Source organism: Dechloromonas sp. HYN0024 (assembly GCF_003441615.1).
GTDB lineage: Bacteria > Pseudomonadota > Gammaproteobacteria > Burkholderiales > Rhodocyclaceae > Azonexus.
This window is the reverse complement of the sequence record NZ_CP031842.1, coordinates 2,411,899-2,639,465: the sequence shown is the minus strand read 5'-3', so window position 1 is coordinate 2,639,465 and position 227,567 is coordinate 2,411,899. Positions and strand designations below refer to the sequence as shown.

Sequence of the window (227,567 nt, the reverse complement as noted above, 5' to 3'; positions counted from 1 at the left end):
ACGGCGATGGTCATGATGGTGACGATGCCGACACCGCCGACCAGCAGCGAAATTCCCCCCAGCGCGCCGACCGCCATGGTCAGTACGTTGAGAATATTGGACAGCGTTTTCAGCATGTCTTCCTGCGTCACGATGGTGAAGTCCTCGCGGCCATGACGCTCGATCAGTTGGGCCTTGACGCGGCTGGCGACGATGGCGGACGAGACGCCTTCTTCTGCGGCGATATTGATTTCATCAACGCCCTCGCGGTTGAACAGCTCCTGGGCGCGGGCGGTGGGAATGAAGGCGGTGTCGTCGAGGTCGATGCCGAGGAACTGTCCTTTGGGGGCGAGCACACCGATGATCCGGAAATGCAGGCCGCCAATGCGCAGGCGCTGGCCGAGCGGGTTGTCGCTGCCGAACAGCTCGGTTTTGAGCTTTGCGCCGAGCACCACAAAGGCGCGGGCACTGCCTTCGTCATCAGCCGGGAGGAACTGGCCGCTTTGTACCGACGACTTGAAAATCTGCGGCAATCTGAAATTGACCCCATAGACCAGCGTGCGACGGGTTCGCCCATTCCCCCCGACTTCGGCATTGCCGCGGGCATTGGGAGTGACGGCCACGACATGAGGGAGGCGTTCGAGGGATTTGGCATCGTCGAGCGACAGCGGGCGGGCGCTCGATGGCAAACCGGAGGGTGCGCCACCGGTTTTGGTTTTGCCGGGGGCGACGGTGATCACATTTGTGCCAAACTGGGTGAATTCGCCCAGCACGAAGCGGTGGATGCCTTCGCCGATGGAGGTGAGGAGGATCACCGCCGCGATGCCGACGGCGATACCGAGCAGGGTCAGGAAGCTGCGCAGGCGCTGCGCGGTAATGGCGCGTACGGCGAGCTGGAGGGCGTCGGTAGCGAGCATCTCAGTTGGTCATCAGTGCTTCATCAAGGCTTGCACCGGATCAAGCTGGGCGGCACGCCGCGCCGGCATGACGCCGAAGAGCAGGCCAGTGGCAAGCGCCGTGCTCAGCCCGGCAATCACCGCCCAGTCCGGTGGATAGGCCGGAAACACCGGGAAAAACTGGCGCAGCGCAAAGGCGCCCAACTGACCGAGCAGATAGCCGACCAGGGCGCCGACGGCGGAGAGCATCGAGGCTTCGGCCAGAAAGGCCAGGCGTATGGTTTTGGCGCTGGCGCCAAGCGCCTTGAGCAGGCCGATTTCACCGGTACGCTGGGTGACGGCGACGAGCATGACGTTCATGACCAGAATGCCGGCAACGGCCAGACTGATCGCGGCAATGCCGGCGACGCCAAGGGTCAGCGCGCCGAGCAGCTTGTCGAAGGTGGCGAGTACGGCATCCTGGGTGATCACCGTGACATCCTCCTCGCCGCGATGGCGCTGCTTGAACAAGTCCATCGCCTGCGCCTTGACGCCGGGGATGGCATCGCGGCTGTTGGCTTCAATCATGATGCGGAACAGGGTGTTCGAATTGAACATGGCCTGGGCCAGTGAGACGGGGATGATGACCAGTTCGTCGGTGTTCATGCCCAGCCCCTGGCCGGTCGATTTGAGGACGCCGATCACACGCAGGCGACGGTCGCCCACCCGGACCAGTTGGCCGACGGCCGGATTGATGCCGAATAGCTCGTCGCGAATCTTGGCGCCAATCACGGCGACTGAGGTGCCCCGGCTCCAGTCCTCCTCCGGCAGGCCCTGACCCTGGGCGATCTCGAAGTTGCGGATGGGAATGAATTCGGCGGTGGTGCCGGCCACCATGACTTCACGTAGCTTGCCACCGAAGCTGATTTCCGAGGTGCCGACGGCGAGCGGGGCGACGCGGCGGGCCCCGGGCAGGCGGCGCAGGCTGCCCGCATCGTCGACCGTCAGGTCGCGTGGTGTGCTGGTGATGGCGTTGGCCGGGTTGAAGCCGCCAGTCCCCGAGCGGCCGGGAAGGACGATGACGAGGTTGGTGCCGAGCGAGGAAAACTGGCCGACGACGTAGCGCCGCGCTCCGTCCCCAAGTGCCGTGAGGATGACGACGGCGGCGACGCCAATCGACATGGCGAGCACCGACAGCGTCGTCCGCATCGGGTAGCCGGTCGCCGCATCGCGGGCGAAGCGCAGGGTGTCAGCCAGGCGCATGGGCGCTTTGCCTGCTGTCGTGCTGCAGCCGCCCGTCTTCCATGACCAGCTGGCGACCGGCACGGGCACCCATGCTCTGGTCGTGGGTGACGACAATCAGGGTGACACCCTTGGCGTTAAGGGCTTCAAGCAGGTTGACGACTTCTTCGCCGGTATGACGGTCAAGGTTGCCGGTCGGTTCGTCAGCCAGAATCAGGGCCGGCTGCATGATGGTGGCGCGGGCGATGGCGACACGCTGGCGCTGACCGCCGGAAAGCTGGTCTGGCTTATGGTCGGCCCGGTTCTCCAGGCCGAAATCCTTGAGTGCCTGGGTGACCCGCGTCTTGCGCTCGCTGGCGGCAATGCCGGCCAGCATCATGGGCAGGGCGATGTTCTCGGCGGCCGACAGACGGGGCACCAGGTGAAAGCTCTGGAAAACAAAGCCGATCCGCGTGCTGCGCACGGTGGCCTGTTCGTCCGGTGAGAGGGTGGTGACGTCGCGCCCTTCAAGTTTGTAGCTGCCTTCATTGGGGCGGTCGAGCAGGCCGAGGAGGTTGAGCAAAGTTGATTTGCCGGAGCCGGATGGTCCCATGATGGCGACGTATTCACCGGCTTCGATCTGCAGATTCAACCCGGCCAGGGCATTGACCGTGGTGTCGCCGAGCAGGAAGCGGCGTTCAATGCCGGAGAGTTCGATCAGCGGCATGCGCTTATTGGGCCTTGGCTGGGGACTGCGTCTTTTCGTCGGGCGTTACCTTGGCCCCGGCCTTGACGCCATCCTTGTCGAGCGAGGTGACGAAGCGTTCCCCGGCGCTCAGGCCGGCCACAACTTCGGTGTACTCCCAGTTGCTCAGGCCGGTCTTGATCGGGCGCTCCTCGAGCTTGCCGCTGTCGGCGTTGAAGACCAGCACCTTGCCACCTTCCTGAATGGCTGCGGTGGGAATGCGCAGAACATTGTCCCGGCCGTTGAGGATGATCTCGACATCGGCGCTGTAGCCGACGAGCAACTTCCCAGCAGCTGCGGGCTGATCGAAGTCGACCTCGATGTCGACGGTGCGGGCCTGTTTTTCGACGGCCGAGACATAGGGGGCCACGCGCCGCACCTTGCCGGGCAGGACCTTGCCCGGCAGTGCATCGAGCGTGATGCGGACGGACTGGCCGACCTGGACTTTCGGCGCATCGACTTCGTCCATCGGTGCCTTGACATACAGACAGGTGTCGTCGATCAGGTCGATGGCCGGCGGTGTCGGTACGCCGGGTGGTGACGGAGTAGAGTATTCGCCGAGTTCGCCGACGATCTTGGCGACAGTGCCGGCGAAGGGGGCGTAGAGGGCGATGCGGCCTTGTTCAACGCGGGTGGCTTTGAGCTTGGCTTCGGCCTGGGCAATGTCGGCTTTGGCCGTGTTGCAACTGGCGCGCCGGACTTCGGCATCGGTGCGGGCGGCTTCTTCCTTGCTGGTCGACACAAAGCCCTTCTGGCGCAGTTCGGATTGGCGTGTTGCTTCCTTCTCGGCGTTGCTGGCGGCAATGCAGGCTTCCTCGCTGCGTTTGGCGCTGAGTGTGATCTGCGTCTGGGCCAGCGCGGCGTTGGCCTGCTGGTCATCATTCCACAGCTTGAGCAGGAGCTGCCCCTTCTTGACCTTGTCGCCTTCCTTGACGCCGAGGTATTCGATACGGCCGCCGATGATGGTCGACAACTTGGTGCGCAGGCAGGCCTCGACGGTGCCGGCCCGGGTGTTGGCCAGGGTTGCCTCGACCTTGCCGGTAGCGGCTTCCTTGAGGACCACGGGGACCGGTTTGGGGCGGGTAAAGAAGAACAGGCCAAGGCCGATTAGGGCGATGACGGCAGCGATGACAGCAATGCGACGCATGGTGTTTCCTATCTGAAACCGGGCAACCAGCCGGATTGTTCATGCCCCCAGACTGGTTCGAGAGCCCCTTGGTAGAGTGCTTCGATGACTGGAGGTTCCTGCCATGGCTCATTCATGAAGGTCAGGCCGATTTCCTCGACGGTGCGGCCCGACCAGTAATGCTCGGCGACTTCGTCGAGGGCGCCGAGCGACAGGCTGTGTGGCAGGCGCAGGTAGTCGAGCCAGCTGGCATCGTGGAAGGAGCAGATGTAGGCGCCCTTGGTCCGCGAGCAGGTCAGGTTCTTGCCGAAAATGCGCTGCGGATGCTTGAGGCGAAAGGTCGTGGCGTCGGTGCGCGTGGCGAATTGCAGCAGGGCGTGCAGGCGGCTGGGAAAATGGTTGTAGCGACGTTGCCGGAAATATTCCAGATGGTATTCAGCAAAATAGTTCTGCACGGACAGCAACTGGTCGCCGGGTGTCGGGGCTCCCCCTTCCGGCGACGCCAGCGTGCCGCCAAAGGGACTGCCCTTGAGAATGTCCCAGCCAGGTAGCTCGGCCCCCGGCTCAAGCCAGCAGAACAGCTCCAGCGTTGCGGTGTCCTTGATCAGATTGTCCATGGACTTAGTGGCCTGCCCCAAAGATAACGAAACATGAAAACTTGTCTTTGCGCCGCTGGCGTTGCTGCTCATCCTCGCGATAGCTTCGGTTCGCGCCTGACCGGCAACGCAAATCCTTCATTTTCATTTTGATCCGCAATGGTAGGACAGGCTACTGGGGTTGGAAGCGCATATCACCATTCTGAACGATCACCGGGCTTTATCCAATCAGTGTGTACAAATAGACAAACCGAAGCGCCCAAAACTATGCCATTTGGCATATGATTCGCATCGGCGCGAATGGATTGTGACATGGGCGTTTCAGGCTTGTGGACGGTTTCTTCGCTTGGGAATTTGGTCGGGGTGTCGCTATGCCTTGTGGTGTTTGCTTTAAATGAATCTGCGCAAAGCTTTTTTCAGCGTTTTGCTCGCCCTGGCTGGCGTGCTTCTCCTGATCGCCGGGGCGACCTTGGGGGCGCTGTCAGCGTATAACGACGGTCAGGCCGCAGCCAGGCATCGCCAGGACTCGATGGCGCTGATGAGTTCAGTGCACCATGAAGTCGACCTCCTCGGTCGCCTGGTCAGTTCCTACGTCAGCACGGCCAACCCGAGCTATCTCATTTATTACTACGACATCCTGGCCATCCGCGAAGGGAGCAAGCGGGCCCCGGAGGCGATGCCCGAAACCTTCTGGGATCAGGTCATTGGTGGCACCATGCCGTACGTCTCGCCGCTGCCCGGGCCAGGACTGGCGCTGGCCGAACGCATCAAGCTGCTCGGCTTCGATCCGGGCGAGGTGGCGGTGCTGAGTCGGGTATTCCAGATTACCGACCAGATGAAGCAGGTCGAACAGATTGCCTTTGCGGCCACTCAGGGTTTGTATGATCCTCTGCGCCACGAATTTGTTTCCGAGGCCGAGCCCCAGCACGCTTTTGCCAGTGATCTGCTGCACCAGGCCCCCTACCTCAAGCTGCGCGCCGAACTGGCGGTAGCCGTCGATGAGCTCACCCGTCAGGTCGATCAGCGGACGACCAAGGATCTGGCACAGGCCGGTGAGCTTCTGCTGCGCTGGATTCTCGCCGCGCTGGTTTTGCTGCTCGCGGCCGGCGGTGCGCTGGTCATCAGCTACAACTATCTGAAAAGGCATCTGCTGGCCCCCCTCACTGCCTTGCACCAGACGGCGACGGCGCTGGCCGAAAAATCATTCAGCGAGCGCGTCGGGGACCTTCAGGGGGTCGAGGAGGTACAGTCGCTGGCGGCGACCATCGACAGTATGGCGGCAGCCATCGAGGCCGATATCGACCAGCGCGAACTGGTCCAACGCTCCTTGCGTCAGGCGCGGGCGCGAGCCGAAGTGGCGGCGGAGGCAAAGTCCATTTTCCTGGCCAACATGAGCCACGAAATCCGCACGCCGATGAATGCCATTCTGGGCATGGCCTATCTGGCCCTCCAGTCCGGCCTGCCGCCCAGGCAGCATGATTACGTGGCCAAGATTCATACCGCAGCCCATTCCCTGCTCGGCATCCTTAACGATGTCCTCGATTTCTCGAAGATCGAGGCCGGCAAGGTGGCCCTGGAAGCCCTGCCCTTCGATCTCGAACCGGTCATTCAGAACGCCCTGTTCATTGTCCAGCAGCGGGCCGAAGGGAAACATATCGAACTGATCCTCGATTTTCTGCCGACACGCAACATGCAGCACTTGATTGGTGACCCTTTGCGCCTCGGTCAGGTTTTGATCAACCTGCTGTCGAATGCCGTCAAATTCACCGATGCCGGTCACGTCCGTCTGGTCGTCAGCGAACGGTCAAGCGACGATCTGACGTCGACCCTTGCCTTCCGCGTCGAAGATACCGGTATCGGCATGACGTCAGAACAAATCGGCCGGCTGTTTCGGGAGTTCTCGCAGGCTGACGGTTCGACGACCCGGCGCTATGGCGGCTCAGGCCTCGGGCTGGCCATCTCGAAGCGACTGCTGGCAGCGATGGGCAGCGAAATCAGGGTGGAAAGCCAGGTGGGAGGCGGCAGCGTTTTTTCCTTTGCCATGCAGTTGCCGCACGAGGCTCTGGGTGCCGGGGCGGATGGTGGCGTGCGGCCGATCATGTGCCAGCGGGCGCTGGTTGCCGACGACTACCCGGCCGCCCGGGAAAGCATGGCCGCCATGCTTCTCGCCATGGGCTGCATGTCGGTCGAGCAGGCGTCCGGTGGGCTCGATACCCTGGCGCGGATGACCAGAGCCTCGGCCGAGGGGAGGCCGTATGATTTGCTTTTGCTCGACTGGTTGATGCCTGACCTGCCCGGCAGCGAACTGGTCGCCGCGCTCGGCTCGCGGGGCATTGCCCTGCCAGCGCGGACGGTGGTGGTCTCGGTGGCGGATGCTTCCCTGTTGCGGCACGAGGTTGACCAGGCCGGGGTCGAGGTGATCCAGAAGCCACTCATGCCCAATGTCGTACGCCGGATTTTCGGCATGGATGTGGACCTCGCGCCAGCACTCTGGCCGGAGCATCTGGTTCCCCGTCCGGGGTGCCTGCAGGGCATGTCGATACTGCTGGTCGAAGACAATGAGCTTAACCAGCAGGTGGCCGGAGAGATTCTCCGGGGCTGGGGGGCCACCGTGGATATCGCCGCTGACGGACAGATCGCACTGGATATGCTCTCTGCGGCAGGGGCGGGACACTATGCGGCAGTGTTGATGGACTTCGAGATGCCGGTCATGGACGGGCGCGAGGCGACGAGCCGTTTGCGCGAAGATGAGCGTTTCCGGGAACTGCCGATTATCGCCATGACGGCTCATGTAGCCGGGCAGGGCATGCGAGACGGCATGTCGACCGGGGTCAATGCCTATCTGGCCAAGCCTTTTGAACCGGAGGGGCTGCTGGCCATGCTGCAACCTTACTGGTCAGGCGCGACCGCGGTGGCGCTGCCGGCCGACGACGGGGCTGCGCTCAGTGATGATGATCGTGCCTTCATAGCCAGCCTGGCGGCCATGCCGCAGATCGATTCGGCCATTTTGTCGCGCCGCTTTGCCGGACGTTTGCCCTTTCTCGCCCAGGCTTTGGGCCGTTTTTCTGAAGACGGCCGGAACTGGATCAGCCGCCTCGATGCGCTGCTGGTCGACGGTGATCTGGCGGTGGCACAACGCCAGATACATACCCTGGCCGGACTGGCCGGGACCTTCGCCATGAGCCGCTTGCAGGGGGCGCTGCATGACCTGGAGCAGGCCATGCAGCGAGGCGTTGTCGAGCCAGTTCGGGAAAAGGTTGAAGTCGATCTTCAGTTGCGGGCTTTGGTGGATGGCATCGGCCGTCTGCCGGCGAGCTATCCGGGGTTGATGCTGGCGACCGATCGACGCCCGCTGGACGTGGTTTTGTCTCAGTTGCGGACTCAGTTGGCAGAAGGGGATGGCGAGGCCGAGGAGGTTTGGCGCCTGAACAAGGGGCGTCTGGTCGGCTTGTATTCGCCGCGCCAGGTCGCGGCTATCGACCACGCAATCGGACAATGGGATTTCGATGAGGCATTGCACATCTTGGACAACACCAATCAGAGCGGGGGCGGGCAGTGATCGCAAATAACGCATGCGTACTGGTAATTGACGATACTCCGGCCAACCTCAGTCTGCTCAACCAGTTATTGCGCACGCACTACCGGGTCAAGTTGGCGAACGGCGGGGCCCGGGGTCTGGAACTGGCGGTCAGTGCCCGGCCGGACCTGATCCTGCTCGATGTCATGATGCCGGACATGGATGGCTACGAAGTATGCCGACGCCTCAAGGCTGATCCGGTGACGGCCGGCATTCCGGTGATTTTCCTGACGGCCAAGGCGGGGGCAGACGACGAGGAGTTCGGACTGGAGGTCGGTGCAGTCGACTTCATCCGCAAGCCGATTGCCCCTTCGGTAGTGCTGGCACGAGTGCGCAATCATCTGCAAATTCGGACCTGGCAGACTTTTCTCGAGGACAAGAGCGCCTGGCTGGAAAGAGAAGTGGAGCGCCGGGTCAACGAAGTCCTGCGTCTGCAGGAGGCATCGATTCGGGTCATGGTGTCACTGGCCGAATTCCGCGATGAATGCACCGGCAATCATATTCGCCGCACCCAGGATTACGTCCGCCTGCTGGCCGATTATCTGAGCCGCGAAGAGCGTGACCGCGAGTTCCTGTCGCCAGAGCATATCGACCAGATCGCCAAGGCCGCGCCCCTGCACGATATCGGCAAGATTGCCATTCCTGACTACATCCTGCTCAAGCAGGGCCGGCATACGCCGGAAGAGTTCGCAATCATGAAGACCCATTCGGTCAAGGGTGAAAGCATGTTGCTGCGCTCGCAGCACGAACTCGGTGAGGAAAATCTGATGCTTCTTTATGCGGCGCAGATTGCCCGCAGTCATCATGAGCGCTGGGACGGAACCGGCTATCCGGATGGTCTGGCTGGTGAGGAAATCCCCTTGCCGGCAAGGCTGATGGCGGTGGCTGATGTCTACGATGCGCTGCGCTCCCGTCGCCCTTACAAGCGGGCCTTCGATCACGCCGAGGCGGTAGAGGTTCTGCGCGCCGGGCGGGCCTCGCATTTCGACCCGCTGCTGATTGATGCGTTTTTCGCGCTGGAGTCGGATTTCGCCGACATTGCCATTAAACTGGCCGACGAGTAAATCCGCCATGTCCCAGAAGAACGCCGCTGATATGCCCATCAAAATCCCGAATATCGGCTTGCTGGCCGTCCTTGCTGCACTGGCCTTGCCGGCGCAGGCGGTAGACCTGACCTGGTCCGGTTTTGCCACGGCCGGCCTGGCTTTTTCCGACAAGCCCTACACCTATCAACGCTTTATCGATGAGCGTGGCACCTTCAAGCGGGACAGTATTTTCGGCGCCCAGCTCGACGCCCGTCTATCGCAGCAATGGAGCGCCACCGTGCAGGCCAAGGTGGCCCCCTCGGATCATTCCGACAGCGACTGGCAGGCCTCGCTGGCCTGGGCCTTCGTGTCGTGGCGGCCGAGCGATGACTGGCTGTTCCGGGCGGGCAAGATACGCCTGCCGATGATGCTCAACACGGAAAATCACGACGTCGGCTCAACCTTCGATTTCGCCCGCCTGCCGCAGGAGGTGTACTCGATGTCGCCCCTGACCGACATAGTCGGGCTGGGGGTCAGCAAGACCTGGTTTGGCGAGAGCATGGACTGGATTGCCGAAGCCTATGCCGGCAAGGTGAAGACCTACTGGCGCTATTACGGGCGGGAAATGACGCCGGACCAGCACAGCGCCGGCAGCTGGTTCCTGTCGTATGACTTCAAGAGCAGCGGCCTCGTTTTAACGGCGCGCAGCCTCGACAACACCTTTCGCCTTGGCGCCCATCGCGTCGAAATAACGCGGGAGGGGGGGAAGATCGGGCGCCCGATCGTTAACCTCGGTGGCGTTTATCAGTTTGGCGACGGCGGCGACGAAAAGGTTATCGTGCCCCTGATCACGGCCGGGGCCAGTGTGATGTTGCCAGCCAATGTCAGGTTGATGGGCGAATATGCCTGGCTCAAGGTGGATAGTTCCAGTGAGGGACTGAATCGCTGGGGTGCCTATCTTTCCCTGTCCAAGCGAATCGGCGTGTGGACCCCTTATGTCTATTATGCGACCGCAAAATCCCGTGATTCGGCCCTCCAGAAATATCAGCGCATCAACAGCAATGTCGTTCCGGCCCCTTACGCCGCGTCGCAGAAATTCATGGCCGATATCATCTCGCCGTACGATCAATCGACGGCTGCGCTCGGCACCAGTTATCGCCTGACATCGAGCAGCCTGATCAAGACTGAATGGTCACAAGTCAATACCGGTGTTGCCTCCAGTCTGGTCGATGCCCCGTCCGGGGGTGACAGCGCAAACAAGCGGATCAATGTGTTTTCGATGTCGTATAACGTGACCTTCTGAGCGCCATGTTGAAGCGCGTTCTCCTCTTCCTGCTGGTCGCCTCCCTGCCCATTGCCGGGCTGGCTGAGGAGGCGATCGTCTTCATCGGGAATGGTGGGCTGCCCAGAACCGATCAGTCGTCGCTGCAGCGGCTGTATACCGGGCGGGTTGTTTCGCTCGGCGAGCAGCAGGCGATTCCGGTCAATTTCCCGGCCGGACATCCCTTGCGCGAACGTTTTCTGGCCACCGTGATGGGGCAGAATGAAGAGCAGTACACCGGCTATTGGCTAGTCCGTCGCTATGTCGGCAAAGGTGCGCCGCCCAAGGAGTTGGCGGATGTCGACGCGGTAGTCGCCTATGTCCAGGCGACGCCCGGTGCCGTCGGCTATGTCCCCTTGTCGAAAGTGCCGGCCGGCGGCAATGTGATCTTCCGGCGTTAACGGCTAGCTTTTTTCTGCCGGAGTGATAAGCTGAATTCGTGTCGTGGTTTGCAGCAAGCCCGGCATGTCATGGGTGTCCCCGCTGCGCTGCTGGAGATTCTATGGCAGGTTTCAATAGAAGTTTTCTTGAGATGACCGTGTAGTACTCCGTAACGGCGAATAGCCGAAATGCCCCAGCCGACAGAGCCGGGGCTGCAGTAACCGAAGCCCGTGCCTGAAACGCATGGGCTTCACGCTTTCAGGGATTGAGAATGTCCATTCAACGTCACGGTACGACCCGCCGCTATTCCGATAGTGTTGTTCATGCCGGTACGGTTTATCTGGTCGAGGTTCCAGCCAATCTCGATAGCGATGTGGCCGCCCAAACCGACAATGTTCTCACCAGCGTGGACCGTCTTTTAGCGCAGGCGGGGAGTGACCGTAGCCGTTTGTTGATGGTGACAATCTATCTCGCCGACATGGCCGATTACGAGGCCATGAACGTCGTCTGGGATGCCTGGGTGCCGGCAGGCCATGCACCCACCCGCGCCTGCGTGCAGGCCCGGCTGTCACATGAAAAATACCGGGTTGAAGTGGTGCTGACGGCCGCTGTCACTCAGGCCTGAACTTCGGCATCGCAGTCGCAACCTTGACCGGCGGCAATCCACCTGGCAAGCAGCCTTTTGGCAGCCGAGGTGGCGAGACCGGGCAGCCAGGGCAGATATTTTTTCGGATCGACAAGCAGGCCGCAGTGATAGCGCCGGTCATCGGTTGACCAGTGCAGGGCCGGACAGAGGCCTTGCCCCTGCCGGAAGCGCAGACGGGCCGCCGGGCAGGTTTCCAGTGCGCAGCAAACACCGCAGCCATTGCAGGGCTGGCCTTCGGCTGGCTTGGCCGGGGCCTCGCGGTGAAGGTGGATGATCTGCTCGTGCATGTTCAGTGCCGGCCGGCGCTTAGCGTCGGCTCAGGAAAAGTTCGGGATCAACCGGCGTGTTGTTGAGGATCACCGCCCAGTGCAGGTGCGGGCCGGTGACCCGTCCGGTGGCTCCGACCGCGCCGATGGGCTCCCCCTTTTTGACGGCTTGCCCGGCGCGAACGTCGGTGCGGGAGAGGTGCATGTAGGCGGTAATCAGTCCCTGACCGTGATCGATGAAAACGGTGTTGCCGTTGAAGAAATAATCGCCGACGTTGGCGACGACGCCATCGGCTGGTGCGGAGACGGGGGCGCCGGTGCCGACGGCGACATCGAGGCCGGCGTGCGGGTTGCGTGGCAGGCCGTTGAATATGCGGCGCAGGCCGAAGCGTGACGAGAGAGGGCCCTTGGCGGGTAGCGCGAAGTCGGTGGCCGGTGCCGGGTCGGAAAAGCGGCGCTTGATCGCTTCGGTGATTTTCTGCTCGCGTTCGATACGGACCAGATCGTCCGGATTGGGTTCGACCTTGCGCTTGTCCTTGATGGTCAGGCGTTGTTCCGGATAACTTTTGACCTGGATGGCGACTGTCCGTGGGGTGGTGGTGGCTCCGGCAGAAATACGGATTTCCAGCTCGCCGGGCAGCGTGTCGAGTGGAATGCCGAACAGCGCAAACCAGCGTCCTTTGTCGCCCACCACGGCGATCGGCTGTTCGCCCCAGCGGGCCGTCGGGGCGGCACTTCCGGCGGGGCCCAGATCGATGACGGCGACGCCGCCCGGTACCGGTGAATGCTGCGGCAGGGCTGCCGCGCCCAGGCTGCCGGTGAGCAGCAGAGCGCTGGCCAGAAGGTGGATCCGTTTCAGAGTTGGGCCGCCTTGAAGGTATTGCACTGGTTCATGTCGCCGCTTTCAAAGCCGACCTTGAACCAACGGACCCGCTGCGCCGATGTGCCATGGGTAAAGCTTTCCGGCACGATGCGCCCCTGCGCCTGTTGCTGGAGTTTATCGTCACCGATGGCCGAGGCGGCGGTCAGCGCGGCTTCCAGGTCGCCCGGTTCGAGCACGCCCTTCATGGTGTCGGTGCGCTTGCCCCAGACGCCGGCCAGACAGTCGGCCTGCAGTTCCATACGGACGGAAAGGGCATTGGCCTCGACCTTGCCGGCGCGTTGCCGGGCCTGGTGCACCTTGTCGGCGATGCCGAGCAGATTTTGCACATGGTGGCCGACTTCGTGCGCAATCACATAGGCCTGGGCGAATTCGCCGGGCGCGTGGAAGCGGCTTTTCAGCTCCTGATAGAAGGCGAGGTCGATATACACCTTGTGGTCACCCGGGCAGTAGAAGGGGCCCATCGCCGTCTGGCCAGTCCCACAGGCGGTCGGCGTCGCGCCGGTGAACAGGACAAGCTTGGGTTTTTCGTACTGGCGACCATTGGCGCGGAAAACCTCGGTCCAGGTGTCTTCGGTCGAGGCCAGAACCCTGGATACAAAGTGGGCCATCTGGTCGTTGGCCGGTGCCGGATGCGGGCGCGGCGCACTTTGTTCAATGGCCGGCATGCCGCCGCCGCTGAGCATGTTGAGCACGGTCATCGGATTGATGCCGAGGAAATAGCTGGCAACCAGCGCAATGACGATGGTTCCAAGGCCCATGCGGCCGCCACCAAAGCTCAGGCCACCGCCGCCGCCATCGCCCCGGCGATCTTCGAGGTTGTCGCTTTCGCGTTGGTCATCCATGCGCATGCTGTTGTTCCTTAGCGGTATTGGTTGATGGCGTCACGGGTTTCCAGCGCGACACGGCGGGCCGCAGCGGCATAATCGGCATCCTTGCCGGCATAGAGAATGGCACGTGACGAGTTGATCATCAGGCCAGTGGCATTTTTTGTCTGGCCGGCCCTGACGGTGGCTTCGATGTCGCCGCCCTGGGCGCCGATACCCGGCACCAGCAATGGCACGTCGCCAACGATGGCGCGGACGCGGGCGATCTCAGCCGGGAAGGTGGCGCCGACGACGAGGCTGATCTGGCCGGAGGTGTTCCACTCGCCAGCAGCGAGACGGGCGACCCGCTCGTAGAGCTTTTCGCCACCGACATCGAGGAACTGCAGGTCGGAGCCGCCGGGGTTGGAGGTGCGGCAGAGCAGGATGACACCCTTGTCCGGGTAGGCCAGGTAGGGATCGACCGAGTCGCGGCCCATGTAGGGGTTTACCGTGACGGCATCGGCCTGGTAGCGCTCGAAGGCCTCGACGGCGTATTGCTCGGCGGTCGAGCCAATGTCGCCGCGTTTTGAATCGAGAATGACCGGAATGCCGGGATGCTTGGTGTGGATATGGGCGATCAGGGCTTCCAGCTGGTCTTCAGCGCGGCGGGCAGCGAAGTAGGCGATCTGTGGCTTGAACGAACAGACGAGATCGGCCGTGGCATCAACGATGGCGGCGCAGAATTCGAAAATCGCGTCGTCACGGCCCTTGAGATGGGCGGGAAACTTGGCCGGATCGGGGTCGAGGCCGACGCAGAGCAGTGAGTTGTTTTTTTGCCAGGCGGCAGTCAGTTGTTCGATAAAGGTCATGCGACGTCCTTGTGCTTTTCAGACGGTAAATAACGGGAAAATTTTTCTGGCAGCAGGCAATTTTGCAGGCTGCGCTGGGTGAACAGGAAGCGGCCGTCGCAGACGAAACCGAGTTGCTGCCAGTCGACTTCCTTGTTCAGCATCATCGTGCACTCGATCAGATCGCGGCGGGCAATCCGCGTATTCTTCGGGAACAGGGCGAGGATGGCACCATCGAAGCTGTGGCAGTCGTGCAGGAAGAACGGTTCCGGCTTGCGCGTCCGGCCATTGACGTAGATGCGCGGCAGTTCGCTGACTGGAAAAGCGCGGCCCCACTGCCACCAGTTGCGTTCATCAAATTTGCGGACGCGACGGGCGAGCAGTTCGTCCTTGTGCTTGTCGAGATGCGGATGTTTGATGCCGTACAGCATGCGGCGTGTTTCGCCGGTTTCCACTGTCTTCGAATAGACGAACTCCATGTTGCCCTTGGGGTGGGCGTAGAGGTGGTCGGCCCCGGAGACGGCCCCGACCTTGACGGCAAAGACGTCGGCAAAGCGTACGGCATGATCGTCGCGCAGGAACATCAATTGCCCATCGGCTTCGACAAAGCGACGGCCGTCGGCCATGCGGCGATCGGTGCGGCCTTTTTCAAAACGGAAAATGGCGCAGTTCGGGGTATGGCTACCGAAGACCCGGACGTCCCCGGTTTCGTAAAAGTGCGTGATGCTGCCCTGCGCGTAAAGCCAGGCATTGAGCTTCTTGGCGGCGGTTAGCTTGATGAACTCGCGGGGTACGATGAAAACCAGTTCGCCGCCCGGCTTGAGGTGGCGGATACACTTTTCGATGAAGAACAGGAACAGGTTGCTGCGCGCATCGAAGAGCTCGGACTTCAGCCGTTTTTTGGTATTGGCCGAGACATCCTGGAAGCGCACGTAAGGCGGATTGCCGATGATGGTGTCGAACTGCTCGCTGAGCGGGTAGGCAAAGAAGTCGCGAACCTGTGCGCCGGCGGGGGCGACCCGTGGGTCGACCTCGATGCCGACGCAATCGGCCTGCCTTGTCGTCAGTTGGTTAAAGAATGCGCCGTCGCCGGCTGATGGCTCAAGGGTTCGCCCCTTGTTCGCACACAGGTCGAGCATGAAATTCACCACGTTGGGCGGGGTGAAGACCTGGCCGAGTTGTTCGACGTCACGAGACATGGTTCAGTCCGTCTGGCGATCTTCGGTGCTGGGGGCCGGTTGGGCGGCGGGGCGAGGCGCTTCCGCCCGTTCCTTTTTTTCCCAGTAACGGGTGTTCTTGCTCTCATCGGCAAAGCGGTAGCGCCCGTAAAGCTCGCAGCCCTTCATGCCAGGATTGCACGGCAAGTTATTGATTTTGAGGCAACGATCATTGACCTCGTGCGGGCAACCCCATCCACCCCCCATCGCGCTAGCTCGACTTGCCCCAGGAGTCCTTCAGGGTGACCGCCCGGTTGAAGACGGGGGCGCCCGCCTTGGAGTCCACCCGGTCGGCGACGAAGTAACCGTGGCGTTCGAACTGGAAGCGTTCTTCCGGCCTGGCGTCCTTCAGGCAGGCTTCGAGCTGGGCGGTGATGGTCTGGCAGGAATCCACGTTCATGTCGTCAAGGAAATCACGCTCTACATCCGGCGCGTCACCGTCGCGCCGGGCACCGGGGGCGGGCACCTTGAACAGGCGTTCGTAGAGGCGGATTTCAGCCTGGTAGGCGTGGGCTGCCGAGACCCAGTGCAGGTTGCCCTTGACCTTGACGCTGTCGGCGCCGGGCGTGCCGGACTTGGTGTCGGGCAGGTAATTGCAATGGACGGCGATGACCTTGCCGTGTTCATCCTTGTCGCAGCCCGTGCATTCGACCACATAGCCGTAACGCAGACGGGCCATGTTGCCGGGGAAGAGGCGACGGAAGCCCTTGCTCGGGACTTCCATGAAATCCTCGCCTTCAATCCACAACTCGCGGCTGAACGGTATGCTGCGCTGGCCGAGTTCCGGATGCAGCGGATGGTTTGGCGCGAAGCATTCTTCGACCACGTCTTGCGGATAGTTGTCGATGATCAGTTTGACCGGGTCGAGCACGGCGATACGGCGCTGGTCAGACTCGTTCATGACTTCGCGCATGGCGTCTTCAAACAGCACGTAGTCGATCAGGGAATCGTTCTTCGATACGCCGATACGGTCCGCGAAGAGGCGGAACCCCTCGGCCGAATAGCCACGTCGGCGGGCACCGACGAGGGTCGGCATGCGCGGGTCGTCCCAGCCGCTGACGTGCTTTTCATCGACCAGCTGGATCAGCTTGCGCTTGGAGAGCACGACGTAAGTCAGGTTGAGGCGCGAGAACTCGATCTGCTGCGGCAGGGGGCGCTGCAACAGGCCCGCCTCGGCGAGACGTTCGAGCAGCCAGTCGTAGAATGGCCGCTGGTCCTCGAATTCGAGCGTGCAGATCGAGTGGGTGATGTTTTCCAGCGCATCCTCGATCGGGTGGGCGAAGGTGTACATCGGGTACACGCAGTACTTGTCGCCGGTGTTGTGGTGCGTGGCATGGCGGATGCGGTAGATGGCCGGATCGCGCAGGTTGATGTTGGGTGCCGCCATGTCGATCTTGGCGCGCAGGATGTGCATGCCATCGGCGAATTCGCCTGCCTGCATGCGCTTGAACAAATCCATGTTATCGGCGACCGAGCGCTCGCGGAAGGGCGAGTTCTTGCCCGGCTGGGTCAGTGTGCCCCGGTTGGCGCGCATGTCCTCGGCGCTCTGGCTGTCGACATAGGCGTGACCAGCGGCGATCAGTGCCTCGGCGCATTGCAGCATCCAGTCAAAATAGTTGGAGGCGTAGTAAAGATTGGTTTCGCCATCTTTCTCCCACGAGCAACCGAGCCATTTGACGGCATCGATGATCGAGTCGACGTATTCCTGATCTTCCTTCTCGGGATTGGTGTCATCGAAACGCAGGTGGCAGCGGCCGCCGTATTGCTGGGCGAGGCCGAAATTGAGGAGGATGGACTTGGCGTGGCCGAAGTGCAGGTAGCCGTTCGGCTCGGGTGGGAAACGGGTGCGCAGCTTGGCGGCGTCGAGCGGTGCGGCTGCATGATCGGCGGCCGTTCCTGGGTGGCCGGCCCAGTGGCGCTGGGCGTGCTTGCCGGTAGCGAGGTCGGCTTCGACGATGTTCCTGATGAAATTGGCGGCGGGGGCTGGCGTATTGGCGGGCGGGTTGGGTCTGCTCACGGTAAAACCTCTGATTTCAATCACGCCATTTTAACGGTTGGTGCCTTGAAACCGCTAAAATTCGACTCATGTTTGTATTGCATAATCTCTCTGCGCTCAATTTTCTGGCCGTCGGCTTTGGTGCCGCGCTTGGCGCATGGGCGCGCTGGTTTCTCGGGCTGGCCCTCAATCCACTGTTCCTGGCCTTGCCGCTCGGCACGCTGGCAGCCAATGTGATCGGGGGTTATCTGGTCGGTGTGGCGGTCGGTTTGTTTCATCTCAATACCCATTTTCCGCTGGCCTGGAAGCTGTTTGCCATTACCGGCTTTCTCGGCGGTCTGACGACTTTTTCGACCTTCTCGGCCGAAGTCGTCGAGCGCCTGCTGGCCGGTCAGCCAGCCTGGGCCATCGGCCTGGCTTCGGTCCATCTGGCGGGTTCCCTGGCGGCGACCTATCTGGGTCTGCTGACCGTTGGCGCGACGCGTATCTGGGCCTGAGTTCTGGCGGATTTTCCAGGTTGAATCAAACCACGTAAAACAGAATGGCGATGAAGTGCATCAGGCTGCCGGCGATGACGAACAGGTGCCAGATGCCATGCCAGTGGCGGAAGCGTTCATCGAAGGCAAAGAAAATGATGCCGACGGTGTAGAACACGCCCCCCGCCGCCAGCCAGATAAATCCGGCCAGGCCGAGGCTGGCCAGCAGCGGTTTGATGGCGACCAGCACGATCCAGCCCATCACCGCGTAAATGACCAGCGACAGGATGCGAGCTTCGGAACGCGGTTTGATTTCCTGCAGCATGCCGATGACCGCCAGTGTCCACACCACACCAAACAGCGACCAACCCCAGGGGCCGTGCAGGCTGATCAGGCAGAACGGCGTGTAGCTGCCGGCGATCAGCAGATAGATTGACAGATGGTCAAGCTTGCGCAGGACGCGCTTGAGTGGGCCGCGCACGCTGTGATAAATGGTCGAGATGCTATAGAGCGTGACCAGTGTTACGCCATAGATGGCCATGCTGGCTGTCTTCAGTGGGTCTCCGCTGAACGTCGCCACAACGACCAGCCAGATGGCCCCGGTCAGGGCCAGCAGGGCACCGAACAGGTGGGTCCAGGCATTGAAGCGTTCACCGTGATACATCGGATTCTTTGCGCTCTGCTAGGCGTACGGCGGCAGGGCTGGTTCCGTCAGGTAAGCCTCCAGCGGCTGGTCATACTCCTTGAAGTGGGCAAGCAATGCTTGGTGGATTTGCTCGATGCCTTCAATGGCCAGTACGCAGTTTCTATCTTCCGAGAATACAACCCGGACGCTCTTCAGTTGGCGCGCAATGGCCGTGTGTGCCTGATTGTGTGCGCTACGGTGGGCGGCTGGCACCCGCTCATCCATCAGCATGGATTCGATGAGGATATGTTTCAGGGTGCTTTCAACGAAGGAACGGGTCAGTTGTTCGATGTTGCCATGGCAGACGCCTTGCCGGGTGGTGTCACAGGTGGCGCAACTGGCCGTTGGACCCGGATAGGTACATGCGGCCCGGATGCGCTCGATGAGGGCGAGCATGCGCTCATGGTCACGGCCCATCCTTTCGATTGCATCTTCTCCAATCGTTGCCATCAATACATCCCTTCCGAGAATGCTTTGCGCTACAGAAATGTGACGAGACTGAAAGGATCATCATGCCGGATTTATCCAGCCATGTCCGGAAATTTCACACAAGGTGCTGCGTTTAGGCTGCGTCTTTGCTAAACAGTTCCGGGCAAAGTGTCTGGCGTTGTGTGGGGGAGGGTTGAACGTGGTGGCGACCGTGAAACGAAATTGAAACATCGGCGTAAGAGAATGGCCGAGCCGACTTTTACCTTTTGGAGATTGCCATGCGTTCCCTGATCATTGCCGCCGCCCTTGCCCTCACCCTGGCTGCCTGTGCCACCCAGACCACCCCGCCCGCCGCCGCCCCGGTTCCTGCTGCCGTGCCGGTCGCTGCCGCCCCGGCCCCCGCGCCGAAGGCGCCGGAATGCTATAACGGGGATGCTGGCAAGTTTGAAGCCGTTGGCACCGTCTCGTCGATTTCCGGCGTCAAGGTCGTCTGCGAAAAGACCAGCGATGGCAAAAATGCGCAGTGGATGGGTGTCAAGAAGTAAGCAGCTGTTTGGCTGAGAAAAGCGCCGTCCCGTGGGGCGGCGTTTTGCATGGTGGGGACCTAGCGCGCACGGAATATAATTCGGCCCCATGGCTCAACACCCAGCAAACAACACCCGGTCGCGGCGTACCGACCTTCCTCCTGATGTTCTGACTGCCGATGCCCGGCGATTGAGTACGCTGGCTCGCGATCTGCGGCAGTCGGCAGACCACAAAAAAGAGAAGGTTCAGGCCGATCTGGCCGCCTTGCTCGCCCGCTCCCAGGCTGCCGTAGCGGAGCGCCGCGCCCGCCTGCCGAAGCCCGAATTCCAGAGCGATCTGCCGGTCAATGAGCGGCGCGGCGATATTGCTGAATTGATCACGAAACATCAGGTGGTGATCGTCTGCGGTGAAACCGGCTCGGGCAAGACCACCCAGTTACCGAAGATTTGTCTTGATCTCGGTCTTGGCGCACGCGGTCTGATCGGTCACACGCAGCCGCGTCGGCTTGCCGCCCGTTCGGTGGCAACACGGCTGGCGCAGGAGTTGAAGACCCAGGTTGGGGCAGGGGTTGGCGTCAAGATCCGTTTCCAGGATCGCTCCAGCCCGGAGAGCTGGGTCAAGCTGATGACCGACGGCATCCTGCTTGCCGAGTCGCAGTCTGATCCCTATTTGAACGCCTACGAGGCGATCATCATCGACGAGGCGCACGAGCGCAGCCTGAACATTGACTTCCTGCTCGGCTATTTGAAGCAGTTGCTGGCCAAACGTCCCGACCTCAAGGTCATCATTACCTCGGCGACCATCGATGCCGAGCGTTTTTCGCAGCATTTCGCCCAGCACGGCAAGCCGGCGCCGGTGATCGAAGTGTCCGGCCGGCTCTACCCGGTCGAGGTGCGTTACCGGCCGGTCGAGGACCTCGAGAAGAAGGATGACGAGCGTGATCTCTACGACGCGATTGTCGATGCGGCTGATGAGGTGGCCCGGCTGGGCAGTGGCGACATTCTTGTTTTTCTGCCCGGCGAGCGGGAAATCCGCGAGGCAGCGGAGGCTTTGCGCAAGCATGCGCTGGCTCGGCCGGGATTGTCGTCGGCGCATGCGCCGGAAATCCTGCCGCTGTTTTCGCGCCTGTCGGCTGGTGATCAGGACCGTATTTTCAAGCCCTCGGGCGGCCAGCGGCGCATTGTGCTGGCGACCAACGTGGCGGAAACCTCGCTCACCGTACCGGGAATCCGCTATGTGATCGACACCGGGCTGGCCCGCGTCAAGCGTTACTCCTACCGCAACAAGGTTGAGCAGTTGCAGATCGAGAAAGTCTCGCAGGCTGCAGCCCGCCAGCGGGCCGGGCGTTGCGGCCGGGTCGCGGCGGGTGTCTGTATTCGTCTCTACGACGAACTTGATTTCAACGCCCGGCCACCTTTCACCGATCCGGAAATCCTGCGTTCCAGCCTGGCCGGTGTCATCCTGCGCATGAAGTCGCTGCGCCTGACCGATGTCGAGAGCTTTCCCTTCATCGAGCCGCCGCCGGCCAAGGCGATTGCCGACGGCTATGCGCTCCTGCAGGAGCTTGGCGCGCTCAACGACGACAATGTGTTGACGCCAATTGGCGCGTCGCTGGCCAAATTACCGCTCGATCCGCGCATTGGCCGCATGCTGGTTGCGGCGCGTGATCTCGGTTGCCTGAAGGAAGTGATGGTCATCGCCGCCGGCCTCTCGGCGCAGGACCCGCGTGAACGTCCGCAGGAGCGTCAGCAGGCGGCTGACGAAAAACATAAGTTGTTTGGCGACGAGAAGTCGGAATTCCTCGGCTGGTGGAAGCTCTGGAACTGGTTCCAGAATGCCGTCGAGCACAAGAAGTCGAACAAGCAGCTGATCGATTCCTGCCACGCGCATTTCCTGTCCTACCTCCGTCTGCGCGAGTGGCGCGAGGTGCATGGACAGTTGCATGCGATGGTGACCGAACTTGGCTGGAAGGAAAGCGACCTGCCCGGTACCTACGACGCCATCCATCAGGCCCTGCTTGCCGGCTTGCTCGGCAATCTTGGTTGCAAGGCCGACGAGTCGGGTTTCTATCTTGGCGCGCGGGGTATCCGTTACCTGATCCACCCCTCGTCGCCGCTGCAAAAGAAGGCTGGCAAGTGGATCATGGCGGCCGAGATCACCGAGACGACGCGCCTCTTCGGCCGCTGCGTCGCCCGCATTGAACCGGACTGGCTGGAGAAAGTGGGTGCTCACCTTATAAAGCGCAGCTACTTCGATGCGCACTGGGAAAAGAAGTCCATGCAGGTCTCGGGTTGGGAGCGCACGACGCTTTACGGTGTCGTCATCAACCCCAAGCGACGTATTCATTACGGCCCGCTGGCACCGACCGAAGCGCGGGAAATTTTCATTCGTCAGGGCCTGGTCGGTGAGGAAATTGATGAGGCGTTCGCCAAACGCTGGCCCTTCTTCCAGCACAACCAGAAACTGATTCGCGAGATCGAACATCTCGAACACAAGCAGCGGCGGCAGGATGTACTGGTTGATGACGAACTGATCTTTGCCTTCTACGACTCGCTGATTCCCGAGGGCATCCACAACGGCGCGACCTTCGATCACTGGCGCAAGGAAGCCGAACGCGAGAACGCCAAGCTGCTCTTCCTGTCAAAGGACGACCTGATGCGCCATTCGGCGGCAGGTGTGACGACGGAAGCTTTCCCGCATCACCTCAAGGTCGGCGGCGTCGATTACGCCCTGAGTTACCACTTCGAGCCCGGTTCGCCGCGCGATGGCGTGACCCTGACTCTGCCGCTGGCGCAGTTGAACCAGATTCCGGTCCTGCGCATGGAGTGGCTGGTGCCCGGCCTGCTCAAGGAAAAGCTGGTGCAGTTGATCAAGACACTGCCGCAGAAAATCCGGGCGAAAGTCGTGCCGGTGCCCGAGTTCGTCGAGGAGTTCATCGCGGCAGTGGCCGGCAACGACAAGAAGATGAATCAGGGCCTGATCGGGCCGCTGATCGAACACATCCTCGAAGCGCGTGGGCTGAATGCGCGCGGCTGGGCCGTTACGCCAGATTCCTTCCGGCCCGATGCGCTGCCTCTGCATTTCTCGATGAACTACAAGTTGATCGACGAGCATGGGCGGCAACTCGACATGAACCGCAGTCTGGTCGCCTTACGCGCCGAGTGGGGGCGGGAGGCCAAGCAGGAGTTCGCCGAGTTGCATGAAACGCCGTCCGAATTCACCAATCTGACGGACTGGACTTTTGGCGAGTTGCCGGAATTGATGGAAGTGCCGCTGGCCGGGCAGACGGTGATCGGCTATCCGGCCCTGACCGACGAGGGCGAGAGCGTCAGCCTCAAGGTTTTCGACTCGGCCGAGGAGGCAGCGGCCGAACATCGGGCTGGCCTGCTGCGCCTGTTCATGTTGCAGTTCCGCGACCAGGTGAAGTATTTCGACAAGAACATCCCCGGCTTGAGCCAGATGGCCATGCAGTACATGGCACTGGGTAGCGCCGATGATCTCAAGGCGCAGATCGTCGCCCTGACTTTCGAACGGGCCTGCCTGACCGAGCCACTGCCGACTACGCCGAATGCCTTCAAGAGCCGGTGTGGCGACAGCAAGGCACGGCTTGGGCTGATCATGCAGGAGGTCTGCCGCATGGTCGGGACCGTGCTGACGGAATGGCAGGCGGTGGTCAAGAAGCTTCCGGCCTTCAAGGCGCATGGTCCGGCAGTCAGCGATATCGAGGCGCAAATGAAGCGTCTGATGAGCAAAGACTTCCTGATCGACACCCCGTTCGACCGGCTACAGCAGTACCCGCGCTACTTCAAGGGGATCGGTGTTCGCCTCGACAAGCTCAAGGCCAACCCGGCGCGCGATGCCCAGTTGTTGGCCGAATATCTGCCGCTGTGGACCAACTATGAGCGCCGGGCCATCCAGTTGGCCAAACTCGGGGCGCTTGATCCGCAGGTCGAGCAGTTCCGCTGGTTGCTCGAAGAGTTGCGTGTCGGGTTGTTCGCTCAGGAACTGAGGACGCCGGTGCCGGTGTCGACCAAGCGTCTGCAGAAACAATGGGAAGGGATCAAGAATGGCTGAAGTCATGCTGGCGCTGGCGAGAACCTTCGCCAACCTGAGAAGCGGCCGGGTCTGGTTGTATGTCCTGACCCCGGCGCTGTTTTCCCTGTTGCTCACCATCGGTCTGGCGATCTGGGCGCTCGGTGCCATTGTCCAGCAGATGCTGGACTACCCGCCGATGACCCTGTTGGTCGGCTGGGGACTGGTCTGGCTGGCCCATATCCTTGCCTACCTGGGCGGCTGGATGGCGATTTTCGCCGTCGCTTACCTGGGGGCCTCGCTGTTCGCGGCCATTGTCATCATGCCGCTGATGCTCAAGCATCTGTCGGAAACTGAGTATCGAGACGTTGCCGCCATGGGCCGGGACAGTTTTGTCGCGGCGGCCGGTAATAGTGTCTGGGCGACGCTGTTGTTCATTGCCGGCTGGTTGCTGACCATTCCCTTGTGGCTGATCCCCGGCTTTTCGCTGATCTTGCCGTTGGTCCTGATGGGCTGGCTGAACCGCCGGACTTTCGCCTACGATGCGCTGTCCATGCATGCCACCGCAGGTGAGTGGCAGGAAGTTCGCACCCGTCAGAAAACGCCGCTATTCATGCTTGGCCTGACCATGGCACTGCTTGCCCACATTCCGTTGCTTGGTCTGCTGGTGCCGGCGCTGGCTGCGTTATCCTTCGTTCACTATGGGCTGGAGGCGCTGCGGCAGGCGCGCGGCGGGGCCGTTGTTACCATTGAGGGGGAACGCATATGAGCCGTACCTTTGGCGCTGTCATCATCGGCGACGAGATTCTGTCGGGCAAGCGGCAGGACAAACATTTCGCCAAAATCGCCGAACTGCTCGGGGCGCGCGGTCTGCGCCTGAGTTGGGTGGAGTATCTCGGCGACGACCGCGAACGCTTGGCCGCCACCTTCCGGCGGACAATGGCGGCAGGCGACGTGGTGTTCTCCTGCGGCGGTATCGGCAATACGCCGGACGACCATACCCGGCAGGCCGTAGCGGCGACGCTGGGGGTCGATCTGGCGCTGCATCCGGAAGGCTTCGAGGAATTGAAGGTCCGGTTTGCCGGCGAGGAAATCACCGACAAGCGCAAGTTGCTGGTGACTTTCCCGGCCGGGGTGCAGATCATTCCCAATCCCTTCAACCGCATTCCAGGCTTCATGGCCAACGATCACTATTTTGTGCCGGGCTTTCCGCAAATGGCGCATCCGATGATCGAGTGGGCGCTTGATACGTTTTATCGGGATCAGTTCAAGGCGGTCGGTGGCATGGTCGAGAAGGCTTTTCTGTTGACTGGCCCGACGGCTTACGAAAGTGCCCTGCTCGACCTCATGGAACGCATCGTGGCCGATTACCCGACGCTGCGCCTGTTCTCGCTGCCCTCGCTGGTCGGCAAGGAGCGCAAGCATCTGGAGCTGGGCGTCGAAGGGGCGCCGGAACTGGTTGATCTGGCGATGGAAGAAATCCGTGTCGAGGTTGAGAGGCGCGGCATCCACTGGGTCTGGCGGCCCTGATCCTGGCGAATTGATGGACGTAAAATCTATGGTCAGCCCGATTTTTGCAAGGCAGATTTTGTTTTAAACTAAAGTTGGCTTGCGCAAATCTATCCGGCATCAAATTGGGGAAGTAATTCCCCGTGCCACGATGAGAGCCGCGCCTGGCAATCCTCAATAAACCCTCAGCGTGTGATCGCTGTTTTTATTGTCAGGTTCTTTGCCAGGCCGTTGTGCCGTTTAGTTCATCACGTGATCTACCGTCGCAAAACCAGGTGGGTTACAAAAGGGTGAAGCGTTCCGTCAGATGGTGGCAGCCAGCGAACGGGGTTGATAGTGTGTTCCTTTGGCGAGGATGGCCCAGGCGATCCTCGCCATTTTGTTGGCCAGCGCCTAGGCCACGACATTCGAGTGCCGTCGGCACAGCATGTCCCGTACCCATTCACCGAGCCCATCGCTTCTTGTCTGAATACGTTGCATGATGGTGCGCGCCCCCTGGACGAGCAATCGTCGCAAATTCTTGTCGCCCCGTTTGCTAATGCCGAGCAAGGTCGGTTTGCCCCCAGTGCTGTACTGACGGGGCACCAGACCGATGGAGGCAGCGAACTGGCGAGCATTGGCAAATTGATGGGCATCGCCCAATTCGACCGCCAGAACACTCGCGGTGATCGGCCCAATACCAGGAATCTCCAATAAGCGTTGGCTGCGCTCGTCTTCGGCCAGTTGTTGAGACAATTCGCTCTCGACCGCTTTGATCTGTTCATCCAGATATTTGAAATGCGCACGCAGACGCTCGATGACAGCAATCAGGCGAGGTGGCAGTGCCACTTCATGCTCGGCCAGCACGGCTGGCAAGCGTTTGATGATGGCCGGCCCTTTGGGTAGGCTGATCCCGAATTCCAGCAAGAAGGCGTGGATCTGGTTAGTCGTGGACGTCCGGTCACGCACCAGCGCCTCACGTACGCGATGCGTGGCTGAGATGGTCTGCTGGCTTTCATTGCGCGGACTCACAAAGCGCATGTTCGGTCGGCTCGCCGCTTCGCAGATGGCCTGCGCATCGGCAAAGTCATTCTTGTTGCCTTGGACGAATGGCTTTACAAACTGCGGCGAAATCAATTTCGCCTCGTGGCCCATCGCCGATAAGCGCCGAGCAATCCAGTGCGCTCCAGCACACGCTTCCATCACAACGCGACAAACCGGAAAATTGGACGGCTGCGTCAACATCTGGCTACGCGAGAGTTTCTTACGAAATACCATGCGACCTTGCGCATCTTGCCCATGCAAATGAAAGCAATGCTTACCAAGATCAATGCCAATGATGGTAACCGTGTTCATGATGATGGCCTCCAAAAGGAAAAATCCCCACTCAGCTTACCGCTGGTGGGGATCGGGCTGACCATCTCATTACAACCCGCGATATTCGCGGGTTTTTTGTCAATACCGGGCTGGGATTACTTGGCAGCCTTCTTGGCAGCAGCAGCCGTGGCGCTCTTGGCCGGGGCGGCAACCTTGCCGGCGGCAGCCATGTTGGCTTCAGCGATGTCGGACAGTTGCTTGGCCATGCCGGTCATGTTGTCGAAAGCCTTGGTCGAGGCGTTCAGCATGGACTGCATGGTGGCGGCGAAGACGTCACCACCGACCGGTGCGGAGGACTTGGCCTTGTCGACGGCGCTGGTGGCGTTCTTGGTGAAGGTGCTGTACTGGGCTTCCATGACCGAAGTGACTTCCTTCTGCATTTCGGAAACCAGTTCGTAGACGCTACGCGAGTAGTCCATCCACTTGGCGGCGTTCGGCTGGGCCAGTTCGGTGTTCAGCTTGGCAACAGCATTGGCATCCTTGGCGCTCAGCAGTTGCTGGGTGCCGGCCATGGTGTTGTTGAAGAATTCGCGGGAAGCGGCCATGTTCAGGGCGGTCAGGCGCTCGACGCCGTTGAAGGCGGTGCGCAGCAGGGTCGTCATGACTTCGGCGTTGGCTTTTTGGGCGGCGGTCAGTTGTTCAAAATTCGGGTTGCTCATTGTCATCTCCTTGGTTTTAGTGGTGCGGACAAGCAAAAACCCCCGCCGAGGCGGGGGTTACAGGCAAATTACTTCTTCTTGGAAGCGGCGGCGGTGGCGCCGACAGCCTTGACCGTGGCGTTGGTCGCGGCAGCGACGTTGGCTTCGGTGATTTCAGCAACCTGCTTGGCAGCCTTGTTCATGTTGTCGAAAGCCGAGGTGGCGGCAGCAATGGCCGACTTGACGGCAGCAACGGCAACATCAGAACCAGCCGGAGCAGACTTGGCAGCCTTGTCGAGCAGGCCGGCAACAGTCTTCTGGAAGTCGCCGAACTGGCCTTCGACCATCTTCGACAGTTCTTCCTGGGTCTGGGCCGAGATTTCATACACGGAACGCGAGTAGGCAACGGCCTTTTCGACATTCGGCTGGGCCAGCGAAGCCTGGATGGACAGGGCTTCCTGAACGTCCTTGGCACCCATCAGGGCCTTGGCGCCGGAGACAGAGTCTTCAACCAGCGAACGGGCGGTGTTGAGGTTCAGGGCGGCGATGCGCTCGGCCGAAGCCAGGGCGGTGTTGGCCAGCGACAGCAGGGAATCAACGGTAGCCTTGTTGGCGGAGGCGAATTGCTCGGGGGTGGTGAAGTTGAAAGTCATGGGTTATCTCCAGAATTAAAAGGTTATGCAGAACAGTCTTGAACCGTAGCAGCGCTATCCCATGAGGCGATGTTGCACTGCACCATGGCCTTAATTATAGGGGACATTGTTGTATTGTCAACATTATTTTTGTGCGGTGCACAATAATAAATAAGCCCATGAAAATCATGGGCTTGAGGTGCCTTGGCCGGCCCTGTAAAGGCGCGGGTTTACAGGCTGCGCGAGTCGCGATGCACTGCTATTGTGCGTTTGGCGATCCGAGGTTGGCGGTACCTTTGAGTTCAAGGGCGCCGCCACGGGGAGCAGGCTTCGGTTCACTGTCCTTGTTTTTGGGCTGAATGACGGCGCGGACACGGGCCGGGGGGGCCTTCGGGTCGCGGCTGTCGCCGGCGGTGACGAGATATTTTTCGCTGATCGCGTCGTACCAGATGTAATCGCCCCGGACCAGGTCTTCGCCGTTCTTGACCCAGGCGCGATGGAACAGTTCGAGGATTTCACTGTTGGTGTTGTACTCGATGCGTTCGCCTTCGCCCTCGATGTATTCCTCCTTGCCTTCGCGTTTCTGGCGGAAGTGGGCGAGCCCGTTCTTGCCGCCGAAGGCGGTGCCTTTCTGGAAGCCGTACTGGTCTTCGGTGATGACGACGCGGTCGGCCTTGAGGCTCATCGTGCCTTTGGTGATCAGGACGTCGCCTTCGAGAATCTGGATTTTCTTGGCGTCGTCAATCGAGGCGCGATTCGCCTCAAGCAGCATTGGCTTGTCGCGGTCGGCCCGCTCGGCGTGCGCGGTCAGGCTGATCAGGAGGAAGAGGGTGAGCGTGGCAATTGTGATTTTCATGGCGCGGCCCTGGGTCGAATGTATACCCCGCGCGCCTGCGCATGCAGGACGAGGGTGGAGGTGTTGTTGTCAAGATCCATGCCGATGCCCTTGATCCAGGATTGTCCCTGGTTGATTTCAACCGGGCTGCCGGTAAAGGCGAGGCCGGCTTCGGGTTGGGCGGTCAGGTCAGGCATGCGGGCGACCATTGCCTGGCGGTCGGCGGTGGCTGGCCGGGTAATCACTACATTGTCCCAGAGAAAGACCGTTTCGCCCTTGGCAGTCACCCTGGCATGCTCACCGGTAACGTTGATCTGTGAGCCATCGGTGCGGTAGCTGGTGAGGATGGGCGTTTTGAGTTCGGAGGTATCGTCGTCCGGATAGTGCACGAGGTAGGGGCCGGTCAGCCGATACCTGATGTGACCCTGTTCGTCGAAACGGCGTACTTCGAAATTCTCGGCAATGGCATCCGGGTCGTGACGGAACTTGCCATCGTTCCTCGTTTCGCCACGGTCAACGGTACTTTGCAGCCAGAAGCTGAGCCCGGCCAGGATGGCCAGGACGATGACCGGAAAGACGTGGCTGGGCCAGTGCTTCATGATGCGCCGAGGTAGGGGGCGAAAGCCGCATCGAGCTTGCCCTGGGCGGTCAGGATGAATTCGATGGCTTCACGCACGGCACCCTTGCCGCCGCCCGCCTCGGTAACCATGTGAGCATGTTGCTTGACGATGGGGCGGGCATTGGCGGGGGCGATGGCGAAACCACAGCGGGTCATGGCCGGCAGGTCGATCAGGTCATCGCCCATGAAAGCCAGTTCATCCCACTGCAGGCCGAGTTTTTCGAGCAGGCCGGCGGAGACCGACCCCTTGTCGCCGACGCCGTGGAACACATGCTCGACGCCGAGGTCGCGGGCGCGGCAGGAGACGACATGGGAGGTGCGGCCGGTGATGATGGCGACGTCGATGCCGGCGCGCCGGAGCAGGACGACGCCGAGGCCGTCCTGGACGTTGAAGGTTTTCAGTTCGTGTCCGTCGTCGGTGTAATGCAGGCCGCCATCGGTCATCACGCCGTCGATGTCGAAGGCGACGAGCTTGATGCGGGCAGCGCGGGTTTGGTTGTCCATCAGATGACCTTGGCGGTGAAGAGGTCGTGCATGTTGAGGGCACCGATCAGGTGATTGTCGGCATCGACGACGAGCAGGGCGTTGATGCGCAAGCGTTCCATCATTTCGACAGCTTCGACGGCGAGGCGCTCGGGGCCGATGGTGCGCGGCGCGGCATGCATGACCGAGGCGATGTCCCCCGACTGCAGATCGATACGCTTTTCGAAGGCGCGGCGCAGGTCACCATCGGTGAAGATGCCGAGGACGACATTGGCCGGGTCGGTGATGGCGACCAGGCCGAGGCCGCCGCGCGACATGGCGATGATCGCATCGGTGATCGGGGTGGTCGGGGCGACTGCCGGCACCCGGTCGTCGGCGCGCATGACGTCGCGGACGTGGGTGAGCAGGCGGCGACCGAGCGAGCCACCGGGGTGGGAGCGGGCGAAATCCTCAGGGCCAAAGCCGCGCGCGTCGAGCAGGGCGACAGCGAGCGCATCGCCAAGGGCCAGCGCCGCTGTCGTACTGGCGGTCGGTGCCAGGTTGTGCGGACAGGCTTCCTGGCTGACGCCGGCATCGAGGTGCACGTCTGCTTCGCGGGCCAGGGTCGAGGTCGGGGCGCCAGTCATCGAAATGATCTTGGCACCCTGACGCTTGAGGGCAGGCAGGATGCTCAGCAACTCGCCGGATTCGCCGGAGTTGGAAAGGGCGAGCAGGACGTCGTCGCGGGTGATCATGCCGAGATCGCCATGACTGGCTTCGGCAGGATGGACAAAATAAGCCGGGGTGCCGGTGCTGGCCATGGTGGCGGCGATCTTGCGGGCAATGTGGCCGGATTTTCCCATGCCGCTGACGATTAGGCGGCCATGGCAGTTGAGGATCAGCTCGACGGCGCGCGAAAAATCTTCGTTAATCCGGTCTTTTAGCGCGAGGACCGCAGCCGCTTCAATGCTCAGGGTCTGACGGCCCAGTTCCAGAGCGCGTTCCGGCGAGAAGCGGGCGGTAGATTGGCTTGGGTTCATGGGCTGGCTAAGGTTATGATGCCCGAAGTATACCTGACTTCAGACACGGCCTTGAGCGCACTCTCCCTCGTCCTCCTTTTGCTTGGCGCTTCGGTGATGGCCGTGGTGGTCTTTCGGCGTTTCAATCTGCCGCCCGTGCTGGCCTATCTGTTCGTCGGCAGCGTGATCGGGCCGCATGCGCTCAATCTCATGAACGACGTGCATCGGGCCGAATATCTGGCCGAATTCGGGGTTGTCTTCCTGATGTTCTCGATTGGCCTCGAGTTCTCGCTGCCCAAGCTGTACGCCATGAAGCGCATCGTTTTCGGTCTCGGTATGTTGCAGGTGGTGCTGAGCATGACGCTGATCGCCGGGCTGATCATGCTCTTTGGTATCAGCTGGCAATTCGGTATCGCGCTGGGCGGTGTTTTCGCCATGTCGTCAACGGCGGTGCTGACCAAGTTGCTGGTCGAGCGGCAGCAACTCGATTCGCCTCACGGGCGAGAAATCATGGGTGTGCTGCTCTTCCAGGATCTGGCCGTGGTGCCGCTGCTGGTGATCATTCCCTCGCTGACCCAGCCGCCGGAAAAGCTGGCGATGCTGCTCGGCGTCGCCCTATTGAAGGCGGTGATCGTGCTGGCGGTGATTCTCGTTTTTGGCCAGCGGCTGATGCGCAAGTGGTTCCACTTCGTGGCCCGCGCCAAATCGTCCGAAGTGTTCGTCCTCAACGTGCTGCTGATTACGCTCGGGCTGGCCACCATCACCGAACTGGCCGGCCTGTCGCTGGCCCTCGGGGCCTTCGTGGCCGGCATGCTGATTTCGGAAACCGAATACAAGCTGCAGGTGGAAGAGGACATCAAGTCCTTCCGCGATGTGCTGATGGGGCTCTTCTTCGTGACCATCGGGGTCAAGCTCGATGTGCACCTGCTGGTCGGTCTGTGGTGGCAGATCCTGCTGGCGCTGGTCGCCTTGCTGCTGATCAAGGCCTTGATTGTCGGTCTCCTTTCGTGGCGTCTCGGCTCCAGTCCCGGCAATGCCATCCGCGCCGGACTCTGGTTGTGCGCCGGCGGCGAATTCGGCTTCGTGCTGCTCGGCGAAATCATTCATCTGCCTCGGGAAATTCAGCAGGTCGCCCTGACCGTACTGGTCCTGTCGATGCTCATTGCACCATTCATTGTTCAATATAGCGAACGCATCGTCGTCCGTTTCGTCGCCAGCGAATGGATGATGCGCTCGATGCAACTGACGCGGATCGCCGCCCAGTCGATGGGCTCTGAGAAGCACGCCATCCTTTGTGGTTTTGGCCGAAACGGACAATATCTCGCCCGGTTTCTGGCCCAGGAAGACATCAATTACGTGGCGCTTGATATTGACCCGGATCGCGTCCGTGAAGCGGCGGCGGGTGGCGAAAACGTCGTCTATGGCGATGTCGGCAGAAAGGAAACGCTGATTGCGGCCGGGCTGATGCGGGCCAGCGTCGTTATCGTCACGGTCAGCGACACGCTATTGGCCGAAAAAGTCCTCCATCACGTTCAGGAATTGCGCCCGGATCTACCGGTCGTCGTTCGTACGGTCGACGAGCGCGACATGGAGCGTCTGTCCCGCGCCGGTGCTGCCGAGGTTGTTCCCGAGGCGCTGGAGGCCGCCCTGATGCTCGCCTCGCATGCGCTGGTCCTGGTCGGCGTGCCGATCAACCGCGTCCTCAAGCGCATCCGCCAGACGCGCTCCCAGCGCTACAGTCTGCTGCGCGGTTTCTATCGGGGCATGACCGACCGCGACCACGATGAAGAGGACGAGCACCAGCCGCGCCTTCACTCCGTTCTTCTCGCCTCTGGTGCGGCGGCCATCGGACGGACGCTGGATGATCTCAATCTCGATGAACTGGGCTGCGAGGTCAGCGCGGTTCGCCGTCGTGGCATCCGGGCCATGGAGCCGGCCCCGGAGACGCGCCTGGAAGAGGGCGACGTCGTGGTTGTCCTTGGCTTGCCGGAGGCGGTCACTGCCGCCGAGGATCGCCTGCTCCAGAAATGAAAAAGCCCGCCGAAGCGGGCTTTGAGAGGGGGCAGCTTTGACTTACAAACCCATGCACACGATGTAGCTGGTCGCATCATCCACATTGGCTCGCGCCAGCGCGACATTACCCCGCGTGTGATTAAGTGCAACGACCCGCATCGAACCGGAGTCGGTATTGCCATCATCCATGGTGGTGTCGAGTTGCTTGGCGAATTTGCCGAGGATGCCTTGCGAGCAAACGACATAGGAGCCTTGAAGGAAGGTCGCGTTATCGGTGTTCTTGATGAAATGAGCACTGCCGCTTTCGATGCCGATACGGCCACCGTCGGCATTGGTTGGCCAGTAAGTGTTGTTGTTCGCGACAACGGTGCCGCCGCTGGCCAAGCCGGCCAGACGGGCATGCTGCCAGAACAGCATGGATTCGTCGGTTACCAGCGCCGTATCCCAGTTGCCATCAATGACACCATTGCCTTGAGAGGCGGCGGGTGTCGTGGCTAGCGTTGCGCCAGTGACGTTGGTGGCAACATTCAGGTCATCACCGGGCAGGGCCTTGAACTTGTCCTGGTAGCCGTAGATGAACAGCGGAATATTTCTGAAATCGTTGGCGAAGTTCTTGACCTTCGCGCTATTGATCAACTCCTGTCCCTTCAGAACACCACCGAGCAACAGCCCGATAATGACCAGGACGATGGCGATTTCGACAAGGGTGAAGCCCTTTTGGCGGGAATTCATGGCATGCTCCGTTTGATATTTTGCTTAACCATACGCAAATTTTGTGCCTATGCGTTTGGGCGTAGATCTGACAATTTTCTGACAAGAACTGGCTGTGGGGTGTCGAAATATGGACAGGGTGTCTGATATATGAACATTGGAATCGTCAGTTTGACGGCACGCCGCCTGGCCGTGTGGCCGCATTTTCTCCTGGCTGCGCATTTGTTCATGTTGCACACCCTGGCTTTTGGCGGCTGGCAAATTCCGGCTGTTCGCCTGCTGTGGGTGGTGGCGCTCGGCCTTTTCCTGATCTGGCAACCCTTTGTGATCGGCGAGCAGCGCATCGAATTCCGTCAGGGCGGGGTCTTGTTCGCACTGGTATTGACGTCGACCCTGCTGCTTGGGCCGTGGTTGCTGCTGGTCTGGTGTGGCGCTCTGGCGGCCGCGATTGGCGGTCGGGTGCTGGGGACCGAGCGGCGTCGGGAGCGCTTGGGCTACCTTCTGGCCTTCGGTTATCTGATCTGTGTCATCGTTCTTGGGGCGGTCCCGGAGATTTCTCCGGTGGTGGCACTTGATCCCCTACTGCGCAGCGTTTTCGCCCGCTTCATGCCTCTGGTGCTGCCGTTTCTCCTGCTATTTCCGGCCGAGGCACGGCAGCGAAAGGCCGCCCAGGCCTTTGACCTGTTCTATGGCGTGATGGTTTTTCTGATCCTTGCTGTCTTTATCCTGGGCGCCCTAGCCTACATGCTGTTGGCTGGCGCTGGTTATGTCGAGGCGCTGTTCAAAACCTCACTCGCTGTTGCGGGGGCCTTGCTGGTCGTTGCCTGGGCATGGAATCCACATAGTGGATTTGCCGGTATCGGCGCGGCGATTTCGCGTTACATGATGTCCGCCGGGATGCCGCTTGAGGAGTGGCTGGCCAGACTGGCCGAGGAGAGCGAGCGGCACGCCGATCCGGTGCTGTTTCTCGATGCGATTATCGGGCGCCTGCAGGAAATTCCCTGGGTCGTCGGAGTCTCGTGGACGGCCGGGCCGCGTCTGGGCTTGTCTGGTACCCAGACAGGGTACGGGCATACGTGTCAGGCCAACGAGATTTCGCTGTCGGTCCACTTTCGCCAGGCGCCGTCACCGGCCATGGACTGGCATGTCGAGTGGCTGCTGCGCCTGGCAGTCGAGTTTTATCTGGTCAAGGCGCATACCCATCGGTTGCAGCGCATGGGCTATGTCCAGGCCATTTACGAAACCGGGGCGCGGGTGACCCACGATGTGAAGAATCTCCTGCAGTCCTTGCAGGTACTGTGCTATGCCGCCAACCAGCCGGGCGATCCGGCCGAGGTGGCGGCCTTGCTTGGCCGTCAGTTGCCGCAGATTACCGATCGCCTGAAGGCGACGCTGGATAAATTGCAGTCCCCCGACACGGAGCGCCTTCAGTTAGGGGCGGCTGCCGTATGGTGGCGTGCCTTCAAGGAGCGCTACGAACATTTGCCGGTGGTCTGGCTGGGCGAACCCACAGCGGGCGAGACCTTGCCTGGAGCCTTGTTCGACAGCGTTGCCGAGAACCTCTTGCAGAATGCACTGGCCAAGCGTCAGCGCCAGCCGGGGCTGACCATCAGTGTGCGCTTTGCCGATGGATGCCTGATCGTGTCGGACGACGGCTCTGCCGTGGCCCCTTCGTTGTCCTGTGCCTTGTTCCGTGAGCCGGTGGCGTCGGAGGATGGCCTGGGCATCGGTCTGTATCACGCTGCCCAGCAGGCTGAAGGGGCGGGCTATCTGCTGGCGCTGTCCGACAATCGGCCGGGCTGCGTCGCCTTTTCCTTGTCGCCTCGACGTTAGGGGTTGGCTTCCCGCAAGCGGTCCAGTCGATAGACCACGGTATCGCCCTTGCCCTTGAGGTGCAAAACCTTGGGCTGGTCGAAGCAAAAGTGCTCGGCTAGTCGCTGATAGGTGGTTTCGTCGACGTGGATCATGCCCGGCGTTCCTTCGCTGGTGATCCGGCTGGCCAGATTGACGGTGTCGCCCCACAGATCGTAGATGAATTTCTTTTTGCCGACGACGCCTGCTACCACCGGTCCGGTACCGATCCCGATGCGGACATCGAGATGCATGTCGTTTACCGTGAAGTCGCGATGCAACAAGTCGCGCATGGCGACGGCCAGTTCGGCGATCGACTGGGTGTAGTTGCTTTGCTCGTTGTTGAGGCCGCCCGCCACCATGTAGGCATCACCGATGGTCTTGATCTTCTCGGTGGCGTGGTGTTCGGCCAGTTCATCGAAGGATGAAAAGATCCGGTTGAGCATGGCAAAAACCTGCTGCGGCGTCATTTTTTCGGCGATCCGGGTGAAATTGACGATGTCGACAAACATCACCGTGACGTCGGCAAAGCCGTCAGCGATGGTCTGGCTGTCATGCTTCAGGCGTTCGGCAATGGGGCCGGGCAGGATGTTGAGCAGGAGGCGTTCGGAGCGTTCCTGTTCATCTTGCAGCAAGCGGTGGGTGGCCTCCAGGCTGGCCTGGGCCTTGGCTTTTTCCTGCACCGCGTAGCGCAGAAGCAGGTAAACGATGCTGGAAATCGCGGCAAAGTTGAGGGCAAAGAAGAATACGCTGGTCCGGGTCGATACCTTGGGCGCATTGCTGGCCAGGGTGTCGGCCAGGAAGTAATCAAAAAATCCGGAAAGCGCAGTGAGGAAAATGTAGGCGATGAACCAGGCCAGCGATTCACGCACGCCGAAGAACAGGACTGCACCGATCGGCGCGAGCAAACCCCAGAGGCTGGTGCCGCTTGCCGTGATGAAATTGCCGATGCTCCACTGGACGGCAAACGGGGCAAACAGAAAGAGCGCCAGCTGCGAATAACGGAAGCGGTCGAAATTGCCGCTGCGCAGGTAATACAGCAGGTTGCCGACAACGGCCAATTGGAAAATCAGCGGGGCCGTCGCCGAAAACTGCGGCCCCATCTGCCCGTACAGGAACAGCCACAGCATCGATCCGGCGCTGACGAGGCCGGTGGCGAAAACCAGCAATGTCTTTTTCAGGCGTGTTTCGGCATCATCTTCGGGACGGACGCCACCGGTACGTAGGGCAACAAGAAAGGGAGGGCGGTTCACGAATTGTGTCTTGGCTACGACAAAGTTATTCGGAACTCAGTGTGGCAGTCGACGTCTCCCCGGTCAATATGCCGAAAGGCAGGGCGTTGGTTCGCTGGAGCTCGCCGTAGGTCAGGGCGTAGGCAAGCAATGCCTCCTTGGCCAGCAGTAGCGACTGCTCGGTCTTTTGCTCCCGTGCCAGATGAATCCGTTGGTTGTTCCAGGTTGTCAGGAACAGGGTGCTGGCAAAGCCGAGGGTGAGAAAAAGCAGGAGCAGTGCATGCCCTTGCTGCGCCTGGTGCGGGTCAGAAATTCCGAACCGGGTATGGCTTCCCTGGCGGCATTTGCGTTCGGAAATAGCTGGAAAACGTGTGACCGACATCGGTTGGCTCCAGTAATTTGGACGCCACCCGATTCTAATTAAGTTTTCAATTCGAGGTGAATAAAATTGACAATGGCATAATCAGGTCGGTGCGGATGGGGAGGGGAGGTGGTACGGCTACGGTATTGGTTGTGCCCTTCCCTTGGCAAGAAAGACTATGCCTACGCAATCATTGGCTCGGCTAACGCCGGCATCGCCAGTTACGGCCGTCGCTCACCCGGCTTGATGCGGATGCTGCCGCCCCGCAGCAGACTCTCCTGCTCGCCGGTGGCCGGATTGAATGTGTCGCCAACCGGGGTGCGGGCCGGCGTGGTGCTATCCCAGTTGGCTTCCCCATTGATCCAGCGCATGCGACGCCCGTTGCTGCTGCGGACTTCACCATTGATGGTCTGGCTGGCTTCCGCTTCGCCGCTTCCGGGCTGGAAGCGGGGGTTGTGCTGGCGCTGCAGATCAAGCCTGGCCCGTTGTTGCGGGTCGAGGAAGAGACGGCCGAGGGTGGAGGTGTCGGCGATGCTCGGCGAATTGGCGAGGGCCAGCAGGAGAAGGGCGAGTGATCGGCTGAGCATCATTTCCTGTCGCTCATGCGGCGGGCCGTCAGCCACTGCATTTCGCACTCGGCAGAAAGCTGGGCCGGCGTTTGCCGGGCATCGGTCTGGACTGGCAAGGGTAAAAGCTTGCAGTTACGTACGATAACCAGGGCCGCGGCATCTTTTTCGAGGCGGGCGAGGAAGTTGAGCAGATCCTCTTCGTGCAGCAGGCGGAGCTGAATGCGCAGCGGACTGGCGTACCACGCGTAGGTGGCATCATCCGTCTTGTCCAGGCTGGCTTGGGCCCCGAACTCGTAACTCATGCCGGGAATGCGCAGGTCGCGCTGGATGTCGCGCAGCGTTTCTATCCAGTCGAGCCGCTTTTCATCACCGGTGATGCCGGCGTTCTGCAGTCGCTGGAGGAGTTGGGTTCGTTCCTTGATGTCCTGTTCTTCGGTACGTACCTGACGCAGGCGTTGCTCGATCTGGTTTTTCGCTGCTGTTGCAGCCTTGCGCTCCTGTTCGGCCTTGCCGGCCTGGACCTGGCTTGCCCAGGCGAGCAGGCCGGCGACCACGAACATGAGCAGGGCGGCAAGCAGAGGACCGAGCAGTTTGGGAAAATCGCGGCTGGTCAGCTTCATGGCGCGCTGCTCCTGACGATTTCAACGGCAAACTGTCGGGGTTGGGCGCTTTCATCCTGCCCGTCGCTGCTGCGCAGGGTATGCCCTGATTCAATGTCAAAGGGGCGTTGCAGGATATTGATGGTGTTGGCCGGATCAGCGCGCAGGGCTTCGACAAACTGGTCAAAGACCGCGAGTATTTGCCGGGTGGTCGCCCGCTCAAGGCGAATCGAGCCACGCACGGTGGTGACCTCCGGCCCGCCTCGGCGGGCCACGACGGCGACGGGTGCGGTGGCCGCACCCCGGTTGGGGCCGGCATCCTGGCCATTCTTCCAGTCGATGCCCTCAAGCACGATTGCCGGCATACGATCGAGAACATGGCTGACCATGGCGAAGCTCGAGGCCGGCTGGCGTTTCTGGCGGAGAAGTTCGCTGTAGCGGTTGGTCATTCGCCGCAGCGTATCGTTGTCCACATCGAGTTGCGGGAAGGTGGCCGAGATTTCCTGATAGCGCCGGGTCAGATCGGCCTGGCTGGCCTGCAAGGCGTTTGTTTCGGTGCGCAGGCTCTCGGCGTCGTAGGTTTCCTTGGCGGCGAACAGGACGCCGCCGAGCAGGGCGATCAGGCCGGTGGCGATCAGGCTGCGACGAATTTGCGACAGGTGGAAGTGGTGGCGATGGGCTTCGCTGGCAAATTGCTGCTCTGGCGGTGCGGTGGCCAGCAGATGAAGAAAGAGCAGGTCACTGCGATTGTCGTCAGGCAGCGTTTGCAATTTGAGCTTGGCGGCGGCGACGTGGCTGTCGATCAGGGTGAATTTGAGCGGGCCGTTGTCGGTGCTGACTCTATCGATGGCCGGGATGGTCTGGGGGTGGCCGACGATAAAGGTTGGCAGGCTTTCGCTGCGGCCGATCAGGCGTTGGCCGATCAGGTATTGGTGCAGTTTGCCGGATTCGGCAACCAAGGCACTGGCAATCCCGGCAATGCTGCTGTCGGTGAGCGGTGCCATCCGCGAGAAATGGGGATGGCCGTTGACCAGATAGGTTTCGCGGATCGAATGATCCTGAACTGTCAGCAGCAGGCAGCGATGACAGTTCTGTCCCAGCTTCCTGAGCAACTGGCCACCCAGCTGGGCAATGGTGTAAATACCGGCCAGGGAGACTTCGGCTTCGTCGATACGATGCAGCCACGGCTCGAAATGGGCCGGGTTGGTCAGGGCCGAAAGGAGGAGCTGTTCATTTTTGCGCTGGGTCTTCTCGTAGCCCAGCGAGGTCGCCGTGGTTAACGATGTGCTGAAAAAATGCTGGCCGATCTTGCGCGAAATCAGTGCCTGCCGGTCGCTGCCCCTGACGAAAGGGATGGTTTCGAGGGCATGACCTTCTTCGGCGACATTGGCGATCAGGGAGAACTGGCTGCCGTGATGCAGCCCCAGGTAGTCGGCAAACTGGCGATGACCATCGTCGTTGTTGTCGAACACGCCCTCGGCCCGCAGGCTGCCCTGCTGCCAGCCGTAGGCCGACAGGCGATGGGTGTTGAGATAGAGAAGGCGGCTGGTCACGTTTTTATCTTGCTGATGACGTCGTAAATGGGACCGATGACCGACAGCATAATCCAGCCAAGCAGGGCGCCCATGAAAAGAGTCAGCATCGGCTCGATCAGTGTCTGGGCCTTGCCGACGGCTTCCTTGACGTCACGGTTGTAAAAATAGCTGACGTTGAGCAGTGCCTTGTCCAGGCCACCGGTACTTTCGCCAATGCGCAGCATGCGGACGACGAGGGGTGGAAAGAGCCCGGCATCGTGAAAGGCGCCGGCCACATTCTGTCCTTCGCGGATCGACTGCTCGACCCGCTCCAGCGCCTTGCGCATGACCAGGTTGCCGACAATGGCCTGGGTCGTGCGGATCGACTCGAGGACCGGGATGCCGGACGCGTAAAGCATGGCAAAAGTGTTGGCAAAGCGGGCCAGAATGATCTTTTGCAGGATGCTGCCAACGACCGGCAGGTGCAGCTTGATTTCATCCATGCGAAAGCGCACCAGCGGATTGCTGCGCAGCGCCGCCTGCACGACCACAACGGCCAGTACCGGGAGGGCGAGGAAGACATACCAGTAAGCAACCAGCAGGTCGGAGATGAAAAACAGCAGCTTGGTATGGGGCGGCAGCACCTGCCCCATGTTCTTCACGAACATCTTGAGCTGCGGCACCATGTAGATCATCAGGAAGAAGGTGGCAGAGAGCACGATAGTCGCGACAAAGGCCGGGTACATCAGCAGCTTCTTCGTGTGCGAGGCCAGTTCGTCCTCCCATTTCAGCGACTCGGTCAGGCTGTCCAGTACCTCGGGCAACTGGCCGCTGGTCTCGCCGGCCCGGATGAGGTTGACGAAGACCTGACTGAAAATTTCGGGATGGGTATCCATCGCATGCGACAGGGTCTGGCCGCCTTCGATGCTTTCGATCATGCCGGCCATGACTTCGCGGAAGCGGGGGTGCTCAACCGAATCGCGCAGGTCGGTCAGCCCTTCGAGGATGGGGACGCCGGCCCGGGTCAGATGTTCGAGGTGAAAGCAGAAATTGATCAGTTCAAGGCGCGGTACGCGCTGCGCCCCAAACAGGCTGCGATGGGTGATCGGCGTACCGTTGATAAGGTCGAGATTCATCCGCCGCAGGCGCATCTCAAGATCGGTCAGATTGATCGCATCGATCCGGCCGTAAGTCATCCGCCCTTCTGCGCTGACCGCCTTGTAATCGAAAAGCATGCCGCTTACATCCGGTCGGTCAGGTCGACGACGCGGGCCAGTTCTTCAAGCGACGTCGTACCGTTGAGGACGCGCTCCATGCCGTCGTCGGCCAGTGTCGTAAAGCCCTGGAACAGGGCGCGCGTGCGGATTTCGTGCGTGGTCGCGCGGCGGGCGATCAACTCGTCGATCCCGGCGTCGATGCGGAGAAGTTCCATGATGGCGACGCGGCCACGATAGCCCTGGAAATCGCAGCGTTCACAGCCGGTCGGCCGGAACAGGACCGGGTGCGGACCTTCGCTCAGCGGGCCAAGCAACCTGATTTCATGGGGTTCGGCGTGGTAGGGCGTCTTGCAGTGGTCACACAGGCGGCGGATCAGGCGCTGGGCGATGATGCCAATAATATTGCCGGCCATCACGTCGGGCAGGACGCCGATGTCGAGCAGGCGGGGGACGGCGCCGATCGCTGAATTGGTGTGCAGGGTGGTGTACACCTGATGGCCGGTCATCGCGGCGCGGAAGGCCATTTCGGCCGTTTCAGCATCGCGCACTTCGCCGACCAGGATGACGTCCGGATCCTGGCGCATCATCGAGCGGATGCCGTTGGCGAAGTCGAGTTTGGCAGTTTCCGAGACCGAGGTCTGGCGGACCATGGCCATCGGGTATTCGACCGGGTCCTCGAGGGTCATGATGTGGATACCCTCGGCGTTGATATGGTTGAGTACCGAGTAGAGCGTGGTTGTCTTGCCGCTGCCGGTCGGGCCGGTGACGAGAATGATGCCCTCGGGCCGGGCAATCATCAGTTTGAGCTGGTGCAGGTGTTCTTCGGCGAGGCCGAGGCTTTCCAGCGGGACGATGCCTTTTTGCCGGTCGAGAATGCGCAGGACGATGTTTTCGCCATGGATGGTCGGCTGACTGGCTACCCGGAAGTCGATGGGGCGGCCGGAGACCGTCAGGCTGATGCGGCCATCCTGCGGGGCACGCATTTCGGCGATATTCATCCCGGACAGCACCTTGATGCGCACCGTCATGGCCGGCCAGTAGGACTTATGCAGGGCGCGAATCTGGCGCAGCATGCCGTCGATGCGATAGCGGATGCGCAGGAAGTTGGCTTCCGGCTCGAAGTGGATGTCCGAGGCCTCGCGCTTGACGGCATCGGTAAGAATCGAGTCGATCAGGCGGACAACCGGCTGGCTGTATTCGTCGTCGGTGGCGGAGAGACTCTGCCAGTCGATTTCGCCGGTTTCGATTTCGTGCAGGATGCCATCGATCGACAACTCATGGCCGTAATACTGGTCGATGGCATGGTCGATCTCGGACTCGCCGGCGAGCAGCGTCTCGATTTCCGTGCCCTCTTCGAGCTGGCTGCGCACGCGGTCGAGGCCGACGATGTCGTTGATGTCGGAGATGGCCAGCGTCAGGCGCCGGTTCTGATAGTCGTAATCGAGCGGCAACAGGTGGTGGCGCTTGGCCAGTTCGTGCGGAACGAGCCTCAGGGCTTGCGGGTCGGCAACGGCGTGCGACAGGTCGATGCTCTGCTTGCCGAGGTTTTCGGAGAGCGCCTGGCGTAGCGTGGCTTCGGTGACGAAGCCCAGGGAAACCAGCAGTTTGCCGATCGGCTGGTTCTGCTTCATCTGCTCGAGCAGCGCGATGCGCAGCTGATCTTCCGACAGGATGCCTTCGGAGATGAGGATCTGGCCGAGTGGTCGGCGCTGGAGTGTCGAGGTGCTCATCGGCTAGGGCTGGCGCTCGCCTTGCAGTTCGCCCAGGCGCTTGTTCACACTGTCGCGGTCGAAACCAGCCGGGCGCTTGGTGGCAGCCTCTAGCGCAAGCCGGTAATGCTGAGCGGCGAGGCGAGCTTGTCGCAGATGGTCGAGGCTGACGGCGAGGTTGAACAGGTAGTCCGGATTGTCCCCATCACCGGCTACGGCGTTGAAATAGACCTGTTGCGCTTCGGCCCAGCGGCTCTGGCGGGAATACAGATTGCCGAGGGCGAAGTTGAGTGAGGCAGACTCTGGCTGGCTGGAAAGCAGTGACTTCAGGCGGCTTTCTGTCGTCAGCGGGTCGGCGTTCGCCGACGGGCTGTTGAGAACGGCGGCCTGGGTTGCCGGGTCACTCGGATTGGCGACCATTGCCCTCTGGCGCCAGCCTTCCGCCTCGGCCAGACGGCCCTGACGCTGGGCGATGGCGGCCAGGGCGAGCAGGGCATCGGTATTGTTCGGGTCGCGCCGCAGCGACTGCTCGAACTCATGGCGGGCGAGTTCGGTGTCGCCTTGTTGCAGGCTGGTGTAGCCCTGTGCCAGGTTGCGGTCAGCCTCGGGGCGGGTGCGCGTCAGACGAATCGGGAGATTTTCCGGCGCGTCGGCCGCCGCTTGTGGCGGACTCACCCGACGGCTCTCCGGACGGGGAAACAGGGGGGCGGTGCTGGCAATGCTGGCACTCGCCCGTTCGGGCGGCGGCAAAACGGCCGGCGGCTGGGCCGGGACGATTGCCGGTGCGACAGGCTGGGCGACGGGTGGGCGTACATTGGCCGACAACGAGCCCTGACCGATATTATTCATTTGATACCAGACATACGCCCCGATGCTGAGGCCGGCCAGGCCCAGTGTGCCCAAGGCTATCCAGAGCGGGCGTCGTGACGGTTCGGGGCTGGGCTGTTTTGCTGCAAAGGCGCTGCGCACGGTTTCCTGCGCCTCGGTCGGCCGGGCTTGCGGCGGGGCCGGCCGGGGTGGTGCTGCGGCGGGTCGTGATTCAGGGACGGTTGCCGATTGCGCCAGATCGGCGTCAACGGCGGCCAGATGCAGTGCCAGGTCGGGGAGTGGGTTGGCGGACCCTTTAGCCGGGTCGCTGGTAATCGGCTCGAGAATAAGATCGGCCGTCGTTGGCAACAGTCCCCCCTGGGCGTTGCGGGCTGACTCCTGCTTGGCGCTTTCCGCCCGTTTCAGGGCATCCATCAACAGGCTCATGGGCTGCCCTCAGCGGCTCGGAACGATGTTGAAAGGCTGCGCTTCATTCGGCTGGGCAAAAAATTTCTGGCCGGGCAGGTGGTCGCGCAAGGGCGCGAAGTCGCCGTCCAGGCTGGCATCCTTGATGACGACGGGGCGCAGGAAGATGACCAGTTCGGTCTTTTTGGCAATGTTGTTCCGGTTGTTGACCAGTTCTCCCGCCAGCGGAATTTGTCCGAGCAGCGGCACGCGCTGATTCTGATAGTCAATCTGGTCTTCCATCAGCCCGCCAAGAATGGCGATATTGCCACTGGCAACACGCATCACCGATTCGATCTCGCGAGTTCGGATGACCGGTACGAGATTGCTGATGTCATTCTTTTTGAGTTCGGGGTTGGGGTCGAGGACTTCGCGGGCAACCGAGGTTATCGTCGGGCGCACGTTGAGTGTCACCGCATCGCCATCACTGATTTGCGGTGTCACGCTGACCACGAGGCCGACCGAAACGGATTGCGGGGTCGTCGTGTAGGTCGTTGTCGTGCCCACGTTGGCGGTTGTCGTGGTGTCGGCTTTGACGCTGAAATAAACGTAGTTCTCAACGACCTTCAGTAGCGCCGTCTGATTGTTCATGACCGATACGCGCGGGCTGGAAAGAACCTTGGTGGTGCCAAAGGTGTCGAGCATGGTGATCAGTGAGTTTGGATTGCCACCTTTGGTGTAAGTCAGGTTGGCGGTGTTTTTGGTCAGTCCGTTACCGATAAAACTGAGGGTTCCGCCGCCGGCCAGTTGTGTCCAGTTGATACCTTGCTGATAGCCATTATTCAAGGTGACTTCGACAATGGTGGCTTCGATCAGTACCTGTTTGCCTGCCGAGTGGGTAACCCGGTCGACAAACTCCTGGATGCGATCATGCTGGCGTTGGGTGGCGCGCACGGTAATGACGCCACTTTCCGCATTCATGATGACCGATGCGGCTTCCCGAAACGTGTTGCGACGGACGACAGAGGTCCCTGTGGCCTGGCTGGTTGAACTTGGCGTGGGATTGGCTTGCAGGACATTGGCCACGGCCTGGGCGGCACGCCGGCCTGTGGCTTGCGGCAGGGCGCCGGTGCCTGTGGCGCTCTCGGCGCTGCTTTGTTCGACCAGGGGTTCACTCGATCCTTCAGGCAAAAGCTTGTCGGTTTCCCGCAGGATGTCCTTGATGTTCCGTTCCAGCGATTCCCAGAACTGATTGCGCGAGCTGTTTTCGATCCGGGTGTTGGAAATATTGCCGGCACCGCCGGCTGACGGATTTGCCCCACCGGCGCTTCCTGGTGTTCCGGTGGCGATCTGGGTGTTGGTCGACACGGTGCCAGTGACGTTGCGCGCCATGTTCACGTAATCGACCTTGTAATGCTTGAGAAACGGCGAGTCGGGCATGACCGCCAGGTTCGGGCCGTCGAGTTCGAAGCGCATGTCGACCTGCTTCGAAATGCGGGTCAGCAGCTGTGGCAGGGTCTGGTCAATGGCGTTGAGGGTGACCACGCCGGTAATGCCGGGGTGGATGTCGACATTGACCTTGGCGTCACGGGCCAGGGCGAAAAGCAGGTCGCGGACCGGGACGTTGTTGACTACGACGCTATAGGTTTCTGCCTTGCGGGCTGGGCTGGGCTGGGGCAGGGCAAGCGTTTGCTGAACCGGGGCCGGAATGTTCGCCGCCGGAGCTGGCGCCGAGCTTTCGGAGTTCAAATGCCCTTTGAGGGGTTCACGCGGGGCGGGCGCCGTGCAGGCGGCGAGCAGGACGGACACGAGGGTTGCGCTGATGAAACCGATGTTCATCGGGTTTGGCCTTGTCTGTGCAGAGTGGTGACGGATTGCATTGTAGCGTGGTGATGCTAGCACGTAATGCGTTTGGCAATGCTCATGGGGTGTTTCGGGCAGTTTAGCGGAGTTTGCTGACCTGTCTGGGGAATGGCTGTACGGCCTTGATCGATTCGGGCAGGCCGCGCATGGCCTCAACGGCTTCTTCCCGGCTGGCGAAGTCACCATAGATGACACCGACCCGGTCGCGCCCTGACAGGCTGGAGCGATAGACGCGAATTTGTGCCGGCTCGAGGGCGTTGGTTATGCGGGACAGGAAGCCTTCGATCTCGCCGGTCTGGGAGGCATCGGTGGCCAGTAGCTGAATGAAGTAGTGGCTGTTCGGGGCGTCGCCAATCCACTGGTCGTATTGGGCAAAGTGCTGGCGGGTCAGGGGGGCGAAGCGGATTTTGTCGGCCGGGGTTGCCGCTTCCGGCCGCAATGGTGCGGTTGACGGGCGGGGAGCAGGTTGGGCGGCTTGTGTATGCAGGCTTGGTGGCGGCACATTGCCAAGGGCTACTTCGAGCAGGGTGCGCGGCAGGGTTCCCAGCGTCATGGCGACGAGCAGGGCGGTAATGGCGGCACCGCTGGCCCCCCAAAGCAGTGGTGTGAAATTGCTGGCCGGTTTTGGATTGAGCGCGGAAAACCGGGCATCCTGCGCGGCGATCCTGATCTCGGTAACGCCCACTTGATGACGGCCGGTGGAATAGGCAGCCAGCAGGGCCTTGTCGGCGAGGATGTTGATGCGGCGTGACAGGCCTTCGGAGGCTTTGGCAATCATCGCCACCGCGTCGGCGGCGAATGGATTGGGGCCACGATAGCCGGCGGCGCGCAGGCGGAACTCGATGTAGGCACCAATATCGTCCTGTTTGAGCGGGGCCAGATTGAAATGCTGGGTAATGCGCTCGCGCAACTGGCGCATGTCGGTAGCGGCAAGGCGCTGGTCGAGTTCGGGCTGGGCAAAGAGGGCGATTTGCAGGAGTTTGGTCGCTTTCGATTCGAGATTCGAGAGCAGGCGGATTTCCTCAAGCGACTCTGCCGGCATGGCATGCGCCTCGTCGATCAGGAGGACGACGCGTTTGCCCTTGGCGTAACGTTCGATCAGTGCGTCCTGCAGGGCGCGGGTCAGCGAGTGGGTGGCCTTGCCATCGGTCGGGATACCCAGCTCATCAGCGATGGCGCCGAGAATTTCCTGGCGGGAGAGCGACGGATTGGCCAGGTAGAGGGTTTCGACGTGCTCGGGGAGACGCTCGAGCAACATTCGGCAGAGCATGGTCTTGCCACTGCCGACCTCGCCGGTGACCTTGACGATACCTTCGTCCTGGGTGATGGCGTAGATCAGGGCGTCGAGGGTGGGGCCACGGTTGGCACCGGTAAAGAAGAAGTCGGTGTGCGGCGTGATGCGAAACGGAGGCTCGCGCAGGCCGAAGTGTTCGAGATAAAGGCTCATCGGCGGGTCCAGATTTCCATGCGGTTGTAGAGTGTCGTGCGGTTGATGCCGAGGCGGCGGGCAGCTTCGCTCATGTTGCCGGCGCTCAGTTCGATGGCGGCTTCAATATAGCCGCGCTGCCAGAGTTCGAGCGTGGCGTCGAGATTGATTGGTGACGATCGCTCGAGATGCTGGCGGGCGGCCCGCTTGACCACATCGAGATCGTCGGCGATCAGACCGGCTGTACTGGTCGCCGGTTCGATGGTGTCGGGCTGGTCGAGCTCGTCGCGCAACTGGCTGGCGCTGACGGTTTGTCCCGGGTAGCGGGCGCTGAGACGGATGACGATATTGCGCAACTCGCGCACATTGCCCGGAAAGGCGTAGTCGAGCCACAGGGATTGGGCCGGCGCGGCGAGCTCGAAAGGTTCGGCCCGAACGCTGGCGGCATAGCCTTTGCGAAAGTGTTCGAGGAGCAGCAGGCGGTCAAGTCCGGTGTCGCGGAGCGGCGGCACGGCGACCGTAAAGACGGAAAGGCGATGAAACAGGTCGGCCCGGAAACGGCCAGCCTTGATTTCCTGGCGCAGGTCGCGATTGGTGGCCGCCACGATACGCGCCGTGGACACCCGGGTCTGCGTTTCGCCGACCCGCTGGTATTCACCGTTTTCGAGGACACGCAGCAGTTTGGGCTGCAAGTCGAGGGGAAGTTCACCGATTTCGTCGAGAAACAGGGTGCCGTGGTCGGCATCTTCGAAGTAACCGGATTTGGCGCTGGTGGCGCCGGTAAATGCCCCCTTGGCATAGCCGAACAGCGTCGGCTCAAGGAGGGTCGGCGAAATGGCCGCACAATTGAGGGCGAGGTAAGGCTGGTCGCGGCGCTCAGTCTGGCGATGCAGGTAGTGGCTGGCGACGATATCCTTGCCACTGCCTGATTCGCCCTCGATCAATACCGGATAGGGCAAATTGGCATACTGGCCCAGTTGCAGGCGCAGGCGTTGCATCGACAGGCTCTCGCCGATCAGGCCGCCGGCCCGGGTGTCTGGTGTCTCCTTGCCAAAGCGCTGGGCCTGGCCGAGGAGTTTGCTGAGGTGACTCGGGTCACAAGGCTTGGCGACAAAATCGATGGCCCCCAGGGTGCGGGCATGGCGGGCGTTGCTCTCGTCGCTCTGGCCTGAAAGGACAATGATCTTCATGTCCGGCGAGAGGGTCAGCAAGTCGGAAATCAGGGCAAAGCCCTCATCCGGCCGATGTGGGAGCGGCGGCAGGCCGAGGTCAACCAGCGCCAGCTGCGGTGCCTGTCTGAGCTGACGCAAGAGCGTCAGGGCATGGGCTCTAGCGTGGCTGGTGATGACGTCATACTCCTGCGCGAAGGCGAAACTGAGCGATTCGCTGACCAGCGAGTCGTCATCGACGATGAGCAGGAGAGGCCTGTTTGGTGGCAAGGGCGCAACTTCCAATATGAAATTTGTTTGATTATAGCCTCGTCGTTTCCCGGCGACGGTGGGGCTTTCTGCTAAAATCGACCGACTTTTTTCGAAGGAATACGCTTTGTCCGAAGACATCCTGGTTGATATCGAGGATCTTCAGTTTGCCTACGATGGCCAGCCGGTGCTGCAGGGAATCAATATGAAGATTCCGCGCGGCAAGGTGGTGGCGATCATGGGCGGTTCCGGTTGTGGCAAAACGACGCTGCTGCGCTGTATTGGCGGCCAGTTGCGGCCGACCGGCGGGCGCGTTCGTCTGGAAAAACATCAGGTCTGCGAAATGTCGGAGGCCGAGCTGTACGGTCTGCGTCGCCGGATGGGCATGCTGTTCCAGTTCGGTGCCCTGTTTACCGACATGAGTGTCTTCGAGAACGTGGCTTTTCCGATGCGCGAACATACCGACATGTCGGATGAAATGATTCGCGACCTGGTGCTCATGAAGCTTGAGGCAGTTGGTTTGCGCGGGGCGCACAAATTGATGCCGGGCGAGTTGTCGGGCGGCATGGCGCGGCGAGTTGCCCTGGCCCGGGCGCTGGCGCTCGACCCCATGCTGGTGATGTACGACGAGCCGTTTACCGGGCTCGACCCGATTGCACTCGGTGTCATCGGCCAGTTGATTCGCAAGTTGAATGATGCGCTGGGCGCAACATCGATCATGGTCACCCACGATATTCAGGAATCCCTGCTCATCGTCGACTACATCTATTTCATGAACGGCGGGCGGGTCGTGGCCGAGGGGACGCCGGACGAGATTCGGGCGTCGTCGGATCCTTTCGTCCACCAGTTCGTTCACGCCGCTCCAGATGGTCCGGTTCATTTCGATTACCCGGCACCGACGGTGCGGGAAACCTTCCTGGGCGGGGGGGCGCATGCCTGATCCGTTGGCTATCATTCGTCAACTCGGCCATTCGACGGTCGACCGCATCTGGCGGCTGGGTTTTGCGGCCCGTTTCTTCTGGGCTGTTCTGCTCCATTCGGGTTCGTCGTTTCGCCGTTTGCCGCTGACCTTGCGCGAAATCTACTTCAGCGGCGTGCTGTCGCTGCTCATTATCATGGTGTCCGGTCTCTTCGTCGGGTTGGTCCTCGGTCTGCAGGGCTATGAAATCCTGCAGCGTTTTGGCTCGACCGAGGCGCTGGGGTCGCTCGTTGCCCTGTCATTGACCCGTGAATTGGGGCCGGTGCTGGCCGCCATTTTCTTTGCCTCACGCGCCGGTTCGTCGGTGACGGCCGAGATTGGCCTGATGAAGGCGACCGAGCAACTGAAGGCGATGGATATGATGGCGATCAACCCGATTGCCCGGGTTGTTGCGCCGCGTTTCTGGGGCGGGGTGATCTCGATGCCCTTGCTGGCTGCCATATTTTCCGCCATGGGCGTCATCGGCGGCTGGTTGATCGGCGTTGTCGTCATCGGTGTCGATGACGGCTCCTATTGGTCGCAGATGCAGTCCAGCGTCGATTTCCGGTACGACATATGGAATGGCGTGGTCAAGAGTTTCGTCTTCGGGATTGCCGTTTCCCTGATTGCCGTTTTTGAAGGTTATGACTCGGTGCCTACTGCCGAGGGTGTGTCGCGCGCCATTACGCGAACCGTGGTGACTTCAGTGCTGACGGTGCTCGCGCTGGATTTCGTTTTAACCTCGTTCATGTTCCGGGGAGCCTGATGAATCGTACTGTTCTCGACCTGTGGGTCGGTTTTTTCGTGGCAATCGGCCTGGCTGCCTTGCTTTTTCTTTCGCTCAAAGTGGGGAATCTTTCCACCTCACATTTGTCAGAATCATACGTTTTGAAGGCTAAATTTGATAATATCGGAGGCCTTAAGGTGCGTGGTCCGGTCAAAAGTGCCGGGGTGGTGGTTGGGCGAATCGTCGATATCCAGTTCGATGCGGCAGCCTACGAGGCGGTGGTCAGCATGACCATTGACGGGCGTTACCATTTTCCCAAGGACACCTTTGCCTCGATCAATACGGCAGGCCTTCTCGGTGAGCAGTACATCGGTTTCGAAGCCGGTGGCGATGAAAAGATGTTGGCGGCCGGTGATACGATTGCCAAGACGCAATCGGCAATCGTTCTCGAAAAATTGATCAGCCAGTTTCTATTTAGCAAGGCAGCAGACGGACAGGACAAGAAATGACCGACAATCTTTGTGCATCCGGCGGGCGTTGGGCGCGCCACGTGGTCCTGGGCGGGCTTCTCGCCGCGTTCACCTGCGGCGGTGCGCTGGCCGACCAGAATCCCCGGGATCCTTACGAAGGCTTCAATCGCGCCATGTTTGCGACCAACGAGGTCATCGACAAATTTGCCGCCAAGCCGGTCGCCCAGGTCTACGACAATGCGATTCCCCTGCCGGTCAAGGCCAGTGTCGGCAATTTCTTTGGTAATGCCGGTGATCTCTGGGTTGGCGTCAATAGTGCGCTGCAGGGCAAGTTTGCTGATGCCGGCATTGATCTGGGGCGCCTCGTGGTTAATTCGACGATAGGTATTTTCGGTCTTTTCGATGTCGCCAGCGAACTTGGGCTGGAGCGTCATGATGAAGATTTTGGCCAGACCCTGGCGGTCTGGGGCGTTGATGGCGGTGCATATCTGTACTGGCCGTTGCTTGGCGCGCGCAATGTGCGCGATACGGTAGGTTTTGCGGTCGGCGCCTACATCGATCCGGTCAGCTATGTGCGTCCGGTGTCGGTCCGCAACAGCATGGCTGCATTACGTTTTGTCGATATCCGCGCCAGTTTGCTGCCGTCTGACAAGGTGGTCGAGGAAGCAGCCCTGGATAAATATGCGTATATTCGTGATGCATATCTGCAGCGCCGCCGCAACCAGGTGTTTGATGGCCGCCCGCCGCGGCTTGATGATTGATTACTTGCTAGAGAGATGATGAAAAAGCTATTCGCCTTGTTGTTTGCCAGCTTTGTGGTCAGCGCCGCCGTTGCCCAGGAGGCCCCGGATGCATTGGTTCAGCGCGTTACCGACGATGTGCTGGAGATTATTCGCAAGGACAAAGATATTCAGAATGGTGATACCCACAAGGTTATTGAACTGGTCGACAAGAAAGTACTACCCAATTTCAATTTCACGCATATGACGGCGCTGGCCCTGGGCAAGGAGTGGCGCAAGGCCACCCCGCAGCAGCAGCAGCAAGTGACGGCAGAGTTCAAGACCTTGCTGGTCCGCACCTACGCCAATGCACTGACCGGGTACAAGAACCAGAAGGTTGTGTACAAGCCTTTCAAGATGGCCCCGACCGACACCGATGTGCTGGTCAGGACCGAGGTTCAGCAACCGGGCAACAAGCCGGTTCAGCTTGATTACAGCCTGGAAAAACTCGACTCGGGCTGGAAGGTCTATGACGTGGTGGTGGCCGGTATCAGCCTGGTCAGCAACTACCGCGACCAGTTTGGTCAGGAAGTCCGTAATGGTGGCATCGATGGCCTAGTCGCCTCGATTGCAGCCAAGAACAAGTCTCTGGAAACCGGCCAGAAGAAATGATTGAACTTCAAACCGGGCACCTTGTTGTCAAGGTGCCGATGGTCATCGCTAATGCGCGCGGCCTGCTTGAAGCAGGCCGTTCTGCTTTGCAGGCTGGGGAGCAGATCTTTGATTTTTCCCAGGTCAGTGAAGCCGACTCTTCGGCCCTTGCCGTCATGCTCGGCTGGCTGCGCGCCGCTGGTCTTGCCCGGTCAACCGTGAGGTTTGCCCATACACCGGCCGGCGTGCTTGCCCTGGCCGAGCTGTATGGCATTACCGACCTGCTGCCGCTCGTCTGAGCGGGCTTCAATGATTCCGGCTGTTTCCATCGTTGACGTCGTCAAGCATTTCGGTTCGGTGCAAGCGCTGGCGGGTGTGTCACTGGATATTCAGTCCGGTGAGTTTTTCGGTCTGCTTGGCCCCAACGGTGCCGGAAAAACGACACTGATTTCCTCGCTGGCCGGCTTGGTCCGGCCGGATTCCGGAACCATCAAGGTGATGGGCAATGACGTCATCAGCGACTTTCGCGAGGCGCGTCGTCGACTTGGCGTTGTTCCCCAGGAACTGGTTTTCGACCCGTTTTTCAATGTCCGTGAAACCCTGCGCATCCAGTCGGGCTATTTCGGCATTCGCAAGAATGATGACTGGATCGACGAAATCCTCGAAAACCTCGATCTGACCAGCAAGGCCAACGTCAATATGCGTCGTCTTTCGGGGGGCATGAAGCGGCGGGTGCTGGTCGCTCAGGCGCTGGTGCACAGGCCGCCGGTGATCGTCCTTGACGAGCCGACGGCCGGGGTGGACGTTGAACTGCGGCAGGGTCTGTGGCAGTTCATCCGTCGTCTGAATGGCGAAGGCCATACGATCATTCTGACCACCCATTACCTTGAAGAGGCCGAGGCCCTGTGTAATCGTATTGCGCTCATGAAACAGGGGCGGGTGATTGCGCTCGACACCACGGCCAATCTTATGGCGGCGCATCCGGGCGATTCGCTGGAGCAGGTTTTCGTGCGGACCATGCAGCAATGATCGGCTTTCTCACCCTTTTTGAAAAAGAGTTCCTGCGTTTCTGGAAAGTCAGCTTTCAGACAGTCGCCGCGCCGGTTCTGACGGCGCTGCTCTACCTGCTCATTTTCGGCCATGTCCTCGACGAACACGTGCAGGTTCACGGCGTACGCTACATCAGTTTCCTGGTCCCGGGGCTGGTCATGATGCAGGTGCTGCAGAACGCATTCGCCAACTCATCGTCGAGCCTGATCCAGGCCAAGATCACCGGCTCCATCGTCTTTGTGTTGCTGCCGCCGATTCCCTACAGCGTATTTTTTGCCGCTTATGTCCTGGCTGCCGTCGTGCGCGGATTGCTGGTTGGCGTCGGGGTGCTTCTCGCGACCCTCTGGTTTGCTGAGCTCAAGGTCGTTGCGCCGTGGTGGATACTCGCTTTTACCATGTTTGGTGGTGGGCTCTTCGCGGCGCTCGGTATCGTCGCCGGCATATGGTCCGAAAAGTTTGACCAGCTGGCCGCTTTCCAGAATTTTCTGATCATGCCGCTGACCATGTTGTCCGGTGTTTTCTATTCGATTTACTCACTTCCTGCGTTCTGGCAGGGGCTGTCGCATTACAATCCCGTCTTTTACATGATCGATGGCTTCCGTTATGGCTTTTTTGGTGTCTCCGATGTGGCGCCCGAAATCAGCCTGGCGATCGTCGTTGCCTGCTTCGCTGCCGTGTCCCTGTTGACCCTGCACCTCCTGAAGCGGGGCTGGAAGCTGAGAGGCTGAACCCGATGCACCCCGAACAAATCAAGCAACTGATCCTCGCCGGTATGGCCTGCGAATACCTCGAACTGGATGGCGACGGCCAGCATTTTCAGGCGACCGTGGTGAGCAATGAGTTCGCTGGCAAGAACCGCGTGCAGCGTCAGCAGCGCGTCTATCAAACCCTGAAGGAAAAGCTGGCAACCGGGGAGTTGCATGCCCTTTCCTTCAAAACATTGACCCCGGAAGAATGGAGTACGCAGCGTGGATAAGTTATTGATTGAAGGGGGGCGAACCCTTTCTGGCGAAGTCGCCATGTCGGGTGCCAAGAACGCTGCGCTACCGATTCTCTGCGCTTCGCTGCTGACCGCTGATCCGTTGCATCTGACCAATGTGCCGCACCTCAACGACATCTCGACGATGCTCCGTTTGCTCGGCGACATGGGCGTCGGCGTGACGATGGATGGCATTGACGGCATGGTGCTTGACGGTGGTGGTCTGAACAACGCCGTGGCCTCGTACGAAATGGTCAAGACCATGCGTGCCTCGATTCTCGTGCTTGGCCCGCTGGTTGCGCGCTGCGGTGAGGCGCGTGTCTCGCTGCCCGGCGGCTGTGCCATTGGGGCGCGCCCGGTCGATCAACACATCAAGGGCCTGCAGGCGATGGGGGCAGAGGTCACCGTTGAGCAGGGCTATGTCCATGCCAAGGCGAGCCGACTGAAGGGCGCCCGCATCTGTACCGACATGGTCACCGTGACCGGCACCGAAAACCTCATGATGGCCGCCTGTCTGGCCGACGGCGAAACAATTATCGAAAACGCGGCGCGCGAGCCGGAAGTGGTTGATCTGGCCAATTGCCTGATCAGCATGGGGGCGCGAATTTCCGGTGCAGGCACTGACATCATCCGTATCCAGGGTGTGGACAAGCTGCACGGTGCAACGCATGCCATCATGCCGGACCGTATTGAAACCGGGACTTACCTGTGCGCCGCCGCGGCGACGGGTGGCGATATCCGTTTGCTCAAGACCTCCGCCGCCTATCTCGATAGCGTGGTCGACAAGTTGATGGATGCCGGTTGCGACATTACCGTCGAGCGCGATGCCATTCGTCTCGTCGCACCCAAGCGCCTCAAGGCAGTGAGCCTCCGTACCGCACCTTACCCCGCCTTTCCGACCGATATGCAGGCGCAGTTCATGGCCATCAACTGCATTGCTGATGGAGTGGCGACGATCCGCGAAACCATTTTCGAAAACCGGTTCATGCATGTGAACGAGTTGATGCGCCTCGGGGCCAATATCCAGATCGAAGGCAACAACGCCATCGTTCGTGGCGTCGACAAACTCGAGGGCGCCACCGTCATGGCCACCGACCTGCGCGCCTCGGCTTCGTTGGTTATCGCCGGCCTCGTCGCGCAGGGAGAAACGTTGATCGACCGCATCTACCATCTGGATCGTGGCTACGAACGCATTGAGGAAAAGCTCGCCAAGCTCGGCGCTTCGGTCCGCCGGGTGCGCTAAGGCCGGGCCGGGGGCGGGCGTTGCGGCGCCCGTTCTTGCATTTTTCTGCGCCCGGTAGAAGAAAATTGTAAAAAATGCTTGGCGTATTCACATTGGTGGCCCATACTCCGAGCCTCGGGATTTCCAGGCAGTGTTTTGTTCCTGCGCCGTACCACGGTTTGTCAGCTCTCCTCGGTCTTGGTTCTCGTGTTTTTGTGGCGCAAGCCCGTATATTTATTTTAGGAAGCTATCAAATGGCAAACGGTACCGTTAAGTGGTTCAACGACTCCAAGGGTTTTGGTTTCATCTCCCCGTCCGAAGGTGGTGAAGACCTCTTCGCTCACTTCTCCGCAATTCAAGGCAATGGTTTCAAGACCCTGGCCGAAAACCAGAAGGTGACCTTCGACGTCGTGAACGGCCCGAAGGGTAAGCAGGCTGCAAACATCCGCCCGGCTGAATAAGCTCGCGGAGTCGCCTGACTCAAAGAAAGCCCGGCTTGCCGGGCTTTTTGCTTTTGTGGCTGGCCATTTGGCGTCGGCCATTTGTCGGCTTTGCGTTAAAATCATTCTTTTGCCACGAGAAAAACCGTGACCGGCATCACCATCGCACTCTCCAAGGGCCGCATTTTCGATGAAACCCTGCCCCTGCTTGCCGCAGCTGGCATTGTCCCGACCGAAAATCCCGAAACCTCCCGCAAGCTGATCATCGAGACGAACAAGCCGGACGTACGTGTCGTCATCGTTCGCGCCACCGATGTGCCGACCTACGTCCAGTACGGGGCTGCCGATCTCGGCGTGGCCGGCAAGGACGTACTCATGGAGCACGGCGGCGAGGGGCTTTATTCGCCGCTCGACCTCAAGATCGCCAAATGCCGGATGATGGTTGCCGTGCCGGAAGGCTTCGACTATGCCCACGCTGTGCGTCAGGGCAATCGTTTGAAGGTCGCTTCCAAATACACCAAGACGGCACGCGAACATTTCGCCAGCAAGGGCGTTCATATCGACCTCATCAAGCTCTACGGCTCGATGGAGTTGGCGCCGCTGGCGGGCCTGGCCGATGCCATCGTCGATCTGGTGTCCACCGGCGGCACGCTGAAAGCCAACAAACTGGTGGCGGTCGAACACGTGGTGGATATTTCGAGTCGGCTGGTGGTCAACCAGGCCTCGCTCAAGGTCAAGCGCGAAACCCTGCAACCGATCATCGACGCCTTTGCCCGGGCGGTGGAGAAATGAGTCTTATGGTCGCGATCAAACGTCTGTCCACGGCTGATGCCGATTTCAAGGCCAGCATGGATGCACTGCTGGCTTTCGAGGCGGCGCAGGATGAGGGTATCGAACGCACCGTTATCGGCATCCTGGCCGACGTGAAGGTGCGCGGTGATGTGGCGGTCGTCGAGTACAGCAACCGGTTCGACCGGCTGACCGCTAACTGCATGGCCGATCTCGAACTCTCCAAAGCCGAGATGCAGAAGGCGCTCGATAGTCTGCCGAGTGAGCAGCGTCAGGCGCTTGAAGCAGCAGCCCAGCGCGTGCGCATTTACCATGAGAAGCAGTGTCTGGAAGGCTGGTCGTATACCGAGGCGGATGGTACCCTGCTCGGCCAGATGATCACCCCGCTCGACCGCGTTGGCCTTTATGTGCCGGGCGGCAAGGCAGCCTATCCATCGTCGGTGCTGATGAACGCCATTCCGGCCAAGGTGGCGGGCGTCAAGGAGCTGATCATGGTCGTTCCGACGCCGGGCGGCGAGCACAACCAGCTGGTTCTGGCGGCCGCCTGTCTGGCCGGTGTCGATCGCGTATTCACCATCGGCGGAGCGCAGGCGGTGGCGGCGCTGGCCTATGGTACGGCGACCGTGCCGCAGGTGGACAAGATTGTCGGCCCCGGTAACGCCTACGTTGCCTGCGCCAAGCGCCGGGTGTTCGGTATTGTCGGTATCGACATGATCGCCGGGCCCTCGGAAATTCTCGTCGTCTCGGACGGCTCCGGCAATCCCGACTGGGTGGCGATGGACCTTTTCTCGCAGGCCGAGCACGACGAACTGGCACAGTCGATCCTGATCTGCACTGATGCCGGTTTCATTGAGCGGGTTCAGGCCAGCATTGAAAAGCTGCTGCCGACCATGCCGCGCCGCGTCGTCATCGAAACCTCGCTGACCAATCGCGGTGCTTTCATTCTGGTTCGTGATCTTGAAGAGGCGGTCGTTATCGCCAATCGCGTCGCGCCGGAACACCTCGAACTTTCCCTGGCTGATCCTGATCCGTGGGTCAGCAAGATTCACCATGCCGGGGCCATCTTCATCGGGCATTACACCTCCGAGGCCCTCGGTGATTACTGTGCTGGCCCCAACCACGTGTTGCCGACCTCGGGCAGCGCCCGTTTCTCGTCGCCGCTGGGCGTCTATGACTTCCAGAAGCGGACCAGTCTGATCAAGGTATCGAAGGCCGGGGCGCAGACGCTGGGTCGGATTGCTTCGACCCTGGCGCATGGCGAGGGACTGCCGGCGCATGCCAAGTCTGCCGAGTTCCGGCTCGATTCGTAATCGGGATTTGCACTTGATGCCGAATACCGAGGAATCACCAAGCCGCCCGGACCTCCGGGCGCTTTTTTTGGGTTTTTCATCGGTTGGCCTGTCCGGATTTGGTGGCGTTTTGCCCTTCGCCCGGCGCATGCTGGTCGACGAGCGTCAATGGATGACGGCCGAGCAATTCAATGCCCAGCTTGGCCTTTGCCAGTTTCTGCCGGGGCCGAATGTGATCAATCTGGCCGTTGTTGTCGGCAAGCGCTACTGCGGCCTGCCGGGGGCCATCGTCGCGCCGGTTGGTCTGCTCGCCGGGCCGTTCATCATCGTTCTGCTCCTCGCCTTGCTGTATGACCATTTCGGCAGCCTGGTCGCCGTCCAGTCGATGTTGCGCGGCATTGCTGCCGTTGGCTGCGGCCTGCTCTTCGGCATGGCCTGGCGCATGGGGGCAGCGATCAAGGACAAGCCCTATTTTCTTCCCTTTACGGTGCTGACGGTGGCTGCCATTGCCGGCCTGCGCTGGCCGATGCCGTCCGTCATGGTCGCCGGCTTGATGCTTTCCGGCGGCGTTGCCTACTGGCGGCTCGGGCGCAGATGATGGTCGTCGATCTCTTTCTTGAGTTTGCGCTGCTTTCCTTCATCGCCTTTGGCGGGGCCACGGCGCTGTTGCCGGAAATGCACCGCGTCGTTGTTGAAAACCATCACTGGCTCAACGACACCACCTTCACCCATCTCTATGCCATCGCCCAGGCCGCGCCGGGGCCGAACGTGCTGGTCGTGACATTGATCGGCTGGGAGGTTGGCGGCTTGCCCGGGGCCTTCGCAGCGACGCTGGCCATGTGCCTTCCGATGAGCATCCTGATTTACTTGCTGATTGACCGCTGGGAGGGCTTTGCCGGCAAACGCTGGCAAAAGGCGATCAGTCTTGGCGTCGCGCCGCTGGCGGTGGGCCTGATTTTCTCCGGGGCCACGTTGATTGCCCGGGCAGCCGATTTTGGCTGGGCGCCCTGGCTGCTCGTGGCAGCCACCCTCGTCGCCAACCTGCGGAGCAAGCTGCATCCGCTGTGGTTCATCGGAATTGGTGCAGCCCTGGGTTTCCTCGGCTGGGTTTGATCGGGCGCGGCGGTCAGTCTGCCCCTGACGGCTAACCCCTGGCGGTTCGCTGCAGGGTGCGCAGATCGTCAAACAGGTTGGCCAAGCGGTGCGAGACGTCGGATAACTCGGGGAGCATGAGGTCGGCATCGTCGGCCATGCCATTACGACTCAGTTCCTGGATTTCGCTGGCCAGGGAGTGAAAGCGGGTGTGGGCCTTGATCAGCGCCTGGAACTGCGGCAGCGCCCGCGAGGTATCGTCGGCGGCGGCGATGGCATAGCCGAACATGCAGCCCTGATGATCGGACAGCGGCATGTCGGCATAGCTGCCGCGGGCGAAGGCGTTCATGAACTGCCGGCGCCAGGTGTTGTGCAGGCGGATGGCTTCGTCGAAATCGATACCTTGCATCGTGGGTCCCTTTCCTTAAGCGAGTATGCCAGCCAGGGCCTGCGTCAAAGCCTGGCATTCGGCGTCGGTGCCCACGGTAATGCGCAGGAACTGGTCGATGCGCGGCAACTTGAAATGGCGAACGATGATGCTCCGCTCGCGCAAGGCTTTGGCCAGTTCGGCAGCGTCGCGCTGCGGATGGCAGGCGAAGATGAAATTGGCAGCCGAGGGCAGGACGTCAAAACCGAGGCCTTGCAGTTCGCTGGTCAGCGTGTCGCGGGTGGCGATGACGGCGCGGCAGCACTGCTCAAAATAGCCCTCGTCCTCCATCGCGGCGACAGCGCCGACAATGGCCAGGCGATCCAGCGGGTAGGAATTGAAACTGTTCTTGACCCGCTCCAGGGCTTCGATGAGGGCCGGGTGGCCGATCGCAAAGCCGACGCGCAGGCCGGCCAGTGAGCGCGACTTGGAGAGGGTATGGACGACCAGCAGATTGTCGTAGCGATTGACCAGTCCGATGGCCGTTTCCCCGCCAAAGTCGACGTAGGCTTCATCGACGACGACGACCGAATCGGGATTCGCCTGGAGAATTTTCTCGATGGCGGCTAACCCGAGCAGTCGGCCAGTCGGTGCATTGGGGTTGGGGAAGATGATGCCGCCATTCGCCGGCCCGCAGTAATCGGCCGGATTGATCGAAAAATCCTCGGAGAGCGGCGCGGTACGGTATTCCACTCCATAAAGACCGCAGTAGACCGGGTAGAAGCTGTAGGTGATGTCGGGGAAGAGAATCGGCGCATCGTGCTTGAGCAGGGCCATGAAAATATGCGCCAGCACTTCGTCCGAACCGTTACCGAGGAAGACCTGTTGCGGCGTCACGGCGTGACGTTTGGCCACCGCCATCTTGAGCAGGTCGGCGTTTGGATCAGGGTAGAGGCGCAAACGCGCCGCATCATCCCCCAACTCCATCCGAATCGCCGCCAGCACTCGGGGAGAGGGCGGGAACGGGTTCTCATTGGTGTTGAGCTTGATCAGATTGGCGATCTTGGGCTGCTCGCCCGGTACGTAGGGGGTGAGGTCACGGACGACCTGGCTCCAGAAGCGACTCATGGGGTATTCACGAAAGGCGTAAAAGTGGGCTGAAATGGTATCATGGCCCTCCGATAAAAGCCTTTTGCAGCCTTCAACCATGCGGCAAGCCGAAATTACTCGCAATACGCTGGAGACGCAGATCACCGTGCGTCTCAATCTCGATGGCACCGGCCAGGGCAAATTTGCCACCGGTGTACCTTTCCTCGACCACATGCTCGACCAGATTGTCCGTCACGGCCTGATTGACCTCGACATCGAGGCCACGGGCGACCTGCACATCGATGCACACCACACCGTCGAAGACATCGGCATCACTTTTGGGCAGGCACTGGCCAAGTCCTGGGGCGACAAGAAGGGGCTGACCCGTTACGGTCACAGCTACGTGCCGCTCGACGAGGCCCTGTCGCGGGTGGTCATCGACCTCTCCGGCCGTCCGGGGCTGGAACTCAATGTCGAGTTCTCGCGCGCCGTTATCGGTAGCTTCGATGTCGATCTGGTCAGCGAATTTTTCCATGGCCTGGTCAATCATGCCGGCATGACCCTGCACATCGACAATCTGCGAGGCAAGAATGCCCACCACCAGGCCGAGACCATCTTCAAGGCCTTCGGTCGCGCCCTGCGCATGGCGGTGACGCCTGATCCGCGCATGGCCGGCGCCATGCCGTCGACGAAAGGTTCGCTGTGAGTGCTGTGCAAACCATCGCCGTTATTGATTACGGCATGGGTAATCTGCGTTCCGTGTCGAAGGCGCTGGAGCATGTGGCTGGTGGCAAGACGGTGGTGGTAACGGCTGATCCGGCTGTTGTCGCGGCGGCCGAGCGGGTTGTTTTTCCGGGTCAGGGCGCGATGCCCGACTGCATGGCTGAACTTGATGCCCGTGGTTTGCGCGCGGCCGTTCTGGCGGCAGCCAAGGACAAGCCTTTCCTCGGGATTTGTGTCGGCGAGCAGATGCTCTTCGAGCGCAGCGACGAAGGCAATGTCCCGGCACTTGGCGTCTTTCCCGGTCAGGTGCGGCGCTTTCCCGATGAAAAAATGCATCTGCCCAGCGGTGAACGCCTGAAAGTGCCGCACATGGGCTGGAACGAAGTACGCCAGACGCCGCACGCGCTGTGGAACGGAATCGCCGATGGCGCGCGCTTCTATTTTGTGCACAGCTACTTTGTCGTCCCGGCCGATCCTTCGCTGGTGACGGGGTCTTGCGAATATGGTGTCCCCTTTACCTGTGCGGTGGGGCGGGATAATATCTTCGCGGTTCAATTTCACCCCGAGAAAAGTGCGCGCGACGGCCTGCAGCTCCTGAAGAATTTCGTCGAATGGCACCCCTGATTCGCTTCTGCCGAATTTACTCATCCTAGATCCCCATGCTGATTATTCCTGCGATTGACCTCAAGGACGGCCAATGTGTCCGTCTCAAGCAGGGCCTGATGGAACAGGCCACTGTTTTTTCCGATAGCCCGGCCGAACAGGCGCGGCACTGGCTGGCGCAAGGCGCTCGCCGCCTGCATCTGGTCGACCTCAACGGCGCCTTCGCGGGCAAGCCGAAGAATGCGGCTGCGATCAAGGCCATCCTGGCCGAAGTCGGCGACAAGATACCGGTCCAGCTGGGCGGCGGCATTCGCGACCTTGACACCATTGAAGCCTGTATCGACGGCGGTTTGTCCTACGTCATCATCGGCACGGCGGCGGTCAAGAATCCCGGCTTCCTGCACGATGCCTGCGTTGCCTTCCCCGGCCACATCATCGTTGGTCTCGATGCCAAGGATGGCAAGGTGGCGACCGACGGCTGGTCGAAGCTGACCGGCCACGATGTCGTCGATCTCGCCAAGAAATACGAGGACTACGGCGTCGAGTCGATCATCTATACCGACATCGGTCGCGACGGCATGCTGACCGGTCTCAATATCGATGCCACCGTCCGCTTGGCCCAGGCGCTGACCATTCCGGTCATCGCTTCCGGCGGCCTGACCGGCTTTGACGACATCCGTGCCCTGTGTGCTGTCGAGGGCGAGGGCGTCGTCGGCACCATCGCCGGCCGCGCCGTGTATGACGGCTCGCTCGATTTCAAGGCGGCGCAGGAACTCGCTGATCAGTTGGGCGCCTGATGCTCGCCAAGCGCATCATCCCCTGTCTTGACGTCACGGCTGGCCGCGTCGTCAAGGGCACCAATTTTGTCGGCCTGCGCGACGCCGGCGACCCGATTGAAATCGCCCGCCGCTACAACGAACAGGGCGCCGACGAGGTGACTTTCCTCGACATCACGGCGTCCAGCGACCAGCGCGACATCATTCTCCACATCATCGAAGCCTGCGCCGAGCAGGTCTTCATTCCGCTCACCGTTGGTGGTGGCGTGCGCAAGGTTGAGGATGTCCGTCGCCTGCTCAATGCCGGGGCCGACAAGGTATCGATGAACACCGCGGCGGTACAGAACCCCGACCTTATTTTCGACGCATCGAGCAAGGTCGGCTCACAGTGCATTGTCGTCGCCATCGACGCCAAGCAGGTCGCTCCCGGTCAGTGGCACGTCTTTACCCACGGCGGTCGCAACGATACCGGCCTCGATACCATCGAATGGGCCAAGAAGGTGGCGGCCCTTGGGGCCGGTGAAATCCTGCTGACCAGCATGGATCGCGATGGCACCAAGAACGGTTTCGACCTGGCTTTGACACGCGCTGTCTCCGATGCGGTGAGCATCCCGGTCATCGCCTCGGGTGGGGTCGGCAACCTCCAGCATCTGGCCGATGGTGTCAGCGAAGGCCGCGCCGATGCGGTACTCGCCGCCTCGATTTTCCATTTTGGCGAATACACTGTGCGCCAGGCCAAGGAATACATGGCGTCGCGCGGCATCGAAGTCCGCCTGTGAGCGACCTCGACAACTCCCTGAACTGGCTTGCGGCCTTGAAATGGGACGCCGACGGCATGATCCCGGCCATCGCCCAGGACGAAAGCGGGCGGGTCGTTATGTTCGCCTACATGAACCGCGACTCGCTTCAGGAAACGCTTAATTGCGGCAACGCGGTATACTGGTCGCGTTCAAGAAAGCGTCTGTGGCGCAAGGGTGAGGAATCCGGACATTTCCAGAAAATCCGGTCGATCCGCACCGATTGCGACGGCGATGTGCTGCTGCTGAGTATTGAACAAGTGGGCGGAATTGCCTGTCATACCGGCCGCGAGAGTTGTTTTTTCAATGAATTGAACGGGGACCGCTGGGTTCCTGCTGATCCGGTTCTGAAAGACCCGAAGGAAATCTACAAATGAGCACCCATGACATCCTGCACCGTCTCTCCGAGACGCTGGCCTCCCGTCGCAATGCCGATCCGGAGAAGTCCTACACCGCCAAGCTGTTTTCCGAAGGCCCGGATTCGATCCTCAAAAAGATCGGCGAGGAATGCGCCGAACTGATCATGGCCGGCAAGGAAGGCAAGCGCCTGAAAGTGGTCTGGGAGTCGACCGATGTCATTTATCACGTGCTTGTCCTGCTCGCCTTCTACGGCCTGAGCATCGAGGACGTGTCGCAGGAAATGCGCCGCCGCGAAGGCATTTCGGGTATCGACGAAAAGGCGGCACGGGGCACCAAGTGAGCGACTGCATTTTCTGCAAGATTGTCGACGGCAAAATTCCGGCCAAGAAGGTCTATGAAGACGAGGATATCCTCGCCTTCAACGACATCAGCCCGGCTCGCCCTGTGCATGTGCTGGTTATTCCGAAAAAGCACATCACGTCGCTGGCCTCAGCGACGGCCGACGATACGCTGGTGCTCGGCAAGATTCTTGGCAAGGCCAACGAAATTGCAGTAGCGCAAGGCAGCCCGGACGGTTTTCGGGTGATCATCAATACAGGACGTGTCGGGCAGCAGGAAGTGCCGCACCTGCACGCGCACATCGTGGGCGGTCCGGAACCGGTCGGCCCCATGCTTAAACGCATCTAGGAGACAACATCATGGGCAGTTTTTCCATTTGGCACTGGCTGATCGTTCTCGTCATCGTCATGCTTATTTTCGGCACCAAGAAGCTGCGCAATGTCGGGCAGGACCTCGGTGGTGCCGTCAAGGGTTTCAAGGACGGCATGAAGGATGCCACGGCAGGCGACAAGCCAGCCGATGCAGCCCAACCGACCCAGCAGGTCGGTGGTCAGACCATCGACGTCGAAGTCAAGGAAAAGACGAAAGGCTAGTGGCGGGACCTTGGCCGTTAGCTTGTAGCTAAAGACCAATGACTGGCAGCTAGCGACTAACTATGTTCGATATCAGCTTTTCCGAATTGATCGTTATCGGCTTTGTGGCGCTGATCGTCATCGGCCCCGAGCGCCTGCCCAAGGTGGCGCGTACACTCGGCCACCTGCTCGGCCGGGCACAGCGTTACGTCAATGACGTTAAGTCGGATATCAGCCGCGAAGTGCAACTCGACGAACTGAGGAAACTCCAGTCCCAGGTCACCGAGTCGGCCCGTGAGCTGGAGACGTCGGTGCGCCAGGAATATGAAACGGCGCGCAGTGCCATCGAGGCACCGGCTCAGGAAGCGGTGGCTGAATTGCAGTCGACCGCAGCTTCGCTGACCGAAACCCTGCCTGTCGCTGAAACCACGAGCAAGCCAGCGGCATGAGCGAAGCCCCAGAAGACTCCTTTATTTCCCATCTGATCGAGTTGCGCGACCGCTTGTTGCGCAGCCTCATCGCCATTGCCGTCGTGCTCGGCGTTCTGTGCATCTATCCGGGACCGGGCGAGATCTACGACATTCTGGCGGCACCGCTCACCCGTGCCTTGCCGGAAGGTACCAAGATGGTCGCCATCGGGGTCATCACCCCGTTCATGGTGCCGCTCAAAGTGACCGCCATGGTCGCCTTCGTGCTGGCCTTGCCCTACATCCTCTATCAGGCCTGGGCCTTCATCGCGCCCGGCCTGTATGCCCATGAGAAGCGCCTCGGCATACCGCTGATCATTTCCAGTACGGTCCTGTTCATCTCCGGCATGGCTTTCTGCTACTTCTTCGTCTTCGGGCAGGTGTTCAGTTTCATTAACAGCTTTGCGCCCAAGAGCATCACACCGGCGCCGGATATCGAAGCCTACCTGTCCTTCGTGATGACCATGTTCCTGGCTTTTGGCATTGCCTTTGAGGTGCCGGTCGCTCTGGTCGTTCTGGTCAAGCTCAATATCGTGACCGTGGAAAAGCTCAAGGAATGGCGTTCCTACTTTATCGTCGGTGCCTTCGTGGTGGCCGCCGTGGTGACGCCCCCGGATGTCGTCTCCCAACTGGCGCTGGCCATCCCGATGTGCCTGCTGTACGAGCTGGGTATTCTCGCCTCGCGCCTGGTCTCGACGCGGGCCCCGGAAGAAACCGCTACGGCTGCTACCGAAGCCACGGCCGGGGCTGGCTATTCGTCGGCCGCCATGGATGCCGACATGGACAAGGCAGAAGAAGACTTCCGCAAGCTGTCAGACCACTGATCCGGCTGGTTTTTTCACCGGCCCCGGCCGGGTCGGCAAGGTCTTGACCGGCAATCCTTCCTCGAACCACCACAACGTTCCCGGCGGCATGTCGGTCCATGCCTCGTTATCGGTCAGCGGCAGGGTGGCAATGACCGCCACGCGGTCATTCGGCGAGGTGACATCGCTAAAATCGACGGTGATATCCTGATCCTTCAGGTGGGCATGGGCGAACGGGGCCTGGCGCACGATATGGCTGAGCTTGGTCGAGGCGTGGGCAAACAGGCAGTCGCCATTCGAAAGCAGGAAATTGAACTCGCCATGCTGCGAAATTTCCAGTGTCAGCGCATGAATTGCGTCGAACAGGGCGCTACGTTCAGGCACGTGGGTCCCGAAACGGCGGCGCAGTTCCTGTAACAGCCAGCAGAAGGCCCGCTCGCTGTCGGTCAGTCCAACGGGAACGAAGCTGCCATCGAGTTGCGGCATGAAATCGATGAGGTTGCCGTTATGGGCGAATATCCAGTAGCGGCCCCATAGCTCGCGCATGAAGGGGTGCGTATTCTCGAGGCCGACTGCACCCTGCGTCGCCTTGCGGATATGGGCGATAACGTTCTTCGAATGGATCGGGTACTGACCGACCAATTGCGCCACCGGCGAAATGCTCGAAGGCTGCGGATCGAGAAAAAGGCGGGTGCCCTTGCCCTCGAAAAAAGCGATGCCCCAGCCATCCGAGTGCACATCCGTCGCCCCGCCTCGGGCCTGAAAGCCGCTGAAGGAAAAGCAGATGTCGGTCGGCACGTTGCAGTTCATGCCCAATAGCTGACACATGGCTTACTCTTTTTCGGTCCGCATGGCCGGACGTTTGCCAATTCTGACTTGCACCTCGACGATGGATTTGTCGCGGCGCAGGCGGAAGCTGGAGCGTTCGTCGGGTTTGAGGGCGGCAATCAGGTCGAGCATCACTTGAGGGTCTTTGACGGCCTTGCCGCCGACCGAGAGCAGTACATCGCCAGGGCGGACGCCAGCGGTATCGGCCGGGCTGCCGCGCACGACACCAGCGATCAGGGCGCCCTCGTTGTCGGGCAGGCCGAAGGATTCAGCCAGTTCGGCGGTGATTTCCTGAGCTTCGACGCCGATCCAGCCTCGCGTCACGGTGCCGGTGCGGATGATCTGCTCCATGATGCTGCGCGCTGTCGAGACGGGGATGGCGAAGCCGATGCCGAGGGAACCGCCGGAGCGCGAGTAGATGGCCGCATTGATGCCGACCAGATGGCCGTTGGCGTCGACCAGCGCGCCGCCAGAGTTGCCGGGATTGATGGCGGCATCGGTCTGGATGAAGTTTTCAAAGGTATTGATGCCGAGGTGCGAGCGACCCAGCGCCGAAACGATGCCCATGGTCACCGTCTGGCCGACTCCGAAGGGATTGCCGATAGCCAGTACGACGTCGCCGACGCGCAGGTTGTCCATGTGGCCGAAAGTGATGGCCGGTAGCTTGTCGGCCTTGATCTGCAGGATGGCGAGGTCCGATTCCGGGTCGCTGCCGACGATCCTCGCCTTGTAGGTCTTGGCGTCATTGAGCGAGACCTGGATGTCATCGGCGCCATCAATGACGTGATAGTTGGTCAGGATGTAACCGTTGGGGCTGACGATGACGCCCGAGCCAAGGCCGGAGTTGCGCTGGGGCTGACCTTCGGGACGGTCGCCAAAGAAATGGCGGAAAATCGGGTCGTCGAACAGCGGGTGGCGCTGCTGCTTGATTTCCTGCGTCGTGTAGATGTGTACAACGGATGGCAGGGCGGCGCGGGCCGCCTCGCGATAGGAGCCGGTGGGGGCGACCTTGTCGTCACCGCTGGCGGCTTCCTCCAGGGTGACGATGGCTGGCCGTTGGGGTAGCCATTCAGGCTTCAGCGTGGAGACGACGAAGAGAATGGCCAGCGCAACAGTTACTGTTTGTGCAAAAATCAGCCACAACCTCTGCATGGATATCGTCTCGATGAAGCGTGAAGAATTGTTGAATTATCTGGATGGGCTGATGACGCCCGGCAAGTTCAGGGATTATTGCCCAAATGGTCTGCAAGTGGAAGGTCGTTCCGAGATCACCCGCCTGGTTGCGGGTGTGACGGCAAGCCAGGCGCTGCTTGATGCGGCGGTCGAGCGTCATGCTGATGCCATTCTGGTGCACCATGGCTATTTCTGGAAGGGCGAGGATGGGCGCATTACGGGTATCCGTCGCCAGCGCCTGGCCACCCTGCTGACCCACGATATCAATCTGCTGGCCTATCACTTGCCGCTCGATGCGCATCCGGAACTGGGCAACAATGCCCAGCTGGCAAGCCGGCTCGGCTGGCTCCCCGAGGGGCGCTTCGGCGAGCAGGATATTGCCTGGCTGGGTATTTTGGCTGAGCCGTGTGACCTGACGGCGCTGGTCGCCAGGGTTGCTGGTGTGCTAGGGCGAGTGCCCATGGCGATTGGTGCAGGCAACCGGCCGATCCATCGGATCGCCTGGTGCTCAGGCGGGGCGCAGGGCTATTTTGAGCAGGCCATCGCCCTCGGCGTCGATGCCTTCATGTCCGGCGAAATATCGGAGCAGACCGTGCATCTGGCGCGAGAAAGTGGTGTCGCTTATATCGCGGCCGGCCATCATGCCACCGAACGCTACGGGGTCGAGGCGCTGGCCGGTCATCTGGCCCAGCGCTTCGACATCAGCTGCGAATTCGTCGATATCGCCAACCCGGTGTAGGCATCGGTCAGGCCGGACGGGTGCAGCCGTAGCCCTGTTCGAGAATCCGCATGAGCAAGACGATTTCCTCGACAACTTCGAGCGGGAAGCCGTTCCGCTGACCAGCCCTGGTGTCGCTGATGAGGCCAAGGAGGTAATCGAGGCAGGCTTGGGTTCCCCACTGAGAACTCGTCTGCTGGACGATGTGCGGGTAATCCTCAAGGTCTTTGAGGCCGGAAATCGGTGTGCTGGAATCACTCCATACCGGGATGCTGGCATTGAAACGGCTGTGCATTTTCTCGGCCAGTGCCTCGAACTCCTGGCGCATTCCGCCGCGCCGGTAGAGATCAAGGAGCATGCTCCAGGGTTGGATGCTCTTCGGTAGATTTTCGTCGACGTATTCGGCCAGGGTGTCGGCAGCGCCGCGGACGCGACCGAACGCGAGCATGATTTCAGCCAGTTCGATGACCGAATATTCGTCCTCGATCGTGATGTCCACAATGCCCGGTTCGCTGGCCGGGGCAAGCGACTCTTCCTGGCGCGGCTGGACTGGCATGGGGGGGGTAGCGGCCGGCATTGGCGTTGGTGTGGTGGTGTCGACAATACTGAACACCACGCCGGTTTTGACTGCTTCGGCGGCATTTTCCTTTACCGGCTCTGGAATGGTGTGCGGGGTGGTCAGGGCGAGCGGTATCTGGTCGGTCCCCGGTGACGGCTGGCGTCGCCCGAAGTACTGGGCCAGGCCAATCGTTATGGCGGCGCCGAGGCCGGCGCTAAGGAGAAGTTCCAGCCAGTTGGTTTTTTGTTGAGCCTGGCTTGCCACGGGTGCCGCGCTGATCGTCGGTCCTTCGGTCTGTCGGGGGGGGGCAGGGTCTCGGCCAGTTTCAGTTTTTCCTGGGCGGCGATGGCCTGGCTGGTCAGTTCCAGCGCCTTGTCCATCTTTTCGATTTCCTGGGTCAGCAAGTGCAGCGTGGTTTCCAGGCGAAGGATCCGTTCTTCGGCGCTGTTCCGCGTGGCCGCCTCGCTGGCCGGTCCACGGCCTGGTGCGATGTCTTCCGGGGCAGCGCCCAGACGTACCTGATCGATTCCCCGGGCCGTTGCCGGGGCCATCGGCTTGGTCTTGGGACGAGGTGGTGAAGGCTTCTTTTGCGGCGTGTCGGGTGATACGGATGCCGGTCGACTGGTGGCTTCCTTGGCTATCCCGCTACTACGGTTGCGTTTTGGAATGCGGACGACATCTCCGGCATTGAGCGGAATCTCGGGCGACAGATCGGGATTGGCGCGTTTCAGGGCGGCGAGCAGGCGCTGCCGTTCGGCCAGATTTTGCGGGCCCTGAGCATCGGCAATATCCTCGAGGGTGTCGCCATCGCGGGCATGCCATTCGTTCAGCTTGCCCGGGGTTACGGGAGGCAGGTCGGCGCTCGGGCTGGCTTCGGCCAGCATGAAGGGCGCTTCCGGCATCACGAGGTAATCACGGGTGACGTCATAGCCGCAGCCGGCTTGCACGGCAAGGGCAAAAATCGGCTCGGAGATCGGTCGGCTACCGAAGATTTGCAGGATATAAGCCTGCCCGCGCCGGATCAGTCGGGTCTTGGCCGCGGTAATCACCGGCAGGTCGCTGCCGGGCATGGGGGCCAGGGAAAAACAGGCGGTGCCTGGTGACTCGCCTTCTTTAACCAAAATGGGCAATTCCGCCCGAAGTGATTCCCCGATTCGCGACTGAAGCGAGAGTTCCCCGAGTCCAATGGCGTTCCCTGTTCCTGGAGCGAGGGCTGCGGTCAGTGCGACAATGCCTATCAGTTTGCTTGTCATGATGCTTTCACTGCCAAATTTGGTTTTATGTTTTTTTTGAATCTACCACTTTTGTATGGCGTGTCTGTGAAATATTGCACATTTTTGCGTGTTGATTTTTATGAAAGTTGCCCAATGAACACAGTGTTCGCTCCTTATCCTGTAACCGCCTTGCCGGTACTTGGTGTCAATCAGGGCTTTCCCGTTCGGCGGATTTTTTGCGTCGGCCGCAATTACGCCGACCATGCCCGCGAGATGGGGGCCATTGATCAGGCAGAAGGGCGTGAGCCCCCATTTTTCTTTACCAAGCCGGCCGATGCAGTGGTTGGCGGGGCGGGCGAGAACAGCGTGGCTTACCCGCCACTGACCAGCAATCTGCACCATGAGGTCGAGATGGTCGTGGCGCTCGGGGCGGGCGGGGCGAATGTGACGGTCGAGGCGGCCAATGCCCTGGTTTTTGGCTATGCCGTCGGTCTCGATCTGACCCGGCGGGACATGCAGGCGCGGGCGAAGGAAAAGAGCCATCCCTGGGATATGAGCAAGGGCTTCGACCAGTCGGCGGTGCTAGGGCCGATCTGTCCGGTGGCGTCGGGCGGTCATCCTGTGGCCGGGCGCATCTGGCTGACAGTGAATGGCCAACTGCGCCAGAGCGGCGACCTGTCGGCCATGATGTGGAAGGTGCCGGAGGTTATTGCCAACCTGTCGACGATGGTCCGCCTCGAAGCGGGTGACCTGATCTACACCGGAACCCCGGCCGGGGTCGGGCCGCTGCTCAGAGGCGACGTGCTGGAAGGGGGCGTCGACGGCGTTGGCACGCTACGCGCCCGGATTGTTTAGGTGGACGCCCGCGCTAGCGCGGGTCATGGTCCTGTCTGGTCAATGCCTTTTCGAAACGGTTAGGCTTGCGCGATGCCTTACTTTGGGCGCTTGTCGATGATCCGCCGGGCTTTGCCGATCGAGCGTTCGACGCCGCCTTCCTCGACGATGTCGATCTTGGCCGAGATGCCGATGTAGGACTTGATATGGTGTTGCAGGTCGTGCGCCACGAATTCCTTTTCCGGGCCGCTGGCAAACTGGAACTCGGGCTTCAGTTCGACATTGACCTTCATCGTGTCGAGGTGGCCGTCGCGGCTGACTTCGATGATGTAGTGCGGTGACAGCTTCGGCTGCCTGAGGATCAGTTCCTCGATCTGCGATGGGAAGACATTGACGCCGCGAATGATCAGCATGTCATCGGAGCGCCCGGTGATCTTGCCGATGCGGCGCATGTTGCGCGAGGTTGGTGCGAGCAGGCGGGTCAGGTCGCGGGTGCGGTAGCGGATGACCGGCATCGCCTCCTTGGTCAGCGAAGTAAAGACCAGTTCGCCCTGACTGCCTTCGGGCAGCACTTCGCCGGTGATCGGGTCGATGATTTCGGGATAGAAATGGTCTTCCCAGATGACCGGGCCGTCCTTGCTTTCGACACATTCGTTGGCGACGCCCGGGCCGATTACTTCCGACAGACCGTAGATGTCGATGGCGTCGATGCCGAATACGTTCTCGATTTCACCACGCATGGCGTCGGTCCACGGTTCTGCCCCGTGTATGCCAATGCGGAGCTCGGTGCTGCGTGGATCGATGCCCTGGCGGCGGAACTCGTCGGCGATGTTGAGCATGTAGGAGGGGGTGACCATGATGATGTTGGGCTTGAAGTCGCAGATTAGCTGGACCTGCTTTTCGGTTTGCCCACCGGACATCGGAATCACCGTGCAGCCCAGTTTTTCGGCGCCGTAATGGGCCCCCAGACCGCCGGTAAACAGTCCATAGCCGTAGGCGACATGGACGATGTCGCCGGGCCGGCCGCCGGAAGCGTAGATCGAGCGGGCAATCAGGTCGGCCCAGGTGTCAATGTCCTTTTGCGTGTAGCCAACCACCGTCGGCTTGCCGGTGGTGCCGCTCGACGCATGAATGCGCGCCACCTTCTGACGCGGCACGGCGAACATGTTGTAGGGGTAGTTGTCGCGCAGATCCTGCTTGGTGGTGAATGGAAACTTGCTGAGATCGGCCAGCGACTCGAGGTCGTCGGGATGGACGTCGGCAGCGTCGAACTTGGCCCGGTAGTAAGGCACGTTGTCGTAGACGTGCTTGAGCGTCCACTTCAGGCGCTCGGTTTGCAAGGCGACGATTTCGTCGCGGCTGGCGTTTTCTATGGCGTGCAGGCCGTGTTTCATGGTTTTCCCCCTCGAGAACCATAAATTTTCATCGGTCTGCGTTGTTGGCGGGTTGAGGCAGATCAATCGGGCGGATTTTTGTCCAGGCCCGATCTCGGCAATCGGGCGCGGCGGACATGCGACAATCCTGCCCCATGTTCCGCGTAGCCGCCCGTGGCCTGATGGCCCATGCCCTTCCGATTCTGATCGCCCAACTGTCGTCGATCGGCATGATGGTGGTCGACACCGCCGTGCTGGGCCATGTCAGTTCGCTTGACCTCGCCGCCGTGGCCATTGGCGGGGGTATTCACGTTTCGGTGGTCTTTGCACTGGTGGGAATATTGCAGGCGGTGACGCCAGTTGTCGCTCACCTGCACGGCGCCGGGCGCGACGACGAAGTGGCCGGTGTTCTGCAGCAAGGGTTCTGGCTGGCCCTGACGCTGGCGGTGCCGGGCATTCTTTTGCTGACCCATCCGGGGGCTGTGCTCGGCCTGGCGAGCATGGATGCCGTGGTCGAGGTCAAGGTTCGACAATACCTCGCCCTGCTCGCCTGGGGGCTGCCAGCCGCCCTGTGCTACCGGACTTTCTACGCCTTCTGCAATGCCCTGGGCAAGCCCCGGGTGCTGATGGGCATCGGCGTCATCAGTCTTGGCCTGCACGCCGTCCTGGCCTGGGGCTTCGCCCTCGGGGGCTGGCTCGGCGAATCGCTCGGGGTGGCCGGGTGCGCCCTGTCCAATGTGCTGATCGGCTGGCTGGCTTGCGCCAGCGCTGCTGCCTACCTCGCTTTCGGGCCGCTCGGCCGGCGCTATCAACCGTTTTCCGGGTGGCAGTTGCCGAACTGGACGGCCTGGCGGGAGTTGCTTCGGATCGGCGTGCCCATGGGTCTGTCCAATCTGGTCGAAATTACCTCGTTCACGCTCATTGCGCTGTTCGTCGCATCGCTCGGCGCGACCGTGGTGGCCGGGCATCGCATCGTCGCCAATCTGTCGGCCCTGGTCTATATGCTGCCGCTGTCGCTCGGTATCGCCACCATGGCCGCCGTTGGCCAGGCTGCCGGCGCCCGCGACAGCCGGCGGGCGAGGGCGGCGATACGGGCCGGGCTGATCCTCGCCGGGGCCTCGTCGTCGGCCATTGGTCTACTCCTCTGGCTACTTGCCGAGCCGCTGGTCGCCGCATATACCGATGATCTGGCCGTACGGTCGGTGGCCCTGGGGCTGATTGGCTATGTCGCCATCTACCAGTTCTTCGACGCCCTGCAGACTGTTGCGGGGCATGTTCTGCGGGCCTATCGGGTGACCTTCGTGCCGATGCTGGTGCAGACCTTCTGTTTTTGGGGCGTCGGTTTGCTGGGCGGTTCGTGGCTTTGCTACCGCTGGACAACGCCGCTCGGCGTCGCTGGATTCTGGCTGGCTGCCGTGATAAGCCTGCTGCTTGCGGCAATGCTGTTGCTGCCGTTGCTGCACAGGGTGCTCAAGGCGAACGAATCAAGGCTGTAATTATGAATTTCGGGCTGCAAAGATTTTAGGGGTATGTGGTAACATTTTATGTTCAAGCCGGTATAACCGGGCGGGGTCGGGGGAAAGTTCGGCCACTGCTCATTGCTCGCAACTCAACTAAACGCAAGGAAAGCGCATGAAAATTCACGAATATCAGGGCAAACAACTCCTGAAGAAATTCGGCGTTACGGTTCCGCGCGGGATTCACTGCACGACCGTCGAAGACGCAGTCAAGGCAGCCGAAACCCTGGGCGGCAAGGTCTGGGTCGTCAAAGCCCAGATTCACGCTGGTGGCCGTGGCAAGGGTGGTGGCGTCAAAGTCGCTACGTCGCTCGAAAAAGTGCGCGAATACGCCGGCCAGATCCTCGGCATGCAGCTGATCACGCACCAGACCGGTCCGGAAGGCCAGAAGGTTCGTCACCTGCTGATCGAAGAAGGTGCCGACATCCAGCACGAATACTATGTTGCTGCGCTGACCGATCGCGCTACCCAGTCCGTCGCCATCATGGCCTCGTACGAAGGCGGCATGGATATCGAGGAAGTCGCCCACAAGACCCCGGAAAAGATCGTCAAGGTTTTCGTTAACCCGCTGGTCGGCCTGACCGACGAGCAGGCCATGACCCTTTCCAAGGGCATGGGCATGAACGAAGCCTCGATTCCGCAGTGTATCGACACGCTCAAGAAGCTTTACACCTGCTACATGGAAACGGACGCTTCGCTGGCCGAAATCAATCCGCTGATCCATGAAGGCGACGGCACCGTCAAGGCCATTGACGCCAAGTTCAACTTCGACTCCAACGCCCTCTACCGTCAGGAAGAGATCGTCGCCATGCGCGACCTGGACGAAGAAGATGCTGACGAAATCGAAGCCTCCAAGTTCGATCTGGCCTACATCTCCCTCGATGGCAACATCGGCTGCCTGGTCAATGGTGCCGGTCTGGCCATGGCTACCATGGACACCATCAAGCTGTTCGGCGCCGAGCCGGCCAACTTCCTCGACGTCGGCGGTGGCGCCACGACCGAGAAGGTCACCGAAGCTTTCAAGATCATGCTCAAGAACACCAAGGTCAAGGGCATCCTGGTCAACATCTTCGGCGGCATCATGAAGTGCGACACCATCGCCGCCGGCGTCGTGGCCGCAGCCAAGGAAACCAAGCTCAGCGTGCCGCTCGTCGTGCGTATGAAGGGTACCAACGAAGATATGGGCAAGCAGATCCTCAAGGATTCCGGTCTGCCGATCATCTCTGCCGATTCCATGGCCGAAGCCGCCACCAAGATCGTTGCTGCGGTCAAGTAAGGAGCTATTGAATGTCCATTTTCATCAATAAGAACACCCGCATCATTACCCAGGGCATTACCGGCAAGACCGGCCAGTTCCACACGGAAAAGTGCCAGGAATACGCGAACGGCAAGGAATGTTTCGTTGCTGGCGTGAACCCGAAGAAGGCCGGCGAGTCCATCTTCAATATTCCTATCTACGCCTCCGTCAAGGAAGCCGCTGCCGAAACCGGTGCCACCGTTTCCGTCATCTACGTGCCGCCCCCGGGTGCTGCCGCTGCGATCTGGGAAGCCGTTGAAGCCGACCTCGATCTGGCCATCTGTATTACCGAAGGCATCCCTGTTCGCGACATGCTCATCCTGCGCAACAAGATGAAGGAAAAGGAAGCCAAGGGCGGCAAGAAGACCCTTCTCCTCGGCCCGAACTGCCCCGGCCTGATCACCCCGGACGAAGTGAAGATCGGCATCATGCCGGGTCACATCCACCGCAAGGGTCGCATCGGCGTCGTGTCGCGTTCCGGCACCCTGACCTACGAAGCCGTTGGCCAGCTGACCGAAATCGGTCTCGGCCAGTCGTCTGCCGTCGGTATCGGTGGTGACCCGATCAACGGTCTGAAGCACATCGACGTCATGAAGGCGTTCAACGACGATCCGGATACCGACGCCGTCATCATGATCGGCGAAATCGGTGGTCCTGACGAAGCCGAAGCCGCCATGTGGTGCAAGGCCAACATGAAGAAGCCGATCGTTGGCTTCATCGCCGGTGTTACCGCCCCGGCCGGCAAGCGCATGGGTCACGCTGGTGCCTTGATTTCCGGCGGTGCCGACACGGCTGATGCCAAGCTCGCCATCATGGAAGAGTGTGGCTTCAAGGTGACGCGTAACCCGTCCGAAATGGCCAAGCTGCTCAAGGCCATGCTGTAAAATTCGAGCCTGGCTCAACCAGAAAAGGCGGGCTTGATGCCCGCCTTTTTTTCGCCCGGATTTTATGGAACTAGATATCACCTCTGCCGTTTTCTGGGTCGCTGTCGGCCAGATCATCCTGATCGACATCGTCCTCTCCGGCGACAACGCCGTGGTCATTGCCATGGCTTGCCGAAATCTGGCGCCGGAGCAGCGGCGCACCGGCATTTTCTGGGGTGTCGCCGGGGCCGTTAGCCTGCGCGTGGTGCTCACCGTCTTCGCTGCGCTGGTCATGAACCTGCCGTGGCTCAAGCTGGTCGGTGGCCTGCTGCTGGTCTGGATTGCCATTAAATTGATGCTGCCGGAAGATGAAGATGGCTGCGATATAGAGCCCTCGGCCCATCTGTGGGGGGCGGTCAAAACCATCGTCGTCGCTGATTTCGTGATGAGCCTCGATAACGTCATCGGGGTGGCCGGGGCGGCTCATGGCAGCCTGGCGCTGCTCCTCTTCGGGCTGGCCGTGAGCATTCCGCTGATTGTCTGGTCGAGCCAACTGATCCTCCACTGGATGGAGCGATTTCCCTCCATCGTCCTGCTTGGCGCGGCCTTGCTTGGTTTTGTGGCGGGCGAGATGATGCTCAGTGACGTCGGGGTCCTCGCCCTGCTGCCGCCACTTCCCGGTTGGGCAGCCAAGGCTGCCGGCACGGTCGGCGCCCTGCTGGTGGTCACCGTTGGTCGCTGGTTCGAGAGGCGGATTCTGGCTCGCCAGGATGTCACCATCGTTTAGGAGAAAGTTGTGGCCTTGTATCTTTCCGAAAGTGACGTCAAGCAACTGCTGACCGTCGACATGGTGCTGGAAGGGGTCGAGTCGGCCCACCGCGATCTGGCTAACGGTTTGGCGCTTGATACGCCGCGCGCCCGCACGCGTCTGCCGCAGACGGTTTTGCATATTCTCCAGGGTGGGCTACCAGCGCAGGGGGTGATTGGCTACAAGGCCTACACCAGCAACAAGAGCGGGAACCGCTTTCTGGTTCATCTGTTTGACGCGGCGAGCGGCTGTCTCAAGGCGGTCATCGAAGCCGATTATCTGGGCATGATGCGTACTGGCGCGGCCAGCGGTGTCGCCGCCCGCTGGCTGGCCCGTCCCGGTTCGACGGTGGCTGGCGTGTTTGGCGCCGGCTGGCAGGCCGAAGGCCATATTCGGGCGATCTGCGCGACGATGCCGCTGGAGCGGGTCAAGGTGTTCAGTCGCAAGGCGGACAAGCTGCGCGATTTTTGCCGCCGTCTCAGCGAGCAAACCGGCGTTGCCGTGGTCGCCGCCGAGAGTGCTGAGGATACTGTGCGCGGCAGTGATCTGATCGGCACCGTGACGACGGCGGCCCAGCCGCTGTTCGATGCGGCCTGGCTAGAGTCAGGCGTCCATATCAATGCGGCAGGTTCTAACTCGCTAATTCGTCAGGAGTTGTCGGAGGCGGCCATCAAGCGTTGCGACCTGATTACCGTCGATGCCGTGCCGACAGCCCTGGCCGAAGCCGGTGATCTGCTGCCCCTACTTGAAAAGGGTCGGCTGCATGCGCGACAGTTGGTTGAGCTGGGTGAGGTGATGGTCGGACGCCATGGTGGCCGGACATCGGCCGAGCAGATTACCCTGTTTGAATCACAGGGAATGGCCATTCAGGACCTTGCCGTGGCACTTCGCGTGCTGGCCGCGGCGGAGGCTGCTGGTCTCGGTCGGAAAATGTCAAAGGAATGATGTTTGACCGAAATGCAAGGACAGGTAAGAATGTCACGCTATTGTGTCTTCAACGCCAGTGCTGTCTGGCTATCGGCAGGGGAAAAATGTTTCGGGCTTTGTCGGAAAATGTCGGTCGGGCTTATACGGGGCATGCGGCTTCGTCGATGAGCCTCGTCCACATTCCGGCCCGGGCATTTCTTTTTTCGCGAGCACTTGACCGATGAAGTTGAGTGAGGCTCTCGAAGTCGTGACGCGCACCGATCCGGGCATGGTCCGTGGTCATAACGAAGACGCGCTCTTTGCCGACGCCAGTCTCGGTGTCGCCATACTGGCCGACGGCATGGGTGGCTATAACGCCGGTGAGGTCGCCAGCGGCCTGGCGACCACCCGGCTGGCCGCTGATCTGGCCAAAATCATCAATTCGTCCGTGGTTCAGGAGCAGGGGCTGAGCGATCCGGCCACCGTCGGCAATCACCTCGTCAATGAAGTCACCGCCACCAATCTGGCGATTTTCAATGCCGCCCAGAATTGCGCCGATTTTGCCGGGATGGGCACGACGCTGGTCATGGCCTTGTTTTACGATAACCGGATGAGCGTCGCCCATGTCGGCGATTCCCGCCTGTATCGCTTGCGTGGCCAATGTTTCGAACAATTGACGCGGGATCATTCCTTGTTACAGGAGCAACTGGACAGTGGCACGATCACCGCTGCCCAGGCCCGCTATTCGGAACACCGGAATCTGGTGACCCGGGCACTCGGGGTTGATCCTGAGGTCCAGGTTGACGTCAGCGATTTCGACGTGCGGGCTGGCGACATCGTGCTGCTGTGTTCCGATGGTCTCAATGAAATGGTGGACGACGAAGAGATTGCCATAACACTGCGCTCGCTCGGTAGTAATCTGGCACTGGCGGCGGATCATCTGGTTCATCAGAGCAATGCCTATGGCGGGCGGGACAATATCTCGGTCATACTGGTCAAGGTGGTGGGCGATTTTGCATCGCCCAAGGGGCGCTGGCAGCAGCTGGTCGCTCATTTGCAGTGATATGAGGCAGGCAAGATGGCAAAACTGATTCTTTCGATGGATGGTCTGGTGCTCAAGGAGATTCAGCTCAATCAGGAGCGTCTGAGTATCGGGCGCAAGCCGCAGAACGACATCCAGATCGACAATCTGGCGATTTCTGGCGAGCACGCCGTGGTTGTCACCATTCTGGCCGACTCGTTTCTCGAAGACCTCAACAGCACCAACGGTACGCTGGTGAACGGCCAGCCGATCAAGAAACACTTTTTGCGCAACAACGACGTCATTGAACTGGGCAAGTACAAACTGAAGTACATGGCCGATCTGCAAACCGGTGCCGCGGCCAGCGATTTTGAGAAGAATACGGCCATCCGTTCTGGCGTTTTGCGCCTGCCCTCAGAGCTTCAGCTGGCGCCCACCGAGTCGCCGACCCGTTCGAATATCGGTATGGCCTCCAATCCCAAGCCGCCGCAGCCCACGATGGCCGCCGCCATTCAGTTGCTCAACGGCCCGAACGCCGGCCGCGAACTTGAATTGACCAAGACCCTGACGACCCTGGGCAAGCCCGGACTGCAGGTGGCGGTGATTGCCAAGCGGCCGCACGGCTATTTCATAACCCATGTCGAAGGGGCGCAGTTCCCGGTCGTCAATGGCAAGCCGCTTGATGCCCAGGCTGTTCCGTTGGCTGACCATGACGTGATCGAGATCGCCGGCATCAAGATGGAGTTTTTCCTGCGTCACTGAGGCGGCTTTTTTGCCGGAGGCTGGGTGACTTCCTGAGTCGGGAGTTACAATCCGGTCAGGCGCGCTGTCGGCTGATCCGGCGGGCGGCCCAACTTTACGGCAGGCCCCAAAAGCATGAAGCTCAGTGTCCTCGGCTGCAGTGGCGGCATTGGTGGCAGACACCACCGCACCACCTCTTTTCTGGTTGATCACGACATCCTGATCGATGCTGGTACTGGCGTCGGCGAATTGTCGATTGCCGAGCTGACGTCAATCGATCATGTCTTTCTGACCCATGCCCATCTTGATCACATCGCTGCCCTGCCAATGATGATCGATACGGTGGCTGATCGCCGTGACCGGCCGCTCACCGTCTATGCGCCAGATGCTGTGCTCGACAGCCTGCGCCAGCACATTTTCAACTGGGCGATCTGGCCGGACTTTGCGGCCGTTCCGTCGGCCGAGAATGCCTTTCTGCGCTATCAAAGTATTAGCCTCGGGGAGCCAATCTTGCTGGCTGGGCGTGCTATTTCGGCCTTGCCGGCCGGCCATACCGTCCCCGCGGTTGGTTATCGCCTCGACTCCGGTGCAGCAAGCCTGGTTTTTTCTGGTGATACCGGCCCCTGCGATGCTTTCTGGCAGGCCGTCAATGCCATCCCAAACCTGCGTCACCTACTCATCGAGTGCGCTTTCCCCAACCGTGAATCCCGCCTGGCTGAGGTTTCGCGACATTACTGGCCGGACAGGCTGGCTGCCGAACTGAGTAAATTGACGCGTCCCTGCCAGATCCACATCTCGCACCTCAAACCCGGGCAGGTCGAGGCCACCATGGCAGAGATCACCCGCTGCCTGCAGCAGTTTTCCCCTGGCATGTTGCAAAACGGCCAGATCATCGAGTTCTGAGCGGACTCCTGCCATGGAAACCCTGGACGATCTCTTTCGCCGTCTTGACCAGCTCAACGATATCGGGGCGTCCCTGTCGAGCGAGCGCAATATCAGCCTGCTTCTCGAAAAGATTGTCATCGCCGCCAAACAGATCACCCGGGCCGATGGTGGCACCCTCTATCTGCTCTCCGATGACCGCCGGCATTTGCACTTCGAAATCGTGCGGACTAACTCACTGTGCCTGGCCTTCGGCGGAGCGAGCGGCATGCCGACTTCGGGCAAGTTTCCCGATCTGCCCCTGTATCGCGACGATGGCACCGCCAATAATGGCATGGTGGCTGCCTATGCCGCCATCACTGGCAATACCGTCAACATCGCCGACGCCTATCAGGCCGACGGGTTCGATTTCTCCGGCACCCGTCAGTTTGATGCCGGCACCGGCTATCGCTCGCAATCCTTTCTTACCGTTCCGATGAAAGACCATGAAGGCGAGATCATTGGCGTACTGCAACTGATCAATGCCCTCAACCCGACCACTGGCGGGGTGACCGAGTTTTCGCCCGCCGATCAGCGTCTGGCCGAATCGCTCGCCTCGCAGGCCGCCATTGCCTTGAGCAACCGGCAACTGGTGCAGCAACTCGAAGCCCTCTTCGAGTCCTTCATCAAGCTCATCAACTTGGCGATCGACGAAAAATCGCCCTACACCGGCGGCCACTGCCAGCGCGTCCCGGAGCTGACCATGATGCTGGCTGAAGCAGCCGCCGCGACCCGAGAAGGTCCGCTGGCCGACTTCAGACTGACCGACAAGGATCGCTACGAACTGCGCATCGCCGCGCTCCTCCATGATTGCGGCAAGGTCACGACGCCGGTGCATGTCGTCGACAAGGCGACCAAGCTGCAAACCATCTACGATCGCATCCACCTGATCGACACGCGCTTCGAGGTGGTCCGGCGCGATGCCGAGGTGCGCCAGTGGAAAAATGTCGCTGGTGGCATGGCGCCCGGTGATGCCGAGCGCGACTATCGCGCCTTCTGCGAAAAGCTTCTGGCTGACCGCGATATCCTCCGGCGGGCCAATATCGGCAGCGAAAAAATGTCCGATGAGGACATCGCCCATGTCCGGCGAATCGCCACCGACTATCGCTGGCGCAACGCCGATGGCGCGGATGTTCCCTTCCTGTCAGCAGACGAACTCGAAAACCTCAGCATCCGCGCCGGCACCCTGACCCGCGCCGAGCGCGACATCATCAACCACCATATCGTCGCCACCATCCGCATGCTGGAACAGCTCCCCTGGCCCAGGCATCTGAGAAATGTGCCGGAATACGCCGGCGGCCACCATGAGCGCATGGATGGCAAGGGCTACCCCAAGGGCCTCAAGCGTGAAGACATGAGTTGGCAGGCCCGGATCATGGGTATCGCCGACATCTTCGAAGCCCTCACCGCCAAGGACCGCCCCTACAAGGACGGCAAGCAACTATCCGATGCCCTGGCCATCCTCAACCGGTTTAGCCAGAACGGGCATATCGACCCGGATTTGCATGCGGTGTTTGTCGAGGGCGAGGTTTTCCGGCGCTATGCGGAACGGTTTCTTGAGGGGCGGCAGATTGATTGCTGAGTGGGCGCGGTGGAGGGCTGCCGCTGTGGTACGGTTCATCGGTTATGCATAATTTTTTCGGACTGTGTCCGGCCAACCTCTGACCAAGCGTATTCCCTCATGACTGAAATGCCTCCCCCCAAATCCGTTGTCGTGATGCCGCCAGTCATGCTGGCCGTTCTCGCCGTCTTCCTTTCCCTAGCCTGGCTGATTCCCAATCATACCCGGCCATGGCTGGCGTTTTACTCGGATGCCATTGCCGGTATTGTGTTGCTGGCGGTGGCAATGTGGGTATTGGTTCGCTCGCCGGGCAAGCTTGAACTGGTCGGTTTTGGCTTGTTTTTCATGCTGCTCGCCGCCGTCCCGTGGCTGCAGTTTGCCGGGGGCATTATTTATTCATCCGGAACGGCATGGATCAACTCGCTATACCTCCTCGGCTTCGCGCTCGCCATCTTTGCCGGGTGGCATTGGGAAAAGTCGACGCCTGGGCAATGTCTCGACTTTCTGTTTCTGGCGATCATTATTGGTGCGGCCGTGTCGGTCGGTATGCAGTTGATGCAATGGTTTCAGCTGTCGGTTGGGGGCCAATGGGTGATCGGCGCGGGTAAGGGTCGCTTCTATGCCAACATGGCGCAACCCAATCAGTTGGCGACCTTGCTGCTGATGGGCGTTGTCGGTGTGGCCTGGGGCTATGTGCGCAAGACCCTCGGGGCGGCGCTGGCTATCGCGCTAATTGTCTATCTGTTGTTCGGTGTGGTGCTGACCGAGTCGAGAACGGCCTGGCTGAATGTCATCGTTATTCTCGTCGGCTTGTACTTCTTTTGGGGCGAGAGCCGGCCAAAGCGCTTTAACCTCGCCTTGCTCGGCTTTGGTGTCTATTTCTTCGCCCTGAGTTTCAGCTTGCCGGCCATCAATGACTGGCTCTTTGGCGAGGCGGCTGTACATCGCCAACTGGCTGATCCCATCCGGCTGGCAATGTGGAAGAGCCTAGTTCCCGTACTTCTGGATCGACCCTGGTTTGGCTACGGCTGGGGGCAGATTACGGAGGCGGTCTTCGCAGCCAGAGACTTTCCAGTGACCGATGGAATGACCAAGCATTCCCACAACCTTGTGCTTGATCTCCTTTTGTATAACGGGTTGGTGCTTGGAGGGCTGATTCTGCTGGTTCTGGCCGGTACGTTTCGGCGTTTTGTGGCCAATCTGAGGCAGGGGAACTTCATCCTGCCGCTACTGGCGGTAGGCGTCGTTCTCGTTCACGCCATGCTTGAATTGCCGCTCCACTACGCTTACTTCTCGTTGCCGTGCGGCATGATGCTCGGGGTTCTGCTGCTGCGTGCCAAGGCGAAGGGCTACCTTGTTTGCCGAAAGTGGATCGGGTTGGGCGTAGTGCTGGTGGTTGTCTGTAGCGTGTGGGTCACCATCACCGATTGCCTTGAGGTTGAGCGAACCTATTACAACGTCTATTTTGGCCGTAAAGGGAAGGCGGTTCCGCCGGACATGCAGCCTGACTTGATGGTACTGACCCAGTGGGGTGAGCGGCTGGCGTTCGCCAATGCGATACCTGGGCGAGGGCTTTCTCCAAAGAGCTACGCCTGGATGAATGGTGTGCTGAGCGCAACGCCGGAGACATTTTTGATGTTTCAGCTAGCCCAGAATCTTGCGCTGAACGGGCGGCCAGAGGAGGCCAAAGAATGGCTGGGCAGAATATGCATAATGGCACCCAGTGGAATTATCCTGGATTTGGCCGAGCAGTGGAAAGCGGCGAAGGAAGCCAATGACTTTTACAGTATCGTCGATTGGAAACCATGCCTACACCGCCCCGTTGCAGCGAAAAGATGATACTTCATTGTTGAGGGTGGTTTGTTGAGAAGGGGTTCTCCGCTTGTGACATCTGACGAATTTCGTCTTGCTCGGGTGACGTAAATTGTCATTTTTTTGGGTGTTTTCGAACGCTATCCATTTTCTCGCTTGGTTAGTGTTTTTAATGTGCTGATTCAGAAGCTGTTTCGGGTTTTCTGGGTAAGTGCGAACTATTTCACGGACCTGGCATGAATACTGTTATAGGTAGACCAGCGGCTTTTCCGCCTTGTCATGCAAAGGAGATTCAAATGAAGAACGTGCAAAAAGGTTTCACCCTGATCGAACTGATGATCGTTGTTGCTATTATCGGCATTCTGGCTGCTGTGGCGCTCCCGCAGTATCGTACTTACACCCAGAAATCTGCTGATGCTGCTTGTCTGGCTGAGGCAACTGCTATCGCGCATGGTGCGGCAGCAGCAATCGCCAATAGCGACGCTTCTTTGTTGTCGACTACTCCTTTTTCAGCATGTAACAAGGCTGGCCCGACCGCTGTGCCGGCTCAGGGAACTACGGACACTTTCACTGCACCCCGCGGCACCCCGGGTAAGTCAATTTCTTGTAACTATGATGATGGCACCTGCAAGGTGAGCTAATTTCAGAAACTTAATAGGGGTCAGACCCCTATTTAAAAGGCCGGGGCGAATTACCCCGGCTTTTTTTATGCAGATTTGGTCGTGAATGCCCCGCAATGACGGAACAGTTAAAGATAAAAGCCCTATCAATCCTTGTGGCCTCGTCAGCTTTGCTGGCCGGTTTGGTTATTCTTGTGCCTCATCCTGACCTGACGTGGCACGACCAGCAGCGTCTGGGGCAGGTTGCCGTATTTACGTTGGCCTTGGTTGGGACTTTTCTGCTCCGTTCTTCGGCCATTGTTAGCTTTAATCGAATCTGGTTGTGGTCGGCCAATGGCATCCTTGTGCTGGGGGCTGTGTCCGCTGCTTGGGCATTACACCCTTTCTGGGCCGCCACCGAGTTGGCCTTGCTGGTGGCGAGTATCGGCCTCAGTGCCTTCATTTATATTCTCATGCGCCAATTCGGCAACCGGGCCGATCTGGTTTTGGGCAGCCTGTTGCGGCTCTTGCTGGCGAGCACGGTGTTCCAGTTTTACGTCTCATTTGTCTCGGCACTGGGGCATGCCGATCTTTTCTTCACCCCGATCAGTCTGCTCTACGGTTTTTCCAATGAGCGCTTCGAGGGGCAGTTTTTGACCCTGGCGATGCCCTTGCTCGGTGCCGTGCTATGCCTGCCCGGTGGCAGCGATATCCGCTATCCGCGCAGTTTTGATCTATTTCTGATGATCTCTCTGGCCGCGATGGTCTTCGTGGCCGGTACGCGTGGCACGATTGCCGCCTGGGTGGCGGTTGCCGTTCTGTTCTGGAGCTTGAAGGGCGGGGGGCGAGAGACGGCAAAGCGTATGTTCGTGGTCATGCTGCTCGGCTTCGCGCTGGCCTGGCTAATCTTGCATACGGTTTCGTGGGTGACCGGGCAGGTGGTCGATTATCGCTTTGCCGGCCAGCAGGTTTTTGGCTTGTCGCTGCGGGAAATTCTGTGGAAACACGCCTGGGCGACGATTGTTGAGCATCCCTGGCTGGGTGTCGGGCCGATGCATTTTGCTTCGTTGAAGAATTGGGTGGCGGCCCACCCGCATCAGGCGCTGTTGCAACTGGCCAGCGAGTGGGGCTTGCCGGCCTTTTTCATGATGATGGCTGCCGTGGTGGTCTGGCTGGTTAGGGTGTTTGGCGAGGTCAGGTTCCGTGATGGTATGGCCGGTGCTGATCTGCGCTGGGCCTTGCTCTTCGCCGTGCTGTCATCGATGGTGCAAAGCATGGTCGATGGCGTGCTGGTCATGCCTTATCCGCAGCTATGGCTGGCGATTACCTTTGGCTGGTGTTCAGCCCGTTGCTTGCCCCGGTTTCAGGGTGATGGCGTGAGGGTTCCGGTCTGGATTCCGCTATTGCTCTGGGGGGCGGCGAACCTCCTGCTGGTGACGGTGGCCGTGATGAGCTACCCCGATTTGGTCGGGGCGCCTGAGTATTGCGGCGGCGGGCCGCGTTTCTGGTGTAGCGGCCGGATTTAAGCTCAAGGCGTATGCTGTGCCAGCCAGGTGTTCAGCGATTCCGGTAGTTCGCTGACGAGCAATGCGTGCCGTCCCGATATCCAGCCATGAATCGGCCCCACCGGGCGTCCGGCCAGGGCTTCGGCGAGGAGGGTTTCGGCGGTGACGTGGTCGTTGATGAGACCGAGTTCGTCCTGTAGCTGGGCCAGCGCGGCGAGGTAGGGGCCGACTTTTCGTTCGGATAGCAGGGGGGTGAAGAACTCCAGCGTGTAGCGCAGCTTTTTGAAAGCAATACGCATTTTGTGCCGCTCTGCCGGGCTTAGTTCGGCGTGGCGCTGGGCCAGTCGGCGGGCCTTTTTGGCGTGGTTGGCGATCTGCTGGCGGGCGAACGCCTTGATCGGGATCGGCAGGGTATCGCCCAGGGTGTAGATGGCGGCGGTGAATTCGAGCAGCAGGCGCGGGTATTCGCTGACGGCAAGCAGGCCGGTGACCGATTTGCGGGCGCTGGTGGCGCGCCGCTGGCCGGCTTTGCGCAGGCGCTTGATGTCGCGGTTGTCGGGAAAGGCGGCGGCGATGGGGGGCAGGGTTTCGTCGAGGAAGACATCCCAGTTGCGCGTGTCGCCGAGTGCGCCGGCCAGGGTTTGCCAGGTTTGGCCGTAGGCGGCGACGAATTCGGGGGGCAGCACCGGAGCGAAGAGTTTGATGGCTGAACGCAGGCGGCGCAGGGCGACGCGGGCCTGGTGGATGAATTCCGGTTCGCCGCCGATCAGCAGGCCTTTTTCATTGCGCTGGAAGTGTTCCAGGCAGCCCAGGGCGACGCTGCGGAAGGCCTCGACCGGGGTCTGCTGGTCATTGATTGGTACCGGCTTGCTCTTGAACGGGCGGAGCGGTTCGTCGAGGAACAGGTTGTAGCCGCGCTCGGCCTTGCTGGCGATGGCCGGAAACAGGTCGAGGTTTTTCTGAAGTTGCCGGGTGAGGCCGAAGATGTCGTCGACGCGGCCGGAAAGCAATTCGAGTTCGATTTCGCAAATGGGCGTTTTACGGCCACGGCTTTCGATCTGGCCGCGGTCGATGGCCAGTTCAATCAGCGATTCGCCAAAGGGGACATGCCAGATTTGCCGTCGAAAGTCGGTGGTGAAAATTGGCTCGAACTGATGGGTGCGCCGCTCGAGAAAATTGCGGAAATCGGCATTGTCTACGTGGCTGAAATCGAATGTGCCCGGTGTGGCCGGGGCCTCCCATTCGCTGCGCATGGCCAGTCCACCGCTGGCCGGTTCGGCTGATTTGACCGTACATAGCCAGATCCAGCCCTTCTTGCGAAAGCGGACGGCAACCCGCCGGGCGTGCAATTCAAGGGATGGCGTGTCGAAATAGGTGTTGAGCAGATGCTGCTTCTGTGCCGGGATGTCGGCAAGCAGGGGGTGTTCGGCCAGCTTTTTCGCGGCCTTCGGGCTGAGCTGAAGCTTCAGTTCGATTTCGGTACTCATCGTTCCTTCCTCGGGACAGCCGGTCCGGTCGCGCCATCGAAGCCCAGTTCGGGCAGGATGGCCAGTTCCCCGGCGCTCTGCACGCCCTCGGCGATGACCGTCAGGCCGATATTATGCGCGATGCTGCACAGGCCCTTGATGAAAGTCTGGTTACCGGTCTGGCTATCGATGGCCCGGATGAAGCTGCCGTCTACCTTGAGGTAATCGAGGCCAATGCCGTGCAGGCGGCCGATTTCGCTGAACTGGCGGCCGAAGTGCTCGATGCCGAGACGGCAGCCGAGCGGACGCATGGCGTCACAGAAAGCATGGAAGGCATTGAAGTGCTTGAAGACGCCAATCTCCGATACTTCCAGCCAGAGACGGGGGGCCAGATCCTTGCGGGCGGCAATCAGGGCGAAAAGCCGGTTACGGAAGGTGGCGTCCATAATCGACTCGCCTGACAGGTTGACCGCCACCGCAAGGGCACCGGCAGCAACCCGCTCGATGGCCAGCCGGGCTGCTGCCAGATCGAGTTCGGAAGTCATCGCCAGGCGGGCTGCCATGGGCATGAAGCTGCCGGCGGCCAGCCATTCGCCGCCTTCGGTGGTTTGCAGGCGCAGCGGACATTCGAGATGGAGCAACTGGCCGCCATAGCCGGCCACCGGGAAGTCGATCAGGCGCAGGCGCTGGGCCTGGATGGCGCCATCGAGCAGCTTTTTCCAGTCGGCGCTGGAAGTCGGCTGTTGTTCGTCGTAGCTGTCGGCCCGACACCAGCCCAGCCCGCTCTCGGTTTCCGCTGAGGCTAGCGCTGCATCGACACCGGCCAGCAGTTTGGCCATGCCCTGATTGTGCTGATAGCTGCTGCTGGCGACGTAGCCGATCCGCTCGCCGTCAATTTGACCGGCCGCCACCAGGTCGTTGAGGGCGTGGAGGAGTATTTCAGCGTACGGCGCGGGGTTGAGCACCCCCGGCAGAAGCAGCGCAAAATCGGCACCGTTCAGGCGGGCGGCGGCCGCGTTCGGCTTTTCCTCGATCAGCCCGTTCAGGGTGCTGCCGATGCGACGGAGGACTTCGTCGGCCATTTCGCGCCCGGCCCGCTTGTTGATGCCGGCCAGGTCGGCGAGGCGCAGAAGGACGAGTGAGCCGGACGGTGGTGCGTCATCATCGCTGAGGGCGGCCGCCAGCTGGTTCATGAAAAAGGCGCGGTTGGCCAGCCCGGTTACGCTGTCGTGGTTGGCTTCACGGCGTAGTTGCTCGAGACGCGCAGCTTCTTCGGCAAACATCGCCTTGAGCCGTTCGACCATGGCATTCATCGCCCTGGCCAGGCTTTTCAGTTCGGGCGTCGACGGTTCGCTGATCGTCGTGAAGCGACGTTCGCTGATTGCTTTCGCCTGCCCGACGACAGCGTCGAGCGGCCGCCGGATGCGGCCGAGGAACTCCATGCCGAGCAAACCGACCAGAATCCCGCCAATGGCAAACCAGCCGAGCAACTGCAGCGCGCCCCACCACAGTTCGGTGTAGGCAAAGCTGCTGTGGCTGATCAGTTCGATCGTGCCAAACTGGTTCCAGCCCGACGAAACCTGGGCTTGTCCCGGCTTTGACTCAATCGGCAAAAGGCGGATGAACCACTCGGGAACATTGCGCCCGGCATTTTGCGGCCCGGCCTTCTCGATCATTGTCTTGCCGTCCGGGTCGGTCAGGCGAACCAGCGCGTACTGGCCGCTGTCGAATACTGCAGAAATCTGCAGTTCGATGGTGACCGGGTCCTTGTCGAGTTGCGACATGGCCAGCGCCAGGGTGGCAGCGTTGTCGTTGTTCTTGATGGCTAGCTGGCGCTCCAGATAATGGCGGGCCGTCAGCGTGCTGACGACCATGCTGCCGGTAAAGGCGATCACCGCGCTGGCGATGACCGCAAGCCAGAGTTGTCGGAATAAGGACATGTCGATTACCTCACTGGAAGCCTTCAGCGCGTGCCCGGGCCAGCAAATCCTGCCAGCGCGAGAGACTGCTCGTGCTGGCGTTATTGCCGGTGCCCTGCCACAGCCCCGCGCTGTTGAAACTGAAAATGGGGGAAAGATCGCTGCGCCGCGAGGCGGGCAGTATCTGCGGGTTCAGATTGTCGAGAATGAGCGGAACTGCCGTCGGTGTGGCGTAATAGGCCAGCACCATGTGGGCCTGCAGGAAGGTTCCGGCCGGGCCGGTCTGCGCGGCCTTGACATAGACCAAACGAAGCTTGTTGATGGGAATGCCGAGATCAAGCAGCGAATAGTATTTGGCGATGGCGAAGTCCTCGCAGTCGCCGCTCCCCTGGCCGAAAAGCTCAAGCGGGGTGGCCCAGTAGTCGCTCTTGCCCCACACCGACATGTCGTCGTCAAAGGTGATACGCTGATTGATGAAATCGTTGACCCGACGTAGCTTCTCTGTTTCCGAGGCCTTGCGCCCGTCGCCCAGCATCCGCTGCCAGTCGAGCAGCAAGGGCGCACGGTCGGCACCAAAGCGGCTGACCAGGGCTTGTTGCAGCCGCTCGAAGTCGACGCCGATGGCCAGACGCAGGCCACTCAGCGAAAGCAAGCCAATGGCGACGACGATGGTCAACAAACGGAGCAGCGCAGATTTATTACGCAATGGACGCGTCAAGTCGTTGAATTGTTTAGAGAGAAATGTCGGATATTTCACATTCGTCCGGCGGCGTGTATTTATAATCCGGCCACAAACATAGTGGATTATCACCCATGAAAATCAAAAAAAGCCTCTTCCTGCTGATGCCTGTCGTATTTCCCCTGTTCGCCATGGCGGCGGAGAATCTGCCGGGTAGCATGTCGTCCCCTTCGACACTCAAGGAAGTGGCGCAAACTGCAGTGCTCAACAGCCCGGAAGTGACGTCCAAGTGGCATGCCTACCGCGCCGCGGAAGAAGAGATCGGCGTGGCTCGCGGCGGGTATTTTCCGCGTGTCGACCTGACCGCCGGCAGTGGCCGCGAAAGCCTGCGCCAGCCGTCGGCGTCAGACCGCGATTACACGCGCAGCGGTTACCTGCTCAGTCTTAACCAGATGATTTTCGACGGGTTCGCCACACGCAATGAAGTGCGTCGCCTCGACAAGGCGCGGATCGTCCGTTATTACGAACTCCTCGATGCCTCCGAAGGTGTCGCCCTTGAAGCTGGCCGCGCCTACCTCGATGTCCTGCGCTATCGCCACCTGGTCGATCTGGCCAAGGATAATTATATTCAGCACAAGGCCACGTTCGACCAGATCGAACGGCGTACCCAAAGCGGTGTCGGTCGTCGTGTTGATACCGAACAGGCAGGCAGCCGACTGGCCCTGGCCGAAATCAACCTGATTACCGAAATGGCCAATCTGCACGATGTGAGCGCCCGCTACCAGCGCCTCATCGGTCGTCAGCCGGCCGATGCCATCGTGCCGCCGAGCGAACTGGGCAGCGGCATCCCGGGGCAGGCCAAGACGGCGCTCGATACGCTGCTGCGGAAAAACCCTGCGCTGCTGGCGGCCACCGAAAATATCGAAGCCAGCCAGTACGAAATCTACGCCCGCCGCGCAGCTTATTCGCCCAAACTCGATTTCCGCGCCCGTACCGACCATACCCGCAACTATCTCGGCGATACCGGTCAGCGTGACTACAACGTGGCTGAGCTGGTGGTCAGCTGGAATCTCTTTAACGGCGGCTCGGATCGCGCCCGTGAAAAGCAGACGGTGGAGAAAAAGAATCTGGCCTTCGATCTGCGTGAAAAGGCCTGCCGCGATACCCGGCAAACCCTCCTCATTGCCTATAACGATGTCCAGCGCCTCAAGGAACAATCGGTGTTTACCTCCCGTCAGGTCACCCTTCTTGAGAAGACCCGCGACGCTTATCGTGACCAGTTCAATATTGGTCAGCGTAGCCTGCTCGACCTCCTCGACACGGAGAACGAACTTCTTGCTGCCCGTCGTTCCAACGTCAATGCTGACAGCGACCTGACCCTCGCCTATCTGCGTACCTACGCCGGCATGGGTACCCTGCTTGAGCGTCTCGGCCTCCAGCGTCTTGATGCCGCGACACCGGACAGCGGCGATCTGGCCGATGTTGATCCGAGCCAACTCTGCCCGAATGATCCGGTCGCCCTCGGTTTGCCTGACCGTGATGCCCTCAATGCCAAGGCCGCAGCCCTCAACGCCAGTCGTACGCAGGTCGTCCCGGTGTCGCCTGTGGCACCGGCGGCTCCGGTCGTGGCCGGCGCCGATGCGCAGGTTCAGGGGCAGGTCAAATCCTGGGCGGCAGCCTGGTCGGCACGTGACTACGCGGCCTACAGCAGCTTCTATGCGCCGACTTTCACCCCGGATGGTGGCCTGACCCGCGAGGACTGGGCCCAGTTGCGCCGTGGCCGGATCTCGGCGCGGGGTGAGATCAGCGTCGATATCCAGGATCTGAAAGTCCGCCTGGACGGCAATGACCGTGCCTTTGCCGAATTCCGCCAGATCTATCAGTCGCGGGGCTACAACGATACGACGCAAAAAACGCTGGAGATGATCCGCGTGAACGGCAAGTGGCTGATCAACCGCGAGACGTCTGTCCCTTGCTCGGGCAGCACCGTGGGGGGCTGCAAGGGCCTGGTCAAGTAGGTATCTTTGGGCCGGCCAGCCGGCCGGCGATGGAAAAAAGGCCATGCGCAAGCATGGCCTTTGTCATTCAGAAGCGGTCCCGCTCAGTTGACGGTTTCTACCTCGGCGATGAAGACATAGCCCTGCGAGCGCAGCGTTTTGATGAACCCGCTGCCATCGGCCTGCTTGCCGAGAATGCGGCGGATCTGGCTGACATGGACGTCGATGATCCGGTCGTAAGGGATATATTCGCGTTTCAGAACGCGCGACAGGTGTTCGCGCGAGAGCGGCTCGAAGGGGCGCTCAAGGAAGGCAGCGAGGAGCGCAAAGGCCGAGACGCCTAGCGGGGTGGCCGCGGCGCCGGTCATGGCGAGTTCGCGCGAGGCGGTATCCAGTGTCCAGTTGCCGAAACGCAGGCGACGCTGATCGCCGCGCGCGGTTGACGGGCGCTGGGTGCGCCGCAGCAGGCCACGGGTGCGGGCCAGAAGCTCGCGCATGTTGCAGGGTTTGGGCAGAAAATCGTCAGCCCCGATCTCGATGCCGATGATGCGCTCAATTTCATCCGAGCGCGTCGAATGGATGAGGACCGGTATGTCCGAACTCTGGCGCAAGAGGCGGAGCAACTCGAGGCCGTCGGCATCGGGCAGGCTTAGATCAAGAATGATGACATCGGGCTTTTCGTCGAGTTGTCGCCACATGGCCGTGCCAGTCTCGGCAAAAATGCTGTCGATGCCGGCTGTAGCGAGGGTGGCACTCAGTACAAGGCGGGTTCCTGGGTCGTCTTCAACGATAAGCGCAGTCTGACGCATGATTCTTCATTTCGATTGAACGATAAAGGAGGAATTGTATGCTCAACGTAAAACAAAGGATTTGTTTTACTATTTTTTAACATTGCATCGTCGCGCCCGGGCGACAATCGACTTTCATACGTAAGTTTTCTGCCTGATTCTTCTTCTAGCGACATTCAATGTCTGTTCCGCGCACTCTGGATGGTTTTGACGTGACCGCCGCCGTTGGGCGCATGCTCGGCGACCCTGCCCTCTGGTGGCAGGCCGTGGGTATTTTTGTTGCCCATTTTGCCAACTGGGCGGAGGACTGGGAGAAATGCGTTGGTAACGATATGCAGGAAAGGAAATGCGTTCACGCCCTGCGCAGTGCAGCGGCAAATGTCGGTGCCGAAATCTTGACGGAAGATGCTGCCAGGCTGGAGAATGTCCTGCTGATGCGGCTGGCCGGCAAGGTCGATCCGGTTCCCGAAGCGTTGCGTCGGCGACTGCTCGCCTCTTTTCAGCAGACCTGGGCGGCAGCCTCGGTAGCCTGGAAATCCTGTTCATCGGATGCTGCGGGGAAGGCTTGATGAGGCAATTACCGACCACGTCGATACGCGTCCGCCTGGCCAGCATCAATTTTTATGTCCTGCTTCTGGCCATTGCCTTCGTGAGTGTCCTGATCTTGTTTACCTCCGGCTGGATGGTGATGCGCGGTCATGTGGCAGAAGGTTATGCCCGTCTCGAACTGCTCGGCGAACGGTTGGCGACGGTTCAGGGTGGGGCTGGCAAGGATGCCTTCGACGAGAAATTTGCCGTTTTGCGCGGCATGCCAAACCTCCATTCGGCAGCTTTGTTCGGTCCGGATGGGGGGGCGTTCCTTGCCTTTAATGGTCTGGGTGGGCGGGATCCGGCACCGCGTCCCCTGGGCGGGATGGTCGCAGGCCATCATTTTTCCTGGTCGAGGATTGATTTTGTCGCCCGCGCAGAGCTGCCCGATGCCTCGTTCGGATGGTTGCGCCTGACGACGGATCTGACCGCTGTCTATCAGCAGTTGCTCGTCTATCTTGCCTTGATCCTGCTGGAAATTGCCGCTGCTCTGGCTATTGCCCTGCGCATGCAGGCCGGGCACGTCGAGAAACTTGTCGAGCCGCTGCAGGATCTGACGCAGCGCATGGGCGAGGTTTCCGTCGGACGGCTGGATATCCGCGCTGCCGCCAGTGAAGTGACTGAAATTGCCGACCTTGCCAATGGCTTTAACCAGATGGTCGAGCAGATTCGCGAGCGCGACCATTGGCTGTCGACCCATCTCGGCAATCTCGAGCAGCTTGTCGAGCAACGAACGCGCGAACTGCGTCTGGCCAAGGAGGCAGCCGAAGCGGGCAGCCTGGCCAAGAGTGAATTTCTGGCGACGATGAGCCATGAAATCCGGACCCCGATGAACGGTGTACTGGGGATGACCGAACTGCTTCTCAGTACCGAGCTGGCGCCGAACCAGCGGCAGTTTGTGGACGCGGTCGAACGTTCCGGGAAACACCTGCTGGGCATCATCAATGACATCCTCGATTTCTCGAAGATCGAGTCAGGCAAGCTGGAACTCGATACCGTCGATTTCGATTTGCGCAACTTGCTTGAGGAGGCGCTGGCGCTGTTTGCCCAGCCGGCCAACAAGAAGGGGCTCGAACTGCTCGCCGACCTACCCCCCCACGAGGCGCTGATCGTGCGTGGCGATGCGTTGCGTTTGCGGCAAATTGTCGTCAATCTGCTTGGCAATGCCGTCAAATTCACAGCAAGTGGCGAAATACTCCTGAGCTTGCGCCTCGTTGAAAATGATGAAAATGGTCTCAATGTCGAGTTGTCGGTGAGCGACACCGGTATTGGCATCCCGCTTGAGGCGCAGCAACGAATTTTCGAACACTTCGCCCAGGCTGATGGCACGACCTCGCGCCAGTTCGGCGGGACTGGCTTGGGGTTGGCTATTTGCCAGCGGCTGGTCGAGATGATGGGAGGGCAGATCAGTCTGGAAAGTCAGCCGGGGCGCGGCGCCCGTTTTGCCGTGGCGCTGTGCCTGCCGCGCGGCAAACTGCCCGATGAGGCGCCGGTGCCATCGGTGGCGACCGTGCAAGGGGGGCGCGTGCTGCTGGTCGACGACACGCCGGCCTATTCGGATATTTTGCTGGCCCGACTCCGGGGGCGGGGTCTGGCAGCCGATGCCGCGGCATCCGGGCTGCGTGCCCTGACGATGTTGAGGGCCGCTCTGGCCGAAGGCAAAGCTTACGAGTTGCTGATTGTCGATATGGAAATGGCCGAAATGTCCGGCCTCGATTTGATCCGTACCCTGCGCGCCGATGACCGGCTGACCACGCTGCCGGTCATTGCATTTTCATCGGCCCCCACCATCAACGAGCAATTGGCTCAGGAGGGGCTGGTGGTCGAGTGCTTGAGGAAGCCCGTGCGGCAAATTGATCTCCTCGCAGCTATCGATGGCTTGCTCAGTCGGCTGGTCCGGCCGGCGAGCCTGCCAGCGGCGGCCAGCCCATCGCTGAGGGGGCGGGTATTGCTGGCCGAGGACAACGAAAGCAACCAGATACTGGCGCGCGCCCAGCTTGAGCGACTGGGTTTGGCCGTGGTGACCGCTGGCGACGGCGAAGAGGTACTCGATATTCTCAAGAGTGAAACAGTCGATCTGGTCCTGATGGATTGCCAGATGCCCAGGCTGGACGGCTTTGCCGCCTGTGCGGCGCTACGCCAGCGTGAGGCGGCGAGCGGCGACTATGTGCCGGTCATCGCCCTGACCGCCAATGCCATGAAGGGCGATCGCGAGCGCTGTGTTGCCGCCGGAATGGACGATTACCTGCCCAAACCCTATAGCGGTGCCGAGTTGCTGGCGGTCCTGGGGCGCTGGTTACCCGCCGATCAGCTGGTGGCTCAGGCAGGCGATGCTTCGCTTGCGGCGCCCGGCGAGTTGGCCGGGCCCCTCGATCCGGAGGCCCTCGAAAAAATTCGGGCCCTCGCGCCGGATGCCCTGGTGCAACGGGTTCTCGTCGCTTATCTGCAAGGCGCCGAGCGCGACTGGCAGCGTTTTGATCAGGGGCTGACCGATGGGGATGCCGATGTGCTGGCTGGCGTCGCGCATTCGCTCAAATCGAGCAGTTTCAATATTGGTGCCAACCGTCTGGCAGAAATGTGCGGCGACATCGAGCAATTCGGGCGGGACGGTGAGTTGCCGCAACTGCTCGCACGAGTTGATAGCTTGCGGGCTGAATGGCATCGCGTCGAGGTTGCGCTGAAACCCCTCATGGCCGGGGCCGCATCATGAGTGCCGGGCCTTGGCGCGTGCTCTTTGCTGATGACGATCCGACGGCTGGGTTCCTCGTGCGGGCGGCGCTGGGCGGTGGTGACTTCGCCCTGACCGTGGTCGACAACGGTAACGATGCCCTGGCCCGGCTCGAGGCCTCCCCGTTTGATATGGCCTTGCTCGATGTCGAAATGCCTGGCCTCGATGGCTTGGCGGTGTGTTCCGCCATTCGCCGGCGGTACGGTGCAGGATTCCCGGTACTGCTGGTGACCGGGCGGACCGATCCCGCATTTGTCGAGCAGGCAGAGCGGCTTTCGGCCACTCGCCTGAGCAAGCCGGTGGACTGGGCGGGCCTGGCTGACCGCCTGCGCACCATGCTGGGCAGCCCGCCGCGGTAACGGAGCCTCGCCTGATTGCCCTGAGGGGCAGGGCTTGTGGCAGAATCGGGGCAAATGGCCTCAAGGCCATGCCGCAGGTAAAGGGAGATGGTATGCAAAATCGGGGATTCTGGCGTGGCGTTCTGTGCGGCGCTGCAATGGCCATTCTGCTGCCGTCGACCGCGGCATTCGCCCAGGACGCACGACCTTCGGCCAAAGGGCAGACGCTCTACCTGCCGATCTACTCGCACATGCTGTATGGCAATCTGGGCAAGAGCGGCAAGGCCTCCCAAGTCCTGTTGTCGGCGCTGGTCAGTATCCGTAATACCGATGGGAAACGTCCGGTCCGCGTCGTTTCGGCCCGCTACTACGACACCAACGGCAAGCTGATCAGCGAGCGGGTTCCCGTCCCGGTGGTTGTTCAGCCTTTCGGTACGCTTGAACTGTTCGTTGAACTGAACGACGCCTCCGGCGGCTCGGGGGCCAACTTCATCATCAAGTGGGAGGCCGAGCAAGCGGTCAGTCCGCCCCTGGTCGAGTCCCTGCATGCCAACATGGATGGTGGCAAGGCGGTGATCTTCATGACCCAGTCGGTGCCGCTGGCCGAGTAAGCGGAGAGTCGCGCGTGGCATCGATCAATACGACACAGGCCGGATATATCTTTCGGCTGGTCTATGTCGCGCTGGGCATGCTGTTTGCCGTGCACCTCTTTGGCACCATTGGCTACATGGTGCTGACCGATAGCAAGTATTCGTGGTTCGACTGCTTCTACATGACCTTCATCACCGTCGCCACCATCGGCTTCGGTGAAATCATCGACATGTCGAGCAATCAGCCGGCACGTGTTCTGACCGTCATCATCGGTATTCTCGGGGCGGGCAATCTGTCGTTGCTCTTCTCGGTCGTTACCGTCGCCCTGCTCGAAACCGATCTCAATGGAACCCTGCGGAGAAAACGCATGGAAAAAGCAATCAAGAAACTCAAGGGTCACTACATTCTCTGTGGCTTCGGCCGTGTCGGGCGCAATATCGCACACGAGCTGGAGGCCACCCACCGCCACTATGTCGGCATCGATGAGGACCTGCACCGGCTCGAGGAGTACAAGGAGCGGAACATGGGTTTCCTTTATTTGAACGGTGATGCCAGTGACGATGACGTGCTGCTGGCCGCCGACCTGGAGGATGCCAAGGGGCTGTTCGCGGTGACCGGTGATGATTCGCGCAATCTGATGATTGTCATCACCGCCAAGCAACTGAAGCCGGAACTGCGCGTCGTCGCCCGCTGTACCGAAACCCGCAATGTCGAAAAAATGCGCAAGGCCGGGGCTGACGCGATTGTTTCGCCAGACTTCACCGGTGGCATGCGCATCGCTTCGGCGATGATCAGACCGCACGTCGTCTCTTTCCTCGACGAAATGCTCAAGTCGGAAAAAAATCTGCGCATCGAAGAGGTGCCGGTGCCGGCTGGATTCATTCCCAAGCCACTCGAGGCCCTGAAATTGCGCAGTGCGAACTACGTATTTCTTGCCGTGCGTGAGCGTAATGGCAGCTGGCAGTTCAATCCCGACAGGGATTTTCTGCTCAAGCCGGGCTTTACGCTGATTGCCATGGCCAGCCCGGTCGGACGCACGGAAATCGAGACGCTGCTGATCGAGATGGCGGCCTGACAGGGCCTGAAGGTCATAAAACAGTTTTATTCGTGCAGTCCATTTAATTTTTACGGGGGAAGAATCATGCAAAAATCAATTCTGTTAACCTGCGCTTTCCTGCTTATTGCCGGCGCTGCCCAGGCTTCACCGGAGCTGGCAAAGGCTAAGAACTGCATGACCTGCCATGCCATCGACAAGAAAATCGTTGGCCCGGCCTACAAGGACATCGCCGCCAAGCGGGCTGGCGACAAGACGGCAGAAGCTGCGCTGACTGCCAAGATCAAGGCGGGTAGCAAGGGCGAGTGGGGCCAGGTGCCGATGCCGCCGAACAACGTCACCGATGCAGAGGCAGCCACCCTCGCCAAGTGGGTTCTTTCGCAGAAATAGGCCCGGTAGCGGCACCCGAAGACAAGGCTGGGAGCAGGATGAAAACACTGACCACGGAACAGATGCGCCGTCGCTGGCTGGCTCTCGGCGTTGTTGCCGTTGCTTACATTCTGTCCTTCTTCCAGCGTTTTGCTCCGGCCGGCATTGCGCCCGACCTGGCCGCCGCTTTCGAGACGTCGGCGGCGTCGCTGGGGGTGCTCGCGGCGACCTATTTTTACGTTTATACCCTGATGCAGATACCGACCGGCATCCTCGCCGATACCCTGGGACCGCGCCGGATTCTGGCGCTTGGCGGACTGGTGGGCGGGGTCGGCAGCTTTCTCTTCGGCATGGCGCCGTCACTTGAGCTGGCGCTGGTCGGGCGGACCTTGATCGGACTGGGCGTGTCGGTGACCTTCATCGCCATGCTCAAGCTGATCGCCGTCTGGTTCGAGGAGAGCCGGTTTGCCACCATGGTCGGCATCTGCATGCTGATCGGCAATCTCGGCTCGGTGCTGGCCGGCGCGCCGCTTTCCGCCGTCGCCCAGGCGACCGGCTGGCGCGGTGTGTTCATCGGGGTCGGTGTTGCCTCGATGCTTCTCGGCGGGCTGTGCTGGATCATTGTCCGCGACGCGCCGGACGGGGGCGATGCCGCGCCCAAGCCCCATGTCGACCGGACGCAGGTGCTTGCCGGGCTGCTGTCGGTGGTCAGGAACCGCGATACCTGGCCAGCCGTCCTGGTTAATACCGGCATGTGCGGGGCGTTTTTTACCTTTGCCGGGCTGTGGGCCACCCCCTACCTGATTCAGGTGCATGGTCTGGCCAGGTCGGTCGCCACTGCCCATTTATCCCTGTGGTTCGGCGGTTTTGCGGTGGGTTGCCTGTTCCTTGGCGGCCTGTCGGATCGCCTGGGGAGACGCAAGCCGGTACTCATCGTGACCTCGCATCTGTACAGCCTGATCTGGCTGATTCTGTTGTCTTGCGTCAGCATGCCGGTTGTCCTTTCCTATCTGCTGTTTGCCCTGCTTGGCCTGACCACGGCAGGTTTCAGCCTGACCTGGGCCTGTTCCAAGGAAGTCAATCCGCCGCTGCTTTCCGGCATGTCGACCAGCGTTGCCAATATGGGGGGGTTCATGACGGCCGCCCTGTTGCAACCTTTTGTCGGCTGGGTCATGGACCTCGGCTGGACGGGAGAATTGGTCAGCGGTGCCCGCGTCTACGATGTCGACACTTGGCGCCACGGGGTGCTGGTGGTCACTGTCTGCGCCATTCTCGGGGCCGCTTCGTGCTGGTGGATCAAGGAAACCCGCTGTCGGAACATCTGGCAGGCAGCCTGAGTAAATCGCTGTCAAATCAATGAAAACCTAGCGCTTTGCTTGTGTGCAAGCTATAAATTAGCGTATGCTTATATTTATGAGAACACACATGCTCCGTCCTTTCCTGCTCGGTTTTTTTTGCCTTTCGACCCTGGCTGTCGCGGTGGAGCCGTTGCCGGTGGTCACCGTTCAGCCTCATGCCGTCGATCTGGCCTTTCCCGCCGACTCGCTGGTTGAGGCGGTGCAGCAGGCAACGGTTGGCGCTCAGGTGGCGGGGCGGGTTCTTGAAGTCAAGGCCGATGCCGGTCAGGCGGTTCGCAAGGGCGATGTGCTGATGCGCATAGATGCCCGTGAGGCAGCCGAAGCGGCGCGGGCAGCTGAGGCGCAGTACGCCAATGCCAAAGTCGGTTTCGAGCGGACGAAAAGTCTTGTTACGCAGAAATTCATGAGCGCTGCTGCTCTTGACAAGGCCAGAGCCGATCTCGACTCGGCAGCGGCCAATCGTGCCGCCGCTGGAGCCGGACAAAGCCACGCCACGATCGTTGCCCCGATGACCGGTGTAATCGCCCGTCGTCACGCCGAGATGGGCGACATGGCGACGCCCGGCAAGCCTTTATTTACCATTTACCAGCCGGGCAGCCTGCGCGTCACGGCCAGTGTTCCTCAATACCGGCTGAAGGCGATGCGGACGGTGGCCAGTGCCCGCGTCGAGTTTCCCGAACTGGGCAAATGGGTTGATGCCGTTAAGGTTCAGGTTCTGCCGACGGCTGATGCAGCTACCCACGTGTCGCTTGTTCGCGTGACCTTGCCCGAAGTGCCGGAGGCGACACCGGGGATGTTTGCCCGCGTTTATTTCGTGACCGGCCAGGCCGAAAAGCTGACCGTGCCTGCCGTTGCCGTGCTGCGTCGTGGCGAGGTCGCAGCGGTCTATGTGCAGACCGCCGACAATCGCCTGTCACTTCGCCAGTTGCGTCTTGGTGAACTTGTCGGGCAAGGTGAAATTGAGGTTCTGGCGGGCCTGTCGGCCGGCGAAAAAATCGTCACCGATCCAGTTCGGGCCGGCATCCAGTTGAAGTCGGCAAACTAAGCGATGCGCCACGAAACAAGCTCGCTCGGCATCTCCGGGCGGATCGCAGCAGCCTTCCAGAACTCCCGGATGACCCCGCTGCTCGCCCTGGTCGCCTTTCTGCTCGGGGTTTTTGCGACGCTCGTCACGCCGCGCGAGGAAGAGCCGCAGATCGACGTGACGATGGCCGATGTCATGATCGCCTTCCCGGGGGCTTCGGCCAAAGACGTCGAGAGTCTCGTGGCGCGTCCGGGCGAGCAGGTGCTGTCGCGGATGCACGGCGTCGAGCACGTCTATTCCGCCTCCCGTCCCGGCATGGCGGTGATTACCGTGCAGTTTGAGGTCGGCGTCAAATATAACGATGCGGTCCTTCGCCTCTACGATACTGTCAATTCGAACAGTGACTGGCTGCCGGCCAATCTTGGCGTCATGACCCCGGTTATCAAGCCGCGCGGCATTGATGATGTGCCCATCGTGGCGCTGACTTTCTGGACCAAGGACCCGGCGCGTTCTGCCTACGATCTCCAGCAAGTGTCGCGGGCTACCGAGATCGAATTGAAGCGGATCAAGGGGACGCGTGACATTGCCACCATCGGCGGCCCGGATCACGCTATCCGCGTGCTCATGGATGGCGAGCGGATGAATGCCTTTGGCGTCACGCCGCAGGATATCGCTGGCGCGCTCAAGGTTTCAAATGCGCTGCAGTCTTCCGGAAGTCTGACTGCCGGTAACCGCGAAGTACTGGTCCAGACCGGTACCTATCTTGAATCGGCGGCTGATGTGAAGCAATTGGTGGTTGCCGTGCGGGGCGATGCCGGCGAACGCAAACCGGTATACCTGAGTGACGTGGCGACCGTTGATGATGGACCGGATCAACCCCGACGCTACGCCTGGTTTGGCGATCAGAGCGGGGAGTTCCCGGCCGTGACCCTGCAGATTTCCAAGCAGCCCGGGGTCAATGCGGCCGACGTGGCGAGTGCTGCCATCAGCCGTATCAACGATCTCAAGAACTCGGTCATTCCCGAGGGCGTCGAGGTCACCGTGACACGTAACTATGGCGCGACGGCGACGGAAAAGGCGCAAAAGCTGATCGGCAAGCTGATTTTTGCCACGGCCTTTGTCGTACTCCTGGTTTTCTTTGCGCTGGGCAAACGCGAGGCTTTGATTGTCGGTATCGCCGTTACGCTGACTCTGGCCGCCACGCTGTTTGCCTCCTGGGCCTGGGGTTTTACGCTCAACCGGGTTTCGCTGTTCGCGCTGATTTTTTCCATCGGCATCCTGGTCGATGACGCCATTGTCGTGGTCGAGAATATCCATCGCTGGCAGGCCTTGTATCCCGAAAAGAATTTGTTCGAGATCATTCCGCCTGCCGTCGACGAGGTTGGCGGCCCGACTATCCTGGCGACATTGACGGTTATCGCGGCACTGCTCCCGATGGCATTTGTGTCCGGCCTGATGGGGCCGTACATGAGTCCGATCCCGATCAACTCGTCGATGGGCATGGCCATTTCCCTGGCTGTCGCTTTCGTTGTCACGCCCTGGCTCGCGGCGCGGCTGATGAAGTCGCACGGGCATGGCGATGGTGCCCAGCCATCCAGCCTCGATGCCCGTCTTGACCAAACCTTCCGCAAATTGCTGACGCCCTTCCTCGATCCGGTGGGCGGTGCAGCGGCGCGGGTCAAGCTGGCCATTGCCGTGGTTCTGCTCATTCTTGGCTCAGTGTCGCTGGCCTACTTCCAGCTCGTTGTTCTCAAGATGCTGCCATTTGATAACAAGAGTGAATTCCAGGTCATTCTTGACATGCCGGTGGGAACGCCGGTCGAAGAAACGGCGCGTGTCCTGCATGAAATCGGCGGCGAACTGGCCCTCGAGAAGGATGTGACGAACTATCAGGCGTATGCCGGTACGGCCAGCCCGATCAATTTCAACGGTCTGGTTCGCCAGTATTACCTGCGTGCCGCACCGGAAAAAGGCGACATCCAGGTCAATCTGGCCGACAAGCACCACCGTTCGCGCCAGAGTCACGAGATTGCCGTTTCCCTGCGGGATCGCGTCGAGGCCATTGGCCAGAAGAATGGCGGGGTGGCCAAGGTGGTCGAAGTGCCGCCCGGGCCGCCGGTCATGTCGCCCATCGTCGCCGAGATTTACGGCCCGGACATGAAGGGGCAGATGAGCGTCGGCAAGCAGGTGCGGCAGGTCTTTGCCACGACGCCGGATATTGTCGCGGTAGATGACTATGTCGAAGCTGATGCCCGCAAGGTCGTGCTGCATGTGCTCCAGGGCAAGGCGGCGCAACTCGGGGTGGCACAGAGCGACATCGTCGAGGTGGTTGGCATGGGGCTGGCCGGGCAGGATGTGACGCCAGCCCGCAATACCGAATCGAAGTTCGAAATCCCGGTGCGCGTCACGCTGCCCGCGGAAAAACAGTCCACCCTTGATGCCCTGCTCAAATTGCGCGTTCGCTCGCGCGACGGCCAACTGGTACCGGTCTCGGAGCTGGTTGAGGTACGCGATGTGGCGCGCGAGAAGGCCATTTATCACAAGGACCTCCTGCCGGTCGTCTATGTTGTCGGCGACATGGGCGGCAAACTCGATTCACCCCTCTACGGCATGTTCGATATTCGTCGCCAGATCAACGGCATGGCGCTCAAGGAGGGTGGGACGCTGGGCGAATGGTTCATCCGCCAGCCCAACGACCCGTACGCTGGCTACAGTGTCAAATGGGACGGTGAATGGAAGGTGACTTACGAAACCTTCCGCGACATGGGGCTGGCCTATGCCGTTGGCCTTATCCTCATCTACCTGTTGGTGGTGGCTCACTTTGGTAGCTACCTGGTGCCACTCATCATCATGGCGCCGATTCCCCTGACCATCATCGGCGTGATGCCCGGTCATGCCTTGTTCGGTTCGCAATTTACCGCTACCTCGATGATCGGCATGATCGCGCTGGCCGGCATCATCGTCCGCAACTCCATCCTGCTCGTCGATTTCATCAAGCTGCAGGTGGCAGCCGGCATGCCCTTCCGCGAAGCGGTCGTCCAGTCAGCCGCCGTGCGGGCCAAGCCGATTGCGCTGACCGCACTGGCGGCCATGCTCGGTGCCATGTTCATCCTCGACGACCCCATTTTTAATGGTCTGGCCATCAGCCTGATCTTCGGCATCATGGTGTCCACCCTGCTCACGCTGGTGGTTATCCCTGTCCTCTATTTCTCGGCTTTCCGCAAGGAGCATCAACAATGACCATCGAACGCATCATCCGCATCATGGCGGGTTCATTCATCCTTCTTTCCCTGGTGCTGGGTATCGAAGGCAGTCCGATTTTCGTCTCCCAATGGTTTCTCGCGTTTACCGCCTTCGTTGGCTTCAACCTGCTGCAAAGTGGTTTCACGGGCTTTTGCCCGCCAGAGCTTCTGCTGGCCAAGATGGGCGTAAAACGCAGTAACGGCAGCTGCGGGAGCTGATTAGCCGTATCTGCCAACAGGTAAAACGGCATACCCATTTGGCGTGCCGGTATGTGAATTGAGTTTTGCTGTGAAACCAGTTTAAAAAAACTTCGTGAAACATTGTTTTTATTGAGTTAAACTGGATTTCACATACTTAAAATACGCAAAGCTCCGTGACTCAGAATCCGGTTTTCGCCGGCCATAAACTCGTCTTTTTCGCCCTGGCGGCGATTGCCCTGATCTGGTGCTCCCTCGGCCTCGATTGGTGGTCGGTCAGTCGTCTCGCAGACGCCGGCGACTCGCCCTCTTCTTCGGTGATGGACTCCCCGTCCTGGGGCGGGGTGCTGCTGGCGACCGGTTTTTCCATGACAGTCCTGGTCATTGAAGGCTGTCGCCTGCTTTTCCGCATCCGCGACCAGGCCTCCCGTCAGCATGTCCTGCAACGGCAAATCATCGACCATGCGGCCGAGGCGATCATCCTGACCGATGGTGCGCAGCGCATACTGTCAGTCAATGTCGCTTTCGAACAAACGACCGGCTATGCGGCTAAGGACGTCGTGGGTTTGACGCCCACCATGCTTAGTGCAGGGCATCCCGGCCTGAGCTTTCACCGCAACATCTGGGACCAGGTTGCCGAATGCGGGTACTGGGAAGGCGAGGTCTGGGATCGGCGCAAGGATGGTGCGCTCTATCCCAAGCAGATGCGCATTACGACCATCCGCGATGGCGCGGGGCTGGCCACCCACTTCATTGCCAGCTTCACCAACATCAGTGAAGCCAAGGCCCAGGCAGATCGCTTTGATTACCTGGCCAATCATGATCAGCTGACCAATCTGCCGAACCGTCTGGCGCTCGATGGCCATCTGCATAATCTGCTTGCCAGCGCTGTGCCCGGCATCAATCGCATGGCCCTGGTGATCATCGATCTGGATAACTTCAAGACGGTCAACGATTCCCTTGGCCACCATGCCGGTGATCGCTTGCTGGCTGAGGTTGCGCGCCGCTTGGGGAGTGAGATGGACAGGACCAAGCGCCTGTTTCGCCTCGGCGGCGACGAGTTCGTGGTGGTGATTGATCAGCTCGACAACGAAGCTGCCGTCGTCTGTCTGGTTGACCGGCTGGTGCGGGCTACCGGCCAGCCCTGTGACATTGACGGCCATCTCCTGCACAGTACCCTGTCGGTCGGCATCAGCCTGTATCCGGAAGATGGCAGGGATGGTCTGGCCCTGATCCGCAATGCCGATGCCGCGATGTATGCTGCCAAGGCCGGCGGGCGCAACAATTACCAGTTCTTCGCTGACTCGATGAATGTCGCTGCCAACAAGCGCCTCCACCTGGAAAGCGAGCTGTGGCGAGCCCTGGCCGAAAATCAGCTGGTGCTTCACTACCAGCCGCAAATTGATCTCCTTAGCGGTGAGGTTGTCGGTGTCGAGGCGCTGGTGCGTTGGTCCCACCCCTTGCGCGGGATGATCGCGCCGGCCGAATTCATCCCCGTGGCCGAAGAGTGTGGCCTGATCCTCCCCTTGGACACTGGGTGTTGCTGACCGCCTGCCGGCAGGTCCGGTCCTGGCTTGATACCGGTATCGACATGGGGGAAATGGCGGTCAATATTTCGGCCCACCAGTTCAGGCAGCCGGATTTTGTGTCGACGGTAAAGGCCGTCCTGGCCGAAACCGGTCTGCCACCTCAGCGGCTGGAACTCGAGATTACCGAAAGCACGGTGATGCAGGGCGTTGATGCGGCGATCGAAACGCTGGCCGAACTGAAGTCCATGGGGGTTCGTCTGGCGATTGACGATTTCGGCACGGGCTATTCGTCGCTTGCCTACCTGCGTCGCTTCCCGCTTGATCGTTTGAAGATAGACCGTTCTTTCCTGGCTGACGTCGAAACCGATGTTGATGCGGCGGCACTGGTCACCTCGATCGTCATGCTTGGTCGCTCGCTCGGTCTGCAATTGGTCGCCGAAGGCGTCGAGAACTTTGCCCAGGCTGAATTCCTGCGGACACTCGAATGCGAGCGTGTGCAGGGCTTCCACTTTTACCAGCCGGTATCCGCTGAAGAGGTGGTAGCCTGTGGTCGATATGAAGAATGCATTCCGCTGGCTGCCTGAAACGACTTGACCCTGGGGCGTCGGCGGCTAGAATTCCAAGCTTTGCGGCAAGGAGCTCAGTATGAAAATCGGATTTATCGGCCTTGGCATCATGGGGCGCCCGATGGCCCTCAACCTGATCAAGGGGGGCCATGCCGTTACCGTCTGGGCGCGCCGCGTCGAATCCATGCTGCCGCTGCTCGATGCCGGGGCGACGGCCGCCGCCAGCCCGGCTGAAGCGGCCCGGGGCAATCAACTGGTTATTTCAATGGTCGCCGATGCGCCTGATGTGGCCGAGGTCATGCGCGGCGTGTCCAGCGCCGCCGAGGCTGGCCTGGTCGCTGTCGACATGAGCACCATCGCGCCGGCCGCGGCCCGCAAAATTGGTGAGGAACTGGCGGCAGCCGCCGTCGATTTCGTCGATGCTCCGGTATCCGGTGGCGAAGTCGGTGCCATCGCTGGCACCCTGTCGATCATGGCGGGTGGTTCCGAAGCGGCCTTTGCCAGGGCGAAGCCGGCTTTCGAGTGCATGGGCAAGAACATTGTTCACGTTGGTGCCAGCGGGGCCGGGCAGGTCACCAAGGCGGCCAACCAGATCGTCACCGGCATGGGCGTGCTGGCGGTGGCTGAAGCCTTCGCCTTTGCCGCCAAGAACGGGGTCGATCGCAGCAAGGTGCGCGAAGCGCTGCTCGGGGGCTTCGCCTATTCGAAGATTCTCGAAAATCACGGTCAGCGCATGCTCGACCGTAATTTCAAACCGGGTTTCAAGAGCTGGATGCACGAAAAGGATCTGAATATCGTCATGCAAACGGCGCATGAACTTGGCCTCTGCCTGCCGGGGTCGGCGGCGACGGCGCAGATGTTCAATGCCATGGTTGGTTCGGGTATGGGCGAAGAAGACTCGATTGCCGTCCTCAAGTTGCTTGAACATCTGTCGGGACAGGCATGAGAGTAGGTTTTATCGGCCTCGGCGCGATGGGGCGGCCAATGGCCCTCCATGTGCACCGTGCCGGCCATGAACTGGCCGTCTGGGCGCGTCGCCCGCAAAGTCTGGTCGATCTGCCGGCGCATGTTTGCGCCACGCCGGCCGAGTTGGGGCGTTACTGCGAGGTGGTATTTACCGTGGTTACCTCCAGTTCCGATGTCGAAGGCGTCGTGCTCGGTGCGCACGGGCTTCGCGATGGCATGGTTCCCGGATCGGTGCTGGTCGACTGTTCGACCATCGCACCCGATATGGCGCGCCATATTGCGGGTCAACTGGCCGAGAAAGGCATTCACTTCATTGACGCCCCGGTCTCCGGAGGCGAGCAGGGGGCCATCGACGCCACGCTGGCCATCATGGCCGGGGGTGAGGCCGCTGTGCTGGCGCGCATCCGGCCTTTGCTTGCGTGTCTTGGCCAGCGCATCGTCCACATTGGCCCGAATGGTGCCGGGCAGGTGGCCAAGGCCTGCAACCAGATGATCATGGTCGCCGCCATTGAAGCGGCAGCCGAAGCGATGCGCCTGGCCGCCGGAGCCGGTGTCGATTGCGCCAAGGTCAGACAGGCGCTAGCCGGTGGCTCGGCCGCCTCGCGGGTGCTCGACGTCATGGGCGAGCGTATGGTTCGGCGCGACTTCTCGGCGGGCATCGAAGCCCGCCTGCATCACAAGGATTTCGGACTGGTGCTCGCGGCGGCGCGGCAAAGCGGTGTGCCGCTACCGCTTGCGGCGGTCATCGCTCAGCAACTGAACGCCCTGATGGCCCAGGGCTGGGGGCAGGACGACACGTCTTCACTGTTGCGCGTACTGGAGCAGGCATGAGCCAGCTGGCCCAGCTTTCCGAAGCGGAAATCGAAGAGCGCTTCCACATCACCGGTTCGCGCCCGGTCGCCTTTCTGCTGGCAGGTTATGTCCGGACCAGCGATCAGTTCTCGGTATCGTTCGGCGATGGCGAGGAAATGATGCTCACTACCTTGCTGGCCGTTCAGCCGGAAAGAAACCTGTTTGTTTTCGATTGCAGCGGTAGCGATGACATCAATCGTCGTTTCCAGCAGGGCAATCGTCACGTGTTTGCCGGGCGTCCCGGTGGTATTCATGTACAGTTCGCCACCGGACGTGCAGCGGAAACGATTCTTGGCGGTGGCAAGGCTTTTTCGGCGGCTTTGCCGGACCATATCGTCCGCCTCCAGCGGCGCGACGCCTTTCGCATCGAAACGCCGATAGGGCGGCCACTGCAGTTCTTCGGCCGTCTCCTTGATGGTCGCCTGGTCAATCTGCAGGCCCATGATATCTCGGTGGCCGGCATGGGCATGACGGCAACGAACTTGCCCGAAGGGCTGGTTGTCGGGGCGCGCCTGGAAGGTTGCCACTTTGCCCTGCCGGACGACGCGCACGAGCTTTTTTTCAGTGCCACGGTGTGCCACGTGACCCCCATGGTTGGCCGGACGGGTCTGCAGCAATGGCGGATCGGCCTGCATTTCGAGAACATGCCGGCGGTTGAGGAAAACCGCATTCAGCGCTATATCGCCCGTATCGAGCGGGAACGGCATGAACTCCTGGCGAGTCGTTAGCCGCGAGTTCTAGCTAAAAGGCCAGCGACGACCAGCAAGCGACTAACAGACGTCGCAGCGGTGGATTTCCACGGTGACATGGACAATTTCGCCGTGCACCGCCAGTGCTTGCCGGATCTGTAACGGGGTCAGCGTCTGGTCGTGCGTCAGCAGGCTGAGCGCGCAGGCGTAGGCGCCGGTACCGACGCGCCAGACGTGCAGGTCGGTAAGCTGGGTCTGGCCGGTAACGGGTAGCTGGTCGATGACTTCGCGGATTTCATTGACCACCGGGTGATCCATTTCGCGGTCGAGCAGGACGCGGCCGCTTTGTACGATCAGATTTTTCGCCCACAGCGCGACTAGTAAGGCGCCGACGATGCCGGTGGCCGGATCGAGCCAGGCCCACCCGTAGAGCCAGCCGCCAGCCAGGGCGGCGATGGCGAGGACCGAGGTGGCGGCATCGGTGATGACGTGGATGTAGGCCGCCTTGAGGTTGAGATCGTGGTGATGGTCGTGTTCATGGGGGTGATCATGACCATGATGGTGGCCGTGATCATGGGCATTGCCGAGAATGAAGGCGCAAATCAGGTTGATCGCCAGGCCGAAGACGGCGACGGCCATGGCCTCGGCGTAGTGGATTTCCTGCGGGTCCCAGAGGCGTTCAAGCGAGCCGAAAATCATCGCCGCCGCGACGCCGAGCAGGAAGATGGCGCTGGTGTAGCTGGCCAGCACCTCGATTTTCCAGGTGCCAAAGGCGAAGCTCGGGTCGCTGGCGTATTTGCGGGCGGCGCGGTAGGCGAAAGCAGAGAGGCCGATGGCCAGTGCGTGCGAACTCATGTGCCAGCCATCGGCCAGGACCGCCATTGAGTTGTACCACCAGCCGGCGATGATCTCGACCAGCATGGTGGCGATGGTGATCCAGGTGACGAGGCGGGTACCGCGTTCGGCCGCAGCGTTGCCGGCGCCATAGCGGTGGTCGTGCGCCCAGCGCGACAGGTCATGGTCCTTGGTTACAGTCATTGTTGGCCGTAGCCTGTGAATTTTTCCAGTACGGCAGCCATTTCTGCCGCCGATAGCAGGGCCGGCTGACCAAGCTGGCAGGCGCGCCAGTATTGTTCGCAGAGTTCTTCCAGTTCGACAGCCAGGGAAAACGCTTCGCCTAGATCACGTCCGGCGACGAGCAGCCCGTGGTTGGCCAGCAAGCAGGCCTGACGGTCGCTCATTGCATCAATGGCGTTGGTCGACAGGGCTTGCGAACCGAAAATGGCGTACTCGGCGCAACGGATGGTGTCGCCACCGAAGCGGGCAATCATGTAGTGAAAGGGCGGAATGTCGAGACGCAGGCAGGCCAGGCTGACGGCGAAGGGCGAGTGGGCGTGAAGTACGGCGCCGACATCCGGCCGGCTGGCATAGAGGTCGCGGTGGAAGCGCCATTCGGACGACGGTTTGCGGCTACCGATGTGCGATCCATCGAGCGCCATGCAGGGGATATCGTCGTCACACAGGCGGTCGTAGCTCATGCCGGTGGGCGTGATGTAAAAGCCGTCGCCATGCCGCACGCTGACATTGCCCGAGGTGCCGCGATTGAGGCCGGCCGGTTGCATGGCGCGAGCCGTGGCAATCAGTTCGCTGCGTAGATCAGCCATGGTTTTCCTCCGGGTAAAGCGTCAGCAGGCCGTCGCGGCTGGCCGGGCAGACGCCGCGCTCGGTGATGATGGCCTTGACCAGCCAGTTCGGAGTCACGTCAAAGGCCGGGTTGGCGACATCTTCCCGGGCCGCCAGTTGGCGCAAGGCTGACGGCTGGCCGTGGCGGTCGAGGCCATGGACGAGCCGGAACTCATCGCCGTCGCGTTCCTCGATGGGAATGTCGGCGCCATCGGCGCAGGCGAAATCGAGGGTCGAGCGCGGCGCGGCGACATAGAAGGGAATGCCGTTGTCGGCACAGGCCAGTGCCTTGAGGTAGGTGCCCACCTTGTTGGCTACATCGCCATTGGCGGCAATGCGGTCGGCCCCGACGATCACCGCATCGACCTTGCCGGACCGCATGAGCAGGCCGGCGGCGTTGTCGGCGATGAGGGTGTGCGGCACGCCGTGCTGTTCGAGTTCCCAGGCGGTAAGCAGGCCCTGGTTGCGCGGCCGGGTCTCCGAGACCCAGACATGCACCGGCACGCCGGCGTCGTGCGCGGCATAGACCGGCGAGAGGGCGGTGCCCCAGTCGACCGTTGCCAGCCAGCCGGCGTTGCAGTGGGTCATCACATTGAGGGTCTTGCCATCGGCAATGATCAACTCGTTCCACAGCTTGAGACCGTGCTGGCCGATGGCGGCGTTCTGGGCGACATCCTCCTCGGCAATGGCGGCGGCCTCGGTCCAGGCTGCCCGGCCGCGCTGATCGGCGGCCAGCGGCCGGAGTACGCTTTCCATGCGGGCCAGTGCCCAATGCAGGTTGACGGCGGTCGGGCGGGTTGATCGTAGCAACGCGGCGGCGTCGGCCAGCCGGGCGTCGTCAGCCCCGTCGCCAAGGGCGATAGCCAGCCCGTAAGCGGCGGTTGCGCCGATCAGCGGTGCGCCGCGCACCTGCATGGCGCGAATGGCATGGGCCGCCTCGTCCAGCGTTGCGACCCGAACCCAGTGCAGGGCGTGGGGCAGACGGGTCTGGTCAATGATGTCGATGACGCGCTGTTTGGGGTGGGCGCGCAGGGTGCGGGTGGGGGTGCCGTCGATGTTCATGGGGTCGCATTGTGGCATAGTGGCGCGATCCAGAACTACCGGAAATGCCATGCAAACACCGATCCAGATCGACTCCCGCTTTCCCCATATGACGACCACGATTTTCACAGTGATGTCGAAAATGGCCGCCGAGTGCCGGGCGGTCAACCTGTCGCAGGGCTTCCCTGATTTTCAGGCTGAGCCGGCGCTGTTCGATGCGGTGCATCGTCACATGCTGGCCGGGCGCAACCAGTACGCGCCGATGGCCGGCATGCCGGAGTTGCGTCAGGCCATTGCCGACAAGGTGGCGGCGCTTTATGGCGTGCGTTTCGATGCCGAAGCCGAGGTCACCGTCACGGCCGGGGCGACGCAGGCCATTTTTACGGCCATCGCGGCTTTCGTCCGGCCCGGTGACGAGGTGATCGTCTTCGAGCCGGTCTATGATTCCTATGTGCCGGCCATCGAAACGGTCGGCGGCAAGGCGGTCTTTGCCCAATTGACCTTCCCCGATTACGCGCCGGACTGGCGGCAGGTGGCGAAACTCATCACGCCGCAGACGCGGATGATCATCGTCAACTCGCCCCATAACCCGACCGGTAGCCTGTTCTCGGCGGACGACCGGGAACAGCTGGCCAATTTGGTCTCCGGTAGCAACATCGTCGTGCTCTCCGACGAGGTGTACGAGCACATCCTGTTCGACGGTGAAGTCCACGCCAGCCTGTGCGCTCATCCCGAACTGGCAGCGCGCAGCATCATTGTCTCCAGCTTCGGCAAGACCTATCACATCACAGGCTGGAAAATCGGCTATGTCGTCGGTCCGGCTGCGCTCATGGCCGAATTCCGCAAGGTGCACCAGTTCAATGTCTTTACCGTGCATACCCCGTCACAACTGGCACTCGCCGAGTACATGCAGGATGCCCAGCGCCATCTCAGGCTGGCTGCCTTCTATCAGGAAAAACGCAATTTCTTTCGAAGCCTGATGGTGGCAACCCCCTTCGAATTGCTGCCCTGCCGTGGCACCTATTTCCAGCTGGCACGCTATGACCGGATTTCTGATCTGCCCGACCGCGCCTTTGCCGAATGGATGACGCGCGAAATCGGGGTTGCTGTCATCCCGGTTTCGGTGTTTTATGCCGATGGTCGGGATGACAAGGTGGTTCGCTTCTGCTTCGCCAAACAGGAAGCAACCTTGCGGGCGGCTGCCGAGCGCCTTTGTAAAGGCTTGTAAAACCAGACAAAAATTACTTGACGCTGTTTGCTGCCAGGGCAAATAATCGCCGACTTATAATCACCATCAACAGAGGAAAAAACATGGGAATGATTCAGGAATTCAAGGAGTTTGCCGTCAAGGGCAATGCAATGGATCTGGCTGTCGGTGTCATCATCGGTGGCGCCTTCGGCAAGATTGTCGATTCCATCGTCGGCGACCTGATCATGCCACTGGTCAGCCGCATCGTTGGCAAGCTCGATTTCTCCAACCTGTTCGTCGTCCTCGGTGATAACCCGAATAATCTGGCCACCCTGGCCGATCTCAAGAAGGCGGGCATCGCCGTCTTCGCCTACGGCTCCTTCCTGACCATCCTGGTCAACTTCGTCATTCTTGCCTTCATCATCTTCATGATGGTCAAGCAGATGAACCGCCTGCGCAACGAGGCGCCGGCAGCCCCGGCCGAAGCGCCGCCGACGCCGGAAGATATTGCCCTGCTGCGCGAGATTCGTGATTCGCTGAAGAAGTAATTCGGCAAAAGCAAAAAAGCCGCCCTCGGGCGGCTTTTCTTTTTGAGGGATGGCAGGAACTTGCCCTCGCCATCGGTCAACGACTCTATCCCGGCATGCGCTCGAAGGGCGCAACACCCTCGGGAATCATGTGGAATGCCTGCTGGTCGACGGTAAATATCGCGACTTTGGGGGTAAAGAGCGTGGGGTCATCCATGGTCCCGACCTTGACTGCCATCAGGCCGCCAGGGATCTCGGTGCCGATTGCCGTGCCACAGGTCGGACAAAACCGGCGCGTGACCGCATTCGGAACATCGCTGCGCGTAAAAGCCGCAGGATTTCCCTTCGTGTATTGAACACTACCGAGCGGCAGGGCGATGAAGGTGTTTGGCTCGCCGCCGGTAATGTACTGACATTCCCGGCAGTGACATTGCCCTTCCAGGATGGGCTCGCCTTCGGCGCGATAACGTACGCTGCCACAGTAACAACCGCCTTCGAATTTCATGATGTCTCCTTTTGTGTGAAGTGAGCGCCACCCCGGGGTGCGCGTCCTAAAACCGGGTTGCCGTATCGGTTATGTACCTACTTCGGCCATGGTTGGCGGATTAATTATCACCCGTAGTCAGATTGTTAATCGACATCTAAACCAAAATCTAAATTTGCGGCACTAGAGGATTATTGATTGCTTTGACTATTCGGAGAAAACCGCCTTCCAGAGCTGGCTGACTGCGGCGATGTGCTTTTCGACTTCGTCACGGGGGATCGGGGCCTTGGGGTCAGCGGAAAGGCGCTTGGCGTGCTGTAGGCGGCGGTATTCGCGATAGGCGTTACCGACGGCTTCGCCTTGCGCCGGGTTGATCAGCCCGAGTTCGCCGGCCATGCGGAGCAGGGCGATATTGCCGAGATTGCCGGTCAGGCTGGCGTGCTGGTGCGAATAGCCGAGGATCAGATACTGGACGATGAACTCGACATCAATGATGCCGCCCGGGTCGTGCTTGAGGCCAAAGCCGGTTTCGCTCTTCGAGGCATGGGCGTCCACCATTTTCTGGCGCATGGCGACGACGTCAGCCTTCAACAGGGCAAGGTCGCGCGGCTGGCGCAGGATTTCGCAGCGGATTTCCTCGAAACGCCGCCCGACGGTGGGGTCGCCGGCGCAGAAGCGGGCGCGGGTCAGGGCCTGATGTTCCCAGGTCCAGGCTTTTTTCAGTTCGTAGTCGCGGAAGGCGTCGACCGATACGGCCAGTAGGCCAGAGTCGCCGTTCGGGCGTAGACGCAGGTCGGTCTCGAAGAGGATGCCGGCCGGGGTCTGACTCGATAGCCAGGTGTTGAGGCGCTGACCGAGGCGGGCGTAATTCTCCTCGGCATCGCTGGCGTCGTCGTCGAAGAGATAGACGAGGTCAAGGTCAGAAGCGTAGCCGAGTTCCTTGCCGCCCATTTTGCCGTAGCCGATGACGGCGAATTTGGGCGTCTCGCAATGCCGCTTCTTGATCGTTTTCCAGCACAGCGGCAGGGTTTCCTGGACGATGGTGTCGGCCAGTTCAGTGAGGTGGTCGGAAAGGTGTTCGATGGTCTGCAGACCGGCCAGATCCTGAGCCAGCAGACGGAATACCTGGGCATGGTGCATTTCGCGCAGGATATCCATTTCCCGTTCGGTGTCGTCGGCGTGCTGGGCCAGGTTGTCGCGCAGGATTTCGCGGAAGCCTGCCCAGTCGGTGGCGATTTCGTAGAGGCGCGGGTCAAGCAGTTCGTCGAGCAGCAGGGGGTGGCGGTTGAGGTAATCGGCGGCCCAACTCGAGGCGCACATCATGTCGGCGACGCGACGCAGGGCCATCGGGTACTGCTGGAGCAGTGCCAGATAGGCACCGCGCCGGGCGATGCCTTCAAGAAAAGCGAGGCCGCGAGCCAGTGTCGTATCGGGTGCTGGCGTCGCACCGGCGGCCTCGATCAGGCGGGGAGCAACGGCGTCCAGACGGGCCCGGTTGGTCGCCGGCAGTTGCAGGTAGCGGCTGGCAGCGCGCAGTTCGGCCAGGCGGGTAATGGCCTCTTTGGGGTGGCGGTAACCGAGGTTGCCGAAGGCTTCGATAGCTGTGTCCTCGTCGAGCTGTCCTTGCCACAGTCCGGTCAGCGGATGTTCCCCTGCCTCCGGATCGGAGAAAATGGCACCAAAGTGGCGGCTGACTTTTTCGCGATGTTCGTCAAGCACCGCCAGCATCGCTGGCCAGTCGGGAAAATCCATGCTGGTGGCGATATTCAGACGACTTTGAGGGTCAACCGGCAGCATGTGGGTCTGCTTGTCTTCGACATATTGCAGCCGGTGTTCGAGACGGCGCAGGAAGACATAGGCCTCGCGCAGTTCCTGCTCGGTGTCGGCGGGAATCAGTTTGCGTTCAGCCAGGAGCTTGAGGACGGGCAGGGTCGGCCGGATCTGCAGTCCGAGGTCGCGGCCGCCGCGTATGAGCTGGAAAACCTGGGCCATGAACTCGATTTCGCGGATACCGCCGGGGCCGAGTTTGACGTGGTCGGCCATGTCCTTGCGCACCACTTCGCGGCTGATCTGGGCATGCAGGTCGCGCATGGCGTTGATGGCCCCGAAATCGAGATACTTGCGGAAGACGAAGGGGCGGGCCACGGCCTGCATGGCGCTGACCCATTCCGGCTGCAGGTTGCTGCCGGCGTTCATGGTGCGTCCCTTGATCCAGGCGTACCTTTCCCACTCCCGACCTTGGGTGATGAAGTAGCTTTCCAGCCCGTCGAGCGAGCAGACCAGCGGGCCGGAGTCGCCGTTCGGGCGCAGGCGCATGTCGACGCGGAAAACCTGTCCATCGGCGGTAATGTCGCCGAGGGCGCCAATAATCCGCTTGCCGAGACGGGTGAAGAAATCGAAGTTCTCGATACTCTTTGGCCCGGCGGTATCGCCATCTTCGGGGTAAACAAAGATGTAATCGACATCGGACGACACGTTCAACTCGCGTCCGCCCAGTTTGCCCATGCCGACGACCATCAGGCGCTGCGGCTGGCCGGCCTTGTCGAGCGGCTCGCCATAGGAGGCGACGAGCTGGCGGTGGTAGTAGTCGAGGGCAAAGTTGGTGGTTACGTCGGCGAGCAGGGTCATGCCCTCGACGATTTCGGCCAGCGGAGCGAGGCCGCCCAGGTCGCGCAGGGCGAAATGCGCCATGGCGCGGTGGCGCAGACGGCGCAGCGTGGACCTGACCGCTTCGTCATTGGCAAATTCCTGTTGCAGCGGGGCGAGCAGCATGGCCTCGGTCAGCGGTTGCTGCCAGCTGGCCTCCAGTTCGGGAATCAGGGCCGGGTGCGCCTGGAGCAAATTGGCCAGGTAACGGCTGTGGTGGATGGCAGATTGCCAGCGGGAATCGAGCGTGTTGTCCATGATGATCAGTCGGCAGCTTGGCCGAAAAGGTAGAATGTCATTTTTATTCAGTAACTGATTGTAGTGATCTATTCCCCTTCCTGGCAAAACGGTTTGACGCGTGCGTGATCTGGATGCGCGAAACTCTCCGGTGATTCCATCCGATCTGCGCGTTGCCCTGTACCACCGTCTGCATTGGCTGTGGCCTCTGCTCGCCGGACGTCCCGTCCGGCTGCTCGGCTGGACGCTGTTCGGCGCATGGTTGTTATTTGCTGCCCTGATCCTGACCCTGCGCTATGTCGTGCTGCCCAAAATTGGCGACTACCAGAGCCAGATCGAGCAGGCGGCGACGCAGGCGGTTGGACAGGCCGTCAAAATTGGCCGCATCGAGGCCCGCTGGCAAGGCCTGAATCCCGATCTGGTGCTCGACGACGTGGTCATCGCCGACCGCTCCGGGGGCTCGGCTTTCTCGCTGGCCCGCGTCGAAGGCGTACTGTCCTGGCAGTCCCTGTGGCGCTTGCGGCCAACCCTGGCCTTGCTCGTTTTCGATGGCCCGGTGCTGCATGTCCGGCGCGACGCCAATGGCAAGATCACGGTGGCCGGTGTCGATACCGAGGGGGATAGCGACTCGGGTTTTGCCGAATGGGTGCTCCAGCAAAAGCGCATTCGTATCCACAATGCAACGATTGTTTGGGATGACAGGCTGCGCAAGGCGCCGCCGCTGGTTCTCGAAGATTTGCAACTGGCGCTCGACAACAGTGGTCGCCGGCATCGCTTTGGCTTGTCGGCGGCACCACCCGATGCGTTGGCCGCCCGCGTCGATATTCGCGGGGAAGTGCAGGGCGATCTGGGCGAGGCGCTGGACCGCTTGTCCGGGCGTGTTTTTGTCGAACTGGCCTATGCCGATCTGGCCGGCTGGCGACCCTGGGTCGATTATCCCGTTCTCCTGCCGCAAGGGCGGGGTGCCTTGCGGATCTGGGGCGACCTCGACGATGGGGCCGGCAAGCTGACGGCCGATGTGGCCCTTGAGGAGCTGCGTATCCGTCTTGGCCGCAAACCGCCCGAACTTGATCTGGCCAGCATGCGCGGGCGCCTCGAAGGCAGTTACAAGAGCGATGCCTGGGCCGTCGCCGGTCATCAGGTCGAATTGCAGACGCAGGCCGGTCTGCGCGTGGCGCCGACTGACTTCAAGGTGGAATGGCGACAGGATGCCAAAACCGGCTTGGTCAACGGTAATTCAAGCGCCAGCTTTCTCGACCTTGGGGTGCTCGGTCGCCTGGCGGCCCATTTGCCGCTCGATCCCCATAGTCGCGATCTGCTGACACGGCATCGCCCGCAGGGCAGAATTTCCGAATTGAAGGCCAGCTGGGTGCTCGATGACGAGACCCTGAAGCGCTACAGCCTGAAGGCCGGTTTCCGCGACATGGGCCTCGTCGCCGACCGATATTTTCCCGGTGGGGCGGGCATTTCCGGCCGTGTCGATCTGACCGAAAAAGGGGGGGAGCTGGTCATCGATTCAACGACCTCCAGCCTGTCGCTGCCGGCCATCTTTCCCGAGCCGGATATCGCCCTCGATGCCCTGGCCGTCAAGGCCAGCTGGAAGGCCAGCCCGCAAGCGGTTGACGTCAAGCTGTCCCGGCTTGAATTCGCCGGACCGGACGCGGCCGGTTCAGCCCAGGGGACGTATCGGTTCACCGGCGAAGGGCCGGGTGAAATCGATCTGACGGCCAGTGTCGAGCGTGGCGAAGGGCGCGCCGTCTGGCGCTACATGCCGCATGCGGTCAATGCCGTCGCCCGTAACTGGATTCGCCGCGGCATCGTGGCTGGCCGTGGCTATGACGGCAAGCTGATCCTCAGGGGCAATCTGAAAGACTTTCCCTTCCGGGATGGCAAGGGTGGCAAGTTCATCGTGACCGCCAAGGCGACCGGCGCGAAGGTCGATTACGCGGATGGTTGGCCGGTGATTGACGATATCGATGCCGACATGACCTTCGATACCGGCATGAAGATTGTCGCCAGCAAGGGGCGCATCCTCGGTGCCTCGCTGGCTGATGTGAAGGTCGATATTCCCGATTTCGAGTCGCACGAGGAGATGCTGCTGGTGCGCGGCGTCGCCCAAGGGCCGACCAGCGAGTTCCTGCGTTTCATCGAGCAGAGCCCGGTGGCCGAAACCATCGACCACTTTACCGATGGCATGAAGGCAGGTGGCAGCGGCAGTCTGAATCTTGAACTCGATATTCCGCTGCGTCATGCCCTCGATACCAGGATGCGCGGCGACTATCGCTTTCAGAATAACCAGTTGCAGCCAGTGGCGGGTCTGCCGCCGCTGACCCAGGTCAATGGTCGCCTGTTGCTGACGGAAAGCACGGTGAGTGCTCAGGACATCACGGGCCAGGTCTTTGGCGGCCCGCTCAAGGTGAACGTGAAAAATGCCGGTGACAGGATTGGCGTTGTCGCCACTGGGACTGCCGCGATCGGAGAAGTCAGCAAGTACTTTGGCTGGCCCCTGATCAATCACCTGAGCGGACGGGCCGGCTGGCGGGCCGACATCAATATCCGCCGGCGCAACGCAGATGTCCTCATCGAGTCGGATTTGCTCGGGATCAGTTCGCCCCTCCCCGAGCCGTTGAACAAGAACGCCACCATGCCGCTTCCCTTGCGCATCGTCCGGTCCACGCCGGATGCCCAGCGTGAGCAATACCGGATTACCTTGGGCAAAGTTGCCCAGGGCCTGGTCGTCAACCGGCTGGGCAATTGGGAGCGCGGCGTGCTGGCGGTTGGCGACGCCGAGCCGCGGTTGCCGGAGAAAGGGCTGGCCGTCCGTGTCTCGGTGCCGCGCATCGATGCCGATGCCTGGAAGAACTTCCTGCCGGAAGGAACCGGCGGGGCCGATGGCGGTGGTCTGGCGCTCAGCGTTGTGACGCTGAAGACGCCCCAGTTGCACCTCATGGATCGAGATTACAACCAGGTCGATGTCAGCCTCCGCCCGCGTGATGGCGGCTGGCAGATCGGTTTTAATACCCGCGAGGCAGTTGGCGATGTCTTCTGGAACAGTGCCGGGGCGGGTTGGGTCGAGGGAAATTTCAAGCGTCTGGTGGTTCGCCCGCTCGCCGAGGGGGCGATGGCGCTTCGTCGCTGATCAATACCCTGCCCGGCATGAGTTTATCGGTGGATGATTTCTATCTGGGCGACAAGGCGTTGGGCAGACTCGAGCTAAAGGCCCGTAACGACAAGGGAGCGTGGTATCTCGACAACCTGAATCTGGAAAATCCGGATGGTGGCCTGAAGGGTAAAGGCGTCTGGGTCAATACCGGCCGCCATCAGACCCGGCTCGATTTCGAGCTGAACGCCAAGGATGCCGGCAAACTGCTCGGCCGGCTCGGTTACGCCGACTCGGTGCGGCGCGGCAAGGCTAAATTGGTTGGCGACCTGCAATGGAGCGGTCCGTTGACCGGTATCCACTATCCGACCCTGACCGGCCAGCTCACCGTGGAGGCGGAAAAGGGGCAGTTCAACAAGCTTGAGCCGGGGGTTGGCAAGTTGCTTGGCCTGATCTCGCTGCAATCCTTGCCGCGTCGGCTGACCCTCGATTTCCGGGATGTTTTCAGTGATGGTCTGGCCTTCGATAGCATTGAAGGCAAGCTGTCGGTCCGCAAGGGGGTCATGCGCACGAATGAGCCGCTGCGTATATTTGGCCCGGCGGTCCAGATCGAAATGCAGGGTGAAACCGACTTGCGAGCCGAAACCCAGGACATGCAGGTGGTCGTTCGGCCTGAGCTCGGCGGGCTGGCTGCCGTTGGTGCGGCGGCATTGGTTAACCCGGTGGTCGGGGCGGCCGCCTTGGTTGCCAATACGGTCCTGCAAAAACCGCTCAATCGTCTCTTCAGCTACCGATATCATGTGACCGGTACCTGGGCCGATCCCCAGGTCGACAAAGTCGGTGGTCTGACTGCACCGGCCGTCAAACCGGAAGAGGAGAGTCCACCCGTGGAAAGCAAACCGTGACCAAGCAAAACTGTCGAATGGCTGGCGTGCAGATGATTTCCGGGCCGCGCGTCGCGGATAATCTGGTGACCGCAGGCCGCTTGATTGATGAGGCGGTCAGTCAGGGGGCGCAACTGGTCGCGCTGCCCGAGTATTTTCCCATCATCGGTGCCGCCGATGCCGACCGTGTGCGCGCCCGCGAGGACTTCGGTACCGGCCCGATCCAGTCCTGGCTGGCTGAAACCGCGCAGCGGCATGGCATCTGGCTTTTTGCCGGGTCGATCCCGCTGGCAGCCAGCAGTCCGGACAAGATGCGCAACGCCAGCCTGGTCTTCAATCCGGCAGGTGAATGCGTCAAACGCTACGACAAGATACATCTGTTCGGTTTCAGAAAAGGCGATGAAACCTACGACGAGGCTGGCTTTATCGAGGCGGGCGATCAACCCGTTGCGGTCGATACGCCCTTCGGCTCGATTGCCTTGTCGATCTGCTATGACCTGCGCTTTCCCGAGCTTTACCGTGCCCTGGCACCGGTCGACCTGATCCTCGTGCCGGCCGCCTTCACTGAAACCACCGGACGCGCGCATTGGGAAATCCTGCTGCGTGCCCGGGCCATCGAGAACCAGTGCTATCTTCTCGCTATTGGTCAGGGTGGTCGCCATGAGAATGGCCGCATGACGCACGGCAACAGCATGATCATCGATCCCTGGGGCGAAATTCTCGACCGCAAGCAGAAGGGGCCGGGCGTCGTCATTGCCGACCTCGATCACCAGCGTATCGCCGATATTCGCGAGAGCCTGCCGGCGCTCGCTCACCGCAAACTTTAAGGATTTTCATGATGCAAAACAGCGCGCTGGCCCAGGCCGAATCCCTGCTGCTGGCCCCCTTCTCGCTCAGCGAGGGTGACCTGTCGCGGACCTTTGGCCAGATCCTCACGCATCAGGTCGATTACGCCGATCTCTATTTCCAGTATTCGCGTTCCGAGGCTTGGAGTCTCGATGAGGGCATCGTCAAGTCGGGCAGCTTCAGCATCGACCAGGGGGTTGGTGTGCGCGCCCTGGCCGGCGAAAAGACAGCTTTTGCCTACTCCGACGACATCAGTTCGCGGGCGCTCGGCGATGCTGCCAACGCCGTGCGGGCGATTGGTTCGTCGGGCCAGAATGCCCGCTTTGGGCAGTTTGTCCGGTCCACTGCTGCGCATTCGCTATACGTCCCGCACGACCCCATCGCCTCCCTGCCGGCCGATGCCAAGGTCAAGTTGCTCGAGCGCCTCGAAGGCTTTGCCCGGGCGCTCGATCCGCGTGTCCTGCAAGTCATGGCCTCGCTCGCCGGCGAGTACGAAGTGGTCCTCGTTGCCGGCTCGGATGGCCGTCTCGCTGCCGACATCCGGCCGCTCGTGCGCTGCTCGATCTCGGTCATCATCGAAGAAAACGGCAAGCGTGAGCAGGGCTCCTCGGGTGGCGGCGGCCGTTTCGACTTTGGCTATTTTGACGACGAAATCCTCCAGCAGTATGCGCGCGAGGCCGTCCATCAGGCGGTGGTCAATCTGCACGCCGATCCTGCCCCGGCTGGTCAGATGACCGTTGTGCTCGGTTCTGGCTGGCCCGGTATCCTGTTGCACGAAGCAGTCGGCCACGGTCTCGAAGGCGACTTCAACCGCAAAGGGAGCTCGGCCTTCAGTGGCCGGGTTGGTCAGCGGGTCGCGGCCAAGGGCGTCACCGTCATCGACGATGGCACCATCGCCGACCGCCGTGGCTCGCTCAATATCGACGACGAAGGCAATACCACCCAACGTACCGTGCTGATCGAGGACGGCATTCTCAAGGGCTACCTGCAGGACAGCCTGAATGCCCGCCTCATGGGTGTTGCACCGACTGGCAACGGGCGGCGCGAATCTTTCGCCCACCTGCCCATTCCGCGCATGACCAACACCATGATGCTGGCCGGCCAGCATGACCCGCAGGAAATCATCCAGTCGGTCAAGAAGGGTATTTACGCCGCCAATTTCGGTGGTGGCCAGGTTGATATCACCAGTGGCAAGTTCGTTTTTTCGATGAGCGAGGCTTATCTGATCGAGGATGGCAAGGTGACCCGCCCGATCAAGGGGGCCACGCTGATCGGCAATGGCCCGGATGCGCTGACCCGGGTTTCGATGATCGGCAACGACCTCAAACTCGATCCGGGTGTCGGTACCTGCGGCAAGGATGGCCAGAGTGTCCCCGTTGGCGTCGGCCAGCCGACCTTGCGCATTGATGGACTGACGGTAGGCGGTACTGCATAATAAGTAGCTACTTTGTGGGGGTAATTTGATGCGTGCATTTTTGGTTCTTGTGGGCTGTCTGGTAGCCGCTTCGGCTTTTGCTCAATCGCTGCCGACGCCGAGCCCGGCGCAGGATCGCCTGAAGGCGCTGAGTGGCGACCCGGTGGCGCTGCGCGCAGCGGTCGACGCCGGCAAGAAGGCCACGTTCTTTTGTGCCAATTGCCATGGCGATGACGGTATCAGCAAGACCCCCGACGTGCCCAATCTGGCGGGGCAGAATCCGGCCTACCTGCTTGAGCAGATTCGCAAATTTGGTGCCGGCGAGCGCAAGGATGCCTTCATGCAGGGCCTGATCAAGGTGCTCAAGGATGAAGAGCGGGTTCAGGTTGCTACCTACTTTGCCAGCCTGCCGGTTCGCCCGTCGGCCGCCGATGCAGCCCAGGTGGCCAAGGGCAAGGTCTTGTTCGAGCGTCTTTGTGTCCGTTGCCACGGCGAGCAGGCTCGCGGCAATGAAGCCATCGCCCGCTTGGCCGGCCAGAAGCTGCCCTACCTGCAGACAACGATCACCCGATATCGCGACCGGACCGGTGTGCGCAACAACCAGTTGATGAGCATTGCCACGGCGGGGCTGAAGAACGAAGAGATTTTGGCCCTGGCCAATTACCTGACGCAGCTACCCTGATCGGTGTCTGGGGGCGTCCCGCGACAAGCGGGCGTCCGGTAGAATGCGGAGTTTTCAAGCATTCCTGAATGGGCCTGACCATGACGCCGCAAAGCAAACCGAATACCGACGATCTGCGCATCAAGGAAATCAAGGAGCTAGTACCGCCGGCCCATGTTTTCCGCGAATATCCGGTGTCTACCCGCGCCGCCCAGACGACCTATGCGGCCCGGCAAGCCATTCACCGTGTGCTGCATGGTGCTGACGACCGCCTGCTGGTGGTCATCGGCCCCTGCTCGATTCACGACTACGAACTGGCCATCGACTACGCGAAGAAACTGGCCAAGGAAGCCGAAAAGTACGCCGACGACCTCATTGTCGTCATGCGCGTCTATTTCGAGAAGCCGCGCACCACGGTCGGCTGGAAAGGACTGATCAACGATCCGCGCATGGACAACACCTTCCGCATCAACGAAGGCCTGCGCCTGGCCCGCCGCATCCTGCTCGAGATCAACGAGCTTGATCTGCCCTGCGCCACTGAATTCCTCGACACCATCACGCCGCAATACACGGCCGACCTGATTTCCTGGGGGGCGATCGGCGCGCGCACCACCGAGTCACAAGTGCATCGCGAGCTGGCATCGGGTCTGTCCTGTCCGGTCGGTTTCAAGAACGGCACGGATGGCAACATGCGCATCGCGGTCGATGCCATTCGTTCGGCCAATTCGCCGCACCACTTCCTGTCGGTTACCAAGTCCGGCCACACCGCGATTGTGTCGACCGTGGGCAACGAAGACTGCCATGTCATTCTGCGCGGCGGCAAGGAGCCGAATTACGATGCGCCCAGCGTCGAAGCGGCCTGCACCGAAATCGCCAAGTCCGGCCTTGCGGCCCGGCTGATGGTCGATTTCTCGCATGGCAACAGCCGCAAGCAATACAAGTTGCAGATGGAAGTCTGCGACAGCGTCGCCGCCCAGCTGGCTGGTGGCGAGGACCGTATCGTCGGGGTCATGGTCGAATCGCATCTGGTCGAGGGACGTCAGGATATTTCCCCGGACAAGCCGCTTGTTTACGGCCAGAGCGTCACCGATGCCTGTATCAACTGGGAAGACAGTGTGACCGTACTGGACCGCCTGGCTGCGGCCGTGCGTGCCCGCCGGGTAGCTGAAGCGGCTGAGTAGCGAGCCCGGAAAGGCCAAAAGAAAAGGGCTTGCTGACGGCGCAAGCCCTTCCTGACGACGGGTGATTGTCAGATCAATACGACGGGATGAATTTGTTTATCCAGCCGAAAAGTTCGATCAGCGGCCAGACAAGGCAGATCAAAATACCGGAAACCAGAATGACCTCCGTGATTGCCGGGCCGACGGAATCAGAAAGATTCTTGGCAAAGCGCGGTGCGGGGACTTGTTTGTAGTGCTTCAGCTCCGGATCATCAGCCATCGCATCCTTGACGCCGGTGATCATGCCGATGACGTGCCCGGATTTATGCACGGCGGTAGCCCACAGGGTGCCCAGCAGGTGGCAGGTTACAAGCGATGCGGCCACATTGCCACAGAAGATATGGAGGTCCTTGAGGCCGACAACCAGATCCTGACCAAACACGGTCATCGTGAAAAACTCATCTTCCCACTCGCTGGGAACCATGTTGCCGAGCGGCCCCAGTTCCTGGCCAGAGCTGTAAAGCATGATGCCCAGAGCGCCGGTACCCAGCATGGCAAAAAGCAGCCCGAAAACCATCAGCCCACCCAGCGGGTTATGCGAAATGGTATGCATCGGATGGCCGACCACCGAGTCGATGCCGTATTTGATCATCGTCTTCGGGCTGTAGATAAAAGTCCAGAAACGCACTGCCCGCGGCCCGACTAGCCCGTAGATGATGCGGAAGCACATATAGCCCATGATGATGTAGGCGGCGTACGCATGCAGGGGAAACTTTGATGCCTTGATGTACAGGGCGGCAAAGCATAGAACCATGACCCAGTGGCCAATGCGGATAAGCGGGTTCCATACTTTGACGAAGACCCGCTTGGGCGGGGTGTTGGTTTCTTGTTCGCTCATTTGCTGTTTTCCTAACTATAAATACAAACCGGGCTGTTGCCAGCCCGGTTCAAAGAGACTATCAGAACGACTGGATAAGGCTTATTCCAAATATCTGCGTTGTCTGTTCCGGCTTAACGTAGATTCTTGTGCCATCCGCATACACCCAGTTTTGCCAAGTGTAGTCATCCATCTTGCGCAGGTCGTAGATGTAATCAAGCCGCAGTTTCGTCGCTTTCGAGACCTGATATGTTCCATAAAGACTGAATGTGTTCTGCGTATATTTTGCATCGGGAATAATTCCCATGCCTGTGGCGACAACTCCCGTTGATGTACAGGCCGCATTTAGACATGTTGTTGCTGGGAGTGGGCTGATTTCCTGCTTGGTCAAGTCGCGGGTATAAAAATACTTGGCACCCACATCAAATACAGACAGCTTTCCTGTTATTCCAAATCCAAACTGGTCTGAATCCTGATTTAGTTTCGCATCCCACTGAATCAAGCCCCCCGTGCGGAATGTGGTCGTTCCTGACGCGCATGTTCCAGTTCCGGAGCAAACCGCTCCCTGCATGTTTTGCTGAATGTTGCCAGTTTGCTTTGAGTACCACCCGTTCAGTTTCCAGTTGTCGGAGATGTCGTAGTTTGCATCAAATGAAAAGACTTGCCCTTCTCCGGAGTCGAGACCGTATGCACTCTTGGTGTACTTGTCGAAAAATGCCTCATAGGCAAATTGGAGATTTAAGCGCTCCGCAGGTGACCAGTCCACCATGCCACGGACCTTTTCTCGCTGCCGGTCAGCCAGGTAGACGGGATAAATTGTAGGATTCCCGCCTTCCCAGTCTGAGCCAGTACGGTCGGCGTGGGCTAGGGTAATCGTGCCGTTAACTGTTTCACCCATCGATTTGCGGAGGGAAAGGCGGGTAGTAAGTTCCTCAACTTCGCGTCGTTCCCACTCCAGGCTACGCTTATGTGTGTAATCGAAGCCGCCGTTGATGCTGAATCCACCGCCGATCCGGTAGTCCGCCTCGGCCTTCCCCCAATTTGCGACATGGGATTCAGGATTGTTCGGGTAGCCCGTATAGAACAAGCGAACTGGCGTTTTGTCACTTTTATCTTCGTATCGCCATGATCCAAGCAATTTGAAGTCCTTCGTGATACGCGAGGTTAGTGAGGCAAAGGCTTCGGTTGTTTGAACTTTGGCATCCAGATTGCTACCGATTCCTGGATTTACGTCGGTGCGGAACAGGAAGTTTTCATTCTGGCGGCCCTCCGAATAGGCGACTTTGAGTGAGCCCCGGGTACTGTCCGTAAAGTTATAAGCACCGTTTACGTAAATTTGCTGAACCTGATTATCGGGCGACAATGCGATCGGTGAAAGACCACCGGCTCCGGTAGATACGAGAGCAGTATTGGTGCCACCAACAATCGCCAGCGAATTGTTTTTGGCACTCAGGAAACTGCCGTAATACCCAGCAGAAAGTTGGAATTTGGCCGCCGAGTAATCAAGCGTGGCTTCAAATTGCTGGTGTGACTGGTTGATGGGCTCAGGTGAAAAAAGATAGCCGCTATAGCGGTTTGGTGTTCCTGTTCCAGCAACGCCGCGAACACCGTCCATGCGCGTACCGGTCTTTTCTTCATTTTTGAACGAAAAGCTCAGCTTTAGGCCTTCCATCAAAAACTTGCTTGCAGACAACGTTGCTATATCGCGTTGGGTCTTCAGGTTTGTTTCATAGACCACAGGGTTGGTTAAAGTACCGCCACTAAATGCGCCATTGGCATAGGATGGTTGGGTAATTTGATTCGAGCCGATACCAGCTACTGCCGTATTTACCTGATACGGCGCATAACGAGGAATCTGGTTGTAGTCCAGGCCTAGCGCCCAATCACCCTGTTGTTCGTAGGAGATTCCAATCTCCTGGGTGCTTAGCCCAAGGTTTTCAGCCTGAAGTTTGAACCACTGACCCTGATTGTTACGATTGACGATATTTAGATCAATATTTCCGCTAATGCCGGTTTGATTGACACCGTTATATTGGCGATACAGCGGATTGACCTTATCCATGTAAGGTAGTTTGAAGGTGGCTTCGGTTGCATTGGGATTTACCAAGGCATCGATTTCATCATCCGCTTGTACTTCGGCGAATGGAAATGCGGCGGAGAGGGCAACAAAAATTGCAGTCCGCATAAAATTCGTTTGCTTGCTCATGATCATTTTCCTTGAGATCAGCGGAAGAAACGGCCAGCACCGCTAGATGTGGCGGTACTTGGATTATTGCTGCCATGGATATTGGTGTGGCAGTTGCTGCATCCTCGGGCCTGGGCGTATCCGGGGCCGATATTGCTGCTGATCGCGTTTGGCATATTGCTACGTACGCCGGGTACGTTACCAGGATGCGAAGAAGAACCGTGACACTGCTGGCACAGGAATGGCATACGGGACTTCAGCATGTTTTCCGCTACGGTGCCATGTGGGTTGTGGCAGTTTGAACAGTCCTCAACGACCGGCTGGTGATTGTGGATGAAAGGCCCACGTTTTTCTGCGTGACAAGTGAAACAGGTGGCGTTGGTCGTGTCTTTAACCAGCATTTTCTGACCAGCCGAACCATGAGCATTATGGCAATCCGAACAAGTCATCTTGCCTTCCGGGATCGGGTGATGCGAAGGCTTGTTAACTTCTGCGCGCTGCTGCTTGTGGCAGGTGTAGCAGACTTCCGGCTGGGCGCGCTTGTCGCGAACCTTGTCGTGACCGGTATGTACCTGGTGGCAGGAAGTACAGGCGACGTCATTGCTTGAGTGCGCGCTGGTATTCCAGTTCATGTGCTTGCCGCCTTGGTGGCAGCCGGTGCACACGGCACTCTTTTCTTCAGCAGTCAGGGTGGATTTCTTGCCAAAATTGCGCTCGGTAGCCGGGCGGACCTTGACGTCTTCAGGCTTGTTGGCGTGCTTCTCGCTCTCTCCATGGCAAGACGTGCAGCTTGGGACGCGGCCATCCTTGGCAACCCCGTGCTTCGTCTTGGCGATGGACAGAACAGGCACAACTTCACTTTCATCGTGACAGCTGGTGCATTTGGCGTCGTCCTTGTAGATGACATCCTTGCTGCCCGGAACCGGCAACTTGCTGTCTGCGGCCAGAGCCGGTGATGCTGTTAGGCACAACCCGACGAGCATCAGCGACGCCAAGGCAGCCTTGCGCATTTTTGTAATCATTATTGTTACCCCCAGAAAACTATTTAACGAGTCAGGATCCACTGGACGATGGCCTTGATTTCAGCGTCGTCCTTGGTTTTAAGCGGTTCGTGGTCTTCCTTTTTGCCCTTGATTTCGACTTGCTCGAAGGATGTGACGCGCTTGTAGAACTTCGCAGCGATATCCGGCTTGTCGCGGTTCTTTTCGGCGATCTCTTTGTACGAGGGACCGTCCTTGGCCTTGTTTTCGGCGTGGCACTTGAAGCAATTGTTCTTCTTCATCAATGACTTGACTTCGTCGTCACTGAGCGCGCTGGCGCTCGTTGCGGTCATGATCAGTGCGGAAAAGATGCCCAGCGTGGCGAGGGTCTTGGCGGAAAACTTCATCATCTGACTCCTGTTGCAAATATTCAAAAACCGAAGGACACAAACTAGTTACATTTAACTAGCGACATTGTCTTCCGGTTCTTCAGCCCCCTTTATCGGAAGGGGATTAATTTGCGTGTAGGAATTTTCTGATTCTGGCCTCGCGTCAGGCCATATCGTCCTGCTCGACGAGTTTGTGCGTGATGGCATAGCGGATCAGATCCGCCATGTTGTTGAAATTCATCTTTTGCAGAATGCGGCTCTTGTGCGTACTGATTGTTTTGACGCTGAGAGAGAACTCATTGGCGATTTCGGTTAGCCCCAGGCCCTGAGCGAGCATCTCGAAAACCTGAAATTCGCGATCCGATAGCAGTGTGTGCGGGAAAACCTCACTGATCGGGTGCAAACCACGCGCCATGATCTCGGCAACCTTCTCGCTGACAAAGACGCCGCCACCAGCTACCCGGCGCATCGCTGCGAGCAGCAGTTCGCTGTCGCTTTCCTTGGTGACGTATCCGGAAGCACCAGCGTGCAGGGCTCGCACGGCATATTGCTCTTCCTGATGCATGCTGAGGATGAGGATGGGCAGGTCGTGCTTTTCATCATGGACGTGCCGTATCAGATCAATGCCGTTTCGTCCGGGCATCGAGATATCGAGCACTAGAAGGTCGCAAGTCGCGGCCCGAATGTGCTGCATGACTTCAATACCGTTGGCGGCCTCGCCGGCAACCAGAAAATCCTCTGAATCCTCCAGGATCTGCCGAATACCGTCGCGAATGATGGCGTGGTCGTCGGCTAGCAATACGCGTATCTTGTTCATGCCTGCCTCTGCTCGATTTCAACCGGGATGCGCACTTCGATTCGTGTTCCCCGGCCGCGTACGGAGTCTACATCAAAGCTGCCGCCGAGCAGTGTCGAACGCTCTCGCATGCCGATCAATCCAAAACCTTCCCGCTTTGTGCTTTCGACCTGGATGCCGACACCGTTGTCCTTGATGACCAGTTGCCAGTGATATGTATTTCGGTGCAGCCGGATTTCGACCAGGCTTGCTTCGGCGTACTTGGCAACGTTGTTCAGGGATTCCTGCATGATCCGGAACAGGGCGAGGGCGACTGGGCCTCCTTGGGTGGGTTCTTCATCGGCAAGCCGGAGATCAACCTCGATGCCCGTGCGCTGGGCGAATTGGTCTGCCAGCCAGCTGGCTGCGGCAGTCAGCCCGAGATCGTCGAGAATCAGGGGGTGTAACTCTGTCGTGATCCGCCTGACAGCGGCAATGGTGACATCCAGTTGTTTGACCATTGCGCCAAGTTTGCTCGATAGATCCGGACGTTGTGCCGGCAGACGACTTTCCAGCCAGCGCAACTCAAAACGGATACCTGTGATCAACTGCCCCAGTTCATCATGCATTTCACGAGCGATACGGCTTCGCTCGTCCTCGCGTACCTTTTGCAGCATGGCCGTCAGTTCTTTCAGCTGTCTGTTGCTTTCGCGCAAGGCTTGCTCGACGCGGTGGCGCTCGGAAACGTCGCGCAAGACAAGGGTGAGGTAGCGTTGGTCCTGAACCCGGACACTTGAGTAGCTTGTTTCAAGAACGACTGATTGACCATTGGGACGCTTGGCTGTGATTTCGTCGAGTGAGTTCTCGTCGGGGTCTGCTGGTGCGTCACCTTCATGCAACCAGAGGGAAAGCTTGTGGGCAGACTTGTCATCGAGGCAGTTGGCGAACCGGAAGGTTTCTGTCGCCGGCTCGGGAATGCTGAACATCTTTCTGGCAGCTGCATTGAGCATCACGATGTTCAAGCCCGCATCTACCGTTACGATGGCATCGTGGACCGATTGGATAAGTTGGCGCATTCGTTCGTCCTGCTTGTGCAGGGCAAGGGTCAACGCATCGGTCTGCTTCAGATGGCTTACCAGGCTGACAGTGGCCAGCAGAATAAGCAGGACGACGAATCCAACGCCGAGAATGACCATTGCGGCGATTTTGCGCCAGGGGGCCAGCACACGTTGCTCGGAATAAAAGAGCGCTATGGTCAATGGAAAACCGTTGACCCGATTCAGGCCGGCAAAGCCGGGCACCCCTTTCAAAATTACGGGCGCTACCTGATGCCGTTCTGGTTCACCATCTGTAATTGGCCCTAACGAGGGTAAATCTTCAATAAATATCCCCATCAACTCATCGTTCTGCGGAAAACTGGCGACGCGCAAGCCCCTGTCATCGAGCAATTCGATTCCATCAGCCAGATTGGTGCCGACTTGCCGATAGAGTTTGTTGAAATAGTCAATTCTGATGGAAGCCACGAGAATGCCGCGCAAGTGATGAGCTTCGTCAAAGAACGGGATGCTCATGAAGATGCTCCACTCCCCATCAAGCCGGCTACGCAACGGCGGGCTGAGAAAGTAGCTGTCATCGGGCTTGTTCAGAAAATGCTGGAAGTAGTCCCTGTCGGCAAGGGACATGACCTGGGTTCGGTCGGCAAATGACGAATTGGCGAGCATGCCGGCGCGGTCCACGATGAACAGGGAGCGCAGCTGCGGAAGACCTGCGACGCGTGCCTTGAGCAGAAACGTGACCGGTGTGTCATCAAGATCAAGGCGTCTCCCAACGGGGTCAGACAGCCTTTCCCTGGCGCTGCGCATCACTAGCGACACACTTTCCAGACTATTTGCAGTCTGGTCTGAAAGTACGCGACTGAGTCCAGCCAGTTGATTTTGGGCTTGTTGAACGTCGGTTTGTCGCAAATCGTAGAGCATCAACCATGCGCCGAGTATCAGCACCATGATGGTGATGGCGAATGTCAGCAATAATGCCCGGGTCGAATTTGCTGAACCCATCAAGACCTGCAAGAGATTTCTCCGAAATTCACTCCAGGCGCTCGGCGCACACTCACGCCATCCCGGCAAGTGCCGCAGCGAGATCCGAGTTGTCGTCGTCGGACTTGATCTGCTGGCTTTCGATGCTCACCGCGTAGCCGGCCAGGCGCAGTTGTTCGGCCCAGTACTCGGCATCCTTGCGCGAGTCGTGCCAGGGGCCGCGCTCGATGATCGGATCAGAGCCGCGGTTGCGGTAGATGGTCTTGACCCGGTACACGGCTTATCCGATCCCAGGGAAAAGGAGGGCGAAAGGCTCAGGCTGCATTCTTGCCCTTTTGCCACAGGACGTCGCCACGTCCGCCCGCCCGGTTGAGGGCGCGACCAAGGATGAAGAGCAGGTCGGAGAGACGGTTGACGTAGCGGCGTGCCGCGTCGGACAGCGGTTCGGCGCCGTGCAGGCGAACCATCGAGCGCTCGGCGCGGCGGCAGACCGTGCGGCTGAGGTGGGCAAGCGCGGCGGCGCGGGTGCCGCCGGGCAGGATGAATTCCTTGAGCATGGGCAGGTCGGCATTGAAGGCCTCGGCCTGTGCTTCGAGACGGGCTACCTGGGCATCCTTCATGACTGCCATGCCGGGCAGGCAGAGTTCGCCGCCAAGGTCGAAAAGGTCGTTCTGGACATCGAGCAGGGCCGCCCGCATGGCTTCCGGCATGTCTTCGCAAAGCAGCACACCCAGGCCGGAGTTCAGTTCATCGACCTCGCCGATGGCGTCGATGCGCAGGCTGTCCTTGGTCGTCCGGCTGCCGTCGCCGAGCCCGGTCGTGCCGGCGTCGCCGGTGCGGGTGACGATCTTCGACAGGCGGTTGCCCTTGCGTTCTTGTTCGTTGTCATTCACGTTGCGTTCTCCTGATAAGTGCAGATTATACTTTTGGCTCACGCTAATGACTGCTCCATCATGCCCAAGTTCGCTGCCAATCTCAGTTTTTTGTTTGCCGATGTGCCATTTGCTGAACGTTTCGAGCGGGCTTCTGCTGCCGGCTTTCGCGGTGTGGAATATCTTTTCCCCTACGACTGGCCGGCGCATGATGTAGCGGAATGGCTCAAGGCGGCCGATGTCGAGCAGGTGCTGTTCAATCTGCCACCCGGCGACTGGGCGGCTGGTGAGCGGGGCCTGGCCTGTCTGCCGCATCGTCAGGGCGAGTTTGCCGAAAGTGTCGAACTGGCGCTCAACTACGCCATGGTCCTCGACTGTGAGCGGGTCCATTGTATGGCCGGCCTGCGGCCGCAAGGCGTCGCTGAGTCGGCACTGGAGGCGACCTACATCGCCAACCTGCAATTCGCAGCTGACCGTTTTGCCACGGTGGGCGCTACCGTGTTGATCGAGCCGATCAACAGCCGCATCGATATGCCGGGTTACTGGCTGGATGACATTAACAAGGCGGTGTCCTTGATCGGCGCCATTGATCGCAGCAACGTCAAGCTGCAACTCGATCTGTATCACGCGCAGATCATTCAGGGCGATCTGGCGCGGACGATTGAGGCCAATCTCGGCCGCATCGGCCATATTCAGATCGCCGACAATCCCGGTCGCCACGAGCCTGGTACCGGCGAAATCAACTACCCATTTCTTTTTGATTGGCTCGACAAACTGGGGTACGACGGCTGGGTTGGCTGCGAATACAAGCCACTGACGACGACCGAGGCAGGCCTCGGCTGGCGTCAGCAATGAATCAACGTGACACCCTGCGCCGCCTTTTTGATGCGGCCATTGCGGCGGCCGATCCGGCCCTGTGCGTGCCGCCCCATCTGCCGCCGGATGACGGTGGCCAGCTGATCGTCATCGGCGCAGGCAAGGCGTCGGCGGCGATGGCGCAGGCCGTCGAGCACCATTGGTCGGGGCCGCTTGACGGTCTGGTGGTGACGCGTTACGGCCACGGTGTGCCGTGCGAGCGGATCAGGATCGTCGAGGCAGCACACCCGGTGCCCGACGCGGCGGGCGAGGCAGCCGCGCTGGCTATTGTTCAGCAAGTTTCCGGACTGACGGCAGAAGACCGAGTTCTGGCACTGATTTCCGGCGGTGGCTCGGCCCTGCTGGCGGCACCGGCTGTCGGCATCACGCTGGCCGAGAAGCGGGCGCTCACCTCTGCACTGCTGCGTTCGGGGGCGAGCATTGGCGAGATCAATTGCGTACGCAAGCATTTGTCGGCCCTCAAGGGTGGGCGGCTGGCCGCTGCTGCCTGGCCGGCCCAGGTGCTGACGCTGGCGATCTCGGATGTGCCCGGTGACGACCCGGCGGTGATTGCCTCCGGCCCGACGATCGGTGACCCCTCTACAGCAGCCGATGCGCTCAAGGTGCTCGATTTCTACGGTATCGAACTGCCGGCCGTGCTGCGCCAGCGGCTGGTTTCGGGGGAGCTGGAAACGCCCAAACCGGGCGATGCACGGCTGGTGCGCAGCGATTTTCGCCTGATCGCCAGTCCGCGCCAGATGCTCCAGGCGGCAGCTGCCGAAGCGCAACGGCTCGGCATTACGCCGCTCATTCTGGGCGACGCCATCGAGGGCGAAGCACGGGAGGTCGCCAAGGTCATGGCGGGCATGGCGCGCTCGTCCGGGCTGCATGGTTTCCCGGCGAAAAAGCCATGCGTGCTGCTATCCGGTGGCGAAACGACGGTGACCATGAAGGGCGATGGACGCGGTGGGCGTAATACGGAATTTCTGCTTGCGCTCACCTTGGCATTGGATGGTGCTACCGGCATCCACGCGTTGGCCGCCGATACCGATGGCATCGATGGCAGCGAAGACAATGCCGGTGCTTTTGTCGGCCCGGATACGCTGCTTCGGGCGCGCGCTGCCGGACTGGACCCGCGCCGGCATTTGTCCAACAACGATGCCTGGGGCTTTTTTGCCGGGCTTGGCGACCTGTTGGTGACTGGTCCGACACGGACCAACGTCAACGACTTTCGCGCCATCCTCGTAGAATGACGGCATGAATTTATCCGATCCTGTTTTCTCGACCGATCAGGCTAGCCTGGCCCGTCGCCTGCAGCGCTTTCTGCCGGCCCATTGCCTGCTGCTCGGCGAAGAGGATTTACGGCCCTACGAATGCGACGGCCTTACCGCCTACCGCCAATTGCCCCTCGCAGTCTGTCTGCCCGAGACCGAGGCGCAGGTCATCCATATCCTGCGTACCTGTCACCAGATGGGCGTGCCGGTCGTGGCGCGCGGTGCGGGTACGGGGCTGTCGGGCGGGGCGATGCCGCATGCCGAGGGCGTTGTGCTGTCGCTGGCCCGCTTCAACAAAATTCTGCGTGTTGACCGGGTGGCCCGCCTTGCCGTCGTTCAGCCCGGCGTCCGCAACCTGGCTGTGTCCGAAGCGGCGGCACCCTTCGGTCTCTACTACGCGCCCGATCCGTCATCGCAAATTGCCTGCACGCTGGGAGGCAACGTCGCCGAAAACTCGGGGGGGGTGCATTGCCTGAAATACGGCCTGACCGTCCATAACGTCTTGCGCATCCGTGTTGTCAGCATCGAGGGCGAGGTTTTTGATATTGGCTCGGAGGCGCCCGATGCGCCCGGCTACGATCTGCTCGCCCTGCTCATCGGCTCCGAGGGGATGCTTGGCGTGGTCACCGAGGTGACCGTCAGGCTGATCCCCAGGCCTGAACTGGCCCAAGTGGTGATGGCGTCGTTCAACGATGTCGCGCAGGCTGGCGATGCGGTCGCCGCGATCATCGCCGCCGGCATCATCCCGGCTGGTCTGGAGATGATGGACAAGGCGGCAACGGCGGCCGTCGAGCCTTTCGTCAAGGCGGGCTACGACATGAATGCCGAGGCCATTCTGCTCTGCGAGTCCGATGGCACGCCGGAAGAGGTCGCCGAGGAAATCGCCCGGGTCACCGAAGTGCTGACGGCAGCCGGCGCCAGTGATATTCGCGTGTCGCAGTCGGAAGCGGAGCGCCTGCGTTTCTGGGCCGGACGCAAGGCGGCCTTTCCGGCAGTCGGGCGCATCACGCCGGATTATTACTGCATGGACGGGACCATTCCCCGCAAGCGCTTGGCCGACATGCTGTCGGCCATTGCCGCCATGGAAAAGAAGTACAGCCTGCGCTGCGCCAATGTCTTCCATGCCGGTGACGGCAACCTGCATCCGCTGATCATGTACGACGCCTCGCAACCGGGCGACTGGGAACGGGCCGAGGCCTTCGGGGCGGAGATACTCGAATTGTCGGTGGCGCTCGGTGGCTCGATCACCGGCGAACACGGGGTCGGGATCGAGAAAATCAACCAGATGTGCGTCCAGTACGCGACGCCGGAACTTGAGGCTTTCCATCGCGTCAAGGCGGCCTTTGATGAGAGCGGCCTGCTCAACCCCGGCAAGGCCGTACCAAGCCTCCACCGCTGTGCCGAATACGGTCGCATGCACGTGCATCAGGGCGAGGTGAAATTTCCCGAACTGGAGCGTTTCTGATGCCGGTCCTGTGTGAACTCGACGACATTGTTTCTGCCGTTCGGGCGGCCCATGAGCACCAGATGCCGCTGCGTATCCGGGGTGGTGGCAGCAAGGACTTCTACGGCGGCCTGCTGGCCGGTGAGGTTCTTGACGTTTCCGGCCATCGCGGCATCGTTGCCTATGAACCAACCGAACTGTACATCACCGCCCGCGGCGCGACGCCGCTGGCCGAGATTGAGGCGGTGCTGGCCGGGCAGGGGCAGATGCTGGCCTTCGAACCACCGCATTTCGGCTCGGCAACGGTGGGGGGTTGTATCGCTGCCGGCCTCGCGGGGCCGCGTCGGCAGCAGGCCGGCGCCGTGCGCGACTTCGTACTCGGGGTGAAGCTGGTCGATGGGACGGGGCAGGTCCTCAATTTCGGCGGTCAGGTCATGAAGAATGTCGCCGGCTACGACGTCTCACGGCTGATCTCGGGCAGCCTTGGTACGCTCGGCGTGATTGCTGAAGCGACGCTCAAGGTACTGCCCCGGCCAGTGGCCGAAACCACCTTGCTATTTGTCTGCGATGCCGCCGAGGCAATCCGTCGGCTCAACGAATGGGGCGGCCAGCCGCTGCCGGTTTCTGCCTCTTTCTGGCATGACGGTCAGTTGTCGCTGCGCCTCTCCGGGGCGCGGGCAGCGGTCGAGGCGGCCGCCGCCAAACTGGGCGGTACGCCAGTGCCTGATGCCGAAAAGTTCTGGCTGTCGGTCCGCGAACAAACGCACCCGGCCTTTGCCGGCCCGTTGCTGTGGCGACTGGCTGTACCGTCCACCGCGCCGTGTCCCGGGCTCGACGGGCTGTGCGCCATCGAGTGGGGTGGTGCGCTGCGCTGGTATGCCGGCGAGCCGTCGGCGATTCGTGGCGCGGCAGCCGGTCTCGGTGGACATGCCGTGCTCTACCGTGGGCCAGAGTCGCTACGCTGCCTGGAAGGGGCCTTTGCGCCGTTGTCGCCGGCCCTGCTCGCCCTGCACCGACGCTTGAAAAAGGCCTTCGATCCGAAGGGCATCCTCAATCCCGGCCGTCTCTACGCGGAGTTTTGATGGATACCACGCTGACCGACGAACTGCGCGCTACCCAGGCCGGCCGGATTGCCGAGGAAATCCTGCGCAAGTGTGTGCATTGCGGTTTCTGTACCGCCACCTGCCCGACTTACCAATTGCTTGGCGATGAACTCGACGGCCCGCGTGGCCGTATCTACCTGATCAAGCAGGCGCTCGAGGGCAAGCCGGTGACGGAAAAGACGCGTACCCATCTTGACCGTTGCCTGACCTGCCGCTCCTGCGAAACGACCTGCCCGTCGGGCGTCAAGTACAGCCATCTGCTTGATGTCGGGCGTCAGGTCGTTGAGGCACGGTTGCCGCGACCGCTGGCCGATACGCTGAGGCGCTGGGTCCTTAAGGCCGTTTTGCCGCGACAGGCGCTGTTCGGTAGCGCAGTGAAACTTGGCCGTCTGGCCAAAACCCTGTTGCCATCGAGTGTGGCTGACCAACTGCCGGCATTTCAGCCGGTTGGTGGACCATGGCCGTCACCGGCTGGCCATCCCCGCCGGATGCTGATACTGGCCGGCTGCGTGCAGTCCTCGCTGGCCCCCAATATCAATGCTGCGACAGCGCGCGTCCTGAATAAACTGGGCATCGAATTGTTCGAGGAGGCCAAGGCTGGTTGCTGCGGTGCCGTGCGCTTTCATCTCAATGACCAGGACGCCGGTCGCCATGATATGCGGCGCAATATCGATGCCTGGTGGCCGCATGTCGAAGGCGGTATTGAGGGCATCGTCGTTACTGCCTCTGGCTGTGGCGTCCAGGTCCGCGACTACGGGCATGTGCTGGCCGATGATCCGGCCTACCGCGACAAGGCTGCGGCAATCAGTGCCCTGTGCCGCGATCCGTCCGAGGTGCTGACCGCCGAAAAGACCCGCTTGCTGGCTTTGCTGGCGGCTCATCCGGAGCCGCGGGGGGCGCTGGCCTTTCACTCGCCCTGTACGCTGCAGCATGGCCTGCAGATTCGCGGCAGTATTGAAGTATTGTTGCAGGCAGCCGGCTACCAGCTGACGCTGGTGGCCGACAACCATTTGTGCTGCGGCTCGGCCGGCACCTATTCTCTGTTGCAACCCGAGTTGGCCGGACAGTTGCGGGACAACAAGCTGGCGGCCCTGGCGGCCGGCAAACCGGCGCTCACGGCGACGGCGAACATTGGTTGCCTGATGCATCTGCAGGCCGGCAGCCTGGTTCCGGTCCGGCACTGGATAGAATTGATAGATGAGGCGCTGGCATGACAGGCGATAGCGTACAGTTGGCTATCGTGTCATCGAGAATTTATGCCTTTCGTGATAATCTTGCCGGCTTCAGGGAGGAAGGATGGCAATAGGAGTCGACGCCTGCGCGGCGCAGCATCAAGGGGATCGCAAGGAACAACAGGATCGCGTTGCGATCCTGCCGCACGGCCGTCAACGCGGCGTGGCGCTGGCCGTCGTGGCCGACGGCATGGGCGGTCATACCGGTGGTGCACTGGCTGCCGAGCAGGTCGTTCATACCGCTAAAACCAACCTCGACCAGTTTTCATCGGCCGATGAAAGCCCGCAAAAAATGCTGGAAAGCAGCATGCAAGAAGCGCATACGATGATCAAGGCGTCGCGTTTCATGAACGAAATGGATCCTCACAGCACTGCAGTCATGCTGCTCCTGCAGCCGGGGCAGGTCACCTGGGGGCATTGCGGCGATAGCCGTCTCTACCATTTTCGCGGCGACAAGCTGGTCCACCGCTCAGTCGATCATTCCTACGTCGAACATCTGGTCGCCCTAGGCAAGATCACCGCCGAGCAGGCGCTGACCCACCCCAACCGCAATGTGCTGCTGGCTTCGCTCGGGGGGCAGGAAGCGCCCAAAATAACCCTCTCCGAACCCGCTGAACTGGTCGCTGGCGATGCTTTCGTGCTCTGTTCGGACGGCCTCTGGGCGTATTTTGACGATGCCGAACTTGGCATGATGGTCGCCCAGAACTCGGCCCGGCAGGCCTGCGAACTTTTGATTGACATGGCGCGGCATCGCGCGCGTGGCACTGGCGACAATCTGTCGCTGGCCATTATCAAGCTGGTTGATGTACCGGCGACGAAGAAGGTGTCGGTGCGAGGCTGAGTTTTCTCCCCGCTCCATAAGAAACGGCGCCTGATAGGCGCCGTTTTGTCTAGCGAGGATTTTTCCTTACTTGCGTCCGAGACCACCGAGCAAGGCCGCAACAACCCGTTTCGGCTTATGCGGGTCCACCTTGGCCGGGGCCGTCGGTGAATCCGGTACATCGCCGCGTGGTGAGTTGTCTTCGTAGGGCTTGCTGAAGTCAAAACCGTCGGCGGCGATCATCGGGTTGCGCCGGGGTGGTCGGCGATCCTGCCGGTCATTGCGTTCCGGTCGAGCCGAGCGGTCGCTACGCTCGGGGCGTTCTGATCGTTCTGGACGCTCACTGCGTTCGGGGCGCTGGGCGGTCGGGGCGACTACCGGGGCGCTGCGCTTTCTCTTGTTGCCGAGCGGATATTCATATTCCGGTTCGGGTTCGAACCCGGCCACCTCGATCTGTTCGATCGGCCGTTTGATGAGCTTTTCGATATCGACCAGATAGACAACTTCGCGTGCGCTGACCAGCGAGATGGCATTGCCCATCTTGCCAGCGCGGCCGGTACGGCCGATGCGGTGCACGTAGTCTTCCGGGGTGTGCGGCAGTTCGTAGTTGATGACGTAGGGCAGATCATCAACGTCGAGACCACGGGCGGCGACGTCAGTGGCGATGAGGGCGTCGGTCTCGCCGCCCTTGAACGCCTCGAGTGCCTTGATGCGTTCAAGCTGGCTCTTGTCGCCGTGAATGGCGTCGGCCTTGATGCCGGCACGTTGGAGTTCTCGGGTCAGGCGCGAGCAACCCTGCTTGGTGCGACAGAAGACGATGCACTGACGGATTTCGCCGGATTTCAGCAGCTTGGTGAGCAGGCCGCGCTTGCCGTATTCGGAGACCGGGTGGACGCGGTGAGTAATGGTGTCCGAGACCTGGTTGCGGCGGGCGACTTCGATCAGGATCGGCGACTTCAACATGCTATCGGCCAGCTTCTTGATTTCTTCCGAGAAGGTGGCCGAAAAAAGCAGGCTCTGGCGCTGCGCCGGCAGCATGTTGAGGATGCGCGTGACGTCAGGCACGAAGCCCATGTCGAGCATGCGGTCGGCTTCATCGAGGACGAGGGCCTGGACGGAATTAAAGCTGACACTCTTGTTTTCGACGTGATCGAGCAGGCGGCCCGGCGTGGCGACGAGGATTTCGACGCCTTTCTTGAGTTCGGCGATCTGCGGCTTGATGTCGACGCCGCCGAAGGCGCACATGGCGCGGATCGGTGTGTGCTTGCTGTAGGTCTTGACCGACTCGAAGACCTGCATGGCCAGTTCGCGGGTTGGGGCGAGGATCAGGGCGCGTACCGGGTGCTTGGCCGGCGACGGGCTGCTGCTGGCAAAGGGCAGGATGCGCTGGAGGATGGGCAGGGTGAACGCGGCCGTCTTGCCGGTGCCGGTCTGGGCGCCGCCCATGATGTCCTTGCCGCTGATGACGAGGGGGATGGCCTGGGCCTGGATCGGCGTCGGCTTGGTGTAGCCTTCATCGAGGACGGCACGCAGAAGTTCGGGCGCCAGGCCGAGGTCGGCGAAGGTGATTTCAGGCGCTGCATCGGCAGCGATGGCTACGGCGTTATCGCCGGCTAAGGTATTGATTTCAGACATGGGGCCGAATTATACGCCTACCTGCCGCCAAGCACCCGGCTGCTTGAGCCCGGCCTTAAAAACGAATCCCGAGCGGCTGCGCCAAAACTAAAGTTTGGCCACCAGATCTTCAATGCGCTGGCGGCTGATCGGTTTGACGAGAACTTCGTCGAACCCGCAGGCGAGGAGGCGTTGCTCATCCTCCGGGAAGGCATGTGCCGTATAGGCAACGATGTGCAGCCGCTGGGCGGTCTCGGCCGCCCTTAGGGCGGCGCAGGTTTCTTCGCCGGACAGGCCGGGCATGCTGATGTCGAGGAGGACGAGGCGGAATTGATGCTCGGCGGCCATGGTCAGCGCCATGGTGCCGCATTCGGCTTCGAATACCGTCCAGCCGAATTTCTTGAGCAACGCGCAGGCAAGTAGTCGGTTGGTCGGATGGTCGTCCACGACCAGGGCGTTACGTTGTTCGGTCATGGCCGATATCCAATGGCAGGTAAACAGTGAAGGTCGATCCGGCACCAATGTCTGAGTCGAGGGTCACGCTTCCGCCCATGTGTTCCACCAACTGGCGAACGAGGGCTAGCCCCAGACCGGTGCCACCATGTTCCCGGGTCAGGAAATTGTCCAGCTGTTTGAATTTCTCAAAAATTGTTTCGTGGTGTTCCGGTGCAATGCCGGGGCCGGAGTCGCGAATGGCGAAGGCGATGTCGCGTTCGGCACGGGAGACATGAAGGCTGACCTGGCCGACCGCCGTGAACTTGACCGCATTGCCGAGCAAATTATTGAGGATCTGGCGCAGGCGCGTCGGGTCGGTATTGAATGTATCGGGTAGGTCATCGGCCAGCTGCAGTTCGAGTTTCAGGCCTTTTTCTTCGGCTATGGCCCGTTGGCTGGCAATGCATTCAGAGAGCATGCCGGCAAGTGGAACTGCACTGATGTTGAAGTGCATTTCGCCGGACTCGATCTTCGCCAGGTCGAGAATTTCGTTGACCAACTGAAGCAGGTGGTTGCCGCTCTGCGCAATGATTTCTGCATGACTGCGTTGATCGGGATCTTCGAGATCGTCCTTGAGGAGATCGGCAAACCCGAGAATACCGTTGAGCGGGGTGCGCAGTTCGTGTGACATGGTGGCCAGGAAGGCGGATTTTTGCCGGCTGGCCTCCTCGGCTTTCTCTTTCGCCTCTTCGAGACGCTTAAAGGACTCTTCAACGGAATCAGCCATGCGGTTGAAGGAGCGGGAAAGTTCGCCCATTTCGTCGGAGGAGTTCGCCTCCAGTCGTCGTTTCAGATCTCCCTGCTGGAAGGCACGAATGCCCGAGATCATTGCCGTGATGCGGCGGGTGAGCAACCCGGCCATCCACACGGCAATGCCGATGACGATAACGACCATGAGCAATGTCGAGCCCCACAGGCCGATGGCGGTTGTGGTCAGACCGTCGGCAATGTGGTCAAGCAGTTCGCTGCGTTGGGCGGCAAGGCTGGCATCCTTTTCTTCGAGCAGGGTGTTGATGCGTCCGGCTGTCTCGGTCGCCGCCTTGTGGAACTCGTCGACATTAGCGCCGATGGTGACAAAACCGAAGCCCTGGGGCGATTTGCCGTACTGGCCGGTGTAGTACGGGATGGCGGCGGCAGTGGTGAGCTTCCACAGGCCGGAGAAGAAGATGACGAAGGAGCCGGAGCCGCCATGCTCGGTCAGTGCATTCCAGCCGTCGCATTGTGGCGAGAAGTTGAGGTAGCGGCAGTCAAGGCCGACCGTGCCGGCTTTGATCAGCTCCTTGGCCGGCTTGAGTTTGAGGTTCTGGTTACGGAAGGGTGGCGTGCCCGCCAGAAACTCGTGCGAAGGCTTGCCGCTAGCCTGCCATTCGGCGTACAGGTCGGCATCCATCCAGGGAGTGGCTGGTTGCCCGGTTTGCGCATCGTAGCCGGTGATGAAGTAATCCCGCGGATGGGAAATGGAGCGACTCCGGTGGTCCCAGAGGAAGGCGTAATTGCCCTTGATGGCATCGGCAATCGGGGTATGGCGCTCCTCGGTCGGCATTAGCCGGTCGGAGAACTGGCGAATGTGGTCGTGGTCAAGGGCGAGGGTGACGTAGCCGATGGTCTGGCCGCCCCGGAGGACCGGCATGGCCCAGCGGACAATGCCCCGAAATCGCTTGCCGACGGGGTTCTCGGTGCCGGCGTAGGCAGATTCTTCGGGCTTGAAGGGCTTGCCGGCCTTATCCAGGCTGGCTGGCAGGTAAGGCCCGATGAGCTGGGTCGGAACGTACGCACCGATCACCTCGGAGACGTAGATGTCGCCCGGCTTCAGTTTTTTCAGGTCGGCGAAATAGGTTTCCGCCCTGACGAAGGTGTTGTTGCGGACGCTGATGTTCTTGCGCCCTTTGTCGGTCAGCTGGCTGGTGGTGACCTTGACGGTCTCGTTGCCGTTGAGGTCGATAAAGGTCATTTCGACGAACAGCGGGCGTTGCTCCTTCTCGCCAAAATATTCCGCCGGACGGGCATGGAAATCCTTGGCGTTATCGGGCAGTATCGGGCGCGTTACCTTGGCCTCGCGCACAACAGGCTGTTCGGGTACCCACGACTTGCCATCTTCAGCGAGTTTCCACGGCCCATGCTGATAAACCGGCCGGGTCCGTTCACTGAGAAAGTTGCGGAACGCCGCTTCGGAAGGTTCGAGCGCCGCTGCTTGCCGGATGTCGGCGTCGCGGCCATAGAGGAAAGTGGCGATTTCCTTGGCTGTTTCGGTGGTCAGTGCCTCGATGGCTTCACGTGAACGCAGGTCGAGGGCGCGAATCGAGTCATCGGTAACGGTCTTGCCTACCGTCTTGATCGTCGTCAGCATGGCATCGGCCATGCTGCCCGCCTTGGCCGAAACGTCTTCGCCCAACTGGCTGGTGGCGTGCCAGGCAAATCCTGCCAGCAGGAGCAGCGGCACTACCTTGATCAGGACAAAAACGCCGATCAGCTTGCCGCGAATGCCGCCAAGAAAATTGGGAAGCTTCATGGTGTCTGTCTTCTCGTCGTCAGCAGCATTGAAGTCTCCTCGCCTGTTTAGTGTTTGTCGGCTTTTTTCTCGGGTTCAGCCTTGTGCTCATCCTTGGCATCTGCCTTGGCATCTGCCTTGGCATCGCCTTCGCCTGCCGCCTCTGCTTTCTTCTTTTTCTTGGCGCCCGGTGGTTCTGGCGGGGGCAGTTGCGGCGCGATGGTCTCGAGCTTGTTTTCGCGCATGTATTCGTCCATCTCGCGCCAGCCGGTGTAGATGCCAGCCTTGGGTAGCCAGCCGTAAATCGAATAGCAGTCCTCGATGGCTCGACCGGACTGGCGGCAGGCGCTGCCAACCGCCTTCGCTTCCTGTTCGGCCTTGGCTTCCTTTTTGGCTAGATCCTCAAGACCGAGCTTCTGGTTCACCTGGTCGCAGGCGCCCAGTCCAAGGACGGCGAGAATAAGAAAAGTTGGCTTGATCATGGGTGGAATTTTCGCATATTTGCGAAAAATGTGTGGCGAGCGTGATAGTGCTTGGCCGTTATAATTTGCATCTTTAAGAACCGCTGGAGTATCCATGTCGCATTGTGTTCGTCCCCTGGCACTCGTTCTCGCCCTGGCTCTGGCCAGTTCCCTGGCCCAAGCCAAGCCGCCGAAGCCAGCACCTGCGCCGGTGCCGACCGCCGAATTCGAGCTGGCACACAATCTTGGTGCGGTTGGCGAAGATCGTCTACAGGCCATTGTCGATCGCTTCAACAAAGAATCCGGCAGCACCCTCAAGCTGGTCCGTCTGGAAAAGGGCGGCAAGCCGGCGGCATTGAATCTGGTCAGTCGTTACGACATGAGTGATGTGCTCAGCCAGCCCAAACAATTCGTGCCGCTGTACGAGATGATGACCAAGGCCGGCGAGCCCCTCAAAATGGGCGAATTGTCGGCTGATCTCAAGGCCGGTTCGCTGGACGCCAAGGGCCGGCTGGTCGCCTTGCCGGTGCTGTATTCGACGCCGGTGCTGTTCTATAACAAGAACGCCTTCCGCAAGGCCGGCCTGAATCCCGATCAGCCGCCCAAGACCTGGTTTGAAATGCAGGGCATGCTCGACAAGTTGCAGGACGCCGGCTATGCCTGCCCGTACACCTCGTCGTGGCCGGTCTGGGTGCATGTCGATAACGTCAGCGCCATTTCCGGTTTGCCGGCGGTTTCCGACAAGGGCGTGCTGGCCTTCAACGGCCTGCCGCAGGTCAAGCATTTGGCGATGATGGCGACGTGGACCAAGGCCAATTATTTCAAGCTCTTTGGTCGTCGCAACGAAGCCAGTGCGCGTTTTCACGAAGGTGAGTGCGCGATGATTTCCACCGATTCGCGCGAACATACCGATTTCCGGGATGCCAAGGGCGTCGAACTCGGGGTCGCGCCTCTGCCTTATCACGATGATGTCTATGGCGGTCGTCAGTCTTCGCTGGCCGATGGTGCGTCGCTGTGGATCGGCGCTGGCCGTTCGGCGGCACAGTACAAGCAGGCAGCCAAATTTGTCAGCTTCCTGATTTCGCCCGAAATGCAGCTTGAAATTGTCCGTGTCTATGGCGGCCTGCCGCTGACCTCGGCAGCCCGTGCCGCGATGCGCAGCAAGCTGCTGCAGGACGGCGACAAGACGCTCGACGTTGCCTACGCCTCGCTGAATGGAAACGGCGGCAAGTCGGCTGTGCGCGTCGCCAATATCGATCCGGTGCGTATCATCACCAACGAGGAGCTGGAAGCGGTGTGGGACGACAGGAAGCCGGCCAAGGCGGCGCTCGATACCTCGGTGCATCGCGGCAATGTCCTGCTCGGTGCCAAGCCGCTGCTGAAGAAGGCGCAGCCCTTCTGATGCGCTTGCCGCTGCCGCGCTGGATTGCCCATCGCGGTGGCGGTTCGCTGGCGCCGGAAAACACCCTGGCCGGCATTCGTCTCGCCGCCCGACTGGGTTTCGCGGCGGTCGAGTTTGATGTGATGTTATCGGCCGACGGTACGCCGCTGCTGATGCACGATGAAACGCTGGAGCGGACGACCAACGGACAGGGGCACGTCAGTGCCACGTCGGATGCCGTGCTTTTCCGGCTCGATGCTGGCGGTGGCGAACGCGTTCCCGGTTATGCCGAGGCGGTTGCCTTGTGCCGTCAATACGATCTGCTGGCCAATGTCGAGATCAAGCCGGCCGCCGGTTTCGAGCGCGAAACCGCCGAAGCGGTGGCTCGCCAGAGTGTCAAGTTGTGGCAGGACGCTCGGGTGCCGCCCCTGATTTCATCCTTCTCGCTGGAAGCGTTGGAAATTGCCCGTGATCTGGCGCCGCAGATTCCTCGCGGGGTGCTGTTCGAGCAAGTGCCTGATGATTGGCTGGCCGTGTTGCTTCGCCTTCAGGCTGTCACCCTGCATTGTGCCGCCGAAGGTCTGACCGATGCAGTATTGGCGGAGGCGCGGGCCAACGAGATTCCGGTGCTCTGTTATACCGTCAACAGTGAAACGTCGGCGGGTGCGCTGTTCAGGCGCGGCGTCAGTGCGGTTTTTACCGACCGCCTTGACCTCTTTGCACCAGAAACAAGTGCTTACAAAGGCTTGCATTTAGGCGGCTGATTTTTAGCCGGTTTTATTTTCTAATGATTGCCAGGGAGTCAGCCCTAACCATCAGGAGATCAACATGCAAATCGCCAAGTCCATCGCCATCCTTTCCCTTGTTCTGCCGTCCCTTGTCTTTGCCCAGGCCAATACGCCGCGGGTCGATCAGCGCGAAGCCAATCAGGAGCGCCGTATCGAGCAGGGCGTTGCTTCCGGCAGTCTGACCCAGCGCGAGGCCAATCGTCTCGAGCGCGGCCAGCAGCGCGTCGACAACATGGAAGCCAGAGCCAAGGCCGATGGTGTCGTGACGCGCCAGGAACGGGGCCAGCTCAATCACGCGCAGAACGTGCAGAGCCGGCGCATCTACAACGAAAAGCATGATCGCCAGCACGATTACAACCACAATGGTCGCGTCGATCGTCCGCATCGCCATTGATATCTCACATCTGTGCGCAAATGACCCGCCGCCCGGCGGGTTTTTTGTTTGGCTCAACGCATTGCTGCTTCACCGGCCTGAGCTTTGATTTAAAATCACGGGCTTCGAACATCAATGCCATTTAGGGCCGCCAGCTTATGAAAAGCGCCGAAATTCGCCAGCAGTTCCTCGACTTCTTTGCCTCCAAGGGCCATCAGATCGTTTCCTCCAGTTCGCTGGTGCCGCACGAGGACCCGACCCTGTTGTTCACCAATGCCGGGATGAACCAGTTCAAGGACGTCTTCCTTGGTTTCGACAAGCGCCCCTACACGCGCGCCACGACCTCGCAGAAGTGTGTGCGCGCCGGCGGCAAGCACAACGACCTTGAAAACGTCGGCTACACGGCGCGCCACCACACCTTTTTTGAAATGCTTGGCAATTTCAGCTTCGGCGACTACTTCAAGCGCGATGCCATCCGGTACGCCTGGGAGTTGCTTACCGAGGTCTACAAGCTGCCCAAGGACAAGCTGACGGTCACCGTCTATGCCGAGGACGACGAGGCCTACGACATCTGGACCAAAGAGATCGGCGTGCCGGTCGAGCGCGTCATCCGCATCGGTGACAACAAGGGGGCGCGTTACGCTTCCGATAATTTCTGGATGATGGGCGATACCGGCCCCTGTGGTCCGTGCACCGAAATCTTCTACGACCACGGCGAAAAGCACTGGGGTGGCCCACCGGGATCCCCGGACGAAGACGGTGACCGTTTCATCGAAATCTGGAACAACGTCTTCATGCAGTTCAATCGCGACGAAGCTGGTGTCATGCACCCGCTGCCCAAGCCCTCGGTCGATACCGGCATGGGTCTCGAGCGCATTTCTGCCGTGCTCCAGGGCGTCCATGCCAATTACGAGATTGACCTCTTCCAGGCCCTGCTCAAGGCCGCCGCCCGTGAAACCAGTGCGGCCGACATGGCCTCGCCCTCGCTCAAGGTGCTGGCCGACCATATCCGCGCCTGTTCCTTCCTGTTGGCCGATGGCGTCATTCCCGGTAATGAAGGCCGTGGCTACGTTCTGCGCCGCATCATCCGCCGCGCCATCCGTCACGGCTACAAGCTCGGTGCCCGGGCTGCCTTCTTCCACAAGATGGTGCCGGATCTGGTCGCCGAAATGGGTCTGGCCTATCCCGAACTTGGCCAGAATCAGGCCCGTATCGTTGCCACGCTGAAGCAGGAAGAAGACCGTTTCTTCGAAACCATCGAGCACGGCATGGCCATTCTCGAAGGCGAACTCAAGTCGCTCGGTGAAGGTGGTGTCTTCAACGGCGATACCGCCTTCAAGCTGCACGATACCTACGGCTTCCCGCTCGATCTGACGCAGGACATCTGCCGCGAACACAAGATCACCGTCGATGCCGCCGCCTTTGATGCGGCGATGGCGCGCCAGAAAGAGCAGGCGCGTGCCGCCGGCAAGTTCAAGATGGCGACCAACCTCGAATACGATGGCCCGGCCACGACTTTCCACGGCTATGCCGGGCTGGAAACCAAGGCCAACGTGCTGGCCCTGTACAAGGACGGCGCGGCGGTCAACCAGTTGCATGAAGGCGAAATCGGCGTTGTTGTCCTCGACGACACGCCGTTCTACGCCGAATCCGGCGGCCAGGTCGGTGACTGTGGTGCGCTGCAGTCGGTACATGGCATCTTTGCCGTTGAAGATACGCAGAAAATCCAGGCCACGGTGTTCGGCCATCACGGTGTCGTCAAGACCGGCACCCTGACGGTCGGCAATGGCGTCACCGCCAAGGTCGACGTGCTGGCCCGTCAGCGCATCATGCGCAATCACTCGGCAACCCATCTGCTGCACAAGGCGCTGCGCGAAGTGCTCGGCGATCACGTTCAGCAGAAGGGTTCGCAGGTCGACCCGGACAAGACCCGTTTCGACTTCGTGCACAACTTGCCGATGACCGATGCCGAAATTCGCCGCGTCGAGAATATCGTCAATGCCGAGATTCTCGCCAACGTCGCCACCGAAACCCGCGTTCTGCCCATCGCCGAAGCACAGAAGCTCGGCGCCATGATGCTCTTCGGCGAAAAGTACGGCGATGACGTGCGCGTTCTGGACATCGGCTCCTCGCGCGAACTGTGCGGCGGGACGCACGTCAGCCGGACCGGCGACATCGGACTTTTCAGTATCACGGCCGAAGGTGGCGTGGCGGCCGGCGTGCGCCGCGTCGAAGCGGTGACCGGCGACAATGCATTGACCTACATGCAGGACATGGAAAGCGCGCTGGGCGGTGTGGCCGGCACCCTCAAGGTCCTGCCGAAAGATGTGCATGGCCGCGTTCTCGCCGTCCTTGACCAGGTCAAGAAGCTCGAACGCGAACTGGCTGCCCTCAAGGGCAAGCTGGCTTCGGCCCAGGGCGACGACATGCTGGCCCAGGCCGTCGACATCAAGGGAGCCAAGGTGCTGGCGGCAACCCTCGAAGGGGCTGACATCAATGCCCTGCGTGAAACCATGGACAAGCTGCGCGACAAGCTCAAGTCGGCAGCCATCGTGCTGGCCTCGGTGGCCGACGGCAAGGTGACCCTGATTGCCGGGGTGACCCCGGACCTGACCGGCAAGGTCAAGGCCGGCGAACTGGTCAACATGGTCGCCCAGCAGGTTGGTGGCAAGGGCGGCGGTCGTCCCGATATGGCGCAGGCGGGCGGTACGCAGCCGGAAAACCTTGGGGCGGCGCTGGCTTCCGTGGCGGTCTGGGTGGGCGGCAAGCTGTGAAAACGGCTTTTGCGCTGATGCTGATGCTGGTGGCGGGGCCGGGCCTCGCCACCGAACTCGACCGGACACCCCTCGAGGCGACGACCGTTGGCGGCGAGAAAGTGCGCCTTTATCCCAATGGCCGCTGGAAGTTTGTTGATGCCGCAAAGGCGGCCGAGGCCGAGAAGCTGGCCGGTGAGTATCCAGAAAACAAGGCGCGTCCGGCCGAAGCGCAAGGGGGTGTTTTTGGTGTTGGCCGGCTACTCATGCCCGGCGACAAGGATTACAACCGCGGGTCGCTCAACCCCAAGCTGCGCTGATCAGCGCAGCCGCTGTTCTGGCGGCAGTTCACGGATGAATTCACCTTCGATGGCCGGCTCATCAAAGGCCGGCTCGGGGTTGCCCATTTGCTGAGTCTCGCGCATTTGCTGCATCTGCTTGCGCAGGGGGCGCGTTTTCCACCATAGCCAGCCACCGAGCACGACGCCAATAACGGCGACAACGGCCAGGGCGACCAGCGAAAACATGAAACCGAGGACCAGCAGGCTCGCGCTCAGGACAAAGGCGACCAGCCTGGCCACAGGGCCGGGGGTGCTGCCTTGTTGAAACGGGGAATTCGGCCGGGTGCTGTCCATGATCTTTCCGTCTAATGAAAATGGAGCGATTGTAGATCACGGCCAGCCCCCCATTGTGCTGGTGCTGTCGCCTTTTTGTAACAGCGGGTAGCGCTTATGACGGTTGTTCCTGGCCGATGCAGTTAGCCCATTGCAAGGCTTGGGTCTGACCTTTGTTGAGGGCCTTCGGACTGAGTTCCGGCAGTTCGGCCAGGGCGGCCGAGAGCGTCGGCAGATCGCCATCTTCGCTGCCTTGTGCCACGCGCAGCAGGCTGCCAAGGCGGCCACTACCGTCGCACAGGGCATCGCGCAGGCTGGGCGTCAGGCCAAGCGGGGCCACCACATCGGCAATCGGCAAATTGACCAGTGCCGGCATCAGCGACATGATCCCGGCCATGAAGGCCTGGTCGGCGAAGCCTACGTCGCCCGGCTGCAGTTCGCCGGCCAGGATTTCCATCAGGCGACCACGGGTGGCGGCGAGCAATAACAAGGGATTGCAGCCGCTGGTCTGCGGGCCGGCGGCAAAAACCAGCAGTTGCAGCCAGCGTTGTAACTGGCGGCGGCCAAGGACGGTGATGGCATGACCCAGCGAGTTGATTTTTTCCGATCCGCCTGAGCCGACCGAGTTGGTCATGCGCAGCAGGTTGATGGTCAGACCGGGTTCGGTCTTGAGCGCGGCTTCAAGCTCCGAGGTATCAGCGTCGCCGAGCAGCAAGCCCATCAGTTTCATCAGGGACAGCTGCGAATGATCGAGTTTCTTGCCGGAAATGATCGTCGGCTTGGCAAAGTAATAGCCCTGGAAGAGCGTGAAACCGAGCTTGAGGCATTGTTCCATCTGCTCGCGCGAATCGACTTTTTCGGCCAGCAAAACCTTGCCCATCGGCTTCAGCTTCATGACCAGCTGCATGAGCTGGACGCGCGACAGCGGCTGGATATCGACTTTGACGATCTCGACCAGGGCCAGCAACTCGGCGTATTCCGGTTCAAGCTGGATGACATCGTCAAGCGCCAGCGTGAAGCCGGCCGCTTTCAGCGCAATGCAGCGTTCGATGACGGCCGGGGTCGGCGGTACGGTTTCGAGAATTTCGAGAACGACGGCGTGGCGCGGCAGCAATTCGAGCATGTCGCTGAACAGGAAGGCTTCATCGACATTGATGAAGCCGCGACAATTGCCCAGAGCCGCCTCGACGCCAAGTTCGGTAAAGGCATTGGCGATGACCGTGGCGGTGGCCTGGACGCCGCAACCGACCTCGGCAAAGTTGCGGCTGCCATCGCGAAATAGCAGTTCGTAGGCGAACAGTTTCTGATCGCGGTCGAGAATCGGCTGGCGGCCAAGATAGAGCTGGTCGGCTGCGTTATCGCTCACGTATGTTCCTTAAAACGGCAGTTGAATCCCCGGCCAGACGGCCTTCAGGGCCTCACGAAAATCGGCCTGGATACGCTCCAGTGCGACGGCGTTGTCGGCCTCAAAACGCAGAACCACGACGGGGGTGGTGTTCGACGGGCGGGCCAGACCGAAGCCGTCCTTATATTCTACGCGAACGCCATCGATTGTGACAATTTCATCGGCTCCGGTGAATTTGCCATTTGCCTTGAGCTTGTCGATCAGGGTGAACGGTTCGCCCTCTGCCATCTTGATGTTAAGTTCGGGCGTCGAGGGCGAATTCGGCAGGTTTTTGAGCAGCGGGTTGGCATCGGCCGCCCGGCTCAGGATTTCGAGCAGGCGGGCTCCGGTGTACAGGCCGTCATCGAAGCCGTACCAGCGTTCCTTGAAGAAGGTGTGGCCAGACATCTCGCCGGCCAGCGGAGCGCCGGTTTCGCGCAGCTTGGCCTTGACCAGGGCGTGGCCGGTATTCCACATCAAGGGGACGCCGCCGTGCTGTCTGATCCACGGGGCAAGGAGGCGCGTGCATTTGACGTCATAAATGATGGTGCCGCCCGGCACACGCGACAGTACATCGGCGGCGAAGAGCATCAGCTGGCGGTCGGGGAAGATGATTTCGCCATCCTTGGTGACGACCCCGAGACGGTCGCCATCGCCGTCGAAGGCAATGCCGATTTCGGCGTCGGTATCCTTGAGGGCCTTGATTACATCAGCCAGGTTTTCCGGCTTGGAGGGGTCCGGGTGATGATTCGGGAAATTGCCATCGACCTCGCAGTACAGCGGCACGATCTCGCAGCCGAGGCGCTTGAAGAGTTGCGGGGCGATCGCGCCGGCGACGCCGTTGCCGCAGTCCATGACGATTTTCATCGGGCGGGCCAGTTTGACGTCGCCGACAATCTTGTCGACATAGGCGGCGAGGACATCGGCGCTGTGGCGCTGGCCCTGGCCATGTTTGAGATTGCCGGCTTCGATCCGCTTTTTCAGGTCCTGGATGGCCTCGAGGGCCAGGGTATTGCCGCCGATGACCATCTTCAGGCCGTTGTAATCCGGCGGATTGTGGCTGCCGGTGACCGAAACGCAGGAGTGGCAGCCGAGTTCGTAGGCGGCGAAATAGGTGACCGGCGTTGGTACGCAGCCGACGTCGATGGCATCGACCCCGGCGGCGCAAATGCCGTCCATCAGGGCGCCGGCCAGCTCGGGGCCGGAGAGGCGGCCGTCACGACCGACGGCGATGGCCTTCTGGCCTTGTTCGACGGCCAGTGAACCGAGGGCGTGACCAATCTGGCGGACGACATCGGCAGTCAGCGATTTATTGACGATGCCACGAATGTCGTAGGCCTTGAAGATTTCAGCGGGAAGTTGGCTCATGATGGTCCAGTCGTTAAGTTTGCTGCGGGGGCCTGAATAATTTATGGATATCGTGGGCAACTCTGTGCGCCAGCGCCCATAGGCCCAATCTGCATGATTTATGACGATTCGAAAAGAAAGAAGTGTAAAAGTCTTTGCGCTAGCCAGTCCAGATTTCCCGGAAAATTGCCGGTGACAAAGCCCACGTGTCCGCCGCTTTCGGGTTGTTCGAGACGGACGAATGGGCTGACCTCGGCGGCGGTCGGGAGGTAGTGGGCGGGGAGGAATGGATCATTTTTCGGGTTGACGGCCAGCGTCGGCACGGCAATCGATTTCAGCCACGGCTTGGCCGAGGCCCGTTGCCAGTAATCATCGGCACCGGCAAAGCCATGGATCGGGCCGGTAACAACATCGTCGAACTGGTAGAGATTGATCGCCCGACGCATGCGAGCCTCGTCGAAAAGACCGGGAAACTGATCCAGGCGGCGGGCCGAAATGGCTTTCAGCGTCGTCAGGAAATGGCGCGTATAAATCCGGTTGAAGCCCTTGGCCAGATGGTGGCCGCAAGCGGCGAGATCAAGTGGCGCGCAGAAGGCAGCGATGCCAGTGACCACGTTGCCGGCGGCGACGCCCTGTTCACCGGCCCATTTGAGAAGGGCGTTGCCGCCGAGCGAAACGCCGGCGGCGTGCAGCTTGCGTCCGTTGTTGCTGGCTTGCAGTCGGCGCAGAATCCAGTCGATTTCGGCCGCGTCGCCGGAGTGATAGGCGCGTGGCCGGCGATTCAGTTCGCCCGAACAGCCGCGGAAATGTGGCACGGCGAGACGCCAGCCGGCCGCCTTGCAGGCGTGGGCGGTGGAGATGGCGTAATGGCTGCGGGCGCTGCCTTCCAGGCCGTGGAAGAGGACCAGCAAAGGGGAGTCGGGCGGGCCGTCGAGATGATCGACATCGATGAAATCGCCGTCCGGCGCCTCCCAGCGCTCGCGCCGCAATTTGAGCGGGCGTGGCTTGATGAGGAGCGGCCAGAGGGTTTGCGCCTGGCCGCCGGGCAGCCAACTTGGGGCACGATAAGGCTTCATCGGTGGGTTGGCGGCAAGTGCCGAGGCTTGGCGAAGGGGGGCAACCCTGCCGTGCATTTCCCCTTGCCTCTGCGTCCTGGCATCTGGCGGGTATGTCTCACGTTCAATGCAGGGTGTGCGGCACGGCTTCCGCCATGGCCTGATGGCCATCGTCGGCGGCCGAGGCGTGGCGGCTGGCAAGACGCCAGCCATGCGGGCCGCGGACATAGATATGGGTGACGTAGAGCGGGCCGTGCGGGCTCGGGTCGTCTCCGACAAAAAGAATCTCGGTGAGATGATGGACGGCGATTACCGTCCCGTTCCAGTGCGCCACCTGTTCTGGCTGAACACGCAGGCGGGCATTGGCAAAGATACTGCGCCAGCTTTCGCGGATCGGCAGCAGGCCGAGCAGGCGGACGCCGGTTGGATGGACACACAGTGTCTCATCGTCCTCGGCCCAGACGAGCATCATGCGGTCGGCATCACCTTCGCTGATGGCCTCGTAGAAGGCCCGTTCGACGTCGTCGGGCAGGGCGAAAACGGTGGTGCCGCTCATCCGGCTATCCTTTTCTGGCAGGCGGCAAAGACCAGTTCCGGCGATAGCTTGTTCAGGCAGTCAAGATGGCCGAGTGGGCAGTCGCGTTTGAAACACGGGCTGCAATCGAGGTTCAGGCTGACGATGTCGGCCTGCTCGGAAAGGGGCGGCGTGAAGCCGGGCGATGACGAGCCGTAGAGGGCAACGATCGGGCGGTCGAGCGCGGCGGCAACATGCATCAGCCCCGAGTCGTTGCAGACGACCAGTTCGCTCATGGCCAGCAGGTCAACGGCCTGGGCCAGCGAGGTGGCGCCGCACAGGTTGCGGCAGAGGCCGGGGGCCAGTTGCGAGATTTCCTCGGCGACGGCGTGATCTTTCGGTGAGCCGAAAAACCATACGGTAAAGCCCTGTGCCGCCAGCTTGTTGGCCAGAGCAGCGAAGTGGGCAGCCGGCCAGCGTTTGGCCGGACCGTATTCGGCCCCGGGGCAGAAGGCGACGATGCGCTGAGGGCGGTTAAGGCCGAGTTCGGCCAGTGTCGTTTGCTGGGTATTCGCCGTCGACCGGATTTTCGGATGGGCAATCGGTTTCGGTAGCGGTGCGCCGGGCGCTTCAGCCAGTTGGGCAAAGCGTTCGACCATGAGCGGCAGGGCGATTTTGTCCAGGTTGTGGCGGATATTGATCAGGCCGTAGCGCGATTCGCCGGTAAAGCCGATGCGTTGGGGAATGCCGGCCAGCCACGGTACCAGTGCCGATTTGAGCGAATTGGGCAGGACGTAGACCGCATCGTAGTTGCGTGCCGCCAGCAGGCGGGCCAGCTTCCAGCGTGGTTTCAGCGACAGCTGGCCGTGGCCGAAGGGGCTGTCGATAACCTCACTGATCTCGGCCATGCGCAGGAGGACAGGCGCTACCCAGCGCGGAGCGATGGCATCGAGCTGGAGGCCGGGATGCTTGGCATGCAGTCGCGCGAACAGCGGCTGCGCCATGATGGTGTCGCCGATCCAGGAGGGGGCGACGATGAGGGCTTTCATGCGTTGGTGATCGCCGCTTGCCGGTCGTTCGCAACGAATGACCGGCAGGCAAAAGCTATCAGTGATGCCCCTTGGGCGCTTCGCCGGTGAACACGTACTTGGTCGAGCAATACGGGCAGGTTACTTCGCCGGTCTTGAGGACGTCGAGGAAGACGCGCGGATGCTGGCTCCACAGCGCGACGTCGGGGGTCGGGCAGTGCAGCGGCAGATCGTGGGCGGTGATTTCAACGGATTTCTTGTCGGACATCGTGTTCTCCCTGGTTAGACCGTGGCGAGCCAGTCGGCATGCGCTGCCGAGCGGCCATAGACCACGTCGAAATACTTTTCCTGCAGCGCCTTGGTGATCGGGCCGCGATGGCCGGCGCCGATCTGGCGGTTGTCGAGTTCGCGGATCGGCGTGACTTCAGCGGCGGTACCGGTGAAGAAGGCTTCATCGGCGCAATAGACTTCGTCGCGGGTGATGCGCTTTTCAATCACTTCAACGCCCATTTCGCCGGCCAGCTGGATCACCGTGGCACGCGTGATGCCTTCGAGGCAGGCCGTCAGGTCGGGCGTGTAGAGCTTGCCGTTCTTGACGATGAAGACGTTTTCGCCAGCCCCTTCGCAGACATAGCCTTCCGGATCGAGAAGCAGGGCTTCGTCGTAGCCATCAGCCGTCGCCTCGTTGTTGGCGAGGATGGAGTTCATGTAGTTGCCCGAGGCCTTGGCGCGGACCATGGTGATATTCACATGGTGACGCGTGAAGGACGAGGTCTTGATGCGGATGCCGCGCTGCATGCCTTCTTCGCCGAGGTAGGCGCCCCACGGCCAGGCGGCGATGATGACGTGCACCTTGGCGCCCTTGGGCGAAACACCCATCTTTTCCGAGCCGTAGAAGGCGAGCGGACGCAGATAGCCGGACTCCAGCTTGTTGGCGCGAATGACTTCCTTCTGTGCTTCGTTCAGCTCTTCGGCCGAATACGGCATCTGCATCTGGAAGATGTGGGCCGAACGGAACAGGCGCTCGGTATGTTCCTTGAGGCGGAAAATCGCCGTGCCGCGCTCGGTCTTGTAGGCACGGACGCCCTCGAATACCCCCATGCCATAGTGCAGGGAGTGGGTGAGGACGTGGGTGGTGGCTTCACGCCAGGGCACCAGTTTGCCGTCTTGCCAAATAAAGCCGTCACGATCCGACATGGACATGTTCGATTCTCCGTCTTGCGCGTATCAAAGCCGACAATTCTAGCCGAAATCAGACGTTAAAATAGCGCTTTTGCCGATAGAGCTTTCTCATGGTCTGGAAACCCCACGTTACGGTTGCTGCTGTCGTCCAGCGTGACGGCAAATTCCTGCTGGTCGAGGAGGAGACCGATGTCGGGCTGGCCTTCAATCAGCCGGCCGGCCATCTTGAAGAAGGCGAGGCCCTGGTCGATGCGGTCGTTCGCGAGACGCTCGAGGAAACCGCCTACCATTTCAAGCCGACCCACCTGGTCGGCATCTACCACTGGACCCATCCGACCAAGGAAGACACGACCTACCTGCGCTTTGCCTTTGCCGGCGAATTGCGCGGCTACGAGGCCGGTCGCCGGCTCGATGACGGTATCGTCGCCGCCCGCTGGCTGACGCTCGATGAAGTGAAGGCCAGCCAGAACAGGCATCGCAGCCCGTTGATTCTGCGCTGCATCGAGGATCATCTTGCCGGCCGGCGGTATCCGCTTGACCTGTTGGTCCATTACGGCTGATGCGGCGCTGGTATTTCGCCCTTCTCCTTTTGCTGTCAGGCGCGGTTCTGGCCGATGAGTCGGTGCGCGTCTGTTACGGCTACAGTTGCGTGGCGCAGGCGGATATTCGCTTTACCGAAGGCCAGCTTGGCGAGGTTCGCCGGATATTGTCGGCGGCGGAGGATGCCGAATCCGAGCGCGGCCGGCTGGCTGAGGTGATCGGACGGCTCTATGCCTGGGCCGGCGAACAGTCGTATATCCACAATGATCGCGGCGGCAACTACGCCGATGGGCACATGCCGGGCAAAATGGACTGCATTGATCATTCAACGTCGACAACGCGCCTGCTCAAAATGCTTGAGGCGCGGCACTATCTGCGCTGGCATGGGGTATTGGCGCCAGTCGAGCGCGGGTTTGCCAAGATGTTGTTCGTCCATTGGTCGGCCCTGATTGAAGAAAAAGCGGCGGGTGAGGCAGGGCGCTTCGTCGTCGATAGCTGGTTCGTTGATAATGGACAGCCTGCGGTGATCCTGCCGCTGGGTGAATGGATGAAAGGGGCTGGGCCCGATGTCTGAAAAAACTGTAGTGGTCGGCCTGTCCGGCGGTGTTGACTCTTCCGTTGCGGCCTTGCTGCTCAAGCGTCAGGGCTGGAAGGTGATCGGTCTCTTCATGAAAAACTGGGAGGACGATGATACCGAGGAGTACTGTTCGTCGCGCCAGGACCTGATCGACGTCATGAGCGTCGCCGATCGTATCGGCATTGATGTCGAGGTGGTCAATTTCGCCGCCGAGTACCGCGAGCGTGTGTTCGCTGAGTTTCTGCGCGAATACCAGGCCGGGCGGACGCCGAATCCGGACATCCTGTGCAACTCCGAAATCAAGTTCAAGGCCTTCCTTGATCACGCCATGCAACTGGGCGCCGACAGGATCGCTACCGGCCACTATGCCGGCGTCCGCGAGTTCAACGGTGAATACCAGTTGCTCAAGGCCGAGGACGGCACCAAGGATCAAAGCTATTTCCTCTATCGCCTCAATCAGGCGCAACTGTCGAAGACCCTGTTTCCGCTGGCCGATCTTTACAAGCGCGAGGTGCGCAAGATCGCCGAGGCGGAAAACCTGCATGTGGCGACCAAGAAGGACTCGACCGGCATCTGCTTTATCGGCGAACGGCCGTTCAAGGATTTTCTTGCCCGTTACCTGCCGCCGAAAAAGGGCGAAATCCGTCGTCTTGACGACGGCAAGGTGCTTGGCGAGCACGACGGCTTGATGTTCCACACCATGGGCCAGCGCAAGGGGCTGCATATCGGAGGGCTGAAGGAAAAGGGACAGCCTGGCGGCGGTGACCACGATGCCTGGTTCGTCGTCGGCAAGGATATGGAAAAGAATGTGCTTTATGTCGGGCAGGGGCACGATCATCCGGCCCTGCTCAAGAGCGAACTGGTGGCCGAGCAGTTGTCCTGGGTTTCCGGCCGGGCGCCCCACACGCATTGGGTATATACCGCCAAGCCGCGCTACCGGACGGCCGATCAGCCGTGCGAGGTCGGGGTTGTCGATGGTCAAAGCTGCACGATCAATTTCGCCGAGCCGCAGTGGGCATTGACGCCAGGCCAGTCGGTGGTGCTTTACGAGAGCCGTGTCTGTCTTGGCGGGGGCGTTATTCGCTAGCGGTATCGACCGGCTCGCCGGTTTTTTCGGCGACCGGGAGGATCTCGCCGCTGCCTTGTGACCATTGGGCTTCGAGCGTTGCCGGCGCGACCGCACTGCTGAAGTAGTGTCCCTGCAGGATGTAGCAGCCGGCCTCGCAGAGCATGTCGACCAGAGCGTAGGTTTCGACCCCTTCCGCAACGACCTCGAGATCGAGTGTCGTGCACAGGTCGACAATGGCCTTGATGATGGCCTGCGAAACCGGGTCGTTGACGGCTTCCATGATGAACATCCGGTCGATCTTGACGACGTCGATCGGCAGCGTGCGCAGATAGGCCAGGCTCGAGTGGCCCGTACCGAAGTCATCGATGGCAACGGTGATGCCTGCCGCCTGAAGAGCCTGCAAGGTGGCGATGGCCTTATCCGGCTGCGTCATGATGAAGCTTTCGGTGACCTCCACCTCGATCAGCGTGGCCGGAATGCCGTGACTGGCACTGGCCTTGAGAAAAAGGGCGACCAGATTTTCATGTTGGAACTGGCGCGACGAGATGTTGACCGCAACCCGCTGCCAGCCAAAGCCACGGGCATGCCAATCGGCAATTTGCCGGCAGGCCTCGGAGACGACCCAGTGGTCGATCAGATCGACCAGTCCAGCATCTTCGGCCATGGGAATGAATTGCTCGGGGGAAATCAGACCCTTTTTCGGGTGGTTCCAGCGGATCAGTGCCTCGTAGCCTTCGACGGTCCGGTCAATGGCGTGTACCTTGGCCTGATAGTGCAGGGTCAGTTCCCGGTTGGTCAGCGCCTCGCGCAACTCGTATTCGAATTCGAGTCGTTGCTTGGCCAGCGTGGACATGTCCTGCTGGAAAAAGGCGAATGTGCCCCGGCCGGCCGCCTTGGCCGCGTAGAGCGCCATGTCGGCATTTTTCATCAGTGTGTTGGCATCGTCGCTGTCATCGGGATAAACCGCTATACCAATCGAGGTGCGGATGTGGATGACCGTTTCGCTCAACTCGAGTGGCGGCTCAAGCGCGGTAATCAGGGCTCGGGCCAGTCGTGAGCAGTCTTCGGTATCCCTGACATTGTTCATGATGACGACGAACTCGTCACCGCCCAGGCGGGCCAGGGTGTCGGAAAGGCGAATGCAGCCCTTGAGACGGACGGATATCTCGCGCAGCAGGATGTCACCGATATGATGACCTAGGCTGTCGTTGATGCTCTTGAAATGATCAAGGTCGAGAAAGAATACCCCCAGCTTGGCCGAGTTCTGACTGGCCTGGGCGATGCCCTGTTTGAGTTTCTCAAGCAACAACGCGCGATTGGGCAGGCCGGTCAGCGGGTCGTGATTGGCCATGTGCCGGAGCTGTTCATCCTTGTGATGGGCATCGGTGACGTCGCTGGCAACGGCGACGTAATGGGTGACCCGGCCACGCTTGTCGCGCACCGCATCCATCGAGCGCCGCTCTAGAAAGAGGCTGCCATCCTTGCGCGAACTCCACAGTTCTCCTGACCACTTGCCCGTTTCGATCAGCTCGCGCCACAACTCGGCATAGGCCGACTGGTCGTCGATGCTGGCCTGCAGGATATTGGCCGGCTGGCCGATGATCTCGTCCGGTGTATAGCCGGTTATGTTGGTGAAGGCCGGATTGACTTCAATGATCTTGCCCTCGGCGGTGATGACCATGACTGCTTCGGCCGTGTTTTCGATCACCGAGAAGGCCAGTCGGATACGTGCGGTGCGTTCCTCGACCACTTGCTCAAGGCGGATGTTGTGATCCTGCAGGGCGGCCTGGGAGGATTCCAGGGCGGCGTTGAGCCGATTGACCACTTCCTGTTGCCGGTAGGCATCAGTCAGCAGCGATTGCTTGTCGAACAGGCTGGTCTTGGCCTCGACCAGCATCCGTCGGGCCTGGCCATGGCTGACGAACATGATGCCGAGAAAGCCGAGGGCCAGGCCACTGAGGGCCGGGCCGCCGCCGGGAGCATCGAAGATCAGGATGGAAATGGGGACCAGGCAGCAGGTCAGGTAAAACCGTGCCGACCAGCGCAGTGGGGCCAGTACGGTGGCCGCTCCGCCGGCCATGCCGGAGAGGACGCAGACCATGGTCAGTCGCTCGATGGTGTTGGCTGCAGCAAAGGTCAGCGGAGCGAGCGCCCCCCAGAGCAGGGCCATGAGGATGACGGGGACGACAAACAGCGACTCCTTCTGGCTGACCGACATGGTCTGCTTTTCATTGGCGAAACGCAGCAGGCTGAGGAGGCGGGCGATGGTGAGGGTGAGGGCGCCGGCCAGCCACCACGGGTTGAGCAATTCGCCGGCGTTGATCCAGTGAATGATGATCAGTCCGCCAATGACGATCAGGGTCATCGGAATGCCGCCGTAGCCCTGATGGTAAGCCTCGTCAATCAGCGCTTCGCGCAGTTGCTCGCCGTGGGGAGAAGGGGTTGATGCACTCATGGGCCAGGCTGATCTCTAATGGGGAACGGGGGCGTGAATCCTGTCGATGGGCTTGTTGGCGGTCGGGCTGATCAGTTTGCCATGACTTTTGCATGGTCGGGGCGAAAAAAAGGCGCCAGCGGCGCCTTTTCGGTCAGTCGTGCGGAACGGTGTCGGCAAAGGGCGGACGTTGCAGCAGCTTGTCGTAGAGCTTGGCCAGATTCGGGTGGCTTTCCTGCCAGGCAATGTCGGGGAAGCGGAAGCACAGATAGCCGAGCGCCGTACCGACGGCAATGTCGGCCATCGAAAAGTGGGTGCCCATGCAAAAGGTCTTGTCGCCCAGTTCGCCGGCCATGAAGGCCAGGCTGCGCGTCACCTTGTCCTGCTGACGCTTGATCCAGCTGGCGCTCTGTTCCTTCTTCGGGCGCTTGCCTTCAAGCAGGGCCGCCACGGCTGCATCGCACAGCCCGTCAGCCAGGGCTTCCCAGCGCTTGACCTCGGTCCGTTCGCGGTTGGGGGCCGGGAAGAGCTTGTTGTTGGGGGTGACGTTGTCGATGTATTCGACAATGACCCGCGAGTCGAACAGCGGCGTGTTGTCGTCAAGGACCAGCACCGGGATCTTGCCCAGCGGATTGATGTCGGGAACTGTGCTGTCTTCAAGCCAGGGAGAATTGATGACGAGTTCGTAGTCGATCTTTTTTTCAGCCAGAACGATCCGTACTTTGCGGACAAACGGGCTGGTGTGGGAGCCGATCAGCTTCATCGTGAGCTCTGTGATTTGGGGACTTCGATTATAGCGTATGGCGAGGGCTTCTCCGGGCAGGTAAAATGTCCGGCTTACCGAAAAGGATGCCCCGATGACTTTCAATCCGCTGACTGCCCTTTCCCCGCTCGATGGCCGCTACGCCGGCAAAGTTGACGCCCTGCGCGAGCATTTTTCCGAGTTTGGCCTGATCAAGGCGCGCCTTAAGGTTGAGATCGAGTGGCTCAAGGCCCTGGCCGCCGAGCCGCATTTCACCGAAATCGCTGCATTTTCGCCAGCTACCGTGGCCGAACTCGATGCCCTGGTTACCAATTTCACGGTTGAGCAAGCGGCCGAAGTGAAGGCCGAGGAAGCCGTCACCAATCACGACGTCAAGGCGCTTGAGTACTGGATCAAGAAGAACACCAAGGGCAATGCCGAAGTGACCAAGGTCAGCGAGTTCATCCACTTTGCCTGCACCTCCGAAGACATCAACAACCTGTCGCACGCGCTGATGTGCCAGGGGGCCCGCGAACAGGGCATGCTGCCAGCCCTCGACAAGGTCATCGCCCGCCTGCGCGAGCTGGCTCACGTCAATGCCGAGGTGCCGATGATGAGCCGCACCCACGGCCAGCCGGCCACGCCGACGACGCTCGGCAAGGAAATGGCCAACGTCACCTATCGCCTGGAGCGCGCCCGCGCCCGTATCGTTGCCGTTGAACTGCTTGGCAAGATCAATGGTGCGGTCGGTAACTACAACGCCCACCTCATCGCCTACCCCGGCTACGACTGGGAAGGTTTTGCCAAGCGTTTCGTCGAGTCGCTCGGCCTGACCTTCAACCCCTACACCATCCAGATCGAGCCGCACGACGCGCTGGCCGAACTGTTCGACGCCTTTGCCCGCGTCAACAGCATCCTGATCGACCTCGACCGCGACATCTGGGGCTATATCTCCCTCGGTTTCTTCAAGCAGAAGGTCAAGGCCGGCGAAATCGGTTCATCGACCATGCCGCACAAGGTCAATCCGATCGACTTCGAGAACTCCGAAGGCAATCTCGGCCTGGCCAATGCCGTCCTCAAGCATCTTGCCGAGAAGCTGCCGATTTCGCGCTGGCAGCGTGACCTGACTGATTCGACGGTGCTCCGCAACATGGGTGTCGGCCTCGGCTACAGCCTGCTCGCCTACGACTCGCTGCTCAAGGGCTTGAACAAGCTGGAAGTCAATGTCGACATCATGAAGGCCGATCTCGACGCCAACTGGGAACTGCTCGCCGAGCCGATCCAGACGGTCATGCGCCGCTACGCCGTGCCCAACGCCTACGAAAAGCTCAAGGAGCTGACCCGTGGCACCCGCGTTTCGCGTGACGGCATGCAGGCCTTCGTGTCGACGCTGGACATCCCCGAAGCGGCCAAGGCAGACCTGCTCAAGCTGACGCCCTGGGACTACACCGGCAAGGCGGCTGAACTCGCCAAGCGTATCTAAATGCAGTGCAGCCAATGCGGTCAGGAAGTGCCGGCCGATGCCATTTACTGTCCGCATTGCACCGGTGAGCACAAGACTACCGACCGGCAAGTGATCAACGGTGGCATTCGGGGCGGCCTGCTCGGGCTTGGCCTCGGCCTGCTGCCGACGGTCTGGCTGCTCTTTCAATTCGGCCCGGAGCGCGGCATCAAGGCGATTGCCTTCATCATTCCGGCCGTCACCTTCACCACCGGGCTGATCGTCGGCCTGGTCAAAGCCAAACGGGAATGGAAATAAATGTCTTTTGCTGAAAATCTGAAAAAGCTCCCCGGCATCTCCCATCTTGCCGCCATCAACCTGCTCGACAAGGACGATGTGCTGGTCGCCAGCATTGAAAACAAGCCGGGCAGCCAGGGTTCGCTGGCAGTTTACAACCACCTGGCCCAGACCTATGGTTCGATCAATGCCGAGGCCGCCAGGAAAGGCATGGAAATTTTTGCCGAGCATACTGAAGACGAGCGCCTCAACCCCGGCAAGCATCCGAATATCGCCCGCCTCATCGCCATCGAACAAGGCGCACCGGCGCTGCGTGTCAAACACATATTTGAAATCTGATTCGGGCTTCAAGCCCTTATAATTTCGATGGAATAAGTAATGGCCTGAACTCGTTAACCCGATGTCAGGCTATTTTTTACCCTCTAATAACGGAGAATCCGCATGAAATCAAAGCTGTTGCTCGCCACTCTGGCGCTCACCATCGCCGGTACGGCATCGGCTCAACTCAAGACCAGTGACGCGATCAAGTTCCGTCAGTCTGGTTATACCTTCATGGCCTGGAATATGGGCAAGCTCAAAGGCATGCTCATCGACAATCCGGCTTCCTTCAACAAGGAACAGGCCATTGCCGCCGCCAACGTCATCGCCGCCACGGCCAATTCCGGCATGGGCGCGCTCTACGTTCCGGGTAGCGACAAGGGCAAGGGCTGGGAGACCACGCGTGCCAAGGCAGCTTTGTTCACCGACAAGGAAGGCGTCGGCAAGGTGGCTGTTGCCTTCAACAAGGAAGCCAACGAACTGGCCAAGGTTGCCGCCACTGGTGATGCTGCCGCGTTGAAGGTGCAGTTCGGTAAGGTCGGCGAAAGCTGCAAGGCCTGCCATGAGAAATTCCGCGAGGAAGAGCACAACCACGAACACTGATCGGCGGGATTGATCGCACCAAAAGAAAGGCCGCCCATGGGCGGCCTTTCTTTTTACCAGGCTGGCGTTGCTGCCGCCGGTGGGGCGGGGGGCTTCTCCACCCAGGCACCGGAGGCGCCGTAGCTTGCGGCCAGGCCGACCAGCAGGGCAAAGATCAGCGCAGGCAGACTGCCACCGCGGGCGCTATCGCCGTGGCTGACTTCCTTGTGGCCGGTGATCATTGGCTTGACCAGATTGTCCTTCTTGACCCGCACGTAATAAACGATGGCGGCGACATGCAGTCCGATCAGAATCATCAGCACGTCGAATATCTTGTGGTGCAGGCTGGTCGCCAGTCCGCCCAACTGGTCGCTGACCAGAGCGTAGAAGGGGCCGGCGAAGCCGGTGTCGTCGTTTTGGGCAAACAGGCCGGTGCTGAACTGCAAGGCAACCAGAGTGAGCAGGCCGAGGACCGAGAGGGCGCCCAGCGGATTGTGACCGAGACCTTGCCACTGGCCGGCCAGGTAGGACTTGATGGCAACCGGGCCGCGCACGAAGGTGGCGAAGCGGGCGTAGGTTGAGCCGGCGAAGCCCCAGGCCAGACGGAAGGCGATCAGGCCGACGATGAGGATGCCCAGGCGTTCATGCCAGACCAGCCAATTGCCGCCGTTCTCGCCGGTGAAATAGGCCCCGGCGATAGCGGCAACCAGCAGCCAGTGAAATAGCCGGGTGGGCAGATCCCAGACCAGAACCTTCTTCATACCACCGCGCCTTCTTCGTTGGCACCTTCGACAACTTTGGGCTTGACGATGAATTGCTCGCGCGAAACACCCAGCCACATGACCAGCGGGCTGGCGACGAGGACCGAGGAGTAGATGCCGAAGCAGATACCGATGGTCAGCGCCATGGCGAAGTAGTGCAGGGTTTCGCCGCCGAAGATGAGCATCGACAGCACCATCAGCTGCGTACAGCCGTGCGTGATGATGGTCCGGCTGATCGTGCTGGTAATGGCGTGGTCGAGCACTTCCGGGGTGGTCAGGCCGCGCACCTTCTTGAAGGTTTCACGGACCCGGTCGAAGACCACCACCGATTCATTGACGGAGTAGCCGAGTACGGCCAGTACCGCCGCCAGCACCGAGAGCGAGAACTCCCACTGGAAGAAGGCGAAGAAGCCAAGAATGATGATGACGTCGTGCAGGTTGGCGATGATGGCCGACACCGAGAAGCGCCATTCGAAGCGGAAGGCGAGGTAGATGACGATGCCGATGACGACGAGCAACAGCGCCATCGCGCCATTTTCAGCGAGTTCCTTGCCGACCTGCGGGCCGACGAACTCGACGCGGCGCAATTCGGCACCCGGCGCTTCGGCTTCCAGCGACTTCATGACCGATTCGCCGATCTGGTTGCTGCTCTGATCAGCCTTGAGCGGCAGGCGGATCATGACGTCCTGCGACGAACCGAAGTTCTGCACGGCATAGTCCGAGAAACCGGCCTTGCCCAGCGCGCCGCGAATCTTCTCGAGATCCGCCGCCTGCTGGTAGTGCGTTTCGATCAGCGTGCCGCCGGTGAATTCAACCGACAGGTGCAGGCCCTTGGTGAACAGAAAGACGACGGCGAGCAGGAAGGTGATGAGCGAAATGACATTGAACTTCAGCGCATGGCGCATGAAGGGAATGTCTTTGTGGATGCGGAAGAATTCCATGTTCGTCTTTCCTTCTTATTTGCCGGGGGTGGCCGTGGTGCCGGGTTTCCACAGTTGGCCGATGGCCACCTTGGTCAATTTCTTCTGGCTGCCGTAGATCAGGTTGACCAAGCCGCGCGAGACGAAGACTGACGAGAAGATCGAGGTCAGGATGCCCAGGCAGTGGACCACGGCGAAGCCGCGAATCGGGCCGGAGCCGAAGATGAGCAGGGCGAGGCCGGCGATCAGGGTGGTGATGTTGGAGTCGAGAATGGTCGCGAAAGCACGTTCGTAACCTTCCGAAATCGCCCCCTGCGGCGGCATGCCGCTACGCAGTTCCTCGCGGATCCGTTCGTTGATCAGCACGTTAGCGTCGATGGCCATACCGAGCGTCAGGGCGATAGCCGCGATGCCCGGCAGGGTCAGCGTGGCCTGCAGCAGCGACAGGATGGCGACCAGGAAAAGCAGGTTGGACGCCAGGGCAATGACCGAAACGACACCGAACATCTGGTAGTAAAGGATCATGAAGACGGCGATGGCGGCAAAACCCCACATCGTCGAATGGAAGCCCTTCTGGATGTTTTCGGCGCCGAGCGACGGGCCGATGGTGCGTTCCTCGATGATGTCCATCGGCGCAGCGAGCGAACCGGCGCGCAGCAAGAGCGCCGTGTCGTTGGCCTCCATGGTGCTCATGCGGCCGGAAATCTGCACGCGGCCACCGCCGATTTCGCTGCGGATGACGGGGGCCGTGACGACTTCGCCCTTGCCCTTTTCGATGAGCAGAATGGCCATGCGCTTGCCGACGTTCTCGCGGGTGATGTCCTTGAAGATGCGGGCGCCGGCCGAGTCGAGCGTCAGGTGCACGGCGGCTTCGTTAGTCTGGTTGTCGAAGCCGGGCTGGGCATCGGTCAGGCGGTCGCCGGTCAGGACAACCTGTTTCTTGACGAGCAGGGGCTGGCCGCCGCGTTCGTTGTAGACCTCGGAGCCAAACGGCGGGTTACCAGCGAGAGCCGCTTCGAGTGCGCCGGTCGAGTCATCGACCATGCGGATTTCGAGGGTCGCGGTGCGGCCGAGGATGTCCTTGGCCTTGGCCGTGTCCTGCACGCCGGGCAACTGGACGACGATGCGGTCGGCACCCTGCTGCTGGATGACTGGCTCGGCGACGCCGAGTTCGTTGATCCGGTTGTGCAGGGTAGTGATGTTCTGTTTGAGGGCAAATTCGCCGAGCTTCTTCTGGGCTTCCGGCTTCAGCGTGGCAACCAGCTTCGGCTCGCTGGCGTCGCCCTGTTCGCTGACGAGCAGGTCGGGCTGGCTATCGCCGATGGCGTAACGGGCCTTGTCGCGGGTATCGGTGTCGCGGAACTTGACGACGATGCGCTCGCCTTCGCGGTTCACGCCGCCGTGGCGGATGTTCTTGTCGCGCATGACGGTGCGCAGGTCGGCCGAGGTCGAATCGAGCTTCTTGGTCAGGGCGCCCTTCATGTCGACTTGCAGCAGGAAGTGCACACCACCGCGCAGGTCGAGACCGAGATACATCGGCAGCGCATGCAGCGAAGTCAGCCACTGCGGCGAGGCGGCCAGCAGGTTGAGGGCGACAACGTATTGCGGATCGGCGGCGTTCGGGTTGAAGGTCTTTTCCAGGACATCCTTGGCCTTGAGCTGGGTGTCGGTGTCCTTCAGGCGGGTCTTGACGCCATTGAAGTCGAGCTGGATGCCATCGTGGGTGATGCCGGCGCTCTTTAGGGCGTCCTCGACACGGGCCTGGGTCTTGGCATCGACCTTGATGGTGACCTTGGCGCTGGAAACCTGTACTGCCGGCGATTCGCCGAAGAAATTGGGCAGGGTATAGACGAAGCCCAGCAACAGCGCGATGGCGATGGTGATGTACTTCCAGAGTGGGTAGCGATTCATGGCGGCTTCAAAGCGAAAAAGGCGGCACGATGCCGCCTTTTGGGGTGATTACAGCGACTTCAGCGTGCCCTTGGGCAGAACCAGGCCGATGGCCGGCTTTTGCAGGACGACTTCGGTGCCGGTAGCGATTTCGACGGTGACGTAGCTGTCACCGACCTTGACGACCTTGCCGACGATACCACCCTGGGTGACGACTTCATCGCCCTTGGTCAGCGCTTCGAGCAATGCCTTGTGTTCCTTGGTCTTCTTCATCTGCGGGCGAATCATCAGGAACCACAGGACGACGAACATCAGGATCATCGGCAGCATCTGCATCAGGCCACCCGTCGGGTCGGCAGCAGCACCAGCGGTTTGAGCGTGGGCAAGACTAATCATGGTTGTAACTCCGGATAACTAAGAAATTCAGAACGCGCGATTCTATCACTCGCCGGATGACCGTTTGCGGACAAACTCGTCGGACCATTGGCTGAACGTGCCGCTTTCGATGGCGGCGCGCATTTCGGCCATGATCACCTGATAAAAATGCAGGTTATGGATGGTGTTGAGCATGCCGCCGAGGATTTCGCCGTGGCGGAAGAGGTGGTGCAGGTAGGAACGGGTGAACTGGGTGCAGGTGTAGCAGGTGCAGCTCGGGTCGAGCGGGCCGGTGTCGAGCTTGTAGCGGGCGTTCTTGATCTTGACGTCGCCGAAGCGGGTGAACAGGTGGCCGTTGCGGGCGTTGCGGGTGGGCATCACACAGTCGAACATGTCGATGCCGGCAGCCACCGAACGGACAAGGTCTTCCGGGGTGCCGACGCCCATCAGATAACGCGGTTTGTGCGTCGGCATGCGCGGCGCGACATGGGCGAGGACGCGCACCATGTCTTCCTTCGGTTCGCCGACCGAAAGGCCGCCGATGGCCATGCCGTCGAAGCCGATGTCGTCGAGGCCGGCCAGCGATTCGTCGCGCAGGTCTTCATACATGCCGCCCTGGATGATGCCAAATAGGGCGTTGCTGTTTTCCAGCTTGTTGTGTTCGTCGCGGCTGCGGCGCGCCCAGCGCATGCTCATGCGCATCGACTTGGCGGCTTCTTCGTGGCTGGCCGGGTAGGGCGTGCATTCGTCGAAGATCATGACGATGTCGGAATTGAGCACCTTCTGAATCTGCATCGAGATTTCCGGGGTCAGGAAAAGCTTGGCGCCGTCGTGCGGTGAGCTGAACTTGACGCCTTCCTCGGTGATCTTGCGCATGGCGCCGAGCGAGAAGACCTGGAAACCACCGGAGTCGGTGAGGATGGGCTTCTGCCAGTTCATGAAGTCGTGCAGGCCGTTGTGCGCGGCGATGACGTCCAGCCCCGGGCGCAGCCAGAGGTGAAAGGTGTTGCCGAGGCAGATTTGCGCGCCGATGTCGTGCAGCGATTGCGGCGTCATCGCCTTGACCGTGCCGTAGGTGCCGACCGGCATGAAGACGGGGGTCTGGATCTGGCCGTGGGCCAGGGTCAGGGTGCCGCGGCGGGCGGCGCCATCGGTCTTGAGGAGATCAAATTGCATCGGTTTTTTCCAGGAGCATGGCGTCGCCATAACTGAAGAAGCGGTAGCGGTCGGCCACGGCATGGGCATAGGCGGCGCGGATGTGGTCGTAACCGGCGAAGGCTGAAACGAGCATGAGCAGCGTCGATTTCGGCAGGTGAAAGTTGGTGATCAGGCGGTCGACCACCTTGAAGCGGTAGCCGGGGGTAATAAAAATGCTGGTTTCAGCCCCGCCGCTACGTACCGTGCCATCATCATTGCCGGCTGATTCGAGGGCGCGCAGGCTAGTCGTGCCAACGGCGATGACGCGACCGCCGGCAGCATGCGTGGCGGCAATTGCTGCAGCTGTGGCAGCGGGAATCTCGAAGCGCTCGCTGTGCATGCGGTGATCGGCAATTTTTTCGACGCGCATTGGCCGGTAGGTGCCGGCCCCGACATGCAGGGTGAGGAAGGCGGTTTTGACACCCTGTGCGCGCAGTGCCTCGAGCATCGCCTCGTCGAAATGCAGGCCGGCGGTGGGTGCGGCGACGGCCCCGGGTTGGCGGGCATAGACGGTCTGGTAGCGGGTTTCGTCAGCGCCTTCGGCCGGGTGTTCGATGTAGGGCGGCAGCGGCAATTTGCCGTATTGCTCGGCCAGTTCCCAAAAATCGCCGGCATCGACCAGTTCCAGTGCAAAAAAGTCACCGTCAGTACCGGCCCGACCCGTCATGCAGACGTCGAAGGCGTCAGCCAGACGCATTTTGCAACCGGTCTTGGGGGCCTTGCTGGCGCGAATCTGGCAGATGGCATGGGTCGCATCGACAATGCGTTCGAGCATGATCTCGACCTGCCCGCCCGTATCTTTCTGGCCAAAAAAGCGTGCCTTGATGACGCGGGTGTCGTTAAAGACGAGCAGGTCGCCGGCTTTGAGCAGGCCGGGCAGGTCGGCAAATTTCCGGTCAACGGTTTGTCCGGCACAGACATGCAGCAGGCGGCTGCCCCGGCGCTCGGCGGCGGGGTGCTGGGCGATCAGTTCGGGGGGGAGGGGAAAGTCGAAGTCGTCGACGGTCAACGACATGGGCAGAATCCGTTTTGAAGAGTGCAGCGGGCGAACGAGAAATTGAGTGCGGCGAACAGCCTTCCGGCAGCGGTGCATGGTCTACGGAAGGGCGCACATTCTATCACCGGGCTGTTTTATTCTCTTCGAAGCTGCTTGGCTGGGGCTTTCGCCAGGCAAAAAATGCCCCGCCAGATCGCGGGGCATTTTTTGCCTGCCTATGCGCCGGTTCAGGAGCAGCCTTTTTTGCCCTTTGCGTGCATCCCGCCGGCCTTGGCATCGGCTTCGCTCATGTAGGTGCCGGCCTTGGTCTTGCCGTAAAACCGGGTGCCCGGGCAGTGATAGACCTTCGACCCGGCGTTGGCCCATACCTTGCCATTTCCACCGCCGGGGGCTTCTGTTGCCGGCGTCTGGAAAGGTTTTTTCTTGGCGGCCTGCGGTGCATCGGGGTTGGCCGGGGTCTGCGCGATAGCCTGTGCCGTGACGAGCAGGCTGCCGCCCAGTAGCAGTGCCTTGATCAGTGTTTTCATACATTCCTTTCGAAGAGATCGAATGTAAAAAAAATATGCCGATGGCATATTGCCATCGGCATCAACACTATCGCCGGCGAGGCCAGGTAAGCACTGGGTGCAGGGGGTGGAATTTGAAAAGAATTGTAGCTACGGCCAGCGCCGATAGCCGGAGGCCGGCGAAGATGCTTCTAGTCCGTCTTCGCCTTGTCGCTGCCGGCGACTGCCTTGACCCCGGCGGCGGCCACGTCGACGGTCGTGCCAACCACCGTGGCGCCAACCTTGACCGTCGTCGACACCACCGTCACGGCGGCATCTGCCACGCTGACCACGGCGCAGCCGGAGATCGATAAAAACAGAAAAACAGCAAGAAAGAAGGGACGCATCGGCTCGGGCAGCATGGGTGAGGCGGCTAATTTAAGGCCCGACGGGCAAAAAGCCAATCCGTGTTATTGATTTTATGCAAACTTGCCCGGTATTGTCCTTGCCTAATCGGGCGGGATAGCGCACATTGAAACACTGTCTCAAAGCCTGCCACAGGCGATGATTTCCGTGGGCCGCTGCGAATGCCGAACAAAACCATAAAAAAATCCACGGGAGACTCGAAAAAGCCCGTCGCCGCCCCATCGAGGCGCTCTCCCGGTACGTTCCCGATTGTCGCCATTGGCGCTTCGGCCGGCGGGCTGGAGGCGCTGGAACAGTTTCTCAAGCACGTTCCCCCGTCCAGTGGTATGGCCTTTGTGGTCGTCCAGCACCTTGATCCCGACCGCATCGACATGCTGTCCGAGCTGCTGCAGCGGGTGACGCTCATGCCGGTGAGGCCGGCGAGGAATCGCCTCAGGGTCAAGCCCGATTGCGTTTATGTGATTCCGCCCAATACCGAACTCTCCATTCTGCGGGGCTGCCTTTACCTGCTTGAGCCATCAGCCCCGCGTGGCCTGCGCCTGCCGATTGATTCCTTTTTTCATGCCCTGGCCGACGATCGTCGCGAACAGGCCATTGGCATCGTTCTTTCCGGCATGGGTTCGGACGGCACGCTGGGCTTGGCGGCGATCAAGGAGCAGGGCGGCCTGACGCTTGTCCAGCAACCGGCCACCGCCAAGTTCGACAGCATGCCGAAGCACGCCATTGCGGCCGGGGTGGCCGACATCGTTGCCGCGCCGGAGGATATGGCACCGCGCCTGATTGAAACCCTGCATCACCTGCGCCCGTCGGGACCTGTCACCACTCCGGCAAGTGAGGTCGAGACGGCGGATCAGAAATCGGCCTTCGATAAAGTCTGCATTCTGCTGCGGGCCCGCACCCGCCATGATTTCTCGCTTTACAAGAAAACCACGGTCTATCGCCGGGTCGAGCGCCGCATGGCGATCCACCAGCTTGACCGGATTGCCGATTACGTGCGCTACCTGCGCGAGAATCCGCAGGAAGTTGATCTGTTGTTCAAGGAACTGCTGATCGGTGTGACCAGTTTCTTCCGTGACCCGGCGACCTGGGACTATCTGCAGGCTGCGGTGTTGCCCGAATTGCTTGCCACCTACCCGGATGGCGCCGCGCTCAGGGCATGGGTGGCTGGCTGTTCGACCGGCGAGGAAGCCTACTCGCTGGCCATCGCCTTTCGCGAAACCCTGGCCAGACTCGAGTTGCCGGCCCGCTATTCCCTGCAGGTTTTTGCTACCGATCTCGATGCCGATGCCATCGAAAAGGCCCGCCGTGGGGTTTATCCGGCGACAATCGCCAACGATGTATCGGTGGAGCGCCTCAAGCGTTTCTTTGTCACGGAAGGCGCTGGTTATCGGGTGAGCAAGGAAATCCGCGAAATGGTGGTGTTCGCCCCGCATGACCTGATCATCGACCCGCCGTTCACCAAGCTCGACATCCTGAGCTGCCGCAACCTGCTGATCTATCTCGGTCCGGAGTTGCAGAAGCGGGTGTTTCCCCTTTTTCACTACAGCCTCAAGCCGGGTGGCGTGCTGGTGCTGGGCAGCGCCGAGTCGATCGGCAGCTTTTCCGACCTGTTCGTGCCGCTGGAAGCCAAAGCGCGCCTGTTCCGGCGCAGCGACAATCTGCTTCGCGCCAGATCCCTTGAGTTTCCAACCCGTGACTTTGTCTCGCTAAGCGCCCCCATCATGGATAACCGGCCCGAACTCGTTACCGCCAATCTGCAGAATTTAGCCAACGATCTGTTGCTCCAGAATTTTGCACCGGCTGCCATTCTGGTCACGGCCAGCGGCGATCTGGTCTATATCAGCGGCCGCACTGGCAAATATCTCGAACCGCCAGCCGGCAAGGTTAACTGGAACATTCACGCAATGGCCCGCGAAGGCCTCCGTCAGGAAATTTCGCTGGCCCTGCCCAAAGCGCTGCGCAGCGGCGAAACCATTATCTGCCGCAATCTTTCCATCGGCACCAATGGCAGTACGCAGGTTGTCGATCTGACGGTGCAGCCGATTACCGAGCCGGCGGTGTTGAGTGGCATGGCGATGCTGGTTTTTGCCGATGTGGCGACGCCGCCGGCGAAAGCGGCCACCGCTGTGGGAAAACGCGGCAGCAAAAAGGGCGTGCGCGAAGCCGAGCTGGAACAATCGCTGATCCAGGTGCATGAGGAGATGCAGACACTGCGCGAGGAAATGCAAAGTTCGCAGGAAGAACTCAAGTCAGCCAATGAAGAGTTGCAATCGACCAATGAGGAACTTCAGTCGGCGAACGAGGAGCTGACCACCTCCAAGGAGGAAATGCAGTCATTGAACGAGGAACTGCAGACGGTCAATGTCGAGTTGCAGTCGAAGGTGGATGAGCTATCAAGCACCAACAACGACATGAAGAACCTGCTCAACAGCACCGACATCGCCACCATCTTCCTCGACAATGCACTCCACGTCCGGCGCTTCACGACTCAGTCGACGCGCCTGTTCAAGCTGATTCCGGGGGATGTCGGGCGGTCCCTGTCGGACATTGTCACCGATCTCGACTATCCGGAATTGCCGGCTACGGCTGAGGAGGTGTTGCGGACCCTGGTGTACTCCGACCGTGAAGTTGTCACCCGCGACGGGCGCTGGTTTCAAGTCAAGATCATGCCCTACCGGACACTCGAAAACGTTATCGATGGCGTCGTCATCACTTTCAACGACATCAGCCGCGCCAAGCAACTGGAGCTGGAGCTTCGGCGCATTGGTCGACCAGGCAAGGATTAGTCATGGCCCTTATGGACGATGGATGCGAATTACGCCGTGCGGCCGAGGCTCAACTTGCTGTCCGGAATGCCAATCCGCTGCTTGGTGAGAGCAATCCGGAACTGCTGCGACTGGTGCACGAACTCCAGGTCCATCAGATCGAACTGGAGATGCCGAACAGCGCGCTGACCGAGGCTCACGCTACGCTTTATAGCGTGTTGAGCCGTTATACCGAACTCTACGATTTCGCCCCGGTCGGCTATTTCACCGTTGATCGACAGGGCCGGATCATCCGTGTCAACCTGGCTGGTGCCCAAATTCTGGGCAGCGACCGATCGTCGCTGGTCGGCCGTCTTTTTGCCGATTTCGTGGCGCCGGGTTCGCGGGCGGATTTTGGCAACGTACTGACGCGAGTTGGCACCAGCGCCGATCGTCAGTCCTGTGAACTCGCCTTGCACAATGTCGGTGAGCCAGCTGCGCCATCCCATATTCACATTGATGTCGTGGCGGCCGAAATTGCCCTGTTTTTCAATGGGGTCATGATCGATATCAGCGAGCGCCGACGGACCGAAGCCGAACTGGAAACCTACCGAAGCCACCTGGAAGATCTGGTCGATCAGCGCACCGCCCAGATTGCCGACCTCAATGGGCAACTCGAACAGCGGGTTGCCGAGGCGGAAGCGGCCAACCGTGCCAAGAGTACTTTCCTGGCCAACATGAGCCATGAAATCCGGACGCCGATGAATGCCATTACCGGCCTCGCCTATCTCCTGTAGAAGGGCAATCTCGATGCCGACCAGCACGAGAAGCTGGGCAAGATCGTCGGCGCTTCCAATCACCTGCTGACCATCATCAATGACATCCTCGATCTGTCAAAGATCGAAGCCGGCAAGCTGACGCTGGGGCATGCTGACTTCAGGCTGGATAGCCTGATTGACGATATCTGCGGGCTGATCAATGGTCAGATGACGGCCAAAGGATTGCGTTTCGCGGTCGACACCGGGCAGTTGCCAGCGCTTCTCAATGGCGATGTCACCCGTCTTCGTCAGGTGCTTCTCAACTATCTGGGCAATGCCGTCAAATTTACGCCGGCTGGAGAAGTTACCCTGCGCGGCAGCGTCATCGAGAGTGACGATGACAGTCTGCTCGTCCGCTTCGCCGTCGAAGATAGCGGCATTGGTGTCACCGAGGAGCAGAAGGCCCGCTTGTTCGCCAACTTTGAGCAGGCCGACAGCAGCACCACGCGGCGCTTTGGCGGCACCGGTCTGGGGCTGGTCATCAATCGCCACCTGGCCCAGTTGATGGGGGGCGAAGCTGGTGTCGAATCGAGGCCGCAGGGCGGCAGCATTTTCTGGGTGACCGTCAGGCTGGGCAAGGTCAGGGCGGCGACCAGCGACCATCCGGACGATACACCAGCCCCGGACGACGCCGCTGCCCTGATCCGGCAGCACTATCACGGTACCTGTGTGCTGTTGGCCGAGGATGATCTGATCAATCGCGAGGTTGCCGGCGAAATTCTGGCGCCTTGCGGACTCTGTATCGATTTTGCCGAAGATGGACGCCAGGCCGTGGACATGGCTCAGGCCAGGCGCTATGCCTTGATCCTCATGGACATGCAGATGCCAGACCTTGATGGGCTGGGGGCAACCCGGGCAATACGGCAACTGCCGGGGTATGCTCAGACACCGATCCTGGCCATGACCGCCAATGCCTTTCCGGAAGAACGTCAGTCCTGCCTCGAGGCCGGGATGAGTGATCACATCGTCAAGCCGGTTGATCCCGATCGGTTTTATGCTTTTCTGCTAAAGTGGCTCGATATGGCTAAAGGCCATTAGCTGACCACGGAAACAACTTACCAAGATGACCATGAGATCACCAGCCGAATTGCGCTACCTGGCTGAAGGGCTGGCCAGAAAAAGTTCCGGCTCGCATTCCTTGCCACGGACGGTCGAGGAGGCGCTAAAAATTCTTCATGAATTGCAGGTTCATCAAATTGAACTGCAACTGCAGAACGATGCGCTGGCCGAGGCTTATGCCGAAAGCGCCAGGAACCTCGAGCAGTTTACAAGCCTTTATGAGTATGCGCCGGTTGCCTACTTCACCCTGGATCGCAAGGGGCGCATTGCCAAAGCCAATGCCCTGGGCCGAAAGCTCCTGGTCAGCCCGCTGTGCATTCCCGACGGTTTGCACTTTGCTCCGTTCGTGACCACCGATTGCCTGGACATGTTCAGAAGCTTTCTCGACGATGTATTTGCCCGAAATACACTGGAAAGTTGCACCCTGACACTGATGAATCCGGTTGGTGGCGACCCGATTCACGTCCTGCTCGAAGGTGTTGCCGAAGAGGAGGGCGAAGCCTGCCAACTTATCGTGACGGACGTTACCCGGCTGAGGCTTGCCGAACAAAGGCTTGCCGAATTGACGCCGCCAGCGGGTACCTAGGAAGGTTTAAGGCGCCCCAAAGAAAAAAGGCTTTCCGTGTGGAAAGCCTTGTCTCACCTGATGGTGCCCGGGCCTGCATCGAACAAATTGTTATTTTCATTGTGGCACAATGAAACGCGGATTTCGAAAAATCGAGTTACACTCAAAGTTACACACATAAAATAGAGGCTGTCCTTGAGGAAATATTTTTCCAGCTTGGTCGTATTGACTCTCGTGTGTGCGAATCAGGTCAAGCTTGGCGACCCTTTGCCAAGAGGGATGTTACCAATAATTTAATCCCGTTGTCCGCAGCAAAAAATGCAGCAAACACCGCCGTGCCGATATAAGTGACGTCTTCCCGAAAGGGCACCTTTTCAAAAGCGATAGACTAATGTTTTTTCGACGACATGATGCAGGCCACCAATCGTGATTGAACTTAGAGGCATGAATCCCCTACCGCTTGCGGCGGCCTGGCTCACAGAGCAAACGGGTGATGCAAAATTTACCCCGGAACACCTTGTCGAGCAACGTCGATTGGGCAAGATAGAGTTACTTGCAGCGATACCGGGCTATAAGGATGCTGGTGATGGGGAACTGGCATGGGTGGCGCGCGAAGAAAGCGCCGGCCCGAGAACACAAGCTGCGGCCATTGAATTAGATGATGGACGCGTTTTAATTAACGACGCGCCACTTGTAGCTGTTCCAAACTTCATATCAGGCGACGGCCTGATTGTAATCACCCAGGACATGGCGGCTAGGCTACTGACTCATGGGCAAAGCAGCCTTAGTACAGCACGGATGACTGTATTTGAATGTGGGAAAGATGGATCAAGGGTTTCCGATGAGCCTCTGATAGGAAGTCATGATGGGCGCATGGTTAATTTCTCTCACATATTGATAACGAAATCAGTGCTGGAGGCATTTCTCGCGGCTCAAACAACGCAAGACCAGATACGTTCGCCAGCGAATCTGGTTACCGGTGCTCCTCTTAAGGAGACGTCTAATCGTAAGGAACAGCAGGTCCGGGCCAATACTCGCAGAACAAGGATTGATGGTTTGTGTCTTGCCATGAAAGCCGGGGTTATCTCGTACGAAAAAAAGTTTAGAACTGGACCGACTGCCCGCGCGCTCTTTGACTGGATAGCTGAAAACGATGAAACAGGAAACGTGGTTGAAATCAATGCTGATGGAGACACAATCACCTGGCTTCGCACTGATGGCGGTTTATGTGACACAGCCTTCAAAACATTCCAAGGCCGTTTCAGCAACCTAAAGAGGGAATAGTCTCGACAATATCCCGGGTATATCCCGGGTATATCCCGGCTATTCCAATAGCCGGGATAGCCAAAATCAACAATGGCTCCACTGCAACGATGCAGGACAACAGGAGCCCTCAATGAACAAAGCACTTCGCCCAAAGCACGCTGCCGAATTTCTCGGCATTGGGCGCGCAACCCTTTGGCGCTGGATCAAGGAACGCGCCGACTTTCCCAAACCCCGTCGCCTCAGCTCGCGCTGCACTGTCTTCGACATCGATGAGCTCGCTGCTTGGTTCAAAGCGCAGCCAATTGAAAAGGTGGTGGCGTAATGGCACTTGCGTGCAATAACGAAGCCGACCAGGCGATGCTCGAGTCCATGATGTACGAATCGCCGATGGTGCCGGTTGATGCGACTGCCGAAAACGACGGCGAGGAGCACTATCGCGTCATCGCCAACCCATACTACCGTCGCTTGATCGAGGCCTCGGTTTCCCGCGATGGGAATAGCTGCGAATCCAACCAGCCGACGATTACTGGCCAATGTGCCGAGATTGTCGGTGTGATCACCCAGCATCAGGTGGATCGACCAACTGATAATCACGCCCTCCTTAAAGCAGCAGCGCAGGTCCATAAAATTCACGGTGCTGACTTCTACACCCAGCCGAAAACTCAGTTCCGCGAAGCGATCCAAGCGGCTGGCCTGATTCCCCCGGATGATATTGAAGCCGATGGCAAGCTGCGCCGCTTTTCCAGCAACGGCAAAAAATCGGATCTTGCAGGCTGGTATGTGCTGCACGAAGACGGTATTCCCGCCGGGAGGTATGGCGATTGGCGCTCAACCACCACGTATAGTTGGCGGGCTGATATTGGTCGCCCCATGTCTGCTGAGGAAGAAGCCGCACATCGGGCCAGGGTGAAAGAGATGCGGCGCAAATATGAAGCCGAGAAAGCCCGACGCCATTCAGAGGCCAAGACCAAGGCGACGGCGATCTGGCAGAAGGCCGGACCCGCTCCCGACAACCACCCATACCTTGTTCGCAAGCGGATCAAGAGCAGCGGCGCGAAGCTGTATAAGGATTCACTGGTGATTCCTATGCGGACCGATGGCGATATTCATTCTCTGCAATTCATCCGGCCGGATGGTGACAAGCGCTTTCTGACCGGTGGGCGGGTAAAGGATTGCTACTTCAGCATTGGCAACCCCAGGAGCGCGGTAGCGCTGTGTATTGCCGAGGGCTTTGCAACTGCTGCAACCATCCATGAGATGACGGGCTACCCCGTAGCAGTGGCCTTCAATGCCGGGAACGTGGGCGCGGTAGCCAAGGCCATGCGCGACAAGTACCCTGGTCTGCCCTTGATCCTTTGCGCCGATGACGATGTCCAGACTGAGGGCAACCCCGGCCTCACGGCTGCAACCGACGCAGCCCAATCCGTGGGTGGCTTGCTGGCACTGCCTGACTTTGGCATTGATCGACCAGCGGGGGCGACAGACTTCAACGACATGGCGGCGCTGTGCCAGGCTGAATCAGTACGGCAGGCAATTGTTGGGCTTTTTGAAGCCAATGCCGAGAAGTTGAAAACAGCAGAGGTATCACAGGTATCAGGGGTGCAGGCCAGTAACGACGGGCTTTTCACTGATACCTTCAAAGAAGCCGGCGAGGTATCAGAGGTATCAAGCTCAGCAGGAAACTCGATTCCTGCCGAGAGCGAGCGTCCTGCCTACCGGATCTTTGATGATTTGTTTGAACACGGTGGAGCCAAGTATCAGGCTGGGGTTTGGCACTTCAGCACGGATAAGGATGGCAACCTGTTTCAATCTTGGATTTGCTCGCCGGTGCACGTGGAAGCGGTGACTTTTGACGGCAGCGACAACAACTTTGGGCGGCTGTTGCGCTTCAAAAATACCCTCGGACGCTGGCGCGAATGGGCCATGCCGATGGATTTGCTCCGGGGGGCGGGGGATGACATGCGTGGCGAGCTGTTGAGCATGGGCGTTGAAATCGATCCGTCGGCGAAAGCACGTAATCTGCTGGCGTCCTACCTTCAAGCGAAGGCGCCCAAACGCCGGATGCGCTGTGCCCTGCAAGTCGGCTGGTGTGATGATTCCTTTGTTCTGCCGGATGCGGTGATCGGACCGAAGGCCTCAGGTGTGATTTTCCAGAGCGGCGAACGCGGACACGACGAGCACACGATGGGCGGAAACCTGCAAGGTTGGCAGGCAGAGATTTCGGCGCGGGCTGTGGGCAATCCGCTTTTGATATTGGCGCTGTCAGCCGCCTTTGCCGGGCCGATGTTGGCGCGCTGCAATGCTGAAGGCGGCGGCGTGCATTTCGTGGGCGATTCATCCACCGGCAAAACGACCTTGCTAGAGGCTGGCTGCTCGGTCTGGGGTGGGCCGAATTACCGGCGCAGTTGGCGGGCAACGGCTAACGGCATGGAGGGCGCGGCGGCGCTGTTCAATGATTGTCTGTTGGCGCTCGATGAAATCAGCGAATGCGATCCGCGCGAGGTAGGCGCTATTGTCTATAGCCTGGGTAATGGGCGCGGCAAGCAGCGAGCCGGGCGTTCTGGCAATGCACGGGCGGTGTCGCGCTGGCGTTGTTTCATCCTGTCGAGTGGTGAGCGTAGCATTGCCACCACGATGCTCGAAGGCGGGCACCGGGCCAAGGCAGGCCAAGCGGTGCGACTGCTGGATATACCGGCAGCGCGGACATATGGTGCATGGGACAAGCTGCACGACCTGCCGAGCGGCACGGCCTTTTCGGATGCGATCAAGCGGGCATCGGTGAGCCATTACGGACACGCCGGGCGAGCCTTCCTTGAAAAGCTGACACGCGATAGCCGGGACTTCTGCGCCTTGCTCGAAAGGATCAAGGATTTGCCGGTTCTGTCTGCCGATGGTGGCGAAGGGCAGGATAGACGAGCAGCGGGGCGTTTTGCGTTGCTGGCGCTGGCTGGCGAAGTGGCGACCGAGTACGGCATTACCGGCTGGCCTGAAGGCGAAGCACTCAAGGCAGCGGCGGAAGGCTTCAGGGTTTGGCGGGCCATGCGCGGCAAGGGCAACGACGAACGGCGGCAAATTCTCGAGAAGGTATCAGGCTTCATTGAGCGGCACGGCAGCGGGCGATTCTCCGATGCAGATGCGACCAATGAGGCACCACTACGCGACCGGGCCGGATGGTGGAAGGAAAGAAACGATTGCCGGGAGTACCTATTCACGGCAGAGGGGATGCGCGAGGCACTGAAGGGCTTTGACTTCAATCGGGCGCTGGATGTTCTACAGGAAGCCGGTGCGCTGCCTGCGCCTGGCGCTGATGGCAAGCGGGCGAAGTTCTACCGGATAGCGGGGCAAGGGATAAAGCTGTACCCGGTACAGGCCGACAAATTAGGGGGCGATCATGGCGCTTGATGATCTGCTGTCCAAAATGGAAGGCCGGGCGACTGATACCCCTGATACCTCATGCAACCCCATAGAGGTATCAGCGAAACCCCCGCCAAATAAGGCTTGCACCCTTGATACCCCTGATACCTCACAAAATGTCAGTGCGGAAGCTTGGGAATTGTGCGGTACATGGATGATTGACTCTACCGACGGTAAAGACTTGCCGGTGACGTTCGTGCCTGCTGTGGATCATGCGGCGGCGCTGGCCGATCCGGATGGCGCTTTGTTCAGCGATCAAACTATTGACAAGGATCGATGCATTGCCATTGCTGCGCCGGTAGTCGGCATGGTGAAGGCTTGCCGGCATTGCCTACACTTCGCCCATCCAGGCAAATCAGACGGCTACTGTAGTGGACGAGATGACCAGCCACATGCCTATGGAGAAAATCATCCTTTGCGACAGCTTCCTCCTGACGCTGGGGCATCTTGCAGCCAATGGGTTGGGGTATGAGCTAAACAAGCCGCAGCGGGATGAAACCGAAAAAAGCGATTACACGGCCATTGCCAAGGGCTAATGCAAGCGCTTGGAGATTACGCAAACCCGAATGCAAATCCACGGTGTGTTTAACACCGTGGTTGCACCTAACGCCGTGGGCGCATTCGTGGTTGTCTGTCCGCTATCATGCGGCCTTAGGCCCCTTGGCTCGCTGCCGAATTTGGGGAAAAACTACTGAATACGACCAAGAATATTTTGAGCCTAGGTTATGACACGTCTTGCCGCCCCCGCCATCATCGAATCACCCTGCTGTCAGTCCAAATTGTTGCAGCAGCGATTCGCCTCTATCAATACCTTCGGCCTCGCCACACGATGGTCGGATGGCTATACCGACATTTTTTTGGCGCCGGAGGCTGGGTCGCTGGCTTGCTGCCCGGCGTGCACCGGGATTTTCTGGGTTGAGGATGCCCGCGAACTTGGGCGTGCGCCGACAAGGGAGCCTGAGTCGCTGCATTGGGGCTGGCCCCGTCGGCTGCTCGCGCACATGACTGGTCACTATGAGGGACTGTGTGCCGAAGAAAAAACATGGCAAGCATTTCACGATGAGGAGCTTTTTATTACAGCATTAGAGCGACCACGTCCTGCCGAAATTCTGAATGCGGTACAGCGAGGCAAGGCCACAACGCCGGCGCGCGAAATCTACCTGCGTACGCGCCTATGGTGGATTGGCAACCACAGGCAACGGGGGCGCCGAATAGAGAACCCGATGACACTGGAGCAGACTGAGGACAATATGAGATCGCTGCTGGCGCTTCATAAAGCATCTAATGATGTTGATAGCATCGCCGTCACTGTGGGCGAACTGCTGCGCCAACTAGGGCGATTTGATGAAGCCGTGGCGGTGCTGGAAAACGTTGCGCTGGAACCCAATCTGGTGGCTGTTATGTTGAGGTTGGCAAAACAGAGAAAATCAGAAATCTGCGCGATCGAACAGTTTTAGAGAGGTGTTTCTTTCGGGTAACCATGCCATTTCTCGGCAGGAGAGCACAGTGAGTGTACTGAAGCAATGCTCAAAGTGTGGCGCCATATTGCCTGTTGATGACTTCTATCGAGACTCCCGAAAGCGAGATGGATTTTTTTCCGCCTGTAAGCGCTGCCACAATAGGCTGTGTGCGACATGGGCGGAGAATAATCGCGAGCGAAAAAGGGAGACTAATAGGCTCTGGCAGGAGGAAAATGCTCTACGTCGATATGAGGCATTCAAGCGCCGCTATGCGCGCACTGATTCAGTGGTGCCAATTCAAAAATGCTGTTGCGAGTGTGGCCAGAAAAAAAGTGCAGTTGAGTTTCACCGAAAGAAGGATGCACCCGACGGTCTTTATCCTCGCTGCAAAAAATGTCGTGCAGATGGTGATCGAGAGTGGCGAAAGGAAAATACATCATATCTCTCGGAATATGTGAGGTGCCCCCGGATTTAGTGCCAAGGGCGTTTTAGTAAAAGTCCTTGGTTTGCACTTCTAAAGACATCCTTTCCCGACAGGATCGTCGGGATCACTGGATCGGTGCTTGGCTGCAAACTCTGCGGGCGTCAGGTAATCCAGTGAGCTATGCGGCCGATGCTGGTTGTAGTCGCGGCGCCAAGCGGCAATCAGGATACGAGCCTGAGGCAAGCTCGTAAACCAATGGTCGTTCAGGCATTCATCCCGAAACCTGCCGTTGAAGCTCTCGATGAACGCATTCTGCGTCGGTTTGCCAGCCTGGATCAGCTTGAGCTGCACGCCGTGCTGGTAGGCCCATTGGTCCAACGCCTTGCCGGTGAATTCCGGTCCCTGATCGGTCCGGATCGCCTTGGGATAGCCCCTGAAACGCGCAGCCTGATCGAGCACCCGGGTCACGTAATGTCCCGATATTCCGAAATCGACAGCGAGATCGATGGCCTCCTTGCTGAAGTCATCGACGATGGTCAGCACCTTGATCCGGCGGCCATTGGCTAATGCGTCACTGACAAAATCCATCGACCAGACCTGGTTCGGTGAGGACGGCAATTCCAGCGCCTGCCGCTCGACGGCCACACCATGTCGCTTCTTGCGGCGCCGAACCGATAGGCCGGCATCGCTGTAGAGGCGATAGATACGCTTGTGATTGACCTGAACGCCCTCACGGCGAACCAAGGCATGCAGACGGCGATAGCCGAACCGGCGACGCTCGCTGGCTAGCTCAACCAGTCTTGCCTGCAATTGCTCATTCTCTGGCTGTGCCGTCGATTCGTAATGCAGGACCGTGCGCGACAAACCCACCAGCAGGCAGGCACGGCGCTCGGAAATCGTTGTCGATTCACGCATCACCATGACTGCCTCACGCTTTTGCTGGGGGCTCAGCGTTTTCGGCCTAAAGCAGCCTTGAGTGCCTCCGCATCGAGGATCGATTCGGCCAGCAGACGTTTAAGCCGACCGTTCTCGGCCTCTAATTCCTTCAGACGCTTGGCATCTGGAACCGACATGCCGCCGAACTTCGCTCGCCAGTTGTAGAACGATCCGTCACTGAAGCCATGTTGCCGACACAGTTCCTTGATCGGTATGCCGGCTTCTGCCTGCTGCAAAAAGCCGATGATCTGCTCTTCTGAAAACCGCTTCTTCAAGTCCATTCTCCTTCTCGAAAACGGACTTTACTAAATTCCCCGTGGCACTGTTTATGGGGGGCACCTCATATGAACGGAAGCGCTATCTCGCTGATCCAAATCGCCGTAATTCTGCAAAAAAATGGTATGAGGCAAATAAGGTCAGGGCACTAGCGACAAGGCTGACGTATGCTCAACAACACCCAGAGATCGTTCGCGCAGCCAAAAGGCGCTACGTTGCTAGGCATGGGCATTACACAAGGCGTCTCAACCAAGCAATCCCTAAATGGACAAATTTTGTTGCCATATGGTGGTTCTACGAGGAGAGGGATCGCCTCATTGTAGAAACCGGTATCAAGCACCACGTTCATCACATTGTGCCAATTAGCAATGACTGGGTGTGCGGTCTACATAATGAGTTCAACTTGCAGGTGACAACTGCCAAGGAAAATCTAAGCATGAGTAACAGATTCTGGCCAGATATGCCTGAGTTCCTTGATCAAAGCGTTCGCTATAAAAAACTGCGGAATTGAACTGTATTGACCGCTGAATCGCACCCCTCCTGACCAGACGAAATTATCAAATTGACCGGCCCTAGTCCGACTGCAGCAGAGTGCCCAAAGGGGTAATCGCTGGCTACCTGCAGAGCGCACCGATTCACCGAATGGTTAGACAGCATTTGGTACTTTGGCAGGCGGAGACGAACTAGGGAGAACTTCGGCAATCTTCGATACGGCGTCAGTCATCTCTTGCAGCCACTGACGCAACTCACGAAACAAAATCTCGTGCGGCCCTATGATCAAGCGATCAATGGTTTTTACTGTTTGATTTTCCTCTGTTGGATGAGGAACCTCAGGGCCATCTGGTCTCAACGCGAAATTCTGTCCTTGGGTAATTAGCCCGTCAAGTACGGAGTCTTCTAGGTGGTGTATCTCGTTTCGCATTCCACGGATTCGATCGGCAATTGCATCCTGGGAAAAAGAGAATTTTTGTTGCCGAAGCGCAAGTGCGATTGGGTCATGCAAGCGATCCCCGCGCAGGCGGCGAAAGCAATTCGTTGCTCTGTTTGCATTGAAAATGCAGGATTCAAAATGCGAGATTGCGCGATGCATTGCGCTAAGGTTGAATGAAGTATGCGTTGCCCAAAAATCGCGAAGGCGTTTGCTACCTTCCTCGTATTCCACTAGCGCAGCGCTTACAAGTCTGACGTATGTGCTTGTCAAAGCATTGATCTCGTATCGGGTTGATGCGGAGCATATAAAGATGCTACGCAGCCAATACTGAGCAAATACATCAGGTTTTAGCGGAGCGTCTGGCAAATCAAATTTAATATGCATGCTTTGATGCTATCTAACTTAGAGTTAATCGGCGCAGGAAACGGGACCGACAGTTGTTGACTGTCGGCATTGCCAATTCCCGCCTAACCGCGCCAGCGCGGTTTCCTACGTATTAGTCATGGAAAAGGTTGCGGTTTGCCATTCCTTGCCTAAAGGTCGGTGGCCGCCCACAAGTCCAAAGCAATTCGACAACAGCATTTATTCAAAATTTTAAGATACTTGGGGCAACGCCTCGCTAGTGGCCAAAACCGCGCCTAAATCGTTACGAAGCCTAAGCACACTGTGGTACGCGGCCTGAATGCGCCAAATGAGCTCATCATCTAGGTTGGCTTCATTTACGAGGAGATCCGGCTTCTGATCAAAGGCAAAGTACTCCTGAGCCGTTGCCGTTGCGGACAGTTGGTGACCGACTATGAATCCAATTTTGAAAAGGAAGCGAGCGATCTCAAGATCTGAAGGCTTATCGCGCCCTTCTATGCTGATTTGCATGTTAGGGATAACCTTGGTTCGGATGTGTGTTAGCAATTCATTCGTGGTCAGGGCAGCGCGTCCTTTGGAGAAGGAATTTGCAATCAATTCGATCTGACTACACTGAAGCTTGTGTTCTCGGGCAATATCGTTTAAGCGATATTTGCCGTAATCGAATAGGATTTCTCTGATGTGTCCATCTGTTATCTTGTTACTTTTCGTCCGAACTGCTACTGCGCCTGCCATTCGTCCCAATTGGGCTGCCCACCGAGGACGCCCAACAGACCAAACATGAATCTGGTCAGGGAATGTGTTCTTGAACACGAGCATGCATAGTTTGGTATCGGTAAGTTTAGCAACGTCGGAATCTGAGAATCCCTTTTCTAGGCGTAAATAGCTGGAGACTCGCTCTGCTAGAATTTTCTTTGTTTCAGCGCGACTCCATCGAATGTCCCGGACATATTGATCAGCCTTGTCGAGTGCCTCGTCGGTGCGTTCGATTGTTGTCCAGACATCTGATCGAATGCTCGCGCGGATGACTACGCCCTTGAAATTGGCCGCAAGTTCGCGACAGGCAGAAAAAAAAGTGGAAAGTCGGCGGATTTCGTCTCTTCCACCTTCAAATGTCGCATCAATATCATCAAGGATTAGCCAAACTGTCTTTTCTTCGCTTCCTATTACGCGACCTAGCAGCGCCTTATTGTCTGCTATCTGTGTGGATTGTAGTCCAAGCTTTCCCTTTGCTCGTTCGAATAGGCCGCCAAATAGATTCCGATTCTTCAGGCCAGCTAGTTCGGCTGCTTCTACGAGGGCCATTTTGTCGTCGGAAAAGGCAACACCGATTTGGCTGCCTAGGGCTCGATTGATAACAGCGCAAATACGCTGTTGCCAGTCGTGAATATGTTCTATAGGAGACAGAGTCTCGACTTTTTTTTGCGCAACTAGGTCGCCCCCCTTGATTGATATAACTAGATTTGATTCATCCAACTCGGCACGGAATGCACATTCCCTTAGAAGTGCTGATTTCCCGAGGCCTTTCCGCGCACGAGCCACTAAAAAGCGCTCGCTAGGATCAAAGAAACTCTCAAACACAGGTTGCATTACGAAGTACGAGTTCAGGCGCTCTGCGCTTTCATCATCGGCAGCTTCATTTCCCCAAAGTTTGCGCGAATCGAGTTGAATTTCCGGTTTCATTGTCGCTCCAGTTGGCACCATGCCCAAGCTTGCCTATAAGTGTTATCTGTTTGGTGGAACAGAATGGGGCTGGCTCGACTTTACAACAGTGGACGAGCCAAAAACGCTAATAGCATACCTGTTAAGGAACTAACTGTCCGCTTTAGGGCAAAGTGATCTATGTGGACATTCCACCTGAAACCGGGCACCGATTCCATAGAAAACCCTGCCAGTGATTCCATTCCAAAGTCGGCCACCGATTCCACTCTGAACCCTTCCATCCCCCCGCAAACCGCAAACAGTCAGTGAAATTCCGGTTCCTGGAAGCAGCCAGTCGTCACTGAGTGCTTTGTGCCCATTGCTGCCGTTGCCGAGTTTTCAAAGCGGACGCTCAGGAACGTTGTAGGTGAGGGGCGCGGAGCCTGCTTATCGGCTGAGCGTCCCAGCGGCGAAGCCGCGCCTCGACCGGGATGCTAGGCTTAGTCGCAGTTGAAAAATATAACTTTGCCGTTTTCAAAGTGTGGGCGCCCACAGTCTTCAACGCTATCGTCAAGTTGGCAGATGCCTTTCCCTTTTGGCAACGGCTTTCCATCAAGGGTCTCCTCGCTTAGAGGCATGGTGCAGTGACCAATGCAATCTTTGGAGTTGCGGCAAAGTTTGCCCGCATCGGGGTATGGCAAAACGCAGAATGCATAGCCGCTACCTGCGAACCACTCGCCACCTCGCTTTGTGCAAACAGCATCGGTCCGAATCGTGTTGCCTCGCGTTTTTTCTTTACCGACCGGAACGCGATTGATAGCTCCTGGCGCGAAGGTGATTTCAGAATGTGCAGAAATCGGTAGAAAGATCAGAGCGGAAACGAGCGCTAGGAATTTCACAATAGAGCCTAACTTTGTAGGTAAGAGGTGGCCCGCTTGCGGGACGTCCCAGCGCCCCAAGGCCGCGCCTTGACAGGAATGTTAGGCATAGGCATGTCAGTCACCATGGGGCGCACCAGAGTGGTTTGAACCGACATGCTCAGACTTGTCCAACTCTAAAAGAACCATTTTTTCCGAATGCTCCGGGTACGCTCGCGTATCGAATTTGTTCCAGTTGTATTGGCTACGGAGAAAGGCCCAAATGCCTACGGCACCGATGATTGGGGCAAGCCAAACAATAGAGCATTGCGCCGCCTTTTGGAATGCTGAAAGCATTGGGCATTTGATGACCTGAACCGACACAACGACGTTCGCCAATGCGATGGCGCAGATCGCTAGGACCGACAGTGTAAATGGTGAGGCCAATCTGAATGCCTAACGTGCTAGCTCAGCCGACGGCAAAAAGCGTAGCTTTTTTACTGTCGGCTGGAGCGGAATGTTAGACAGGTTTTTCATCGCTGTTACGCTCCTTGGAAAGCCGCAACAACTCAGCACAAGTGAAAACTGCGCCACATTTCCGGCATTGAAACTTTGCAAAATAGCGGGTGATGGCTAGCCAAATTGCGGTGGATACCGCCAAGCCTACGATTTCACCAAAGAACCAAAATGTAAGCCCTCCAATTAGGGCACCCAAGGCCACCCAAACAAACTGGTCAGCCAGAACCAAGTAAGCATCAGCGAAATACTCTTTAATGCCAGTGCCTGGCCCATATTCAACAGTGCCATCACATCTTGGGCAATCGAATGTGCTTCGGTAAATAAGGTGCCAGAGCTTCATTACGGTCTAACGTTGTAGGTAAAGGGCGCTGCGCTGCGCTTTATCGCGCAGCGTCCAGCGGAGGCCGAAGGCCGGAGCGGCTTTGACGGTAATGTTAGACACTGGCCTGCCCTTGTGCGACAGCCTCAAACTCGCTGATTGCGGCGCCAACATTTGGGTGTGCTGCCACCCAGTGGGTACCGAGAAACTGGGCGACAGTTTTTGAGCCAAGAATGTCAGACAGAGAGCCGTCTTTCGCAGCTTGAAGCAACCCATGGCAGGAATGCATAACCTCTTCGCTTTCAGCGGCAGAGGGTTCTCCTGCCTCAGCATGCCACTCACGCTGAACAGCGGAAATCAGTTTGCCTGCGGAGGCTTCTAGTGGGGTGCGAGATGGTTTCACTGACGTTGTCTAACAGTGTTTATACGGACGCATGGGTCCGTATAACAATTGATATTGCTGAAGCCGGATATGTCGCACCAAGCACATTGCTTTCAGTCACTTGGTATATTGGCTGTCAGTATAACAACATCAATATGCCGGACAACTGCCCCAGGGCAATGTCTGCTTTGGGGCGCGGTAACCAAGTGTCCGTTTGTGGCCGAATTGAGCCGGATGAGGTGGGCAAGTTGATGGAATTCGTGACGACGGCTGCTGTCATAAAACTGGGCTGCCCCGTCAGTGCCCAAAGCAGTCGGTCTTCCTTTTGGGAAGCGGACCTTTAACGTACAGATAGTCCTCGCTGTGCAATGTGGCTTTCGGTGGAACAACAGAATTTTCAGCGTTGTTTGGCCTGTAATGGTAGGGATAACTAGGCCTGAGTTTAGTCATTGATTTGATTTTGTGGTCGGTAAAGCCCATTTAGGCGTGGCTCAACGACCATAGAGAATGTATTAATCAGGTCCTGCTTTGTATAGCCATAGAAGCCAACAGTGAAAGTAACGCGATCGTTTCTATCTAGTTGATTGAAATAGACCTCATTTACCGACACCGCGATGTATATCCGTGGCATCTCGCCCTCTGATGCGTAAATTGCAATGCATGGAAATTTTTCTTTGTGCTTTACAGTATCCGCGGTCACTCTAATATCTAGAACGTCGCTGAAGCACTCGACGCCCCCCCGTTTTCAGTAGCAGTAGGCTTTAGAGTCCGGGGTTAATTTAACCGATTTCTGGGCAAGTGATCTGGCATAAGCAGCAGGGGTCATTCCGCCAAGGGATTTCTTGGGCCGCTCCTCGTTATATTCCCGCCGCCAAGCTTCGATGATGACTTGGGCGTGGCGCATGCTGGTGAACCAGTGTTCATTCAGACATTCATCGCGGAAACGTCCGTTGAACGATTCGATATAGGCGTTCTGGTTAGGTTTGCCTGGCTCGATGAGGAACAACTGAACACCACGGGCATGCGCCCAGGTCAGCATGGCCCGGCTGCAGAACTCCTTGCCGTTATCGGTTCGGATCGCCTTGGGGAGTCCCCTCGTCTTTGCCAACTGGTCGAGAACACGGGTTAGTTGCAGACCGCCCAGTGCTCGTTCAGGAACAATGGCCACAGCTTCATGAGTCGCGTCATCGACCACGGTGAGATTCTTGATGACACGTCCTTCTGCTGTCCGATCGAACACGAAATCCATCGACCAGACCTGGTTGGCCGCCAAGGGGCGTTCTAAGGGATGCCGGTCGGCCGCCGGGATTTTCTTCCGCTTGCGCCTTCTCACTTGCAGACCTGCCTCGGCATAGAGCCGATCCACCCGCTTGTGATTCACGACCTCTCCTGCCTGACGCAGCTTCAGATAGATCATCCCAGCCCCGTAGCGCCGGTGGCGCTGAGCGAGCGTGATGATCCTTTCTTTCAAGGCGGTATTGCGATCCATCACCGGCCGGTACCGGAAAGCGCTCGGGCTCATGCCAACGAAACGGAGTGATTTCCGCTCGCTGAGTCCCTTGTCGATCAGGAAGCGCACCAGATCACGTCGTGACGGTGCGCTCACCACTTTTTTCGCAGGGCCTCTTTCGCAATCTCGTTCTCCAGCAGAGATTCCGCAAGTAAGCGCTTGAGCCGGGAATTCTCCAGCTCCAGTTCCTTCAGGCGCTTGGCATCTGAGACGCTCATCCCGCCAAACTTGCTGCGCCAGAGGTAGTAGCTGGCTTCCGAGAAGGCGTGTTTGCGGCAAAGCTTCGCAATAGGCATTCCTGCCTCTGCTTCACGCAGAAAACCAATGATCTGTTCTTCAGTGAATCGCTTCTTCATGTCCAATCTCCTTGATGGTGGGATTGGACTCCAAAGTCACGTGCTACTCAATTCCGGGGGGACGTCGCTGGCTTCTCCAAACCGGCGAGTCAGTTCAACCTGGTTTCTGGGAACTTGAATGCTCCAAGGCGGCCGCTGGCGACCTCAAACTCTAGGCCAGAATCCGTCTCGTAAAAATTCGCCGAATAGCGAATGCTCTGTCTGCAACATTGTTGATTGATCTGGGTCCGGATTGAATCATCTCAATGCCATTCGAAACCTAAGTAGCGATTCAAGCATGTCCGTGCATTCCCTCTTGACGAGTGATAATCTATTTTGGTTATGTCATTTTGATCGAGGACAGGTAAATGCGTGCGGCACTGTTGGTTGTCCTTATGACACTCATCGCTATTTCTGGTGTGTCAGCACAAAGCAATCCACTGTTTTGGTCAATTCAGGATGAGCAAGCCTTCAGTACTCGCCACATGCTCAACGGTCCTAATGGACTGTCGATTGTCTTGCCAGGTCGATCACTGGTCGCGCTAGCTGAAGCTAAGCGCAAAATTGGAGACCAGTATGGCTTACAGCCACTACTTGTTATAACGAACCAACCAGGCATTAATGCATTTGCCACGGAGATAAATGGAAAGAGCATCGTCGCGGTAAATGTCGATACGATTCTAGCCATTCGCGACGATGCAGATATGTGGGCAGCCTTGATGGGGCATGAGTTTGGTCATGTCTACCATAATCATGTGGCAAATCACCAAGCGCGAGCTTCCATAATTGGTTTAGCTGCACAAGTTCTGGATGCATATCAACAGCGCCATGGGCGGAACCGGACTGAGCTAATTAATTTCGGTGCTCAGTTAGTTGACAATACCTTTACCCGCGATCAAGAGCGGGAGGCAGATGCCTCCAGTATCGAGTTTATGACGCGAGCAGGCTACAACCCAGATGGGGCAATTCGATTACAACAGCTATTGATTTCGAACTATGGATCAGCTGGTGCATTGGCATTCCTACAATCTCATCCTAGCGGTGAAGAACGAATTCAAAACCTACAGGCAAAAATTACGGCAACATCAAGAAGCGCATTCTCCGATAGTTCGATTTCTGTTGTTGAGTTCCGCCGTTATATCGCCATCTGCGGTGGAGAGGCAAAAGAAGCTGGAGTTGAAAACAGCAAGGTGTTCGCCACGCAGTTTGCTTGCTTGAAGAAACAGAATCCTGAGATTGCTAAACGGTTTGCACTTTGTGCCAACGATTTGGCATCCGGTAAGAGACTCAATCCAGACTCTATGTCCAGTTGCGTCAGCAATGGAGACACGGGCACAAATCAATTCGGTTATGCACCATGGGTCGCATATTGCGGATTGGACGCCCGAAATGAAGGTGGTTCAGATGCGACTATTGTCTTTAATTTTAACAAGTGCATCTGGACGAATGCCTCTCCGACGGCCCTTCAGGGCTATTTGTGCGAAGCCGAAGCTGCGCAATTACGTGTTCCCGCTGAAAATCGTGCGACTGCATTAAGAAATTGTAGTCGAGAAACGGTTGAGCTAAAGGCGCGGTTTGATCGTTCGATATGGGAACTTGCCTGCAAACGAAAAGGCACAACGACCTCAACAATCAGAACTGAGCAAGAGAATCTCGAACGTGAATGCCTTGCTGCCGGCCCGGCAAAGGTGAATTCCGTGCTTGGTGCCAACAAAGGCGCGATTAGCCCGCCACAATTGCTAGCAGAGGTACGGGATGCATGGAGTAAACTTTCTGTGCCGGCTAGCATCACGCCAAACGAATGCGACCAATTAGCGACAACTGTAGCAATCGGAGATATCAAGGCGCATCCGGTTGGGTTCATCGACTCAATTGCGGCGGAGCCAATTTGCATGACCTCTGCAAAGAACCCGAAAGACAACGGCAGAGCAATGGTTTCTCTGGCTGCAATTTACCTCCAGCAAGGAAGGTATGCAGAGGCAGCTGAATGGGCAAACAAAGCAAAAGCAAAGAACGCATTAAATGCAGGCACCGTATTAGCGGTTTTGTATATCAACGGTTTTGGCGGATACGCCATTGACTATAGTAAAGCGCATGCATTGCTTTTGTCTGAGGCTAAGCGAGGGAGCGCTGACGCTATATGCGATCTGGCGAGCCATATTCGGGAGGGGCGCGGCATTGAGGCGCAGCCCGAAATTTCATTTGAGTTGCTTAAATTGGCGGCCGACCGAGGCGATGCACCTGCAATGGCTGCATTAGCTAACTTGTACTCGTCCGGCAAAGGCGTTCCGCTGGACAAAGCAGAGGCTATGCGTCTCTTACGCATAGCTGCGCCAAATTTCCCGCAGTCTAATTTGTCACTGATTGCAGCATTACGTAACTCACCGAATGTGGACAAAGATGAGTTGCGGCAAGTTCAAACACGAGCTTTGGAGGTTGCCAAGCGTTATGCTGATATGGGATCGCAGTATGCCAAGATGATGCTGGCTACGATTTACGCAAATGGTTTAGGGGTTCCGGTTGATCGGGGAAGAGCCATTGACATCTACAAGGAGCTGGCTAGTCGTGATTCGGTATCTGCACTCATGGCACTAGGATTTGCACATCTGAATGGTGCGGGTGTACCTCAGGACAAGGACCAAGCTATTGGTTATTTCAAGCGAGCTGCTGCGCATGGTAACAAAGACGCGGAAATCCAAATTGCACGCGCTCAAGCAAGATAATGCAGTAGCAGCCTAATGGTTCATGAAAGGCACAACTGTCCTAGAGCCAAAGTGCTGCCAGCCCGCATTTTTCGGATCACTCGCACCCGAACGTATGCACGCAACTCTTTGTGCATTCGATGCTCTTCCACTCAATAGGGAACATCCGTTTTGATGTGCCTTTACTAAGCCACGTTGCTATGTAGGGGGACAACATCTGCCCCCGTTTTTAGCTTGTCGAGATAATCAGCCCACAGCTGCATCATGGCTTTGCGTTCCTTTAGAAATTTGGTGCGGTTGTAGGCGGTGCCCAGTGCGTCTGCCACTTGGTGGGCAAGCTGGTGCTCGATCACTTCCGGCTTTACCTGTAGTTCCTCATGCAGAATCGTTCTTGCCATTGCCCTGAAGCCGTGCCCAGTGATTTCAGTCTTTGTGTCGTACCCCAGCCTGCGCAGTGCTGCATTGATGGCTGCATCACTCATAGGGCGCTGAGGGTCGCGGCCGGGGAAGACGTAGCGCCCGTGCCCTGTCAGGGCATGCAGCTCGCGAAGGGTGGCCAGGACTTGACCTGCCAGTGGCACAAGGTGTTCGGTCTTGGTCTTGTTGATGAAGTAGCGCCATTCGGCTTTGTCGAGGTCGAATTTCTCCCACTCTGCTTTGCGCAGTTCACCGGGCCGGACAAATAGCCTTGGGGCAATCTCTAGAGCGCATTTGACAACGAATGTACCCTTGAAGCCGTCGATGGCACGCAGCAATTCGCCGACCAGTTTCGGGTCTGTGATTGCAGGAAGATTTTCGGCTTTGGGGGCAGGAATGGCTCCGCGCAAATCTGGGCATGGGTCACGCTCGGCGCGGCCTGTGGCGATGGCGTAGCGAAAACATTGGCTTATCTCGCTTTTGACCTTGTGTGCGGAGTAACGAGCTCCCCTGGCATCAATACGGCGCAGCACTGTGAGGATTTCTGGTGCGCTGATTTCGGCGATTGGTCGGCTGCCCATCCAGGGGAAAACATCTTTCGCCAAGCGGGCTAAAGCCTTTTTGTACTGTGCTTCTTCAATGTTGCTGCGCTTATTTTCCAGCCATTCTCGACAGATTACCTCGAAGCTGTTTGTCGCCAGCTCTTCACGGGCAGCCTTGGTGGCCTTCCTGTTCGCGCTTGGGTCTATGCCATCAGCCAGCATTTTGCGCGCAGCCTCGCGGCGCTCACGGGCTTCCTTGAGGCTTACGTCAGGATAGACGCCAAGAGACAGCATTTTTGCCACCCCTTCAAACCGATAGCGTAGGCGCCACCATTTGCTGCCATTTGGTTGAATAAGGATAGAAAGTCCGCGTTCGTCAGCTACAGATTGTGGCCTGTCGCTCGGTTTGAGATTGCGGATTTTTGTGTCGGTTAGCGGCATCGTGTGTAACCCTTGTCTAGCTACCCCATGTTACTCGCACTGTTATACACACTGGAGGTGGGATGTTCTGAGACGATGTTACACATCGTGATGCAAAAAGCCAATAAAAAACCCGCACTTAGGCGGGTTCTTTGGCCCTGCTGAGATTACTTGAAACATCTCCTTGGTGCCCCGGGCCGGACTCGAACCGGCACACCTTTCGGCGGCGGATTTTGAATCCGCTGCGTCTACCGATTCCGCCACCGGGGCGATCGGAGCGCGGATTATCCATGAATCACTACTTGGATTCAAGCGTATCGCTGCATGGGAAGGCTTTGGCCAGCGCGCCGGCGACCAGGGTTGAAGGGCCGACGGTGGTTCTGGGTGGGACGCGTTCGACATGGATGACGACGGCGCGGACAAGTCGCAAGGACAGGTCCGGGTCATTCGGCAGGCAGAAGGCGTTGAGTTTGACCCCGACCTTGCCGGCCAGGTATTCGCTGACCGCGTAGCTGTCGGCGAAACCGGCGACATAGGCGATGCAGCGGGCGCTGCGGATGGCCTGAAAGGGGTCGCTGCTTTTCTGCCCGGCGTACATTTCTTCAGCAATCTGGCAGTCGCCGCGCAACTCGTCAGCCGTGTAGGCATGGGCCGAGGTGGCCAGGAGGGGGGCGCAGAGGGCAGCAAGCAGCCAGAGTTTTTTCATTGTCTTTCGAACCAGTTGAGTTTTTCGTGCAGACCGACAACGCTGCCGACGACGATCAGCGCCGGTGGTTTGATGCCCGATTCGGCGATGCGCTGCGGCAGTGTACCCAGTGTGGCGAGGATTGTCTGCTGGTCGGCTTGCGTGCCGTTGCGGACGACGGCCGCCGGGGTCAGCGACGGGAGACCGTGGTTGATCATCTGGCGACAGATTTCTCCGACGGCGCCGATACCCATGTAGAAGACCACGGTCTGCTTAGCGCGGGCCAGGGCGTTCCAGTCGAGATTGACGGTGCCGTCCTTGAGGTGGCCAGTGACGAAGGTGACGGACTGCGCGTGGTCGCGGTGGGTCAGCGGAAAGCCGGCATAGGCGGCGCAGCCGGCGGCGGCAGTGACACCGGGCACGACCTCGAAGGGGATGCCGGAGGCGACCAGGATTTCGAGCTCTTCGCCGCCACGCCCGAAGATGAATGGATCACCCCCCTTGAGACGGACGACCGAGAGGCCTTCGCGAGCCAGATCGACCAGTAGCTGGTTAATCGAATCCTGCGGCAGGGTGTGCTTGGAGGCTTCCTTGCCGGCGTAGATGCAGCGGGCATCGGCGCGGGCCAGTTCCATGATGGCGTCGCCGACCAGGTGGTCGTAGACCAGGGCGTCGGCCGAGGCGATCAGGCGGGCCGCCTTGACCGTGAGCAGATCGGGGTCGCCGGGTCCGGCGCCAACCAGCCAGACCTTGCCGGCTTGAAGTTTTTTCGGGTTGTTCATGCGTTATTCCTGCCTTTGGGCGGCCATCCTAATGCCGGAGGCGGCGCCTGCCAAGAGTGGAAGGTCAATGAATGCGGTTGCCTACTACCAAAGGACTATATGTCTAGTCATTGGTGACTATAAGGCTATGAATATAAACAATTTCTTATGGAAAAAGTCTTGATGAGTATCAAGGATGCGAGGCGGGCAGAGGTTCAACCTTGCACGGCATCGCGTTGAGGGGAATTGGACGCGAATTATTTCGATCCAGGAGATAGAACGATGAAGAAAACAGTAGTGGGGATGCTTGCACTCAGCGTCATGGCGCTGGCCATGGGTTCGGCTTTTGCTCAGGAAACCGAAAAAGTGGCGCCGGAAATGACATCGGCGGAAAAAGACGCCGCCAAGAAGATTTACTTCGAACGTTGCGCCGGTTGTCACGGTGTGCTGCGCAAGGGCGCCACCGGCAAGAACCTTGAGCCGCACTGGTCGAAGAAGGACAAGGACGGCAACGTTACCGAGGGCGGCACGCTCAAGCTCGGCCAGAACCGTCTGGAAAAGATCATCGGTTACGGTACCGATGGCGGCATGGTTAACTTCGACGACATCCTGACCAAGGAAGAACTGTCGCTGATGGCCAAGTACATCCAGAACAAGCCGGATGTGCCACCGGAATACAGCTTCAAGGAAACACTGGATTCGTGGAAAGTCATCGTGCCGGTCGATCAGCGTCCGACCAAGCAGATGAACAAGTACAACCTCAAGAACATGTTCTCGGTAACCCTGCGCGATACCGGTGAAGTGGCCCTGATTGACGGCGATACCAAGGAAATCCGCAGCGTCGTCAAGACCGGTTATGCGGTGCACATCTCCCGCCTCTCGGCTTCCGGCCGTTATGTCTATGTGATCGGTCGCGATGGCCGTTTGAGCCTGATTGACCTGTGGATGGAAAGCCCGGCCGTGGTCGCTGAAGTCAAGATCGGCTTCGATGCCCGCTCGGTCGACACCTCCAAGTTCAAGGGCTTTGAAGACAAGTACGCCGTGGCCGGCTCCTACTGGCCGCCCCAGTACGTGATCATGGATGGCGACACGCTGAAGCCGCGCAAGGTCGTTTCCACGCGTGGCATGACGGTTGATGGCGAATACCATCCGGAACCGCGTGTGGCTTCCATCGTGGCGTCCTTCATCAAGCCGGAATGGGTTATCAACATCAAGGAAACCGGACAGATTTTGCTGGTCGACTATTCCGATATTGAGAACCTCAAGACCACCACCATCGGTTCCGCCAAGTTCCTGCACGACGGTGGCTGGGATGTTTCCAAGCGTTACTTCCTGGTGGCCGCCAACGCCTCCAACAAGATCGCTGCGGTGGATACCAAGACCGGCAAGCTGGCGGCGCTGGTCGATGTCGCCAAGATTCCGCACCCCGGGCGTGGTGCCAACTTCACCCATCCGAAGTTTGGCCCGGTATGGACCACCGGCCACCTCGGCGCCGACGTCCTGACCCTGATCAGCACGCCCTCGGACAAGAAAGCGGATGCCAAGTACAAGGAATACAACTGGAAGGTTGTCCAGGAAGTCAAACACGTGCCGGGCAACCTGTTCGTCAAGACCCATCCGAAGTCGACGCACCTGTGGGCCGATTCGCCGCAGAACCCGGACAAGGAACTGGCCGAATCGGTGGCGATCTGGAATGTGTCCGACCTGTCCAAGCCGATCAAGGTGATCAATGTGGCCAAGGATTCCGGCCTGCCGGCAACCAAGGCCACCAAGCGTGCCGTGCATCCGGAATACAGCGCCGACGGCAAGGAAGTCTGGATCTCCCTGTGGGGCGGCAAGGCTGACCAGTCGGCGATCGTCGTTTATGACGACGCGACGCTGACCCTGAAGAAGGTGATCACCGATCCGAAGATGATCACGCCGACCGGCAAGTTCAACGTCTACAACACCCAGCACGACATCTACTGATCGACCCTGATCGTTTGATGTGACTTAAGGCTACGGGGGCGCAAGCCCCTGTAGCGTATGAATCAGGAGTACTCCGCGCCGGGCGGTTTGACGCTGCGCTGCGGGTAAATAATTTTTGGTGGAGATACACCCCGATGAAGAAAAATCTCGTTTCCCTCGCCGTTTTCGGCGCTCTCGCGGCACTCGGCTCGTCAGCGGCCCAGGCGTCGCCGGACTGGAACAAGGCCGCCAAGAGCACGATCCATGTTTTCCACCCGGGGGCTGCACCGATCGAGTGGACGCAGGGTAAGGGCGAGCACAGCGGCGCGGCCGGCCTGAAAAAGGGCGAGACCTGTGCCGGCTGCCATATCGAGGATGGCAAACTGAGCCTCGATCTGAAGCGGTTAGCCAGCAAGGAACTGGAGCCCAAGGGCGCGCCCAAGACGATGGCCTATCCAGTCACCGTGCAGGCCGCTTACGATGCGACCAATCTCTACGTGCGCCTGACTTTCAAGGCTCCGACCGGTGGCTTCGACCATTCCGACAAAGACAACGAACTCAAGGCTTCCGTGATGTTCCCCAATGACAAGGTACCGCTGGCCGATCAGGCCGGTTGCTGGGCGGCCTGTCACAAGGATGCCCGGGGGATGCCGGGGGCGGCCGATACCAAGACCAAGTACGCCACACCAGGCGTGATGGACTTGATGCAGTGGAAGAGCAGCGGTGGCGGCAAGGCCGTTGACGGCATGGTTTCCGACAAGCGCAACATGGAAGGGGGCAAGGCTGGCGTGGCGGCAGAAGCGACCAAGGCGGGCGATGTCTATACCGTGACCTTTACCCGCAAGCTGGCTGGTGGTGTCAGTCTGGCCCCGGGCAAGGCTGTCCCGTTCGGTATCGCCATCCACGCCGACAATGCCGGTGGCCGTTTCCATCACGTTTCCTTCGGCCATACGATTGGTCTGGGTGCCGATGGCGACGTCAAGGCGGCCAAGCAGTAAAGCAGTAAAGCCTCATGCCTATGGTCTCGCCGTGGCTGACCGGAGTGCCGCTGTGCCTGTTGCTCCTGTCGTCTTCGGCGCTGGCCGGGCAAGAGGTCGAGGTGCGGATCGATGGCTACCACTATGTGCCAGCGTCCGTCAGCATTTCGGTGGGCGACCGGGTGCGCTGGGTCAATCATGAAAAACGGACCAGCCACTCAGTTGTCTTTCCAGGAGAAGCGGGCCTCGAGTCCGAGCGGATGTTCCCGGATGAAAGCTGGGTGCGCGATTTCGATACGCCCGGACGCTATAACTACCACTGCGGTCCGCATCCGGAGATGGAGGGGGTCGTTGTTGTCGGCGAATAAGTGGATATTTGGCCTGTTGCTTCTGCCAACGCCGATGTTCGCAGGCGAGCCGGATGCCATGCGCCAGAAAGAGCTGGTGCATCTGGTGCGGCAGGATTGCGGCTCCTGCCACGGCATGACGTTGAAGGGGGGGCTCGGCCCGGCGCTTTTGCCGGAGAGCCTGCGCGACAAGTCGGCCGAGGGGCTGGCCGCAACGATCTACTACGGTCGTCCGGGGACGCCGATGCCGCCCTGGCAAGCATTTCTGTCCGAAGCCGAAGCGGCCTGGATAGTCGATAAACTGATGACGGAATTTCCCCGGTGAGAACGCCATGCGTCTGCTGCTTATTGCTTTGTTAGGCCTCTTGCTCAACGCCTGCGCCGGTCCGCAGTTGCGTGGCACGGGCGATCTCGGGCTGGTCATCGAACGGGCCGGCGGCCATGTGACGCTGGTCAATACCACGTCCCGCCAGCCCTATGCTCGGATCGGCGGTCTTGGCGATCTGTCGCATGCCTCGGCCGTCTATTCCCGAGATGGCCGCTACGCGTTCATCTTTGGTCGTGATGGCGGGCTGACCAAGATCGATCTGCTCGACGCCCGGATCGTCAAGCGCGTCATGCAGTCGGGCAATGCCATCGGTGGCTCGATTTCGCAGGATGGCCGTATCGTCGTCGCCCAGAACTACACACCGGGCGGCATCAAGGCCTTTGATGCCGAGACGCTCGAACTGCTTTCCGACGTGCCGGCTGAGTTCGCGCCGGGGCAGTTTTCCAAGGTGGTCGGTCTGGCCGATACCTCGGGCAACCGGTTTGCCTATGCGTTGTTTGATGGGGGCGAAATCCGGGTCACTGATTTCAGTAATCCGAGGCAGCCGACAACGCGGCGCTTCGCCGCCGGTAGCCAGCCCTACGATGGCCTGGTGACTCCGGATGGTCGCTACTACCTGGCCGGCCTGTTCGGCGAGGATGGCGTTGCCCTGCTTGATCTCTGGCAACCGGAAAAAGGTAGCCGCAAGATTCTCGACAACTACGGTCGAGGTCAGGAAAAACGACCGGTTTTCAAGATGCCACACCTGCGTGGCTGGTCGGTGGCGCAAGGCAGGGCCTACCTGCCGGCGATCGGTCGCCATGAGGTTCTGGTCGTCGACGTTGCGACCTGGCAAGAGGTCGGTCGTATTCCGGTGCGCGGTCAACCAGTCTTCGTCATGGCCCGGCCGGATGGCCGACAGATCTGGGTTAACTTCGCTTTCCCCGATAACGCCAAGGTCGATGTCATCGATACGCTGGCCGGCAAGGTGGTGCATGCTTTCGAGCCGGGCAAGGGTATCCTGCACATGGAATTCGCCCCGCGTGGTGAGCATGTCTGGCTCTCGGCACGCGACGACAACAAAGTATTGATTTACAACACGGAAAATTTTGCCAAACTGGGAGAAATTCCGGTTGAAAGCCCTTCCGGTATTTTCTTCACCTCGCGCGCCGTGCGCATTGGTTTCTGATGGACGCCCTGACCTTGAACAGCAGCCTCGATTTCCAGTTGCTCAACGACTATCAGCGTGACTTCCCGCTGGTTCCGGCGCCCTTTGCCGAACTGGCGGCGCGTCTCGGCGTGGCTGAAAAGGTCGTGCTCGGGCGGCTCGAGAACCTCCGGCGTGAAGGCAAGATTTCGCGGGTAGGTGCAGTCTTCGCACCGAAGCGCATCGGCGCCTCGACCCTGGCGGCGATGGCCGTCCCGGCTGACAAGCTGGAAGCTGTAGCGGTGGCCGTCAACCGCTTCCCCGAGGTCAATCATAACTACGAGCGCGAGCATCGCTACAACCTCTGGTTCGTCGTTACGGCAGCCACCGAGGGGCGTTTGCAGGCCAGTCTCGGCGCCATCGAGCAGGCCGCAGGATATCCGCTGCTGGCCCTGCCGCTGCAGGAAGAATTCCACATCGACCTTGGCTTCTGTCTGCGTGGGGAAAAGCAGAAATGCGTCGCTACCGCCCAGCCGGTGCTGCCGGCGGCCTTGATCGACGAAGCCGAGCGTCGTCTGGTCTCGGTGTTGCAGGAAGGCTTGCCCCTCTTCATCCGGCCTTTCGCCCTGATCGCCGAGCGCATTGGCGTCTCCGAGCCGGAGGTTCTCGGCCGCATCCGGCGCTGGCTGGAAGAGGGGGCGATCAAGCGTTTCGGCGTTGTCGTCCGTCATCACGAACTGGGCTACCGGGCCAATGCCATGCTCGTCCATAACATTGCCGACGACCGGGTCAGCGCCATTGGCCGCGCTCTCGCCGAAGAGCCTTCGGTGACGTTGTGCTACCGCCGGCCGCGCCATCTGCCCGAGTGGCCCTACAATCTGTTCTGCATGATCCACGGCCGCGAACGCGGCGAAGTGGAATCGATCATCGCCGACTTGCGCCAACGCCACGGCCTTGAATCCGCCGCCCACGAAGTGCTGTTCTCGCTGACCCGCTTCAAGCAGAACGGCGCGCGCTATGCGTGAGCTGGACGCAGTGGACCGGCAGATTCTGGCCGGGCTGCAAGGTGAATTCCCGGTCTGTGAACGCCCCTATGCCGAGGCCGCCGAACAACTTGGCATCGCTGAGGAGGCCTTGCTGCAACGTATTGAAAGCCTGCTGGCCGACAAGGTGCTGACCCGGTTTGGACCGATGTTTCAGATTGAGCGGCTGGGCGGGGCATTCGTGCTGGCCGCACTGGCCGTGCCGGAAGCTCGTTACGATGAGGTGACGGCATTGGTCAATGCCTTGCCACAAGTAGCCCACAACTACCGCCGCGAACACGCACTCAACATGTGGTTCGTGCTCGCCACCGAAACCCAGGCCGGCATTGCCCAGGCCATTAGCCGCCTCGAAGCCGACACCGGCTTGCCGGTCTACGCCTTTCCCAAGGAGCGCGAGTTTTTTGTCGAAATGAAACTGGAGGCGCGGCGGTGATCGACGATATTGATCGTGCGCTTATTGTTGCCACGCAGGGCGGCCTGCCGCTGGTGGCGCGGCCCTATCACGCCATTGCCGAGACGGTGGGGCTGTCGGCCGACGAGGTCATGCGGCGACTACGCGCCATGCTCGACACCGGCGTCATTCGTCGCATCGGCGCTGTGCCCAATCACTATGCCATCGGCTGGACGGCCAATGGCATGACCGTCTGGGACGTGGCCGACGACCTGGTAGACGCCCTTGGCGAGCGGATTGGCTGGCTCGATTTCGTCACCCACTGCTACCGCCGCCCGCGCGCCCTGCCAGCCTGGCCCTTCAACCTATTCGCCATGGTGCACGGAGCCTCGCGTGACGAATGCGCGGCCAAGGCTGGCGAAATCCGTACCCTGCTTGGCGCAGCCTGTCACGGCAGCGATATTTTGTACTCGACCAAAATCCTCAAGAAGACAGGGCTGCGCCTGGGCGCTTGAGTTGTCATGGTCAACCGGATAAAAAGCCGCGGAAATAGAATTCGGCTATTCGTCGGCACCGTGCCCTTTGCTGCCGTAGCCGGATTTGGAAAGCTGTCACTCAGGAGCGTTTGAATTCACCGGACTGCACGGCTTTTCGCGCAGGCACCCTGGAACGATGGGCTGGGCAATCATGACAATGGACTAGTCTAAAAAGTCCCATCGTATGGCCTCAAGCACCCCGTCGCTAAAACGAAAGGTGATTCTTGTATCTTGAACATGGTCAGGAGCGAAATAGACCATTGTTGAGCCAGTACGTGTTGAGGGTTCCCCATAGCGACTGGCAATTCGTTTTGTTGTGGCAGACCCAACAGCTAGGCGGCCAGAAACGGGATGCCTTCTCCCTTGGATTTCAACGGAATATAGGAGAACCTTTTCGGGAATTGGCCCCGGCCGCAACCACTCCGTGCGCACGCCAAGAAAAGAGTAGGTTGATACCTCATCCCTTGAACTCTCGACGTGGCGATTAGGCTGCTTGCGCCGGGAAACGAGCTTTCCGCTGCTTTCCAATCCAAGAGCGATTCCTTTGCCCAAAGTACCAAGGTTACTCAGTTCTTCCTTTTGCACGGCTGCCTCAGCCTCTTCGGCCTCAATTGCTCGAGCGGGAACTGACACGAGTAGCAAGAATGCTACGAGTAGCGAGCGAGCAAACGTAGTCATGCTTATGTGACCCAGTGTTAGTTGTGGAACCTAAATGAAATGATGTATTCCGTCATGATGGGATACCCCGTATCAAGCCGACCATCCAAAACAGGACGATAGCATATAATGAGAGCCCTCAGAGGGCTGCTATATGGCTATCCCACCACCGTCCGGAGTTGGCCGATTGTTGCCCGATACGCCTTCACTTCTGGGCAGTGAAGTCCCCAAAACCGCCTAGCCAGCGTTGTAAAGCTAACACTCAACAAAGTCGAACTAAAAGGTTTGGGCGGCTTTAGGTACCACGTCAGTGTCGAGCGTAGTGTCAGCGTGTATTGCTGGAGAGGATGCTCTTCCGCTGCATATAGGACACCAACGCACGTGTAACTTCCGGAGTGTTCTTGAAGTCACCTACGCCATCATGAAGCATGCGGCTCAGACCCATGCATGCGGCCTCTGGGGGCAGCACGCTATTGTCGAGCGTTGCACCATTCAACTGTTTCATTAGCCGTTGATTTGTAGCTTTCGCCGTTGTTACTAGTACTGATTGAAAGTAGCCTTGCTTGGCTTGTTCTCCGCCAACGGGAAGGTGGCGATCACCGATTTCGTTGAGTGCCGCTGATGCGCCGCGAAAAAACATGTCATTACGTTTTCTCCATTCGGTAACCTCAGCAACAACCGTAGCAGCGACATCCCCATCCAAGCGCCCACATATTTTTGCTGCAAAGTCGTGGGTCATGCCTCTTGCCATCACGGTTACGGCATCAGTTTCTAGGAGTTGAGGAAGATCATCGGTGTAGCGATTGAATGACGGTGATTGACCATGGGCCATGGTTGCCGTGGCAAGAAGAAAAAGCAGCGTAAAGCGAGGCAAAGTCATATGCGACCTAAAGTTAGCTAACGGCCCACCTGTCCGCATATTAATGAACAAGGAGCATGGAAGTTTTCCGCAACTGATTGATTTGTCGTTGTGGTCATGTGGGGACCACTCCGGATATGTAATGATAATACGGACGCCAATGACATTGGTGTTATTGGCACTGGCGATCCAGTAAGGAACGACCGCTATCCGGAGGAAAAATTGACCGACCGCTCATGGCCCAGAGTGTGTAAAAACGTGAACGAATTGTGCTTGGCTGGGTCAATGCAATAGGCATTGATATTAAGGTGGGCGAGATGAAGCGTTTCGTTCAAGGCGAAAGCAGGACTCAAAGCACATTGCTGCCAGAGTTACTCGACGACTACATAACTGAGTCGAATCCAGTCCGGGTTATTGATGTCTTCGTCGATGAACTGTCGCTAGGTAATCTCGGTTTTGATGGTGTTGATCCGGCAGAGACGGGTCGGCCAGCCTACCATCCAGCGGTGCTACTGAAACTCTATATCTACGGTTATCTCAACCGCATCCAGTCGAGTCGCCGGTTAGAGCGAGAGGCACAACGAAATGTTGAACTGATGTGGCTTATGGGGCGCCTCACGCCTGACCACAAGACGATTGCCAACTTCCGCAAGGACAATGGCAAGCCCATCCGCAATGTTTGCCGTCAATTCGTCGTTCTGTGTCAGCAATTGAATTTCTTCACTGAAGCCTTGGTCGCCATTGATGGCAGCAAATTTAAGGCGGTGAATAACCGGGACCGGAATTTCACCAGGGCGAAATTACAACGCCGAATGGAAGAGATCGAATCGAGCATCAATCGATATTTGACCGAGCTGGATACGGCAGATCGGCAGGCGCCGGAAATCGCCCAAGCCAAGACAGAGCGGCTCAGTGATAAGATTTCGGCACTGAAGGCGCAAATGCAAAAGCTCAAGGAGATCGAGGTCGAACTTGAGCAATCGCCAGACAAGCAGATTTCCCTGACCGATCCGGATGCTCGCTCCATGAAGACGCGCGGCACAGGCGTCGTGGGCTACAACGTCCAGACGGCGGTTGATGCAAAGCACCACCTGATCGTGGTTCACGAAGTCACCAACATTGGCACTGACCGAGATCAACTCTCGAATATGGCCAAGCAAGCACGTGAGGCCATGAGTGTCAGCGATCTAACGGTGATCGCTGATCGTGGGTACTTCAAAAGCGATGAAATCCTCGCCTGCCAGCAGGCTGGCATTACCGCAATCGTCCCCAAAACGGGAACCTCTGGAGCCAAGGCCGATGGCCGTTTCGATAAGGCCGACTTCATTTACGATCCGGCAGCCAATGAGTATCAGTGCCCGGCAGGACAGCGTTTGATCTGGCGCTTCTCACGCATCGAAGCTGGGTTGAAACTTCACCGCTACTGGAGTTCGCACTGCCCGCGCTGCACTATCAAGGAACAATGCACACCAAGTGATTACCGACGCGTTAGTCGCTGGGAGCATCAAACGGTGCTCGAAGAGATGCAGATTCGGCTAGACCAGGCTCCTGACAGCATGCGCATCCGCCGCCAGACGGTTGAACATCCCTTTGGTACTCTCAAGTTATGGATGGGTGGCGCTCATTTCCTGACTCGAACACTGGATCGAGTTAGTGCCGAAATGAGTTTGCAGGTGCTTGCCTACAATTTGAAGCGGGTGATGAAAATATTGGGAGTTGCGGCATTAATTGGAGCGATGCAGGCCCAATAGGGCCTTTTTGCTTTGCCCATTGCGCTTCCCAATCAATATTTCTGCCTTGCTACAGCCAAACTACTTGCGACAACTTTCCGTGGGGTAGATCTGCGCAGCGTTTTTACACGCTCTGGGCCGAATTGAGTCATCCATATCGAGTCGTCACATTTTTTTGAGCATTCCGAACGTCCAAAAAAAGGCCCGGTCAGTGCCGGGCCTTGTCGGGGGCGATGTGGGTCAGTTCGATTCGGCAATACGCTTGGCAATATGCGCCAGTGCTTCTTCCACCTGGTCGATCAGGATCAGGCAGAGATCGCCCGGTTGCAGGCGGGTGAGGGCGGTGTCGATGGCGATGAATTCGCCGGTGATGGCGTCGATCTGCTTGGTGCGGCGGGCGTTGGCGAGACCCTGGCGGAGCAGGCCGATGACTTCGCCATCTTCCCGGCCGCGCTGGCAGGCATCCTGGTAGAGGATGACGTCGTCGAAGGCATCGCCGAGGATTTCGGTCTGCTGGCGGATGTCGTCGTCGCGCCGGTCGCCGGCGCCGCTGATGACCACCGAGCGGCGCACCGCCGGCATGTTGTTGATGGCCCCGACCAGGGCCTGGATGGCGTCCGGATTGTGGCCGTAGTCAGCGATCAGGGTGGCGCCTTTGTAGTCGAAGACGTTGAAGCGGCCGGGGGCGGTCGCTGCATCGCTGACGAAATTGGCCAGGGCGCGTTCGATGATTTCCCAGTCATAGCCGAGGGCCCAGCCAGTGGCCAGGGCGGCCATGGCGTTTTCGACCTGGAAACCGATGCTGCCGTTGCGCGTGAGCGGTATGTTGGCGAGCGGGATGCGATGTTTCTTGCGACCTTCGCTGCAGATAACGGCATCGCGTTCGACATAGACAACCCGCTTGCCCTGAGCACGATGCGTGGCGAGGACGGGGTTCATGCGGTCGCGGGCAAAGAAGATGACTTCGCCGTGGCAGTGATGGGCCATTGCGGCAACCACCGGGTCGGCCGCATTGAGGACGGCGGTGCCGGTGGGGGCAACGTTTTCGACGATGACACGCTTGACGACGGCGAGTTCGTCGACCGTCGTGATGTAGTTGAGGCCGAGGTGGTCGCCGAGGCCGATATTGGTGATCACGGCGACGTCGCACATGTCGAAGCCGAGGCCTTCACGGAGGACGCCGCCACGGGCGGTCTCGAAGACGGCTGCGTCGACGTCCGGGTGCATCAGCACATTGCGCGCGCTGCGCGGGCCAGAGCAGTCGCCGGAATCGATGCGGCGGCCTTCGACATAAATGCCGTCGGTGCTGGTCATGCCGACGCGCAGGCCGTTCGATTCGAAAATGCGGCCGATCAGGCGGCTGGTTGTCGTCTTGCCATTGGTGCCGGCGATGGCGACGACCGGGATGCGCGCATTGTCACCATCCGGGAACATCATGCCGACAATCGCTTCGCCGACAGCGCGGCCCTTGCCGAAGGAGGGGTCAAGGTGCATGCGCAGGCCGGGTGCGGCATTGCATTCGACGATGCCGCCACCCTGATCTTCGAGCGGCTTGTGCATGGTGTCGCAGACGACGTCGATGCCGCAGATGTCGAGACCGACGGTCTGTGCTGCAGCAACGGCGGCGGCGGCGAGTTCGGGGTGCACGTCGTCAGTGACGTCGGTGGCGGTACCGCCGGTGGACAGGTTGGCGTTGTTGCGGAGGACGACGCGAACGCCCCGGCCGGGCACGGAGTCGGCGCTGTAGCCTTGTTCTTCAAGGCGGGCAAGGGCGATTTCGTCGAAGCGGATCTTGGTCAGCGAGGTGGCGTGGCCATCCGAGCGGCGGGGGTCGGAATTGACGATATTGACCAGCTCGCGCACGGTGTGGGTGCCGTCGCCGATGACCAGCGGCGGGTCGCGCCGGGCGGCGGCGATCAGCTTGTCGCCGATGACGAGCAGGCGCCAGTCGTGGCCGGAGAGGAATTTCTCGACCATGATGTCATCGCGGAATTCGATGGCGACGCGGTAGGCGCGGCGCACCTGTTCCTCAGTGGTCAGGTTGACCGAAATACCCTTGCCTTGGTTGCCATCCTGCGGCTTGACGACGACCGGCAGGCCGACTTCAAGGGCGGCGACCCAGGCATCGTCCTCGTCGTCGACCGGGCGGCCGTGCGGCACAGCGACGCCGGAAGCGTGCAGCAGCTTCTTGGTCAGCTCCTTGTCCTGCGCAATCGATTCAGCGATGGCGCTGGTGAAGCTGGTTTCTGCGGCCTGGATGCGCTTCTGCTTGCTGCCCCAGCCGAACTGGACGAGGCTGCCTTGCGTCAGGCGGCGGTAGGGAATGCCACGGCTCATGGCGGCCGAGACGATGGCGCCGGTCGACGGGCCGAGGCGGATGTCTTCGTCGAGGTCACGCAATTCCTTGAGCGTGCCATCAAGGTCGAAGGGGGTGTCGTTGAGGGCGGCAAGACACAATTGTTCGGCCCGCTCAAAGGCCAGACGGCCAACATCTTCTTCGGTGTATTCGACGACGACCTGATAGACACCCTGGTCCACCGTCTGCGCCGTACGGCTGAAGGTCACCGGGCAACCGGCCTGGGCTTGCAGGCCGAGCGCGGCGAATTCCAGGGCGTGGGCCATCGACACCGTGTCGAGGTGGTCGGAGGGGATCAGATCGCCCAGTTCGGGGAAGCGCTCGCGCAGGCGGGCTTCGAAATTGGGCAGGTCGGAGATGGCGACCTCGGCCCCTTCACAGGAGACGATGGCCTGAATGGCGGTGTGCCGGCTCCACAGGTTGGGGCCGCGCAGGGCGCGAATGCGGGAAACGTCCATGACGCTTGATCCTTGTTATTTGCGGGCGGAAGCCGGCTTCTTGGCGGGTTGCGACTTTTTGGCGAGCTGCGGTATCAGGGCGGCGGGATCGACCAGTTCGAGACCGAAGGTCTTGATCCCCGTGGTCAGGACTTCCTTGCTCAGGCCCAGAGCCCAGCCGGCGGCAACGCCGGCCAGCACGTTGGCAATGTTCTTGGCTTGCTTGGGCTTGCCGATATAGGGTGCATCGACGAGGCGGCTGAGGCGGATTTCGTCGGCCCCGGAACGCAGAACGATACGCTTGTCGGAGACAGTGACGCCACGCTTGCCGGCAGCCAGATGGGCGAGCAGGATGGGGTTGGCCGGATTGACGGCGAAGAAAATCACTTCGCCATCGCACAGGTCGGCAAAGTCGGCGACCAGTTCGTCTTCAGCATTGAGCACGGCATGACCGTCGGGCAGCACGACATCAATTTGGGTCCGGTAGGTCGAGCGGTGGGTCGTGTAGTACTCGCCGCCGGTCGGCTGGACATTCCAGCGCGACAGGTCTTCTTCGTCGGGCACGATGTTGGTGACGATGCCGACCGAGCAACGGTCGTAGGAGAGGCCTTCGCCAAGAATCACATCGGCACCGTTTTCGATGACGGCAGCCTTGATGGCGCGGTTGAGCAGGAGGCGACGACCGCCATCCCAATTGGCGGCACAGGGCTTCTGAACCTGCCGGCGATTGAGGTAGATGCCGTCCTTGCAAGCCAGCCCGGCGTGCTGGCCGGAGAGGTAGATCAGGTGGGCGACCATCTTGGCAACCGGGTTGCGGCCGTGGGTGCCGGTGACGCCGACCAGCGGCACACGGCCGTTCTGGTTTTCCTTGAACAGGTTGTCGACGATGGCTTGACCGACCGGACGCGGCTTGCCGATGCCCGGCTTGATGTGCATGAGCAGGCTGGGGCCGGCGTTGACTTCGACGATGGCGCCACGCTGGGCATCAAGCGGCTTCGAGATGTCCTCGCAGACGAGATCGACGCCGGCGATGTCGAGGCCGACGACGCGGGCGGCCAGGGCGACGACCTGGGCGGTGTCGGGGTGGACTTCGTCGGTGCAGTCGAAAGCGTGATTGGCATTGCGCTGGATGAGCACGACGCGGTCCTTGACCGGCACACTGTCGGCATTGAGGCCCTGACGTTCGAGTTCGATCTTGGCGGCGGTGTCGATGCGGATCAGCGAGAGCGGATGCAGTTCGGTCGAGCCGCGGCGGGGGTCGGTATTGACCTGGCTGGCGATCAGTTCCTGGACAGTCGATTTGCCGTCGCCGGTCACCGTGATGAGATCGCTGCGGTTGGCTGCGACGAGCTTGCCGCCGACCACCAGCAGGCGGTGTTCGATGCCCTGTATGGAACGTTCGACAAGCACGCCAGAGCCTTCCTCGACGGCAATGGCGTAGGCGCGTGCGACTTCTTCCTTGGTCGTCAGGTCAATGAAGACGCCGCGCCCGTGGTTGCCGTCAGTCGGCTTGACGCAGACCGGCAGGCCGATGTCTTCGGCGGCATCCCAGGCGTCGTCGGCGCTATCGACTTCGCGGCCTTCGGGGACCGGGACGCCGACCGAGGAAATCAGTTCCTTGGTCAGGTCCTTGTCGCGTGAAATGGTTTCGGCGATGGCGCTGGTCTGGTCGGTTTCGGCTGTCCAGATGCGGCGCATGGCGCCAGCATAGCCGAGCTGGACGAGGTTCCCGTCGTCGAGCAGGCGGATGGCCGGGATGTCGCGGTCGTCGGCGGCATTGACGATGGCGGCGGTTGATGGGCCGAGATATTTGCGGTCGACCTTGCGACGCAGCGTATCGACGATATCGGCGACATCAAAGGGCTGGTTTTCGACGGCGGCAAGGATCAGCGAAATACCCTGTTCGAGGGCGATTTTCGTGACGTCATCGTGCCAGTTGCGGATGGCCAGCTTGTATACGCCACGTTCGGTCGTCTCGCGGGTTCGGCCGAAACCACCGGGCAGGCCGGCCATGGTCATCAGTTCGAGGGCGACATGTTCGAGGACGTGGCCGATCCACGTGCCTTCATTGAGTCGGGCGATGAAGCCGCCGCGTTCGTCGCGGCTGCAGCGGTGCTCGATCAGCGAGGGCAGAAAGGTGGTCAGGCGCTCGGTGAAGCCGGGCAGCTTGTTGGAAGGATAGTCTTCGAACTCGCCGATATCGATCCAGGCTTCAAAAACCGGGCGGTAAGTCCAGATGTTCGGGCCGCGCAGGGCGATGATGTCCCGAATGATGATGTCTTTTTTCTTCATGCTTGTTTGGCCCAGCTCCGTCCACTGTCAGAAATTGTTATGGGGCATCTGACAATTATTAACGCTTTCGACCAGCGTTGGATTACCCGTGACAAAAAAATGTAACGTTTTGGTACGCGGCGTTACAGGAATCGGTCGAGCAGCTTGCGGCTATGCCGGTCCAGCGCACCGGTGTCGCGGACCAGGAACTGGATGCCGTTGCTGTCTGCAATCAGCAGGCGGGTCTGCGTCAGGCGGCGAATGTCGTCTTCGCCTTTGAGGATCAGCGAGGCCGGGCCACGATTGGTTTTGACCTGCCAGGTGCTCGGGCAGGCGAAGCTCGAGACATCGACGATGTTCTCGATTTCCGGTACGAACTCGCGACTGGCCAGTTCTTCGTCGACCAGGCGGCCAATATCGGCCGGCAGATCGGCCAGGCGCTCGACCCAGCCGACTTCATGCCCTTCGACATTGACCAGGGCGATGCCCTCGTCCGGCGCGCCGATTGGAAAGGCGCGCACGGGAACGACGCCCTCGTGGATGTCGCCATTGCCAGCGGTCAGGACCAGTTGGCCGAAGGCGTCGCGGCGTAGTTGAAAATTGGGGTTCGTCATCGTGGACTCAGACCGTATGGGTTTTTGGGGCGTCAGGGGCGCGCTGCAGGGTGTCTTCGGTATCGACATTGCGCGCCTGGGCCTGATAGAGCTTGTAATAGTGGCCTTCGGCTGCCATCAGTTCGTCGTGGTTGCCCAGTTCGACCAGACGGCCCCGATCCATGACGACGAGGCGGTCGGCCTTGCGCAGCGTGGACAGGCGGTGGGCGATGGCGATGGTGGTGCGGCCACGGACCAGATTGTCGAGCGCCTTCTGGATTTCCTTCTCGGTTTCGGTATCGACCGAGGAGGTCGCTTCGTCGAGGATCAGTATCTTCGGGTCGATCAGCAGGGCGCGGGCAATCGAGATGCGCTGGCGCTCGCCGCCGGAGAGGCCCTGGCCGCGTTCGCCGACCAGCGAGTCGTAGCCGTGCGGCAGGCGCAGGATGAACTCGTGGGCGTGGGCGGCGCGGGCGGCGGCGATGATTTCGGCCCGCGTTGCATCCGGTTTGCCATAGGCGATGTTGTCGGCGATGGTGCCGAAGAAGAGGAAGGGTTCCTGCAGGACCAGACCGATGTTCTGGCGGAATTCGGCAACCGGCACCGAGCGGACATCGACGCCGTCGATGAAGACCGCGCCTTCGGTGACGTCGTAGAAACGGCAGATCAGATTGACCAGCGTGCTCTTGCCGGAACCGGAATGGCCGACCAGACCGATCATTTCGCCGGGCTCGATGACCAGATCGACGTCGCGGGTGACGGCACGGGTGCCGTAGCGGAAGCTGGCCTTGCGCAGTTCGAGGCGGCCTTCTACCTTGCCGAGATGGACCGGGTTGGTCGGCTCGGGGACGCTCGATACGTGGTCGAGTACGTCGAAAATGCGCTTGGCGCCGGCGGCGGCCTTTTGCGTCACCGAGACGATGCGGCTCATCGAGTCGAGACGGGTGTAGAAGCGGCTGATATAGGCGAGGAAGGCGGTCAGGACGCCGACCGTGATGTCGCCCTTGGAAATCTGCCAGATACCGAAGGCCCAGACGACGAGCAGGCCGATTTCGGTGAGCAGCGTAACGGTGGGCGAGAACAGCGACCAGGTCTTGTTGAGCTTGTCGTTCATCGCCAGGTTGCGACCGTTCGATTCGCGGAAACGCTCGGCTTCGCGCTTTTCCTGGGCAAAGGCCTTGACGACGCGGATGCCGGGAATGGTGTCGGCCAGCACATTGGTCACTTCGGCCCAGACGCGGTCCACCTTCTCGAAGCCGGTGCGCAGCTTGTCGCGCACGTAGTGGATCATCCAGGCGATGAAGGGCAGCGGCAGCAGGGTGACGATGGCCAGCCAGTGGTTGATCGAGAAGAGGATGCTCGCCGTCATGATGATCATCAGGATGTCGGTGGCGAAATCGAGCAGGTGCAGCGAGAGGAAGACATTGATGCGGTCGGTTTCGGTGCCGATGCGGGCCATCAGGTCACCGGTGCGCTTGCCGCCGAAATATTCGAGCGACAGGCCGAGCAGGTGTTCGTAGGTGGTGGTGCGCAGGTCGCGGCCGATCCGTTCGGAGACCAGAGCCAGGATGTAAGTGCGCGCCCAGCCCAGCAGCCAGGCGACCATGGCCGCGCCAAACAGGCCGCCGAGGTACATGCTGACCAGGTTCCAGTCAATCGGTTTGCCGTTCTGGAAAGGGATCAGGACGTTGTCCATGAGCGGCATGGTCAGGTAGGGCGCAACCAGCGTCGCTGCCGTCGACATCAAGGTGAGCAGAAAGCCGCTCAGCAATTGCCATTTGTAAGGCCGGGCGAAGCGCCACAGGCGGAACAGCGTCCATGTCGACGGCGGTGTGGCGGTTTCATAGGTACAGATCGGGCACTCGTCCTGACCCGGCTCGAGCGGTGCCTTGCATTTGGGGCAGCAGTCATCCAGGGGACGTTCGACCGGCTGGCCGGTGGTCACGCTGTGCAGGTGCAGATCGAATTCGGTAATGACGCGCAGGGCGGCCAGATTGTTGCCCAGCGTATAGCGCCAGTTGGCCAGGCGGCCTTGCGCATCGACCAGTTCCAGCGTGCCGACGCCAGCGTGGTCGTGGTGGTTGAGTTTGAGCCCGGCACTCAGTGGCCATTCGCTCCAGCCGGCTTCACCCGGCGAGCGGGCGAGCAGTCGCCGATTGGTGATGAGGACAAGGCCGGATGCGAACTGCAGTCGGTTATCGAGGTCTATCTCGACCCAGGCCTGGGTCTTTTCGTCGGTGGCCAGCTTCGCCTCCAGCTCGGCGGCCCAGCGGCCTGGGAGCACCGGCTCATTGCTGGCGGGGGTTTGTGCATTTGGGGTCATCCGGCGAGTATACCGCAAGGGTAGCCTTGCTCACCTAACCGTCCGGTTTTCAAGGGCTTGACGCACGTCAAGGTATCGCCGGCCGAGCTGCCGTTGAATACGGCGAAGCCAAGGACAAGGAATTCCATGTTTCGCATCTCCCAGTACATGCAGGAAATCGCTGCGCCAACCGCCGTCGGCCCCAGACGCAATCCGCCCGGCCCGGTGGTGATCTGGAATCTGATCCGTCGCTGCAACCTGACCTGCAAGCATTGCTACTCGATTTCCGCCGATACCAACTTCCCCGGCGAGTTGAGTACCGAGCAGGTTTATACGGTGATGGACGATCTCCGGGGCTACAAGGTGCCAGTGCTCATTCTTTCCGGCGGCGAACCGCTGCTCCGGCCGGATATCTATGATATTGCCAAGCGCGCTAAGGCCAAGGGTTTCTATGTCGGGTTGTCGTCCAATGGCACGTTGATCGACGAGCGAAATATCGACAACATCGCCGAATGCGATTTCAACTATGTCGGGGTCTCGCTCGACGGCATCCGTGAAACGCACGACAGGTTCCGTCGCCAGGAGGGGGCTTTCGAGGCATCGCTTAAAGGCATCCGGCTGTGCCGCGACCTTGGCCTGAAAATCGGCGTCCGCTTCACCATGACGCAGGACAACGCCCATGACCTGCCCGGCCTGCTCAAGCTGGTCGAGGATGAAGGCATCGACCGATTCTACTTTTCGCATCTCAACTATGCCGGGCGTGGCAACAAAAACCGTAAGGATGATGCCCAGCACCAGTTGACGCGCTGGGCGATGGACCTGCTTTTCGAGACCTGTTGGACGTATCAGCAGCGTGGGCTGAACAAGGAGTTCACCACCGGCAACAACGACGCCGATGGCGTCTATTTCCTGCACTGGGTGCGCCGCCGGTTCCCGGAACAGGCGGCCCATGTCGAGGCTAGGCTGCGCCAGTGGGGTGGCAACGCCTCGGGGGTCAATGTGGCGAACATCGACAACCTCGGCAATGTGCATCCGGACACCATGTGGTGGCATCACAATCTGGGCAACGTCAAGGATCGGCCGTTTTCTGACATCTGGCCCGATACCTCCGATGCGCTGATGGCCGGCCTTAAACAGCACCCGCGGCCGGTCAAGGGGCGGTGTGGCGAATGTGCTTATCTGGGTATCTGCAACGGCAATACCCGCGTTCGGGCGCAGCAGATGACCGGCGACGCCTGGGCGGAAGACCCGGGCTGCTATCTTTCCGACGAGGAAATCGGGCGATGAACGGGCGGCCTTTCGGATATTTGGCTTTTGCCCTGCTGCTGTTGACCGCAGCACCCGCTGTATTGGCCGCCGATCCCCCGGCTGCCTACCGCGATCACTGCGCCGCCTGTCACGGCGAGGCGCGGCTGGGAGGACTCGGCCCCGCGCTGATCCCGGAAAACCTTGCCCGTCTGCGCAAGGCCGAGGCAGAGAAGGTGATTCGCGAAGGCCGACCGGCAACCCAGATGCTTGGTGTCGGCGACAAGCTTTCGGCCGACGAGATCAAGGCGCTGGTCGACTATGTGTATACGCCGATCAAGCCCATGCCGGTCTGGGGAGCGTCGGAAATCACCGCCTCGCGCCTTGTTCTCGAGGCCAAGCCTCTGCCCGACAAGCCGGTGTTCAAGGCCGATCCGCTCAACCTTTTCGTCGTCGTCGAATCCGGCGATCACCATGTTTCCATCCTCGATGGCGACAAACTGGAACCGATCCACCGCTTCCAAAGCCGCTTTGCCCTGCACGGCGGGCCGAAATTCACGCCGGACGGCCGCTACGTTTTCTTTGCCTCGCGGGATGGCTGGATCACCAAATTCGATCTGTGGAATCTGAAAGTCGTCGCCGAGGTGCGGGCTGGCATCAACACGCGCAACGCCGCCGTATCGGGCGACGGCAAGTGGGTGGCGGTGGCCAACTATCTGCCGCACAGTCTGGTCATTCTCGACGCTGATCTCAATCTGAAGAAAATCCTGCCGGTCACTGACAAGGACGGCAAGACCAGTTCGCGCGTTTCCGCCGTCTACGATGCCGCGCCGCGCCACAGCTTCGTCGTGGCGCTGAAGGACGTCAAGGAGGTCTGGGAGGTCTCGTACAACCCCAAGGCCGATGCCATTCCGGCCGGCATGATTCACGACTTCAAATATCAGGAAGGCGCCTTCATTCCCGGGTTCCTCAACCCGCAGCGTACCCAGCTTGACGACTACCTTGACGACTTCTACTTTACCCAGGGCTACGACGAAGTCATGGGGGCCTCGCGCAACGACGCCAGGGCTGCGGTCAGCGGTCAGGTGGTTAATCTTGATGCCCGCAGGAAAATCGCCGATCTCCAACTGCCCGGCATGCCGCATCTTGGCTCCGGCATCAGTTGGACCTGGAAGGATGAGGTCGGGCAGAGCAGAGCAGTGATGGCGACGCCCAATCTCAACGAAGGCGTGATCAGCATCATCGATATGCAGACCTGGCAGACAATCAAACAGATCAAGACGCGCGGCCCCGGCTTCTTCATGCGCAGCCACGAAAACAGCCGCTACGCGTGGACCGATTCGATGATGAGCAAGGATTTCAAGGACACCATGCAGATCATCGACAAGGAAAAACTGGAAATCGTCGCTGAACTCAAGCCTGCGCCGGGCAAGACCTTCGCCCATGTCGAATTCACCAGGGACGGCAAGTACGTGCTCGCCAGCCTGTGGGAAATGGATGGTGCGCTGATCATCTACGATGCGGTAACGCTCAGTGAAGTAAAGCGCCTGCCGATGAAGAAGCCAGTCGGCAAGTACAACGTCTGGAACAAGATCAGCAAGTCCGAGGGCACCAGTCACTGAGCCTGGGGTCTGACCGGCGGAAGGCCTGGGGCGAAGCCCGCCGGTCAGCGCCATGTCGCAGTATTTTCGTTAAATGTTCGAGGCAGTGCGAAAATCACACCTTTTGTGACGGCCTTCTGATGATGTTTTCTACCCTGTTTCCCAACGGAATCGGCCACTATGCCTTTGGCGGTGCCCTGATCGGCCTTGGTGTGGCTCTTCTTTATGCGACCACCGGACGGCCGGGCGGGGTTAGCACCTTTTTCAGCAGTTCATGGTCGTGGCTGCTCAGGACGCCATTTTTCCGCCAGGCGTCGCTGGTCGATAGCCGGCGCTGGCGGCTGATTTACGCGCTTGGTCTGCTGCTCGGCGGGGCGGTGTATGTGCTTGCGGGTTTGCCGGTCGAGGCCAGTCACATTCCAGCCTGGAAACTTTTGCTGGGCGGCCTGTTGATTGGTTTTGGCGCGCGCCTGGGTGGCGGCTGCACGTCAGGCCACGGCATTTGTGGCATGGCTTCGCTGTCACTGCCGTCCTTGGTTATGGTGCTTACCTTTCTTGGTACGGGGATCGTTACCGCGTCGCTGCTTAAATGGCTGGGGGTCTAGGCATGTCGCAACGTCTATCCGCTCTTGAGCCGCTGGCAACGCTGGCCAGCGGAATGCTTTTCGGCTTCGGGTTAGCTTGGTCGACGATGATCCGGCCCGAGTCGGTACTCGCCTTTCTCACCTTCGATGATCTCGGCCTGCTCTTCGTGCTGGGCAGTGCCGTTGGTATCAATCTGTTGGTGTATCAGCTTCTGCCGCGACTGTGCCGGCATACCCTGCTCGGCGCCGTCTTTCAGCAACGGCCGTTTGAAATGGATGGCAGTGCTTTACTGGGCGGCATTCTTTTCGGCATCGGCTGGGGAATCTGTGGCGTTTGTCCAGGCCCGGCACTGGCCGGGCTGGGGGCTGGCAACATCGATCTTCTGATGGCGCTGGCGGCCATATTCGTTGGCGCCTTGTTGCACGGTCTGTGGGTCGATGCAAGGAATCCGGCGCGGGATGACTAAATGCAGCCAGCTCCGTTAGGCGTCACCCGGCAACTGCTGGTGGTCGTTGCCCCATCCTGGGGGAGTCCCGCCGGGCAATTGCAGCGTTACGAGCGAGCTGGCAAGGAGGCCTCATGGCATGCCTGCAGCGCGATGGTGGCGGTCAGCCTTGGCCGGGCCGGACTGGCCTGGGGGCGGGGGCTCCATCCACTGGTCGGCTCGGGCGGGCCGGAAAAGCGCGAAGGTGATGGCTGCGCGCCAGCGGGCATTTTTGCGATCACCTCGCTGTTTGGCTATGCCCCGGCGGACAGTACTTTCGCCCGTTCCGCGAAGCTGCCTTACCAGTCCGCGACGCTCGACCTCAAGGCGATTGATGACCCGGCCTCGGTGCATTACAACCGGATCGTCGATGTCTCCGCCGTGGCCAGCCCCGACTGGGTGTCATGCGAAGACATGCTGCGCGATGACGGGCGTTATGCCGTCGGCGCGGTGGTCGGGCATAACGCCGAGCCACCAGCGGCGGGGGCGGGGTCGTGCATCTTCCTGCATGTCTGGGAGCGCGCCGGTGTGCCAACAGCCGGATGCACGGCGATGGCGCTGGCGGATATGACAGCGATTGCCGGCTGGCTGGATGCGTCGGCCATGCCCTTGCTGGTCCAGCTCCCCAAAGCCGAGTACGAGAGCCTGTGTGCGGTCTGGGACTTGCCGGCGTGCGCGGCATGATGCGGTCGCGGTGACAGTCGTTGGCTAGCCGGCTAGACTGGCTGCCTTTCAACCACGTTGCGTCTGCCCGTGCTCAATAAAATCTGGGTCGCTTTCATTCTCGTCGGTTTTGTCGCGGCGGTGGTGCAGTTGCTGCAGGGCGATCTCGACATCTTCACGCGGGTGCTCAATGGTCTGTTCGATACTGCCAAGACCGGTTTTGACATCTCGCTCGGGTTGGTTGGCGTGATGAGCCTGTGGCTGGGGGTCATGAAGATCGGTGAGCGGGGCGGGGTGATCGAATTATTCGGGCGGGCGGTCGGGCCGTTTTTTCGCCGTGTCTTTCCTGATATTCCGGCCGGCCACCCAGCCAGCGGCAGCATGGTCATGAATTTCAGCGCCAATATTCTCGGTCTCGACAATGCGGCGACGCCGCTCGGCCTCAAGGCCATGCGCGAATTGCAGGAGATCAATCCGAAGAAGGATACCGCCAGCAATCCGATGATCATGTTTCTGGTGCTCAATACGGCTGGCATCACGCTGATTCCGACGTCGGTTATCGCCATCCGCCAGAGCATCGCTCTCAAGCAGGGGTTGGTCGGCTTCAATGCTGCCGATATTTTTCTGCCTACCCTGCTCGGCACCTTTGTGTCGTTCTGTGCTGGCTTGGTGGCAGTCGCCATCTGGCAGCGCATCAATCTGTTCTGCAAGCCGGTGCTGGCCTTCTTTGCCGGCTTCGCGGCGTTGATGGGCGGACTCTATTTCTGGCTGGCCGGCATGCCGCCGGAACAGATGGCACAGATGATCGGGTTGCTCGGCAGCGGCATCATTGTTTCCCTTATCGTGCTCTTCGTCGCCGTTGCCGCGTGGCGCGGCATCGATGTCTACGAGAGCTTCGTTGAGGGGGCCAAGGAAGGGTTTGGCGTTGCCGTGCAGATCATTCCCTACCTGATCGCCATGCTCGTGGCAATTTCGGTCTTTCGCACGACGGGGGGCATGGATGCCTTGATTGGTGCCATTCGCAGCGTTGTTCTGGCGCTCGGGCTCAACGCCGATTTCGTCCCGGCCTTGCCGGTCGGCCTGATGAAAACCTTGAGCGGCAGCGGCGCGCGGGGACTGATGGTAGATGTCATGACGACCTATGGGGTCGATTCCTTCCAGGGCAAGCTGGCAGCGATTATCCAGGGCTCCACCGAAACGACCTTTTATGTGCTGGCCGTCTATTTCGGCAGCGTCGGCATCACCAAGACCCGCTACGCGCTGGCCGGTGGCCTGATTGCCGATGCGGTCGGATTGGTCGGGGCCATCCTCATCGGCTATGCCTTTTATCACTGAAAAAGCTTAACGCCCCCCGAAATTTTCGCTAGAATTACGCCCCTTCATCGACGTATGAAGCAAGTCAGCATCTCCGGATGCCGCAGCCTTGGTGGTGAAATTGGTAGACACGCTATCTTGAGGGGGTAGTGGCGCAAGCTGTGCGAGTTCGAGTCTCGCCCAAGGCACCAAATGCTTTACGTCGTCAGGCAAGGGCCGAAAATGTCAGGTTTATCCTGGATTTCGGCTTTTTTTGCGTCTGTTGCCGGCATATGCCTCTGGCCGTTAGTGAGATACGCGCTACCTCACAGATCGAGAAAGTCGCCGACTTCCTGTGAGCGCGCCATGGTGTCGGCGTAGCCGAGGTCGATCAAGGCTCGCGTATAGGGCTTTTCGAAGAGCAGATAGCTGGTCAGCGCGCCGTTGCGTCGGTTCATGCCGCCGATTCCCCCGAGCATCATGCGCATGGCCCAGGGCAGGGCTTCGGCGTGTTTGGCGGCGATGCGGTCGAGGCGTTCGGAGGGGGAGATGATCAGGGCTTTGATCGGTCGTAGCGGAATGTCCGCTTTTTCCCGCACTTCGGGCGGTATGGCCGAGATGGTGCGGTTGATTCGCTGCATGCGCTCGATGTCGACAGCCAGGCTGTCAAGGAAGATGCTCGACAGGGCATGGCCGGCAATCTGGGCGAGCGAGGGGTGGGTGTCGACCTCGCGCCGTTCCTGATGTTCGTGCTTGCGTCCGGCGCCGATGATGAGGACGCGTTCGGCCCCCAGGTGAATGGCCGGTGAGATCGGTGCGAGCTGGCGCATGGAGCCGTCGCCGAAGTATTCGCGATGGATTTTGGTGGCCGGGAAAATGAATGGAATGGCGCTGGAGGCGAGCAGATGATCGACGCTGATTTCAGCGCGCAGGCCGATGCGCTGGACGCGGTGCCAGGGCTGGGCATCGGGGTGGCCCTGGAAAAAGTTGATGTTGTCGCCTGATTCGTAGCCAGAGGCAGAAATGCTCAGGGCGTGCAGGGCGCCATTGGCGATTGAGCGCTGGATGCCGCTGAAGTCGAGCTGGCGGGTCAGTAATTCGCGCAGGGGGGCGTTGTCGAGCAGCGAGCGCGGTCGGCTTTCGATGAGCCAGCCCAGGGTCAGCAAGGTCATCCAGCGGGCGCCCGAGACGCCGATGCCGAGCGGGTCGGCACGGTAGATGTCGGCAGCGTGCATATTGCGCCAGAAGGTGGCGAGGACACCGACTGCCTTGCCGAAATTGTCGGCCAGACAGGCCAGACTAGTCGCGTTGATGGCGCCAGCAGACGTGCCGCACAGGATCGGGAAGGGATTTTGCCGGCGTTTCGGTGCCAGTTTGGCGACGGCTAGCAGGACGCCGACCTGATAGGCTGCCCGGGCACCGCCGCCGGTCAGGACCAGCGCGGTTTTGGGGGATTTTGCCGGGGGCTGGCTCATGCCGACCCGAAGTTCAGTTGGCGCAGTGCTCGCCTGGCCAGGCAGGACTTTCTGTTTTCCATCTCCCCCTCCGTGCCCATACTGTCGATGTGCTTGCCGTGTTCTGGCAGTATAGGGGGAGTTTTCGCCTCAATCCAGTCTGGTGCGCAGCGCATCGGCCCAGCAGTTGGGCGTTTCGTAGAGTCGGACCTGTTCAAGTCGGAGATGATTGCCGTAGGTGTCGCGATAAACCGCATCGAGGCGTTCGAAGGCGATGCGGGCGAGGTTCTCGGCGGTTGGCACGCGGTCGAGGATGACGGTCTTGTGGCCGGGCAGCGAGGCGAGGAAGTCGACGATGGCCTGGTCGCCCGCGTAGGCAAGGAAGGCGTGGTCCCATTCATGGACGAGATGGCTGTTGGCCAGGTCCTTGACTTGGGAAAAGTCCATGACCATGCCGTTGGCAGCATCGCCGGCCTTGTCGATGACACTGCCCGACAAGGTGATTTCAATGGCGTAGCGATGCCCGTGCAGGTGACGGCACTGACTTTTGTGGTCGGGGATGCGGTGCCCGGCATCGAACTCGAGGCGGCGGGTAATCAACATGGTGTTTTGCTCGACAAGGCGGTCGCGGATTATACAATGCGCCATGCTCACCACAGTTGATCACAGCCGCGACAGTGCCGGCCTGCGTTACGTTTATCCCGTCATCTCGCGCCGGGCCGGCGGCGTGTCGATCGGCATCAACCTCAATCCCAACAATGCCTGCAACTGGGCCTGCGTCTATTGCCAGGTTGAAAAACTGACGCGCGGCGGGCCACCACCAATTGATCTGGCCGGGCTGGAACGAGAGTTGTCCGGTTTTCTTGAGGATCTGCTGCACGGTGATTTCATGCTGCGACAGGTGCCACCGGAGGCAAGGCATTTGATGGATATTGCCTTTTCCGGCAATGGCGAACCGACCAGTGCGGCCGAGTTTGCCGAGGCGGTCAGTGTTGTCGGAACCGTTCTCGAGCGCTTTGGCCAAAAAGGCAAGTTGATGCTGCGTCTGATTACCAACGGCAGCCTGCTGCACCGCCCTGACGTACAGTCAGGTATTCGCCATCTGGCCGAACTGGGCGGCGAGGTCTGGTTCAAGATGGATCGCGCCGAGGCGGACGAAATAGCCGAAATCAATGGCGTGCCGGGTCATCCGACAAAAATGGCAAAAAATCTAGAAGTTTGTGCCGGCTTGGCGCCAACCTGGGTTCAGACCTGCTGGTTTGCACTGGATGGCGCAGCCCCATCGGTGGCATCACGTGCCGCCTATTGCAGGTTGCTGGCACCGCTGGCCGGGAAGTTGGCGGGGGTTCATCTCTATGGCCTGGCAAGGCCGTCGCTGCAGCCCGCTGCGTCTCGGCTGAGTGCGCTGCCGGCGGCGGATCTGGCTGATTTTGCCGGGCAGATACAAAATGAAACAGGCATCCGGGTGATGGTTTCCCCGTGATGCCCGTTGTTTAAGTCAGCCCCCTCCGGGGGCAGAAATCAGGCGGCCTTTTTGGCGTGGGCGCGGGCCGACTTCTTCAGGGACTTGAACAGTTCCGGTTCCTGAGACTTGAGGTACTCGACGACTTCCCAGTCATCGCGCTTGATATTCTTGATGTCGACCTGTTCGACATGGACCAGGCGGAGCAGTTCACGCACCGGTTTCGGCATGTTGCGGCCACTTTCGTAGCGGGAACCGCCGCTCTGCGTGACGCCCAGGGTGGACCAGAATTGTTGCTGGTTGAGGCCGAGCTTGCGACGGATTTCGCGAGCGTCGATTTTTTCGATGGTTTTCACAGCGGTCATCATTCAATCTCCATACGCTAGCGGAATAAGCCTACCCATGCATCCTAGCGATATATGCCATAGGTGATAGAACTAAGTGTATAGAGGGATATGACGTTTCGCAAGTATTAATGCCAATAAATTTATCAAATCCGCGTGAAATAATTCACGTTATGTGCCTCGGCAGTGAGGTTGTCATGGCATGTCATTAGTCTTTCCGAATTCGGGAGGATGTTCTAAGATCAGCCAATCAATCAAAACCGAGTTCGGGAGAGCGCAATGCAGGTGCGGGAAATACTTCGGGTCAAGGGCGGAACGCTTTATACGGCGTCACCGCAGCAGTCGCTTGCTTTTGCCATCGACAGCATGGCCGATCTCGATGTCGGTTCGCTGGTCGTCATGGATGGCGGCAAGATGGTGGGCATGCTGACCTTCCGTGAAGTCCTTCAGGCCCTCAAGGGCAAGGCGGCGTGTGCAGAAAGCCAGACGGTCGGCGATGTGATGGTGACCAATCCGGTGACGGTGTTTCCGGAAATGGAAGCCAACGACCTGCGTCGGCTGATGATTGAAAAGCGCTCGCGCTATCTGCCGGTTCTCGAAGGCGATACCCTCATGGGCGTCATTTCCTTTCTCGATGTGGCCAAGGCAGTACTCGAAGAGCAGGGTTTCGAGAACAAGATGCTCAAAAGCTATATCAAGAACTGGCCGACCGATCCTCAGGCCTGAGTCGCAAGCCACAACAAGGCAGCTGCGGCTGCCTTTTTTTCGTTATTGCCTGGTGCCGGCCCCGCAGAGGGTTTTTGCCGGGCATGGTAAACTTTCCCTTCTCTATTAGATCGCTGCTTCCATGTCCGGCAATACTTTTGGCACCCTGTTTACCGTTACCTCCTTTGGCGAATCGCACGGTCCGGCGATCGGCTGTGTTGTCGATGGCTGCCCGCCCGGACTGGCCTTGTGCGAGGCTGATATCCAGGCCGAACTGGATCGCCGCAAGCCGGGAACCTCGCGTCATGTGACGCAGCGCCGGGAGCCGGATACGGTTGAAATTCTTTCCGGTGTTTTCGAGGGCATGACGACCGGTACGCCGATCGGCCTGCTTATTCGCAATCAGGACCAGCGCAGCAAGGACTACGGCAATATCGCCGATACCTTCCGCCCCGGTCATGCTGATTACACCTATACGCAAAAATACGGTTTCCGTGACTATCGTGGCGGCGGTCGTTCATCCGCCCGCGAGACGGCGGTGCGTGTGGCAGCCGGCGCGATTGCCCGGAAGTGGCTGAACGAGCGTTACGGCGTCAGCATCTGTGGCTGGATGAGCGCCCTTGGTCCGATCGAGATTCCCTTTGTTTCGGCCGACGATATTCGTGAAAACGCTTTTTTCGCGCCGAATGCCGCGCTGGTTCCGGAGCTCGAAAGCTACATGGACAGCCTGCGCAAATCGCTGGACTCGGTCGGCGCCAAAATTACCGTCACCGCGACTGGCGTCCCGCCGGGCTGGGGTGAGCCGGTGTATGACCGGCTCGATGCCGAAATTGCCTATGCCATGATGGGCATCAATGCCGTCAAGGGCGTCGAGATCGGTGCCGGTTTCGCCTCGGTGGCGCAGCGCGGTAGCGAACATGGTGACGAGATGACGCCGCAGGGTTTTGTCACCAATCATGCGGGCGGGGTGTTAGGCGGTATTTCGACTGGCCAGGAAATTGTCGTCAATATGGCCATCAAGCCGACCTCTTCCATCGCCCAGTCGCGTCGTTCGATCGATCGTCAGGGTAATGCCATCGAAGTGGCCACCGAGGGGCGGCACGACCCCTGTGTCGGCATTCGCGCGACGCCGATTGCCGAAGCCATGCTGGCGCTGGTTCTGATCGATCATGCCTTGCGCCACCGCGCCCAGTGTGGCGACGTGGACTGCCAGACGCCGCGCATTGCAGGGAAAATCGCGTAATATTATTCATTTGCGCCGCCTTGGCGGCCGATCATTGCAATAAGGGGAGAAAACATGCAAGTTGATCACCACGATCTGTATTCGGAGTTTCCGGAATTCAAGGCGGCCATCGATCTTCTTAAGGTCAGCAACGCCTATTTTGCCCGCCAGTTCGCCTCCTACAGCCGCCTGACCGGCAAGGTCGAGGATCTGGAAGAGCATGACATGCCGGTTGCCGACTTCACCATTGAAGACATGAAGAAGCAGCGCGTCAAATTGAAGGACGAGATCTATCACCTGCTGCTTGCCTTCCGCGCCGGCCAGGAATCCGTCAAGGCCTGATTGGCCCCTGCGCCCGACAGTGCATCCGGTAAAATAGCCGGATGCACGCTTTGCCATACTGGCGCCTCTCGGGGTATTACTTCTTTTACTTCGCCTTCATTGGCGCTTTTTCGCCCTATTTCGGGCTGTATCTCCAATCCCTGAGTTTTTCTGCCTGGGACATCGGTCTCCTGATGTCGCAGATGCAGTTGATGCGCCTCTTTGGTCCCAACCTGTGGGGCTGGCTGGCTGATTATTTCGGTCGGCACCTGGCGATCATTCGTCTCGCTGCCGCCATCGGGCTGGCCGGGTTTACCGCTTTTTTCTGGCTCGACAAGTTGCCCGGCATGCTCCTGGCAATGGCTGTGCTCGCCTTTTTCTGGAGCGCTGCCCTGCCGCTCGTCGAGACCCTGACTTTCGATCATCTGCGCGAAGAGCGCGGTCGCTACAGCCGTATCCGGTTGTGGGGATCGATTGGCTTCATCATTGCCGTGATGGCGACCGGGGCGCTGCTTGACCGGGTGCCACCAGTCGGTGTGCTCTGGGTATGCTGGATCATTCTGGCGGGTATCCTGATCTATGCGATGACCCTGCCTGAGGCGCCGCCGGTTCCGCATGCCCGCGACGGTCAGCCGATTGGTGAAATTCTGCGCCAGCCGAAAGTCATGGCGCTGATGGCGGCCTGTTTCGCCATGTCCGCGGCGCATGGCGCGTTCTATGTTTTCTATTCAATTCACCTAGATGCCCACGGCTATTCGAAGACCGAGGTCGGCTTGCTCTGGTCGTTGGGCGTGGTGGCGGAAATTGTCG

General features: G+C 59.9%; 216 protein-coding genes, 2 tRNA genes and 4 pseudogenes (2 of these 222 only partly in view). 126 read left to right on the top strand and 96 right to left on the bottom strand.

Features of this window, described 5'->3' with window-relative positions; all coding sequences use genetic code 11:
- The 5 genes in view from HYN24_RS12650 to HYN24_RS12630 are tightly spaced (at most 12 nt apart) and all read right to left on the bottom strand, a layout consistent with a single transcriptional unit that may run on beyond the window.
- Window positions 1–896 carry the 5' portion of an ABC transporter permease gene (locus HYN24_RS12650; RefSeq protein ID WP_117609581.1) on the bottom strand. It extends 304 nt beyond the left edge of the window, so the window shows 896 of its 1,200 coding nt (coding positions 1–896); its start codon is at window positions 894–896; its stop codon lies beyond the left edge, outside the window.
- 12 nt (window positions 897–908) lie between these two features.
- Window positions 909–2,117, bottom strand: a complete 1,209-nt coding sequence (locus HYN24_RS12645) for an ABC transporter permease (protein WP_117609580.1) — start codon at window positions 2,115–2,117, stop codon at window positions 909–911.
- Window positions 2,104–2,802 carry an ABC transporter ATP-binding protein gene (locus HYN24_RS12640; RefSeq protein ID WP_117609579.1) on the bottom strand — a complete coding sequence of 233 codons (699 nt, stop codon included), beginning with the start codon at window positions 2,800–2,802 and terminating at the stop codon, window positions 2,104–2,106. The genes HYN24_RS12645 and HYN24_RS12640 overlap by 14 nt, the downstream gene beginning before the upstream one ends.
- Before the next feature lie 4 nt (window positions 2,803–2,806).
- Complete coding sequence (locus tag HYN24_RS12635) at window positions 2,807–3,967, bottom strand: efflux RND transporter periplasmic adaptor subunit (protein WP_117609578.1); 1,161 nt, start codon at window positions 3,965–3,967, stop codon at window positions 2,807–2,809.
- A gap of 8 nt (window positions 3,968–3,975) precedes the next feature.
- Complete coding sequence (locus tag HYN24_RS12630) at window positions 3,976–4,563, bottom strand: hypothetical protein (protein ID WP_117609577.1); 588 nt, start codon at window positions 4,561–4,563, stop codon at window positions 3,976–3,978.
- A gap of 373 nt (window positions 4,564–4,936) precedes the next feature.
- On the opposite strand from HYN24_RS12630, the gene HYN24_RS12625 reads away from it, so the two are divergent.
- From HYN24_RS12625 to HYN24_RS12605, 5 genes are all read left to right on the top strand, one after another.
- Window positions 4,937–8,101: a response regulator gene (locus tag HYN24_RS12625; RefSeq protein WP_117609576.1), complete on the top strand. Its 3,165-nt coding sequence runs from the start codon at window positions 4,937–4,939 to the stop codon at window positions 8,099–8,101.
- Window positions 8,098–9,183 carry a two-component system response regulator gene (locus tag HYN24_RS12620; RefSeq protein WP_117609575.1) on the top strand — a complete coding sequence of 362 codons (1,086 nt, stop codon included), beginning with the start codon at window positions 8,098–8,100 and terminating at the stop codon, window positions 9,181–9,183. Before HYN24_RS12625 ends, HYN24_RS12620 begins: the two co-directional genes overlap by 4 nt.
- Window positions 9,184–9,190: 7 nt before the next feature.
- Complete coding sequence (locus HYN24_RS12615) at window positions 9,191–10,447, top strand: hypothetical protein (protein WP_117609574.1); 1,257 nt, start codon at window positions 9,191–9,193, stop codon at window positions 10,445–10,447.
- Between the two features lie 5 nt (window positions 10,448–10,452).
- Window positions 10,453–10,866: a hypothetical protein gene (locus tag HYN24_RS12610; RefSeq protein WP_117609573.1), complete on the top strand. Its 414-nt coding sequence runs from the start codon at window positions 10,453–10,455 to the stop codon at window positions 10,864–10,866.
- A 251-nt stretch (window positions 10,867–11,117) separates the two neighbouring features.
- Window positions 11,118–11,471, top strand: coding sequence for a RidA family protein (locus HYN24_RS12605; protein ID WP_117609572.1), 354 nt, complete (start codon window positions 11,118–11,120; stop codon window positions 11,469–11,471).
- On the opposite strand, the gene HYN24_RS12600 is transcribed toward HYN24_RS12605, so the two are convergent.
- From HYN24_RS12600 to HYN24_RS12570, 7 genes are all read right to left on the bottom strand, one after another.
- Window positions 11,462–11,779, bottom strand: coding sequence for a hypothetical protein (locus HYN24_RS12600; RefSeq protein ID WP_117609571.1), 318 nt, complete (start codon window positions 11,777–11,779; stop codon window positions 11,462–11,464). The genes HYN24_RS12605 and HYN24_RS12600 overlap by 10 nt on opposite strands.
- 19 nt (window positions 11,780–11,798) lie before the next feature.
- A complete protein-coding gene (locus tag HYN24_RS12595) occupies window positions 11,799–12,644 on the bottom strand; it encodes a peptidoglycan DD-metalloendopeptidase family protein (protein ID WP_240327672.1) in 846 nt (281 codons plus the stop codon).
- Window positions 12,614–13,489, bottom strand: coding sequence for a neutral zinc metallopeptidase (locus tag HYN24_RS12590; RefSeq protein ID WP_117609570.1), 876 nt, complete (start codon window positions 13,487–13,489; stop codon window positions 12,614–12,616). The genes HYN24_RS12595 and HYN24_RS12590 overlap by 31 nt, the downstream gene beginning before the upstream one ends.
- An 11-nt stretch (window positions 13,490–13,500) precedes the next feature.
- A complete protein-coding gene (gene pyrF, locus HYN24_RS12585; RefSeq protein WP_117609569.1) occupies window positions 13,501–14,313 on the bottom strand; it encodes an orotidine-5'-phosphate decarboxylase in 813 nt (270 codons plus the stop codon).
- Entirely contained in the window at window positions 14,310–15,491 is a 1,182-nt protein-coding gene (locus HYN24_RS12580) for a class I SAM-dependent methyltransferase (protein WP_117609568.1), read from the bottom strand. Before HYN24_RS12580 ends, pyrF begins: the two co-directional genes overlap by 4 nt.
- Before the next feature lie 3 nt (window positions 15,492–15,494).
- Entirely contained in the window at window positions 15,495–15,638 is a 144-nt protein-coding gene (locus HYN24_RS16185; RefSeq protein WP_240327671.1) for a hypothetical protein, read from the bottom strand.
- Window positions 15,639–15,720: 82 nt separating this feature from the next.
- A complete protein-coding gene (locus HYN24_RS12570) occupies window positions 15,721–17,526 on the bottom strand; it encodes a glutamine--tRNA ligase/YqeY domain fusion protein (RefSeq protein ID WP_117610379.1) in 1,806 nt (601 codons plus the stop codon).
- A 68-nt stretch (window positions 17,527–17,594) separates the two neighbouring features.
- Between HYN24_RS12570 and crcB the strand changes: the two genes are divergently transcribed.
- Window positions 17,595–18,002 (top strand): fluoride efflux transporter CrcB, encoded by a 408-nt coding sequence (gene crcB, locus HYN24_RS12565; protein ID WP_117609566.1) that lies wholly within the window; start codon window positions 17,595–17,597, stop codon window positions 18,000–18,002.
- A gap of 25 nt (window positions 18,003–18,027) precedes the next feature.
- Here crcB and HYN24_RS12560 read toward each other — a convergent pair whose 3' ends face one another.
- On the bottom strand, window positions 18,028–18,645 hold the full coding sequence (locus tag HYN24_RS12560) for a hemolysin III family protein (RefSeq protein WP_117609565.1): 618 nt from the start codon (window positions 18,643–18,645) through the stop codon (window positions 18,028–18,030).
- Between the two features lie 18 nt (window positions 18,646–18,663).
- Window positions 18,664–19,116: a hemerythrin domain-containing protein gene (locus HYN24_RS12555; RefSeq protein ID WP_162888730.1), complete on the bottom strand. Its 453-nt coding sequence runs from the start codon at window positions 19,114–19,116 to the stop codon at window positions 18,664–18,666.
- Between the two features lie 257 nt (window positions 19,117–19,373).
- On the opposite strand from HYN24_RS12555, the gene HYN24_RS16055 reads away from it, so the two are divergent.
- The 4 genes from HYN24_RS16055 (at window position 19,374) to HYN24_RS12535 (ending at window position 25,182) form a co-directional block, all read left to right on the top strand.
- A complete protein-coding gene (locus HYN24_RS16055) occupies window positions 19,374–19,640 on the top strand; it encodes a hypothetical protein (protein WP_205421388.1) in 267 nt (88 codons plus the stop codon).
- 88 nt (window positions 19,641–19,728) lie between these two features.
- Window positions 19,729–23,694, top strand: coding sequence for an ATP-dependent RNA helicase HrpA (gene hrpA / locus HYN24_RS12545; protein WP_117609563.1), 3,966 nt, complete (start codon window positions 19,729–19,731; stop codon window positions 23,692–23,694).
- Window positions 23,687–24,421 carry an EI24 domain-containing protein gene (locus HYN24_RS12540; protein ID WP_117609562.1) on the top strand — a complete coding sequence of 245 codons (735 nt, stop codon included), beginning with the start codon at window positions 23,687–23,689 and terminating at the stop codon, window positions 24,419–24,421. The genes hrpA and HYN24_RS12540 overlap by 8 nt, the downstream gene beginning before the upstream one ends.
- Complete coding sequence (locus HYN24_RS12535; protein WP_117609561.1) at window positions 24,418–25,182, top strand: molybdopterin-binding protein; 765 nt, start codon at window positions 24,418–24,420, stop codon at window positions 25,180–25,182. The genes HYN24_RS12540 and HYN24_RS12535 overlap by 4 nt, the downstream gene beginning before the upstream one ends.
- 282 nt (window positions 25,183–25,464) lie before the next feature.
- On the opposite strand, the pseudogene HYN24_RS12530 reads toward HYN24_RS12535, so the two are convergent.
- The 7 genes and pseudogenes from HYN24_RS12530 to HYN24_RS12500 form a co-directional block, all read right to left on the bottom strand.
- Window positions 25,465–26,496 (bottom strand): annotated as a pseudogene (locus tag HYN24_RS12530) (IS110 family transposase).
- Between the two features lie 116 nt (window positions 26,497–26,612).
- Complete coding sequence (locus HYN24_RS12525; RefSeq protein ID WP_117609560.1) at window positions 26,613–27,176, bottom strand: phasin family protein; 564 nt, start codon at window positions 27,174–27,176, stop codon at window positions 26,613–26,615.
- Between the two features lie 68 nt (window positions 27,177–27,244).
- Complete coding sequence (locus HYN24_RS12520; protein WP_117609559.1) at window positions 27,245–27,808, bottom strand: phasin family protein; 564 nt, start codon at window positions 27,806–27,808, stop codon at window positions 27,245–27,247.
- Window positions 27,809–28,046: 238 nt separating this feature from the next.
- A complete protein-coding gene (lptA, locus tag HYN24_RS12515; protein ID WP_117609558.1) occupies window positions 28,047–28,643 on the bottom strand; it encodes a lipopolysaccharide transport periplasmic protein LptA in 597 nt (198 codons plus the stop codon).
- Window positions 28,640–29,221, bottom strand: coding sequence for an LPS export ABC transporter periplasmic protein LptC (gene lptC, locus HYN24_RS12510; protein ID WP_117609557.1), 582 nt, complete (start codon window positions 29,219–29,221; stop codon window positions 28,640–28,642). The genes lptA and lptC overlap by 4 nt, the downstream gene beginning before the upstream one ends.
- Window positions 29,218–29,745 (bottom strand): HAD family hydrolase, encoded by a 528-nt coding sequence (locus HYN24_RS12505; protein ID WP_117609556.1) that lies wholly within the window; start codon window positions 29,743–29,745, stop codon window positions 29,218–29,220. The genes lptC and HYN24_RS12505 overlap by 4 nt, the downstream gene beginning before the upstream one ends.
- Window positions 29,745–30,743, bottom strand: a complete 999-nt coding sequence (locus tag HYN24_RS12500; RefSeq protein ID WP_117609555.1) for an SIS domain-containing protein — start codon at window positions 30,741–30,743, stop codon at window positions 29,745–29,747. Before HYN24_RS12500 ends, HYN24_RS12505 begins: the two co-directional genes overlap by 1 nt.
- 15 nt (window positions 30,744–30,758) lie before the next feature.
- Here HYN24_RS12500 and HYN24_RS12495 point away from each other — a divergent pair, with 15 nt between their 5' ends.
- The gene (locus tag HYN24_RS12495) at window positions 30,759–32,753 is read left to right on the top strand and encodes a monovalent cation:proton antiporter family protein (RefSeq protein ID WP_240327670.1); all 1,995 of its coding nucleotides are present in this window, start codon (window positions 30,759–30,761) and stop codon (window positions 32,751–32,753) included.
- Window positions 32,754–32,795: 42 nt separating this feature from the next.
- On the opposite strand, the gene HYN24_RS12490 is transcribed toward HYN24_RS12495, so the two are convergent.
- Entirely contained in the window at window positions 32,796–33,467 is a 672-nt protein-coding gene (locus HYN24_RS12490; protein ID WP_117609554.1) for a prepilin-type N-terminal cleavage/methylation domain-containing protein, read from the bottom strand.
- 129 nt (window positions 33,468–33,596) lie between these two features.
- Here HYN24_RS12490 and HYN24_RS12485 point away from each other — a divergent pair, with 129 nt between their 5' ends.
- On the top strand, window positions 33,597–35,279 hold the full coding sequence (locus HYN24_RS12485; protein ID WP_117609553.1) for a sensor histidine kinase: 1,683 nt from the start codon (window positions 33,597–33,599) through the stop codon (window positions 35,277–35,279).
- Here HYN24_RS12485 and HYN24_RS12480 read toward each other — a convergent pair.
- The 11 genes from HYN24_RS12480 to HYN24_RS12430 form a co-directional block, all read right to left on the bottom strand.
- The gene (locus tag HYN24_RS12480; RefSeq protein ID WP_117609552.1) at window positions 35,276–36,550 is read right to left on the bottom strand and encodes an adenylate/guanylate cyclase domain-containing protein; all 1,275 of its coding nucleotides are present in this window, start codon (window positions 36,548–36,550) and stop codon (window positions 35,276–35,278) included. The genes HYN24_RS12485 and HYN24_RS12480 overlap by 4 nt on opposite strands.
- A 25-nt stretch (window positions 36,551–36,575) precedes the next feature.
- Complete coding sequence (locus tag HYN24_RS12475; RefSeq protein ID WP_117609551.1) at window positions 36,576–36,911, bottom strand: hypothetical protein; 336 nt, start codon at window positions 36,909–36,911, stop codon at window positions 36,576–36,578.
- A gap of 200 nt (window positions 36,912–37,111) precedes the next feature.
- Complete coding sequence (locus tag HYN24_RS12470; RefSeq protein ID WP_162888729.1) at window positions 37,112–37,480, bottom strand: hypothetical protein; 369 nt, start codon at window positions 37,478–37,480, stop codon at window positions 37,112–37,114.
- Window positions 37,477–38,079 (bottom strand): hypothetical protein, encoded by a 603-nt coding sequence (locus HYN24_RS12465; protein WP_117609549.1) that lies wholly within the window; start codon window positions 38,077–38,079, stop codon window positions 37,477–37,479. The genes HYN24_RS12470 and HYN24_RS12465 overlap by 4 nt, the downstream gene beginning before the upstream one ends.
- Window positions 38,076–39,611, bottom strand: a complete 1,536-nt coding sequence (locus HYN24_RS12460; protein ID WP_117609548.1) for a hypothetical protein — start codon at window positions 39,609–39,611, stop codon at window positions 38,076–38,078. The genes HYN24_RS12465 and HYN24_RS12460 overlap by 4 nt, the downstream gene beginning before the upstream one ends.
- Complete coding sequence (locus tag HYN24_RS12455; protein ID WP_117609547.1) at window positions 39,608–40,807, bottom strand: type II secretion system F family protein; 1,200 nt, start codon at window positions 40,805–40,807, stop codon at window positions 39,608–39,610. The genes HYN24_RS12460 and HYN24_RS12455 overlap by 4 nt, the downstream gene beginning before the upstream one ends.
- Before the next feature lie 5 nt (window positions 40,808–40,812).
- Window positions 40,813–42,519 carry a GspE/PulE family protein gene (locus HYN24_RS12450; RefSeq protein WP_117609546.1) on the bottom strand — a complete coding sequence of 569 codons (1,707 nt, stop codon included), beginning with the start codon at window positions 42,517–42,519 and terminating at the stop codon, window positions 40,813–40,815.
- Window positions 42,520–42,522: 3 nt separating this feature from the next.
- Window positions 42,523–43,752, bottom strand: a complete 1,230-nt coding sequence (locus tag HYN24_RS12445) for a tetratricopeptide repeat protein (protein WP_117609545.1) — start codon at window positions 43,750–43,752, stop codon at window positions 42,523–42,525.
- Between the two features lie 9 nt (window positions 43,753–43,761).
- A complete protein-coding gene (locus HYN24_RS12440) occupies window positions 43,762–45,549 on the bottom strand; it encodes a pilus (MSHA type) biogenesis protein MshL (protein ID WP_117609544.1) in 1,788 nt (595 codons plus the stop codon).
- A 103-nt stretch (window positions 45,550–45,652) separates the two neighbouring features.
- Window positions 45,653–47,020 carry an AAA family ATPase gene (locus tag HYN24_RS12435; protein WP_117609543.1) on the bottom strand — a complete coding sequence of 456 codons (1,368 nt, stop codon included), beginning with the start codon at window positions 47,018–47,020 and terminating at the stop codon, window positions 45,653–45,655.
- Complete coding sequence (locus HYN24_RS12430) at window positions 47,017–48,438, bottom strand: sigma-54 dependent transcriptional regulator (RefSeq protein WP_117610377.1); 1,422 nt, start codon at window positions 48,436–48,438, stop codon at window positions 47,017–47,019. The genes HYN24_RS12435 and HYN24_RS12430 overlap by 4 nt, the downstream gene beginning before the upstream one ends.
- Before the next feature lie 106 nt (window positions 48,439–48,544).
- Here HYN24_RS12430 and HYN24_RS12425 point away from each other — a divergent pair, with 106 nt between their 5' ends.
- The 15 genes and pseudogenes from HYN24_RS12425 to HYN24_RS12355 all read left to right on the top strand — a co-directional run bounded on the left by HYN24_RS12425 (window position 48,545) and on the right by HYN24_RS12355 (window position 58,824).
- Window positions 48,545–49,357 (top strand): ABC transporter ATP-binding protein, encoded by an 813-nt coding sequence (locus tag HYN24_RS12425; protein WP_117610376.1) that lies wholly within the window; start codon window positions 48,545–48,547, stop codon window positions 49,355–49,357.
- On the top strand, window positions 49,350–50,141 hold the full coding sequence (mlaE, locus tag HYN24_RS12420; protein ID WP_117609542.1) for a lipid asymmetry maintenance ABC transporter permease subunit MlaE: 792 nt from the start codon (window positions 49,350–49,352) through the stop codon (window positions 50,139–50,141). The genes HYN24_RS12425 and mlaE overlap by 8 nt, the downstream gene beginning before the upstream one ends.
- Window positions 50,141–50,611, top strand: coding sequence for an outer membrane lipid asymmetry maintenance protein MlaD (gene mlaD / locus HYN24_RS12415; RefSeq protein ID WP_117609541.1), 471 nt, complete (start codon window positions 50,141–50,143; stop codon window positions 50,609–50,611). The genes mlaE and mlaD overlap by 1 nt, the downstream gene beginning before the upstream one ends.
- Window positions 50,608–51,333 carry a VacJ family lipoprotein gene (locus HYN24_RS12410; protein WP_117609540.1) on the top strand — a complete coding sequence of 242 codons (726 nt, stop codon included), beginning with the start codon at window positions 50,608–50,610 and terminating at the stop codon, window positions 51,331–51,333. Before mlaD ends, HYN24_RS12410 begins: the two co-directional genes overlap by 4 nt.
- 15 nt (window positions 51,334–51,348) lie before the next feature.
- Window positions 51,349–51,963 (top strand): phospholipid-binding protein MlaC, encoded by a 615-nt coding sequence (locus HYN24_RS12405; RefSeq protein WP_117609539.1) that lies wholly within the window; start codon window positions 51,349–51,351, stop codon window positions 51,961–51,963.
- Complete coding sequence (locus HYN24_RS12400) at window positions 51,960–52,241, top strand: lipid asymmetry maintenance protein MlaB (protein WP_117609538.1); 282 nt, start codon at window positions 51,960–51,962, stop codon at window positions 52,239–52,241. The genes HYN24_RS12405 and HYN24_RS12400 overlap by 4 nt, the downstream gene beginning before the upstream one ends.
- A 10-nt stretch (window positions 52,242–52,251) precedes the next feature.
- Window positions 52,252–52,938 (top strand): annotated as a pseudogene (locus tag HYN24_RS12395) (ABC transporter ATP-binding protein); the annotation flags it as partial.
- A 29-nt stretch (window positions 52,939–52,967) separates the two neighbouring features.
- Window positions 52,968–53,720, top strand: a complete 753-nt coding sequence (locus tag HYN24_RS12390) for an ABC transporter permease (RefSeq protein WP_117609536.1) — start codon at window positions 52,968–52,970, stop codon at window positions 53,718–53,720.
- 5 nt (window positions 53,721–53,725) lie between these two features.
- The gene (locus HYN24_RS12385) at window positions 53,726–53,968 is read left to right on the top strand and encodes a BolA family protein (protein WP_117609535.1); all 243 of its coding nucleotides are present in this window, start codon (window positions 53,726–53,728) and stop codon (window positions 53,966–53,968) included.
- A complete protein-coding gene (gene murA, locus HYN24_RS12380) occupies window positions 53,961–55,214 on the top strand; it encodes a UDP-N-acetylglucosamine 1-carboxyvinyltransferase (RefSeq protein WP_117609534.1) in 1,254 nt (417 codons plus the stop codon). The genes HYN24_RS12385 and murA overlap by 8 nt, the downstream gene beginning before the upstream one ends.
- 233 nt (window positions 55,215–55,447) lie before the next feature.
- Window positions 55,448–55,654: a cold-shock protein gene (locus tag HYN24_RS12375; RefSeq protein ID WP_011289117.1), complete on the top strand. Its 207-nt coding sequence runs from the start codon at window positions 55,448–55,450 to the stop codon at window positions 55,652–55,654.
- A 126-nt stretch (window positions 55,655–55,780) separates the two neighbouring features.
- Window positions 55,781–56,425, top strand: a complete 645-nt coding sequence (gene hisG / locus HYN24_RS12370; RefSeq protein WP_117609533.1) for an ATP phosphoribosyltransferase — start codon at window positions 55,781–55,783, stop codon at window positions 56,423–56,425.
- A gap of 5 nt (window positions 56,426–56,430) precedes the next feature.
- Window positions 56,431–57,732: a histidinol dehydrogenase gene (gene hisD / locus HYN24_RS12365; RefSeq protein ID WP_117609532.1), complete on the top strand. Its 1,302-nt coding sequence runs from the start codon at window positions 56,431–56,433 to the stop codon at window positions 57,730–57,732.
- A 16-nt stretch (window positions 57,733–57,748) separates the two neighbouring features.
- Window positions 57,749–58,309, top strand: a complete 561-nt coding sequence (locus HYN24_RS12360) for a chromate transporter (protein ID WP_117609531.1) — start codon at window positions 57,749–57,751, stop codon at window positions 58,307–58,309.
- A complete protein-coding gene (locus HYN24_RS12355; protein ID WP_117609530.1) occupies window positions 58,306–58,824 on the top strand; it encodes a chromate transporter in 519 nt (172 codons plus the stop codon). The genes HYN24_RS12360 and HYN24_RS12355 overlap by 4 nt, the downstream gene beginning before the upstream one ends.
- Before the next feature lie 31 nt (window positions 58,825–58,855).
- On the opposite strand, the gene HYN24_RS12350 is transcribed toward HYN24_RS12355, so the two are convergent.
- Together HYN24_RS12350 and hisC are read right to left on the bottom strand one after the other, a co-directional pair.
- Complete coding sequence (locus tag HYN24_RS12350; protein WP_117609529.1) at window positions 58,856–59,212, bottom strand: CZB domain-containing protein; 357 nt, start codon at window positions 59,210–59,212, stop codon at window positions 58,856–58,858.
- A gap of 15 nt (window positions 59,213–59,227) precedes the next feature.
- A complete protein-coding gene (gene hisC / locus HYN24_RS12345; RefSeq protein WP_117610375.1) occupies window positions 59,228–60,298 on the bottom strand; it encodes a histidinol-phosphate transaminase in 1,071 nt (356 codons plus the stop codon).
- 79 nt (window positions 60,299–60,377) lie between these two features.
- On the opposite strand from hisC, the gene hisB reads away from it, so the two are divergent.
- From hisB to tatC, 10 genes are all read left to right on the top strand, one after another.
- Entirely contained in the window at window positions 60,378–60,965 is a 588-nt protein-coding gene (gene hisB / locus HYN24_RS12340) for an imidazoleglycerol-phosphate dehydratase HisB (RefSeq protein WP_117609528.1), read from the top strand.
- A 5-nt stretch (window positions 60,966–60,970) separates the two neighbouring features.
- On the top strand, window positions 60,971–61,606 hold the full coding sequence (gene hisH, locus HYN24_RS12335) for an imidazole glycerol phosphate synthase subunit HisH (RefSeq protein ID WP_117610373.1): 636 nt from the start codon (window positions 60,971–60,973) through the stop codon (window positions 61,604–61,606).
- A gap of 35 nt (window positions 61,607–61,641) precedes the next feature.
- The gene (gene hisA, locus HYN24_RS12330; protein ID WP_117609527.1) at window positions 61,642–62,382 is read left to right on the top strand and encodes a 1-(5-phosphoribosyl)-5-[(5-phosphoribosylamino)methylideneamino]imidazole-4-carboxamide isomerase; all 741 of its coding nucleotides are present in this window, start codon (window positions 61,642–61,644) and stop codon (window positions 62,380–62,382) included.
- Window positions 62,379–63,140 carry an imidazole glycerol phosphate synthase subunit HisF gene (gene hisF, locus HYN24_RS12325; protein WP_205421493.1) on the top strand — a complete coding sequence of 254 codons (762 nt, stop codon included), beginning with the start codon at window positions 62,379–62,381 and terminating at the stop codon, window positions 63,138–63,140. The genes hisA and hisF overlap by 4 nt, the downstream gene beginning before the upstream one ends.
- A complete protein-coding gene (gene hisI / locus HYN24_RS12320) occupies window positions 63,137–63,535 on the top strand; it encodes a phosphoribosyl-AMP cyclohydrolase (protein WP_117609525.1) in 399 nt (132 codons plus the stop codon). The genes hisF and hisI overlap by 4 nt, the downstream gene beginning before the upstream one ends.
- A complete protein-coding gene (locus HYN24_RS12315; protein ID WP_117609524.1) occupies window positions 63,532–63,858 on the top strand; it encodes a phosphoribosyl-ATP diphosphatase in 327 nt (108 codons plus the stop codon). The genes hisI and HYN24_RS12315 overlap by 4 nt, the downstream gene beginning before the upstream one ends.
- On the top strand, window positions 63,855–64,205 hold the full coding sequence (locus HYN24_RS12310; RefSeq protein WP_117609523.1) for a histidine triad nucleotide-binding protein: 351 nt from the start codon (window positions 63,855–63,857) through the stop codon (window positions 64,203–64,205). Before HYN24_RS12315 ends, HYN24_RS12310 begins: the two co-directional genes overlap by 4 nt.
- A gap of 11 nt (window positions 64,206–64,216) precedes the next feature.
- Window positions 64,217–64,450, top strand: coding sequence for a Sec-independent protein translocase subunit TatA (tatA, locus tag HYN24_RS12305; RefSeq protein ID WP_117609522.1), 234 nt, complete (start codon window positions 64,217–64,219; stop codon window positions 64,448–64,450).
- 62 nt (window positions 64,451–64,512) lie between these two features.
- Window positions 64,513–64,878, top strand: a complete 366-nt coding sequence (gene tatB / locus HYN24_RS12300) for a Sec-independent protein translocase protein TatB (RefSeq protein WP_117609521.1) — start codon at window positions 64,513–64,515, stop codon at window positions 64,876–64,878.
- Window positions 64,875–65,720, top strand: coding sequence for a twin-arginine translocase subunit TatC (tatC, locus tag HYN24_RS12295; protein WP_117609520.1), 846 nt, complete (start codon window positions 64,875–64,877; stop codon window positions 65,718–65,720). The genes tatB and tatC overlap by 4 nt, the downstream gene beginning before the upstream one ends.
- Here tatC and HYN24_RS12290 read toward each other — a convergent pair.
- Complete coding sequence (locus tag HYN24_RS12290; RefSeq protein ID WP_117609519.1) at window positions 65,709–66,527, bottom strand: class II glutamine amidotransferase; 819 nt, start codon at window positions 66,525–66,527, stop codon at window positions 65,709–65,711. The two genes, tatC and HYN24_RS12290, sit on opposite strands and share 12 nt — an antisense overlap.
- 3 nt (window positions 66,528–66,530) lie before the next feature.
- Window positions 66,531–67,679 carry a Do family serine endopeptidase gene (locus HYN24_RS12285; protein WP_117609518.1) on the bottom strand — a complete coding sequence of 383 codons (1,149 nt, stop codon included), beginning with the start codon at window positions 67,677–67,679 and terminating at the stop codon, window positions 66,531–66,533.
- A gap of 13 nt (window positions 67,680–67,692) precedes the next feature.
- Between HYN24_RS12285 and HYN24_RS12280 the strand changes: the two genes are divergently transcribed.
- Entirely contained in the window at window positions 67,693–68,439 is a 747-nt protein-coding gene (locus tag HYN24_RS12280) for a Nif3-like dinuclear metal center hexameric protein (protein ID WP_117610371.1), read from the top strand.
- 7 nt (window positions 68,440–68,446) lie between these two features.
- On the opposite strand, the gene HYN24_RS12275 is transcribed toward HYN24_RS12280, so the two are convergent.
- Window positions 68,447–69,241: a FimV family protein gene (locus HYN24_RS12275; RefSeq protein ID WP_117609517.1), complete on the bottom strand. Its 795-nt coding sequence runs from the start codon at window positions 69,239–69,241 to the stop codon at window positions 68,447–68,449.
- A complete protein-coding gene (locus HYN24_RS12270) occupies window positions 69,169–70,098 on the bottom strand; it encodes a FimV family protein (protein ID WP_162888728.1) in 930 nt (309 codons plus the stop codon). The genes HYN24_RS12275 and HYN24_RS12270 overlap by 73 nt, the downstream gene beginning before the upstream one ends.
- Before the next feature lie 246 nt (window positions 70,099–70,344).
- Between HYN24_RS12270 and HYN24_RS12265 the strand changes: the two genes are divergently transcribed.
- Window positions 70,345–71,046 carry a fumarylacetoacetate hydrolase family protein gene (locus tag HYN24_RS12265; RefSeq protein ID WP_117609515.1) on the top strand — a complete coding sequence of 234 codons (702 nt, stop codon included), beginning with the start codon at window positions 70,345–70,347 and terminating at the stop codon, window positions 71,044–71,046.
- 77 nt (window positions 71,047–71,123) lie between these two features.
- Here HYN24_RS12265 and paaK read toward each other — a convergent pair whose 3' ends face one another.
- Window positions 71,124–72,419 carry a phenylacetate--CoA ligase PaaK gene (gene paaK, locus HYN24_RS12260; protein ID WP_117609514.1) on the bottom strand — a complete coding sequence of 432 codons (1,296 nt, stop codon included), beginning with the start codon at window positions 72,417–72,419 and terminating at the stop codon, window positions 71,124–71,126.
- Window positions 72,420–72,535: 116 nt separating this feature from the next.
- Here paaK and HYN24_RS12255 point away from each other — a divergent pair, with 116 nt between their 5' ends.
- The 12 genes from HYN24_RS12255 (at window position 72,536) to HYN24_RS12200 (ending at window position 85,970) form a co-directional block, all read left to right on the top strand.
- Complete coding sequence (locus tag HYN24_RS12255; protein ID WP_117609513.1) at window positions 72,536–73,894, top strand: MATE family efflux transporter; 1,359 nt, start codon at window positions 72,536–72,538, stop codon at window positions 73,892–73,894.
- Between the two features lie 136 nt (window positions 73,895–74,030).
- Window positions 74,031–75,191, top strand: a complete 1,161-nt coding sequence (sucC, locus tag HYN24_RS12250; protein WP_117609512.1) for an ADP-forming succinate--CoA ligase subunit beta — start codon at window positions 74,031–74,033, stop codon at window positions 75,189–75,191.
- Between the two features lie 11 nt (window positions 75,192–75,202).
- The gene (gene sucD, locus HYN24_RS12245) at window positions 75,203–76,096 is read left to right on the top strand and encodes a succinate--CoA ligase subunit alpha (RefSeq protein ID WP_117609511.1); all 894 of its coding nucleotides are present in this window, start codon (window positions 75,203–75,205) and stop codon (window positions 76,094–76,096) included.
- Between the two features lie 64 nt (window positions 76,097–76,160).
- Window positions 76,161–76,862, top strand: a complete 702-nt coding sequence (locus HYN24_RS12240) for a TerC family protein (RefSeq protein WP_117609510.1) — start codon at window positions 76,161–76,163, stop codon at window positions 76,860–76,862.
- A 9-nt stretch (window positions 76,863–76,871) separates the two neighbouring features.
- Window positions 76,872–77,828 (top strand): ornithine cyclodeaminase family protein, encoded by a 957-nt coding sequence (locus HYN24_RS12235; protein WP_117609509.1) that lies wholly within the window; start codon window positions 76,872–76,874, stop codon window positions 77,826–77,828.
- A 202-nt stretch (window positions 77,829–78,030) separates the two neighbouring features.
- Window positions 78,031–78,852 (top strand): Stp1/IreP family PP2C-type Ser/Thr phosphatase, encoded by an 822-nt coding sequence (locus HYN24_RS12230; protein WP_117609508.1) that lies wholly within the window; start codon window positions 78,031–78,033, stop codon window positions 78,850–78,852.
- A 15-nt stretch (window positions 78,853–78,867) separates the two neighbouring features.
- On the top strand, window positions 78,868–79,572 hold the full coding sequence (locus HYN24_RS12225; protein WP_117609507.1) for an FHA domain-containing protein: 705 nt from the start codon (window positions 78,868–78,870) through the stop codon (window positions 79,570–79,572).
- Between the two features lie 114 nt (window positions 79,573–79,686).
- Window positions 79,687–80,454: a 3',5'-cyclic-nucleotide phosphodiesterase gene (locus HYN24_RS12220; protein WP_117609506.1), complete on the top strand. Its 768-nt coding sequence runs from the start codon at window positions 79,687–79,689 to the stop codon at window positions 80,452–80,454.
- 13 nt (window positions 80,455–80,467) lie between these two features.
- Entirely contained in the window at window positions 80,468–82,054 is a 1,587-nt protein-coding gene (locus HYN24_RS12215; protein ID WP_117609505.1) for an HD family phosphohydrolase, read from the top strand.
- 99 nt (window positions 82,055–82,153) lie between these two features.
- Window positions 82,154–83,872, top strand: coding sequence for a PglL family O-oligosaccharyltransferase (locus HYN24_RS12210; protein WP_117609504.1), 1,719 nt, complete (start codon window positions 82,154–82,156; stop codon window positions 83,870–83,872).
- 269 nt (window positions 83,873–84,141) lie between these two features.
- Window positions 84,142–84,486 carry a prepilin-type N-terminal cleavage/methylation domain-containing protein gene (locus HYN24_RS16310; RefSeq protein WP_117609503.1) on the top strand — a complete coding sequence of 115 codons (345 nt, stop codon included), beginning with the start codon at window positions 84,142–84,144 and terminating at the stop codon, window positions 84,484–84,486.
- Between the two features lie 173 nt (window positions 84,487–84,659).
- Window positions 84,660–85,970, top strand: coding sequence for an O-antigen ligase (locus HYN24_RS12200; RefSeq protein ID WP_162888727.1), 1,311 nt, complete (start codon window positions 84,660–84,662; stop codon window positions 85,968–85,970).
- A 2-nt stretch (window positions 85,971–85,972) separates the two neighbouring features.
- On the opposite strand, the gene HYN24_RS12195 is transcribed toward HYN24_RS12200, so the two are convergent.
- From HYN24_RS12195 to HYN24_RS12185, 3 genes are read right to left on the bottom strand one after another with little or no spacing between them, the layout of a single operon-like run.
- Window positions 85,973–87,436: a CYTH and CHAD domain-containing protein gene (locus HYN24_RS12195; protein ID WP_117609501.1), complete on the bottom strand. Its 1,464-nt coding sequence runs from the start codon at window positions 87,434–87,436 to the stop codon at window positions 85,973–85,975.
- Window positions 87,433–89,355 carry an EAL domain-containing protein gene (locus tag HYN24_RS12190; RefSeq protein ID WP_117609500.1) on the bottom strand — a complete coding sequence of 641 codons (1,923 nt, stop codon included), beginning with the start codon at window positions 89,353–89,355 and terminating at the stop codon, window positions 87,433–87,435. The genes HYN24_RS12195 and HYN24_RS12190 overlap by 4 nt, the downstream gene beginning before the upstream one ends.
- A 10-nt stretch (window positions 89,356–89,365) precedes the next feature.
- Window positions 89,366–90,040: a transglutaminase-like cysteine peptidase gene (locus HYN24_RS12185; protein WP_117609499.1), complete on the bottom strand. Its 675-nt coding sequence runs from the start codon at window positions 90,038–90,040 to the stop codon at window positions 89,366–89,368.
- A 107-nt stretch (window positions 90,041–90,147) separates the two neighbouring features.
- On the opposite strand from HYN24_RS12185, the gene HYN24_RS12180 reads away from it, so the two are divergent.
- Window positions 90,148–92,031 carry a TolC family outer membrane protein gene (locus tag HYN24_RS12180; protein WP_117609498.1) on the top strand — a complete coding sequence of 628 codons (1,884 nt, stop codon included), beginning with the start codon at window positions 90,148–90,150 and terminating at the stop codon, window positions 92,029–92,031.
- Window positions 92,032–92,114: 83 nt separating this feature from the next.
- Here the strand turns inward: HYN24_RS12180 and HYN24_RS12175 are convergent, their stop codons facing one another.
- Window positions 92,115–92,819 (bottom strand): response regulator transcription factor, encoded by a 705-nt coding sequence (locus tag HYN24_RS12175; protein WP_117609497.1) that lies wholly within the window; start codon window positions 92,817–92,819, stop codon window positions 92,115–92,117.
- 158 nt (window positions 92,820–92,977) lie between these two features.
- On the opposite strand from HYN24_RS12175, the gene HYN24_RS15960 reads away from it, so the two are divergent.
- The 14 genes and pseudogenes from HYN24_RS15960 to HYN24_RS12105 all read left to right on the top strand — a co-directional run bounded on the left by HYN24_RS15960 (window position 92,978) and on the right by HYN24_RS12105 (window position 108,929).
- The gene (locus tag HYN24_RS15960) at window positions 92,978–93,367 is read left to right on the top strand and encodes an Hpt domain-containing protein (protein ID WP_162888726.1); all 390 of its coding nucleotides are present in this window, start codon (window positions 92,978–92,980) and stop codon (window positions 93,365–93,367) included.
- On the top strand, window positions 93,367–96,096 hold the full coding sequence (locus tag HYN24_RS12170; protein WP_162888725.1) for a response regulator: 2,730 nt from the start codon (window positions 93,367–93,369) through the stop codon (window positions 96,094–96,096). Before HYN24_RS15960 ends, HYN24_RS12170 begins: the two co-directional genes overlap by 1 nt.
- Window positions 96,093–96,473, top strand: a complete 381-nt coding sequence (locus HYN24_RS12165) for a response regulator (protein ID WP_162888724.1) — start codon at window positions 96,093–96,095, stop codon at window positions 96,471–96,473. Before HYN24_RS12170 ends, HYN24_RS12165 begins: the two co-directional genes overlap by 4 nt.
- Before the next feature lie 92 nt (window positions 96,474–96,565).
- Window positions 96,566–97,063: a DUF3124 domain-containing protein gene (locus HYN24_RS12160; protein ID WP_117610369.1), complete on the top strand. Its 498-nt coding sequence runs from the start codon at window positions 96,566–96,568 to the stop codon at window positions 97,061–97,063.
- Between the two features lie 14 nt (window positions 97,064–97,077).
- Window positions 97,078–98,118, top strand: coding sequence for a TrkA family potassium uptake protein (locus HYN24_RS12155; RefSeq protein ID WP_117609494.1), 1,041 nt, complete (start codon window positions 97,078–97,080; stop codon window positions 98,116–98,118).
- 66 nt (window positions 98,119–98,184) lie between these two features.
- Window positions 98,185–98,487 carry a c-type cytochrome gene (locus HYN24_RS12150; protein WP_117609493.1) on the top strand — a complete coding sequence of 101 codons (303 nt, stop codon included), beginning with the start codon at window positions 98,185–98,187 and terminating at the stop codon, window positions 98,485–98,487.
- A gap of 38 nt (window positions 98,488–98,525) precedes the next feature.
- The gene (locus tag HYN24_RS12145) at window positions 98,526–99,803 is read left to right on the top strand and encodes a nitrate/nitrite transporter (protein WP_240327669.1); all 1,278 of its coding nucleotides are present in this window, start codon (window positions 98,526–98,528) and stop codon (window positions 99,801–99,803) included.
- A gap of 88 nt (window positions 99,804–99,891) precedes the next feature.
- The gene (locus HYN24_RS12140; protein WP_240327668.1) at window positions 99,892–100,869 is read left to right on the top strand and encodes an efflux RND transporter periplasmic adaptor subunit; all 978 of its coding nucleotides are present in this window, start codon (window positions 99,892–99,894) and stop codon (window positions 100,867–100,869) included.
- Window positions 100,870–100,872: 3 nt separating this feature from the next.
- Window positions 100,873–104,088, top strand: a complete 3,216-nt coding sequence (locus HYN24_RS12135; protein ID WP_117609491.1) for an efflux RND transporter permease subunit — start codon at window positions 100,873–100,875, stop codon at window positions 104,086–104,088.
- Window positions 104,085–104,309 (top strand): DUF2892 domain-containing protein, encoded by a 225-nt coding sequence (locus HYN24_RS12130; RefSeq protein WP_117609490.1) that lies wholly within the window; start codon window positions 104,085–104,087, stop codon window positions 104,307–104,309. The genes HYN24_RS12135 and HYN24_RS12130 overlap by 4 nt, the downstream gene beginning before the upstream one ends.
- A 299-nt stretch (window positions 104,310–104,608) precedes the next feature.
- Window positions 104,609–106,401: pseudogene (locus HYN24_RS16365) on the top strand (putative bifunctional diguanylate cyclase/phosphodiesterase).
- 61 nt (window positions 106,402–106,462) lie between these two features.
- The gene (locus HYN24_RS12115) at window positions 106,463–107,329 is read left to right on the top strand and encodes an NAD(P)-dependent oxidoreductase (RefSeq protein WP_117609487.1); all 867 of its coding nucleotides are present in this window, start codon (window positions 106,463–106,465) and stop codon (window positions 107,327–107,329) included.
- A complete protein-coding gene (locus tag HYN24_RS12110) occupies window positions 107,326–108,180 on the top strand; it encodes an NAD(P)-dependent oxidoreductase (protein ID WP_117609486.1) in 855 nt (284 codons plus the stop codon). The genes HYN24_RS12115 and HYN24_RS12110 overlap by 4 nt, the downstream gene beginning before the upstream one ends.
- On the top strand, window positions 108,177–108,929 hold the full coding sequence (locus HYN24_RS12105; protein ID WP_117609485.1) for a flagellar brake protein: 753 nt from the start codon (window positions 108,177–108,179) through the stop codon (window positions 108,927–108,929). Before HYN24_RS12110 ends, HYN24_RS12105 begins: the two co-directional genes overlap by 4 nt.
- A 42-nt stretch (window positions 108,930–108,971) precedes the next feature.
- Here HYN24_RS12105 and dmeF read toward each other — a convergent pair whose 3' ends face one another.
- From dmeF to mtnA, 3 genes are read right to left on the bottom strand one after another with little or no spacing between them, the layout of a single operon-like run.
- Complete coding sequence (gene dmeF, locus HYN24_RS12100) at window positions 108,972–109,928, bottom strand: CDF family Co(II)/Ni(II) efflux transporter DmeF (RefSeq protein ID WP_117609484.1); 957 nt, start codon at window positions 109,926–109,928, stop codon at window positions 108,972–108,974.
- Complete coding sequence (locus tag HYN24_RS12095) at window positions 109,925–110,554, bottom strand: class II aldolase/adducin family protein (protein ID WP_117609483.1); 630 nt, start codon at window positions 110,552–110,554, stop codon at window positions 109,925–109,927. The genes dmeF and HYN24_RS12095 overlap by 4 nt, the downstream gene beginning before the upstream one ends.
- Entirely contained in the window at window positions 110,547–111,635 is a 1,089-nt protein-coding gene (mtnA, locus tag HYN24_RS12090) for an S-methyl-5-thioribose-1-phosphate isomerase (protein WP_117609482.1), read from the bottom strand. The genes HYN24_RS12095 and mtnA overlap by 8 nt, the downstream gene beginning before the upstream one ends.
- Window positions 111,636–111,684: 49 nt before the next feature.
- Here mtnA and HYN24_RS12085 point away from each other — a divergent pair, with 49 nt between their 5' ends.
- Both HYN24_RS12085 and mscL read left to right on the top strand, forming a co-directional pair.
- Window positions 111,685–112,842, top strand: a complete 1,158-nt coding sequence (locus HYN24_RS12085; RefSeq protein ID WP_117609481.1) for a pyridoxal phosphate-dependent aminotransferase — start codon at window positions 111,685–111,687, stop codon at window positions 112,840–112,842.
- An 83-nt stretch (window positions 112,843–112,925) separates the two neighbouring features.
- A complete protein-coding gene (mscL, locus tag HYN24_RS12080; RefSeq protein ID WP_117609480.1) occupies window positions 112,926–113,351 on the top strand; it encodes a large conductance mechanosensitive channel protein MscL in 426 nt (141 codons plus the stop codon).
- 85 nt (window positions 113,352–113,436) lie between these two features.
- Here mscL and HYN24_RS12075 read toward each other — a convergent pair whose 3' ends face one another.
- A complete protein-coding gene (locus HYN24_RS12075; protein ID WP_117609479.1) occupies window positions 113,437–113,835 on the bottom strand; it encodes a GFA family protein in 399 nt (132 codons plus the stop codon).
- A 186-nt stretch (window positions 113,836–114,021) separates the two neighbouring features.
- On the bottom strand, window positions 114,022–116,718 hold the full coding sequence (glnE, locus tag HYN24_RS12070; protein ID WP_117609478.1) for a bifunctional [glutamate--ammonia ligase]-adenylyl-L-tyrosine phosphorylase/[glutamate--ammonia-ligase] adenylyltransferase: 2,697 nt from the start codon (window positions 116,716–116,718) through the stop codon (window positions 114,022–114,024).
- Window positions 116,719–116,818: 100 nt separating this feature from the next.
- Here glnE and HYN24_RS12065 point away from each other — a divergent pair, with 100 nt between their 5' ends.
- From HYN24_RS12065 to aroG, 6 genes are all read left to right on the top strand, one after another.
- Entirely contained in the window at window positions 116,819–119,836 is a 3,018-nt protein-coding gene (locus HYN24_RS12065) for a YhdP family protein (protein ID WP_117609477.1), read from the top strand.
- 29 nt (window positions 119,837–119,865) lie between these two features.
- Window positions 119,866–120,702 (top strand): YhdP family protein, encoded by an 837-nt coding sequence (locus HYN24_RS12060; protein ID WP_162888722.1) that lies wholly within the window; start codon window positions 119,866–119,868, stop codon window positions 120,700–120,702.
- 17 nt (window positions 120,703–120,719) lie between these two features.
- Window positions 120,720–121,508 carry a carbon-nitrogen hydrolase family protein gene (locus HYN24_RS12055; RefSeq protein WP_205421492.1) on the top strand — a complete coding sequence of 263 codons (789 nt, stop codon included), beginning with the start codon at window positions 120,720–120,722 and terminating at the stop codon, window positions 121,506–121,508.
- 8 nt (window positions 121,509–121,516) lie between these two features.
- Window positions 121,517–122,962 (top strand): metalloprotease TldD, encoded by a 1,446-nt coding sequence (tldD, locus tag HYN24_RS12050; protein WP_117609475.1) that lies wholly within the window; start codon window positions 121,517–121,519, stop codon window positions 122,960–122,962.
- A 28-nt stretch (window positions 122,963–122,990) separates the two neighbouring features.
- Window positions 122,991–123,623 (top strand): cytochrome c, encoded by a 633-nt coding sequence (locus HYN24_RS12045; RefSeq protein WP_240327667.1) that lies wholly within the window; start codon window positions 122,991–122,993, stop codon window positions 123,621–123,623.
- A gap of 68 nt (window positions 123,624–123,691) precedes the next feature.
- The gene (gene aroG / locus HYN24_RS12040) at window positions 123,692–124,783 is read left to right on the top strand and encodes a 3-deoxy-7-phosphoheptulonate synthase AroG (protein ID WP_371413212.1); all 1,092 of its coding nucleotides are present in this window, start codon (window positions 123,692–123,694) and stop codon (window positions 124,781–124,783) included.
- Between the two features lie 73 nt (window positions 124,784–124,856).
- On the opposite strand, the gene HYN24_RS12035 is transcribed toward aroG, so the two are convergent.
- The 8 genes from HYN24_RS12035 to HYN24_RS12000 form a co-directional block, all read right to left on the bottom strand.
- On the bottom strand, window positions 124,857–125,660 hold the full coding sequence (locus tag HYN24_RS12035) for a cytochrome b/b6 domain-containing protein (RefSeq protein WP_117609473.1): 804 nt from the start codon (window positions 125,658–125,660) through the stop codon (window positions 124,857–124,859).
- Between the two features lie 61 nt (window positions 125,661–125,721).
- Window positions 125,722–127,845 (bottom strand): MtrB/PioB family decaheme-associated outer membrane protein, encoded by a 2,124-nt coding sequence (locus tag HYN24_RS12030; RefSeq protein WP_162888721.1) that lies wholly within the window; start codon window positions 127,843–127,845, stop codon window positions 125,722–125,724.
- Between the two features lie 17 nt (window positions 127,846–127,862).
- Entirely contained in the window at window positions 127,863–128,846 is a 984-nt protein-coding gene (locus tag HYN24_RS12025; RefSeq protein WP_117609471.1) for a DmsE family decaheme c-type cytochrome, read from the bottom strand.
- Between the two features lie 23 nt (window positions 128,847–128,869).
- Window positions 128,870–129,214 (bottom strand): c-type cytochrome, encoded by a 345-nt coding sequence (locus HYN24_RS12020; RefSeq protein ID WP_240327666.1) that lies wholly within the window; start codon window positions 129,212–129,214, stop codon window positions 128,870–128,872.
- A 142-nt stretch (window positions 129,215–129,356) separates the two neighbouring features.
- Window positions 129,357–130,010 (bottom strand): response regulator transcription factor, encoded by a 654-nt coding sequence (locus tag HYN24_RS12015; RefSeq protein WP_117609470.1) that lies wholly within the window; start codon window positions 130,008–130,010, stop codon window positions 129,357–129,359.
- Window positions 130,007–132,037 (bottom strand): ATP-binding protein, encoded by a 2,031-nt coding sequence (locus HYN24_RS12010; protein ID WP_162888720.1) that lies wholly within the window; start codon window positions 132,035–132,037, stop codon window positions 130,007–130,009. The genes HYN24_RS12015 and HYN24_RS12010 overlap by 4 nt, the downstream gene beginning before the upstream one ends.
- Window positions 132,038–132,077: 40 nt before the next feature.
- Window positions 132,078–132,281, bottom strand: coding sequence for a hypothetical protein (locus tag HYN24_RS12005; protein WP_117609468.1), 204 nt, complete (start codon window positions 132,279–132,281; stop codon window positions 132,078–132,080).
- Between the two features lie 37 nt (window positions 132,282–132,318).
- Entirely contained in the window at window positions 132,319–132,897 is a 579-nt protein-coding gene (locus HYN24_RS12000; protein ID WP_117609467.1) for a cob(I)yrinic acid a,c-diamide adenosyltransferase, read from the bottom strand.
- A 60-nt stretch (window positions 132,898–132,957) separates the two neighbouring features.
- On the opposite strand from HYN24_RS12000, the gene hyi reads away from it, so the two are divergent.
- From hyi to HYN24_RS11970, 6 genes are all read left to right on the top strand, one after another.
- Window positions 132,958–133,731, top strand: a complete 774-nt coding sequence (gene hyi, locus HYN24_RS11995; RefSeq protein ID WP_117609466.1) for a hydroxypyruvate isomerase — start codon at window positions 132,958–132,960, stop codon at window positions 133,729–133,731.
- Complete coding sequence (locus HYN24_RS11990; protein ID WP_117609465.1) at window positions 133,728–134,984, top strand: glycerate kinase; 1,257 nt, start codon at window positions 133,728–133,730, stop codon at window positions 134,982–134,984. Before hyi ends, HYN24_RS11990 begins: the two co-directional genes overlap by 4 nt.
- Before the next feature lie 4 nt (window positions 134,985–134,988).
- Window positions 134,989–136,470, top strand: coding sequence for an FAD-linked oxidase C-terminal domain-containing protein (locus HYN24_RS11985; RefSeq protein ID WP_117609464.1), 1,482 nt, complete (start codon window positions 134,989–134,991; stop codon window positions 136,468–136,470).
- Window positions 136,470–137,531 carry a glycolate oxidase subunit GlcE gene (gene glcE / locus HYN24_RS11980; protein ID WP_117609463.1) on the top strand — a complete coding sequence of 354 codons (1,062 nt, stop codon included), beginning with the start codon at window positions 136,470–136,472 and terminating at the stop codon, window positions 137,529–137,531. The genes HYN24_RS11985 and glcE overlap by 1 nt, the downstream gene beginning before the upstream one ends.
- Window positions 137,531–138,766 (top strand): glycolate oxidase subunit GlcF, encoded by a 1,236-nt coding sequence (gene glcF / locus HYN24_RS11975; RefSeq protein ID WP_117609462.1) that lies wholly within the window; start codon window positions 137,531–137,533, stop codon window positions 138,764–138,766. The genes glcE and glcF overlap by 1 nt, the downstream gene beginning before the upstream one ends.
- A gap of 82 nt (window positions 138,767–138,848) precedes the next feature.
- Entirely contained in the window at window positions 138,849–139,625 is a 777-nt protein-coding gene (locus tag HYN24_RS11970; RefSeq protein ID WP_117609461.1) for a PP2C family serine/threonine-protein phosphatase, read from the top strand.
- A gap of 66 nt (window positions 139,626–139,691) precedes the next feature.
- Here the strand turns inward: HYN24_RS11970 and HYN24_RS11965 are convergent, their stop codons facing one another.
- The 4 genes from HYN24_RS11965 to HYN24_RS11950 form a co-directional block, all read right to left on the bottom strand.
- Entirely contained in the window at window positions 139,692–141,173 is a 1,482-nt protein-coding gene (locus HYN24_RS11965; protein ID WP_117610359.1) for a DEAD/DEAH box helicase, read from the bottom strand.
- 153 nt (window positions 141,174–141,326) lie between these two features.
- The gene (locus HYN24_RS11960) at window positions 141,327–141,692 is read right to left on the bottom strand and encodes a response regulator (protein ID WP_117609460.1); all 366 of its coding nucleotides are present in this window, start codon (window positions 141,690–141,692) and stop codon (window positions 141,327–141,329) included.
- Window positions 141,676–144,222: a HAMP domain-containing sensor histidine kinase gene (locus HYN24_RS11955; protein ID WP_117609459.1), complete on the bottom strand. Its 2,547-nt coding sequence runs from the start codon at window positions 144,220–144,222 to the stop codon at window positions 141,676–141,678. The genes HYN24_RS11960 and HYN24_RS11955 overlap by 17 nt, the downstream gene beginning before the upstream one ends.
- A gap of 47 nt (window positions 144,223–144,269) precedes the next feature.
- Entirely contained in the window at window positions 144,270–144,683 is a 414-nt protein-coding gene (locus HYN24_RS11950; RefSeq protein WP_117609458.1) for a hypothetical protein, read from the bottom strand.
- A 94-nt stretch (window positions 144,684–144,777) separates the two neighbouring features.
- On the opposite strand from HYN24_RS11950, the gene HYN24_RS11945 reads away from it, so the two are divergent.
- The 5 genes from HYN24_RS11945 to HYN24_RS11925 all read left to right on the top strand — a co-directional run bounded on the left by HYN24_RS11945 (window position 144,778) and on the right by HYN24_RS11925 (window position 150,277).
- Complete coding sequence (locus HYN24_RS11945) at window positions 144,778–146,064, top strand: extracellular solute-binding protein (RefSeq protein WP_117609457.1); 1,287 nt, start codon at window positions 144,778–144,780, stop codon at window positions 146,062–146,064.
- Window positions 146,064–146,807, top strand: coding sequence for a glycerophosphodiester phosphodiesterase (gene ugpQ / locus HYN24_RS11940; RefSeq protein ID WP_117609456.1), 744 nt, complete (start codon window positions 146,064–146,066; stop codon window positions 146,805–146,807). The genes HYN24_RS11945 and ugpQ overlap by 1 nt, the downstream gene beginning before the upstream one ends.
- A 64-nt stretch (window positions 146,808–146,871) precedes the next feature.
- Window positions 146,872–147,225, top strand: a complete 354-nt coding sequence (locus tag HYN24_RS11935; RefSeq protein ID WP_117609455.1) for a hypothetical protein — start codon at window positions 146,872–146,874, stop codon at window positions 147,223–147,225.
- A gap of 137 nt (window positions 147,226–147,362) precedes the next feature.
- A complete protein-coding gene (gene alaS, locus HYN24_RS11930; protein ID WP_117609454.1) occupies window positions 147,363–149,978 on the top strand; it encodes an alanine--tRNA ligase in 2,616 nt (871 codons plus the stop codon).
- Entirely contained in the window at window positions 149,975–150,277 is a 303-nt protein-coding gene (locus HYN24_RS11925) for a hypothetical protein (RefSeq protein ID WP_117609453.1), read from the top strand. Before alaS ends, HYN24_RS11925 begins: the two co-directional genes overlap by 4 nt.
- Here HYN24_RS11925 and HYN24_RS11920 read toward each other — a convergent pair whose 3' ends face one another.
- The 8 genes from HYN24_RS11920 to HYN24_RS11885 all read right to left on the bottom strand — a co-directional run bounded on the left by HYN24_RS11920 (window position 150,278) and on the right by HYN24_RS11885 (window position 157,102).
- Window positions 150,278–150,592, bottom strand: a complete 315-nt coding sequence (locus HYN24_RS11920; RefSeq protein WP_117609452.1) for a hypothetical protein — start codon at window positions 150,590–150,592, stop codon at window positions 150,278–150,280.
- A gap of 94 nt (window positions 150,593–150,686) precedes the next feature.
- On the bottom strand, window positions 150,687–151,937 hold the full coding sequence (locus HYN24_RS11915; protein ID WP_117609451.1) for an EAL and HDOD domain-containing protein: 1,251 nt from the start codon (window positions 151,935–151,937) through the stop codon (window positions 150,687–150,689).
- 9 nt (window positions 151,938–151,946) lie between these two features.
- Window positions 151,947–153,323, bottom strand: a complete 1,377-nt coding sequence (locus HYN24_RS11910; protein ID WP_117609450.1) for a phosphomannomutase/phosphoglucomutase — start codon at window positions 153,321–153,323, stop codon at window positions 151,947–151,949.
- Between the two features lie 98 nt (window positions 153,324–153,421).
- The gene (locus tag HYN24_RS11905) at window positions 153,422–154,435 is read right to left on the bottom strand and encodes a YheT family hydrolase (protein ID WP_240327665.1); all 1,014 of its coding nucleotides are present in this window, start codon (window positions 154,433–154,435) and stop codon (window positions 153,422–153,424) included.
- Between the two features lie 46 nt (window positions 154,436–154,481).
- Window positions 154,482–154,913, bottom strand: a complete 432-nt coding sequence (locus HYN24_RS11900; RefSeq protein ID WP_117609449.1) for a nuclear transport factor 2 family protein — start codon at window positions 154,911–154,913, stop codon at window positions 154,482–154,484.
- Entirely contained in the window at window positions 154,910–155,920 is a 1,011-nt protein-coding gene (gene waaF, locus HYN24_RS11895; protein WP_117609448.1) for a lipopolysaccharide heptosyltransferase II, read from the bottom strand. Before waaF ends, HYN24_RS11900 begins: the two co-directional genes overlap by 4 nt.
- A 58-nt stretch (window positions 155,921–155,978) precedes the next feature.
- Window positions 155,979–156,167: a zinc-finger domain-containing protein gene (locus tag HYN24_RS11890; RefSeq protein ID WP_117609447.1), complete on the bottom strand. Its 189-nt coding sequence runs from the start codon at window positions 156,165–156,167 to the stop codon at window positions 155,979–155,981.
- Between the two features lie 14 nt (window positions 156,168–156,181).
- Entirely contained in the window at window positions 156,182–157,102 is a 921-nt protein-coding gene (locus HYN24_RS11885) for a branched-chain amino acid transaminase (RefSeq protein ID WP_117609446.1), read from the bottom strand.
- Window positions 157,103–157,191: 89 nt separating this feature from the next.
- Between HYN24_RS11885 and HYN24_RS11880 the strand changes: the two genes are divergently transcribed.
- From HYN24_RS11880 to mnmA, 3 genes are read left to right on the top strand one after another with little or no spacing between them, the layout of a single operon-like run.
- Complete coding sequence (locus tag HYN24_RS11880; RefSeq protein ID WP_117609445.1) at window positions 157,192–157,641, top strand: NUDIX hydrolase; 450 nt, start codon at window positions 157,192–157,194, stop codon at window positions 157,639–157,641.
- Window positions 157,641–158,195 carry a hypothetical protein gene (locus tag HYN24_RS11875; RefSeq protein ID WP_117609444.1) on the top strand — a complete coding sequence of 185 codons (555 nt, stop codon included), beginning with the start codon at window positions 157,641–157,643 and terminating at the stop codon, window positions 158,193–158,195. Before HYN24_RS11880 ends, HYN24_RS11875 begins: the two co-directional genes overlap by 1 nt.
- Window positions 158,188–159,285, top strand: a complete 1,098-nt coding sequence (mnmA, locus tag HYN24_RS11870) for a tRNA 2-thiouridine(34) synthase MnmA (protein ID WP_117609443.1) — start codon at window positions 158,188–158,190, stop codon at window positions 159,283–159,285. The genes HYN24_RS11875 and mnmA overlap by 8 nt, the downstream gene beginning before the upstream one ends.
- On the opposite strand, the gene HYN24_RS11865 is transcribed toward mnmA, so the two are convergent.
- Both HYN24_RS11865 and HYN24_RS11860 read right to left on the bottom strand, forming a co-directional pair.
- Window positions 159,275–161,722 (bottom strand): bifunctional diguanylate cyclase/phosphodiesterase, encoded by a 2,448-nt coding sequence (locus tag HYN24_RS11865; protein WP_117609442.1) that lies wholly within the window; start codon window positions 161,720–161,722, stop codon window positions 159,275–159,277. The two genes, mnmA and HYN24_RS11865, sit on opposite strands and share 11 nt — an antisense overlap.
- Before the next feature lie 133 nt (window positions 161,723–161,855).
- Entirely contained in the window at window positions 161,856–162,464 is a 609-nt protein-coding gene (locus HYN24_RS11860) for a glutathione S-transferase (RefSeq protein WP_117609441.1), read from the bottom strand.
- Between the two features lie 94 nt (window positions 162,465–162,558).
- On the opposite strand from HYN24_RS11860, the gene purB reads away from it, so the two are divergent.
- The 4 genes from purB to HYN24_RS11840 all read left to right on the top strand — a co-directional run bounded on the left by purB (window position 162,559) and on the right by HYN24_RS11840 (window position 165,102).
- On the top strand, window positions 162,559–163,926 hold the full coding sequence (gene purB / locus HYN24_RS11855; protein WP_117609440.1) for an adenylosuccinate lyase: 1,368 nt from the start codon (window positions 162,559–162,561) through the stop codon (window positions 163,924–163,926).
- Complete coding sequence (locus HYN24_RS11850; RefSeq protein WP_117609439.1) at window positions 163,927–164,202, top strand: zinc ribbon domain-containing protein; 276 nt, start codon at window positions 163,927–163,929, stop codon at window positions 164,200–164,202.
- On the top strand, window positions 164,203–164,520 hold the full coding sequence (locus HYN24_RS11845; protein WP_117609438.1) for a DUF2322 family protein: 318 nt from the start codon (window positions 164,203–164,205) through the stop codon (window positions 164,518–164,520).
- Window positions 164,521–164,622: 102 nt separating this feature from the next.
- Window positions 164,623–165,102, top strand: a complete 480-nt coding sequence (locus tag HYN24_RS11840) for a cytochrome c (protein WP_117609437.1) — start codon at window positions 164,623–164,625, stop codon at window positions 165,100–165,102.
- 53 nt (window positions 165,103–165,155) lie between these two features.
- On the opposite strand, the gene HYN24_RS11835 is transcribed toward HYN24_RS11840, so the two are convergent.
- The 8 genes from HYN24_RS11835 to HYN24_RS11800 all read right to left on the bottom strand — a co-directional run bounded on the left by HYN24_RS11835 (window position 165,156) and on the right by HYN24_RS11800 (window position 172,128).
- On the bottom strand, window positions 165,156–165,842 hold the full coding sequence (locus HYN24_RS11835; RefSeq protein WP_117609436.1) for a cytochrome b/b6 domain-containing protein: 687 nt from the start codon (window positions 165,840–165,842) through the stop codon (window positions 165,156–165,158).
- Window positions 165,839–166,783, bottom strand: a complete 945-nt coding sequence (gene secF, locus HYN24_RS11830; RefSeq protein WP_117609435.1) for a protein translocase subunit SecF — start codon at window positions 166,781–166,783, stop codon at window positions 165,839–165,841. Before secF ends, HYN24_RS11835 begins: the two co-directional genes overlap by 4 nt.
- 15 nt (window positions 166,784–166,798) lie before the next feature.
- Entirely contained in the window at window positions 166,799–168,673 is a 1,875-nt protein-coding gene (gene secD / locus HYN24_RS11825) for a protein translocase subunit SecD (protein ID WP_117609434.1), read from the bottom strand.
- A 48-nt stretch (window positions 168,674–168,721) separates the two neighbouring features.
- Window positions 168,722–169,048, bottom strand: a complete 327-nt coding sequence (gene yajC / locus HYN24_RS11820) for a preprotein translocase subunit YajC (RefSeq protein ID WP_117609433.1) — start codon at window positions 169,046–169,048, stop codon at window positions 168,722–168,724.
- Window positions 169,049–169,093: 45 nt separating this feature from the next.
- Complete coding sequence (gene tgt, locus HYN24_RS11815) at window positions 169,094–170,203, bottom strand: tRNA guanosine(34) transglycosylase Tgt (RefSeq protein WP_117609432.1); 1,110 nt, start codon at window positions 170,201–170,203, stop codon at window positions 169,094–169,096.
- Window positions 170,193–171,239: a tRNA preQ1(34) S-adenosylmethionine ribosyltransferase-isomerase QueA gene (gene queA, locus HYN24_RS11810; protein WP_117609431.1), complete on the bottom strand. Its 1,047-nt coding sequence runs from the start codon at window positions 171,237–171,239 to the stop codon at window positions 170,193–170,195. Before queA ends, tgt begins: the two co-directional genes overlap by 11 nt.
- A gap of 209 nt (window positions 171,240–171,448) precedes the next feature.
- Entirely contained in the window at window positions 171,449–171,748 is a 300-nt protein-coding gene (locus tag HYN24_RS11805; RefSeq protein WP_205421385.1) for a hypothetical protein, read from the bottom strand.
- 170 nt (window positions 171,749–171,918) lie between these two features.
- On the bottom strand, window positions 171,919–172,128 hold the full coding sequence (locus HYN24_RS11800) for a hypothetical protein (RefSeq protein ID WP_240327664.1): 210 nt from the start codon (window positions 172,126–172,128) through the stop codon (window positions 171,919–171,921).
- 165 nt (window positions 172,129–172,293) lie between these two features.
- On the opposite strand from HYN24_RS11800, the gene HYN24_RS11795 reads away from it, so the two are divergent.
- The 10 genes from HYN24_RS11795 (at window position 172,294) to HYN24_RS15950 (ending at window position 183,916) form a co-directional block, all read left to right on the top strand.
- Window positions 172,294–174,918, top strand: a complete 2,625-nt coding sequence (locus tag HYN24_RS11795; protein WP_117609430.1) for a chemotaxis protein CheB — start codon at window positions 172,294–172,296, stop codon at window positions 174,916–174,918.
- 2 nt (window positions 174,919–174,920) lie between these two features.
- Window positions 174,921–175,673 carry a PAS domain S-box protein gene (locus HYN24_RS11790; protein WP_117610353.1) on the top strand — a complete coding sequence of 251 codons (753 nt, stop codon included), beginning with the start codon at window positions 174,921–174,923 and terminating at the stop codon, window positions 175,671–175,673.
- A 189-nt stretch (window positions 175,674–175,862) separates the two neighbouring features.
- A complete protein-coding gene (locus HYN24_RS11785) occupies window positions 175,863–176,732 on the top strand; it encodes an ATP-binding protein (RefSeq protein ID WP_117609429.1) in 870 nt (289 codons plus the stop codon).
- Window positions 176,733–176,757: 25 nt separating this feature from the next.
- Window positions 176,758–177,339 (top strand): hypothetical protein, encoded by a 582-nt coding sequence (locus tag HYN24_RS11780; protein WP_117609428.1) that lies wholly within the window; start codon window positions 176,758–176,760, stop codon window positions 177,337–177,339.
- A gap of 405 nt (window positions 177,340–177,744) precedes the next feature.
- Window positions 177,745–178,602 (top strand): hypothetical protein, encoded by an 858-nt coding sequence (locus HYN24_RS11775; RefSeq protein ID WP_162888719.1) that lies wholly within the window; start codon window positions 177,745–177,747, stop codon window positions 178,600–178,602.
- A gap of 112 nt (window positions 178,603–178,714) precedes the next feature.
- Window positions 178,715–178,906 (top strand): AlpA family transcriptional regulator, encoded by a 192-nt coding sequence (locus HYN24_RS11770; RefSeq protein WP_117609426.1) that lies wholly within the window; start codon window positions 178,715–178,717, stop codon window positions 178,904–178,906.
- Window positions 178,906–181,986 carry a DUF927 domain-containing protein gene (locus HYN24_RS11765; protein WP_117609425.1) on the top strand — a complete coding sequence of 1,027 codons (3,081 nt, stop codon included), beginning with the start codon at window positions 178,906–178,908 and terminating at the stop codon, window positions 181,984–181,986. Before HYN24_RS11770 ends, HYN24_RS11765 begins: the two co-directional genes overlap by 1 nt.
- The gene (locus HYN24_RS15955; protein WP_162888718.1) at window positions 181,976–182,470 is read left to right on the top strand and encodes a hypothetical protein; all 495 of its coding nucleotides are present in this window, start codon (window positions 181,976–181,978) and stop codon (window positions 182,468–182,470) included. The genes HYN24_RS11765 and HYN24_RS15955 overlap by 11 nt, the downstream gene beginning before the upstream one ends.
- A 253-nt stretch (window positions 182,471–182,723) precedes the next feature.
- Window positions 182,724–183,455, top strand: a complete 732-nt coding sequence (locus tag HYN24_RS11755) for a hypothetical protein (protein ID WP_117609423.1) — start codon at window positions 182,724–182,726, stop codon at window positions 183,453–183,455.
- A gap of 236 nt (window positions 183,456–183,691) precedes the next feature.
- Window positions 183,692–183,916: a hypothetical protein gene (locus tag HYN24_RS15950; protein WP_162888717.1), complete on the top strand. Its 225-nt coding sequence runs from the start codon at window positions 183,692–183,694 to the stop codon at window positions 183,914–183,916.
- A gap of 56 nt (window positions 183,917–183,972) precedes the next feature.
- Here the strand turns inward: HYN24_RS15950 and HYN24_RS11745 are convergent.
- Window positions 183,973–185,093 (bottom strand): IS3 family transposase gene (locus HYN24_RS11745; RefSeq protein ID WP_371413211.1). Its coding sequence is split into 2 segments (ribosomal slippage): window positions 183,973–184,833 and window positions 184,836–185,093, totalling 1,119 coding nucleotides; the frame shifts between segments, so codons are not numbered across the junction.
- 41 nt (window positions 185,094–185,134) lie between these two features.
- On the opposite strand from HYN24_RS11745, the gene HYN24_RS11740 reads away from it, so the two are divergent.
- A complete protein-coding gene (locus HYN24_RS11740; protein ID WP_162888716.1) occupies window positions 185,135–185,605 on the top strand; it encodes a hypothetical protein in 471 nt (156 codons plus the stop codon).
- A 135-nt stretch (window positions 185,606–185,740) separates the two neighbouring features.
- On the opposite strand, the gene HYN24_RS15945 is transcribed toward HYN24_RS11740, so the two are convergent.
- The 3 genes from HYN24_RS15945 to HYN24_RS11720 form a co-directional block, all read right to left on the bottom strand.
- Window positions 185,741–186,409, bottom strand: coding sequence for a hypothetical protein (locus tag HYN24_RS15945; protein WP_162888715.1), 669 nt, complete (start codon window positions 186,407–186,409; stop codon window positions 185,741–185,743).
- Between the two features lie 210 nt (window positions 186,410–186,619).
- Window positions 186,620–188,071, bottom strand: coding sequence for a P-loop ATPase, Sll1717 family (locus tag HYN24_RS11730; protein ID WP_117609419.1), 1,452 nt, complete (start codon window positions 188,069–188,071; stop codon window positions 186,620–186,622).
- Window positions 188,072–189,406: 1,335 nt separating this feature from the next.
- Complete coding sequence (locus HYN24_RS11720) at window positions 189,407–189,745, bottom strand: NfeD family protein (protein ID WP_162888714.1); 339 nt, start codon at window positions 189,743–189,745, stop codon at window positions 189,407–189,409.
- A gap of 372 nt (window positions 189,746–190,117) precedes the next feature.
- Between HYN24_RS11720 and HYN24_RS11710 the strand changes: the two genes are divergently transcribed.
- Entirely contained in the window at window positions 190,118–190,450 is a 333-nt protein-coding gene (locus HYN24_RS11710; protein WP_117609415.1) for a hypothetical protein, read from the top strand.
- Window positions 190,451–190,867: 417 nt separating this feature from the next.
- Here HYN24_RS11710 and HYN24_RS11700 read toward each other — a convergent pair.
- Window positions 190,868–191,972: pseudogene (locus tag HYN24_RS11700) on the bottom strand (IS3 family transposase).
- A 347-nt stretch (window positions 191,973–192,319) separates the two neighbouring features.
- Here HYN24_RS11700 and HYN24_RS11695 point away from each other — a divergent pair.
- Complete coding sequence (locus HYN24_RS11695; protein WP_117609412.1) at window positions 192,320–194,674, top strand: M48 family metalloprotease; 2,355 nt, start codon at window positions 192,320–192,322, stop codon at window positions 194,672–194,674.
- A 164-nt stretch (window positions 194,675–194,838) separates the two neighbouring features.
- Here the strand turns inward: HYN24_RS11695 and HYN24_RS11690 are convergent, their stop codons facing one another.
- The 4 genes from HYN24_RS11690 to cobA form a co-directional block, all read right to left on the bottom strand.
- Complete coding sequence (locus HYN24_RS11690) at window positions 194,839–196,053, bottom strand: integrase arm-type DNA-binding domain-containing protein (protein WP_117609411.1); 1,215 nt, start codon at window positions 196,051–196,053, stop codon at window positions 194,839–194,841.
- 164 nt (window positions 196,054–196,217) lie between these two features.
- Window positions 196,218–196,302: transfer RNA gene (locus HYN24_RS11685), tRNA-Leu, on the bottom strand.
- Window positions 196,303–196,330: 28 nt separating this feature from the next.
- Window positions 196,331–196,738 carry a Rap1a/Tai family immunity protein gene (locus tag HYN24_RS11680; RefSeq protein WP_117609410.1) on the bottom strand — a complete coding sequence of 136 codons (408 nt, stop codon included), beginning with the start codon at window positions 196,736–196,738 and terminating at the stop codon, window positions 196,331–196,333.
- Window positions 196,735–197,499 (bottom strand): uroporphyrinogen-III C-methyltransferase, encoded by a 765-nt coding sequence (gene cobA, locus HYN24_RS11675; protein WP_117609409.1) that lies wholly within the window; start codon window positions 197,497–197,499, stop codon window positions 196,735–196,737. The genes HYN24_RS11680 and cobA overlap by 4 nt, the downstream gene beginning before the upstream one ends.
- 261 nt (window positions 197,500–197,760) lie before the next feature.
- On the opposite strand from cobA, the gene HYN24_RS11670 reads away from it, so the two are divergent.
- The 8 genes from HYN24_RS11670 to HYN24_RS11635 all read left to right on the top strand — a co-directional run bounded on the left by HYN24_RS11670 (window position 197,761) and on the right by HYN24_RS11635 (window position 204,152).
- Window positions 197,761–199,446, top strand: a complete 1,686-nt coding sequence (locus tag HYN24_RS11670) for a cytochrome D1 domain-containing protein (RefSeq protein ID WP_117609408.1) — start codon at window positions 197,761–197,763, stop codon at window positions 199,444–199,446.
- 134 nt (window positions 199,447–199,580) lie between these two features.
- Window positions 199,581–200,423: an ethylbenzene dehydrogenase-related protein gene (locus HYN24_RS11665; protein WP_117609407.1), complete on the top strand. Its 843-nt coding sequence runs from the start codon at window positions 199,581–199,583 to the stop codon at window positions 200,421–200,423.
- A 14-nt stretch (window positions 200,424–200,437) separates the two neighbouring features.
- Window positions 200,438–200,770: a plastocyanin/azurin family copper-binding protein gene (locus tag HYN24_RS11660; protein ID WP_162888713.1), complete on the top strand. Its 333-nt coding sequence runs from the start codon at window positions 200,438–200,440 to the stop codon at window positions 200,768–200,770.
- Window positions 200,771–200,774: 4 nt separating this feature from the next.
- Window positions 200,775–201,074: a cytochrome c gene (locus HYN24_RS11655; RefSeq protein WP_305790975.1), complete on the top strand. Its 300-nt coding sequence runs from the start codon at window positions 200,775–200,777 to the stop codon at window positions 201,072–201,074.
- A gap of 7 nt (window positions 201,075–201,081) precedes the next feature.
- Window positions 201,082–202,245, top strand: a complete 1,164-nt coding sequence (locus tag HYN24_RS11650) for a cytochrome D1 domain-containing protein (RefSeq protein ID WP_117609404.1) — start codon at window positions 201,082–201,084, stop codon at window positions 202,243–202,245.
- Window positions 202,245–203,228 (top strand): Lrp/AsnC family transcriptional regulator, encoded by a 984-nt coding sequence (locus tag HYN24_RS11645; RefSeq protein ID WP_117609403.1) that lies wholly within the window; start codon window positions 202,245–202,247, stop codon window positions 203,226–203,228. Before HYN24_RS11650 ends, HYN24_RS11645 begins: the two co-directional genes overlap by 1 nt.
- Window positions 203,221–203,679: an Lrp/AsnC family transcriptional regulator gene (locus HYN24_RS11640; protein ID WP_117609402.1), complete on the top strand. Its 459-nt coding sequence runs from the start codon at window positions 203,221–203,223 to the stop codon at window positions 203,677–203,679. Before HYN24_RS11645 ends, HYN24_RS11640 begins: the two co-directional genes overlap by 8 nt.
- On the top strand, window positions 203,676–204,152 hold the full coding sequence (locus HYN24_RS11635; protein ID WP_117609401.1) for an AsnC family transcriptional regulator: 477 nt from the start codon (window positions 203,676–203,678) through the stop codon (window positions 204,150–204,152). The genes HYN24_RS11640 and HYN24_RS11635 overlap by 4 nt, the downstream gene beginning before the upstream one ends.
- Before the next feature lie 1,003 nt (window positions 204,153–205,155).
- Here the strand turns inward: HYN24_RS11635 and HYN24_RS11630 are convergent.
- Window positions 205,156–205,710: a hypothetical protein gene (locus HYN24_RS11630; RefSeq protein WP_117609400.1), complete on the bottom strand. Its 555-nt coding sequence runs from the start codon at window positions 205,708–205,710 to the stop codon at window positions 205,156–205,158.
- 296 nt (window positions 205,711–206,006) lie between these two features.
- Between HYN24_RS11630 and HYN24_RS11625 the strand changes: the two genes are divergently transcribed.
- Window positions 206,007–207,440: an IS1182 family transposase gene (locus HYN24_RS11625; protein WP_117610233.1), complete on the top strand. Its 1,434-nt coding sequence runs from the start codon at window positions 206,007–206,009 to the stop codon at window positions 207,438–207,440.
- 219 nt (window positions 207,441–207,659) lie between these two features.
- Here HYN24_RS11625 and cphA (HYN24_RS11620) read toward each other — a convergent pair whose 3' ends face one another.
- The 4 genes from cphA (HYN24_RS11620) to HYN24_RS11605 form a co-directional block, all read right to left on the bottom strand.
- A complete protein-coding gene (cphA, locus tag HYN24_RS11620) occupies window positions 207,660–210,233 on the bottom strand; it encodes a cyanophycin synthetase (protein ID WP_117609399.1) in 2,574 nt (857 codons plus the stop codon).
- A 15-nt stretch (window positions 210,234–210,248) separates the two neighbouring features.
- A complete protein-coding gene (gene cphA, locus HYN24_RS11615) occupies window positions 210,249–212,504 on the bottom strand; it encodes a cyanophycin synthetase (RefSeq protein ID WP_117609398.1) in 2,256 nt (751 codons plus the stop codon).
- Between the two features lie 122 nt (window positions 212,505–212,626).
- The gene (locus HYN24_RS11610) at window positions 212,627–213,097 is read right to left on the bottom strand and encodes a DUF1854 domain-containing protein (RefSeq protein ID WP_117609397.1); all 471 of its coding nucleotides are present in this window, start codon (window positions 213,095–213,097) and stop codon (window positions 212,627–212,629) included.
- Between the two features lie 7 nt (window positions 213,098–213,104).
- Window positions 213,105–215,360: an ABC transporter ATP-binding protein gene (locus tag HYN24_RS11605; RefSeq protein ID WP_240327661.1), complete on the bottom strand. Its 2,256-nt coding sequence runs from the start codon at window positions 215,358–215,360 to the stop codon at window positions 213,105–213,107.
- Window positions 215,361–215,525: 165 nt separating this feature from the next.
- On the opposite strand from HYN24_RS11605, the gene nirJ reads away from it, so the two are divergent.
- From nirJ to HYN24_RS11570, 7 genes are all read left to right on the top strand, one after another.
- A complete protein-coding gene (nirJ, locus tag HYN24_RS11600; protein WP_117609395.1) occupies window positions 215,526–216,665 on the top strand; it encodes a heme d1 biosynthesis radical SAM protein NirJ in 1,140 nt (379 codons plus the stop codon).
- A complete protein-coding gene (locus HYN24_RS11595) occupies window positions 216,662–218,245 on the top strand; it encodes a nitrite reductase (RefSeq protein ID WP_117609394.1) in 1,584 nt (527 codons plus the stop codon). The genes nirJ and HYN24_RS11595 overlap by 4 nt, the downstream gene beginning before the upstream one ends.
- 119 nt (window positions 218,246–218,364) lie before the next feature.
- The gene (locus HYN24_RS11590) at window positions 218,365–218,829 is read left to right on the top strand and encodes a YeeE/YedE family protein (protein WP_117609393.1); all 465 of its coding nucleotides are present in this window, start codon (window positions 218,365–218,367) and stop codon (window positions 218,827–218,829) included.
- A 2-nt stretch (window positions 218,830–218,831) separates the two neighbouring features.
- Window positions 218,832–219,275, top strand: a complete 444-nt coding sequence (locus HYN24_RS11585; RefSeq protein ID WP_205421384.1) for a DUF6691 family protein — start codon at window positions 218,832–218,834, stop codon at window positions 219,273–219,275.
- Window positions 219,276–219,977 (top strand): L,D-transpeptidase, encoded by a 702-nt coding sequence (locus tag HYN24_RS11580; protein ID WP_117609391.1) that lies wholly within the window; start codon window positions 219,276–219,278, stop codon window positions 219,975–219,977. It begins immediately after the preceding gene.
- A gap of 69 nt (window positions 219,978–220,046) precedes the next feature.
- Complete coding sequence (locus tag HYN24_RS11575; RefSeq protein ID WP_117610351.1) at window positions 220,047–221,291, top strand: nucleoside recognition domain-containing protein; 1,245 nt, start codon at window positions 220,047–220,049, stop codon at window positions 221,289–221,291.
- Window positions 221,292–221,376: 85 nt separating this feature from the next.
- Window positions 221,377–221,461, top strand: a tRNA-Leu gene (locus HYN24_RS11570).
- A gap of 114 nt (window positions 221,462–221,575) precedes the next feature.
- Here HYN24_RS11570 and HYN24_RS11565 read toward each other — a convergent pair.
- Entirely contained in the window at window positions 221,576–222,724 is a 1,149-nt protein-coding gene (locus HYN24_RS11565; RefSeq protein ID WP_117609390.1) for a patatin-like phospholipase family protein, read from the bottom strand.
- Window positions 222,725–222,853: 129 nt separating this feature from the next.
- Window positions 222,854–223,306, bottom strand: coding sequence for a 6-carboxytetrahydropterin synthase QueD (queD, locus tag HYN24_RS11560; RefSeq protein WP_117609389.1), 453 nt, complete (start codon window positions 223,304–223,306; stop codon window positions 222,854–222,856).
- A 43-nt stretch (window positions 223,307–223,349) separates the two neighbouring features.
- Here queD and HYN24_RS11555 point away from each other — a divergent pair, with 43 nt between their 5' ends.
- Entirely contained in the window at window positions 223,350–224,186 is an 837-nt protein-coding gene (locus tag HYN24_RS11555) for a radical SAM protein (RefSeq protein ID WP_117609388.1), read from the top strand.
- A gap of 38 nt (window positions 224,187–224,224) precedes the next feature.
- Here HYN24_RS11555 and HYN24_RS11550 read toward each other — a convergent pair whose 3' ends face one another.
- Window positions 224,225–224,530, bottom strand: coding sequence for a DNA-binding transcriptional regulator (locus HYN24_RS11550; protein ID WP_240327783.1), 306 nt, complete (start codon window positions 224,528–224,530; stop codon window positions 224,225–224,227).
- Window positions 224,531–224,788: 258 nt separating this feature from the next.
- On the opposite strand from HYN24_RS11550, the gene HYN24_RS11545 reads away from it, so the two are divergent.
- The 4 genes from HYN24_RS11545 to HYN24_RS11530 all read left to right on the top strand — a co-directional run.
- Window positions 224,789–225,235 (top strand): CBS domain-containing protein, encoded by a 447-nt coding sequence (locus tag HYN24_RS11545; RefSeq protein ID WP_117609387.1) that lies wholly within the window; start codon window positions 224,789–224,791, stop codon window positions 225,233–225,235.
- A gap of 121 nt (window positions 225,236–225,356) precedes the next feature.
- Window positions 225,357–226,457, top strand: coding sequence for a chorismate synthase (gene aroC / locus HYN24_RS11540; protein ID WP_117609386.1), 1,101 nt, complete (start codon window positions 225,357–225,359; stop codon window positions 226,455–226,457).
- A 54-nt stretch (window positions 226,458–226,511) separates the two neighbouring features.
- Window positions 226,512–226,778 (top strand): YdcH family protein, encoded by a 267-nt coding sequence (locus tag HYN24_RS11535; protein ID WP_117609385.1) that lies wholly within the window; start codon window positions 226,512–226,514, stop codon window positions 226,776–226,778.
- Between the two features lie 41 nt (window positions 226,779–226,819).
- Window positions 226,820–227,567 carry the 5' portion of a major facilitator superfamily domain-containing protein 6 gene (locus tag HYN24_RS11530; protein ID WP_117609384.1) on the top strand. Its footprint extends 452 nt past the window's final position, so 748 of the gene's 1,200 nt are visible here — the first part of the coding sequence; the start codon lies at window positions 226,820–226,822; its stop codon lies off the right edge, out of view.

Excerpts from the sequence above, each read along its gene's own strand:
- HYN24_RS12175 (WP_117609497.1), bottom strand. The coding sequence starts at position 92,819 with ATGCGTCAGACTGCGCTTATCGTTGAAGACGACCCAGGAACCCGCCTT.
- tgt (WP_117609432.1), bottom strand. The coding sequence starts at position 170,203 with ATGCAATTTGATCTCCTCAAGACCGATGGCGCCGCCCGCCGCGGCACC.
- HYN24_RS12610 (WP_117609573.1), top strand. The coding sequence starts at position 10,453 with ATGTTGAAGCGCGTTCTCCTCTTCCTGCTGGTCGCCTCCCTGCCCATT.
- waaF (WP_117609448.1), bottom strand. The coding sequence starts at position 155,920 with ATGAAAGCCCTCATCGTCGCCCCCTCCTGGATCGGCGACACCATCATG.
- HYN24_RS11710 (WP_117609415.1), top strand. The coding sequence starts at position 190,118 with ATGGTTTCACTGACGTTGTCTAACAGTGTTTATACGGACGCATGGGTC.
- HYN24_RS11640 (WP_117609402.1), top strand. The coding sequence starts at position 203,221 with ATGCGTGAGCTGGACGCAGTGGACCGGCAGATTCTGGCCGGGCTGCAA.
- HYN24_RS11875 (WP_117609444.1), top strand. The coding sequence starts at position 157,641 with ATGCGGCGCTGGTATTTCGCCCTTCTCCTTTTGCTGTCAGGCGCGGTT.
- HYN24_RS11960 (WP_117609460.1), bottom strand. The coding sequence starts at position 141,692 with ATGACCGAACAACGTAACGCCCTGGTCGTGGACGACCATCCGACCAAC.
- HYN24_RS15950 (WP_162888717.1), top strand. The coding sequence starts at position 183,692 with ATGCTCTACGTCGATATGAGGCATTCAAGCGCCGCTATGCGCGCACTG.
- HYN24_RS11900 (WP_117609449.1), bottom strand. The coding sequence starts at position 154,913 with ATGAGCGGCACCACCGTTTTCGCCCTGCCCGACGACGTCGAACGGGCC.
- HYN24_RS11565 (WP_117609390.1), bottom strand. The coding sequence starts at position 222,724 with ATGAGCCAGCCCCCGGCAAAATCCCCCAAAACCGCGCTGGTCCTGACC.
- HYN24_RS11580 (WP_117609391.1), top strand. The coding sequence starts at position 219,276 with ATGCAGCCAGCTCCGTTAGGCGTCACCCGGCAACTGCTGGTGGTCGTT.
- cobA (WP_117609409.1), bottom strand. The coding sequence starts at position 197,499 with ATGAACAACCCGAAAAAACTTCAAGCCGGCAAGGTCTGGCTGGTTGGC.
- HYN24_RS12255 (WP_117609513.1), top strand. The coding sequence starts at position 72,536 with ATGCGACAATCCTGCCCCATGTTCCGCGTAGCCGCCCGTGGCCTGATG.
- HYN24_RS11785 (WP_117609429.1), top strand. The coding sequence starts at position 175,863 with ATGACGGCCAAAGGATTGCGTTTCGCGGTCGACACCGGGCAGTTGCCA.
- nirJ (WP_117609395.1), top strand. The coding sequence starts at position 215,526 with ATGTTTCGCATCTCCCAGTACATGCAGGAAATCGCTGCGCCAACCGCC.
- HYN24_RS12640 (WP_117609579.1), bottom strand. The coding sequence starts at position 2,802 with ATGCCGCTGATCGAACTCTCCGGCATTGAACGCCGCTTCCTGCTCGGC.
- queA (WP_117609431.1), bottom strand. The coding sequence starts at position 171,239 with ATGTCGTTGACCGTCGACGACTTCGACTTTCCCCTCCCCCCCGAACTG.
- HYN24_RS11630 (WP_117609400.1), bottom strand. The coding sequence starts at position 205,710 with ATGACTTTGCCTCGCTTTACGCTGCTTTTTCTTCTTGCCACGGCAACC.
- HYN24_RS12455 (WP_117609547.1), bottom strand. The coding sequence starts at position 40,807 with ATGCTTTTCGATTACAAGGCGGTCAGCGCAGAAGGGCGGATGACTTAC.
- cphA (WP_117609398.1), bottom strand. The coding sequence starts at position 212,504 with ATGAAGAAAAAAGACATCATCATTCGGGACATCATCGCCCTGCGCGGC.
- tldD (WP_117609475.1), top strand. The coding sequence starts at position 121,517 with ATGATGCAAAACAGCGCGCTGGCCCAGGCCGAATCCCTGCTGCTGGCC.
- HYN24_RS11680 (WP_117609410.1), bottom strand. The coding sequence starts at position 196,738 with ATGAAAAAACTCTGGCTGCTTGCTGCCCTCTGCGCCCCCCTCCTGGCC.
- HYN24_RS12210 (WP_117609504.1), top strand. The coding sequence starts at position 82,154 with ATGACTGAAATGCCTCCCCCCAAATCCGTTGTCGTGATGCCGCCAGTC.
- ugpQ (WP_117609456.1), top strand. The coding sequence starts at position 146,064 with ATGCGCTTGCCGCTGCCGCGCTGGATTGCCCATCGCGGTGGCGGTTCG.
- HYN24_RS11805 (WP_205421385.1), bottom strand. The coding sequence starts at position 171,748 with ATGAAAACACTGATCAAGGCACTGCTACTGGGCGGCAGCCTGCTCGTC.
- HYN24_RS11850 (WP_117609439.1), top strand. The coding sequence starts at position 163,927 with ATGCAGTGCAGCCAATGCGGTCAGGAAGTGCCGGCCGATGCCATTTAC.
- HYN24_RS12290 (WP_117609519.1), bottom strand. The coding sequence starts at position 66,527 with ATGTGTCAGCTATTGGGCATGAACTGCAACGTGCCGACCGACATCTGC.
- HYN24_RS12130 (WP_117609490.1), top strand. The coding sequence starts at position 104,085 with ATGACCATCGAACGCATCATCCGCATCATGGCGGGTTCATTCATCCTT.
- glcF (WP_117609462.1), top strand. The coding sequence starts at position 137,531 with ATGGATACCACGCTGACCGACGAACTGCGCGCTACCCAGGCCGGCCGG.
- tatB (WP_117609521.1), top strand. The coding sequence starts at position 64,513 with ATGTTCGATATCAGCTTTTCCGAATTGATCGTTATCGGCTTTGTGGCG.
- HYN24_RS12605 (WP_117609572.1), top strand. The coding sequence starts at position 11,118 with ATGTCCATTCAACGTCACGGTACGACCCGCCGCTATTCCGATAGTGTT.
- HYN24_RS12490 (WP_117609554.1), bottom strand. The coding sequence starts at position 33,467 with ATGAATTCCCGCCAAAAGGGCTTCACCCTTGTCGAAATCGCCATCGTC.
- HYN24_RS11545 (WP_117609387.1), top strand. The coding sequence starts at position 224,789 with ATGCAGGTGCGGGAAATACTTCGGGTCAAGGGCGGAACGCTTTATACG.
- HYN24_RS12150 (WP_117609493.1), top strand. The coding sequence starts at position 98,185 with ATGCAAAAATCAATTCTGTTAACCTGCGCTTTCCTGCTTATTGCCGGC.
- crcB (WP_117609566.1), top strand. The coding sequence starts at position 17,595 with ATGTTTGTATTGCATAATCTCTCTGCGCTCAATTTTCTGGCCGTCGGC.
- HYN24_RS12105 (WP_117609485.1), top strand. The coding sequence starts at position 108,177 with ATGAGCCAGCTGGCCCAGCTTTCCGAAGCGGAAATCGAAGAGCGCTTC.
- HYN24_RS12285 (WP_117609518.1), bottom strand. The coding sequence starts at position 67,679 with ATGCAGAGGTTGTGGCTGATTTTTGCACAAACAGTAACTGTTGCGCTG.
- HYN24_RS12520 (WP_117609559.1), bottom strand. The coding sequence starts at position 27,808 with ATGACTTTCAACTTCACCACCCCCGAGCAATTCGCCTCCGCCAACAAG.
- HYN24_RS12385 (WP_117609535.1), top strand. The coding sequence starts at position 53,726 with ATGCACCCCGAACAAATCAAGCAACTGATCCTCGCCGGTATGGCCTGC.
- HYN24_RS12560 (WP_117609565.1), bottom strand. The coding sequence starts at position 18,645 with ATGTATCACGGTGAACGCTTCAATGCCTGGACCCACCTGTTCGGTGCC.
- HYN24_RS11865 (WP_117609442.1), bottom strand. The coding sequence starts at position 161,722 with ATGAGTGCATCAACCCCTTCTCCCCACGGCGAGCAACTGCGCGAAGCG.
- HYN24_RS12230 (WP_117609508.1), top strand. The coding sequence starts at position 78,031 with ATGAAGTTGAGTGAGGCTCTCGAAGTCGTGACGCGCACCGATCCGGGC.
- HYN24_RS11585 (WP_205421384.1), top strand. The coding sequence starts at position 218,832 with ATGTCGCAACGTCTATCCGCTCTTGAGCCGCTGGCAACGCTGGCCAGC.
- HYN24_RS11670 (WP_117609408.1), top strand. The coding sequence starts at position 197,761 with ATGAAGAAAACAGTAGTGGGGATGCTTGCACTCAGCGTCATGGCGCTG.
- HYN24_RS11860 (WP_117609441.1), bottom strand. The coding sequence starts at position 162,464 with ATGAAGCTGATCGGCTCCCACACCAGCCCGTTTGTCCGCAAAGTACGG.
- HYN24_RS11970 (WP_117609461.1), top strand. The coding sequence starts at position 138,849 with ATGGCAATAGGAGTCGACGCCTGCGCGGCGCAGCATCAAGGGGATCGC.
- HYN24_RS12445 (WP_117609545.1), bottom strand. The coding sequence starts at position 43,752 with ATGAGCCTGTTGATGGATGCCCTGAAACGGGCGGAAAGCGCCAAGCAG.
- HYN24_RS11790 (WP_117610353.1), top strand. The coding sequence starts at position 174,921 with ATGGCCCTTATGGACGATGGATGCGAATTACGCCGTGCGGCCGAGGCT.
- HYN24_RS12225 (WP_117609507.1), top strand. The coding sequence starts at position 78,868 with ATGGCAAAACTGATTCTTTCGATGGATGGTCTGGTGCTCAAGGAGATT.
- HYN24_RS12140 (WP_240327668.1), top strand. The coding sequence starts at position 99,892 with ATGCTCCGTCCTTTCCTGCTCGGTTTTTTTTGCCTTTCGACCCTGGCT.
- mlaE (WP_117609542.1), top strand. The coding sequence starts at position 49,350 with ATGCCTGATCCGTTGGCTATCATTCGTCAACTCGGCCATTCGACGGTC.
- HYN24_RS12645 (WP_117609580.1), bottom strand. The coding sequence starts at position 2,117 with ATGCGCCTGGCTGACACCCTGCGCTTCGCCCGCGATGCGGCGACCGGC.
- paaK (WP_117609514.1), bottom strand. The coding sequence starts at position 72,419 with ATGAAACACGGCCTGCACGCCATAGAAAACGCCAGCCGCGACGAAATC.
- HYN24_RS15960 (WP_162888726.1), top strand. The coding sequence starts at position 92,978 with ATGTCTGTTCCGCGCACTCTGGATGGTTTTGACGTGACCGCCGCCGTT.
- HYN24_RS11550 (WP_240327783.1), bottom strand. The coding sequence starts at position 224,530 with ATGACCGCTGTGAAAACCATCGAAAAAATCGACGCTCGCGAAATCCGT.
- HYN24_RS11780 (WP_117609428.1), top strand. The coding sequence starts at position 176,758 with ATGACCATGAGATCACCAGCCGAATTGCGCTACCTGGCTGAAGGGCTG.
- HYN24_RS12240 (WP_117609510.1), top strand. The coding sequence starts at position 76,161 with ATGGAACTAGATATCACCTCTGCCGTTTTCTGGGTCGCTGTCGGCCAG.
- queD (WP_117609389.1), bottom strand. The coding sequence starts at position 223,306 with ATGTTGATTACCCGCCGCCTCGAGTTCGATGCCGGGCACCGCATCCCC.
- mscL (WP_117609480.1), top strand. The coding sequence starts at position 112,926 with ATGGGAATGATTCAGGAATTCAAGGAGTTTGCCGTCAAGGGCAATGCA.
- sucD (WP_117609511.1), top strand. The coding sequence starts at position 75,203 with ATGTCCATTTTCATCAATAAGAACACCCGCATCATTACCCAGGGCATT.
- HYN24_RS12500 (WP_117609555.1), bottom strand. The coding sequence starts at position 30,743 with ATGAACCCAAGCCAATCTACCGCCCGCTTCTCGCCGGAACGCGCTCTG.
- HYN24_RS11840 (WP_117609437.1), top strand. The coding sequence starts at position 164,623 with ATGAAATCAAAGCTGTTGCTCGCCACTCTGGCGCTCACCATCGCCGGT.
- HYN24_RS12075 (WP_117609479.1), bottom strand. The coding sequence starts at position 113,835 with ATGAAATTCGAAGGCGGTTGTTACTGTGGCAGCGTACGTTATCGCGCC.
- HYN24_RS12465 (WP_117609549.1), bottom strand. The coding sequence starts at position 38,079 with ATGAAGCTGACCAGCCGCGATTTTCCCAAACTGCTCGGTCCTCTGCTT.
- HYN24_RS12350 (WP_117609529.1), bottom strand. The coding sequence starts at position 59,212 with ATGCAAGGTATCGATTTCGACGAAGCCATCCGCCTGCACAACACCTGG.
- HYN24_RS12410 (WP_117609540.1), top strand. The coding sequence starts at position 50,608 with ATGACCGACAATCTTTGTGCATCCGGCGGGCGTTGGGCGCGCCACGTG.
- HYN24_RS12170 (WP_162888725.1), top strand. The coding sequence starts at position 93,367 with ATGAGGCAATTACCGACCACGTCGATACGCGTCCGCCTGGCCAGCATC.
- HYN24_RS12280 (WP_117610371.1), top strand. The coding sequence starts at position 67,693 with ATGAAGCGTGAAGAATTGTTGAATTATCTGGATGGGCTGATGACGCCC.
- HYN24_RS12390 (WP_117609536.1), top strand. The coding sequence starts at position 52,968 with ATGATCGGCTTTCTCACCCTTTTTGAAAAAGAGTTCCTGCGTTTCTGG.
- HYN24_RS12165 (WP_162888724.1), top strand. The coding sequence starts at position 96,093 with ATGAGTGCCGGGCCTTGGCGCGTGCTCTTTGCTGATGACGATCCGACG.
- lptA (WP_117609558.1), bottom strand. The coding sequence starts at position 28,643 with ATGAAAATCACAATTGCCACGCTCACCCTCTTCCTCCTGATCAGCCTG.
- HYN24_RS11730 (WP_117609419.1), bottom strand. The coding sequence starts at position 188,071 with ATGAAACCGGAAATTCAACTCGATTCGCGCAAACTTTGGGGAAATGAA.
- lptC (WP_117609557.1), bottom strand. The coding sequence starts at position 29,221 with ATGAAGCACTGGCCCAGCCACGTCTTTCCGGTCATCGTCCTGGCCATC.
- HYN24_RS12095 (WP_117609483.1), bottom strand. The coding sequence starts at position 110,554 with ATGGCTGATCTACGCAGCGAACTGATTGCCACGGCTCGCGCCATGCAA.
- HYN24_RS11835 (WP_117609436.1), bottom strand. The coding sequence starts at position 165,842 with ATGAAGAAGGTTCTGGTCTGGGATCTGCCCACCCGGCTATTTCACTGG.
- HYN24_RS12630 (WP_117609577.1), bottom strand. The coding sequence starts at position 4,563 with ATGGACAATCTGATCAAGGACACCGCAACGCTGGAGCTGTTCTGCTGG.
- HYN24_RS12625 (WP_117609576.1), top strand. The coding sequence starts at position 4,937 with ATGAATCTGCGCAAAGCTTTTTTCAGCGTTTTGCTCGCCCTGGCTGGC.
- HYN24_RS12355 (WP_117609530.1), top strand. The coding sequence starts at position 58,306 with ATGATGGTCGTCGATCTCTTTCTTGAGTTTGCGCTGCTTTCCTTCATC.
- purB (WP_117609440.1), top strand. The coding sequence starts at position 162,559 with ATGACTTTCAATCCGCTGACTGCCCTTTCCCCGCTCGATGGCCGCTAC.
- HYN24_RS11945 (WP_117609457.1), top strand. The coding sequence starts at position 144,778 with ATGTCGCATTGTGTTCGTCCCCTGGCACTCGTTCTCGCCCTGGCTCTG.
- HYN24_RS11645 (WP_117609403.1), top strand. The coding sequence starts at position 202,245 with ATGGACGCCCTGACCTTGAACAGCAGCCTCGATTTCCAGTTGCTCAAC.
- HYN24_RS12590 (WP_117609570.1), bottom strand. The coding sequence starts at position 13,489 with ATGCGCATGGATGACCAACGCGAAAGCGACAACCTCGAAGATCGCCGG.
- HYN24_RS11690 (WP_117609411.1), bottom strand. The coding sequence starts at position 196,053 with ATGCCGCTAACCGACACAAAAATCCGCAATCTCAAACCGAGCGACAGG.
- HYN24_RS12450 (WP_117609546.1), bottom strand. The coding sequence starts at position 42,519 with ATGAGCACCTCGACACTCCAGCGCCGACCACTCGGCCAGATCCTCATC.
- HYN24_RS11845 (WP_117609438.1), top strand. The coding sequence starts at position 164,203 with ATGTCTTTTGCTGAAAATCTGAAAAAGCTCCCCGGCATCTCCCATCTT.
- HYN24_RS12215 (WP_117609505.1), top strand. The coding sequence starts at position 80,468 with ATGGAAACCCTGGACGATCTCTTTCGCCGTCTTGACCAGCTCAACGAT.
- HYN24_RS11660 (WP_162888713.1), top strand. The coding sequence starts at position 200,438 with ATGCCTATGGTCTCGCCGTGGCTGACCGGAGTGCCGCTGTGCCTGTTG.
- hisB (WP_117609528.1), top strand. The coding sequence starts at position 60,378 with ATGCGGCAAGCCGAAATTACTCGCAATACGCTGGAGACGCAGATCACC.
- HYN24_RS12580 (WP_117609568.1), bottom strand. The coding sequence starts at position 15,491 with ATGTCTCGTGACGTCGAACAACTCGGCCAGGTCTTCACCCCGCCCAAC.
- aroC (WP_117609386.1), top strand. The coding sequence starts at position 225,357 with ATGTCCGGCAATACTTTTGGCACCCTGTTTACCGTTACCTCCTTTGGC.
- HYN24_RS12315 (WP_117609524.1), top strand. The coding sequence starts at position 63,532 with ATGAGCACCCATGACATCCTGCACCGTCTCTCCGAGACGCTGGCCTCC.
- HYN24_RS16055 (WP_205421388.1), top strand. The coding sequence starts at position 19,374 with ATGCGTTCCCTGATCATTGCCGCCGCCCTTGCCCTCACCCTGGCTGCC.
- HYN24_RS11795 (WP_117609430.1), top strand. The coding sequence starts at position 172,294 with ATGCCGAACAAAACCATAAAAAAATCCACGGGAGACTCGAAAAAGCCC.
- HYN24_RS11950 (WP_117609458.1), bottom strand. The coding sequence starts at position 144,683 with ATGATCAAGCCAACTTTTCTTATTCTCGCCGTCCTTGGACTGGGCGCC.
- sucC (WP_117609512.1), top strand. The coding sequence starts at position 74,031 with ATGAAAATTCACGAATATCAGGGCAAACAACTCCTGAAGAAATTCGGC.
- HYN24_RS12505 (WP_117609556.1), bottom strand. The coding sequence starts at position 29,745 with ATGGACAACCAAACCCGCGCTGCCCGCATCAAGCTCGTCGCCTTCGAC.
- HYN24_RS12045 (WP_240327667.1), top strand. The coding sequence starts at position 122,991 with ATGCGTGCATTTTTGGTTCTTGTGGGCTGTCTGGTAGCCGCTTCGGCT.
- HYN24_RS11990 (WP_117609465.1), top strand. The coding sequence starts at position 133,728 with ATGAATCAACGTGACACCCTGCGCCGCCTTTTTGATGCGGCCATTGCG.
- tatA (WP_117609522.1), top strand. The coding sequence starts at position 64,217 with ATGGGCAGTTTTTCCATTTGGCACTGGCTGATCGTTCTCGTCATCGTC.
- HYN24_RS12085 (WP_117609481.1), top strand. The coding sequence starts at position 111,685 with ATGCAAACACCGATCCAGATCGACTCCCGCTTTCCCCATATGACGACC.
- HYN24_RS12160 (WP_117610369.1), top strand. The coding sequence starts at position 96,566 with ATGCAAAATCGGGGATTCTGGCGTGGCGTTCTGTGCGGCGCTGCAATG.
- HYN24_RS11665 (WP_117609407.1), top strand. The coding sequence starts at position 199,581 with ATGAAGAAAAATCTCGTTTCCCTCGCCGTTTTCGGCGCTCTCGCGGCA.
- HYN24_RS11935 (WP_117609455.1), top strand. The coding sequence starts at position 146,872 with ATGCAAATCGCCAAGTCCATCGCCATCCTTTCCCTTGTTCTGCCGTCC.
- HYN24_RS12360 (WP_117609531.1), top strand. The coding sequence starts at position 57,749 with ATGCCGAATACCGAGGAATCACCAAGCCGCCCGGACCTCCGGGCGCTT.
- HYN24_RS12375 (WP_011289117.1), top strand. The coding sequence starts at position 55,448 with ATGGCAAACGGTACCGTTAAGTGGTTCAACGACTCCAAGGGTTTTGGT.
- HYN24_RS11955 (WP_117609459.1), bottom strand. The coding sequence starts at position 144,222 with ATGAAGCTTCCCAATTTTCTTGGCGGCATTCGCGGCAAGCTGATCGGC.
- HYN24_RS12400 (WP_117609538.1), top strand. The coding sequence starts at position 51,960 with ATGATTGAACTTCAAACCGGGCACCTTGTTGTCAAGGTGCCGATGGTC.
- HYN24_RS12220 (WP_117609506.1), top strand. The coding sequence starts at position 79,687 with ATGAAGCTCAGTGTCCTCGGCTGCAGTGGCGGCATTGGTGGCAGACAC.
- HYN24_RS11590 (WP_117609393.1), top strand. The coding sequence starts at position 218,365 with ATGATGTTTTCTACCCTGTTTCCCAACGGAATCGGCCACTATGCCTTT.
- HYN24_RS11765 (WP_117609425.1), top strand. The coding sequence starts at position 178,906 with ATGGCACTTGCGTGCAATAACGAAGCCGACCAGGCGATGCTCGAGTCC.
- HYN24_RS12110 (WP_117609486.1), top strand. The coding sequence starts at position 107,326 with ATGAGAGTAGGTTTTATCGGCCTCGGCGCGATGGGGCGGCCAATGGCC.
- HYN24_RS12145 (WP_240327669.1), top strand. The coding sequence starts at position 98,526 with ATGAAAACACTGACCACGGAACAGATGCGCCGTCGCTGGCTGGCTCTC.
- HYN24_RS12025 (WP_117609471.1), bottom strand. The coding sequence starts at position 128,846 with ATGATTACAAAAATGCGCAAGGCTGCCTTGGCGTCGCTGATGCTCGTC.
- HYN24_RS12435 (WP_117609543.1), bottom strand. The coding sequence starts at position 47,020 with ATGAGCCTTTATCTCGAACACTTCGGCCTGCGCGAGCCTCCGTTTCGC.
- HYN24_RS11885 (WP_117609446.1), bottom strand. The coding sequence starts at position 157,102 with ATGTCCATGTCGGATCGTGACGGCTTTATTTGGCAAGACGGCAAACTG.
- HYN24_RS12470 (WP_162888729.1), bottom strand. The coding sequence starts at position 37,480 with ATGATGCTCAGCCGATCACTCGCCCTTCTCCTGCTGGCCCTCGCCAAT.
- pyrF (WP_117609569.1), bottom strand. The coding sequence starts at position 14,313 with ATGACCTTTATCGAACAACTGACTGCCGCCTGGCAAAAAAACAACTCA.
- HYN24_RS12055 (WP_205421492.1), top strand. The coding sequence starts at position 120,720 with ATGGCTGGCGTGCAGATGATTTCCGGGCCGCGCGTCGCGGATAATCTG.
- HYN24_RS11625 (WP_117610233.1), top strand. The coding sequence starts at position 206,007 with ATGAAGCGTTTCGTTCAAGGCGAAAGCAGGACTCAAAGCACATTGCTG.
- mtnA (WP_117609482.1), bottom strand. The coding sequence starts at position 111,635 with ATGAACATCGACGGCACCCCCACCCGCACCCTGCGCGCCCACCCCAAA.
- tatC (WP_117609520.1), top strand. The coding sequence starts at position 64,875 with ATGAGCGAAGCCCCAGAAGACTCCTTTATTTCCCATCTGATCGAGTTG.
- hisD (WP_117609532.1), top strand. The coding sequence starts at position 56,431 with ATGGTCGCGATCAAACGTCTGTCCACGGCTGATGCCGATTTCAAGGCC.
- HYN24_RS12020 (WP_240327666.1), bottom strand. The coding sequence starts at position 129,214 with ATGATGAAGTTTTCCGCCAAGACCCTCGCCACGCTGGGCATCTTTTCC.
- HYN24_RS12265 (WP_117609515.1), top strand. The coding sequence starts at position 70,345 with ATGAACACAGTGTTCGCTCCTTATCCTGTAACCGCCTTGCCGGTACTT.
- HYN24_RS12525 (WP_117609560.1), bottom strand. The coding sequence starts at position 27,176 with ATGAGCAACCCGAATTTTGAACAACTGACCGCCGCCCAAAAAGCCAAC.
- HYN24_RS11720 (WP_162888714.1), bottom strand. The coding sequence starts at position 189,745 with ATGAAGCTCTGGCACCTTATTTACCGAAGCACATTCGATTGCCCAAGA.
- HYN24_RS12190 (WP_117609500.1), bottom strand. The coding sequence starts at position 89,355 with ATGTCCTTATTCCGACAACTCTGGCTTGCGGTCATCGCCAGCGCGGTG.
- HYN24_RS11650 (WP_117609404.1), top strand. The coding sequence starts at position 201,082 with ATGCGTCTGCTGCTTATTGCTTTGTTAGGCCTCTTGCTCAACGCCTGC.
- cphA (WP_117609399.1), bottom strand. The coding sequence starts at position 210,233 with ATGGACGTTTCCCGCATTCGCGCCCTGCGCGGCCCCAACCTGTGGAGC.
- HYN24_RS12485 (WP_117609553.1), top strand. The coding sequence starts at position 33,597 with ATGAACATTGGAATCGTCAGTTTGACGGCACGCCGCCTGGCCGTGTGG.
- HYN24_RS12555 (WP_162888730.1), bottom strand. The coding sequence starts at position 19,116 with ATGGCAACGATTGGAGAAGATGCAATCGAAAGGATGGGCCGTGACCAT.
- HYN24_RS12535 (WP_117609561.1), top strand. The coding sequence starts at position 24,418 with ATGAGCCGTACCTTTGGCGCTGTCATCATCGGCGACGAGATTCTGTCG.
- HYN24_RS12635 (WP_117609578.1), bottom strand. The coding sequence starts at position 3,967 with ATGCGTCGCATTGCTGTCATCGCTGCCGTCATCGCCCTAATCGGCCTT.
- HYN24_RS11770 (WP_117609426.1), top strand. The coding sequence starts at position 178,715 with ATGAACAAAGCACTTCGCCCAAAGCACGCTGCCGAATTTCTCGGCATT.
- HYN24_RS12540 (WP_117609562.1), top strand. The coding sequence starts at position 23,687 with ATGGCTGAAGTCATGCTGGCGCTGGCGAGAACCTTCGCCAACCTGAGA.
- HYN24_RS15955 (WP_162888718.1), top strand. The coding sequence starts at position 181,976 with ATGGCGCTTGATGATCTGCTGTCCAAAATGGAAGGCCGGGCGACTGAT.
- yajC (WP_117609433.1), bottom strand. The coding sequence starts at position 169,048 with ATGATTAGTCTTGCCCACGCTCAAACCGCTGGTGCTGCTGCCGACCCG.
- HYN24_RS12495 (WP_240327670.1), top strand. The coding sequence starts at position 30,759 with ATGATGCCCGAAGTATACCTGACTTCAGACACGGCCTTGAGCGCACTC.
- HYN24_RS11880 (WP_117609445.1), top strand. The coding sequence starts at position 157,192 with ATGGTCTGGAAACCCCACGTTACGGTTGCTGCTGTCGTCCAGCGTGAC.
- hyi (WP_117609466.1), top strand. The coding sequence starts at position 132,958 with ATGCCCAAGTTCGCTGCCAATCTCAGTTTTTTGTTTGCCGATGTGCCA.
- HYN24_RS11595 (WP_117609394.1), top strand. The coding sequence starts at position 216,662 with ATGAACGGGCGGCCTTTCGGATATTTGGCTTTTGCCCTGCTGCTGTTG.
- HYN24_RS11920 (WP_117609452.1), bottom strand. The coding sequence starts at position 150,592 with ATGGACAGCACCCGGCCGAATTCCCCGTTTCAACAAGGCAGCACCCCC.
- HYN24_RS12475 (WP_117609551.1), bottom strand. The coding sequence starts at position 36,911 with ATGTCGGTCACACGTTTTCCAGCTATTTCCGAACGCAAATGCCGCCAG.
- HYN24_RS12180 (WP_117609498.1), top strand. The coding sequence starts at position 90,148 with ATGAAAATCAAAAAAAGCCTCTTCCTGCTGATGCCTGTCGTATTTCCC.
- secD (WP_117609434.1), bottom strand. The coding sequence starts at position 168,673 with ATGAATCGCTACCCACTCTGGAAGTACATCACCATCGCCATCGCGCTG.
- HYN24_RS12195 (WP_117609501.1), bottom strand. The coding sequence starts at position 87,436 with ATGAGTACCGAAATCGAACTGAAGCTTCAGCTCAGCCCGAAGGCCGCG.
- alaS (WP_117609454.1), top strand. The coding sequence starts at position 147,363 with ATGAAAAGCGCCGAAATTCGCCAGCAGTTCCTCGACTTCTTTGCCTCC.
- secF (WP_117609435.1), bottom strand. The coding sequence starts at position 166,783 with ATGGAATTCTTCCGCATCCACAAAGACATTCCCTTCATGCGCCATGCG.
- HYN24_RS11890 (WP_117609447.1), bottom strand. The coding sequence starts at position 156,167 with ATGTCCGACAAGAAATCCGTTGAAATCACCGCCCACGATCTGCCGCTG.
- HYN24_RS12030 (WP_162888721.1), bottom strand. The coding sequence starts at position 127,845 with ATGAGCAAGCAAACGAATTTTATGCGGACTGCAATTTTTGTTGCCCTC.
- HYN24_RS12440 (WP_117609544.1), bottom strand. The coding sequence starts at position 45,549 with ATGAACATCGGTTTCATCAGCGCAACCCTCGTGTCCGTCCTGCTCGCC.
- dmeF (WP_117609484.1), bottom strand. The coding sequence starts at position 109,928 with ATGACTGTAACCAAGGACCATGACCTGTCGCGCTGGGCGCACGACCAC.
- glnE (WP_117609478.1), bottom strand. The coding sequence starts at position 116,718 with ATGGACAACACGCTCGATTCCCGCTGGCAATCTGCCATCCACCACAGC.
- HYN24_RS11985 (WP_117609464.1), top strand. The coding sequence starts at position 134,989 with ATGAATTTATCCGATCCTGTTTTCTCGACCGATCAGGCTAGCCTGGCC.
- HYN24_RS12615 (WP_117609574.1), top strand. The coding sequence starts at position 9,191 with ATGTCCCAGAAGAACGCCGCTGATATGCCCATCAAAATCCCGAATATC.
- hisC (WP_117610375.1), bottom strand. The coding sequence starts at position 60,298 with ATGAGTCGCTTCTGGAGCCAGGTCGTCCGTGACCTCACCCCCTACGTA.
- HYN24_RS11905 (WP_240327665.1), bottom strand. The coding sequence starts at position 154,435 with ATGCACGGCAGGGTTGCCCCCCTTCGCCAAGCCTCGGCACTTGCCGCC.
- HYN24_RS11755 (WP_117609423.1), top strand. The coding sequence starts at position 182,724 with ATGACACGTCTTGCCGCCCCCGCCATCATCGAATCACCCTGCTGTCAG.
- aroG (WP_371413212.1), top strand. The coding sequence starts at position 123,692 with ATGGGCCTGACCATGACGCCGCAAAGCAAACCGAATACCGACGATCTG.
- HYN24_RS16185 (WP_240327671.1), bottom strand. The coding sequence starts at position 15,638 with ATGAAGGGCTGCGAGCTTTACGGGCGCTACCGCTTTGCCGATGAGAGC.
- mlaD (WP_117609541.1), top strand. The coding sequence starts at position 50,141 with ATGAATCGTACTGTTCTCGACCTGTGGGTCGGTTTTTTCGTGGCAATC.
- HYN24_RS12015 (WP_117609470.1), bottom strand. The coding sequence starts at position 130,010 with ATGAACAAGATACGCGTATTGCTAGCCGACGACCACGCCATCATTCGC.
- HYN24_RS11910 (WP_117609450.1), bottom strand. The coding sequence starts at position 153,323 with ATGAGCCAACTTCCCGCTGAAATCTTCAAGGCCTACGACATTCGTGGC.
- HYN24_RS15945 (WP_162888715.1), bottom strand. The coding sequence starts at position 186,409 with ATGCATATTAAATTTGATTTGCCAGACGCTCCGCTAAAACCTGATGTA.
- HYN24_RS12135 (WP_117609491.1), top strand. The coding sequence starts at position 100,873 with ATGCGCCACGAAACAAGCTCGCTCGGCATCTCCGGGCGGATCGCAGCA.
- HYN24_RS16310 (WP_117609503.1), top strand. The coding sequence starts at position 84,142 with ATGAAGAACGTGCAAAAAGGTTTCACCCTGATCGAACTGATGATCGTT.
- mnmA (WP_117609443.1), top strand. The coding sequence starts at position 158,188 with ATGTCTGAAAAAACTGTAGTGGTCGGCCTGTCCGGCGGTGTTGACTCT.
- HYN24_RS12035 (WP_117609473.1), bottom strand. The coding sequence starts at position 125,660 with ATGAGCGAACAAGAAACCAACACCCCGCCCAAGCGGGTCTTCGTCAAA.
- HYN24_RS11800 (WP_240327664.1), bottom strand. The coding sequence starts at position 172,128 with ATGCTGCCCGAGCCGATGCGTCCCTTCTTTCTTGCTGTTTTTCTGTTT.
- hrpA (WP_117609563.1), top strand. The coding sequence starts at position 19,729 with ATGGCTCAACACCCAGCAAACAACACCCGGTCGCGGCGTACCGACCTT.
- HYN24_RS12600 (WP_117609571.1), bottom strand. The coding sequence starts at position 11,779 with ATGCACGAGCAGATCATCCACCTTCACCGCGAGGCCCCGGCCAAGCCA.
- HYN24_RS11695 (WP_117609412.1), top strand. The coding sequence starts at position 192,320 with ATGCGTGCGGCACTGTTGGTTGTCCTTATGACACTCATCGCTATTTCT.
- HYN24_RS12405 (WP_117609539.1), top strand. The coding sequence starts at position 51,349 with ATGATGAAAAAGCTATTCGCCTTGTTGTTTGCCAGCTTTGTGGTCAGC.
- hisA (WP_117609527.1), top strand. The coding sequence starts at position 61,642 with ATGCTGATTATTCCTGCGATTGACCTCAAGGACGGCCAATGTGTCCGT.
- HYN24_RS11555 (WP_117609388.1), top strand. The coding sequence starts at position 223,350 with ATGCTCACCACAGTTGATCACAGCCGCGACAGTGCCGGCCTGCGTTAC.
- glcE (WP_117609463.1), top strand. The coding sequence starts at position 136,470 with ATGCCGGTCCTGTGTGAACTCGACGACATTGTTTCTGCCGTTCGGGCG.
- HYN24_RS11535 (WP_117609385.1), top strand. The coding sequence starts at position 226,512 with ATGCAAGTTGATCACCACGATCTGTATTCGGAGTTTCCGGAATTCAAG.
- HYN24_RS11610 (WP_117609397.1), bottom strand. The coding sequence starts at position 213,097 with ATGACGAACCCCAATTTTCAACTACGCCGCGACGCCTTCGGCCAACTG.
- HYN24_RS12115 (WP_117609487.1), top strand. The coding sequence starts at position 106,463 with ATGAAAATCGGATTTATCGGCCTTGGCATCATGGGGCGCCCGATGGCC.